The 228179-nt window shown below is 65.7% G+C and carries 204 protein-coding genes, 3 tRNA genes, 1 other RNA gene, 2 pseudogenes and 1 riboswitch; of the genes and pseudogenes, 122 read left to right on the top strand and 88 right to left on the bottom strand.

The annotated features are described in order from the left end of the window. Positions 1–253: 253 nt before the first annotated feature. Entirely contained in the window at positions 254–523 is a 270-nt protein-coding gene (locus tag AYJ57_RS15225) for a hypothetical protein (protein WP_066107785.1), read from the bottom strand. An 870-nt stretch (positions 524–1393) separates the two neighbouring features. Here AYJ57_RS15225 and AYJ57_RS15220 point away from each other — a divergent pair. The 5 genes from AYJ57_RS15220 (at position 1394) to AYJ57_RS15200 (ending at position 6606) form a co-directional block, all read left to right on the top strand. Continuing rightward, positions 1394–1780 carry a hypothetical protein gene (locus tag AYJ57_RS15220; RefSeq protein ID WP_066107782.1) on the top strand — a complete coding sequence of 129 codons (387 nt, stop codon included), beginning with the start codon at positions 1394–1396 and terminating at the stop codon, positions 1778–1780. Positions 1781–1907: 127 nt separating this feature from the next. Beyond that, positions 1908–2471, top strand: coding sequence for a hypothetical protein (locus AYJ57_RS15215; protein ID WP_157374193.1), 564 nt, complete (start codon positions 1908–1910; stop codon positions 2469–2471). Positions 2472–2595: 124 nt separating this feature from the next. Then, the gene (locus AYJ57_RS15210) at positions 2596–4515 is read left to right on the top strand and encodes a hypothetical protein (protein WP_157374191.1); all 1920 of its coding nucleotides are present in this window, start codon (positions 2596–2598) and stop codon (positions 4513–4515) included. Then, positions 4512–6035 carry a hypothetical protein gene (locus tag AYJ57_RS15205; protein WP_066107772.1) on the top strand — a complete coding sequence of 508 codons (1524 nt, stop codon included), beginning with the start codon at positions 4512–4514 and terminating at the stop codon, positions 6033–6035. The genes AYJ57_RS15210 and AYJ57_RS15205 overlap by 4 nt, the downstream gene beginning before the upstream one ends. 220 nt (positions 6036–6255) lie before the next feature. After that, positions 6256–6606, top strand: a complete 351-nt coding sequence (locus tag AYJ57_RS15200; protein WP_217621129.1) for a helix-turn-helix transcriptional regulator — start codon at positions 6256–6258, stop codon at positions 6604–6606. A 479-nt stretch (positions 6607–7085) separates the two neighbouring features. Here AYJ57_RS15200 and AYJ57_RS15195 read toward each other — a convergent pair whose 3' ends face one another. Together AYJ57_RS15195 and AYJ57_RS15190 are read right to left on the bottom strand one after the other, a co-directional pair. After that, positions 7086–12602, bottom strand: a complete 5517-nt coding sequence (locus tag AYJ57_RS15195) for a RecQ family ATP-dependent DNA helicase (RefSeq protein ID WP_193789546.1) — start codon at positions 12600–12602, stop codon at positions 7086–7088. 243 nt (positions 12603–12845) lie between these two features. Beyond that, positions 12846–14189: an aminotransferase-like domain-containing protein gene (locus AYJ57_RS15190; RefSeq protein WP_066110364.1), complete on the bottom strand. Its 1344-nt coding sequence runs from the start codon at positions 14187–14189 to the stop codon at positions 12846–12848. A gap of 113 nt (positions 14190–14302) precedes the next feature. Here AYJ57_RS15190 and AYJ57_RS15185 point away from each other — a divergent pair, with 113 nt between their 5' ends. From AYJ57_RS15185 to AYJ57_RS15160, 6 genes are all read left to right on the top strand, one after another. Further along, entirely contained in the window at positions 14303–15619 is a 1317-nt protein-coding gene (locus tag AYJ57_RS15185) for a hydroxymethylglutaryl-CoA reductase, degradative (protein ID WP_066107766.1), read from the top strand. Between the two features lie 24 nt (positions 15620–15643). Then, on the top strand, positions 15644–16678 hold the full coding sequence (dctP, locus tag AYJ57_RS15180; protein WP_066107763.1) for a TRAP transporter substrate-binding protein DctP: 1035 nt from the start codon (positions 15644–15646) through the stop codon (positions 16676–16678). Positions 16679–16740: 62 nt separating this feature from the next. Next, entirely contained in the window at positions 16741–17232 is a 492-nt protein-coding gene (locus tag AYJ57_RS15175; protein ID WP_066107760.1) for a TRAP transporter small permease subunit, read from the top strand. Next, a complete protein-coding gene (locus AYJ57_RS15170) occupies positions 17232–18554 on the top strand; it encodes a TRAP transporter large permease (protein WP_066107757.1) in 1323 nt (440 codons plus the stop codon). The genes AYJ57_RS15175 and AYJ57_RS15170 overlap by 1 nt, the downstream gene beginning before the upstream one ends. Before the next feature lie 4 nt (positions 18555–18558). Continuing rightward, positions 18559–19416, top strand: coding sequence for a hydroxymethylglutaryl-CoA lyase (locus AYJ57_RS15165; protein WP_066107754.1), 858 nt, complete (start codon positions 18559–18561; stop codon positions 19414–19416). 705 nt (positions 19417–20121) lie between these two features. Next, positions 20122–21210, top strand: coding sequence for a hypothetical protein (locus AYJ57_RS15160; RefSeq protein WP_066110363.1), 1089 nt, complete (start codon positions 20122–20124; stop codon positions 21208–21210). Between the two features lie 111 nt (positions 21211–21321). Here AYJ57_RS15160 and AYJ57_RS15155 read toward each other — a convergent pair whose 3' ends face one another. Further along, a complete protein-coding gene (locus AYJ57_RS15155; protein ID WP_066107752.1) occupies positions 21322–22209 on the bottom strand; it encodes a LysR family transcriptional regulator in 888 nt (295 codons plus the stop codon). A gap of 102 nt (positions 22210–22311) precedes the next feature. On the opposite strand from AYJ57_RS15155, the gene AYJ57_RS15150 reads away from it, so the two are divergent. The 4 genes from AYJ57_RS15150 to AYJ57_RS15135 all read left to right on the top strand — a co-directional run bounded on the left by AYJ57_RS15150 (position 22312) and on the right by AYJ57_RS15135 (position 27264). Further along, a complete protein-coding gene (locus AYJ57_RS15150) occupies positions 22312–22809 on the top strand; it encodes a lactoylglutathione lyase family protein (protein WP_066107749.1) in 498 nt (165 codons plus the stop codon). A 351-nt stretch (positions 22810–23160) separates the two neighbouring features. After that, a complete protein-coding gene (locus AYJ57_RS15145) occupies positions 23161–23700 on the top strand; it encodes a hypothetical protein (protein WP_066107746.1) in 540 nt (179 codons plus the stop codon). A gap of 395 nt (positions 23701–24095) precedes the next feature. Further along, on the top strand, positions 24096–25115 hold the full coding sequence (locus AYJ57_RS15140; RefSeq protein WP_066107743.1) for an IS110 family transposase: 1020 nt from the start codon (positions 24096–24098) through the stop codon (positions 25113–25115). A gap of 742 nt (positions 25116–25857) precedes the next feature. Further along, complete coding sequence (locus tag AYJ57_RS15135) at positions 25858–27264, top strand: hypothetical protein (protein ID WP_083191308.1); 1407 nt, start codon at positions 25858–25860, stop codon at positions 27262–27264. 463 nt (positions 27265–27727) lie between these two features. Here the strand turns inward: AYJ57_RS15135 and AYJ57_RS15130 are convergent, their stop codons facing one another. The 3 genes from AYJ57_RS15130 to AYJ57_RS15120 all read right to left on the bottom strand — a co-directional run bounded on the left by AYJ57_RS15130 (position 27728) and on the right by AYJ57_RS15120 (position 29943). Beyond that, the gene (locus AYJ57_RS15130; protein WP_066107737.1) at positions 27728–28003 is read right to left on the bottom strand and encodes a hypothetical protein; all 276 of its coding nucleotides are present in this window, start codon (positions 28001–28003) and stop codon (positions 27728–27730) included. Positions 28004–28061: 58 nt separating this feature from the next. Beyond that, positions 28062–28817, bottom strand: a complete 756-nt coding sequence (locus AYJ57_RS15125; protein ID WP_066107734.1) for a hypothetical protein — start codon at positions 28815–28817, stop codon at positions 28062–28064. A gap of 67 nt (positions 28818–28884) precedes the next feature. After that, the gene (locus tag AYJ57_RS15120) at positions 28885–29943 is read right to left on the bottom strand and encodes a DUF1214 domain-containing protein (RefSeq protein WP_083191307.1); all 1059 of its coding nucleotides are present in this window, start codon (positions 29941–29943) and stop codon (positions 28885–28887) included. Positions 29944–30685: 742 nt separating this feature from the next. Here AYJ57_RS15120 and AYJ57_RS15115 point away from each other — a divergent pair. The 8 genes from AYJ57_RS15115 to AYJ57_RS15075 all read left to right on the top strand — a co-directional run bounded on the left by AYJ57_RS15115 (position 30686) and on the right by AYJ57_RS15075 (position 40575). Further along, positions 30686–32026, top strand: coding sequence for a phospholipase D family protein (locus AYJ57_RS15115; RefSeq protein ID WP_066107731.1), 1341 nt, complete (start codon positions 30686–30688; stop codon positions 32024–32026). A 179-nt stretch (positions 32027–32205) separates the two neighbouring features. After that, a complete protein-coding gene (locus tag AYJ57_RS15110) occupies positions 32206–32628 on the top strand; it encodes a cytochrome c (protein ID WP_066107728.1) in 423 nt (140 codons plus the stop codon). A 1204-nt stretch (positions 32629–33832) separates the two neighbouring features. Then, a protein-coding gene (locus AYJ57_RS15100; protein WP_157374189.1) for an IS3 family transposase occupies positions 33833–34962 on the top strand; the annotation gives its coding sequence in 2 pieces (ribosomal slippage) (positions 33833–34097 and positions 34097–34962; 1131 coding nt in all). 52 nt (positions 34963–35014) lie between these two features. Next, the gene (locus tag AYJ57_RS15095; protein WP_066107725.1) at positions 35015–35647 is read left to right on the top strand and encodes an ABC transporter permease; all 633 of its coding nucleotides are present in this window, start codon (positions 35015–35017) and stop codon (positions 35645–35647) included. After that, a complete protein-coding gene (locus tag AYJ57_RS15090; RefSeq protein ID WP_066107724.1) occupies positions 35640–36455 on the top strand; it encodes an ABC transporter permease in 816 nt (271 codons plus the stop codon). The genes AYJ57_RS15095 and AYJ57_RS15090 overlap by 8 nt, the downstream gene beginning before the upstream one ends. 31 nt (positions 36456–36486) lie before the next feature. Beyond that, entirely contained in the window at positions 36487–37896 is a 1410-nt protein-coding gene (locus AYJ57_RS15085) for a M24 family metallopeptidase (protein WP_066107722.1), read from the top strand. Next, positions 37893–38555, top strand: a complete 663-nt coding sequence (locus AYJ57_RS15080) for a flavin reductase family protein (RefSeq protein WP_066107719.1) — start codon at positions 37893–37895, stop codon at positions 38553–38555. Before AYJ57_RS15085 ends, AYJ57_RS15080 begins: the two co-directional genes overlap by 4 nt. A 367-nt stretch (positions 38556–38922) precedes the next feature. Continuing rightward, positions 38923–40575, top strand: a complete 1653-nt coding sequence (locus AYJ57_RS15075) for an FMN-binding glutamate synthase family protein (RefSeq protein ID WP_066107717.1) — start codon at positions 38923–38925, stop codon at positions 40573–40575. A 391-nt stretch (positions 40576–40966) separates the two neighbouring features. Here the strand turns inward: AYJ57_RS15075 and AYJ57_RS15070 are convergent. After that, a tRNA-Phe gene (locus AYJ57_RS15070) sits at positions 40967–41041 on the bottom strand. Positions 41042–41192: 151 nt separating this feature from the next. Here AYJ57_RS15070 and mnmH point away from each other — a divergent pair. Next, positions 41193–42251 carry a tRNA 2-selenouridine(34) synthase MnmH gene (gene mnmH, locus AYJ57_RS15065; protein WP_066110355.1) on the top strand — a complete coding sequence of 353 codons (1059 nt, stop codon included), beginning with the start codon at positions 41193–41195 and terminating at the stop codon, positions 42249–42251. Here mnmH and selD read toward each other — a convergent pair. Continuing rightward, a complete protein-coding gene (gene selD, locus AYJ57_RS15060; RefSeq protein WP_066107715.1) occupies positions 42233–44392 on the bottom strand; it encodes a selenide, water dikinase SelD in 2160 nt (719 codons plus the stop codon). The two genes, mnmH and selD, sit on opposite strands and share 19 nt — an antisense overlap. 430 nt (positions 44393–44822) lie before the next feature. On the opposite strand from selD, the gene rpsA reads away from it, so the two are divergent. From rpsA to AYJ57_RS15035, 5 genes are all read left to right on the top strand, one after another. After that, positions 44823–46499 carry a 30S ribosomal protein S1 gene (gene rpsA / locus AYJ57_RS15055; protein WP_066107712.1) on the top strand — a complete coding sequence of 559 codons (1677 nt, stop codon included), beginning with the start codon at positions 44823–44825 and terminating at the stop codon, positions 46497–46499. A 165-nt stretch (positions 46500–46664) separates the two neighbouring features. Continuing rightward, a complete protein-coding gene (locus AYJ57_RS15050; protein WP_083191304.1) occupies positions 46665–47372 on the top strand; it encodes a gamma-glutamylcyclotransferase in 708 nt (235 codons plus the stop codon). A 241-nt stretch (positions 47373–47613) separates the two neighbouring features. Next, positions 47614–47895, top strand: a complete 282-nt coding sequence (ihfB, locus tag AYJ57_RS15045) for an integration host factor subunit beta (protein ID WP_066107709.1) — start codon at positions 47614–47616, stop codon at positions 47893–47895. A gap of 5 nt (positions 47896–47900) precedes the next feature. Beyond that, entirely contained in the window at positions 47901–48251 is a 351-nt protein-coding gene (locus tag AYJ57_RS15040; protein WP_066110351.1) for a lipopolysaccharide assembly protein LapA domain-containing protein, read from the top strand. Positions 48252–48381: 130 nt separating this feature from the next. Next, the gene (locus AYJ57_RS15035; RefSeq protein WP_237220249.1) at positions 48382–49077 is read left to right on the top strand and encodes a phosphoribosylanthranilate isomerase; all 696 of its coding nucleotides are present in this window, start codon (positions 48382–48384) and stop codon (positions 49075–49077) included. A gap of 177 nt (positions 49078–49254) precedes the next feature. On the opposite strand, the gene ykgO is transcribed toward AYJ57_RS15035, so the two are convergent. Both ykgO and AYJ57_RS15030 read right to left on the bottom strand, forming a co-directional pair. Next, positions 49255–49380: a type B 50S ribosomal protein L36 gene (gene ykgO / locus AYJ57_RS25530; RefSeq protein ID WP_008884645.1), complete on the bottom strand. Its 126-nt coding sequence runs from the start codon at positions 49378–49380 to the stop codon at positions 49255–49257. A gap of 82 nt (positions 49381–49462) precedes the next feature. Beyond that, positions 49463–49537, bottom strand: a tRNA-Val gene (locus tag AYJ57_RS15030). Positions 49538–49696: 159 nt separating this feature from the next. On the opposite strand from AYJ57_RS15030, the gene AYJ57_RS15025 reads away from it, so the two are divergent. Further along, positions 49697–50557 carry an N-formylglutamate amidohydrolase gene (locus AYJ57_RS15025; RefSeq protein WP_066107706.1) on the top strand — a complete coding sequence of 287 codons (861 nt, stop codon included), beginning with the start codon at positions 49697–49699 and terminating at the stop codon, positions 50555–50557. 70 nt (positions 50558–50627) lie between these two features. Here AYJ57_RS15025 and AYJ57_RS15020 read toward each other — a convergent pair whose 3' ends face one another. Together AYJ57_RS15020 and AYJ57_RS15015 are read right to left on the bottom strand one after the other, a co-directional pair. Beyond that, positions 50628–51275, bottom strand: coding sequence for a pseudouridine synthase (locus AYJ57_RS15020; protein ID WP_066107703.1), 648 nt, complete (start codon positions 51273–51275; stop codon positions 50628–50630). An 81-nt stretch (positions 51276–51356) separates the two neighbouring features. Further along, on the bottom strand, positions 51357–52529 hold the full coding sequence (locus AYJ57_RS15015) for a thiolase family protein (RefSeq protein ID WP_066107700.1): 1173 nt from the start codon (positions 52527–52529) through the stop codon (positions 51357–51359). A gap of 193 nt (positions 52530–52722) precedes the next feature. Between AYJ57_RS15015 and AYJ57_RS15010 the strand changes: the two genes are divergently transcribed. The 3 genes from AYJ57_RS15010 to AYJ57_RS25910 all read left to right on the top strand — a co-directional run bounded on the left by AYJ57_RS15010 (position 52723) and on the right by AYJ57_RS25910 (position 54140). Continuing rightward, entirely contained in the window at positions 52723–53076 is a 354-nt protein-coding gene (locus tag AYJ57_RS15010; RefSeq protein ID WP_066107698.1) for an STAS domain-containing protein, read from the top strand. Between the two features lie 21 nt (positions 53077–53097). Beyond that, the gene (locus tag AYJ57_RS15005; protein ID WP_157374187.1) at positions 53098–53544 is read left to right on the top strand and encodes an ATP-binding protein; all 447 of its coding nucleotides are present in this window, start codon (positions 53098–53100) and stop codon (positions 53542–53544) included. A 422-nt stretch (positions 53545–53966) separates the two neighbouring features. After that, complete coding sequence (locus tag AYJ57_RS25910) at positions 53967–54140, top strand: hypothetical protein (RefSeq protein WP_157374185.1); 174 nt, start codon at positions 53967–53969, stop codon at positions 54138–54140. 166 nt (positions 54141–54306) lie between these two features. On the opposite strand, the gene AYJ57_RS15000 is transcribed toward AYJ57_RS25910, so the two are convergent. The 3 genes from AYJ57_RS15000 to AYJ57_RS14990 all read right to left on the bottom strand — a co-directional run bounded on the left by AYJ57_RS15000 (position 54307) and on the right by AYJ57_RS14990 (position 57035). Beyond that, positions 54307–55677 (bottom strand): glutamate--cysteine ligase, encoded by a 1371-nt coding sequence (locus tag AYJ57_RS15000; RefSeq protein WP_066107695.1) that lies wholly within the window; start codon positions 55675–55677, stop codon positions 54307–54309. Between the two features lie 67 nt (positions 55678–55744). Next, entirely contained in the window at positions 55745–56272 is a 528-nt protein-coding gene (locus tag AYJ57_RS14995) for a hypothetical protein (protein ID WP_066107694.1), read from the bottom strand. A gap of 34 nt (positions 56273–56306) precedes the next feature. Next, positions 56307–57035 (bottom strand): 16S rRNA (uracil(1498)-N(3))-methyltransferase, encoded by a 729-nt coding sequence (locus tag AYJ57_RS14990; RefSeq protein ID WP_066110344.1) that lies wholly within the window; start codon positions 57033–57035, stop codon positions 56307–56309. A gap of 12 nt (positions 57036–57047) precedes the next feature. On the opposite strand from AYJ57_RS14990, the gene ubiA reads away from it, so the two are divergent. From ubiA to AYJ57_RS14965, 5 genes are all read left to right on the top strand, one after another. Next, positions 57048–58016, top strand: a complete 969-nt coding sequence (gene ubiA, locus AYJ57_RS14985) for a 4-hydroxybenzoate octaprenyltransferase (protein ID WP_066107692.1) — start codon at positions 57048–57050, stop codon at positions 58014–58016. A 62-nt stretch (positions 58017–58078) separates the two neighbouring features. Further along, on the top strand, positions 58079–60085 hold the full coding sequence (locus tag AYJ57_RS14980) for an OmpA family protein (RefSeq protein WP_066107689.1): 2007 nt from the start codon (positions 58079–58081) through the stop codon (positions 60083–60085). Further along, entirely contained in the window at positions 60082–60411 is a 330-nt protein-coding gene (locus AYJ57_RS14975) for a hypothetical protein (protein WP_066107686.1), read from the top strand. Before AYJ57_RS14980 ends, AYJ57_RS14975 begins: the two co-directional genes overlap by 4 nt. Positions 60412–60660: 249 nt before the next feature. Next, positions 60661–63918, top strand: a complete 3258-nt coding sequence (locus tag AYJ57_RS14970) for a calcium-binding protein (RefSeq protein ID WP_066107684.1) — start codon at positions 60661–60663, stop codon at positions 63916–63918. Between the two features lie 81 nt (positions 63919–63999). After that, complete coding sequence (locus tag AYJ57_RS14965; protein ID WP_066107682.1) at positions 64000–64935, top strand: LysR family transcriptional regulator; 936 nt, start codon at positions 64000–64002, stop codon at positions 64933–64935. A 34-nt stretch (positions 64936–64969) separates the two neighbouring features. Here AYJ57_RS14965 and AYJ57_RS14960 read toward each other — a convergent pair whose 3' ends face one another. From AYJ57_RS14960 to AYJ57_RS14940, 5 genes are all read right to left on the bottom strand, one after another. Then, entirely contained in the window at positions 64970–65974 is a 1005-nt protein-coding gene (locus tag AYJ57_RS14960; RefSeq protein WP_066107680.1) for a glycosyltransferase family 4 protein, read from the bottom strand. Positions 65975–65999: 25 nt separating this feature from the next. Beyond that, on the bottom strand, positions 66000–66980 hold the full coding sequence (locus AYJ57_RS14955) for a glycosyltransferase family 2 protein (RefSeq protein ID WP_066107676.1): 981 nt from the start codon (positions 66978–66980) through the stop codon (positions 66000–66002). Between the two features lie 17 nt (positions 66981–66997). Continuing rightward, a complete protein-coding gene (locus tag AYJ57_RS14950; RefSeq protein ID WP_066107674.1) occupies positions 66998–67912 on the bottom strand; it encodes a glycosyltransferase family 2 protein in 915 nt (304 codons plus the stop codon). 312 nt (positions 67913–68224) lie between these two features. Further along, positions 68225–70864, bottom strand: a complete 2640-nt coding sequence (locus tag AYJ57_RS14945; RefSeq protein WP_083191303.1) for an ATP-binding protein — start codon at positions 70862–70864, stop codon at positions 68225–68227. Between the two features lie 26 nt (positions 70865–70890). After that, positions 70891–71400 (bottom strand): molybdopterin-dependent oxidoreductase, encoded by a 510-nt coding sequence (locus tag AYJ57_RS14940; protein ID WP_066107669.1) that lies wholly within the window; start codon positions 71398–71400, stop codon positions 70891–70893. Between the two features lie 403 nt (positions 71401–71803). Between AYJ57_RS14940 and AYJ57_RS14935 the strand changes: the two genes are divergently transcribed. The 19 genes from AYJ57_RS14935 (at position 71804) to folD (ending at position 92111) form a co-directional block, all read left to right on the top strand. Next, positions 71804–72418, top strand: coding sequence for a response regulator (locus AYJ57_RS14935; RefSeq protein WP_066110342.1), 615 nt, complete (start codon positions 71804–71806; stop codon positions 72416–72418). 200 nt (positions 72419–72618) lie between these two features. Continuing rightward, positions 72619–73914, top strand: a complete 1296-nt coding sequence (locus tag AYJ57_RS14930) for an extracellular solute-binding protein (RefSeq protein WP_066107666.1) — start codon at positions 72619–72621, stop codon at positions 73912–73914. A 97-nt stretch (positions 73915–74011) separates the two neighbouring features. After that, positions 74012–74983, top strand: a complete 972-nt coding sequence (locus tag AYJ57_RS14925; protein ID WP_066107663.1) for an ABC transporter permease subunit — start codon at positions 74012–74014, stop codon at positions 74981–74983. 4 nt (positions 74984–74987) lie between these two features. Continuing rightward, complete coding sequence (gene ugpE, locus AYJ57_RS14920) at positions 74988–75830, top strand: sn-glycerol-3-phosphate ABC transporter permease UgpE (RefSeq protein ID WP_066107660.1); 843 nt, start codon at positions 74988–74990, stop codon at positions 75828–75830. Further along, complete coding sequence (locus AYJ57_RS14915) at positions 75830–76903, top strand: sn-glycerol-3-phosphate import ATP-binding protein UgpC (protein ID WP_066107657.1); 1074 nt, start codon at positions 75830–75832, stop codon at positions 76901–76903. The genes ugpE and AYJ57_RS14915 overlap by 1 nt, the downstream gene beginning before the upstream one ends. Further along, positions 76900–77877, top strand: a complete 978-nt coding sequence (locus tag AYJ57_RS14910; protein WP_066107654.1) for an endonuclease — start codon at positions 76900–76902, stop codon at positions 77875–77877. The genes AYJ57_RS14915 and AYJ57_RS14910 overlap by 4 nt, the downstream gene beginning before the upstream one ends. Positions 77878–78599: 722 nt before the next feature. After that, positions 78600–79295 (top strand): protein TolQ, encoded by a 696-nt coding sequence (tolQ, locus tag AYJ57_RS14905; protein WP_066107651.1) that lies wholly within the window; start codon positions 78600–78602, stop codon positions 79293–79295. 3 nt (positions 79296–79298) lie between these two features. Then, the gene (gene tolR / locus AYJ57_RS14900) at positions 79299–79790 is read left to right on the top strand and encodes a protein TolR (protein WP_066107648.1); all 492 of its coding nucleotides are present in this window, start codon (positions 79299–79301) and stop codon (positions 79788–79790) included. Between the two features lie 10 nt (positions 79791–79800). Further along, positions 79801–81039 carry a cell envelope biogenesis protein TolA gene (locus AYJ57_RS14895; RefSeq protein WP_066107643.1) on the top strand — a complete coding sequence of 413 codons (1239 nt, stop codon included), beginning with the start codon at positions 79801–79803 and terminating at the stop codon, positions 81037–81039. 203 nt (positions 81040–81242) lie between these two features. Continuing rightward, on the top strand, positions 81243–82577 hold the full coding sequence (gene tolB / locus AYJ57_RS14890) for a Tol-Pal system beta propeller repeat protein TolB (protein WP_066107640.1): 1335 nt from the start codon (positions 81243–81245) through the stop codon (positions 82575–82577). A gap of 168 nt (positions 82578–82745) precedes the next feature. After that, positions 82746–83276, top strand: coding sequence for a peptidoglycan-associated lipoprotein Pal (gene pal / locus AYJ57_RS14885; RefSeq protein WP_066107637.1), 531 nt, complete (start codon positions 82746–82748; stop codon positions 83274–83276). A gap of 11 nt (positions 83277–83287) precedes the next feature. Next, positions 83288–84133 (top strand): tol-pal system protein YbgF, encoded by an 846-nt coding sequence (gene ybgF / locus AYJ57_RS14880; RefSeq protein ID WP_066107635.1) that lies wholly within the window; start codon positions 83288–83290, stop codon positions 84131–84133. Between the two features lie 20 nt (positions 84134–84153). Further along, positions 84154–85479 carry a tRNA lysidine(34) synthetase TilS gene (gene tilS / locus AYJ57_RS14875; RefSeq protein WP_066110340.1) on the top strand — a complete coding sequence of 442 codons (1326 nt, stop codon included), beginning with the start codon at positions 84154–84156 and terminating at the stop codon, positions 85477–85479. Positions 85480–85571: 92 nt separating this feature from the next. Continuing rightward, positions 85572–87485, top strand: a complete 1914-nt coding sequence (gene ftsH, locus AYJ57_RS14870) for an ATP-dependent zinc metalloprotease FtsH (protein ID WP_066107632.1) — start codon at positions 85572–85574, stop codon at positions 87483–87485. Further along, a complete protein-coding gene (locus AYJ57_RS14865) occupies positions 87482–88258 on the top strand; it encodes a methyltransferase domain-containing protein (RefSeq protein WP_066107630.1) in 777 nt (258 codons plus the stop codon). The genes ftsH and AYJ57_RS14865 overlap by 4 nt, the downstream gene beginning before the upstream one ends. Before the next feature lie 117 nt (positions 88259–88375). Beyond that, positions 88376–88975, top strand: coding sequence for an MOSC domain-containing protein (locus AYJ57_RS14860; RefSeq protein WP_066107626.1), 600 nt, complete (start codon positions 88376–88378; stop codon positions 88973–88975). Positions 88976–89070: 95 nt separating this feature from the next. Then, the gene (locus AYJ57_RS14855) at positions 89071–90741 is read left to right on the top strand and encodes a formate--tetrahydrofolate ligase (protein WP_066107624.1); all 1671 of its coding nucleotides are present in this window, start codon (positions 89071–89073) and stop codon (positions 90739–90741) included. 165 nt (positions 90742–90906) lie between these two features. Then, on the top strand, positions 90907–91203 hold the full coding sequence (locus AYJ57_RS14850; RefSeq protein ID WP_066107621.1) for a chorismate mutase: 297 nt from the start codon (positions 90907–90909) through the stop codon (positions 91201–91203). Positions 91204–91208: 5 nt separating this feature from the next. Next, a complete protein-coding gene (gene folD, locus AYJ57_RS14845) occupies positions 91209–92111 on the top strand; it encodes a bifunctional methylenetetrahydrofolate dehydrogenase/methenyltetrahydrofolate cyclohydrolase FolD (protein WP_066107618.1) in 903 nt (300 codons plus the stop codon). Positions 92112–92311: 200 nt separating this feature from the next. On the opposite strand, the gene pdeM is transcribed toward folD, so the two are convergent. Further along, complete coding sequence (gene pdeM, locus AYJ57_RS14840; protein WP_066110337.1) at positions 92312–92974, bottom strand: ligase-associated DNA damage response endonuclease PdeM; 663 nt, start codon at positions 92972–92974, stop codon at positions 92312–92314. 98 nt (positions 92975–93072) lie between these two features. On the opposite strand from pdeM, the gene AYJ57_RS14835 reads away from it, so the two are divergent. Next, positions 93073–93747, top strand: coding sequence for an SDR family oxidoreductase (locus AYJ57_RS14835; protein WP_066107616.1), 675 nt, complete (start codon positions 93073–93075; stop codon positions 93745–93747). Between the two features lie 3 nt (positions 93748–93750). Here the strand turns inward: AYJ57_RS14835 and AYJ57_RS14830 are convergent, their stop codons facing one another. Then, positions 93751–96159 carry a ligase-associated DNA damage response DEXH box helicase gene (locus AYJ57_RS14830; protein WP_066110335.1) on the bottom strand — a complete coding sequence of 803 codons (2409 nt, stop codon included), beginning with the start codon at positions 96157–96159 and terminating at the stop codon, positions 93751–93753. Between the two features lie 221 nt (positions 96160–96380). On the opposite strand from AYJ57_RS14830, the gene yghU reads away from it, so the two are divergent. Together yghU and AYJ57_RS14820 are read left to right on the top strand one after the other, a co-directional pair. Continuing rightward, positions 96381–97238, top strand: a complete 858-nt coding sequence (gene yghU / locus AYJ57_RS14825; protein ID WP_066107612.1) for a glutathione-dependent disulfide-bond oxidoreductase — start codon at positions 96381–96383, stop codon at positions 97236–97238. A 126-nt stretch (positions 97239–97364) separates the two neighbouring features. Continuing rightward, positions 97365–98297, top strand: a complete 933-nt coding sequence (locus AYJ57_RS14820; RefSeq protein WP_066107609.1) for an AEC family transporter — start codon at positions 97365–97367, stop codon at positions 98295–98297. Between the two features lie 57 nt (positions 98298–98354). On the opposite strand, the gene hisG is transcribed toward AYJ57_RS14820, so the two are convergent. From hisG to AYJ57_RS25525, 5 genes and pseudogenes are all read right to left on the bottom strand, one after another. After that, a complete protein-coding gene (gene hisG / locus AYJ57_RS14815; protein WP_066107606.1) occupies positions 98355–99047 on the bottom strand; it encodes an ATP phosphoribosyltransferase in 693 nt (230 codons plus the stop codon). Continuing rightward, a complete protein-coding gene (locus tag AYJ57_RS14810) occupies positions 99044–100126 on the bottom strand; it encodes an ATP phosphoribosyltransferase regulatory subunit (RefSeq protein ID WP_066107603.1) in 1083 nt (360 codons plus the stop codon). The genes hisG and AYJ57_RS14810 overlap by 4 nt, the downstream gene beginning before the upstream one ends. Continuing rightward, positions 100117–101589: a histidine--tRNA ligase gene (gene hisS / locus AYJ57_RS14805; protein ID WP_066107600.1), complete on the bottom strand. Its 1473-nt coding sequence runs from the start codon at positions 101587–101589 to the stop codon at positions 100117–100119. The genes AYJ57_RS14810 and hisS overlap by 10 nt, the downstream gene beginning before the upstream one ends. Before the next feature lie 102 nt (positions 101590–101691). Next, positions 101692–102552 (bottom strand): bestrophin family protein, encoded by an 861-nt coding sequence (locus AYJ57_RS14800; RefSeq protein WP_066107597.1) that lies wholly within the window; start codon positions 102550–102552, stop codon positions 101692–101694. A gap of 203 nt (positions 102553–102755) precedes the next feature. After that, a pseudogene (locus AYJ57_RS25525) lies at positions 102756–103416 on the bottom strand (DDE-type integrase/transposase/recombinase); the annotation flags it as partial. A 59-nt stretch (positions 103417–103475) separates the two neighbouring features. Between AYJ57_RS25525 and AYJ57_RS14790 the strand changes: the two are divergent. Both AYJ57_RS14790 and AYJ57_RS14780 read left to right on the top strand, forming a co-directional pair. After that, positions 103476–103847, top strand: coding sequence for a transposase (locus AYJ57_RS14790; protein WP_066107592.1), 372 nt, complete (start codon positions 103476–103478; stop codon positions 103845–103847). Positions 103848–103879: 32 nt separating this feature from the next. After that, positions 103880–105084, top strand: a pseudogene (locus AYJ57_RS14780) (IS3 family transposase). Between the two features lie 508 nt (positions 105085–105592). Here AYJ57_RS14780 and ffs read toward each other — a convergent pair. Beyond that, positions 105593–105691, bottom strand: an RNA gene (ffs, locus tag AYJ57_RS14770) — signal recognition particle sRNA small type. 190 nt (positions 105692–105881) lie between these two features. Between ffs and AYJ57_RS14765 the strand changes: the two genes are divergently transcribed. After that, a complete protein-coding gene (locus tag AYJ57_RS14765) occupies positions 105882–107033 on the top strand; it encodes an ATP-binding protein (RefSeq protein WP_066107587.1) in 1152 nt (383 codons plus the stop codon). A gap of 7 nt (positions 107034–107040) precedes the next feature. On the opposite strand, the gene AYJ57_RS14760 is transcribed toward AYJ57_RS14765, so the two are convergent. From AYJ57_RS14760 to AYJ57_RS14745, 4 genes are all read right to left on the bottom strand, one after another. Next, entirely contained in the window at positions 107041–107802 is a 762-nt protein-coding gene (locus AYJ57_RS14760; RefSeq protein WP_066107584.1) for an ABC transporter permease, read from the bottom strand. Between the two features lie 103 nt (positions 107803–107905). After that, positions 107906–108700 (bottom strand): ABC transporter ATP-binding protein, encoded by a 795-nt coding sequence (locus tag AYJ57_RS14755; RefSeq protein ID WP_066107582.1) that lies wholly within the window; start codon positions 108698–108700, stop codon positions 107906–107908. Between the two features lie 61 nt (positions 108701–108761). Next, positions 108762–109766 carry an ABC transporter substrate-binding protein gene (locus tag AYJ57_RS14750; protein WP_066107579.1) on the bottom strand — a complete coding sequence of 335 codons (1005 nt, stop codon included), beginning with the start codon at positions 109764–109766 and terminating at the stop codon, positions 108762–108764. 171 nt (positions 109767–109937) lie between these two features. Continuing rightward, positions 109938–110621 carry an HAD family hydrolase gene (locus AYJ57_RS14745; protein ID WP_066107576.1) on the bottom strand — a complete coding sequence of 228 codons (684 nt, stop codon included), beginning with the start codon at positions 110619–110621 and terminating at the stop codon, positions 109938–109940. A gap of 138 nt (positions 110622–110759) precedes the next feature. On the opposite strand from AYJ57_RS14745, the gene AYJ57_RS14740 reads away from it, so the two are divergent. Beyond that, positions 110760–111071 (top strand): antibiotic biosynthesis monooxygenase family protein, encoded by a 312-nt coding sequence (locus AYJ57_RS14740; RefSeq protein WP_066107573.1) that lies wholly within the window; start codon positions 110760–110762, stop codon positions 111069–111071. On the opposite strand, the gene AYJ57_RS14735 is transcribed toward AYJ57_RS14740, so the two are convergent. Together AYJ57_RS14735 and AYJ57_RS14730 are read right to left on the bottom strand one after the other, a co-directional pair. Beyond that, entirely contained in the window at positions 111058–111660 is a 603-nt protein-coding gene (locus tag AYJ57_RS14735; protein ID WP_066107570.1) for a histidine phosphatase family protein, read from the bottom strand. The genes AYJ57_RS14740 and AYJ57_RS14735 overlap by 14 nt on opposite strands. Before the next feature lie 44 nt (positions 111661–111704). Then, positions 111705–113681 (bottom strand): bifunctional 2',3'-cyclic-nucleotide 2'-phosphodiesterase/3'-nucleotidase, encoded by a 1977-nt coding sequence (locus AYJ57_RS14730; RefSeq protein ID WP_066107567.1) that lies wholly within the window; start codon positions 113679–113681, stop codon positions 111705–111707. A 317-nt stretch (positions 113682–113998) separates the two neighbouring features. Here AYJ57_RS14730 and nudC point away from each other — a divergent pair, with 317 nt between their 5' ends. Both nudC and AYJ57_RS14720 read left to right on the top strand, forming a co-directional pair. Then, positions 113999–114958 carry an NAD(+) diphosphatase gene (gene nudC / locus AYJ57_RS14725; RefSeq protein ID WP_066107564.1) on the top strand — a complete coding sequence of 320 codons (960 nt, stop codon included), beginning with the start codon at positions 113999–114001 and terminating at the stop codon, positions 114956–114958. Positions 114959–115006: 48 nt separating this feature from the next. Then, positions 115007–115477: an SRPBCC family protein gene (locus AYJ57_RS14720; RefSeq protein WP_066107561.1), complete on the top strand. Its 471-nt coding sequence runs from the start codon at positions 115007–115009 to the stop codon at positions 115475–115477. Between the two features lie 24 nt (positions 115478–115501). On the opposite strand, the gene xylB is transcribed toward AYJ57_RS14720, so the two are convergent. The 4 genes from xylB to AYJ57_RS14700 all read right to left on the bottom strand — a co-directional run bounded on the left by xylB (position 115502) and on the right by AYJ57_RS14700 (position 120623). Continuing rightward, on the bottom strand, positions 115502–116956 hold the full coding sequence (xylB, locus tag AYJ57_RS14715; protein WP_066107559.1) for a xylulokinase: 1455 nt from the start codon (positions 116954–116956) through the stop codon (positions 115502–115504). A gap of 75 nt (positions 116957–117031) precedes the next feature. Continuing rightward, on the bottom strand, positions 117032–117664 hold the full coding sequence (locus AYJ57_RS14710; protein WP_066110333.1) for an ATP-binding cassette domain-containing protein: 633 nt from the start codon (positions 117662–117664) through the stop codon (positions 117032–117034). A gap of 1 nt (position 117665) precedes the next feature. After that, complete coding sequence (locus tag AYJ57_RS14705) at positions 117666–119357, bottom strand: ABC transporter permease (RefSeq protein ID WP_066107556.1); 1692 nt, start codon at positions 119355–119357, stop codon at positions 117666–117668. 24 nt (positions 119358–119381) lie between these two features. Next, complete coding sequence (locus AYJ57_RS14700; RefSeq protein WP_237220246.1) at positions 119382–120623, bottom strand: ABC transporter substrate-binding protein; 1242 nt, start codon at positions 120621–120623, stop codon at positions 119382–119384. A gap of 179 nt (positions 120624–120802) precedes the next feature. Here AYJ57_RS14700 and AYJ57_RS14695 point away from each other — a divergent pair, with 179 nt between their 5' ends. Continuing rightward, entirely contained in the window at positions 120803–121396 is a 594-nt protein-coding gene (locus tag AYJ57_RS14695; protein ID WP_066107553.1) for a class I SAM-dependent methyltransferase, read from the top strand. A 19-nt stretch (positions 121397–121415) separates the two neighbouring features. Here the strand turns inward: AYJ57_RS14695 and gph are convergent, their stop codons facing one another. The 11 genes from gph to coxB all read right to left on the bottom strand — a co-directional run bounded on the left by gph (position 121416) and on the right by coxB (position 130940). After that, positions 121416–122084, bottom strand: coding sequence for a phosphoglycolate phosphatase (gph, locus tag AYJ57_RS14690; protein ID WP_066107550.1), 669 nt, complete (start codon positions 122082–122084; stop codon positions 121416–121418). A 130-nt stretch (positions 122085–122214) separates the two neighbouring features. Beyond that, positions 122215–123060, bottom strand: coding sequence for an MBL fold metallo-hydrolase (locus AYJ57_RS14685; RefSeq protein ID WP_066107547.1), 846 nt, complete (start codon positions 123058–123060; stop codon positions 122215–122217). Between the two features lie 95 nt (positions 123061–123155). Beyond that, positions 123156–123740: a GNAT family N-acetyltransferase gene (locus AYJ57_RS14680; protein WP_066107544.1), complete on the bottom strand. Its 585-nt coding sequence runs from the start codon at positions 123738–123740 to the stop codon at positions 123156–123158. Beyond that, on the bottom strand, positions 123740–125002 hold the full coding sequence (locus AYJ57_RS14675) for a M16 family metallopeptidase (RefSeq protein WP_066107541.1): 1263 nt from the start codon (positions 125000–125002) through the stop codon (positions 123740–123742). Before AYJ57_RS14675 ends, AYJ57_RS14680 begins: the two co-directional genes overlap by 1 nt. Beyond that, positions 124999–126387, bottom strand: a complete 1389-nt coding sequence (gene thrC / locus AYJ57_RS14670) for a threonine synthase (protein WP_066107538.1) — start codon at positions 126385–126387, stop codon at positions 124999–125001. The genes AYJ57_RS14675 and thrC overlap by 4 nt, the downstream gene beginning before the upstream one ends. A gap of 33 nt (positions 126388–126420) precedes the next feature. Continuing rightward, positions 126421–127098, bottom strand: coding sequence for an SURF1 family protein (locus tag AYJ57_RS14665; RefSeq protein ID WP_066107534.1), 678 nt, complete (start codon positions 127096–127098; stop codon positions 126421–126423). Between the two features lie 322 nt (positions 127099–127420). Further along, entirely contained in the window at positions 127421–128221 is an 801-nt protein-coding gene (locus AYJ57_RS14660; RefSeq protein ID WP_066107531.1) for a cytochrome c oxidase subunit 3, read from the bottom strand. A 26-nt stretch (positions 128222–128247) separates the two neighbouring features. Beyond that, the gene (locus AYJ57_RS14655) at positions 128248–128841 is read right to left on the bottom strand and encodes a cytochrome c oxidase assembly protein (RefSeq protein WP_066107528.1); all 594 of its coding nucleotides are present in this window, start codon (positions 128839–128841) and stop codon (positions 128248–128250) included. Continuing rightward, on the bottom strand, positions 128831–129010 hold the full coding sequence (locus AYJ57_RS14650) for a hypothetical protein (protein WP_066107525.1): 180 nt from the start codon (positions 129008–129010) through the stop codon (positions 128831–128833). Before AYJ57_RS14650 ends, AYJ57_RS14655 begins: the two co-directional genes overlap by 11 nt. A gap of 2 nt (positions 129011–129012) precedes the next feature. Next, complete coding sequence (cyoE, locus tag AYJ57_RS14645; protein WP_066107523.1) at positions 129013–129990, bottom strand: heme o synthase; 978 nt, start codon at positions 129988–129990, stop codon at positions 129013–129015. 68 nt (positions 129991–130058) lie between these two features. Further along, entirely contained in the window at positions 130059–130940 is an 882-nt protein-coding gene (gene coxB, locus AYJ57_RS14640; protein ID WP_066107520.1) for a cytochrome c oxidase subunit II, read from the bottom strand. 188 nt (positions 130941–131128) lie between these two features. On the opposite strand from coxB, the gene tldD reads away from it, so the two are divergent. The 6 genes from tldD (at position 131129) to AYJ57_RS14610 (ending at position 140014) form a co-directional block, all read left to right on the top strand. Then, positions 131129–132550, top strand: coding sequence for a metalloprotease TldD (tldD, locus tag AYJ57_RS14635; RefSeq protein ID WP_066107517.1), 1422 nt, complete (start codon positions 131129–131131; stop codon positions 132548–132550). A 167-nt stretch (positions 132551–132717) separates the two neighbouring features. Then, on the top strand, positions 132718–133869 hold the full coding sequence (dprA, locus tag AYJ57_RS14630; protein WP_066107514.1) for a DNA-processing protein DprA: 1152 nt from the start codon (positions 132718–132720) through the stop codon (positions 133867–133869). Between the two features lie 165 nt (positions 133870–134034). Beyond that, the gene (gene topA / locus AYJ57_RS14625) at positions 134035–136749 is read left to right on the top strand and encodes a type I DNA topoisomerase (RefSeq protein WP_066107510.1); all 2715 of its coding nucleotides are present in this window, start codon (positions 134035–134037) and stop codon (positions 136747–136749) included. 259 nt (positions 136750–137008) lie between these two features. Next, a complete protein-coding gene (locus AYJ57_RS14620) occupies positions 137009–137713 on the top strand; it encodes a CoA transferase subunit A (protein ID WP_066107507.1) in 705 nt (234 codons plus the stop codon). Next, the gene (locus tag AYJ57_RS14615; protein WP_066107504.1) at positions 137713–138339 is read left to right on the top strand and encodes a CoA transferase subunit B; all 627 of its coding nucleotides are present in this window, start codon (positions 137713–137715) and stop codon (positions 138337–138339) included. Before AYJ57_RS14620 ends, AYJ57_RS14615 begins: the two co-directional genes overlap by 1 nt. Positions 138340–138511: 172 nt before the next feature. Further along, complete coding sequence (locus tag AYJ57_RS14610) at positions 138512–140014, top strand: SLC13 family permease (protein WP_066107503.1); 1503 nt, start codon at positions 138512–138514, stop codon at positions 140012–140014. A gap of 147 nt (positions 140015–140161) precedes the next feature. On the opposite strand, the gene AYJ57_RS14605 is transcribed toward AYJ57_RS14610, so the two are convergent. Continuing rightward, positions 140162–140623: a phasin family protein gene (locus AYJ57_RS14605; RefSeq protein ID WP_066107502.1), complete on the bottom strand. Its 462-nt coding sequence runs from the start codon at positions 140621–140623 to the stop codon at positions 140162–140164. A 143-nt stretch (positions 140624–140766) separates the two neighbouring features. Continuing rightward, positions 140767–142563, bottom strand: a complete 1797-nt coding sequence (locus AYJ57_RS14600; protein WP_066107500.1) for a PHA/PHB synthase family protein — start codon at positions 142561–142563, stop codon at positions 140767–140769. Positions 142564–142724: 161 nt separating this feature from the next. On the opposite strand from AYJ57_RS14600, the gene phaZ reads away from it, so the two are divergent. Next, the gene (gene phaZ / locus AYJ57_RS14595) at positions 142725–143990 is read left to right on the top strand and encodes a polyhydroxyalkanoate depolymerase (RefSeq protein WP_066107497.1); all 1266 of its coding nucleotides are present in this window, start codon (positions 142725–142727) and stop codon (positions 143988–143990) included. A gap of 87 nt (positions 143991–144077) precedes the next feature. On the opposite strand, the gene AYJ57_RS14590 is transcribed toward phaZ, so the two are convergent. From AYJ57_RS14590 to AYJ57_RS14580, 3 genes are all read right to left on the bottom strand, one after another. Next, positions 144078–146252: an RNA degradosome polyphosphate kinase gene (locus AYJ57_RS14590; protein WP_066107494.1), complete on the bottom strand. Its 2175-nt coding sequence runs from the start codon at positions 146250–146252 to the stop codon at positions 144078–144080. A 98-nt stretch (positions 146253–146350) separates the two neighbouring features. Further along, positions 146351–147037 (bottom strand): chromosomal replication initiator DnaA, encoded by a 687-nt coding sequence (locus AYJ57_RS14585; RefSeq protein ID WP_193789545.1) that lies wholly within the window; start codon positions 147035–147037, stop codon positions 146351–146353. Next, entirely contained in the window at positions 147034–148104 is a 1071-nt protein-coding gene (locus AYJ57_RS14580; RefSeq protein WP_066107490.1) for an AI-2E family transporter, read from the bottom strand. Before AYJ57_RS14580 ends, AYJ57_RS14585 begins: the two co-directional genes overlap by 4 nt. Before the next feature lie 105 nt (positions 148105–148209). On the opposite strand from AYJ57_RS14580, the gene AYJ57_RS25905 reads away from it, so the two are divergent. From AYJ57_RS25905 to trpB, 3 genes are all read left to right on the top strand, one after another. After that, entirely contained in the window at positions 148210–148359 is a 150-nt protein-coding gene (locus AYJ57_RS25905) for a hypothetical protein (protein ID WP_157374177.1), read from the top strand. An 86-nt stretch (positions 148360–148445) separates the two neighbouring features. After that, complete coding sequence (gene proS / locus AYJ57_RS14575; protein WP_066107486.1) at positions 148446–149792, top strand: proline--tRNA ligase; 1347 nt, start codon at positions 148446–148448, stop codon at positions 149790–149792. A gap of 257 nt (positions 149793–150049) precedes the next feature. Then, positions 150050–151270 carry a tryptophan synthase subunit beta gene (trpB, locus tag AYJ57_RS14570; protein ID WP_066107483.1) on the top strand — a complete coding sequence of 407 codons (1221 nt, stop codon included), beginning with the start codon at positions 150050–150052 and terminating at the stop codon, positions 151268–151270. A gap of 81 nt (positions 151271–151351) precedes the next feature. Here trpB and AYJ57_RS14565 read toward each other — a convergent pair whose 3' ends face one another. Together AYJ57_RS14565 and pth are read right to left on the bottom strand one after the other, a co-directional pair. Continuing rightward, positions 151352–151723, bottom strand: coding sequence for a DUF2237 family protein (locus AYJ57_RS14565; RefSeq protein WP_066107481.1), 372 nt, complete (start codon positions 151721–151723; stop codon positions 151352–151354). Between the two features lie 90 nt (positions 151724–151813). Beyond that, the gene (pth, locus tag AYJ57_RS14560; RefSeq protein WP_066107478.1) at positions 151814–152557 is read right to left on the bottom strand and encodes an aminoacyl-tRNA hydrolase; all 744 of its coding nucleotides are present in this window, start codon (positions 152555–152557) and stop codon (positions 151814–151816) included. A 76-nt stretch (positions 152558–152633) separates the two neighbouring features. Here pth and AYJ57_RS14555 point away from each other — a divergent pair, with 76 nt between their 5' ends. Further along, a complete protein-coding gene (locus AYJ57_RS14555; RefSeq protein ID WP_066107476.1) occupies positions 152634–152945 on the top strand; it encodes an antibiotic biosynthesis monooxygenase family protein in 312 nt (103 codons plus the stop codon). Positions 152946–153017: 72 nt separating this feature from the next. Here AYJ57_RS14555 and AYJ57_RS14550 read toward each other — a convergent pair whose 3' ends face one another. Then, positions 153018–153641: a 50S ribosomal protein L25/general stress protein Ctc gene (locus tag AYJ57_RS14550; RefSeq protein ID WP_066107473.1), complete on the bottom strand. Its 624-nt coding sequence runs from the start codon at positions 153639–153641 to the stop codon at positions 153018–153020. Between the two features lie 196 nt (positions 153642–153837). Here AYJ57_RS14550 and AYJ57_RS14545 point away from each other — a divergent pair, with 196 nt between their 5' ends. Next, on the top strand, positions 153838–154986 hold the full coding sequence (locus AYJ57_RS14545; protein WP_083191300.1) for an MFS transporter: 1149 nt from the start codon (positions 153838–153840) through the stop codon (positions 154984–154986). Positions 154987–155024: 38 nt separating this feature from the next. Here AYJ57_RS14545 and AYJ57_RS14540 read toward each other — a convergent pair whose 3' ends face one another. Then, positions 155025–156191, bottom strand: a complete 1167-nt coding sequence (locus AYJ57_RS14540) for an alpha-hydroxy acid oxidase (protein ID WP_066107471.1) — start codon at positions 156189–156191, stop codon at positions 155025–155027. A 125-nt stretch (positions 156192–156316) separates the two neighbouring features. On the opposite strand from AYJ57_RS14540, the gene AYJ57_RS14535 reads away from it, so the two are divergent. The 16 genes from AYJ57_RS14535 to AYJ57_RS14460 all read left to right on the top strand — a co-directional run bounded on the left by AYJ57_RS14535 (position 156317) and on the right by AYJ57_RS14460 (position 170800). Beyond that, positions 156317–157090 (top strand): ZIP family metal transporter, encoded by a 774-nt coding sequence (locus tag AYJ57_RS14535; RefSeq protein ID WP_066110324.1) that lies wholly within the window; start codon positions 156317–156319, stop codon positions 157088–157090. A 217-nt stretch (positions 157091–157307) separates the two neighbouring features. Then, entirely contained in the window at positions 157308–158171 is an 864-nt protein-coding gene (locus AYJ57_RS14530; RefSeq protein ID WP_066107468.1) for a branched-chain amino acid aminotransferase, read from the top strand. A gap of 3 nt (positions 158172–158174) precedes the next feature. Further along, complete coding sequence (locus tag AYJ57_RS14525; RefSeq protein ID WP_066107465.1) at positions 158175–159383, top strand: hypothetical protein; 1209 nt, start codon at positions 158175–158177, stop codon at positions 159381–159383. A gap of 61 nt (positions 159384–159444) precedes the next feature. Beyond that, positions 159445–159900: a universal stress protein gene (locus AYJ57_RS14520; RefSeq protein ID WP_066107462.1), complete on the top strand. Its 456-nt coding sequence runs from the start codon at positions 159445–159447 to the stop codon at positions 159898–159900. A 172-nt stretch (positions 159901–160072) separates the two neighbouring features. Further along, positions 160073–160633: a NifU family protein gene (locus AYJ57_RS14515; protein WP_066107460.1), complete on the top strand. Its 561-nt coding sequence runs from the start codon at positions 160073–160075 to the stop codon at positions 160631–160633. 17 nt (positions 160634–160650) lie between these two features. After that, positions 160651–161214 (top strand): tRNA (adenosine(37)-N6)-threonylcarbamoyltransferase complex dimerization subunit type 1 TsaB, encoded by a 564-nt coding sequence (gene tsaB / locus AYJ57_RS14510; protein ID WP_066107457.1) that lies wholly within the window; start codon positions 160651–160653, stop codon positions 161212–161214. Between the two features lie 4 nt (positions 161215–161218). Then, positions 161219–161638: a ribosomal protein S18-alanine N-acetyltransferase gene (rimI, locus tag AYJ57_RS14505; protein WP_237220245.1), complete on the top strand. Its 420-nt coding sequence runs from the start codon at positions 161219–161221 to the stop codon at positions 161636–161638. 158 nt (positions 161639–161796) lie between these two features. Further along, positions 161797–162801: a BMP family lipoprotein gene (locus tag AYJ57_RS14500; RefSeq protein WP_066107453.1), complete on the top strand. Its 1005-nt coding sequence runs from the start codon at positions 161797–161799 to the stop codon at positions 162799–162801. A 118-nt stretch (positions 162802–162919) separates the two neighbouring features. After that, positions 162920–164521, top strand: a complete 1602-nt coding sequence (locus AYJ57_RS14495) for an ABC transporter ATP-binding protein (RefSeq protein WP_066107450.1) — start codon at positions 162920–162922, stop codon at positions 164519–164521. A gap of 92 nt (positions 164522–164613) precedes the next feature. Beyond that, on the top strand, positions 164614–165708 hold the full coding sequence (locus AYJ57_RS14490; protein WP_066107447.1) for an ABC transporter permease: 1095 nt from the start codon (positions 164614–164616) through the stop codon (positions 165706–165708). Then, on the top strand, positions 165708–166673 hold the full coding sequence (locus tag AYJ57_RS14485; protein WP_066107444.1) for an ABC transporter permease: 966 nt from the start codon (positions 165708–165710) through the stop codon (positions 166671–166673). Before AYJ57_RS14490 ends, AYJ57_RS14485 begins: the two co-directional genes overlap by 1 nt. A gap of 228 nt (positions 166674–166901) precedes the next feature. Further along, positions 166902–167807 carry a sulfite exporter TauE/SafE family protein gene (locus AYJ57_RS14480; protein WP_066107440.1) on the top strand — a complete coding sequence of 302 codons (906 nt, stop codon included), beginning with the start codon at positions 166902–166904 and terminating at the stop codon, positions 167805–167807. Continuing rightward, a complete protein-coding gene (locus AYJ57_RS14475) occupies positions 167804–168565 on the top strand; it encodes a TIGR02186 family protein (RefSeq protein ID WP_066107438.1) in 762 nt (253 codons plus the stop codon). The genes AYJ57_RS14480 and AYJ57_RS14475 overlap by 4 nt, the downstream gene beginning before the upstream one ends. Then, positions 168562–168999: an acyl-CoA thioesterase gene (locus AYJ57_RS14470; protein WP_066107435.1), complete on the top strand. Its 438-nt coding sequence runs from the start codon at positions 168562–168564 to the stop codon at positions 168997–168999. The genes AYJ57_RS14475 and AYJ57_RS14470 overlap by 4 nt, the downstream gene beginning before the upstream one ends. A gap of 35 nt (positions 169000–169034) precedes the next feature. Further along, entirely contained in the window at positions 169035–170240 is a 1206-nt protein-coding gene (locus AYJ57_RS14465) for a hydantoinase/carbamoylase family amidase (protein ID WP_066107432.1), read from the top strand. 71 nt (positions 170241–170311) lie between these two features. Then, positions 170312–170800, top strand: a complete 489-nt coding sequence (locus AYJ57_RS14460) for a DUF2383 domain-containing protein (protein WP_066107429.1) — start codon at positions 170312–170314, stop codon at positions 170798–170800. Between the two features lie 19 nt (positions 170801–170819). Here AYJ57_RS14460 and AYJ57_RS14455 read toward each other — a convergent pair whose 3' ends face one another. The 3 genes from AYJ57_RS14455 to AYJ57_RS14445 all read right to left on the bottom strand — a co-directional run bounded on the left by AYJ57_RS14455 (position 170820) and on the right by AYJ57_RS14445 (position 175351). Beyond that, on the bottom strand, positions 170820–171521 hold the full coding sequence (locus AYJ57_RS14455) for a response regulator transcription factor (protein WP_066107426.1): 702 nt from the start codon (positions 171519–171521) through the stop codon (positions 170820–170822). Continuing rightward, positions 171518–173410 (bottom strand): hybrid sensor histidine kinase/response regulator, encoded by a 1893-nt coding sequence (locus tag AYJ57_RS14450; RefSeq protein WP_066107422.1) that lies wholly within the window; start codon positions 173408–173410, stop codon positions 171518–171520. Before AYJ57_RS14450 ends, AYJ57_RS14455 begins: the two co-directional genes overlap by 4 nt. Before the next feature lie 111 nt (positions 173411–173521). Continuing rightward, on the bottom strand, positions 173522–175351 hold the full coding sequence (locus AYJ57_RS14445; protein WP_066107419.1) for a serine protease: 1830 nt from the start codon (positions 175349–175351) through the stop codon (positions 173522–173524). Positions 175352–175586: 235 nt separating this feature from the next. Here AYJ57_RS14445 and AYJ57_RS14440 point away from each other — a divergent pair, with 235 nt between their 5' ends. Together AYJ57_RS14440 and AYJ57_RS14435 are read left to right on the top strand one after the other, a co-directional pair. After that, the gene (locus tag AYJ57_RS14440; protein WP_066110320.1) at positions 175587–176534 is read left to right on the top strand and encodes a glycine--tRNA ligase subunit alpha; all 948 of its coding nucleotides are present in this window, start codon (positions 175587–175589) and stop codon (positions 176532–176534) included. Further along, positions 176531–177043, top strand: coding sequence for a DUF6446 family protein (locus tag AYJ57_RS14435; RefSeq protein WP_066107417.1), 513 nt, complete (start codon positions 176531–176533; stop codon positions 177041–177043). The genes AYJ57_RS14440 and AYJ57_RS14435 overlap by 4 nt, the downstream gene beginning before the upstream one ends. A 187-nt stretch (positions 177044–177230) precedes the next feature. Here AYJ57_RS14435 and hemC read toward each other — a convergent pair whose 3' ends face one another. Beyond that, on the bottom strand, positions 177231–178205 hold the full coding sequence (gene hemC, locus AYJ57_RS14430) for a hydroxymethylbilane synthase (RefSeq protein WP_066107415.1): 975 nt from the start codon (positions 178203–178205) through the stop codon (positions 177231–177233). A gap of 97 nt (positions 178206–178302) precedes the next feature. On the opposite strand from hemC, the gene hemE reads away from it, so the two are divergent. Beyond that, the gene (gene hemE / locus AYJ57_RS14425; RefSeq protein ID WP_066107412.1) at positions 178303–179340 is read left to right on the top strand and encodes a uroporphyrinogen decarboxylase; all 1038 of its coding nucleotides are present in this window, start codon (positions 178303–178305) and stop codon (positions 179338–179340) included. A gap of 7 nt (positions 179341–179347) precedes the next feature. On the opposite strand, the gene AYJ57_RS14420 is transcribed toward hemE, so the two are convergent. Next, on the bottom strand, positions 179348–180343 hold the full coding sequence (locus AYJ57_RS14420; RefSeq protein WP_066107410.1) for a DMT family transporter: 996 nt from the start codon (positions 180341–180343) through the stop codon (positions 179348–179350). Between the two features lie 211 nt (positions 180344–180554). Between AYJ57_RS14420 and AYJ57_RS14415 the strand changes: the two genes are divergently transcribed. The 4 genes from AYJ57_RS14415 (at position 180555) to cobO (ending at position 184019) form a co-directional block, all read left to right on the top strand. Then, a complete protein-coding gene (locus tag AYJ57_RS14415; protein ID WP_066107407.1) occupies positions 180555–181067 on the top strand; it encodes a MarR family winged helix-turn-helix transcriptional regulator in 513 nt (170 codons plus the stop codon). After that, positions 181058–181768 carry an SDR family NAD(P)-dependent oxidoreductase gene (locus AYJ57_RS14410; RefSeq protein WP_066107404.1) on the top strand — a complete coding sequence of 237 codons (711 nt, stop codon included), beginning with the start codon at positions 181058–181060 and terminating at the stop codon, positions 181766–181768. Before AYJ57_RS14415 ends, AYJ57_RS14410 begins: the two co-directional genes overlap by 10 nt. A gap of 108 nt (positions 181769–181876) precedes the next feature. Continuing rightward, positions 181877–183229 carry an NAD(P)/FAD-dependent oxidoreductase gene (locus tag AYJ57_RS14405; protein WP_066107401.1) on the top strand — a complete coding sequence of 451 codons (1353 nt, stop codon included), beginning with the start codon at positions 181877–181879 and terminating at the stop codon, positions 183227–183229. 178 nt (positions 183230–183407) lie between these two features. Then, the gene (gene cobO / locus AYJ57_RS14400) at positions 183408–184019 is read left to right on the top strand and encodes a cob(I)yrinic acid a,c-diamide adenosyltransferase (RefSeq protein WP_066107398.1); all 612 of its coding nucleotides are present in this window, start codon (positions 183408–183410) and stop codon (positions 184017–184019) included. Between the two features lie 4 nt (positions 184020–184023). On the opposite strand, the gene cobD is transcribed toward cobO, so the two are convergent. From cobD to AYJ57_RS14380, 4 genes are read right to left on the bottom strand one after another with little or no spacing between them, the layout of a single operon-like run. Then, positions 184024–185016, bottom strand: a complete 993-nt coding sequence (cobD, locus tag AYJ57_RS14395; RefSeq protein ID WP_066107395.1) for a threonine-phosphate decarboxylase CobD — start codon at positions 185014–185016, stop codon at positions 184024–184026. Next, a complete protein-coding gene (gene cbiB, locus AYJ57_RS14390; protein ID WP_066107393.1) occupies positions 185013–185963 on the bottom strand; it encodes an adenosylcobinamide-phosphate synthase CbiB in 951 nt (316 codons plus the stop codon). The genes cobD and cbiB overlap by 4 nt, the downstream gene beginning before the upstream one ends. After that, complete coding sequence (locus AYJ57_RS14385; protein ID WP_066107391.1) at positions 185960–186742, bottom strand: hypothetical protein; 783 nt, start codon at positions 186740–186742, stop codon at positions 185960–185962. The genes cbiB and AYJ57_RS14385 overlap by 4 nt, the downstream gene beginning before the upstream one ends. After that, the gene (locus AYJ57_RS14380) at positions 186739–187380 is read right to left on the bottom strand and encodes a histidine phosphatase family protein (protein WP_083191299.1); all 642 of its coding nucleotides are present in this window, start codon (positions 187378–187380) and stop codon (positions 186739–186741) included. The genes AYJ57_RS14385 and AYJ57_RS14380 overlap by 4 nt, the downstream gene beginning before the upstream one ends. Between AYJ57_RS14380 and cobU the strand changes: the two genes are divergently transcribed. The 3 genes from cobU to cobS are packed head-to-tail and all read left to right on the top strand — an operon-like array spanning position 187379 to position 189670. Beyond that, positions 187379–187909 (top strand): bifunctional adenosylcobinamide kinase/adenosylcobinamide-phosphate guanylyltransferase, encoded by a 531-nt coding sequence (gene cobU / locus AYJ57_RS14375; RefSeq protein WP_066107389.1) that lies wholly within the window; start codon positions 187379–187381, stop codon positions 187907–187909. The genes AYJ57_RS14380 and cobU overlap by 2 nt on opposite strands. After that, complete coding sequence (cobT, locus tag AYJ57_RS14370) at positions 187893–188909, top strand: nicotinate-nucleotide--dimethylbenzimidazole phosphoribosyltransferase (RefSeq protein ID WP_066107386.1); 1017 nt, start codon at positions 187893–187895, stop codon at positions 188907–188909. Before cobU ends, cobT begins: the two co-directional genes overlap by 17 nt. Further along, positions 188906–189670 (top strand): adenosylcobinamide-GDP ribazoletransferase, encoded by a 765-nt coding sequence (cobS, locus tag AYJ57_RS14365; RefSeq protein WP_066107384.1) that lies wholly within the window; start codon positions 188906–188908, stop codon positions 189668–189670. Before cobT ends, cobS begins: the two co-directional genes overlap by 4 nt. Positions 189671–189677: 7 nt before the next feature. Here the strand turns inward: cobS and AYJ57_RS14360 are convergent, their stop codons facing one another. The 9 genes from AYJ57_RS14360 to AYJ57_RS14320 form a co-directional block, all read right to left on the bottom strand. Continuing rightward, positions 189678–190415: an ABC transporter ATP-binding protein gene (locus AYJ57_RS14360; protein ID WP_066107381.1), complete on the bottom strand. Its 738-nt coding sequence runs from the start codon at positions 190413–190415 to the stop codon at positions 189678–189680. Further along, positions 190412–191395 (bottom strand): FecCD family ABC transporter permease, encoded by a 984-nt coding sequence (locus AYJ57_RS14355; RefSeq protein ID WP_066107377.1) that lies wholly within the window; start codon positions 191393–191395, stop codon positions 190412–190414. Before AYJ57_RS14355 ends, AYJ57_RS14360 begins: the two co-directional genes overlap by 4 nt. After that, positions 191392–192207 (bottom strand): ABC transporter substrate-binding protein, encoded by an 816-nt coding sequence (locus AYJ57_RS14350; RefSeq protein ID WP_066107375.1) that lies wholly within the window; start codon positions 192205–192207, stop codon positions 191392–191394. Before AYJ57_RS14350 ends, AYJ57_RS14355 begins: the two co-directional genes overlap by 4 nt. After that, a complete protein-coding gene (locus AYJ57_RS14345; RefSeq protein WP_066107372.1) occupies positions 192207–194039 on the bottom strand; it encodes a TonB-dependent receptor plug domain-containing protein in 1833 nt (610 codons plus the stop codon). The genes AYJ57_RS14350 and AYJ57_RS14345 overlap by 1 nt, the downstream gene beginning before the upstream one ends. 113 nt (positions 194040–194152) lie before the next feature. Beyond that, a riboswitch (cobalamin riboswitch) is annotated at positions 194153–194358 on the bottom strand. An 87-nt stretch (positions 194359–194445) separates the two neighbouring features. Continuing rightward, a complete protein-coding gene (locus AYJ57_RS14340; protein ID WP_066107370.1) occupies positions 194446–195774 on the bottom strand; it encodes an ABC transporter permease in 1329 nt (442 codons plus the stop codon). After that, the gene (locus AYJ57_RS14335) at positions 195771–196451 is read right to left on the bottom strand and encodes an ABC transporter ATP-binding protein (RefSeq protein WP_066107368.1); all 681 of its coding nucleotides are present in this window, start codon (positions 196449–196451) and stop codon (positions 195771–195773) included. Before AYJ57_RS14335 ends, AYJ57_RS14340 begins: the two co-directional genes overlap by 4 nt. A 6-nt stretch (positions 196452–196457) precedes the next feature. Continuing rightward, positions 196458–196880 (bottom strand): hypothetical protein, encoded by a 423-nt coding sequence (locus tag AYJ57_RS14330; RefSeq protein ID WP_066107365.1) that lies wholly within the window; start codon positions 196878–196880, stop codon positions 196458–196460. Positions 196881–196953: 73 nt separating this feature from the next. Further along, positions 196954–198420 (bottom strand): alkaline phosphatase, encoded by a 1467-nt coding sequence (locus tag AYJ57_RS14325; protein ID WP_066110316.1) that lies wholly within the window; start codon positions 198418–198420, stop codon positions 196954–196956. A gap of 312 nt (positions 198421–198732) precedes the next feature. Beyond that, the gene (locus AYJ57_RS14320; protein ID WP_066107362.1) at positions 198733–199905 is read right to left on the bottom strand and encodes an ROK family transcriptional regulator; all 1173 of its coding nucleotides are present in this window, start codon (positions 199903–199905) and stop codon (positions 198733–198735) included. 188 nt (positions 199906–200093) lie between these two features. On the opposite strand from AYJ57_RS14320, the gene AYJ57_RS14315 reads away from it, so the two are divergent. The 4 genes from AYJ57_RS14315 (at position 200094) to AYJ57_RS14300 (ending at position 204343) form a co-directional block, all read left to right on the top strand. Then, positions 200094–201110: a sugar ABC transporter substrate-binding protein gene (locus tag AYJ57_RS14315; protein WP_066107359.1), complete on the top strand. Its 1017-nt coding sequence runs from the start codon at positions 200094–200096 to the stop codon at positions 201108–201110. Between the two features lie 118 nt (positions 201111–201228). Continuing rightward, positions 201229–202299 carry an ABC transporter permease gene (locus AYJ57_RS14310; protein ID WP_066107356.1) on the top strand — a complete coding sequence of 357 codons (1071 nt, stop codon included), beginning with the start codon at positions 201229–201231 and terminating at the stop codon, positions 202297–202299. Next, positions 202296–203078: an ATP-binding cassette domain-containing protein gene (locus AYJ57_RS14305; protein ID WP_066107353.1), complete on the top strand. Its 783-nt coding sequence runs from the start codon at positions 202296–202298 to the stop codon at positions 203076–203078. Before AYJ57_RS14310 ends, AYJ57_RS14305 begins: the two co-directional genes overlap by 4 nt. Before the next feature lie 221 nt (positions 203079–203299). After that, positions 203300–204343: an L-idonate 5-dehydrogenase gene (locus AYJ57_RS14300; protein WP_066107350.1), complete on the top strand. Its 1044-nt coding sequence runs from the start codon at positions 203300–203302 to the stop codon at positions 204341–204343. On the opposite strand, the gene AYJ57_RS14295 is transcribed toward AYJ57_RS14300, so the two are convergent. The 4 genes from AYJ57_RS14295 to AYJ57_RS14280 are packed head-to-tail and all read right to left on the bottom strand — an operon-like array spanning position 204340 to position 207813. After that, positions 204340–205173: a metal ABC transporter permease gene (locus AYJ57_RS14295; RefSeq protein ID WP_066107347.1), complete on the bottom strand. Its 834-nt coding sequence runs from the start codon at positions 205171–205173 to the stop codon at positions 204340–204342. The two genes, AYJ57_RS14300 and AYJ57_RS14295, sit on opposite strands and share 4 nt — an antisense overlap. Beyond that, positions 205170–206024 (bottom strand): metal ABC transporter permease, encoded by an 855-nt coding sequence (locus AYJ57_RS14290; RefSeq protein WP_066107343.1) that lies wholly within the window; start codon positions 206022–206024, stop codon positions 205170–205172. The genes AYJ57_RS14295 and AYJ57_RS14290 overlap by 4 nt, the downstream gene beginning before the upstream one ends. After that, positions 206021–206914, bottom strand: coding sequence for a manganese/iron ABC transporter ATP-binding protein (locus tag AYJ57_RS14285; protein ID WP_066107340.1), 894 nt, complete (start codon positions 206912–206914; stop codon positions 206021–206023). Before AYJ57_RS14285 ends, AYJ57_RS14290 begins: the two co-directional genes overlap by 4 nt. Next, on the bottom strand, positions 206911–207813 hold the full coding sequence (locus AYJ57_RS14280; protein ID WP_066107336.1) for a metal ABC transporter substrate-binding protein: 903 nt from the start codon (positions 207811–207813) through the stop codon (positions 206911–206913). Before AYJ57_RS14280 ends, AYJ57_RS14285 begins: the two co-directional genes overlap by 4 nt. 167 nt (positions 207814–207980) lie before the next feature. Here AYJ57_RS14280 and AYJ57_RS14275 point away from each other — a divergent pair, with 167 nt between their 5' ends. From AYJ57_RS14275 to AYJ57_RS14250, 6 genes are all read left to right on the top strand, one after another. Next, entirely contained in the window at positions 207981–208403 is a 423-nt protein-coding gene (locus AYJ57_RS14275; protein WP_066107333.1) for a Fur family transcriptional regulator, read from the top strand. Between the two features lie 142 nt (positions 208404–208545). Further along, positions 208546–209340 (top strand): uracil-DNA glycosylase, encoded by a 795-nt coding sequence (locus AYJ57_RS14270; protein ID WP_066107330.1) that lies wholly within the window; start codon positions 208546–208548, stop codon positions 209338–209340. Beyond that, positions 209340–209930: a hypothetical protein gene (locus AYJ57_RS14265; protein WP_083191297.1), complete on the top strand. Its 591-nt coding sequence runs from the start codon at positions 209340–209342 to the stop codon at positions 209928–209930. Before AYJ57_RS14270 ends, AYJ57_RS14265 begins: the two co-directional genes overlap by 1 nt. Before the next feature lie 21 nt (positions 209931–209951). Then, entirely contained in the window at positions 209952–210494 is a 543-nt protein-coding gene (gene moaB / locus AYJ57_RS14260; protein WP_066107327.1) for a molybdenum cofactor biosynthesis protein B, read from the top strand. Positions 210495–210602: 108 nt separating this feature from the next. After that, positions 210603–212081 (top strand): efflux RND transporter periplasmic adaptor subunit, encoded by a 1479-nt coding sequence (locus tag AYJ57_RS14255; RefSeq protein ID WP_066107324.1) that lies wholly within the window; start codon positions 210603–210605, stop codon positions 212079–212081. Positions 212082–212085: 4 nt separating this feature from the next. Further along, on the top strand, positions 212086–215469 hold the full coding sequence (locus AYJ57_RS14250) for an efflux RND transporter permease subunit (protein WP_066107321.1): 3384 nt from the start codon (positions 212086–212088) through the stop codon (positions 215467–215469). Between the two features lie 25 nt (positions 215470–215494). Here the strand turns inward: AYJ57_RS14250 and AYJ57_RS14245 are convergent, their stop codons facing one another. Beyond that, positions 215495–216298, bottom strand: coding sequence for a protein-disulfide reductase DsbD domain-containing protein (locus AYJ57_RS14245; protein ID WP_066107319.1), 804 nt, complete (start codon positions 216296–216298; stop codon positions 215495–215497). A 135-nt stretch (positions 216299–216433) separates the two neighbouring features. Between AYJ57_RS14245 and AYJ57_RS14240 the strand changes: the two genes are divergently transcribed. Further along, positions 216434–217018 (top strand): YqgE/AlgH family protein, encoded by a 585-nt coding sequence (locus tag AYJ57_RS14240; protein WP_066107317.1) that lies wholly within the window; start codon positions 216434–216436, stop codon positions 217016–217018. Between the two features lie 123 nt (positions 217019–217141). Here AYJ57_RS14240 and AYJ57_RS14235 read toward each other — a convergent pair whose 3' ends face one another. Next, positions 217142–218089, bottom strand: a complete 948-nt coding sequence (locus AYJ57_RS14235) for an L-threonylcarbamoyladenylate synthase (RefSeq protein ID WP_066107314.1) — start codon at positions 218087–218089, stop codon at positions 217142–217144. 127 nt (positions 218090–218216) lie between these two features. Between AYJ57_RS14235 and AYJ57_RS14230 the strand changes: the two genes are divergently transcribed. The 4 genes from AYJ57_RS14230 (at position 218217) to AYJ57_RS14220 (ending at position 221927) form a co-directional block, all read left to right on the top strand. After that, positions 218217–219917: an acyl-CoA dehydrogenase gene (locus tag AYJ57_RS14230; protein ID WP_066107312.1), complete on the top strand. Its 1701-nt coding sequence runs from the start codon at positions 218217–218219 to the stop codon at positions 219915–219917. Continuing rightward, positions 219917–220951 (top strand): MBL fold metallo-hydrolase, encoded by a 1035-nt coding sequence (locus tag AYJ57_RS14225; RefSeq protein WP_066107307.1) that lies wholly within the window; start codon positions 219917–219919, stop codon positions 220949–220951. The genes AYJ57_RS14230 and AYJ57_RS14225 overlap by 1 nt, the downstream gene beginning before the upstream one ends. A gap of 104 nt (positions 220952–221055) precedes the next feature. Next, on the top strand, positions 221056–221190 hold the full coding sequence (locus tag AYJ57_RS25520) for an aa3-type cytochrome c oxidase subunit IV (RefSeq protein WP_083191296.1): 135 nt from the start codon (positions 221056–221058) through the stop codon (positions 221188–221190). A 92-nt stretch (positions 221191–221282) separates the two neighbouring features. Then, entirely contained in the window at positions 221283–221927 is a 645-nt protein-coding gene (locus tag AYJ57_RS14220; protein WP_193789543.1) for a hypothetical protein, read from the top strand. Here the strand turns inward: AYJ57_RS14220 and AYJ57_RS14215 are convergent. The 4 genes from AYJ57_RS14215 to greA form a co-directional block, all read right to left on the bottom strand. Then, the gene (locus AYJ57_RS14215; RefSeq protein ID WP_066107302.1) at positions 221912–222238 is read right to left on the bottom strand and encodes an AzlD domain-containing protein; all 327 of its coding nucleotides are present in this window, start codon (positions 222236–222238) and stop codon (positions 221912–221914) included. The genes AYJ57_RS14220 and AYJ57_RS14215 overlap by 16 nt on opposite strands. After that, the gene (locus tag AYJ57_RS14210; RefSeq protein WP_066107299.1) at positions 222235–222936 is read right to left on the bottom strand and encodes an AzlC family ABC transporter permease; all 702 of its coding nucleotides are present in this window, start codon (positions 222934–222936) and stop codon (positions 222235–222237) included. The genes AYJ57_RS14215 and AYJ57_RS14210 overlap by 4 nt, the downstream gene beginning before the upstream one ends. Positions 222937–223056: 120 nt before the next feature. Then, entirely contained in the window at positions 223057–224076 is a 1020-nt protein-coding gene (locus tag AYJ57_RS14205; protein WP_066107296.1) for a hypothetical protein, read from the bottom strand. 28 nt (positions 224077–224104) lie between these two features. Then, on the bottom strand, positions 224105–224575 hold the full coding sequence (greA, locus tag AYJ57_RS14200; protein WP_066107293.1) for a transcription elongation factor GreA: 471 nt from the start codon (positions 224573–224575) through the stop codon (positions 224105–224107). Between the two features lie 330 nt (positions 224576–224905). On the opposite strand from greA, the gene AYJ57_RS14195 reads away from it, so the two are divergent. Continuing rightward, positions 224906–226552, top strand: a complete 1647-nt coding sequence (locus AYJ57_RS14195; RefSeq protein ID WP_066107290.1) for an electron transfer flavoprotein-ubiquinone oxidoreductase — start codon at positions 224906–224908, stop codon at positions 226550–226552. Positions 226553–226684: 132 nt separating this feature from the next. Continuing rightward, positions 226685–226774 (top strand) — tRNA-Ser (locus AYJ57_RS14190). Positions 226775–227043: 269 nt separating this feature from the next. On the opposite strand, the gene AYJ57_RS14185 is transcribed toward AYJ57_RS14190, so the two are convergent. Beyond that, positions 227044–228170 (bottom strand): IS3 family transposase gene (locus AYJ57_RS14185; RefSeq protein ID WP_157374173.1). Its coding sequence is split into 2 segments (ribosomal slippage): positions 227044–227906 and positions 227906–228170, totalling 1128 coding nucleotides; the frame shifts between segments, so codons are not numbered across the junction. Between the last annotated feature and the right edge of the window lie 9 nt (positions 228171–228179).

Below are 228179 nucleotides of genomic sequence, written 5' to 3'. Positions count from 1 at the left end.
GCCGTCCGAGAGAAAGCTATGGGCTGCCGCCTGCCGACACCGCGGCTCGTCTCACGAGTCACTCCGGGCTGGCATCGGCCAATGTTCTCGCAGCGAACGCGCGTCTCGGCAGAGACAAACTGACATTTTCTGCCGGGTTAGCCGTGCGCATCAGTCAGTAATTCAGCCATTAGCAGAACGCGTAAACCGAGTCCGCTCTTGATTCCTACATGCACCATTTCTCGCAAAGAGATCAAGTAGATGCGGCTTATTTTCATTTGTTTCGAGAAATGATCTTCAGCCTCTCATGGTTCGAGATTTTTTCTGGGTCCACACTCGCCACGTAGTCGGTCCCCTTGCAGCTACCCTCCGCCCAAAGCTCCCCTCCGCCGAAGGGCTTGGTTGCAAATGCCTCGTAGCCTTCGAAATCGTCTCTCATGGGAATGTATGCCAGTCGACCACAGTGGAAGACGACTTCGATGCGATGTCTTTCGGGCAGCAGGGCGAAATCGTCCAGAAAATCCTTCATTTTCTCAGGTGACATATGGTCCTCATGCTTTCTATCAAAATCTAGATTGGCCAAACTGATCTCGCGCGAAGAAGAAAATCGAAAAGTTTCGAAAATTCTCTTGGCAGCTTCAGGCCGAATGGGTTCACGACATCAAGTGTCCCGACAGGCGGCCGAACTGCTTTGTCTCGCCGATCTACAGAAATGTGGCAGGCTCCGGCGCTGAAGGACCGTGTTCGAAACTTCCTCGCAAGGGGTGTTAGGGTCAGGAATGCCGTCAGGGCACGGGCTTCCCCTTGGGGTGTTCGATCACAGCGGGGCGAGGGCGCGCGTTGGACAAAGGTCGGGCCACCTAGGCCCAGAGCCTTGGGAACACGGCCTCGGCATTTCGGTTGGTGTGCCCCGGTCTGTGCAGCGACAAAGGTTAGGCACTGCCTGTGCTGCCTCCACCTGGCTCGGCGAATGGGCTTGCTGCGCCTGTTCTCTTCTTAACTCGGAGCTGCGCTGCCGTCTGCGCGTCCTACCCTCGCCAGTTGGTTCGAGTGGGTCTTTTCAGAAATGCGTCGTGGCCGAGATTGCCTCGAGTCTTGTATATCCGGATAGGTGCAAGGGGCGGGGATAGGTGCCTTTTGTGATTTTTTGCCGAAGCAAATGCCGCCTCCGGGAATGGCTCTCTGCATCCATTGTATCTTCTCCTGCGTGCGCGCGAAAATTTTTCAAATATTTACTTCGCAATTTTCTGGAATGGCCAATGTCTTGATTGACAGAACGAAGAAAGGCCTCCGCATCTCCATCCACTCCAGAACTGCCGAATTTCTTGAAGGTCGTACAGGCACTTCCGCCACTCACCCCGGATGCGACCATCGGGCCGAATGCCCCCGGAATACCTCAAGATGGAGAATATCGATGAACTCGATCATTCGCACGCACATTGCAGATGTCCCGCATGGACAAATCCTGGATGCGGCGCTCGTACGTTTCGGCGCCTATCTCGACGCCGAAGCGGAGTCGCTGGAGAAGCTGCTGGCACTCGCCGGCCATGTCGACGTCGAAAAGAACCTTGCTGATCTGCTCGACCTGCATCTCGAGCCCGGTGCGACGCTGCAAGATGTCCGTGCGCTCCTCGAGAATGCGTTGAAGACCCTCGAAACGCTGGCGGTGCGGACGCGGGCCATCCCCACAGACTTTGCTCCCGAAGCCGTGGTTCCGCCGGACTTCGATGCCTGGGTCCGTTGGTCTGGCGCGCGCCTGGCCGACATCTGCGCGACGCTGCGGCACGCCGTCGCCGCATAATACAGCACCCCGGGCTGCTCGGATGCATTTGCCCTTCAGCGTCTATTGTCGGTCTAAGCTTCCCGTAGCCTGAGGTTTTCCGAACCAGACGATCCGGACCCATCTCCTCGAAAAGGAGATGGGTCCATTGCCATTCGAACTCTTCAGAGAACCGCTTATCCCAGCCAGTGACGCCGGCTACACGACAGATGAGCTACGCCGCTACCTCGGCGTTGGGCGCAACAATGTCACGCCGGTCCTGAGCCGCTTTGGCATTCTGAAACTGCACGGGGTCGTTCCAGAGACAGTGCTCTGGCACCAGCTATTCGGGCTCGCTCCGGCAGACGACGCAGCCCTGCAAGCGCTTCGGGAGCCGCTGGCAAACACCACTTGGGTGTCCCAAGTCACGCGAGTCCCCGTGTCGACGCTGCGGGACCACCTCCGCACCGGCCGCTGGGCCTATGACGCAGGCATTCAATTGGGTGACACCACCGGAGGTGGCCCGCCGCGGCTCCGGCGCTGGATTCCCGCGCTCATCCGGAGCCGTCGGCTCGGCGTGCAGCCGCCAAACTTCACCCACGTCCCGCCACGTGCACAGCTTCCTGACGATGGTTCTTCGCCTCTGGCAACCGGCCGGGAAGGCGAGGGCATGCCAGCGTTCGAGGACGTATTTTCGGCGCTCTTCGGCGCGGGCTCAGGGTTTCCCCGGTAACGCCGAAAATAACACCCCGCGGGGAATTTTCGGGACCGGAAAACTTCCCGGTTTTTATTACCGGAATCCCGATAACGGCCAATCTTCCCGATAACGACACCCAGCAAAGGAAAGGCATTTGGTCATGAAAACACCAACGATGCTCGACATTCTCGCGTTCGGGCGCGCGCATCAAGACACGACCGTCCAGCAGTACGCGACCCATCTCGGCCGCCTGTTCGACAAGCGCGGCTATGCAGAGCGGCACCTGCGCGCGCTCGACGGATCGCTCGAGACCTACCGGCAGATTGCGCCGAGGTATCGAAAAGGGGACGCGCGCCTCAGCCAGAAGATCCGCGATTGGGGCATCAAGCCCGCGACCTACAAGCAATACCAGGCTGACGGGCGGCGCATGATCGAATACGCCCATGGCGATCTGCAGAAGCGTCGGGAGCGTCGCGGGCGGCAAGACGGCTTCGCGCGGCTCCATGCCGTTCTTCCCGACCTCATTGCAGCGGTCCTTCTGAAGGAATCGCAGGCGCGCAATCTGCCGCGCCTTTTTGATCTCGCGCGCGCCAGAGGCTGGGACATGGCCGATCTCACCCGCGATCGGATTATCGACCTGAGGCGCGACTGTCTGAGTTCAGACGAATGGGGCCGCGTGAAGCAAGGAGCGGCCTGTCTCGACTATCTCAGGCAGTTTACGACGTGCCTGGCGCTGCTGCCACCCCACGAGATCGGCTCTCTCGCCGGCATTCTGCGGCTCGATAGGGAGATCCCCGAGTTCCTGGCGGATGAGGCGCAGCTGTGGGTTGAGGGAGTGACGGTCGTCTGCCAGGAGGGCATGCTCACCGAGGACGCGCGCGTAGCGACGTCAAAGGAGCACTCCGAGGGGAGCAGGGGCATCTACACCGCCGCCCTCCGGACCTACATTCGCACCGCCAAGGACGTCTGTGAGCTGCACTCAGTGAATGGCCTGACCGCTCTGTTCCGGCCGGATGCGATCGAGAAGGTCTTCGTCCTCCTTTGCAAGAGGTCCGGCTCCCCCGGCAGCCTGTCGCCGCGGTCTCTCGCGAGTTATGCGAATAAGCTCAAGCTGACGCTCATCCACCGCGGGCTCGATGGAGAGGCGGCCAAGATCGAACAGCTTCTGAAATCCCTGCCGATCCTCGCGGAGGGGCAGGCGGCGGGCCAGCTCATGTCTGAAAAGACCAAGACCTGGTGCCGGGATTTGCTCGCCGATCCAGTCAAGGCGGAGCTCTTCGAGACTCAGCACTTCCTTTACGCAGAAAATGCCCTGGCTGCATTGGAACTGGCCGAGATTGAGGGGATCGATCTGCTGGGCTTCAGTCAGGCGCCGGAGGTGCAGCCGCTCTCTCCCGAACAATCGGACCTTGCGAAAACACTTCTTCGCCGAGCCCGGATGTACGGAGTCTGTGCCGCGTTTTCCGCGATCGAGCTCGAAGGCGCTCCGTTCCGGAAATCCAACGTGATCCGTGATTTGAGGCTCGCCGGGCACCCCCAGACCTTCTTTGATCATCGCAACGACCTCTCGCGCCCGCGCCTCGAAATCCATATCCCGAATGAGCTTCTCAAGAACGGCGAGGCAATGACGAAGCGTAACCAGCACATGCCCCGTTTTGTCTTCGATCGGTGTGGTCTCGGGGGAGATGGTTTCCGCATCTTGTCTTTCTATCTTTCGCGCATCCGGCCGCTCTTCGGGGGGGCAACGCTGTCGGACCAACTCTTCCCGGCGCTTGAGAACGAAGACCGGCATCTCGTCATCTCGACGTTTGATGGCTGGCTTGCACATTGCTCTGCCGCGATCGGCCTGCACCTGCTGCCGCACAATTTCCGGCATGGGCTTTGTTCGCTTGAGATCAACGATGATCCGGCGTGTTATCCCGAACTCGAAGCCGTCACCGGCGATACCGAAGCGACACTGCGCAGGTACTACGCCTTCATCGACGCTCAGCGACGGATCCGGAGCTTGCAGACGCGGAGATACGAACGCCGGTCCCAGCTGACCGCCGCACGACCTGAGAGGGTAGGAGACACGGCATGAAGATTTGGGAGACCCTGGCTAAGCCCGTATGGCGGCACTTGGTCCACTCCCCGGGTTTTGAAGGGCTCGGGGCCGAAGCGATCCAGGTCACCGACTGCTTTTTTGATTTTTTGCTGGCGCAGCAGATCATGGCGCCTTCGGGAAGAGATGTTGTCCAGTGGTTGGTTGAGACGCGGTCAATCGATACGAGCCATGATATTGATCTGCTTGAGGAGGTTCTTGCGGTCTGCCAGCCAAGCTTTCTGGCCGAGATCCGGGCCGCACGAGCCCTCGCCAAGGGGCCAAAAGAAGCGCTCGGGCAAGCCGACAGCCTCGAGGTTTCCGCGCTGGCTTCCGCCGTTCCATCTGCACCTGCAGACCATGTGTCTGTGGATTGGGACCCGATCGCGCGGCCGCCTCGAAAGCCCCCCATTCCGAGACATGTCTCGGTTGCGCCGTGGCAGTTGCCGTCCGCATATCAGACCGCGTTGCGGAGGGCCGCAGACGGCCTGCCCGGTGCGAAGGTCGGGATGCGTGTGCCTTCGCGCAGCATGGTGCTGCGCATGCGCGAAAAGCTCTGCCAGTATGCCTGGACTACCGCCGAACGGAGGGCTGATCCTCGCCTTGGCCTCGCGGGCGTGGATCTCTACTTCGGTGAGCTGAAGGCGCGGCTGGTGAAGAAGCACCACGGAGTGCGGTGGGCGACATTGCGCGCGACAGCAGACGCCCTTCTTTTGTTTTGCCGATACAGTGGACTACCCGACGAGCTTGCAATGCACCTTGCGTCCTACCGCCGGGAATACGAGGCCCGTGAACTTGGCCAGCGCGCCCTGAAATTCTACGGGTTGGCCAAGACCGGGAACTCCACAACGCGGATCCTGGAGATGGCTGACACATTGCTTGCCGGTGTCGCGGCGGAAGACCAAGCCGCGAGACGGCACCGCATGCGCAACGCGGCGGCCATCCTCTCCGTTTTCGGCAATGCGGCGCTTCGCAATGCCTCTGCATATCTGGTGTTTGGCGAGTCCCTTTTTTGGGAGGCGGGCGAATGGGTCATCCGAACACGGATACAAAAAACGCATGTCCGCCGTCCGGAAATATTCGAGTTCCCGCTGCATCCTTTGGCGGGTCGTTTCATTGATGCGGTGCTCCAGGGCGATGCCTCGCCGGCGCTCTTACCCAAGCTTCGGGAACAGGCGTTGGCATGCAAACGACCGCTGTTTGTTCTGTCTGACGGCGCGCCTGCGGCGCATTCCTATGTTCCGCGAGTTTTCAGAGCGTTGACTGGCAACAGCTTCACCACACTGCGCGTCATGCTCTATTCCGACGCCGTCGCGGCCCATGGGGTTGAAGGTATAGAGCTTGCAAAGCCATCCGCGCACCATGCCAGCACGGAGGTCGTCAAGCAGCACTACATCGCCGAACAGGTCGCAGAGGTGCACGCGACAAACCTGCGCCAGCGGCGTCAAAGGCGCCAGGGCAGCCTGATCTCAGCGCAGCAGGGTCTGTTGAGTGCATTGGATGACGCGTCGGCCATTTGAGCCGGGGGCGCGCCATGTCGATTGGCCCGGTCCGCCATCGGCATTGATCTTATTGCGGCAAGTCGCCTGGCGTGGGGTCTGTGGCCAGCACGAATTACCCCAGAACGAATTTGTTCGTGGGCTGATCCTATCAAGAGGTCCGAGCAAAATTCTGATTCACGGATGCAACGAGGTTCCCGATCGGGTACATCTGGCGTAACCTCGACGCGAAGACTCATTGATGATCCCGAGCGGTAACATTCGAATGCGCAGCGCGGAACACGACGATGACGACGATCTCCCCTATGATCTGAAGCTACCGCCGGCGCCGGGCGTCGACGATGCGCTGAGGTTCGGGGAAATGGTCAGGGCGCGTAGGAAAGCCCTTGGCCTGCGTCAGGCGGACATTGCACATGCCACCGGGATGGGCCGACGGTACATAGTCGACCTGGAGAAGGGTAAGCCGACCCTGCGGCTCGGGCCGGCTCTCATGATCGCACGCTATCTCGGAGTTGAACCCGATCTCGTAAAAGAGGTGCCGGCGGCACCGCGCGATGCTCTCCCGGAGTGGCTACCGGACGATGAGGCCTAGAGATCAGTTGTCGACACCTTGCTGTCTCCGAGCTTTATCACTGGCTCGGCTGATCTCTTGCGTCTGCCAGAACCAAGAGGTCTGATGAGTGGCAGGTCAGCGTCACTTCCAATTTCGCGCATTGAAGCGGTAATTGGAACGGTCGCGCTCTTTTCTTCCCCATCAGTGCTCTGTGCCATCTGCATCTCCTTCTGCGCTGGCCCCAAGGAGTGGCCCGAGTTCAAAGCTAATTCATGGTCGGCGTTCATTCTATTGGTATAAAGGTCTCTGGCTCCGGCACCCAATTTTCGAGAATGCCATGCGGCTGTTCCATGTTGTAGTGCTCTAGCCATCGTTCGATGAGGAACAGCCCCCTCTCGCAGCGAGAAGAAGACTTCGCTTCTTGGGCAGCTCCAAGCCCACCTGCGTTTTGATCTGATCTTCCGAAGACCTCACACCTTCGCCCTGAAGGGCGCCAGCACTCTTCGCGGCCGCGGACGTCATTCTTTAGATGACCACGCCGGCACCACCGTGAGCCAACGATCAAGCTTGATGCTCCCTTGGTAGCCTTCTTCGCTGTCTGTCTTGTTCCAGCCAACCAGGGCAAAGACCATCGCCGAGAATCTCTGTCCGTCAGCCCCTGGCTCGAACCCCTTCTGCATCTTGCCGATGCGAACGCGACGGCCCTTGCGCTCGGCAAATAGGTGCCAGGGATTGCTGTCTGCCTGCAGTGTTCTCTCGAGGATCAGGCGATCTCCAACGCGCAGATTAGAGATTGTCCGCCTCACCCCCTCCCGGCTCTCCTCAGTGCTGGTGCATCGAAACCCGTCCCAAGCCGGGAAAGACAGAAAGACATCGCGAACAGAGCAGGGCATCAGGCGCGGCGTGATGGCGGCTCTCACCGCCTCCGGATGTGGCGCAACATTCAGCTTCGTGAGATGATCTGCGGAGCGCCCATCCAGCATCTTGCGGAATATCCCAAGGCCGGAAGACACAAGGCTCAAGCTGTGCCTGGCGCGGGTGGCAGCCACATAGAATAGCCGGCGATCCGCATCCTTTACATTGAGCGTATACCCCTTGGCCCATCCGGCCTCGAGAACCACAACATTGTCGAACTCAAGGCCCTTAGAGCTATGGGCTGTCAGCACCGCGACGCCGCTCTGCCGTGGCCGCCAGCCGTGCGCCCACTCCATGAACTCGTCGAGCAGCTGCCGCGCAGGCAATCCCCCGCTCTCACCCTCATCCCACGACAGGTCACGCAGCCACTCGGCGATGGGAGCTGACCAGCGGTTATCGAAGCGCTCATCAAGTCGGGCAGCGGCTTGATCAGCATCCTCCTTGCATATGAGGCGACCCAGACGACCCATCTCTTCGAGCCACCCCCGAACATGAAGGGCTTCGCGGACCCGCGCCATGGGTACCAGCCCCTGCAAGTCCCGGGATACCTCTATCCCCGCAGCTTCCAGGGCGCCCTCGACCACGGCGATGTGCTTGCGGTTCCGGACCAGGACGGCCGTTGAGGGCCATTTCCACTGCGCCTTGGGAACCTGACCTGAAAGGCCGAGTAGACGCGCGGCTGCGATGGCAGCTTGAAGCTCGATAGAGCCGTCTTCGGCCCAGCACAGGGCGACCTTTCCGAGGTCGGGACGCTGGGACTGGAAATACGCCCCCTGCAGCGGGTCTCCGCACCGAGCGGGGTTGATCTCGATGGGGTTGAGCTTGAGGCGATCGGAGCATCCGGAGATGATCTCCGCCGCGGCCGCAAGAATGGCCCCGCTCGATCGATAGTTCCATGTGAGCTCCGGGCGTGCCGCCCCCGGGAAGAGTTTCTCGAAGTCGCGGATGTGTTTTCCGCTCGCCCCGTCGAAGTCGTAGATGTTCTGATCGTCATCGCCCACGGCGCAGAAACGCACGTCGACGACCGGCTCCGGCACCTGCTCTCCGCCCTTTACGGTAAAGACGGGCTTCACCCTGGTTTGCCGCGCGGAAGACTTCTGGCTCTGCTGCGAAATCTCTCTGATCAGATCGAAGGACGTGTCGGTGACATCCTGGAACTCATCGACAAAGGCCCAGCGGAACCGCCGCAGCAGGATGTCCGACATGTCGCCGTTGGCTCGCCTGTGCTCTCGAAGACGCTCGCTCGCAGACTTCAGTATCAGATCGAAGGCAGTGGGCGGTCCTTCATTCAGGTCTTCGCCTTTGCGGGCGATTGCCTGTTCGGGCATGGCCTCATCCGAGAGTTCCGCAAAGGACTTGCCGAGCACCTGGAGGGCAAAGGAATGATAGGTGTAGACCGCCACCAGGGCGCCGAGGCGTCCAAGCGCGGTGTCTTCCCGAAGCCTTTCGCGAATTTCTTCGGCCGCGCGGCGGCTGTAGCAAAGGGCCAGGATCTGGTCGGGTGGCACCCGCTCGACCGAGACCAGCCAGACAATGCGCTCGACAAGGACCCGCGTCTTGCCTGCTCCCGGGCCCGCGAGGATGAGGGTGTCCTGAAGCTCGGTACTGCCATGCACAATTGCCGCCTGGCGTTCATCAAGTCGGGAGCGAAGTTTGATCTGCCGGCCGACAGGCGCCGGCCGGTTGTTGCGAACAAGCTCAAGCTCTGCGCCCTCGTAAACCGCCTCGAGGCTCTCTTCGGAGGCGTCCTTGAAATATCTGCGCAGAAGGGCAGGCGCCTGGCTTTCGTCTTCCAGCACCTGGCTGCCAAAGCCGTCGACGAGGTGCAACTGGCGGATTTCCTCCTGCTGGAAGGCTTCCACCCCGGCCGTGAACATGTCCTTGGTATAGGACCGAACGGTGATATTTGTGCTGCGCTCGGCAACCCGGACGGTGCACTCCTCCCTAGGAGGATAGAGCCCTCGGGACACCGTGATGACCTTGAGTTCCGATAGCTTTCGCAGATGTCGGCGGCAGAGTTTCTTCGCCTCAGCCAGCGTCAGATGACTTCCATCTGGCCTCCTCCAGGTTTGCTCGAGATCCATGTCGAGGGAAACGAGCGTGTCGAGCAGTGTCTCGAGTTCAACCTCAAGGAAACGCTGGTCGCCGGCCAGGTGCCGCAAGGCCGCAAGAACCCGGGCAATCTGGCGGTTCGATCGGAGCGGCAGGTCTGAAGCATCATCAAGATCATGGGGTAGCTTCAGGGACAGCGCCCGGGTCATGCCGGATGGACGATCCTCCATTTCCAGAAGACCGAGCTCCGAAAGCTCTTCGAGGAGCTGCAGCGCCTCCTTGGGAAAGAGCTTCACCTCCTCGGGCAGCTTGCCTTCGGCGCGGCGTGAGACAATCATCAGGGTCGTCTCTAGAGGTTTCTCCAGCAGGGCTGCATCAGCGGCGCCCTTCTCTTCTGATCCCTCTTCCTGCTCCGCAGCCGCCGCCTCGCGCTCCTCGAAAAGGTCCGTCACCGCATCGAGCACCGCCTCTCCCTTGAGCGCCCATGTCTCGACGATCTTCTCAGCGGTTCCCCGCGGTCCGAGCCCGACCTCAAGTTCCACGACCGCATGCAGCAGTCCCTTCTCCTTGAGGCGATTGAGCGCCTGGGAGAGGTGCGACAAGGCCGGAGGCCGCTTCGGGTTGCACGCGTCCGCCAGCGCTTCCTTGTCTTCTGGCAGGGCAGGGATCTCTCCAGGGCACTTCTCCAGCTCTCTGGCAAGGACGTCGACGATCATCCCTTCGATCTTCGGCAGCGCGCTGCGCTGGGCGATCAAGGAGGAGAGCGCCTCCATCTGCACCCGCAGGTGGGAGAGGGACTGCTCATGACGCAGCTTCTCTATGAGCCCGTTGGTTTCGAGCTCATCGACGATACGATTGATGCGGTCGCTCTGGAACTTCAGAGATTTGCCGGGATCCTTGCCTTTCGGCAATCCGAGGACATCGCGTGCAACAAGCCTGTAGGGAAGGGAGAGTGTCGGCCGCAGGGCGCTGTTGTCCCTGGCATCCCGGAGCCTCCGACGCAGACCCAGAAGATGGGCAAGGATGGTATCCATGTCCTCCTTGGCGAGATGGCCGCGCGCCAGGCTGGCATGCCGGCGGTCCATCTCCTCGGGATCCCGCAGCATGATGCAGGTCGCAGCCCTGCGGTCTCGTCCGGCGCGTCCCGCTTCCTGGGCATAGGCCTCGAGAGAGGCCGGAGGAGCCGCATGCACCACGAGGCGCACTCTCGGGGTATCCACGCCCATGCCAAAGGCGATGGTCGCTACAACCACCTTCAGATCGCCGTCGGCGAACGCTTCCTCCACCCGTGCTTTGCGCTCCTTGTGAAGTTCGGCATGATACGCTGCTGCGCGGTGCCCTCGCCGCATGAGCTGGGCCGCGATCTCCAGGGTATCCTTTTGCCGGTAGGCATAGATGATCGCCTGCCCGTTCCCGGGCAGCAGCTGCGGATCTCTCAGAAGCCTGTCGATCTGGTCGTCGAGCTCCCCTTCGCGCTCCAGTACGCGGTAGGTCAGGTTGGGCCGGTCGGCGCCGCCATCGATGACCTGCAGCCTCCGGCCCAGGCGCTGGCTGAAAACTGTCTGTATGTCTTTCCTGGTTTCCGGGCGGGCTGTGGCCGTCAGGCAAAGAATGGTTGCCCTGTCGCTTCCCTTCGCGCCGCAGTCGCGCGCCCAGGAGACCGCCCTCCAATAGTCTCCCCTGAAGCCCTTTCCCCATGTCGGCACACAGTGGACCTCGTCGAAGACCCACATGCCGATCCGCCGGCTCTCAAGGAGCTTTCGCATCGCGGCCCCGCCAAGCCCCTCGGGCGAGATGTAGAGGAGCGCCGTGTGACCCGACCTCACCGCGTCGAAGACCCGCTCACACTCAACCGCATCGAGATCGCCATGAAGCCGGTCAACGCCCGGGAGGTTCTCTGACTTCGCCTTCTTGATCTGATCTTCCATCAGGGCTTTCAGGGGGGAGATCACCACAGCGAGATCGCCGGTGCGCGCATGCTGCTCGAGGGCAGGGACCTGGAAGCAGCGCGACTTGCCGGTGCCCGTCGGCAGGATGCCAAGAGTGTCGCGCCGCGCGAGCGCAGCCCTCATAACCTGTTCCTGATACGTCAGATATCCCAGATCAAAGGGCGGCTGGAACGCAAGGATCTGTCCCGGGGCCGGCGGAAACCAGTGCGCCATGCTCTCAAGCGGAGTTCCATGATCCCGGCAGCGGATGCAGGATCGATGACTGCACCGGCGCCGTCCGAGGTCATCAAGCGCGAGTTGGAACTCGGGGAAGGTCTCCAGCAGCCATCGCGCGGGAGCGGCCCGCTCGACCTTATGGCGATGCCAGCTAAGGGCCCAGGCCAGAGGCCAGCCATTGCCGGATTTGAACGCCATCAGCACCTGGTCATGCAAGCCGTGAAGGCAGAGCGTGTCGCCAAAGATCGCGCGTATCTTGGGGACAACCACACGGGCAGCCTCTAGCGGCGCGCTGGGCAGCGGCTCAATGCTTTCGAAAATGACCTCGAAGAGGAACTCATAGCCAAGAGACGCAGGTCCAAGGCAGCAGAGCCAGCAGAGGATCTCCAGCCAGTCCCGATCCATTGCCCGGAGGCGTTCCACCTCATCGCGAAGCAGCAGAACAGAATTCCTGGCATCCTCCTCCGGATCGGGGAGGACTTTGTCTTTCTCAAGGTAGGGCTTTTCCAGCCTGTGCGTATCGTTTGCCGGGAAGGCGAGGGGGCTTAGCCATAGCGTATCGACCAGGGGGATATCCGAAAGCGTCGTGCCAGCCAGAGACTCGAGCTCGGGGATGTCGAACCGGGCCGCATTGTGGCCTATGGCGAGCCGGCGGCGCCTCAACTCCTTGACGACATCACGTGCGCTCATGCCCCTGCGCGAAGTCTCGATGTCTTTGAGCGCAGAGACAGCAGGAATGGCAGCAGCGTCCCGAAGCGTCAGCGGGCTGCCGGCGCGCCCTTTCATTTCAAGATCGAAGGATGTCGCGAGCTTCAGAAAATCCGCGAAGTTTCGAGGCTCCCGCCTTCGCGAGAGTGCCGTCAGAGGCTTGGGCTTCTTCGGAACAAAGGCCTTGTTGAACACGGACACCCCCCAAACTCTTTCAACGCAAAGAACAAATAGTTTGATTGTTTTCAAATGCCTTCGGGTTCGATGGCGAAAGAATTTGGCCATTTAATGGCCGCGCGGGTGATTTTCTGAAATCGTACTCTCAAGATGTCGCTCGATCGGGCGGTGGGTGAGGGACGCACGCCTGGCGTGCCAAAGGGCATTTCGATCAGGGCACGCTTCAGAACGACTTTGATGATGGGTTGGGTGATGAGCGCGTCATGTATGGCCACGAAGAAAAGAGTAGAACCGGCTGTCGTTGATACGGCTCCAGTTCACGCGCATTGCGGGTGGGTCGAGCGTGCTGTCACTGGCCCGGAACAACGTGCCGGGTGCGAGGAAAATGCCCTGCGAGGCCGCCTGGCGCGCAACCTCCAGGTCTGACGTCCCCTCCGGCAGTTCGATCCAGCCGTAGAGCCCGGCATCGGGCGGGCCGAAAGGCCTGAGCCCGAGCGACTTCAGCCTTGCCATGCCCTCCGCGCGCTCCACCTCGAGGCGCTTTGCCAATCGAGCACTGAGCTTCTGATATCGGCGCGAGCGCATGATCCCGGCGATCGCGCGTTCGGTGTGGCTGGAGCTGTTCACCGCGAGGATCATCTTGAGCTCGGCAAGGCTCGATGCGATCTCGGTCCGGGCGATCACGAAGCCGGAGCGCAGCGAGGGTGACAGCGTCTTCGAGAATGTGCCGATCTGGATCACCCGGTCGAACAGGTCGAGCTGGGCAAGGCGCGTGCCCGCCACGCCCGGAAGATCGATGAAGGGATCGTCGTCGATCACAAGCATGTCGCGCCGGTCGGCCACCTGCAGGATGGCATGGGCCGTCGGCAGGTCGATCGAGCATCCCGTCGGGTTCTGGACCAGCGATTGCGTGAAGAAGAGCTGGGCCCGGTGTTCGGCGGCAAGCGCCTGCAGCGCGTCGGGATCGGGGCCGCGCGGGGTGCGCGGCACGCCCACGAAGTTCACCTCCGCGAGCCTCAGCTTGGCGAAGAGCGGGTAATAACCCGGGTCATCCACCAGCACCGTATCGCCCGCGCGGGTGAACCTGCGGATGATCAGGTCCAGCGCATGGTTGGCGCCGAAGGTGGTGACGATCTGCGATGGGCTGACCTCGATCCCCGCCGAGATCTGCGCGGCGGCGATGCATTCGCGCAGTAGCAGCAGGCCATGCGGGGGGCCGTATCCGCCTTCGCCTGTATGCAGCGTGACGGCGGGCACCGAATTGAGAAGCCAGCTTTCCGGCGGCCGGCCATCCCCCACGAGGACGGTGTAGGGCCGCTCGAGCTGGGCGTGGAGCAGCGAGACGATGTCGCTTGCCTCACGCAGATTTTCCGGTTCCTTGGTGGTCGCCGACGCATGGGCCACGTAGAAGCCGGCCCCGTGTCTGGAGGTCACGAGCCCGTGCGCCACGAGCCTGTCGTAGACGGTGACCATGACGTTCTTGGAAACGCCATATTGCTGGCAGGCGTGGCGCAGCGACATCAGCCGCGCGCCCTCCGCAAGGTCGCCGTCCAGGATCCTATGCCTCAGGGTTTCAAAGATACGGTCCGTCTTGGTCTGTGCCATGCTGCCAGTGTGCCCCAAACACTATGGGTACAGTATAGGGTGAATTTCTTTAACTGTACCAATACAAGCGCAGAGAATCCCGCGATGTTGCCGGCAAAAGTGGAGGACATTTCATGGCAGACATAGCAGGGAGCCTGCAGCCCGAACCCCCGGCCGGGGCCGGCTCGCGCATCGAGGGCTTGCGCGACATGGAGCCCAACGCCCGCCTCAATGCCGTGGTCGCCGCCGCAGGGCTGGATCACGCGCAGGAGGCAGGGCTCGCCGGCGACGGAAGCCTGCCGCTGAGCGTTGCCAACGGCATGATCGAGAATGTCATCGGCAAGTTCGAGCTGCCGCTCGGCGTGGCCACCAATTTCACGGTCAATGGACGCGACCACCTCGTGCCGATGGCCGTCGAGGAACCCTCGGTGGTCGCCGCGGCCTCCTACATGGCGAAGATCGCGCGCAGCGGCGGGGGCTTCACCGCCTCATGCACCACGCCGATCATGCGGGCGCAGGTGCAGGTCGTCGGCCTGTCGGATCCGCAGGGGGCGCGGGCGCGGCTGCTGGCGCATCGCGACGAGCTGGTCGCGAAGGCCAACACGCGGGACACCGTGCTCGTCAACCTCGGTGGTGGCTGCAAGGACATCGAGGTCCACGTGTTCCCCGACACGCCCATCGGGCCGATGGTGGTGCTGCACCTGCTGGTCGATGTGCGCGACGCCATGGGCGCGAACACCGTCAACTCCATGGCCGAGATGTTGGCGCCGCGGGTGGAGGAAATCACCGGCGGCAAGGTGCGGCTGCGCATCCTGTCGAACCTGGCGGACCGTCGCGTGGTCACTGCCAGCGTCCGCATCCCGGCCGAGGCGCTCACTACCCGCGCGCTGTCCGGTGCCGAAGTGGCCCGGGGCATCGTCGAGGCCTGCGCCCTCGCGATCATCGACCCCTACCGCGCGGCGACGCACAATAAGGGCATTATGAACGGCATCGATCCCGTCGTCGTGGCCACCGGCAACGACTGGCGTGCGATCGAGGCAGGGGCGCATGCCTATGCCGCGCGCGACGGCCGCTACACCTCGCTCACCACCTGGGAGATTGATCGCGACGGCGCGCTCGTGGGCACGCTGGAGATGCCGATGGCGCTCGGCATCGTCGGCGGCGCGACCCGCACGCATCCGGCCGCGCAGGCGGCGTTGAAGCTGATGAAGGTGACCTCGGCGCAGGAGCTGGCCGAGGTCACCGCCGCCGTCGGTCTCGCGCAGAACATGGCAGCCCTCCGGGCCCTGGCGACCGAGGGCATCCAGCGCGGCCACATGGCGCTGCACGCGCGCAATATCGCGATCACCGCAGGGGCCATGGGCCAGGAGATCGACAGGGTGGCGAAGGCCATCGTCGCAGCGGGAGACGTCAGTGTCGCCCGCGCCAAGGAGGTGCTGGAGGGCGCCTGACTTTCTGAAATTGGGAGGAAACCAATGTCCAATTCTACCCGGCGCACCATGCTGCGCCTCGGGGCAGCCGCTCTGGCCGCCCCGGCCATCGTCGCCGCAACCTCGGTGCGCGCGCAAGGCGTGACGAAATGGCGGATGCAGGCCCTCTGGGGCGGCGGCACAACGCCGATGAAATACGAGGAGAACTTCTGCGCGCGGGTCAAGGAACTGACCGGCGGCTCGCTCGAGATCACGCCCTTCGCCGGCGGGCAGATCGTGCCCGCGGCGCAGGCCTTCGACGCGGTACGTGGCGGTGCCTTTGAGATGATGAAGACCTTCGACGGCTATACCGCGGGCAAGATCCCCGCGCATGGCTTCTCGTCCACCGTGCCCTTCGGTTTCCCCGAGGCGGACCAGTACGAGGCATGGTTCTACGAGCGCGACGGTCTGGAGCTGGCCCGCGAAAGCTATGCGCCTGCCGGGCTAACGTATGTCGCCCCCACGGTCTATGGCGAGGAGCCCATCCATTCGCGCGTGCCGATCACAAGGATCGCGGACATGAACGGGCTCAAGGGGCGCTTCGTGGGGCTGGCCTCCGCGGTGATGGCGGACTTCGGCGTCTCCGTGTCGCCGCTGCCCACCTCCGAGGTCTATTCGGCGCTCGACAAGGGGCTGATCGACATCGCCGACCGCGGCGACATCAAGGCCAATTACGAGGAGGGCCTTCACGAGGTCGCCAAGTTCCTGATCCTGCCCGGTGTCCACCAGCCCAGCACGGCGACCTCCTATGTCGCCAACACGCGGGCCTACGAGGCACTGGATGATCAGCAGAAGGCGGCCCTCGCGGTTGCCGCGCGTGAGATCTCGGGCACGCTGCGCCAGAACATCCTGGTGGCGAACGGCGAGTACATCGCGAAGTTCCAGGAAGCCGGCGTCGAGATCCTCGACCTTGATCCGCAGGACGTGGCGGACGGCCGCATCAAGGCGCTCGACAGCTGGAAGGCGGCCGCCAAGGACGCGCTGTCGACCCGCATGATGGAGTCGCAGATCGCCCTGATGAAAGAGCTTCGCCTGCTCTGATCGCCTGCCTATCGGGCCGGTCCGTTCCGCACGGGCCGGCCTCGCCTTTTCCGGAGTCTGTCATGCTTCACCTGTCACGGGGCATCACCGCGCTGAACCGCGGTCTTTTTGCCGTCGCGAAATGGCTCGTCTACGCCATCGTCCTGCTCATGCTGTGGGAGGTGCTGTCGCGCTACCTAATGGCCGCCCCGACCTCCTGGGCCCCCGAGCTTGCAACGCTGATCTTCGGGCCCTTCTTCCTGCTCGGCGGCCCCTACCTGCTGCACCTCGGCGGGCATGTCGCGGTCGACATCGTCTCGGCCAAGGCCACCGGCGGGCTGGCGACGGTGCTGCAGGTCATCGGGCTCGCGCTGGCGGCGGCCTTCGGTGCCATCCTGCTGTGGTTCTCCGTGCCGCTGGTCTGGCAGAGCTTCAGCTACGGCGAGACCAGCTATTCCGCCTGGAACCCGATCGTCTGGCCGGCCAAGGCCTTCCTGCCGCTGGCGGCCCTGTTGTTGCTGCTCCAGGCGCTGGCCGATGCCGTCTTCGCCGTCACCGGCGGGGAGGGCGCGTGATGGAAAGCTCGATGACCCTAGCCTTCATGTTCGTCTCGCTCATCGTCTTCATGCTGAGCGGCGCGGGGCTGGCCTTTGTCCTGGGGGCCATCGCCTTCATCTCCACGATCCTGCTCTGGGGCCCCTCCGCCCTGATCGTCGCCGTGCTGAACACCTTCGAGACGATGACCTCGGAGAGCCTAATGGCGATCCCGCTCTACGTGCTCATGGCCTCGGTTCTGCAGAAATCGTCGATCATCGACGCGCTCTACGACGCGATGGAGACATGGTTTGCCCGGGTCAACGGGGGTCTCGCCGTGGGCACCATCGCGATATGCACCATTCTCGCCGCGATGACAGGGGTGGTCGGTGCCGCCGTCGCCGCCATGGGCATTCTCGCTCTGCCGTCGATGCTGAAGCGCGGTTATCACCCGCCGCTCGCGCTAGGCGCGATCTGCGCCGGCGGCACGCTGGGGATCCTGATTCCGCCCTCGGTGGTGACGATCGTCTATGCGATCACTGCGCAGATCTCGATCGGGCAGATGTTCGCTGCGGGCATCGTGCCGGGCCTGATCCTCGCCGGGGGCTACATCGCCTACATCCTGGTCCGGACGTGGATCAATCCCGAGCTTGCCCCGAAACCGGTGGAGATCGAGGAGATCCCGCTGCGCGTGAAGCTCGGCAAGTTGAAGAGTCTGATCCTGCCCGCCTTCGTGGTGATCGGTGTGCTCGGCTCGATCTACGCCGGGATCGCCACGCCGACCGAAGCGGCCGCCGTGGGCGTGCTGGGGGCCGCGGCGTCCGCGCTGGTGACGCGGCGCTTCAGCCTCTCCATGCTGTCGCAGAGCGCGACGGACACGCTGCGGGTCACCGCCATGATCCTCTGGATCACCATCGGCGCGCGGGCCTTCATCTCAACCTTCGTGGCCACCGGCGGCGCGGATTCCCTGCTGAACTTCGTCGAGACGCTGGAAGCCTCGCGCTGGATGGTCCTCGGGGCAATGGTGCTGATCCTCATCTTCCTCGGCCTTTTCCTCGACGAGATCGGGATCATCCTGCTCTGCGTTCCGGTCTTCCTGCCGATCATCACGGCGCTCGATTTCGATCCGCTGTGGTTCGGCGTGCTCTTCATGATCACCGCGCAGATGGCCTATATCACGCCCCCCTTCGGCTACACGCTCTTCTATCTCAAGGGCGTGCTGCCCGAAGGGATCGGCATCGGGCAGGTCTATCGCGGGGTGATCCCCTTCTTCCTGATCCAGGTCTTGGTGCTTGGCCTCTTCGCGCTGTTCCCCGGCCTGGTGACATGGCTGCCGGAACTGCTGGCCGCTAATGCGAGGTGAGGCGATGTCCTCTACGGTGACCGTCTTCGAGGTCGGGCCGCGGGACGGCCTCCAGAGTCGGGGCGACATGGTTCCGACCACGAAGAAGATCGCGCTGATCGATGCGCTTTCCCGCACCGGGCTTCGCAAGATCGAGGCGACCAGCTTCGTCAGCCCGCGCTGGGTGCCGCAGATGGCGGATGCCGGCGAGGTCATGGCGGGGATCGTCCGGCACGAGGGCGTCACTTACGCCGCGCTGACGCCGAACGTGACAGGGCTCGGTCGGGCGCTGGCGGCCGGATGCGGCGAGGTCGCGATCTTCGCGTCCTCGTCCGATGGCTTCAGCCGCGCGAACCTCAACTGCTCTATCGCCGAAAGCTTCGAGCGATTTGCCCCCGTGCTGGAGGAGGCGCGCGCCGCCGGTGTTCCCGTGCGGGGATACCTGTCGACGGTCATCGCCTGTCCGTTCGACGGCCCGACCGACCCGGGCGAGGTCAGCCGTTGGGCGGGAAGGTTGCTGGAGATGGGCTGCTACGAGGTCTCGCTCGGCGACACCATAGGGGCGGGCGACACGGAAGCGCTGGACTGGCTGCTCGACGGTCTTCTGGCGCATACCGATGCCGAACGCATAGCCGGGCATTTCCATGATACCGCGGGCGTTGCCGCCGATCTGGTCGCGCTGGCGCTGGATCGGGGCGTGCGCACCTTCGACGCCTCCGTCGCGGGTCTCGGCGGCTGCCCCTATGCCCCCGGGGCTCCGGGGAACGTCGACACCCGCTGCGTGCTGGAGGTGATCGAGGCCAAGGGGTTCCGCCACGGCATCGATCTGGATGCGCTGGCGCGGGCCGAAGCTGTCGCTCGTGCCGCGACAAATGCAATCTGACTGCGAATCTTGACGGCTTGGGCTCGAAACCACTCATCCGTGAGCTAACCCCAGCGAGTGGTCCGGGTTAAATGCTAATGCATGGTCGGCCTTCGATCTATGGGGATGAAGCCCTCTGGCGCCGGCGCCCGATATCCGAGAGCACTATGCGGCGAAGCGGACCTTCACCCAGAGAGCATGGGGCGACAGTGGTGCGGACTTTGCCGCCGTTCACCACAATACAGCCAGCGGCATCTTTTGAGGACTTCGTTGTCACTGCACCTCGACCACTACAACTGGACCTCGTCGAGATGTCTTGTCTGTCGCGCAACGGTATCGGTCCGGCGTTCCCTCACCTTGTGTGCGACTGGCCCACTACGCGCGAAGCCTAAGGCTCATTCACCTACAAGCCAATCCAGTTGGCCGGTCTGAGCCGCGGCGCAAGAGGATCACCTGACGCCCGTTATCGGATCAAGCACGCTGCGCTTGTTGCCCCTTTGCCTAAAGGTCGGAAACTGGCTCCCCGCAGTCCGATGGTGATACCGGCGCGCCGATAGGTTTCCATGAGAAGGTTGAAGGGGCCCGAATCTTTGCTGCCGATGGCTCATGCGTCGCGCGCCTTCAAGAACCTTGAGACGAAAGGGCCTCTCGATTCCGATGGCAACCGACTGCAAGGAACGGCTTGCCCGCTTGTCGCGTTAAATGCCCAAAGGAAAGGCGTTTGACATGAGTAAATTACTAATCGGCAGCGCCTTGGCGCTTGCACTGTCCTCTACATCCCTGACCGCGGCCCCATTCCACGCCGAGCGCGGCTTCGCTGAGACAGTCAGCGCGCAGCACCTCTGGCTTGCCAAAGGCAACAATGGCAACGGGAACGGGAATGGGAACGGCAGCAACGGCAATAAGCTGATCAAAAAGGGGCACGGCAACGGCGGGAAGGGCAATCCGGGGAAGGGTAACAGCCACTCGGGCAATGGCTCCGCGAAGCCGGGCAAAGGACATGCTCAGGCTGGCAACGGCAACGGCAACGGCAAGCCCGAACACGCAGATGGCGCGAAGGCCAAGGCAAAAGGCCAGGAAGTCGCGCAGGAGGCCGCTGGTAATGGCAATGGCGCAAAGGCCCGTCGCGGCTTTTCCGAAGCGGAGCGCGAAAGCGCCGTTCGCCGCCTCGTTTCGACGCCGGCACCCGATGGACGTGATATGACGCGTGTTCTGGGTGCCACGGCGCTGGCGTTGGCGACGCCGCAGATGCTTGTGTCAGACATTCCCGAAGATGAGCTGATCACATACCGCAATTGCCCCCCAGGCCTTGCCAAGAAGGATCCGCCCTGTGTGCCGCCTGGCTTGGCCAAGAATGGCGTAACCTACAACGACTGGGCATCCTACGACGAAGACCGGTACGATGATCTTTGGCTCGAGCGTCGAAAGGACTGGCTCGATTCCGATTTCGATGTTGAGCCGGATCCCGAATATCTGTTGCTTCAGTCGGACCAGATCGCGACCCTCTTCGATCTCGAGCCCGCTCCGAATGGTCGGCGGTATGCTCTGATCGACGGCATGCCAGTGCTCCTTGATGACGACGACTACCGGTCGTTGCTCTTGGTGAACCAACTGGCACAGGTGAGAGACCTGTCGGACGGTCCCCGCATCGCACCCACCGCAGCCCTGACACAGCGTGAAATGATCGACCTCTATCGTCTGCCGCAGCTGGATACTGGCAGCAATTATGCGGTTCTGAACGGCCAGATCGTCGAGTTGAAAGACTCGGAATACGAACTGCTTCAGATGCTTCGTATTGCGCGGGCTGTCTTGTAAGACCTCTGGAACCCTGTGGATTGGGACGGAGACACGCCCATCCTTCGCTATAATGAGCAGCCCCGATCCGTCGGGCTGCTCCTCACCTTTCGCCGACAATCGTCTCTCGTCTCAGTCCAGTGTGGCCGCGAGATCCTCGATGAGCCCCAGGATCCGTTTGAGGCGCGCACTTGCTGTGCGACCGCGCCGGGATATGGACCACAACTCCTGGTATTGCGGCGCGGGCAGCCGCGCGATAACCACGCGGTCGGCAAGTGGGAATGCTGCGAGTCCGCTGCGCGGCAGTAGCGTGTAACCCACGCCTTCTGCGACGGGAGCCGGGATCTGGCCAATCTGGTTGACGTAGCTGCGCACCCTCAGCCTGTCGGCACCGGTGAAGGAACCGGGAAAATTTGCGGGAAACAGGTCATCGGCGTAGCGATGGACATCCGGATGCGCGACGAGACCCAGCGTTTCGAGTCCCTCGAAGTCGACCTGCCCGCCAACAGCCTTGGGCAGCACGAGACACAGCTCCTCGCGCCCAATGTGTTGCGCCTCGATGCGTGGGTGGCGGGAGTCCTCCCCGATCACGCCAAGGTCGAAGCGCCCGTCAAGCACGCCCGACAGGATCCGGGCCTGCGGCGCCGCCTCGACATGGATCGCGAGGCCGGGGGCATCGCGCATCATCTCAATGGCACGCGGATAGAAGAGCATCGCAAAGCTTCCCGAACAGGCGATCCGAAGTTCTCCCACATCCGGGTCATCGCATGTGATGGCTTCGCGCAACGCCCGTTCCTCGGCACGCCGTGACAGGCCCAGATCGCGGACCGTCTCTCCTGCCGGGGTCAGCGTGAAACTCTTGCCATCCTGCGCGATCAACGCCTGCCCGAGTTGCTGCTCGAGCTTGCGCAAATGCTGCGACACGCCGGGCTGAGTCATGTTCAGCCGCTCCGCAGCGCGGGTGAAATGCCCCTCTTCGGCGAGGACGGTGAAGGTCTCGATCCACGTGGCGTTGAGCATCTCTTCATAACGTATTGTTTGGACAATTATCAAATATGATAATTTCATACATTGAGACTGACTGTCTACATCTCCCGCAGCCTCAAACGACAGGAGATCGACATGACCACGACACCCCGCAGCTTTTCTCACATCGGCCTTTCCGTCCCGGACCTCGACGCGGCCGTAAAATTCTATTCAGAAGTCATGGGCTTTTACGAGCTCATGCAACCAAGCGAAATCGTCGAGGACGACAGCGCGATCGGCGTGATGTGTACGGATGTCTTCGGCCCCGGCTGGAAGCACCTTCGGATCGCGCATCTTTCGACAGCGGACGGCATCGGCATCGAACTTTTCGAGTTCGCGGGAAACCATGCCCCGGAAGACAACTTCGCCTTCCGCCGCCACGGAACCTTCCATTTCGCGATTCAAGACCCCGATCTCGAAGGACTTCTCGAGAAGATCATCGCCGCAGGCGGCAAGCAGAGAATGCCCGTGCGCGAATACTTTCCCGGCGAGAAACCCTATCGCATGGTTTACGTCGAAGACCCCTTCGGGAACATCTTCGAACTTTACAGCCACAGCTATGAGTTGACCTATTCCGCGGGCGCCTACGCCTAAGCCATGGGCCGCCGCAAGAAAGCTCGCCGCGTCGGCCTGAAAAGCTCCGCGTCGAGCAGCGGCACGCAAAGTTCTCCAAGGTTCCCGCTTATCGTTCCACGCATGAGGCGTGCGACTTTGGTTCCTTTCGGAACCCGCATCTCTGATGCCCGCCTACTTCGGCATTACGCTGTCGAGGCATCGGAGGCACGCAACCATTGCGAGCAACCCATTTCGCCGCCTTCAATGCAGGGTCGCAACGACGAATGTTTTGTCTCCCCAAGTGGATAGGCGTATGATAACGGCACTACCGCCGTCGCGCGGTCGAGGCCCGGGCGGCGATAGCGTGAACCTGAGGAGGAGGACGCTACCATGACTTGCCCGAAACTCTACGCGACCGCAGGGGCCTTCGCTCTGCTCGCATCTTCGGCTCTGGGTCAGACCACCGAAGTCACCGTTGAAAGCTTGATGGACCGGCTCGATGGCGTCGCGCCAGCCGCGGTGCTCGCGAATTCAACCCTTCTGAGCCCCACTGAAAGCGGCGAAATGCAGGTGCTTCGAGAAGGCACCAACGGCTGGACCTGCATGTATCCCGGCACCAACCCGATGTGCGCGGACGGAGGGGCGATGAGCTTTCTCCAAGCGTGGATGATGAATGAGGACCCGCCGGACACGCTCGGCTTTGTCTACATGCTGCTGGGCGATGAGGGCGCAAGCAATACAGACCCCTATGCCGAGAGCGAGGCGGCAGACAACAACTGGGTCGTCACCGGGCCTCACGTGATGCTTCTCGGCTCGGGTGCCAAGCCGCTGCTCGACAGCTACCCGACGGAGGTTCCCGAGGACGCAGGTGAGCCTTGGGTCATGTGGCCGGGGACACCCTATGCCCATCTGATGATGCCGATAGACTGACGTCTGCGGATCGCCCGACATCGCCTTGAAGGCCGGACCCCATGTCTTGGCAGAAGATTACTGTAGCAACCGAAACCCGCCAGAACTTCGGTCAGAAACCACTCGGCCAAGAATGACAGGGAGCCAAGCGTTGGCAGCACCGATACGACTCAGCTGGCCGGGAGCGGGTGTATTGCATCAGCCCTCCCGGTAGCCGCTTCGCCCAGGCGGAGAACTCGCATTGGACAGGCGTTTCGCTTCCAGTATGAGGCGGCCATTCGCTTCGGTTGCGAAGCCAAGGCACCGGCAAACTCACACTTTGTGGACCTTCAAGATGGGGTGGATGGCTCCCGCTCCCGGCGTCGCAATGCGCCATACTGCAGGTGTCAGAATCTGCAACTGAGAGGAGCCACCCCATGCAAGTTACCACTGTCGGCCTCGACCTCGCCAAGAACATCTTTCATGTCCACGGAGTTTCCCAGACCGGAGAGGTCGCTTTCAATCGGCCTTTGCGTCGGGCGCAGGTGCTGGCGTTCTTCGAGCGACTGTCGCCCTGCCTCATCGGCATCGAAGCCTGCGCATCGAGCCACCACTGGGGCCGCGAGCTTACGAAGCTCGGTCATACTGTCCGGCTGATGCCGCCGATGTACGTCAAACCTTACGTGAAACGGGGTAAGTCCGACGCGGTCGATGCAGAAGCCATTTGCGAGGCCGTGACGCGACCGACGATGCGTTTTGTCGAGATCAAGTCCGAGGACCAGCAGGCGCTTCTCTCCTTGCACCGCGCACGGGACTTCGTGGTTCGACAGCGCACCCGGTTGATCAACATGCTCCGAAGCTTGGCCGCGGAATTCGGGGTTGCCATCGCCCGGGGCGTCACGCGGGCTATCGATTTTGCGAAAGGGATCATCGAGGGCAAGCAGTCCGGGTTCCCCGAGCTCGCCCAAGACGTTCTGCGGGTTCTCAGCCGTCAGCTGGTCGAACTGCACAACCGCCTTCGCTGGTACGAGATCACCATGCGTATCCAGGCTCGTCTCAGCCGCCAAGCGCAACTCCTGCAGACCATTCCCGGCGTCGGACCAGTGACCGCCTCGGCCGTGGCCGCCACGATCGGGTCGGGTCACCAGTTCAAGAGTGGTCGGGAATTTGCGGCGTGGCTTGGTCTGACACCGCGCAACCACTCCAGCGGTGGCAAAGAGCGGCTGGGAAAGATCACGAAGATGGGCGATCGGTACCTGCGCCAGCTTATCGTCGTCGGGATGACATCGCGTGTGCGGCAGGTCACCAATCATCCCGAGCGTGCCGATCCCTGGCTGACGAAGCTGTTGCAGAGAAAACCGGCCCGGCTCGCGACTGTCGCCATGGCGAACAAGACGGCGCGGATCATGTGGGCGGTGCTGACCAGAAACGAACCCTACCGCCCTCACACAGCCTGAGACATACCGAAACAGCGAGATAGCAAGACCGACGATGTGATGGTGTACCCTTCAGCCGCAACGATCAGGACGCTCCGCCGAATGTCCAGGGCGCAATTGCCCGCTTTCCAGATAGGAACCTGACCTGCGGATCCCATCAGGGCCAGCGGTGTGAACCGCGCAAACAGGCCGGACACAAGACCGCTTCTGAAAAGGTACACGAGATCATTTACGACTTGCTATGCGGGAGCCATCCACACAGGACATTCGCTGCACGTGTACGCTTTTGTTCTACACATGCGACGACCGTCAGTTCGGGAATACGCGGTCAGGTGCGTCTGCCCTGTTGCCGAGAACGCTCTGCGTGAAGTGATGATCTCAAGAGCCTGACACGAGCCCGCAACGCCATCGGGTGCGTACGCGGCTGGCGTCGCGGGGTCGAGGCGCTGCGCCTCTCGTCCCTTCAATGGCATATTGGTCCTGCCGTTGCTCAAAACTGGGTGCCCGCAAATCCACGTAACGGTTACCTTGGCTGTGTGAAGCTCTGCGGTGCAATCATGTGGCTCTGCAAAAATAGCTCCTGCCATCCGAGAGGGACGGGCTGATGAGGAACTCTGCGACCACTTTTGCGCGTGCTTGGCGGGTGACGGTTTTCGCGATTGGCATGGGGCTGGCGAGCTGCGCGGAGGGCGAAATCACGGTGCCAGCCGTGCAGCCGGTGTCCGGTGGACCATTTCCGAGGACTCTCTATTCCGCGGATGTCATGCTGGGTATTTCCCAAAGCATCGACGCGACGGGCCGTCCGCTGCCGCTCGATGTCTATCTCGGTTTCGCTCCGCAGAGTGCCACGACGCTCGGGGTAAGGGCCGCGGTGGACCTGCGGGAGATACAGCGCATTCTTCCGTCGCTGCTCTCGAAGCGGTTCGAGCCGGATTGCGGTCTTGGCCTCACGGTCGGGCTGACCAGCGCGCAGGCCGAAGGGGATGCGGTTCGCGCACGGGGCCGGGTCCGGGCAGAGCTCTACCGCTGCAAGGGCCGAGGGACTGCCAGTGAGGCGCGCGGGGCGCATCTGTGGACGCAGGCGGTGGATTTTGACGCGCTGGTCAGCGCCGGACTTGTGGGTGAATGCGTCGGATTCGACCTCCGCGATCTCACGCTCGCTCCGCGCGGAGTCATCGGCGGGCTCGGAAACCTCTTCGGCATCACCGAAAAGGTGCGCCTGGCCATCCTCAAGGAGAGCAACGAGGCGCTGCGCGAGGCACCTGTCTGCCCAGAGATGCCCGACGCGCTGGCGCTGCTGGCGCCGGATTTCTCCAGCGGCAGCGCTGTCGAGATCGGCGACGGAGGCATAGGGGCGGCGCTCGAGGGAACGGTCGCCACGGATGCCGCGCGGCTGGTTGGGCTCCTCCGGCTGTGGCAAGCCAAGGGCTTCCTGCCGAAGGCGGGCGAGGGTTTGCCGCAACTGCCGGAAGCGGCGGTGTCGTTCCGTTTCGAGGAAGACCTGACCACCGCCGTGCCCCCGGTGCCCTATCGTCTCGATGTTACCATGGCTCCGGCATCCTCGACCCGCATTAGCGTCGATGTGAAGCTTGACCTGCGCGAGTTGCAGCAGCGCCTGCCCGAGATGGGGAAGGGCGCGCTTCTGGTCGACGACTGCCGCGCCCGCGTCGAGGTTCAGAGCATCGAGACCATCGCGCAAGGCACCAACCTCGTCGCTCTCGCGCGGCTGGATGCGCGCAACTACACCTGCGAACGCACAGGTGACAGCGCATGGCAGCGCGGCGAACTTGAGCGCTCTGAACAGGTGGATGTGCGCGCAGAGGTCTCCGCCTCTGTGGTCGAGAACTGCTTGGTCTTTCACCTTGCCGAGCTTGCCCGCGACCCTCCGCTCCCGATGGTGGCCGAAGGGCGACAAGGCGCGCGGAGCGAGGCGGCCCGCATGCTCTTCATCGATGCCGTCGACCACCTCTTGCAGGACCGGCCGCTCTGCCCAGAGTTGCCCGCCGAGCTACGCGTGCTCGACCCGCAGTTCCGGTCAGGGGAGCCGATGGAAATGGGCGACGGCGGGCTCGGTTTCGGCCTCGAAGGATCGGTCGATCTGAGCGCGACCACGCTCGTCGCTTTGCTGCAGCTTCTGCAAGAGCGGGGCGTTCTGCCGCCTCGGCCCTGACCGGTTCAGCACACGGCGTTTAGCAGATCGGCGCGCCGTCGGCGCGTTCCTACCCGGTTGTTTCAGCGCCTCGCGGGCATACTCGTATTTAAGCATCACGTCGGTCTTGGCCTTGTAGTCGTCGAGGAACTGCTCGGGCAGCTCTGCCTGCGCGAATGTTGTGATGAGATCGAGCGCCGCATCTGCCGTCGCCTGCCCGCCTGTAAACCGTCGTACGAAGCCTGCCCCTCAGGCACCCCAAGAATGTCGGGCGCCCCGGTCGCCGAGGTGACCTCTTCACCGTGGGTGAAGCGATAGGCGGGCTCCAGAGTGATGCGGGTTTCCTGTCTCTCCTCTCGGTTGCCGAAAACCGTCCGGCGTGTCGCGCAGGTCGGGCGGCCCGATGTGAAAGTGCCGTGCCGAGAGGGAAGTGGCGCCTTGCCGAACGCCCTCCGCTGGAAGTCAGATATCTGCACGTCGCCCGTTATCTCGGGCATTCCGCCTTGTAGGAAGCGCCGGTCTGCGGGTTGTAGTAATTGCAGAGCTTGGTGCCGCTGGAACTGGTGGGCACGTTGGCGCCGATGGCCGTACCGATGGCCGCGCCGCCGAGCGCCGCCGCGGTCTTGTTGCCGCCGCTGACCTCATGCGCGATAGCAGCCCCGGCGAGCCCGCCAGTGGTCGCATTGATTGCCTGATTGTCAGTGCAGGCCCCGGTGAGCGCCGCCGCGATGAGCGCGCCTGTCAAACAGAGATACCGCATACCATCCTCCCTTGAGTTATCAGCCCCGGACGACCACCGCCCGGAGCCGCAGTGGATGTCAGAACCTGAAGGTCACGCCGAGGATCGGGCCGGACTGGGTGGTGTCATAGACCACGCCATCGTCGTCGTAGTCGACATCAAGAACCCGCCAGCCGAATGCGAGCGAGAAGTCCTCGGCGAAGGCGTAGCTGACCCCCGCCATCAGTGACCACTCGAAATCCGACCCCACGCCGAAGCCGCCAATGTCGGCAGCGCCGAAGGCCTGCCAGCGGTCGCTCAGCGCATAGCGCCCGGCTATGCCGACAATCGGGTCGGTCCAGTCGACGTCCGTTTCCCGCTTGATACGACCGCTGGGCGTGTAGACGCGGTAGTCGTTCTTGAGGTTCCAGTAGCGGAAGCCCCCATAGAGATCGAGATTGTGGGTGTAGGACTGCGAGACCGTGCCGCCGAAGGCCAGCGTCAGCGTCGAGGTCTCGCTCTTGATGTTCACCTTGTCGACATTCGGGCCGCCGATCTTCTCTGTCGAGTCCGTCTGCACGATGGAGCTGTCGAAGTAGATCACCCATGGGCCGTTGCGCGCGGTGCCCGAAAGAAACAGCCCGTACTCGAGATCGTCCCAGATATCGCCGAACGACAGGTCAACCGACTGTGCGGGAAAGCCCGGGATCGTGCCGAGATCGCCCTCGAGACCGGCCATCCAGACATAGGGGGTGATCCGGAACTCCCAGTCCTGCGCCGCGGCGGGCGCTCCGGTGACGGCGACGGCGGCGAGCCCAAGGCCGATCGCGGTCATGCAGGGTTTGAAGCGTGTCATATTGCACCTCCTCCCGGGGCTCGGCCCGGTCCAAATGGAATTCCTTCAAGGCGGCAGCGCCCCCGCCTCAGCCCGGTTCGACGTCGGGGAACTGCCAACTGCCGTCGAGGATCTCGGGGCGCGGGCGGTAGAGGCGCACCGAATAGTTCCAGCCCTCCATGATCGGCAGGCAGTTCACCCGGCTCTCGTCCTCGCAACCGCCGAAATGCACGGTAATGCTCTCGTCGGCGTTGCGCGTGCCAGAGACCGAGTTGATGTTGTAGGCGCCTTGGGCGTTCTTCTGGTAGAAACCGCTGGCGTTGTAGAGGCTGACCGACCAGAACTCGTCGACGGGCACATCCGCCGGCACCTCGATCTTGTAGCTGTCGACCGGCAGGCCCGGCTCGACGTTGAGGTAAAACGCCTCTTCCTCGGGCAGCCCGCCCCAGCCGAAGGCGGTGCCGAGGAAATGCCGCAGCGGTGCCACGTCTTCCTTAGCGCCGAAGGTGTCGGCGCTGTCGGGGGTGAAGCGTGACAGCGCCAGCGCCGCCTGCTTGACCTCCTCGAAGTTTTCCATGTCGTAATTCGGCACGATGAAGGGTGTCGCGGATCCGGCTTCGAGCGTCATGGCGTCCTGCACCGCATGGGCGGCGGCAAGGTCATCGGGGTCCGAGGCGTCCACCAGCGTGCGGATCACGATCACCACAAAGGGCGTGTCGAAGGTGGCGAGGTCGAGCGTGTGGCTGCCGCCGCCGAGGAACACCTTGTTGATGTAGTGATCTTGGTTGACCACCATCGCCGAGACATAGCGCGTGCCCGCATCGGGCAGGGTCAGCGTCGCCCCTTCGGAAATATCGACCAGCGCCATGCTGTAGATCGTGTCGCGGTTCATCCGGATCGTCGGCTGCTGCTCGATCGAGGTGACGTCCCGGATGTGCAGCAGCGTGTTCACGCCACCGGACAAGGCGAGGTATTTCTCGAACTCGATGTTCGTCGCGGCCCGGATGAAGTTGGACGTGTCGATCTTCACCGTCCTGCCTTCAAGGACCTCGTGCAGGGCGCCGGGTTTCGATTGCGCAAGACCCGCGCCAGCGCTGGCCAGAAGGGCCGAAGCCGCGACCGCGCCGAAGAATGCTTTGAGTTTCATCTCTTTCGTCCTTCCATTGAATGCGGAAGCGAGGGTCGCGAACATCTGAAAACTCCCGGCCGCTTCCACGACGAAATGAAGAAAAATGGGCAAACTTTCTAAATTCTCCGAAATTGCGGAGATAAGGCGTTCGAGGGATTCAAAATCACCGCGCGGATTTCGGTTCGGCGGGCGTAAATAGGGTGCCAGCCGCAGGCGTGTTCAGACGCTGGGCCAACAGAAATCAAGATGCGCTAAATCAATGAGATGCCGCGCAGTCCTCCCGTACAATTGCGGCTCAAGTCCTGCATACATGCAGGAAAATCTATGATAAATCACTGATCTGGATCAATGATTTCCCAAGGCGTTGCATCCGCCGCGGCGGGAAGATTGTTCTTCAATATATGTTTTTGAAAAGTTTTCGTTCTTTCAATGCTATGCCAAGGGAAGTATGGGCATGGGCTTGCGTTTCTCGGAAACCTCAAGAATTGTGTCATCGCGAGTGCGCGTCCAATTTTGCGCACGGCGGCGATCATTGGCCAAGCGTAATTCTCCATTTGGTTGTTCATTATTCAATTTTTTCCCTCCAAAAGTGTTCTTGCGACTCCTGTTCCCCTCCCTCCTCTGTGCCTGCACCCATGTCCCTTTCGATGCCCCTCGAGAGGTCCTTCCTCAGGAGCGAGCCGCGCCGCCCCCAACGATCGAGACGCAGGTCACTGCTGCTACCTCGGGGCGCGGCGGGCAGACGGCCTTCTACCCTCTGGTGGCCGGAAACGACGCGCTCGGCGCCCGGCTGTCGCTGATCGCCGCCGCCGAGCGCCAGATCGATATCCAGACCTTCCTAATCAAACCGGACCGCGCAGCAGCGCTGATCTCGCTCGCGCTGATCGAGGCGGCGGACCGGGGCGTGAATGTGCGCTTGCTGGTCGATGACGTCTTCACCACCGCGAGCGATGCGCAGATCGCCTATCTTGCGGCGCATCCGCGGATCTCGGTGCGGCTGTTCAACCCGCTCTCGCGGCAGAGTCCCAAGGCCATGAACTACCTGCTCGATTTCGGACGGGTGAACCGGCGGATGCACAACAAGGCCTTCATCGTCGATCGCGGCGTGGCGGTGATCGGCGGGCGCAACATCGCCGACGAGTATTACCAGGTCGACACGACCACAGAGTTTGCCGATTTCGATCTCTTCATGGCCGGACCGGCGGTGACCGACCTCACCCGCGCCTTCGAGACCTTCTGGAACGACCGCTGGTCCGTGCCCGCCGGAGCGTTCTGGCCCGAAGAAGTCGATCCGGGGGAGGTGCGCGCGGCGCTCGAGGTACGGGCACAGGCCGGCGCCGCTGGAATCTACCGCCACGCCATGAGCTCAACCTACCTGCAGGAGCTGCGCAGCGGCGCGGTCCCGGCGACATGGGGTCGCGCGCGGGTGGTCTCGGACCTGCCGCAGAAACTGCGCCTGCCGCCGGGACCGGGCGCGCGCCGCGTCGCCGACGCGTTGATACAGCGCCTGTCGGCAGCGCAAACGCAGGTCACGGTTGTCAGCCCCTATTTCGTGCCCCGCGCCTGGGGCGCTGACCTCTTCACCGAGCTCGCGCAGCGCGGCGTGCGTGTGCGGATCGTGACCAACTCGCTGGCGGCGAACAACCACGCCTACGTCCACGGCGGCTACATGCGACACCGCAAGACCCTGCTGGAGGCCGGGGTCGAGCTTTACGAGGTGCGCGCGGACGTGCTCGAGCAGCTCGGCGAAACCGCCCCCGGCTCGGGCACACAGCTTACCATGCACACCAAGCTGATCATCATCGACGACGACACGAGCTTCGTCGGGTCACTGAATTTCGATCCGCGCTCAATCAACCTCAACTCCGAGATGGGCGTCTTCATCGAGGGCCGCCCCGCCGCCCGAGGCTTCCTGTCGGCCATCGAGGAGGACCTGAAGAGATACGCTTTCCGCCTGTCGCAGAGCGAGGCGGGCGAATTGCGCTGGACGTGGTCGTACGGGGGAAGGACCGAGATCTACTCGGCTGATCCCGGTGCCTCCGTCCTGCGCAAGGCAACGGCGGGAATTTCCGCGCTCCTGCCAATCGAGGGACAGCTCTGACCACGAGAGGAGGCGTGCCAGAGCCGAAGCCCGCATCTACCGCTCTGCACCTGCCATGAGAAGGAGATTGCCATGAAAACCGTCGCCTTTACCGCAGCTCTGGCCTTCGCGCTGCCTGCTGGCTTCGCCGTGCTGGCGACGAGAGCGCGACCGGGGTCGTCAAGGAACGGATGGAGCGTATGGAACGCTTCGAAGAGCTGATCGACCGGGTTTTTGCCATGATGCATGGCGAGCTGTCCTACGATCCATGGGCAGTCCGCAGTGCCGCAGAGGAGATCATGCAGGGCGCGGGCCGACATCTGACCGACCTCTTCCCGCAGGGCTCGGGCGGCGCGCCCAGCGAAGCGGAGGACGCCATATGGTGGGATTTCGGAACCTTCGCCCATTTCGCCGAGATGCTGGAAGGATGGTCGCGGGAGCTCGCGGCACAGGCCAGCACACCGGCAAGGGGCAGACTGCCGAAACGCTGGGAAGACGCCCAGATGGGCCCGGGCATGATGCAGGGAGGCGGGATGATGCGCGGCAGCGGATCGGTCTCTGCCGCGTGGCATGTGGCGGCCACCTGCAACGCCTGCCACGCGGCCTTCCGAGAGGCGGACTGATAGAATTCGGACGAAGTCCCGCGCACGCTCAGCTCGCCCGAGCCGGCTGCTGGGCTTGGGGCGACGCCGCCCCGGGGAAGCAATGCCAAACGTGCGGGTCACTTATGTGCGCCGACATAGGTGCAATGTTCGGCGCCGATTGAGACGCAATTCACCTTCAGAAACCGTGCGGCACGTTGAAATGTTCGCCGTTACATAGCGTGTGACTGTTGCGAGCCAGCGGATGGAACGGCAAGTCTGGGCTCGGAGGGGCCGATCGCTGCGCTCCGCCTGAAAGGCGGCTTCCGGTGGGTTAATCGAGCCTGCAAGGACCGCTTCCTGCGCATAGCCGCCCTGTCGAAGAGATCGCTCGTACAGAAGTCTTTGCGCGCGGTTTTGAACGAGCCTCACAATGCCACCGATCTTTCAGTCGCCTGGTGACTGATGGAGTTGCTGATCATGATGATGGCGCTGGCATAGGGCCTGGCTGCCCTCGGAGGAGGCGGCGCGCCATGGCTCTGGGGATACTGGCTAGACGCGTCGCGATACGCGCACCCACTCACGAACACGCACCAACGCACGAGACCAATTCATGCGCCCCATGCACGCCTCATTTGGCGCGTGACGCCAAAGGGCAACAGATTCCCGCAAGACAACAGCGCGTTGTGACGCGAGGGGCGCATTAGACCTTCCCCTAGGGGGGCGCATGTGCAGCGCTGCTTGCGTGCCCGGTGTGGGTGCAGGCGGGCCCTGTGATGGCGCTTCTTGAGCTTTGTTGCCGTGCGGCGGGGCGTGTGCGGCAGGTGCAGCAAATGGCGGGACGGTCCGCAACGCGGACCAAGGGTGGGTGATGATGCTGCGCCTGCGAACCGGAGGTCTGCCTTGCGGACTGGCGCCCCACGCGGTGCGGGGCCAATCACTCAGGTCGGTGTGCGCCACACGATGGTGCACATTCAGGGTTTTGGTCTCATTTCAATTGACGCCATATCCTCAGATCATCCATAATAATAAACATCATCAATAACTTACCTCGGTATCCTACCGCCCCAGCCAATTAAGATTCCCCTGAAAAATCATACGGTTAGCGGCGGCAGGTCGAGCGCGTGTGTTACAAGCATGTGGTTGTAACGCACGGGGCAGAAGGCTTCTGAGCCAGCCCCTTTGAAGTGGTCCACCCACGAAGCCTGAAATCCGATAGGATTTCGGCGAACAGGAGGACTACGGAATGGCTGGAAAGCGTGAGAAGCCGGAAGACATTGTCACCAAGCTGCGTCAGGTCGAGGTGTTGCATGGCCAGGGCCTGTCGATGGCCGATGCGGTGCGGCAGATCGGGATATCGCAGCATACCTTTTACCGGTGGCGGAAGCAGTATGGTGGGATGAACCGGGCACAGTTGTCGCGGCTGAAGGAACTCGAGAAGGAGAACCTGAGGCTGCGGCGGGCGGTATCTGACCTGACGCTCGAGAAGCTGATCCTGACCGAGGCTGCCCAGGGAAACTTCTAAGCCCTTCGCGCCGCCGCGAATGCGTGGAGCATGTGTGCGAGACACTCGGCATCTCCGAACGCCGGGCCTGCCGGGTGCTCGGCCAACACCGCTCCACGCAGCGCAAGCCACCACAGGGCCGGGAAGACGAGGCGCGGCTGACCGCCGACGTCATCGATCTGGCCCGGGAGTATGGCCGCTACGGCTACCGCCGGGTCGCCGTGCTGCTGCGGCGTGCCGGCTGGCAGGTGAACCACAAGCGGGTGGCGCGCATTTGGCGGCGCGAAGGGCTCAAGGTCGTCCCACACAAGCAGAAGAAGCGCGGCAGGCTCTGGCTGGACGATGGCTCTTGCGTGCGGCTGAAGCCCGAGCACCCCAACCACGTCTGGTCCTACGACTTCGTGCAGGACCGGACCAGTGACGGCCGGACCTACCGGACGCTCAACATCCTCGATGAATATACGCGGGAGGCGTTAATGATCCGTGTCGACAGGCGACTGAACTCCACCGATGTCCTGGACGCCCTGACCGATCTCTTCATCCAGCGCGGCCCGCCGCGGTTCATCCGGTCCGACAACGGCCCGGAGTTCATCGCGCAGAAGGTGCGCGACTGGATCGAGCTGGTGGGGGCGAAGACCGCGTACATCGAGCCGGGGTCACCCTGGGAGAACGGTTATTGCGAGAGCTTCAACAGCAGGTTCAGGGACGAACTCCTCAATGGCGAGGTCTTCTACTCGTTGAGGGAGGCGCAAATCCTCATCGAACAATGGCGAAAGCACTACAACACCGCTCGGCCGCATAGCGCTCTTGGATATCGGACACCGGCACCGGAGACCTTCATCCCCATAGATCGAAGGCCGACCATGCATTAGCATTTAACCCGGACCACTCGATGGGGTCAGCTCACTGGCGCTGGGGGCGAAGGTGACCTTCTTCGTCTCGCTGGCGGCGCTGCCGCTGGTCATGCTCTATTGGCACGCGGGGAAACGTCTCCGCGGGCTGATCCTGATCTGCACGCTCTTGCCGATGCTGACCGCCAACGTGGTGCGCACCTTCGCCTGGGTCGTGCTTCTCGGGCGCAACGGACCGATCAGCCAGACGCTGCTCGGGCTCGGCCTCACCGAGCGCCCGTTCTCGCTGCTCTTCTCCGAGACCGGGCTGATCATCGCGCTGGTGCAGATCGAACTGCCGCTCCTGCTGCTGCCGGTCTTTGCCGTGCTCAACCGCGCCGATCGCAAGACGCTGGAGGCTGCCGAGGTGCTGGGAGCAGGCCGCTGGCGCGCCTGGTTCTCCGCGATCTTCCCGCAGATCATCCCCGCCGTGCTGGCGGGCTGGGTGCTGGTCTTCGCCTCCGCCACCACCTCTTACGTGACGCAGAGCGTCATCGGCGGTGCGCGGCTGATCTATCTTCCGCAATTCGTCTACCGCGAGGTCGGTGTACTCTTCCAATGGCCAATGGCCGCCGCGATCTCGATCCTTCTTCTGGCGTCCACCGGCGTCATCATGCTGGGCCTCACCATGCTCGCCCGTCACGAAAGGCTCCAAGGTCATGCTTGAGACACGCTCGAAGATCTCCACCGCCCTCTACTGGGCCTTCGTCTGGGGCTGCGGCCTTCTGGTGCTGGCCTTCATGATCGGCCCGATCCTGCTGGCGCTGTTGATGTCCTTCAACTCCGGCACGACGCTGCGTTTCCCGCCCGAGGGCTTCTCGCTGCGCTGGTACGAGCTCCTGTTCGACCCGATCGCCTCCGAGCCGATCCACACCGCCGCGAAGAACTCGATCGAGGTGGCGCTATCGACGGTCGCCGTGGTCACGCTGATCACCGCCCCCGCCGCCTGGGCGCTGGCACGCGCGCCGAAGCGCTTCGCCGGGTCGGTCGAGCCGGTGCTGCTGGCACCGCTGGTGCTGCCGAGCCTCGTCTACGCGCTCGCCGCGCTGCTGGCGCTGAGCCTTCTCGGCCTCGGCCCGTCCTTCCTCGCGGTGCTGATCGGCCACGCGGCGGTCTTCGCGCCGCTGATGTTCCGCACGGTGCTGGGCCTCGCGCAGCGCATGAACCCGGCGCTCGAGGAAGCCTCGGCCACGCTCGGCGCCAGCCGCGCCCGCACTTTCCTGCGCATCAGCCTGCCGGGCATCCTGCCCGGTATCCTCGCGGGCGCCTTCCTCGTCTTCATGCAGTCGCTCGACAACGTGTCGGTGACGCTCTTCCTCGGCGATCCGGGCCGGACCATGCTGCCGCTGCGCCTCTTTGCCATGCTCGAGGAAAGCCTCGACGGGCGGGTTGCCGCAGTCTCGGGCGTGCTGATCCTCGCCGCGGCCCTGCTGCTGGTCACCCTGCAACGCTTCGGCGGGCGCGATGCCCGCTGACCCCGAACTCCCTCACGGAAAGGACCTTCCCATGAACGCGCACAGCTCCGGCGCCCGGCCGTCCATCGAAAGCCTGCTCGGCGATTTCGCCCCCGACTTCGACTTCACCCCGGCGATGCCGATCCCGGCGGAGGAATACGCCGAGCGGATGCGCAAGCTGAAGCGCGAGGCGGTCTCTGCCGGGCTCGACGCCGTCGTCGTGCATTGCGACAGCGTCGGCTGGTTCCACGCGGCGCATGCCTACCTGCGCTACCTCTGCGACTGGATGCGCGAGGGCGTGCTGATCGTGCCGATGGACGAGGACAAGGAGCCGGTGCTGCTGTCGTTCTTCACCCAGTCGGTAATCCTGCCGCCGGGCGGCGAGCCGGTCGGCGTGGACCGCATCCTGCAGATCGGCGCCGTGGGCCGTGAATACGCCGACATCCCCGGCGACTCGGGTGCCATGACGATGCAGGCGCTGGTTGGTATCCTGGGTGAGCTGAAGGCCGACAATATAGGCTTCATCGGTGACAAGCGCTCGGCCGGGTTCCGCGCCGCGCTGGTGTCCGAGATGCCCAAGGCGAAAATCTCCGACCAACACGGCATCCTCGACCGCATGCAGCGCAACCGTACGCCCGCCGAGATCGCCCAGTTCCGCACCGCCGCACAGCTGATCAGCATCGCGACGCAGGCGGCCTATCATGTCGCCCGCCCCGGCGTGACCGACTACGAAATCTACGCCGCCTTCACCCTCGCTCAGATGGCCCGCGGCGGCGAGACCGGCGACGGCTACCAGATCGGCGCCAACGAATGGGGCACCCATTGCGGCAAGCCCTACGGCCATGTCATGCGCAAGGGCGATCTCGCCAACCTCTACGTGTCGAACGTCACCTATCAAGGCTACACCGCCCAGACCGCGCGCATGTTCGCCTTCGGCGCGCTGACCGACCGGCAGGAGTTGGTGCTGGACGCCTGCACCCGCGGCGTGAAGGCCGCCGAGAAACTGATCCGCCCCGGCACGCTGATCCGCGACCTGAACAACGCCGCATTCGACAGCTACATCGAGGCCGGCCTGCTGAAGGACGCCGAGGCCCGCACCATGCCCTACAACTCGCGCACCGCCGACGATGGCGGCCCGCGCGAGATCCCGCGCCAATATGTCCCCGACGCCGATTACGAGGCGCAGGGCCGCAAACTGATGCATGTCTACCCGGCGACCTTCGGCCCGCATAACCCCAACCTCGGCCACTCGGTCGGCATGGCGGGCGGGCAGAATGCCTTTAATATCTCCTCGCACAACTATGACAGGCTGGAAGAGGGCATGGTCTTCGTCCTGCACACGCAATGGCTTGAACCCATGTCCGCAGGCTGCAACATCGGTGATATGTATGTCGTGACCGCCGACGGGTTCGAAAACCTCTCGCGCCACACGCCCCTCGAGACGCACCGGATCCCCGCATGAAAGATCAGACGATGACCAGCCACGCCTTCGACTTCGCCGAGCTGACGCCGAAGCAGCGCTACAAGCTGCTGATCGGCACGGTGATCCCGCGCCCCATCGCGCTGATCACCACCCTGTCGGAGGACGGCACGCCCAACGCGGGCTCCTTCAGCTTTTTCAACATCCTCACCCATGATCCGGCGATCATGGCGGTGGGGATCGAGCACAAGCCCGACGGCACCCCCAAGGACACGGCGGCGAACATCCTCGCCACCGGCGAGTTCACCGTCCACATCTCGGACCATGCGCTCGTCGACCAGATGGAGATCTGCTCAATCAAATTCCCCGCGGATGTCGACGAGCTCGCCCTTGCGGGGCTCGAAACCGCACCCGGAGAGACCGTGCGCAGCCCGCGCATCCTCGCCGCCCCCGCCGCCTTCGAGTGCCATCTGGTGCAGACGGTCCCGGTCAGCCCCGCGCGCACCATCGTGCTGGGCGAGGTCAAGCGCATGTTCGTGCGCGAGACGCTGGTGGACCCGGAAACCCATTACGTCGACCAGATCGGCATCGACGCCGTCGGGCGTCTCGGCGGCCACCTCTACGCGCGTCAGGTCGACCAGTTCGAGCGTGTGACGCCGACGGTGGAGGAATTCGTGAGCGTGTCGGAGAAGGCGGGCTGAGTCTGGTTCGGAAGCGGCTCCAAGAGCTCCTTATCACCTATTCGACGGTCGAGAATGTGGGCCTCAAAAGTTCATGCAGTAAGCCCGCAGCCGGCCTTGCTGCGGTGACGTCCCGGGCTCTGTTAAGGAAGCGGTCCTGTTCAGTTTCTGGCGGAAATATGCTGAGCGCGGCGAGAGCCTAGGCTTCTTCGCTTGTGAATGGTCGTTTTCGTTGCGGGTTCGATGTTTCTACTGCCAAACAACGGGTCAGTGCTCAGCTTCGCTAATTTTCGCTGCGCTTCGCGGTTTTCTGCCTTCGCCGGGTTGAGAAGCCGCGCGTCAGTGCACATGGTGAGACCAAGTAAATCGCACCGACGCAGAGACCCGCATGGCTTTTCCCGCACGCTACACCCCGCTTGCCCTGACCGGCATTGCCACCCTTGCCAGCACCACCGCCGCGATCGCGCTCAGCCCGGCTTGGCTGCCGGTGGCGCTCGCCACCGGTGCGCTGACCGCGCTTGGCGCGCGCGACCTGACGCAGAAACGCCACTCGGTGCTGCGCAACTACCCGGTTATTGGCCATATGCGGTTCCTTCTGGAATCAATCCGCCCGGAGATCCGCCAGTACATGCTGGAGAGCGATCGCGACGAGGAGCCGTTTTCGCGCGAGTCCCGTGCGCTGGTCTACCAGCGCGCCAAGGGCGTAGAGGACAAGCGCCCCTTCGGCACCACAGAGAACGTCTACAGCTCGGGCTATGCCTGGATCACCCATTCGGCGGCCCCGGTGCATATCACCGACAGCGACTTCCGCGTCGAGATCGGCGGTCCGGACTGCCGACAGCCCTATGCCGCGTCGCTGTTCAACATCTCGGCCATGAGCTTCGGCTCGCTCTCGGCCAATGCGATCCTTGCGCTGAACACCGGCGCCAAGAAGGGCGGGTTTGCGCATGACACCGGCGAGGGCTCGGTGTCGAAATACCACCGCGAAGGCGGAGGCGACCTGATTTTCCAGGTGGCCTCGGGCTACTTCGGCTGCCGCAATGACGATGGCAGCTTCTCGCCCGAGAAGTTTCGCACTCAGGCGGCCGACCCGCAGGTGAAGATGATCGAGCTAAAGCTCAGTCAGGGCGCCAAGCCCGGCCATGGCGGCATGCTTCCGGCGGCGAAGATCACCCCGGAGATTTCCGAGGCGCGCGGCATCCCCATGGACCGCGACTGCATCTCTCCGGCGGCGCACCCGAGCTTTTCGACCCCGAAGGGCATGATGGAATTCATCGGCCAGCTGCGCACGCTCTCGGAGGGCAAGCCGGTGGGCTTCAAGCTCTGCATCGGGCATCGGCGTGAGTTCATGTGCATGGTGAAGGCGATGCTCGAGACGGGGATCGTGCCCGATTTCATCGTGGTGGACGGCAGCGAGGGCGGCACCGGCGCGGCCCCGCTGGAGTTTGCCAACCGGGTCGGCATGCCGATGCTCGAGGGGCTGAGCTTCGTCAACGCGACCCTGCGCGGCGCGGGGCTGCGGGAACAGGTCAAAGTCGGCGCGGCGGGCAAGATCACCTCGGCCTTCCACATCGCGCGGGCGCTCGCGCTCGGCGCGGATTGGTGCAACTCGGCGCGCGGCTACATGTTCTCCATCGGTTGCATCCAGGCCCAGGCGTGTCACACCAATAAATGCCCGGTGGGCATCGCCACGCAGGATCCCAAGCGCTCGCGGGCGCTCGACGTGGGCGACAAATCCGACCGTGTGGCGCGCTACCATGCCAACACCATGCGGGCCTTGGGCGAGCTTGCCGGCGCGGCGGGGCTCACCCATCCGATCGACTTCCGCCCGTATCACTTCATGTTCCGCGAGAAGGACAACACCTTCACCGACGGCAATGTGGCCTATCCCTACGTGCCGAACGGCTTCCTGATCTCGGGCGAGATCATTCCCGAACTGGAAGAGTGGCACGAACGCTGGTCGCGCGCCTCGGCGGACAGTTTCAAGACTGACAAGATCCCCGAGGGCCCCTTCGACGTGCCCGCGGCGCGCGTCGCCTGAGGGCGCAGCGGATCGGCACTCGCTGAGCCGTCAGCTCTTCATCGCGAGTTCAAGCGGTACCTCGTCGCGCGCCCTTCCGAGTTGGCTGCCACCCAAACCAGCGTGGCGCCAGCGCCCGAGGTCTTCATCTCCATGGATCGAAGGCCGACCATGCATTATCATTTAACCCGGACGACTCGATGCGGTCAGCTCAGATATCTCAGGCGACTTAGCGGAGAGCAAGGTAGTCCGCGGGCGTATGCTTCCCTGAGTTCTCGGCGCGAAGGCCATGGCCCAAATTGCCATGGATCGATGCACACCTTGCGGCTACAATACCCGCAGTCCCGGGCATCGAGAAAAAGAAGTAAACTATCCGCCAGTTTCCCTGATTACTTATTTTTCTGAGAAATTATGGTGCCCGGGGGCGGAATCGAACCACCGACACGAGGATTTTCAATCCACTGCTCTACCCCTGAGCTACCCGGGCACTGGGTGAAGGGCGCTGCCCCTCGGGTGAGGCGGGGTTTAGTCGAGCCGTTGGGGAGTGTCCAGAGGGTTTTGTCGAAAAAATTCACTTCCCCTTGCGGCAGCGCAAATCGCGCTTTCTTCACTGCCCGCAGCGCGCTACCAACTGCGCCATGCCTCGCAAGATCACCCAGCTCTCCGAGTTTCTCCGCCACGGCTGCGACACCGTCATCGACGTGCGCAGCCCGGCTGAATTTGCCGAGGATCATGTCCCCGGAGCGATCAATCTTCCTGTGCTCGACAATGAAGAGCGCGCGCGTGTCGGCACCATATACAAGCAGCAGTCGCCGTTTCTGGCGCGCAAGCTTGGCGCGGCGCTGGTCTTCCGCAATGCCGCCGCGCATATCGAGGGGCCCTTGGCGCATCACGAAGGCGGGTGGAAGCCGCTGGTCTACTGCTGGCGCGGCGGGCAGCGGTCCGGCTCTTTCACCTATCTACTGCAACAGATCGGCTGGCGGGCCGAGTATGTCGAGGGCGGCTATCGCACATTTCGGCGTCTGGTGACCGAGGCGCTCTACGACTCGGCGCTGCCGGTGAAGTTGATCCAGCTTGGCGGCTATACGGGCACCGCAAAGACCGCGCTCTTGCCGAAGCTCGCGGCGCGCGGTGTTCAGGTGATCGATCTTGAGGGTCTTGCACGCCACCGGGGCTCGCTGCTGGGCGATATGCCGGGCGGGCAGCCGAGCCAGAAATGGTTCGAGACACAGCTGGTGCAAGCGCTCGACGGGCTCGATCCCGCGCGGCCGGTTCTAGTGGAGGCCGAGAGCAGCAAGATCGGACAGCTGCTCATTCCGCCCGCGATCTGGGAGGCGATGAAGCTCGCGCCGTGGGTCGAGGTGGCCGCGCCGCTCGAGGCACGTGCGGCCTATCTGGGGGCCGCCTATGACGACATCTGGTCTGACGGGGCGGCGCTCAAGGATAAGCTCTCGCCGCTGCGCTATCACCGGGGGCACGAGCTTATCGACCGCTGGGAGGCGATGATCGACAGCGGGGATCGGCGCGCGCTCGCCGCGTCGCTGGCGGCGGATCATTATGACCCGGCCTATGAGAAGTCGATGCGCGCCATGACGCCGACGGTGCTGGAACGGTTCGAGACGCCCGCGCTCGACGATGCGGCGCTTGAGGCGCTGGCGGACCGGATGGCGGAGCGGCTTCAGACCATCTCGATCTGACCCGAGCGGTCGGTGATTTCGCCGATCTCCACTGCCGGGAAGCCGGCAGCACGAAGCTGCTGCAGGCACTGCGTGACGTCGCCGCTTACTGCGGCGAGCAGCCCGCCAGCGGTTTGCGGATCGAACATCAGGTCCGGCCTCGGTCCCATCGGCTGGAACGGCAGGGCGGCGCGGTTCTTGGGGTAGAGCGTCGAGGCATGGCCCGCCGCCGACAGCTCCTCGGCGCCCGGCAGCAGCGGCACCTTATCCATGTGCAGCCGCGCGCCGACGCCCGAGGCGCTGCAGATATTCTGCAGATGCCCGGCGAGGCCGAAGCCGGTGACATCGGTCATCGCGCTGGCGCCGCGCAGGATCTCGGCGGCTTTGCCTTGCGGCTTGGTCATATGCGCGAGCGCGGCAGCCACCCAAGCGCCCTTTGCCGCGCCCGCCATTTCCGCGGCCATGATGACGCCGGTGCCGATCGGCTTGGTCAGGATCAGCGTGTCGCCGGGGCGGGCACCGGCGAGGGTGATCGGCGCGGCGTCGCACAGGCCGGTAATTGTAAGGCCGATGCTAAGCTCGTCGCCCATAGCGGAATGACCGCCGACCAGCTCGGCCCCCTCGGCGCGCAGGATCCCGGTGATCGCGCCGAGGCATTCGGTGAGCGTGCGCTCGGCCAACGGTTCGGACATGCGGGGCAGCGTGAGGCTTGCCACGGCGGCCTGCGGCGCAGCGCCCATTGCCCAGATGTCTCCGAGCGCGTGCACACAGGTAATGCGGGCCATGACCTCGGGGTCCTCAATGAAGGCGCGCAGGTGATCGACGGTCATCACCTGCCGCTGTCCGCCGGTGAGCAGCAAGGCCGCGTCGTCGCCGGGCAGGGCGGTGACATCGGGGCGGATCGGAGCGGGCAGGGTCGACAGCGCCGAGGCCAGCGCGTCGCGCCCCACCTTGGCGCCGCAGCCGCCGCACATGGGTTTGGTGCCGAGCGCCTCTTCCATGCCGTCCGCGTGATGACGGGGCAGGGCGGGGGCGGTCATCTTCGGCAGCTCGTCAAACTTGCGCATGAACTTGCGGTCGATGTGATCCTTCCAGCGCCACATCAGCGGGCCGGAGAGTGCCAGCCCGCCCTTGTCGGCCAGCGCCGATTTGCGCCCAAGGGAGATCAGCTTGAGATAGTCGCGCTGCGGCCGGTAGCGGCGCAGATCGCCGCGGCCTTCGAGCGTGGCACGCAGGTTGTCCAGCAGCACCGGGGCCTCGCGCACGGCAAACACCCCGGCCTTGGGGCGCGGGGTTTGGGTGAGATGCGCGCAGTCCCCGGCGGCGAAAATGGCTGGATCGGAGCTTTGCAAGCTGGGCGCGACCTTGATGAAGCCGTCGTGCAGATCGAGGCCCGTCTGCTGCAGCCATCCCTGCGCCCGCGCGCCAGCCGCGCCGGTGATGAAACCGGCGGTAATCTCGGTGCCATCCGTGAGGCGCAGGCCGGTGGCGGTGACCTCGGTGATGTCGGCCCCCTCGTGCAGCGTGACGCCCTGCGATGCGAGCGCGGCGCGGGCCTTGCTGGCGGCGGTGGGGCGCAGCGCGGTCAGCGCCGTGCCGCGCTCAATCAGATGCACCTGCGCCGCGCGCCCGCGCTGCCCGAGCGCGAAGGCCATGGCGCAGGCCAGTTCAGCGCCTGCCACACCGCCACCGATCACTGCTACCGCAGCGGGTCCTTCCTTGTCGCGATAGGCCTCCCATGCGGTTGCGAAAGGTCCGAGCGGTTTTGCTGGGAAAGCGTGTTCGGCGAAGCCGGGCACGTCGGGCATGGCCGAGGTGATGCCGATGTTCACCGAGGCCACGTCGAACCCGATGGGCGCGCGGCCAGCCACATGCACCTGCCGGGCGGCGCGGTCGAGGTCGGTAACGGCGCCCAACACCACGCGCGCGCCAGCAAAGCGCGCCAGTTTCACCAGATCGATGTCGAGATCGTCGCGCCCGTAATGTCCGGCAACAAACCCGGGCAGCATGCCCGAATAGGGCGCGGTGGGGCCGGGGTTGATCAGCGTCACCCGCGCGCCGGGCAGCGGATCCATGCCCCACATCCGCAGCAGCAGCGCATGGGAATGGCCGCCGCCAATGAGGACGAGATCGCGGGTGAGGGGAAGGTTGGGCGCGCGCATGGCTCTCTCCGGCTGGTCGCAGGCCGTGTAGCACGGCTGGGCGGCGGAGGGGGAGGGGTTGCGGGCCCCGTGCAGTGGTTTGCAGTGGTTTGATGTCGCGCAGCTTTTGCTCGCAGCGCGGGTCTTGGGGGCGCTGCCCCCGACCGCGCGGGGCGCGGTCTCCCCCGGCGTATTTGCAAAGAGAAGAAGCGGCGGCCGGCGGCGAGAGGGGGCGCGCGGCGGTGCCAGAAGGGCTTTTGGCTTGATCTGCGGCGGTGCAGGGGCTATATCGCGCGCGTCAAGCAAGGCACCACACGCCGCGGACCAAAGACGGGCAGGGTCGGGTAACCGGCCCTCTTTGTCATATGCGGATCGCCCGAAAGACCAATCCGAAGACCGGTGGAGACAACCACCCGGCCAGCAAAACCGATGTAAAGGACATATACGCCACATGGCAAACGCAACCATGGAGGAATTCGAAGCCCTCCTTACCGAAAGCTTCGAAATGGACACCCCCGAAGAGGGGTCCGTTGTTAAAGGCAAGGTCATCGCAATTGAAGCGGGCCAGGCCATCATCGACGTCGGCTACAAGATGGAAGGCCGCGTTGAGCTGAAAGAATTCGCAAACCCCGGCGAAGCCCCCGAGATCTCGGTCGGCGACGAAGTCGAGGTTTACCTGCGCGCAGCTGAAAACGCCCGCGGCGAAGCCGTGATCAGCCGCGAGATGGCCCGCCGCGAAGAGGCATGGGACCGTCTCGAGAAGGCCTACGCCGACGACGCCCGCGTCGAAGGTGCGATCTTCGGCCGCGTCAAAGGTGGCTTCACCGTCGACCTCGGCGGCGCTGTTGCCTTCCTGCCCGGCAGCCAGGTTGACGTCCGCCCCGTGCGCGACGCAGGCCCGCTCATGGGTCTCAAGCAGCCGTTCCAGATCCTCAAGATGGACCGTCGTCGCGGCAATATCGTTGTCTCGCGTCGTGCAATCCTCGAGGAATCGCGCGCCGAGCAGCGTGCGGAAGTCATCGCCAACCTCACCGAAGGCCAGACGGTCGACGGTGTGGTCAAGAACATCACCGAATACGGTGCGTTCGTTGACCTGGGCGGCGTGGACGGCCTGCTGCACGTCACCGACATGGCATGGCGCCGTGTGAACCACCCGTCGGAGATCCTGTCGATCGGCGAGACCGTCAAGGTCCAGGTCATCAAGATCAACAAAGAGACCCACCGTATCAGCCTCGGCATGAAGCAGCTGCAGGAAGATCCGTGGGATCTGGTGGCTGTGAAGTACCCGCTGAGCACGGTGCACACCGGCCGCGTGACCAACATCACCGATTACGGCGCCTTCGTGGAGCTGGAGCCGGGCGTCGAAGGTCTGGTTCACGTGTCGGAAATGTCCTGGACCAAGAAGAACGTCCACCCGGGCAAGATCGTCTCGACCTCGCAAGAAGTCGAAGTCATGGTTCTCGAGATCGATCCCGCGAAGCGTCGCGTTTCGCTCGGCCTCAAGCAGACCATGCGCAACCCGTGGGAAGTGTTCTCCGAGACTCACCCGGAAGGGACCGAGGTCGAGGGCGAGGTCAAGAACATCACCGAATTCGGTCTGTTCATCGGCCTGCCCGGCGAGATCGACGGCATGGTTCACCTTTCGGACCTGTCTTGGGATCAGCGCGGCGAGGAAGCCATCCAGGAGTACCGCAAAGGCGACGTGGTCAAGGCCGTTGTCACCGAAGTGGACACCGACAAAGAGCGTATCTCGCTCTCGATCAAGGCACTCGGCGGCGACAAGTTCGCTGACGCGGTTGGCGGCGTGAAGCGCGGCTCGATCGTGACCGTCGAAGTGACCGCGATCGAAGATGGCGGCATCGAGGTGGAATACGAAGGCATGAAGTCCTTCATCCGCCGTTCGGACCTGTCGCGTGACCGCGCAGAGCAGCGCCCCGAGCGCTTCTCGGTTGGCGACAAGCTCGACGTCCGCGTCACCAACATCGACAGCAAGACCCGTCGTCTGGGCCTGTCGATCAAGGCACGCGAGATCGCCGAAGAGAAAGAAGCCGTGGAACAGTACGGCTCGTCCGACTCCGGCGCATCGCTGGGCGACATCCTCGGCGCAGCTCTGAAGCGCGACGAGTAAGCCTCGCGCTTGCAATGAGACAAAGAAGGCCCCGGGAGACCGGGGCCTTTTTCTTTGGCAGCGCCCCAAAGCTGAGGCTTATTGCTTGGCGCATGGCTGCACAGGGGGATGTGCAGAGCGCTCCGCCGTCTTGCGCTTGGGCCGCAGGCGTGACGATAACCGCATATGCCAAACGATATGCCCTCTACCGCTGCCCTTTTCCTGACCGAAGACCATGTGAACCGGGTCTTTCGCGAAGTGCCTGAAACCGACGACGCCGAGCTTTGGGGCTGGACCCGTCTCGATGACGCGGGCATCGCTGCGAAGGCGCGGGAGATTCTCGCGCAGCGCCCGGAGGGGCCGCTGCAGGTATTTGCGTATGGCTCGCTTCTGTGGAAGCCGGAGTTCACCCCGGTCGCCGAACGGCAGGGGCGGGCATTGGGCTGGCACCGTGCCTTCTGTATCGAGCTGACCTCGTGGCGCGGCACGCCCGAGGCGCCGGGGCTGATGATGGCGCTGATGCCGGGCGGCGAATGCACCGCGCTGCTGCACGAGGTGGCCGAGGCGGAGGTGCTGGCAGCCACCGAGGCGCTCGTGCGCCGCGAGATGCCCTATGTGGAGCTTTCGGACAGCTACAGCTGGGTGCCCGTCGAAACAGCGGGCGGCATGGTGAGTGCGCTGACCTTCTATGCGCCGCCGCGTGGAAATCGTCTGCGGACCGATCTGACGCTGGAGGAGACCGCACAGATCATCGCGCGCGCCTGCGGCCACGCGGGCTCGAACGTCGAATATCTGCATCGGACGGTGACGTCTCTGGCCGCGCAGGGGCTGCACGACGCGCAATTGTGGCGGCTGGAACGGCTGGTCGCGGAAGAAATCGACGCGCTTTTTTGAGCCGAGATTGCGTGGCTTCGGCCTGTCTCGGGGGCCGAATCGCGGACTATTCTTTGGGATAGCCGCAGCGCAGCAATTGCGCCCGGCGCGGGCTCGAGCGGGGTTTGACCGGCATGAAGCCGCGCAATACGCTGCTTTTCATGGATTTTTCTCTGATTCTCGCGGTTTCCATTTGGCGAGCCCCCGGCAAAGGTCGTACAACAGTGGGAGCGCGGAAAATGCGATATAGGGATGGGCGAGGATGATCAGATCGGAATTGATCCAGAAGATCGCGGAGGAGAACCCGCATCTCTACCAACGAGACGTCGAGCGGATCGTGAACACGATCTTCGAGGAAATCACCGCTGCGATGGCGCATGGCAATCGCGTGGAGCTGCGCGGCTTTGGCGCCTTTTCGGTCAAGCAGCGGGACGCTAGACAGGGCCGGAACCCCCGCACGGGCGAAGCCGTTGACGTCGAGGAGAAATGCGTGCCGTTTTTCAAGACCGGCAAGCTCTTGCGGGACCGACTGAACGGGAAGTGACCTCGATGAAATACATTCGCTACGCCTTCTGGGCCATTCTGGCCATTGTGCTGATCTGCGTGGCTCTGGCCAACCGTGGACCTGCCACGCTGAACCTTCTGCCGACCGAAATGGCCGAACTGCTGAACTTCCAGTACACGGTCACTGTGCCGGTGTTCATCGTGATCTTTGGCGGGATTGTCGCGGGTCTGCTGATCGGCTTCGTCTGGGAGTGGCTGCGCGAGCACAAGCATCGTGCGGTGGCGGCGCAGCGCAAGACCGAGGTGAAGCGGCTCGAGCGGCAGCTGAAAAAGACTCAGGACGAGCGCGACAAGGATAAGGACGAGGTTCTGGCGATCCTCGACCAGAGCGCCTGAGGCACCCTCAGCGGGCGTGCCAGCGTGAGTTGGGCCCCGAGATTTGAAAGCACTGCCGGAGGGCAGGCAGAGGGGGGCTTTGGCTCCCCTCATTGCTTGGCGGCGGGCGTCTGCGGGAGTATCTACGGAAATGAACGCTGAAGAAGGCAAGGAGCGGATGGATATTCAGGTGAAAATCTGCGGGCTGCGCACGCCCGCCGACGTGGCCGCCGTCGCCGAGGCCGGGGCGCGCTACGCAGGCTTTGTGTTCTTCCCCAAGAGCCCGCGTGCGGTGACCGTGGCGCAGGCGCGCGAGCTGGCGCTGGCGGCCCCTGTGGGGCTGGCCAAGGTGGCGCTGGTGGTCGACGCGGACGATGCTCTGCTGCAAGAGATCACCGACAATGTGCCGCTCGATATCCTTCAGTTACACGGCAAGGAGAGCGTCGAGCGCGTGGCGGAGATTCGCGAGCGCTTCGGCCTGCCGGTGATGAAGGCCGTGGGCGTGGCGTCTGAGGAAGACCTGCCTGCGCTAGAAGCCTATGGGCGGGTTGCCGACATGCTGCTCGTCGATGCCAAGGCGCCGAAAGGCGGGGCGCTGCCCGGCGGCAACGGGCTGGCCTTCGATTGGCGGCTTATCGCCGGTCGGCGCTGGCCGGTGCCTTGGATTCTGGCAGGTGGGCTGACCGCGCAGAATGTGGCGCAGGCGGTGCGGATGACCGGAGCGCGGCAGATCGACCTTTCGAGCGGTGTCGAAAGCGCGCCGGGCGAAAAATCGCCGGAGTTGATTCGGGACTTCATGCAGGCCGTGCGAAAAGCAGAGGCCGAGCTCGAGGTGCCGCAGATCTGACGTATCGCGGCGCAGTGGCGGACAGCAAAAGGCCCCATGCGTTCGCACGGGGCCTTTTTGTATGGCGTGGCTGCGGCCTGCTGTAAAACCGGTGCTGCACCAAACCCTTGCGCTGGACAGCAAAAAGGCCACCCGAGATGGGCGGCCCTCAGCCGGATCAAGATCCTGCGGTTTCGATCAGCCCTGACGAGCTTTGAAACGACGCTGGGTCTTGTTGATCACGTAAACACGGCCCTTGCGACGCACAACGCGGCAGTCGCGATGGCGCTGTTTGAGCGAGCGGAGCGAGTTAGCGACTTTCATATCAAGTCTCTCCTCTTTCGCGGCGCGCGAGCGCCTGGCGTTGCGTTTTGCCCCGAACCGTGGTTCGAGGCGATGAATTCCATGGTGGGCGGTACTGGGATCGAACCAGTGGCCCCTACGATGTCAACGTAGTGCTCTACCGCTGAGCTAACCGCCCGTATGGCCTGCGCTTTTCTTGTTGTTCTGGCCGCGTCCCTCTTTCGAGTGCCGCAGTGAACTGCGCCGGTGGAGCGCTCTATAAAAGGAGTCGGAGGGGGGATCAAGGGCTTTTGGGAGAAATAAGATTCAGGCTATCTTATTCCTGCAAGGAGCCCCGATGCCCAAAGTCGCTTATCATCTCGATCTGCCTGAAACCCATAGTTCTGCGGTGGTTTTCGCCTCGCCGCACTCTGGGCGTGACTACCCGTGGAGCTTTCTGCGGGGCACGGTTCTGGACGAGAAGCAGATTCGCTCGTCCGAAGATGCCTTCGTCGATCGGCTGTTCGATTGTGCGCCGCAGTTCGGAGCGCCTTTGCTACGCGCCGGGGCGCCGCGCGCCTTCATCGATCTCAACCGTGCCTCTGACGAGCTTGATCCTGCGCTGATCGAGGGAGTGCGCCGCGCCGGGCATAACCCGCGAGTCGCCTCCGGCCTTGGCGTCGTGCCGCGTGTGGTGGCGAACGGGCGGGCGATCTACTGCGGCAAGCTGCCTCTAGCCGAAGCAGAGCGGCGCATCGGGCTCTACTGGAGGCCCTACCACACACGCCTGCAGGCGCTGCTCGATTCGGCCAAGAGCGCGTTTGGCGAGTCGATCCTGATCGATTGCCATTCGATGCCGCATGAGGCGGTGGAAAGCGTGCTGCGCCGGGGGACACGCAGGCCGGAAATCGTACTGGGGGATCGATTCGGCGCCTCGGCTGCGCCCGAGGTGGTCGATCTGGTGGAGCAGGCCTTCCGCCGCGCCGGACTTGAAGTGGCGCGCAATGCGCCCTTCGCCGGGGCGTTCACCACGATGAATTACGGTCGACCCTCACGCCGCCAGCACGCGATCCAGATCGAGATCGACCGTGCGCTCTATATGGACGAGGCGCAGGTGCGCCCGAGCGGGGATTTCCACGCCTTCCGGCGGTTGCTGCGCGGCGTGATTGCCGAAGTGGCCGCCATCGGGCATCGCGAGCAACGTCTGGCAGCGGAGTAACCTGGCTCGGACGTTCCGCTCCCCGCGCCTCCGGCGGGGATATTTCCGCCAATAGGAAGGGCAGGACGGCTCAGAACGGCGCGGGTGCGCGGAAAGTGTGGCCCATGCCGCCGTCGGGATGACGCAGGCGCAGCTCTTCGGCGTGCAGCATCATGCGTGGATACTGATCGGCGGTGTCCGGCGCGTAGAACGGATCGCCCAGAATCGGATGGCCCTGAGACAGCATGTGCACCCTCAACTGGTGGCTGCGCCCGGTGCGGGGCAGCAGGTGCACACGGGTTTCCTCGTCGGTGGCCTTGATCACCCGCCAGTCGGTCTGCGCCGGTTTGCCGGTCTCGTGGCAGACCATCTGCTTGGGCCGGTTCGGCCAGTCGACGATCAGCGGCAGGTCGATATGCCCGTGCTTGGGCTCGAGCCGCCCGGCGACCCGCGCCAGATAGGTCTTCTTGGTGCGGCGGCGTTCGAACTGCTGACCGATGTGGCGCTGCGCATGCGGGGTGAGGGCGAATACCATCACCCCTGAGGTGTCGCGGTCGAGACGGTGCACCAGCAGCACCTGCGGGAAGGCGACCTTCAGCCGTTCGATCAGGCAGTCGGCAAGCTCCGGGCCCTTGCCGGGCACGGAGAGCAGCCCTGCGGGCTTGTCGACGACGAGGATCTCGTGATCGGCGTGAAGGACCGGGATCTCTCCCTGCGGCGGATTGTAATCGGAGCTCATGCGGCGCTCATGGCAAAAGCCGGGCGGCGCTGCAAGGCTCCTGCGCGGCGCCATGCCGTCGCAGAGCCGCAATAGGGCGCCTCAGAGCCGCTCTATGGCAATCGCCGTACCTTCGCCACCGCCGATGCAGATCGCCGCCACACCGCGCTTCAGGCCACGGGTTTCCAGCGCGTTGAGCAGCGTCACCATGATCCGCGCGCCAGAGGCGCCGATCGGATGTCCTAGGGCGCAGGCGCCGCCGTTGACGTTCACCACGTCGCGCGGCAGACCCATCTCGTGCATGAAGGCCATCGGCACGACGGCAAAGGCCTCGTTGACCTCCCAAAGATCGACGTCCGACAGCTTCCAGCCGACGCGCTCCAGAAGTTTGCGGGCGGCGGGAATCGGCGCGGTGGGAAAGAGGTTCGGGGCCTGCGCGTGGCTGGCATGGCCGAGGATGCGCGCCCGCGGCGTGACGCCGGTCTGCGCCGCCACATCGAGCGTGCTCAGCACCAGCGCGGCGGCCCCATCTGAGATCGAGCTGGAGTTGGCCGCGGTCACCGTGCCGCCGGGCCGGAACGCGGGTTTCAGGTGCGGGATCTTCTCGGGGCGGGCGCGCGCTGGCTGCTCGTCGCGGGTGATCACCTCCTCACCGGTGCGGGCGTGGATCGTCACCGGGGTGATCTCATTCTCGAAGGCGCCGCTGCGCTCGGCATCCAGTGCGTTCGACAGCGAGGCAAGTGCGTATTGATCCTGTGCCTCGCGGGTGAACTGGAAAGCCTCGGCGCAATCCTCGGCGAAGGTGCCCATGAGGCGGCCCTTGTCATAGGCGTCTTCGAGCCCGTCGAGGAACATGTGATCCACCGAAGTGCCATGCCCGAGCCGTGCGCCGCCGCGCATCTGCGGCAGCAGATAGGGCGCGTTGCTCATGCTCTCCATGCCGCCCACGGCCATGACCTTCGCCTCGCCGAGCGCCAGCCGGTCCCAGCCCATCATTGCAGCCTTCATGCCAGAGCCGCACATCTTGTTGAGCGTGGTCGCGGGCACCTCTTCGCCGAGCCCGGCCTTGAAGCCCGCCTGCCGCGCCGGTGCCTGACCCTGTCCCGCAGGCAGCACGCAGCCCATCAGCAACTCGTCCACCGCGGGCCGGCCCGCTTCGGCCAGCGCCGCCCGCAGCGCAGCGCCGCCGAGTTCCGCAGCCGAGACATCCGACAGCGCCCCCTGAAACCCGCCCATGGCGGTCCGCGCCGCGCCGGTGATCACTACGTCCTTCATGCTCTCTCCTCCCAAAGACACGGATCCTGAATACCGAATGGTAAGGAATGCCGTCTAGCTTGCTGAAGATATGGGCACTTGTGGTCGCATCGGCAATCACCCTCGGGCGGCGCTTGGCTAAGTGCTGGGGCAGGGCTTGGATGAGCCCTCGGGGCGCGCCCAGATAATCGGAGCCGGATAGTCGGAGAATGCCATGAAGCTCAGCAGCCATGGAACGGATCCGCAGGTGGTTCGGGTCGAGGAAACGCGGATCGACGCTGCGGTGGCGATCCAGTTCAAGGATGCGATGCGCCTCGGCGTGACCCCCGCCGCAAAGCGCGTGATCCTTGATCTCGGCGCGGTGGAGTTCATCGACTCAAGCGGATTGGGCGCCATCGTCGCGGCAATGAAGGAGCTTGCTCCCGGGCAAAGGCTCGATCTGGCCGGGCTATCGCCGATGGTCGACAAGGTCTTCCGCCTGACTCGGATGGACACCATCTTCGTGCTCTATCCCACCCTGGCAGAGGCGGAGGCCGCGTCTTCGCAGGGGGCGGGACCGGAGAGCTAGAGGCTGATTTGGCGGCGCGACATGACCAGCCTGCCCGAAAGCACAAGGAAACTGTCGCAGAGCCTCACCTTGGGTGCCTGCGCCGCAGAGGTGCGCGCGGCGTTGGCGGAGGTGACCGCGATGCTGTCCGCACATCAGGTGTCGCCAGAGGCACGCGGGGCGATCGAACTGGTGCTGGCCGAAGCGCTGAACAACATCGTCGAGCATGCCTATGCGCCCGCGGCGGCGGGGGATATCGGGCTGCGCGTGAGTTTGGCGGAGGATCAGGCCCTGCTGCAGGTGCGCGACAGGGGCAGCGCAATGCCCGGGCTGGTCTTGCCCGAGGGCAGGCTCAAGCCGCTTGGCCATGACCGAGATTTGCCGGAAGGGGGATTTGGCTGGTACCTGATCCGGAAACTCGCTTCAGAGGTCCGGTACAGGCGCTGTGGGGGCGAGAATGTCCTCGATATCGTCATGCCCCTGCGATGAGCGATGAAGGTCGCGCAACCGAAGGAGAATCACCTTTAGTTGTACTCTTGCTCTTAAAATCGCCTCAGTTGCGCCCGGTTTGCGACAAACTTCCGGGCTATGGTCATCATCAAGCCGATATCGGCATAGCTCGGCGTCGCACCGTTTTCAGCCCCCACCCAGTGTGCGACGCCGAGGCCTTCCCTCAGACCAGATTGAGTGTTGCTCGCGCGCCCCTCGCTTGGGGGTCAGCGACGCCGCATGCGCGTCGCCACCTCAGCGCAGATCGGCGGATTGGTCTCCGTATGGCCGTTTATAGCGCGCATTTGCGACAAATTGCCGGGGCAGAGTGATCTGGTAGCTGCATATAGCTTCCCCCGGACCTGCGCTCATCAGCCCCCGCTCAGTGCGTGGGGCCGGGGACCTTCTCCAGAAAAATTGTCTTGATCCGCCAAGCGCTTCTCGTCACCCGTTTTGCGGCGGTGGCGGGTTTGTGCCGCTGCGTCAGCTTCTCGGGCGAACTTCCGCCGAAAGCTGCGGATTGCGCCGGTCTGCTGCAGGATGGCCGCAAGCTCACCTTAGTCTCGCCCGATTTCAGGCCGATACCGAAGATGTAGCTGCATATGGCTTCCCTCGGCGTCACGCCGTTTCAGCCCCCACCCAGTGCGTGGCGCCGAGGAACTACCAGCGGCACTTCCCGACATTCGCGAGAGCTTCTTGGCGACAGGAGCCATCGGGCCCGGCGGCGCTAGGCGGGCCTCTCAGCAGCCCGCCATACGACCCTCAGTAGCTGTAGGCGCCGTAGATCTTCGACAGATCACCGCCCCATTCGCCGTGATAGAGATCAAGCATCTCATCTGCCTGAACCGTCCCGCTTTCGACGCTTTCCTTCAGCGCATTGAGGAAATGCGTCTCGTCCGGCAGCAGCCCACCCGCGCCGGGGCGGGCGCGCGCGACAAGGCCAGCTTCTGCGATCTTCAGCACCTCGCGGGCGAGATCATGCATGCGGATGCCATTCACCTCGGCCTGCAGGGCATCCTCACCAGCCGCGACGCGCAGGGCTTGGCGCGTTTCGGCGTCCCAGCCCTTCACCAGGTCCCAAGCGGCATCCAGCGCGCCTTGATCGTAGGTCAGCCCGACCCAGAAGGCGGGCAGGGCGCAAAGGCGGCGCCACGGGCCGCCATCGGCGCCGCGCATCTCGATGAATTTCTTCATCCGCGCCTCGGGGAAGAGCGTGGTCAGATGGTCGGCCCAATCCGACAGCGTCGGCTTTTCGCCGGGCAGGGCGGGCAGGCGGCCCGCCATGAAGTCGCGGAAGGACTGGCCAAGCGCGTCGATGTATTTGCCATCGCGGTAGACAAAGTACATCGGCACATCGAGCGCGTATTCCACGTAGCTTTCAAAGCCGAAGCTCTCGTCAAAGACGAAGGGCAGCATGCCGGTGCGTGCGTCATCGAGGTTCTGCCAGACATAGGAGCGATAGCTCTTCATGCCGTTGGGCTTGCCTTCGAGGAAGGGCGAGTTGGCAAAGAGCGCGGTGGCGACGGGCTGCAAAGCCAGCGCGACGCGCATCTTGTTGATCATGTCCAGTTCGGAGCCGAAATCGAGGTTCACCTGCACGGTGCAGGTGCGCCGCATCATGGTGGTGCCTGTGGTGCCGACCTTGCCCATATAGGCATCCATCAGCTTGTAGCGGCCCTTGGGCATGAGGGGCATTTCCTCGTGCTTCCATTCGGGCGCGGCGCCAAGGCCGATGAAGCCCACGCCGATCTCGTCGGCGATGCCCTTCACCTCGCGCAGGTGCTCGTTCACCTCGTCGCAGGTCTGGTGGATGGTCTCGAGCGGGGCACCCGACAGTTCCAGCGCGCCGCCCGGCTCGAGCGAGACGTTGGCGCCGTCCTTGGTCAGGCCGATGAGATTGCCGCCCTCGTTCACCTCGGCCCAGCCGTGCCGGTCGCGCAGCCCTTCCAGCACCGCGCGGATCGAGCGCTCGCCCTCATAGGGCAGCGGGGCGTGGGTGTCGGTCAGATAGCCGAACTTCTCGTGCTCGGTGCCGATGCGCCAGTCCTCTCTGGGCTTGATGCCCTCCTCGAGGTACTCGCCAAGCTGCGCATGATGTTCGATCGGCCCGCCGCCGGACTGGGGAATGGACATGTCTGGGCTCCGATCTTGCTTGGCCTTGGGTCTCGAGGCTCAGGGATGGGGGCAAGCGAAGCCCTTGTCAATGCAGACGGAGGGCGGGTTTTTGTGCGCTGGCGCGCTGCCAGATGGTCACGGGCGCAGACCCGCGCTCCTGCATTTTCTGCAGCATCCGCTCTGTCTGCAGGCCCGGCAGCCGCGCGAAGACGTCGAAAAGTTGATCTGCCCCCTCCGCTGTCAGCGGAATCGCCAGCGTCGTGCCGTCTTCGCTGCGCAGCAGCCAGTGCGGCGGGCGGGCGCGGGGATCGAGGGTCAGCGCGGTCAGACTGTCGAGATCGGTAAAGCCGCCGGTCAGCGGGCCGAAATAGCTGATCCGCCCCTCAATCACCTGCACCATGCCCGGCCCGCCGGTGCCGGTGCGAAAGCGCGCGCGCTGCACCCCGGCAAAAATCAGGGCAATGGCGATCACGATGACCACCCAGCCGATCCACATCAGCAGCCCACCAGGAAACAGTGCCCAGTAAGCGCCGAGCGCCAGCACCGCCAGACCAGCCAGCACCTCGCGCCAGCGCATCAGTCCGGCCTTGGCTTCGGGACGCAGGAAACTCATGCGGCGGGGTTCCTCGGCAGTCGAGCGGGGCAGATCATCGCCAGTCTCCGCAATGCGCCTGCCAGAGCGTCAGCGCCGCCACCGCCGCCGTGTCGGCGCGCAGGATGCGCGGGCCAAGCGCGATGGAGGTCGCCTGTTCCATACCGTGCAGCTTTTTGCGCTCGGGCTCGGAAAAGCCGCCCTCGGGGCCGATCAGCACCGCCCAAGGCCCAGAGGCGCCGGACAGCGCGGCGGCGTAATCTGTGCCCGCGCCCACCGCGGCCTCGTCGCAGAACAGCAGCCGCCTATCGCCCCATTCGGCCAGCAGCGGCCCGAGCTTCTGCAACTCGGAGACCTCTGGCACAAAGGTGGCGCCGCATTGCTCGGCGGCCTCCACCGCGTGGGCCTGCAACCGGTCCTGGCGAATCCTGTCGGAGTTGGTGAAGGCGGTCTGCACCGGCACGATCCGCCGCACGCCCAGTTCCACCGCCTTTTCGACAATAAAATCGGTGCGCGCTTTTTTGATGGGCGCGAACAGCAGCCAGAGGTCGGGCGGCGTGCCCTGCGGCTGGATCTGCTCGGCGCAAACCAGCGTGCCGCCGCGTTTTCCGGTCTCGGAAACCTCGGCCAGCCACGCGCCATCACGCCCGTTGAACAGCGCCACGGAAGCGCCCTGTGGCAGCCGCATCACGGAAAAGAGATAATGGGCCTGCTCCCGCTCGAGAGCGACCGGTTGTCCCGCGCCCAGCGGGTGATCTACATACAGACGAACCTTTGCATTCATGAGGCGGACCATATGACCCATCCCGGCGCAGCGCCAGATCCCTCAGGACAGGTGTCCGACGCGGTACGCGGCAATTGGGTGGACCACCGCGCGCCGGCGTGGACCCGGCCCTATCTGCGCCTGTCGCGCGCTGACCGGCCCATCGGCACATGGTTGCTGCTGCTGCCCTGCTGGTGGGGGCTGCTGCTGTCGATGGTCGCCGATGGCAACGCTTCGTGGTTCGATCTGTGGATATTTGTGGGCTGCGGCATTGGCGCGGTGTTGATGCGCGGCGCGGGCTGCACATGGAACGACATCACCGACCGCGACTTCGATGGCAGCGTGGCGCGCACCGCCTCGCGCCCCATCCCCTCGGGGCAGGTGACCGCCAAACAGGCGCTGGCATGGGCGGTGATCCAGTGCCTGATCTCCTTTGCCATTCTGCTGACCTTCCCGCCGATGGCGATCCTGCTGGGGGTGCTCTCGCTCGGGCCGGTGGCGATCTATCCTTTTGCCAAGCGCTTCACATGGTGGCCGCAGGTGTTTCTTGGTATCGCCTTCAACTGGGGCGCGCTGCTGGCATGGACCGCGCATAGCGGCAGCCTCGGCTGGCCCGCGGTGGCGCTTTATTTTTCGGGCATGGCGTGGACACTGTTCTACGACACGATCTATGCCCATCAGGACAAGGAAGATGACGCGCTGATCGGGGTCAAATCCACCGCGCGCCTCTTCGGAGACGATCGCACGCCAAAAATGCTGGCGTGGTTCATGGTGATCTCGGTCGCGCTGATGGGGGTCGCCGTGGTTCTGGCCGCGCCGCATGGCGAGATCGGGCAGCTGGTGCTGCTGATCGCCGGGCCTTGGACCTTTGGCTGGCACATGCTCTGGCAGATGCGCAAACTCGACGTGAACGACAATGACGTGCTGCTCAGGCTGTTCCGGGCCAACCGCGACGCCGGACTGCTGCCCGTGCTGTTTTTCGCCGTCGCTCTCTTGGCGTGATTGCGCCGACCGGGAGCGGGGCGTATCAGAGTTGAAAAAATGATCAAGAAAGGGACGCTTTGATGCGCCTTTCCGGCTATCTCATTCCGACGACCGCATTTGTTGCCGCTGCGGCGCTCTGCGTCGGGACCGCCTTCTTCTCGATGCAGATGATCGAGACCGCCTCGCGGCAGGATGTCGCCAATGCGCTCAGCCGTGATGGGCAGGACTGGGCCGAGGTGGATGTGAACGGCTTGCAGGTCTTTCTCATCGGCACCGCGCCCGACGAGGCGGCACGATTCCGCGCGATGACCGTGGCTGGCTCGGTTGTGGATTCGGCGCGGGTGATCGACCAGATGCTGGTCGCTGATGCCGAGGCGATCGAGGCGCCGCGCTTCTCGATGGAGATTCTGCGCAATGATGCCGGTATCTCGGTGATCGGGCTGGTCCCGACAGAGACCGACCGCGAGCGTCTTCTGGAAGTGATGTCGGGCATGGTGAGCGGGCCGCAGCAGGTCTCGGACCTGCTCGAAGATGCCGATTTCCCGCCGCCCGAGGGCTGGCGCCGCGCCGTGGATTTCGCCGGCCGCGTGCTGGAGGAACTGCCGCGCTCGAAGATTTCCGTCTCGGCGGGCCGCGTCCACATCAAGGCGATGGCCGACAGCGAGGCCGCCAAGCGCGAGATCGAGCGCGACCTGCGCCGCCGTGTTCCAGATGGCGTCGATCTCAGCCTCGATCTTTCGGCACCGCGCCCGGTGATCACCCCGTTCACGCTGCGCTTCGTGATGGACAGCGATGGCATCCGCTTTGACGCCTGTTCGGTCGACACCGAAGAAGCGCGCACGAAGATTCTCGACGCCGCCAAGATCGCGGGCTTTGAGGGCGACGCACATTGCCGCACGGGGCTTGGTGTGCCGTCGCGCCGCTGGGGGGACGCCACCGCCATGGGCATTCGCGCGCTGGCCGAACTGGGCGGCGGCTCGGTCACTTTCTCCAACGCCGATGTTGCGCTGGTCGCCCCCGAGGGCACCGAGCAGCAGCTTTTCGACAAGGTCGTTGGCGAGCTGGACACCGAGCTGCCGCAGGTCTTCGCGCTGCATGCGACGCTGCCCGAAACACCCGAAGCGGGCGATCAGGGGCCGCCGGAGTTCACCGCCACGCTCTCGCCGCAGGGGGCCGTTCAGCTGCGCGGCCGGATCAATTCGGATCTCTCGCGCGAGACGGCGGACAGTCTGGCCAAGGCGCTCTTTGGCTCGGACAAGGTGTATACCGCCGCGCGTGTGGCCGAGGGACTGCCCAACGGCTGGGCGACCCGCGTTCTGGCCGGGCTCGAGGCGATGGGCGAGCTCAGCAATGGTTCGCTGCGCATCACGCCCGACCTCGTGCGCATCTCCGGCAACACCGGCAACCCGGACGCCAACGCCGAGATCTCGGGCCTGCTGGCCGAAAAGCTGGGCGATGGCGGCGAGTTTGAGATCGACGTGACCTATCTCGAAAAGCTCGACCCGCAACTGGCGATCCCCACGCCCGAGGAATGCGAGGCGCAGATCGTCGAGATCATCGGCGACCGCAAGATCAGCTTCGAGCCGGGCTCGGCGAACCTCGATGCCTCGGCCAAGGACATCATGGATGAACTGGCCGAGCTGCTGAAGATCTGCGGCGACATCCCGCTCGAGATTCAGGGGCACACCGACAGTCAGGGCCGCGAGTCGATGAACGAGGCGCTGAGCCGCGACCGCGCGCAATCGGTGCTCGACGCGCTGCGCAACCGCCGCGTGCTTACCTCGAGCTATCGCGTCAAAGGCTATGGCGAAACCATGCCGATTGCGGATAACAGTACAGAAGAAGGCCGCGAGGCGAACCGCCGGATCGAATTCAAGCTGATCCCCCCCGAACCGACCGAAGAAGAGGCCACCGCGCTCGAGCAGATCGAGCAGGAGGGCACCGAGGCGGAGACGGAGGCAGCGGCCGAAGGCGCAGAGCAGGCGCAGGACGACGAAACGCAGGATCAGGACGCCGCTCAGAAAGAGGCGGCGCCGGACGAGGCAGGGCAAGACGGTCAGGAACCGCAGGAAGGGGCAGAGGAATGAACCGGACGGAATTCGTGATTGCCACGGCAATCATTCTCTTCGTGGCATTCTGCATGGGCTGGTTCGCCAACTGGCTGGTTCATCGCTTCAAGCGGGTGGCGCAGGCCGATGTGGATCAGCTCGAGAAGATGAGCAAGGAGCTGCATGAGGCCGAAGAGACCCGCGATCAGGCCATCACCTATCTGCAGCAGCGCGAGGCGGAGCTGACCAATCAGCTGGCCCAGACCGAAGCCGAGCTTTCGGCGGCGATGGAAGGTCTGCGCGAGGCGCGGCACGAGGCCGAAGACCTGCGCAACATGCTCGACCGCAGCAAGGGCACGGTCTGAGCCTCCGCCCAAGTTTGGCCGTTTCCCCTGCCTGAAAACGGCGGATAACGAGAAATTGTGCCCGATTGTCTCCGTGATGGCGCTTTTCGACGGCCTCTAATCGGGCTGTTTCTCTGTGCGAAATCGCGGCTCTGGGTGATGCCCAAAAGTTGCCGCAAACTCTTCCTAACGAGACTCGATTCCCGGCGCAGAACCGGTCGGGTGGTTTTGGCCGTGCCGACGGGCGTGGTCCGGTGAAGGGTATGCGGTATGACGACCTACGCGGTGACGCTCGACAACTGGAATGATCCCGCTTTCTGGGCGGCGGTCTCCGAAGGGTCCGGCGGGCACACGCTCGATCTCTCTGCATTGCCTGCGGACTTCGGGATCGAGTTCGATCAAGCCAACCTCGTGCTCTTCCTCAACTACGGCGGCGCCAGTTTCATGGTCGGCGATGCGACCGCGCCTGCCGCCTTCGACGCGCAATTGGGCGGAACCACGGAGTGGAGCTTTTTCTCGGTCGTAGACGGCAGCGGCGGCGACGACACGCTCGGTGGCGGCGCGGGCGATGACACGCTGGACGGCGGCGCGGGCAGCGACAGCATGCTCGGCTACGCGGGCGATGACGTGATCACCGGCGGCGATGGCGACGATACGGTCTATGCCGGAGAGGGCGCGGACATGGTCACCGGCGGTGACGGCGACGATTCCATCACCGGCAACGAAGGCGACGATTCGCTGGAGGGCGGCGCGGGCAGCGACTCGCTCTACGGGCAATATGGCGATGACTACGTCAGCGGCGGCGATGGTGATGACACGCTTGAGGGCAACGAGGGCAACGACACGCTGATCGGCGGGGCGGGCAACGACTGGATGCGCGGCTCCTACGCCAATGACGAATTCTGGGGTGGCACCGGCGACGATTCCTATTGGGGTGGCTGGGGCGACGACACGTTCCACATCGAAAACGACTTCGGCAATGACACCGTGGATGCCGAAGGCGTCGACGAGGTTGTCGGCGACACGCTCGATCTGTCGGCGGTCACCGACGCGCTGCGGATCGACCTGACCAATGTGACGCCGGAGATCGGCAGCCTCACCGATGGCACCTCGACGCTGGTTTATGACGAGGTGGAGACGATCGTGCTGGGCTCCGGCGTCGACACGCTGGTGCTGGCCGATGGCGCCGGTCTCGATGCGGTGACGGGCTTCTTGGCACCGACCGATCTGGGCGATGGCAGCTACGCCGGGAACGATCTTCTCGATGTCTCGGGGCTGACGGATGACGATGGCGCCCCGGTCGACACCGCCAAGGTCACGGTCAGCGACACCGTCGGCGATGGCACGGGTGATGCGGTTCTGGGCTTTCCAGGTGGCGTGTCGCTGACGCTTGTCGGGGTGCTGGCGTCGCAGGTCGCATCGGCCGCGCAGCTTGAGGCGCTGGGGATTCCGGCGGCGGAGGCTTCTGAGGAGACGGGGGATACCGGTTCCGACACCGGGGAAACTGACACCGGCGAGACCGACACCGGGGATACGGAAACCGGAGGCACGGACACAGGCTCGGGCACGGACACAGGTACGGATACAGGTGGCACCGATACGGGGGGCACGGATTCCGGCAGCAGTGACACCGGCAGCGACACCAGCTCTGCCGACCTGCCGCAGATCGACGGCACCTTTGAATTCGAGGCGACCATCCGTTTTGACGACCTGTCGGGCGCATCGGGGCAGAAGGTCTTCGAATTCGGCGGCAGCGGCGAGGACAGGATCACCTTCGGCCAGCTTGGTCCCAGCAGTGCGGTGATCTTCGAGATCGTGCAGGATGGTGCCACGTGGATGGTGGTGGCCGAAGACGCGATCATCGAAGGCGAAACCGCGACCTGGACCGTTGGCGTCGACGAGACCGGCTTCATGTACGTCGACAAAGACGGCGTGCAGGTTGCCGAGGGCGATGGCGTGGTGCCCTCCGATACCGAGCGGTCGGTGAACCAGCTCGGTGGCACGGGCGACAGCGCGCTGATTGGCGAGATTGCGGATGTCTCTATCGCTCAGGGCAGCGACGTCTGGACCTTGGACGACGATGCCGCGGAGACGGACACCGGAGGAGACACAGGTACGGATACCGGAACGGGCGGCGAAACCGAGACCGGGACCGAAACCGGCACCCATACCGGCGGCAGCGATACATCGGGCGGCACGGACGACGGCTCTTCGGAAAGTGACGCAGGCACCATCCCCCAGATCGACGGCGCTTTCGAGTTCGAGGCGACGATCCGCTTTGACGACATCACCGATGCCCGCGACCAGCGCGTCTTCGAATTCGGCGGCGAGGGCGAGGACCGGATCACCTTCGGCCAGCTTGGTCCCAGCAGCGCGGTGCTCTTCGAGATCGTGCAGGATGGCGTAACCGCGCTCATCGTGGCCGAGGATGCGATCACCGAAGGCGAGACCGCCGAGTGGGCCGTCGGCGTCGACGACAGCGGCTTCATGTATATCGAGAAAGACGGCGTGCAGATCGCCGAAGGCGACGGTGTGGTGCCGGTGGATAGTGACCGGCTCAGCAACCTGCTTGGCGGGACGGGCGACAGCGCGCTGCAGGGCGAGATGAGCGGTGTTTCGATCACGCAGGGCAGCGCCATGTGGAGCCCCGAGGCGGGGACCACCGAGACCGCGCCCGACGAGAGCGAGGAGGATGCCGCCACCGAGACCGGCGACGGGACGGATGCGGAGCCTGCCGAGGCCGATGGCAACCTGCCGCAGATCGACGGCGCTTTTGAATTTTCGGCCACGCTGCGCTTTGACGACATCACCGATGCCAGCGGCCAGCAGGTCTTTGAGTTTGGCGACGCGGGCGAGGATCGCATCGCCTTCGGCCAGCTTGGCCCGAGCAATGCAGTGGTCTTTTCGGTCACGCAGGGCGGCAGCACGCATTACGTCGTCGCCGAGGACGCGATCACCGAGGGTGAGACCGCCAGTTGGAGCGTCGGGGTCGACGAGAGCGGCTTTATGTATGTCGAGAAGGACGGCGAGCAAATCGCCGAGGGCGACGGTGTCGTGCCGCTCGACAGCGACCGGCTGAGCAACCTGCTCGGCGGGACCGGCGACAGTGCCCTGCAGGGCGAGATCTCCGATGTCAGCGTGACCCAGCCGGGCAGCGTCTGGACGCTCGACGCAGATGGAGAGGCACATTTGCAACTCACCGGCACCGAGGAGGATGAGCTTCTCGAGGGCGGTGACGGTGCCGACACGCTGATCGGCGGGGGCGGAGACGACACGCTGACCGGCGGCGACGGGGCGGATGTGTTCGGCGTTGGGGCCGTGGCGGGCAATGTCACCATCACCGATTTTACGCAGGGCGATCAGATCGATCTGTCGGAGATCGGCGCTTGGGAGGACGGCGAGGCGCTGATGGCCGCGCTCACGCAGGCAGATGGCAACGCCAGCCTCAGCTTTGACATCGACGGCGAGACGCAGACGCTGGCCATCGCCTCGGACGAAGACCTCGAAGAGGACGACTTCCTGCTCTGATCCGGGCCGGGCGCGCGCGGGCGCTGCTTGGCAAGGCCGGGGGCGCGTGGTTCACTCGCGGCGCCACTCGAAAGGACCGTGATGCCACCGCTGCCAAATCTTCGTGCCATGCAGGCCTTCGAGGCGGTGGGCCGTTGCGGCTCGGTGCGCCGCGCGGCGCAGGAGCTTGGGGTATCTTCGGGCGCGGTCAGCCAACAGGTGCACCGGCTCGAAGAGCATCTGGGCCTCGTGCTGCTAGAGCGGCGTGGCCGACAGCTGGAACTCACCAGTTGGGGCCGGGTCTATCACGCCGAACTGAGCAAGGGCTTTGCCCAACTCAACCACGCGGGGGCGGCACTGGCGCGGGCGCGCAATCGCCATGGCTTTGTGATCAGTTCGCTCACCACCGTGACGAACAAATGGCTGGGGCCGCGCCTGTTTGAGTGGACCGCAGAAAACCCCGACGCGCCGGTGCGTCTTATGGGCACCGAGATCGAGCCGGATCTGCACCATGACAACGTCGATTTCCGGCTGTTCTTTGACGACCGTCCGCCGCACGAGCATTACACTGAACTTTTCACCGATCGCATCGTTCCGGCCTGCGCGCCCGCGCTGCTGGACGGGCGTCACCTGCAGCGGCCGGAGGAGATATTCGAGTTCCCGCTGCTCGAGATCGTCTGGACAGACAGTTTCGCCGCCCATCAGGTGCCGGATTGGGAGCAATGGGCCGCCCATTGCGGCCTGCCGCCGCCACCCAGTTCGGCCAAGCCCGCACTGACCTTCGCGCTGTCGTCGAGCGCGATCGACGCGGCGGTGTCGGGGCGGGGCTTCGTGCTGGGACAGCTGGCGATGATCGGCGAGGAATTGGCCAGCGGCAGGCTCGTCGTGCCCTTCGATCTGCGCATGCCGCTCGCGGTGCCTTACGGGCTGGCGTGGGACCGGGCGTCGCTAGAAAAACCTATGGGGCGGGCGCTGCGGGATTGGTTGCTGATGCAAGGACGCCAGCAGCACCAGCTCTGCGTTGCCGCTGCGGGCTGACGATGGCGCGCGTGCCGAGCCGCGACCGCGTGGCTCAGATGGTGGCGAATCCGGTCGCTTTGCCGGGCTGGCGCAGCGCGACCCGCTCAAGCAAGGCTCGCCAGCCCTGAAGCGTGGCTTCATGCGGCAGTTCGGCGGGCAGGCGCGGCGCTTCTGCGGGTGCGGCGAGTACGTCGCTCAGCGCGCGGCTCCACGCGCCGACAGAAAGATCGGCGATGGCCACGGTGCCGGGGCCCATCTGCTCGGACAGCCCGTCGCGGCCGGACATCAGAACCTTGCGCCCGGCGACCTGCGCTTCCTGCGCGACCAGACCGAAGGGCTCCCAGCGCGAAGGGATCGCGATTGCATCGGCAAGGCGCAGCGCCGCCTGCGCCGGGACCTCGCCGTGCAGGGTGACGCGGGGATCGTGCCGGGCCATGGTGCGCAGTTCGGCGCGCTGCGGCCCGTCCCCAAAGATATCGAGCCGTGCCTCGGGCGCGGTGACCGCAGCGAAGGCCTGGACCAGGATGTCATAGCCCTTTTGGCGGTGCAGCGTGCCGACCGCCGCGATCCGGCGCACCGGGCCGACCGGACCGGGCAGGGTGGCCAGAGCCGACAGATCGCTGCTCGGCGGGATCACCGAAAGCTGCCCCGTCGGAACCAGCGCGTGGCGGCGCATCCAGCGCGCCTGCGCTTGGCTGACGGCGACCACATGATCGAAAAGCGCAAGCCCGCTGCGCAGCGAGGTCCGAAGCCGGCCCCGGCGGCGTGTGCTGGCGGCCAGCAGGCCCTCGCAGTGGTTGTGCTCCACATGCACCAAAGTGGTGCCGGGGTGGCGCGCGCGCAGCGCCATCAGGCCCGGCAGGCTGTGCCACGACAACGGCAGATGTGAGACGATGACGTTGGCCTCGACACGCGCGGCCCCGGCGGCAAAGCGCGACACCGGCACAAGGCGGTGCTCGGCCAGCGCACCAAGCCCGGCATCGCTCTGCAGGAACGCCAGATAGCGGGCAAGACCGTAGCTCGCGCGGTCGTCGTGAAGATGGGCTATGCGAAGCATTGGCTGGTCTCCAGGCGCGGATGGGTCAGGCGGATCTGCCGCGGGTCTGCGGCGATGTATCAGGGCGGGCGGAAGATCCTGTCAGCGTGAGCCGCAGACTTCCAAAGCAACTCGACAACGTGGCGCGCGGCTCTTCCAGAAGCGGGCTGGGCGAGGCGGCAAGCGCGCTGCGCAGCAGGGTGGCGGCCATGCTCCGGTCACGGTTTGCCAGCGCAAGTCGCCCAAGGTCACGGTACTGGTAGGCGCGGGCAGCGCGGAAATGCCGACCAAAGAAATGCCGGTCGAGCGCCGCGAGCTTTCCGACCATCCGCTCCCATGCGGCTAGATGCTTGTCGGTGCGGGCGGCGCTTGTGTTGGCCGGGGCGCGGCAGCGGCTCAGTACACCGGGAACGCCCGCGATCTCCCAATCGGTGGTGAGCGCGAAACGCAGCCAGCACTCTATGGTCTCGCACTGGCGGAAGGTCTCGTCGAACCACCAGTCGCGCTCGGTTTCCTGCGGCGGACGGAAGGCGAGCCCGCGCAGCGCAGTGCGGCGGAACATGGCGGTCGAGCCATTGCCAACCGGGTTGCGGCGGAACACCCGCGCAGCGCCGGTGCCGCGCAGTGGCGGGGTGGTCTTCATGCCGGTCGGGGTGCCTTGCGCGTCCAGCAGCTCATAGCCCGCGTAGCTCAGCCCAACAGTCGGCCGGGTCTCGAACTGCAGCACATGTTCGGCCAGTTTGGTCGGGCTCCACAGATCGTCCGCATCGCAAAAACCGATGTAGCTGCCACGCGCGGCGGCAATGCCGCTGTTGCGCGCACCAGAGACGCCGCGGGTGCGCTGGCGCAGCACACGGATGCGCAGATCACCCAGCGACTCCGCCAGGTCCGCGGTGCCGTCGGTGGAGCCGTCATCAACGACGATGATCTCGAGATCGGGTCGGCTCTGCGCGCAGAGGCTGCGGAGCGTGGGCTCCAGCCGGTCTGCGGCGTTATGGGCCGGAACGATGATCGAGGCGCAGGGCATCAGGGCGGCTCCGGGTCTCAGCGCGAGAGCAGGGCGCAGCGCAGCGAGCGCGGCAGCACGGAGGCGAGCAGGGCGCCTGTCAGCACGCGCACGCCGGAGAATGGGTTCGAGAACCAGCCAGAGGGGCAAGCGGCGCAGCAGTAAAGACCAAGGCGCAGGGTTTGCAGGCCGGGTGCGCCAAGGCGCAGCGCGCGGCCAGCGAGCGTGCGCATATAGCCCGCCTCGGCGCGTGCATCGCTGACGACACCGTAGCGTGCGGCACTGGTCAGCGCGAGCGCGCGGCCCGCCGCCATGCCTTCGAGATCGGTGGACAGACCATTGGCCGAGGACAGGTAGTTCACCAGCACCTCGTCGAGGCCGATGACATTCGCGCCGTCACCCACGAGCCGGATCATCCACTCAAGATCGGCGTTGTGAACCATCTCGGTGTTGAAGCCTCCGCTGGACAGGAAGCTTTCGAGGCGGATCGCCACGTTGGACATGGTGCAGACCGGATCGTTGCTCAGCAGCGCGTCGACGGTCAGCTTGGCTTCGGGTTCGGGCGAAAGGCCAAAACGCGTCTTGCCCTGATACATCGCCACGCGGGCAAAGCAGGCGTCGACCTCTTCATCGTCGAAGACGGCGTCGAGGCGTTCGAGCTTCTCGGGGTGCCAGGTGTCGTCGGCATCAAGGAAGGCGATGATTTCGCCATCGGCCTCGGCCAGCGCCATGTTGCGCGCGGCGCTGGGGCCGACGCCGCTGTTCTTCATCAGGCGGAAGCGCAGGTCGATGCCCGCCATGGAAGCGACGATCAGCCGGGTGTCGTCGGTCGAGCCGTCGTCGATGATCAGCGCTTCCCAGTCGCCCTCGGTTTGCGCCAGCAGGCTGTCGAGCGTGTCACCGATGGTGTCTTCGGCGTTGAAGCAGGGAATGACGACGGAAAAGCGGGGCATCTTCAGGCATCCTTCTCTGCGGGGCAGGACCAGGGTGAAAACCGATAAACAGAATGGGCAGCAACATGCGGCCCGTGACCTTTTCTAACTGGACAAGCCCGCCGCTGTCCCTCGCGCCGGAGGGGAGGGAAATGGGGCAAGCGGTGAGAGCCCTATCCGTCCGGGTAGGATGCGCGGCCTACGACTCACCGGATCCGCGGAAAACGCCCTTTGGTGAGTCGGGATGGGCCCGCTAAGCAATTGAGGCAAAAAGAAATGCGGCAGCCAAACGGCTGCCGCATTTGCTGTGTCGTGCCGGGGCTCCAGCGGGTGTCAGGCCGCTTCGAGACGCGCCTCCAGCGCCGCGCGGCTGTCGCGCCAGAGCGCGCGCAAAGCGGCCAGTTCCTCGGGGGCGGGCTGCTCTCCGAGCTTGACCTGCGTCTCCACCCGGCCGAGCGCCCGGCGCAGCGCCTCGACGCCGAACGGCCCGCAGGATCCGGCGCATTGGTGGGCGACCGGTGCAAGATCGGGATCGTCCGGCGCGGTCACGGCCAGCGCTTCGATGTTCTGGTCCATCTCGGTGAAGAAACGCTCCAGCAGCTTGCCGGCGGCGGCGCGCGGGATCTCTGTCAGGAAGGCATCGAGTCGTTCTTCGTCCAGCAGGCCATCGGCGGGCTGCGGCACTGCGGCCACCGGGGTCGGCGCCTGCTGAGCGGCTGGCGCCTCGGCCTCGGGCACCTCGGGCGCTTCTGGGCTGCAGGGCGTGCTCGGGGTGCCATTGGCCGCGGTCACCTCGGCCAGCGTGCGCAGCAGCAACGGGCGGTCGATCGGCTTGGTCAGACAGGCGCTCATCCCGACCTTGTGGAAGCGGGCGCGCTCTTCGGGCAGGGCATGCGCGGTGAGCGCGATGATCGGCACCTCCGCCGAGGCCCCGTCAGAGGCCCGGATCCGGCTGGTCGCCGTGGTGCCATCCATGACCGGCATCGAGATATCCATCAAGATCACATCGAACCGGCGCAAGGCCGCGCAATCCACGCCGGTCTGCCCGTTCTCGGCGATGCTGACGGTATGGCCCTCGGTCTCGAGCATCTCCCGCACGATGAAGCGGTTGATCTCATTGTCCTCGACCAGAAGCACGTCGAGCGGACGCTGCGGCTTGTCGGGGCAGGTGCTGGGCTCTTCCGGCGTGGCTGCGAAATCGGGCGCAGGCTGCAGCGGCACGCGGATCCAGAACAGGCTGCCTTCGCCGGGTTCGCTTTCGGCGCCGATCTCGCCGCCCATCAGGCGCATGAAGCGCCGCGCGATGCCAAGGCCAAGGCCGGTGCCGCCGGACTCGCGCGCATAAGAGGAATCCAGCGTCTCGAAGTCCTGGAAGATGCGGGTCAGGTCTTTTTCGGCGATGCCGATGCCGTTGTCGATCACGCGGAACTCGACCTCGGTCTTCGCCGCATCGAGATATTCCACCTCGATCTCGACCGAGCCGTCACGGGTGAATTTCAGCGCGTTGCCGACGAGGTTGAGCAGAACCTGACGCAGGCGGCGGGCATCGCCGACGGCACCATCGCCTTCGGGGCCGCACCATCGCCAGTTGAGTTCATTGCCATAGGTCTGCGCCAGCGGCTGCGCCGTCTCGACAAGGCCACTGAGCAGCCGGTTTATCGAGAAGGGCGCTTCGTCGGCCTTCATCTTGCCCGCCTCGAACTTGGCCAGATCGAGCACATCGTTGACCAGTTCCAGCAGCAGGCGTCCCGAGCTTTGCATCCGGTCGAGCAGGTCGGTCTGCCGCACCGAAAGACTGTGGTCGCGCATCAACTGCATCGCGCCCAAAAGCCCGTTCAGCGGCGTGCGCATCTCGTGGCTCATCACCGCGAGGAATTCGGATTTCGTCCGCTCGCCTGCGAGCGCCCGGTCGCGCGCGTCGGTTAGCTGCTCTTCGGCTTCTTTCCAGTTCGAAATGTCGCGGATGTAGAAAACGTAAAGAGCGTTCTCTGCATCGGCGCGGTCGGCCGAGATCTCTGCGGGGAAGAGCGTCGCGTCGCGGGTCTGCAGCGTGATCTCGAAATGCTGTTCTTCGGGGCGCGGCCGGCGGTGCTCTTCAATGAAGCTGAGCGCGCCAAGCTGATGCTGGGCGAGATTCTCGGGCGGCACCATCAGTTCCAGCGCCAGACGCCCGACGGCCTCGGCGCGGGTGTAGCCAAAGAGCGTTTCGGCGGCGGTGTTGAACTCGCGCACAACGCCAACCTCATCGGTCACGACAATGGCGTTGGGCGAGGTCTGCACGATGGTCTTCATCCGGGTGCTGGCGAATTGCAGCGCGTCGGCCCGTTTCTGCGCGAGGCGGAACAGACGGAACATGGCATAGGCCAGCAGGGTGAGGCCGATGAACAGCGCCAGCAGCACCGCGGCGATGTAGATCATCAGCTCGGTGATCCCCTCGCGGCGGGCATCCGAAACCTCGGCAAAGGCCGAAAGCGCGGCGAGCGAGAAGGCGCGGACGTCGGCCGAGACCCCCTCGGACTGGGCCAGCAGATCGGGCAGTTCGGATTCCAGCGCCTCATCCGGTCCGTCGATCAGCGGCACCGTGTTTTCGAGGAAGTCCAGCACCCGCATGCGCGGCGCCGAGGATTGCAGCGACTCGCGCAGCGAATGGAACACCCGCCCGCTGCTCATGGTCACCATGCGGCTGTAGAAAATGTCGAACCGGCGGCGCACGCCCTCCAGTTCCTCGGGATCGTCCTGCGCTTCTTTCAGCGCCAGCCGGAACTGCAGAAACTCCACATCCGCCTGCGCGAGGCTCCACTGCAGGTTGTCGGAGTTGGCGACCGAGAAATCGTCGATCTCTCGCAGGACGAGCCACCCCAGCCAAACCACCAGCCCAACACAGAGCACGAGGGCGGATACCGCGCCACCGGTCTGGACGAGGGTTGTACGACTTTGGGTTGAGGTGTCTTCAGACAAGGTCAACTTAATCATGCCTCCAAGGGCATGAACCGCGCGCCCTAGTCAAGCACGATGATGCGGTCCAGCTGCCAGATTGCGCGCGAGTAGATTTGCTCGGTCTGATACTCGGGGTTCTGATCGAACGGGTAGACGATCCACAGCGGACCCTTCTGCCGTACGGGCATGGTCTCGCCGTTGTTCAGGAACGCCACGATCGGCCCGTCGTCGACCCAATCCTCACGCGGGATGTCGACCGCATAGTCGTTGATCGCGGTGGCTTTGATCACGTCACCTTCGGCACCCACCAGTTCCATAAGGTCGCTGAGCTGAACGCCGGTGAACGTCTGATCGCCATCGGTCCAGATCGTCTTGGTGGTGAAGGTGCGGGTTTCGAGATTTTCGAGCATCTCGAAATCGAAGCTCGCCGTATCGCCAACATTGGTGTTGGCGATCGCGCCGCTGACAACGAGCAGCGGCTCGCCCTCAGGTTGGGGCAGATCTTCCGCGACCACGGGCGTGGCGAGGATGGCAAGTGCAATCACGGCGCGCAGGGGCGAAAGAAGAGACATGGGGCGACTCCTTGGTGCGTTGCGGAATACTGTCATACGCGGCGCCGAAGCGGTATCGGGGCAATGGGAGGGTTCCCTATCCGTCCGGGTAGGGAGCTCTGATCGCGGCCATAGCTCTCTTTTTTATTTGCGGCAGCCCATGCCGTAACGGAGCCCTCTGACAGCGATGAGCGACATTGGGCTCTTGATACAACACGTTAGCGGAATTTTGCCGAAAACACGTCAAGGTTTAGCATGGCAGGAAGGCCACACGCCGCCTTTTGTCCTTAATTTAACCGTAATCCGGCGACAGATTTGCTATTTGTTTAGAGAACGATGACCGGCGATTCGTCGGAGGATTTCGGGGAGACGGGACATGATGGCTCAGCAGGTGGCTCAGACTTTAACCAGACCGGCCAATGTGCTGCGGGTATTGATCGCCGACGACCATGACCTGCTGCGCGATACGCTGCAGATCTTTCTTGAAGGCGAAGGCACGTTCGAGACGGTCTGCGTGGCCAGTTATTCCGAGGCAGAGGCGCTGGTGAAGGCGGGCGAGCAGTTTGATCTCGTGCTGCTCGACTACTCGATGCCGGGGATGAATGCGCTCGACGGCTTCCACAAGATGCGCGCGCTCGAAGGCACGCACCGCGTGGCGATCATCTCGGGGACCGCAAGCCGCGATGTCGCCGAACAGGTGCTCGAAGCCGGTGCCGCCGGCTTCCTGCCCAAGACTCTCTCTGCCAAGTCGCTTGTCAACGCCGTGCGCTTCATGGCGATGGGCGAGCAATATGCGCCACTCGACTTCATGCGTCAGGAAGAGGCCGCGCCGAGCCACCCGATGGCCGAGCGCCTGTCCCCGCGCGAGCTTGAAGTGCTCGAAGGGCTGACGCAGGGCAAATCGAACAAGGAGATCGCCCGCGATCTCGATATCCGCGAGCCGACCGTGAAGCTGCACGTGAAAACGCTCTATCGCAAGATCGGCGCCTCGAACCGCACGCAGGCCGCCATGCTGGCTAAGGAGGCCGGGCTCTTCTGAGGCCCCGCAAGACCTCGAGCAGAGCGACGCGCCGGCATTGCCCGGCGCGTTTGCTTTTGCGCTTAGGGCAGGGGCAAAGGGGGTGGACGTCATCGAAACGTCACGCAGGCGAAATCAAAACATCACCCAACGTAATGCGAAGTGTCACAGTCCCGGCTTAGGGGCTGCGGTCAGACAACGCCTGACCAATGAGGGACACAATGATCAAGCTTGCAGCAGGGACAGTGACTTTCGCACTGACCGCCTCGACCGCACTCGCCGCCACCGACATCACGTGGTGGCACGGCATGGGCGGCCGCAACGGCGAAGTGATCAACGAGATTTCGCAGCAATTCAACGAGGCGCAGGACGCATGTAACCTGACGCCGATCTCGCGCGGCACCTACGAAGAGGCGCTGTCGTCGGGCATCGCGGCCTTCCGTTCGGGGGAGCAGCCGAACATCCTGCAGGTGTTCGACGCGGGCGCCGCCACCATCATCGCTGCAAAGGGCGCGACGGTCCCCGCCGAAGACCTGATCAAGGGCGCGGGCGAAGAGTTCAACCGCGACGACTTCATCGCCGGTGTGCGGAACTTCTACGCCGACAGCGACGGCAAGTTCATTGGCATGCCGTTCAACTCGTCGGCGCCGATCATGTATTACAACGTTGAAGCCTTCGAGAAGGCGGGCGTCGAGCCGCCGAAGACCTGGGAAGAGTTCGAAGAGGTTGCTCCCGCGCTGAAAGAGGCAGGTTACCTGCCGATGACCGCCTCGCAGTTGACCTGGATGATGGTTGAGAACTTCAAGTCGCGGAACAACCAGCAGTTCGCCACCAACAACAACGGCTACGACGGCACTGAGGGCACCGAGATCATCGTCAACGATGAGAACCAGGTGATGATGTTCGAAAAGCTCAAGGCATGGGCCGACGAAGGCCTCTACGGCTTCTACGGCGCTGGCTGGGCCGACAACCTCAAGCCCTTCGAAGAGGGCGAGGCCGCCATGTGGATCGGCTCGTCGGGCAGCTTCGGCGGCCTGCAGAAATCAGCAGATTTCGATTTTGACGCCGTCTACATGCCCTATTGGGACAGCATCGAAGGTGCCGGCACGCAAAGCTTCATCGGTGGCGCCGCGCTTTTCGCCATGGCCGGCAAACCCGACGCCGAGAACGCCTGTACCGCGAAGTTCTTCTCGTTCCTGACCTCGCCCGAGACCCAGGTCTACTGGCACAAGAACACCGGCTATGTGCCGATCACCGAGGCCGCCTACGAGATGGCCAAGGGCGAAGGCTACTACGACGAGCAGCCGGTGGCCGAGGTCGGCATCCAGCAGCTGATGCTCGACGGCGGCGAATGGTCCAAGGGCTACCGTCTGGGCTTCTACCCGCAGATCCGCTCGGTGATGGAGCGCGAGTTCAACCGCATCTTCTCGGGTGAGACCGACGTGCAGGCCGCGTTCGACACCATCCAGGAAGAGGGCGACGCGCTGCTGGCGCGCTTTGCCAAGACCGCCAACTAAGACCGGCCCTGCCGCGTTCAGGGGCCCCGGGCGGATGTCCGGGGCCCGCTGCCGTTGATGCGCCAAACAGGCGCCCAGACCGATCAGGACACAGCCCGTGACCGACACTCCCATGACCTTGCCAAGGGCCGAGCGCAGCGCGCTGGATCGCCTGCGCGCGTGGTGGGGCGGCGAGACCGCCAACCCCGTCAAACGCGTGCAGTTCGACCGCCCGCTCACCCCATGGCTCTTTCTGCTGCCGCAGCTCGCGGTGGTGGTGATCTTCTTCTACTGGCCCTCCGTGCAGGCGGTGACCTCGTCGTTTTACCTCGAAGACCCCTTCGGGTTCGGCGCCACCTTCGTCGGGATGGAGAACTACACCGACGCGCTGAGCAGTTCGGGCTACCTCTCGACCGCCGCCTTCACCGCCTTTTTCTGCGTGGTGGTGACCGCGTTGGCGCTGGGGCTGGGGCTGCTGCTGGCGGTCAAGGCCGACAAGGTGATCCGCGGCGCGGAGACCTACAAGACGCTGCTGATCTCGGTCTACGCCATCGCGCCGCCGGTCGCCGGGCTGATCGGCATGATGTTCTTTGACATGCACATGGGGCCAATGAAGGACCTCGCCGCCTTTTTCGGCTATGATCTGAAGGTCGGCATCAATTATTGGGACACCGCCACTGCGCTCATCGTGATCGCCGTGTGGAAGCAGATCCCCTACAACTTCATCTTCTTCCTGTCGGGGTTGCAGTCGGTGCCGGTCTCGGTGCGCGAAGCCGCGCTGATCGACGCGCAGTCCGGCTGGCGCCGGTTCAAGGACATCACCCTGCCGCTGCTGGCACCCACCGCCTTCTTCCTGCTGGTAATCAACATCACCTACGCGATGTTCGACACTTTCCCGATCATCGATGTCATCGTGAAAGACAAGCCCGCCAACAACCCAATGACGCTGGTCTACAAGGTCTATCTCGACGGCTTCAAAGGCAATGACATCGGCGGCAGCTCGGCGCAGTCGGTGATCCTGATGATCGTCGTGGCGCTGCTGACGGTGCTGCAGTTCCGCTTCCTCGAACGCCGCGTGCATTACGGGTGACGCCATGCAGAAAATCAAACCCCTCGACCACCTGATCCTGATCCTCGGCGCGCTGTTTCTCTGCACGCCGGTGGTCATGGCGCTGATGTCCTCGACCCATGCGGCGATCGACATCCATTCGAATGGCCTCTACCTCACCCCCGGCAGCCACGGCGCCGAGACCTACGGCAAGGTGCTGACCCACAAGGGCGGCTTCACCGGCGACGTCACCGGCCTTTTGATGCTGGGCAACTCGATGATCATGGGCCTTGGCTTTGCCATCGGGAAAATCGTGCTGTCGATGTTGGCTGCCTACGCGCTGGTCTACTTCCGTTTCCGCTTTGCCACGCTGATGTTCTGGGCGATCTTCGCCACGCTGCTGCTGCCGCTCGAGGTGCGCATCGTGCCCTCTTATCAGGTGATGTCGGAGCTGCATCTGCTCAACACCTACACCGGGCTGATCGTGCCGCTGCTGGCCTCGGCCACCGGCACGTTCTTCTTCCGGCAGTTCTTTCGCTCGGTGCCGGACGAACTGCTTGAAGCGGCGCGGATCGACGGCGCGGGGCCGGTGAAATTCTTCATCGACGTGCTGGTGCCTCTGTCGAAAACCATGATGGCGGCGATCTTCATCATCATGTTCATCTACGGCTGGAACCAGTACCTCTGGCCGCTGCTGATGACCACGGACGAGAGCTTTTACACGCTCATGCGCGGCATCAAGTCGATCCTGCAGGTCTGGGTCGGCAGTCAGATCCCCGATTACAACGAAGCCTTTGCCCTCGCGGTGCTGGCCATGGTCCCCCCGGTTGCCGTGGTGGTGATCTTTCAGCGCATGTTCATCAAGGGCCTGACGGAAAGTGACAAATAATGGCTGAGCTTACTCTCAAGTCGGTCGGCAAGACCTACTCCGGCGGCGTCGATGCCGTCTCCGATGTGAACATCGATATCAAGGACGGCGAGTTCATCGTGCTCGTCGGCCCCTCGGGCTGTGGCAAGTCCACGCTTCTGCGCATGGTGGCGGGGCTGGAGACGGTCACGCGCGGCGACGTGATGATTGGCGGTCGGCGGGTGAATGACCTCGATCCGGCCGAGCGCGACATCGCCATGGTGTTCCAGAACTATGCGCTCTACCCGCATATGTCGGTGCGCGACAACATGGCCTACGGGCTGAAGAACCGCGGCGAAAGCAAAGCGGTGATCGAGGAGCGCGTGGCCGAAGCCTCGCGCATGCTGGAGCTTGGGCCGTATCTTGACCGCAAGCCGCGCGCCCTGTCGGGCGGTCAGCGCCAGCGGGTCGCCATGGGCCGCGCCATCGTGCGCCAGCCCGCCGCCTTCCTTTTCGACGAGCCGCTGTCGAACCTCGACGCCAAGCTGCGGGTGTCCATGCGGATGGAAATCCGCAAGCTGCAGCAGCGGCTCGGGACGACCTCGCTCTACGTCACCCACGACCAGCTCGAGGCGATGACGCTCGCCGACCGGCTGGTGGTGCTGAACGGCGGGCGGGTCGAGCAGATCGGCGCGCCGCTCGAGGTCTACCGCAAGCCCGCGTCCACCTTTGTTGCCTCCTTTATCGGGGCTCCGGCCATGAGCCTTCTGGACGCGCGGATCGAGGGCGGGCGTGTGCTGCTCGAAGGTCATGCGCTGGCCGAGGTGGGCAATGCGCCGGGGCCGGTGACGCTGGGCTTCCGGGCCGAGGATCTGCGCATCGTCGAGACCGGCGGCCTGCCGATGCGGGTGGAATACGTCGAGGAGCTGGGCGCGCAGCGCATCATCCACGGCATGGTGGGCGATCAGGCCCTGGCAGTCACCGACATGCATGATACGCCGCTCTCGCAAGTGATGCGCGTGGCCTTCGACCCCGCTCGGCTGCACCTTTTCGATGCGCAGACCGGGCGCCGCTTCGAAAAATCCCTGCAGCGCATGGCGGAGGCGGCGCAATGATCCGCGAGACGACGCAAGCGCTGCCGGTGCCGACAGGCGCTGACCTCGCGCTGCATGACCTGCCACGAGAGATCGCCGCGCATGACGCGCATATGGCCACCGTGCCCGGCATGAACCTTGTCGAGGTCGGTGGGAGCGGGCAGGCGGCGCCTCTGGCGCTGCCGCTGACGGTTGCGGCCTGGAACCTCGAACGCTGCCTTTTTCCCGAGGCCTCGGCGGCGCATGTGCGGGACTGCGATCTTGTGCTGGTCTCCGAGATGGACCACGGCATGGCGCGCACCAAGCAGCGCAACACCACCGCCGACATGGCCGCAGATCTGGGCATGGCCTACGCCTATGCAGTGGAGTTCCTTGAACTGGGCCTTGGATCGCCGATCGAACACCAATTCTGCGACGACGATCACAACGCGCTTGGCTATCACGGCAACGGGCTGATGGCGCGAAGCGCGCTGCACGATCCCTTCGCACTGCGGCTCTGGGGGCAGCGGCAATGGTTCGCGGATGGCGAGCAGCCGCGCCTCGGTGAGCGCATTGCCGTTGGCGCTCGGATCGAGACCGAAGCGGGGCCTTTTATTGCCGTCTCGACCCACCTCGAAAGCGCCTGCGGCCCCGAGCATCGCGCGCGTCAAGTGGCGGGACTGATCGAAGCCTTGGACTCGGCTTTTCCGGCGCTGCCCCTCTTGATTGGCGGCGATCTGAACACCGGAAATCACGCGGGCGGCGACTGGCGTGCCGAGGGGCTTTTCGAGGTTGCGCGGGCGGCCGGCTTCTCTGCCCATGGTGGGCCGGAGGATGAGCCGACCACGCGCCCGAGCCTGATCACCCGCTGGCCGGAGCGGGCGATGAAACTCGACTGGTTCCTCGCGCGTGGTATGCGATTGGGAGAAGTCGAAATCCGGGCTTCGCTTGGGGCGGGTGGGACGCCGCTGTCGGATCACGACGCGGTGGTCGTACGTATCGAAGGATTGGACTGAGGCCCGTTCCCATCGGCAGACATCTTGGTGCAAACCTAGCCGAAGCGGTCTCCGTTCGTATGATCGGTGAGGAACGGAGCTACTGCACGAGTGACAGGCTCTGCCGGTCTCTTGCGGCAGGGGTCTTGTCTCGGCTTCCGCTCGTCTCCTGGCCAGAAGAACTTAGCCGATCGCTCCGGCTTCAAACGGTCCAGTTCACATGACGCAGGGCACACGCCGAAACTCATGGAGATCCGGCTGTAGCTATAGCCGCCGTATCTACGGCCAACGCGGCGGTGTGGGGTAGCAGCTGCTCTCTATCACCCAATTTAAGACGCGGCTTGCGCTGCGTGGTCGGGTTGCCGGTCGAGCGCAACCGGCAGCCCATGCTCGGAGAACAGCCAGTGCCAGATCCATTATAAGTAAGTGTCCTTGTGCACGAGATCGGTTCGCGGAAAGTCTTTATCCCCGCTGCAGCGCGGTCGAGGATGTTGCAACGAACATCCATTCGCCAAGGCTTCTAGCAAGGAGTGCGGCGGTGGCGATTTCGGAACCACCTTCGTCTTGCGCGTAATGCCCTGCATGCCGCTACGGAAATCGGCGATTTCCTGCGGGAAATGCGGCGCCCTGACACCAAAATGACGCCATTGTGTTGGTGTCGGCGCTGCAAATCGGCTATGTAGACCGATAATCAGAGCCTCGGCACAGAGGCCATTTCATAGCCCATGAGGAAGAGCAGGCTTATGGACGCAAATACCCTCGCGCTCGCGCAGGAGATCGATTTCTCCATGTGGGGGCTCTTTGCCCGCGCCACACTGACCGTTAAGCTGGTGATGCTGATGCTGATCCTCGCTTCGGTCTGGGCTTGGGCGATCATTTTCGAGAAACTCGTCGCCTATCGGCGCGCCCGCCGCGAAGCCGCTGTCTTCGACCGCGCGTTCTGGTCCGGCGAGCCGCTGGACGAGCTGTTTGACCAGATCGGCCCCGAGCCGCGCGGACGCGCGCAGCGGGTCTTTGCCGCAGGCATGACCGAATGGCGCCGTTCGCATCGCGGCGACGGCGGCATGATCGCCAACGCCAGCGCGCGCATCGACCGTTCGATGGATGTGGCGATCCAGAAAGAGGCCGAGGCGCTGCAGCGCGGACTGCCAGTGCTGGCCACGGTCGCCTCGGCGGCGCCCTTCGTCGGTCTTTTCGGCACGGTCTGGGGCATCATGCATGCCTTCATCGAGATCGCCGCGCAGCAGGACACCTCGCTGGTGGTCGTGGCTCCGGGGATCGCCGAGGCGCTCTTTGCCACGGCGCTCGGCCTCGTCGCGGCCATCCCGGCGGTGATCTTCTACAACAAGCTCTCGGCAGACTCGGACCGCGTGATCGCGGGCTATGAGGCTTTTGCCGATGAGTTCTCCACCATCCTGTCGCGCCAGCTGGACGCCTGAGCCATGGCCGGAGGCGTGATGAAAAAGGGAGGCGGCGGCGGTCGCCGCAGGCGGCGCCGCTCTGGTGGCGGCGGCCAGCCCATGGCCGAGATCAATGTCACGCCGATGGTGGACGTGATGCTGGTGCTGCTGATCATCTTCATGGTCGCGGCCCCGCTGCTCACCGTGGGCGTGCCCGTGGAACTGCCGAAAACCGCCGCGACCGCGCTGCCGAACGAGGCCGAGGAGCCGCTCACCGTCACCATTGCCGCCGATGGCATGGTGATGATCCAGACCACCGAGGTGGCGATGGACGAGCTGACGCCGCGCCTGCGGGCCATCGCCGAGGAACGCAGTGACGACCGCATCTTCCTGCGCGCCGACGGCTCGGTGCCCTATGACACCGTGGCCAAGGTGATGGGCGCGCTGAACCGTGGCGGGTTCTCGTCGATCGGTCTGGTCACCGACACCGGCGGCCCGGCGCTCGATGGCGCGGCCGGACTGTCTGGCAACTGAGGGAGCGCCCTTGCGCAAGAGCCTCTATATTTCGGGCGGTCTGCACCTTGCCGTGATCCTCTGGGCGATCTTCGGCAATGTGTTCCGCCCCGATCCGCCGCAGGTCGAGACCTCGGCGGTGACGGTGATCTCGGAAGCCGAGTTCGCCGCGATGACCCGTGCCGCGCAATCGCCAGAGACTGCGCAGGAGGTCGATGCCCCGCCCGCGCCCGCTCCGGAACCCGAGCCCGAGCCGGCCCCCGCGCCCGCCGAGCCGGAACCCGCGCCGAGCCCCGAGCCGCCGCAGCCCGCGCCCGAACCGGCACCGGAAACCACCCCCGAGCCGGTGGCACCGCCTGCGCAGGTGACCCCGCCCGATCCCACCGAGCCGATCTCGCCGCCGACGCCCGAGGCCGTTGCGCCGCCGCCGGTGCTTGCGCCCGAGGTGGCCGACCGCCCGGTGCCGCGCCCGGCGCCGCGCGTGGCGCCCGAACCCGTCGCCCCGCCCGAGCCCGACACGCAGGTGGCCGAAGAGGTGCAGCAGGCCGCCGAGCCCGATGCCGAGGCACCGCAGGTGGCCGAGGAAGAGCAGGAGGCGACGGCGCCCGAGGAAACCGCGACCGAGATCGTCACCGAGGCCGAGGAACCCGCCGCGGCGGCAGAGCCGGTGCCCGATGCGCCGGTGCTCGCGCCCGACGCCTCGCGCCGCCCGCTGACCCGTCCGACCAAGCTCGCGCAGCGCCCCGAGCCGCAGCCGGAACCGGAGCCCGCGCCCAAACCGGAGAAACCGGCAGAGCAGCCGCGCACCGAAACCGCCGAGCGCAAGCCCGAGCCGCCAAAGGAAACGCCGCCAGCGCAGGACAGCGCGGACGATGCCGTGGCCGATGCCATCGCGCAGGCGCTTGCCGGCGGCGGTGGCGGCGCGGCGCAGCAGAGTGGTCCTTCGGGGCCGCCGCTGACGCAGGGCGAGCGCGACTCGTTGCGTGTGGCTGTACAAAAGTGCTGGGTCGTGGATGTCGGCAGTCAGGCGGCGAATGTGACCGTGACCGTCGGTATGGATATGGACGCTTCGGGCCGCGTGGTCTCGTCGAGCCTGAAGATGCTGGGCTCGTCGGGCGGCGATGCCTCCGCGGCAGAGACCGCGTTCCAGAACGCGCGGCGCGCCATTCTGCGCTGTCAGGGGGACGGCTATTCGCTGCCTGCCGACAAATACGACCAGTGGAAGACCATCGAAATGACCTTCAATCCCGAGCAGATGAGGCAGCGGTGATGGGGCATTTCGGCAAGCGCCTGCATTCAGGTCGACGCACAGCCTGGCACACAGGTCAGCATACGGGCCGACTTGGGCCGCATGACACGGCTCTTTGTCCGGGGCGGGGTCCCGCGCTATGTTCGCCCCGAGGACGACCAAAAGCAGGCAAACTGGCAGGTAATCCGCGGCGCGGCACGGCGACCGGGAAGGAGACTACGAGCATGACAAGAATTCTGGCCCTGATCCTTGCCCTCGGCACCGCCGGGACGGCGGTGGGCGTTGCGGCACCGGCGCTGGCGCAGGATGGCCCTTTGCGCATCGAGATCACCGAGGGCGTGATCGAACCGCTGCCCTATGCGGTGCCCGATTTCGTCGCCGAGGGTGGCAACGCGGCGGAGTATGCGCAGCAGATCAGCCGGGTGATCGCCGAAGACCTCAGCGGCACCGGCCTCTTCCGCGAAATTCCGCGCGATGCGCATATCAGCCGCGTGTCGAATTTCTCCAGCCCGGTGCAATTTTCGGACTGGAAGGCGATCAACGCGCAGGCGCTGATCACCGGCGCCGTCAGCTCTGACGGGGCAGGGCGGCTCACCGTGAAGTTCCGGGCTTGGGATGTTTTTGCGGGTACCGAACTTGGCGACGGCATGCAGTTCTCGGCCACCACCGATGGCTGGCGGCGGCTGGCGCATAAGGTCGCCGATCAGGTCTATTCGCGCATCACCGGCGAGAGCGGCTATTTCGACAGCCGCGTGGTCTATGTCTCGGAGAGCGGGCCGAAGGATGAGCGCGCCAAACGCCTCGCGGTGATGGATTACGACGGCGCCAATGTGCAGTATCTGACCGACAGCCGCTCGATCGTCATCGCGCCGCGCTTCTCGCCGAACGGCGACCGGGTGCTTTACACCAGCTATGAGACCGGCGAGCCGCGCATCCATGTGCTCGACGTGGGCTCTGTGCAAAGCCGCATCCTGCCGACCTCGGACGGGGTGATGAGCTTTGCGCCGCGCTTCTCGCCTGATGGCTCGCAACTGCTCTATTCGATGACCCGCGGCTCCAACACCGACATCTACGCGATGGACATCAACTCCGGCCAGACCCGGCAGTTGACCACCGCGCCCTCGATCGAGACCGGCGCCAGCTTCTCGCCCGACGGCAGCAAGATCGTCTTCGAAAGCGACCGTTCGGGCAGCCAGCAGCTCTATGTCATGCCGGTGAGCGGCGGCGAGCCGACCCGCATCAGCTTTGGTCAGGGCCGCTATGGCACGCCGGTCTGGTCGCCGCGCGGCGATCTCATCGCCTTCACCAAGCAGAACGCCGGGCGCTTCCACATCGGGGTGATGCGCACGGACGGCTCGGAAGAGCGGCTGCTCACGGCCTCTTTCCTCGACGAGGGCCCGAGCTGGGCACCGAATGGCCGGGTGCTGATGTTCGCCCGTGAGACGCAGGGCGCGCAGGGCGCAAGCTCGCTCTACACGGTCGACATCTCGGGCCGGAACCTCAAGCGGGTGCGCACGCCTGACGGGGCCTCTGACCCGAGCTGGGGGCCGCTGCAGTAACGGCAGGACAAATGGGTGCGCTCCGCCGGAGCGCGCCCTTCGCTTTGCGTCCCAATGCGCCGGAAACAATTCTCTCAAAAGGGTTATCCGCGCTCAGAGACGCCACGTTCCCAAGACTTTCGCGCTGTGATAGCCTTGCGGCAAACAAACGAGCAGGACAGTGATCCAATGACATATCTTCCGAAGGTTCTGATGCTGGTGGCCGGTCTTGGCCTTGCTGCCTGCACCAACCCCGACCGTTTCAACGAAGGTGCCTATGGCGCCGGTGCCGGCGCGGGTTATGGCGCGGGCGCCAATGGCGGCATGGTGCCGGGCTCGGCGAACGACCCGACCTCCTCGGCCTACTTCAATCAGGCGATCGGCGACCGCGTGCTCTTCGCCGTCGATCAGTCGACGCTTTCGGCACAGGCGCAGGCCACGCTCGACGCGCAGGCGCAATGGCTGATGACCAACTCCGATTACCTCGCGGTGATCGAAGGCCACGCCGACGAGCAGGGCACCCGCGAGTATAACATCGCGCTTGGTGCGCGCCGCGCCAACGCCGTGATGGAATATCTGATCTCCAAGGGTGTGGCACCGACCCGCCTGCGCCAGATTTCCTACGGCAAGGAGCGTCCGGTCGAGATTTGTTCGGAAGAAGCCTGCTACGCCAAGAACCGCCGCGCGGTGACGGTGATCTCCATGGGCATGACGAGCTGAAGGAGGGCCTGATGCGTCTGACCGGCATTGCCCTATGTCTGGGCCTGATCGCGAGCGGCGCGCAGGCCCAGCAGAGTGAGACCCTGGCGGACCTCCGCCAGGAGCTTGTTATGCTCGACAGTCAGCTCAAGAAGCTGAAGCAAGAGCTCAACACCACCGGCATTGGCACGGCCAATGTTGGCGGCAGCACGCTTGATCGGGTCAACGCGATCGAGGCCGAACTGACCCGGCTCACCGCACGCACCGAAGAGCTGAGCCACCGGATCGACAGCGTCGTCAGCGACGGCACCAACCGGATCGGCGATCTGGAGTTCCGCATCTGCGAGATCGAACCGGGCTGCGACATCGGCAACATCGGCCAGACACGCCCGCTTGGCGGCGATCAGCCGGCGACCTCGGGCACGCCTGCGCCCGCGCCGTCGCAGAGCGCTTCCTCTGGCGGGGACGCGCTGCCGTCGGACGGGGCCGAGCTGGCAGTTGGCGAAGAAACCGATTTCCGGCGAGCCCAGGAGGCGCTCGCCAACGGTGACTTTCAATCCGCCGCGAGTGAGTTTGCGTCCTTCCGCCAGACCTACCCGGGTTCTCCGCTAGAGGCGGCAAGCTATCTCGGCGAGGGCCGGGCCCTGAGCGAGGCAGGTGACACGCGCGAGGCCGCGCGGCGCTTCCTCGGCGCCTACGCCAACTACCCCGAAAGCGAGGTGGCCCCCGATGCGCTGTGGCGGCTTGGCGCGGCGCTTGGGCAGCTTGGCAGCACCAATGAGGCCTGCGTGACGCTGGGCGAGGTGGCCACCCGCTATCCGGGCAATGCGGCCGTCGCCAAGGCGCAGACCGAAATGGACCGTCTCGGCTGCCAGTGAAGCAGCCGGGAGTGACCGCGGTGACGCCAACTCTGGACCAGCGCTTTGCCGATGCCATGGGCGCGGCGCTGGGGCCTGACTTCCCTTCCGATATCGCGCTGGCCGTCTCTGGCGGCGGCGACAGCATGGCGATGCTCACGCTGGCGCACAACTGGACCCATGTCTGGGGCGTTCGCCTGCATGTGGTCACCGTCGATCACGGGTTGCGGCCCGAGGCGGCGGACGAGGCACGCATGGTCGCGCAGACCTGCGCCGAACTGGGCTGGCCGCACAGCACCCTTCGCTGGAACTGGGACGGGCAGGGCAACCTGATGGATGCGGCGCGGCGCGCGCGTCTGTCGCTGATTGGCGGCTGGCGCGGCGATATTCGCGACGTGCTCATGGCGCATACCGCGGACGACATGGCCGAGACTTTCCTGATGCGCCTTGCCCGCGGTGCCGGGGTCGAGGGGCTGTCGGCGATGCAGCCGGTGCGCGAGGTCTTTGAACCGGGCGAGACCCGGCCCATGCGCATCATTCGGCCCTGCCTCGACATGCGCCGCGAGGAGTTGCGCCACTACCTTCGCGTGCTCAAGGGCACATGGGCAGACGATCCTTCGAACGAGGATGACAGCTATGACCGGGTGCGCGCCCGCAAGCTGATCGCCCGGCTCGAGGCGGAAGGTGAGCTCTCCGGCCCCGACCTGACAGCCGCCGCGAAGCGCATGGCGCGGGCGGGCGAGGCGCTGCGCGCGCGCGCGCTGCAGGTCTGGAAAGAGATCGCCGTTGCCACGCCTCCCGAGCGCGTGGGCGATCTGCTGTTCGATCAATCCGCCTTCCAGACCATCGAGCGTGACACCCAGTTGCGGCTGCTCTCCGCCGCGCTGCAGTTCGTCTCGGGCGCAGAGTACCGCCCGCGCGAGGCGCCGCTCGAGGCTCTGCTCGACCGGCTGCTTGGCGGGGGCGGCGGCACGCTGCATGGCTGCGAGCTGCGCATCGAGCGCGGGCGGGTCGCGATCTTTCGCGAGTATGATGCTGTGCGTGAGACTGTCTGCGCCGCCACCCAAAATGCGCTCTGGGATGGCCGCTGGCGGCTCTGCCTCAACGCGGGGCAGGACGCGGGGAAGGGCACCGAGTTGCGCGCGCTTGGCGACGACGGCTGGGCGCAGCGTGACCGCACCGCGCCGCCGCCGGTGCCCTATCACGCCGCCCGCTCGGCACCGGCGCTTTTCGACGGTGCGCGGCTGGTGGCCTGTGATGCGGTGGCGCTTTCGGGGAGCGCCGCACCCGTCTTTGAGCTCTGCCGCTCCGGTCGCAAGGGCCTGAGCTTCGCGGCATTCCTGCAATCCGGCCCGCAAACCGGGTGAAATCGCATTGAACCGGCTGGCTCAGCCCTTATGTTAGGCACACATCGCGTCTTCGCGAGAAGCGCGAGATACGTCATTTTAGGAGGCCGTCCTTGGGCAACGCACGAAATATCGCCTTCTGGGTCGTTCTTTTCCTGTTGATTCTGGCGCTCTTCAACCTCTTCTCCGGAGGCGGGAGCACGCTGCAGAGCCGGGAAATCAGCTACTCGGATTTCATGGAGGCGGTCGATTCTCAATCCGTCAGCACCGTCACCATCGACGGCGAGCAGATCCGCTACCGCGGCAACGACGGACAGGATTACGTCACCGTCAAGCCCGAGGATGCCCGGGTCACCGATACGCTGATCGATAAGGGCGTCACCGTGCGCGCAGAGCCGCAGGAGCAATCGGGCTTCCAAGCGTTCCTGCTCAGCCTTCTGCCCTTCCTGCTGCTGATCGGCGTGTGGATCTATTTCATGAACCGCATGCAGGGCGGCGGCAAAGGCGGCGCCATGGGCTTTGGCAAGTCCAAGGCCAAGCTGCTGACCGAAAAGCATGGCCGCGTCACCTTTGACGACGTGGCGGGCATCGATGAGGCCAAGGAAGAACTCGAAGAGATCGTGGAATTCCTGCGCAACCCGCAGAAGTTCTCGCGCCTCGGCGGCAAGATCCCCAAAGGCGCTCTGCTAGTGGGCCCTCCGGGCACCGGTAAAACGTTGCTGGCGCGCGCCATCGCAGGCGAGGCGGGCGTGCCCTTCTTCACCATTTCGGGCTCGGACTTTGTGGAAATGTTCGTCGGTGTCGGCGCGTCCCGCGTGCGCGACATGTTCGAGCAGGCCAAGAAGAATGCCCCCTGTATCGTCTTCATCGACGAGATCGACGCCGTGGGCCGCAACCGTGGCTCGGGCTACGGCGGTGGCAACGACGAGCGCGAACAGACCCTCAACCAGCTGCTGGTCGAGATGGACGGTTTCGAGGCCAACGAAGGCGTGATCATCATCGCCGCCACCAACCGCCGCGACGTGCTTGACCCCGCGCTGCTGCGTCCGGGCCGCTTCGACCGTCAGGTCATGGTGGGCAACCCCGACATCAAGGGCCGCGAGAAGATCCTCGGCGTGCACGCCCGCAAGACTCCGCTTGGCCCGGATGTCGATCTGCGCATCATCGCGCGCGGCACCCCCGGTTTTTCGGGCGCGGATCTGGCGAACCTCGTGAACGAGGCGGCGCTGATGGCCGCCCGCGTTGGCCGCCGGTTCGTGACGATGGAAGACTTCGAGAACGCCAAGGACAAGGTCATGATGGGCGCCGAGCGCCGGTCGATGGTCCTGACCGCGGATCAGAAGGAGAAGACCGCCTACCACGAGGCCGGTCACGCCGTCGTCGGCCTGTCGCTGCCGCAGTGCGATCCCGTCTACAAGGCGACGATCATCCCGCGCGGCGGGGCGCTCGGCATGGTGGTCTCGCTGCCCGAGATCGACCGTCTGAACTGGCACAAGTCGGAATGCGAGGAAAAGCTCGCGATGACCATGGCTGGTAAGGCTGCCGAGATCATCAAATACGGCGAGCCCAACGTCTCGAACGGCCCGGCGGGCGACATCCAGCAGGCGTCGGCGCTGGCACGCGCCATGGTGCTGCGCTGGGGCATGTCGGACAAGATCGGCAATATCGATTACTCCGAGGCGCATGAGGGCTATCAGGGCAACACCGCTGGCCTGTCGGTCTCGGCGCATACCAAAGAGCTGATCGAGGAAGAGGTCCGCAACTTCATCCAGATCGCCTATGAGCGCGCCTACCAGATCCTCACCGAGAAGAACGAGGAATGGGAGCGTCTGGCGCAGGGCCTGCTTGAGTATGAGACGCTCACCGGCGACGAGATCAAGCGCGTGATGAAGGGCGAGCCGCCGAACGCATCGGGCGGCGAGGATGACGGATCGGACGACACCCCGAGCGTCACGGCCATCCCCAAGACCAAGCCGAAGGCTAAGCCGACGGACGAGGGTGGGATGGAGCCCGAACCCTCTGCATGAGCCAAGACGGTCATAAAGACTGGGACCCCGGGACCTATCACAGGTTCCGGGGTCATCGTTTGCGCCCCGCGCTCGATCTGCTGCGCGCGCTGCCGGCGCTGCCCGAGGGGCCGGTGGTGGACCTCGGCTGCGGCGCCGGGGATGTCGGTCCCGCACTAGCGCAGCTGGGCCGGAGGCTCGAAGGGGTCGATCTCAGCCCCGCGATGCTGTACAAGGCGCGCGCCACCGATTGCTACGACGCGCTGCATCAGGCCGACATCTCGGCATGGCAGGCCGAAAGCCCGCCCGCGCTGATCTTTTCCAACGCGGCGCTGCATTGGACCCATGGCCACGACATCCTGCTGCCGCGCCTGCTGGCCATGCTGGCCCCCGGCGGCACGCTGGCGGTGCAGGTCCCGGCGCAGAACGATGCGCCCTCGCACCGCATGTGGCTGGCTCTGGTCGAGGAACGCTATCCGGGCCGTGTCGATCCCGCCACGATCCCCGGCATCCTGCGCCCGGCAGAGTATCACGCGCTGCTGGCACCGCAGGGCGAGACCGCGCTTTGGGAAACCGAGTACTATCAGTATCTCGCCCCGCAGGAGAACGGCCATCCGGTGCGCCATTTCACCCAAGCCACGTTTGCCCGCCCGGTGCTGGAGCCGTTGACCGAGGCCGAGCGGACCGACTTGATCGCGGCCTATGAGGCGGTGATCCGTACGGTGTACCCGGTGGACGAGAGCGGCGGCGCGCTGTTCCCGTTCCGGCGGCTGTTCTTCACCGTCACGATCTGACAGCGGTCCGGGTCCGGCGGCGAATGCGCAGGAACCGGGTCCGATACCCCCTCGACCTTGCCGCCTATCTGTGGCCCAACTTGGCGCCGTAACGTAAGCTGTCCAAGGACCCCTCTCATGCCCGCGCTCAAGCCCACCCAGTTCTCTGCCCGTATCACTTGGCTTGGCCGTGTGCCGGTCGAAGGCGACAGCATCCGGTCCGTCCCCGTCGAGTCGATCGAACTGGATTGGGCCGGGCCCCAAGACGAGCGCCATGCCGGTCTGACGCGCCCGTCCTGCTCGCGGGTGACGTCGCAGCACAAGCGCGGCACCGAGATCGCCAACGCCCGGCAACTCAGCATCGTCGCCGCCGAAGACCTCGCCGAGATCGCCGCGACGCTGGATCTCGAGGCCATCGACCCGGTGCTCGCAGGGGCGACGCTGATCCTCGAAGGCATCCCCGATTTCAGCCACATCCCGCCGTCCTCGCGCCTGCAGGGGCCGGATGGTGCGACGCTGGTGATCGACATGGAAAACCGCCCCTGCAATCTGCCCGCGCGCGAGATCGAGGCCGAGCACAAGGGCCACGGCAAGGCGTTCAAATCCGCCGCCAAGGGCAAGCGTGGGGTGACCGCCTGGGTCGAGCGTCCGGGCACGCTCTCGATCGGGGACACGCTGACGCTGCATATCCCCGACCAGCCGGTCTGGGCGCATCTCGACGCGGCGCGCAAGGGCTGAGCGCTTCACGCAGAGGTCGAACGCTTCGCGCGTGACCACGCGCGCCAGAGCGGCTATGGACGGGGCACGAGACCACTCCGCAGGAAGGCCCCGCCATGACCACCGACATCGAAATCGCCCGCGCCGCGCAGAAACGCCCGATCCAAGAGATCGGCGAAAAGCTCGGCATCACCGGGGCCGACCTCATCCCCTATGGCCATGATAAGGCGAAGGTCTCGGCCAGCTTCATCGAGGGGCTGGGCGAGCGCAAGCGCGGTCGGCTGATCCTCGTCACGGCGATCAACCCGACCCCGGCGGGCGAGGGCAAGACAACCACCACCGTCGGTCTTGGTGACGGGCTGCAGGCGATTGGCAAGAAGGCGGCGATCTGCATCCGCGAGGCCTCGCTCGGGCCGAACTTCGGGATGAAGGGCGGGGCGGCTGGTGGCGGTCACGCGCAGGTGGTGCCGATGGAGGAGATGAACCTTCATTTCACCGGCGACTTCCACGCCATCACGGCGGCGCACAACCTGCTGTCGGCGATGATCGACAACCATGTGCACTGGGGCAACGCGCTCGAGATCGACCTGCGCCGCGTGGTCTGGCGCCGGGTGCTCGACGTCAACGACCGGGCGCTGCGCGACGTGGTGACCGGCCTTGGCGGCGCGCCCAACGGCTTCCCGCGTCAGGGCGGCTTTGACATCACCGTCGCCTCCGAGATCATGGCCTGCCTGTGCCTTGCCGACAATCTTACCGACCTGCAGGATCGCCTTGGCCGGATGATCGTCGCCTATCGCCGCGACAAGACCCCGGTGCTGGCGCGCGATCTGAAGGCCGATGGCGCAATGACGGTGCTGCTGAAAGACGCGATGCAGCCCAACCTCGTGCAGACGCTGGAACACACGCCTGCCTTCGTGCATGGCGGGCCCTTCGCCAATATCGCCCATGGCTGCAACTCGGTGATCGCCACCAAGACCGCGCTGCGGCTGGCCGACTACGTGGTGACCGAGGCGGGCTTTGGCGCTGATCTGGGGGCCGAGAAGTTCTTTGACATCAAGTGCCGCAAGGCCGGGCTTCACCCCGATTGCGTGGTGCTGGTGGCCACGGTGCGGGCGCTGAAGATGAACGGCGGCGTGGCGCGCGCCGACCTTGGCAGCGAAGATGTGGCCGCGGTGAAGAAGGGCTGCGCCAACCTTGGCCGCCATATCGAGAACCTGCGCCAGTTCGGTGTGCCGGTCGTCGTGGCGATCAACCATTTCGCGGGCGACAGCGAGGATGAAGTGGCGGCGGTGAAATCCTACGCCGAGGCGCGCGGCGCAGAAGCGCATCTGTGCCGCCACTGGGCCGAGGGCTCGGCGGGCATCACCGCGTTGGCCGAGCGCGTGGCGCATATCGCCGATGGCGACGCGGCGCAGTTCGCCCCGCTCTATGGCGATGAGCTGCCGCTGTGGGAGAAGATCGAGACCGTCGCCAAGCGCATCTACCATGCGGGCGAGGTCACGGCGGATGCACGGGTTCTGGCGCAGCTGAAGGACTGGGAAGAACAGGGCTTTGGCGAGCTGCCGGTCTGCATGGCCAAGACGCAATATTCCTTCTCGACCGATCCGACCCTGCGCGGCGCGCCCGAGGGGCACACGGTGCCGGTCCGCGAAGTGCGGCTCTCGGCCGGGGCGGGCTTTGTCGTGGCGATCTGCGGTGACATTATGACCATGCCCGGCCTGCCGCGCGTGCCCGCCGCCGAGAGCATCGGCCTCAACGCAGAGGGTGAGGTCGAGGGGCTCTTCTGAGCCACTGCCGCTGCCGCGCGGCGCCGAAAAAGCGCCGCGCGTTTCCGATTGGCGCATGCTTTGTCGCGATTGGCGCAATATCCGCCGCACTGGTGCGTTGATCCTTGCGCCGCATCGCGGCATAGGGGGCGCAACGGCCACGGAAAAACTTGCAAGGAGACGCCCATGCGCGATCCCGCAACCTTGGGTGACATGACGGCGCTGCGCGCCGAGATCGACGAGACCGACAAGGCGCTCACAGCGCTCTTGGCGCATCGTCAGAGCCTCATCGACCGTGCTGCCGAGATCAAGACCGGCGCGGGACTGCCCGCCCGGATCAAGGCCCGCGTCGACGAGGTCGTCGCCAACGCCCGGCGCAATGCCGAGGCCGAGGGGATCGACCCGGATCTGAGCGAGAGGCTCTGGCGCGAGTTGGTGGAATGGTCGATCCGCCGCGAGGAAGCGGTGCTGGGACAGGAGTGAGCCACATGAGTGCAACCATCATCGACGGCAAGGCCTTTGCCGCAACGGTCCGCGAGAAGGTCGCGGGCCATGTCGCCCGGCTGAAGGACGCGCATGGCATCACCCCCGGCCTCGCCGTGGTGCTGGTGGGCGAGGATCCCGCCAGTCAGGTCTATGTGCGCAACAAGGGCAAGCAGACCCTTGAGGTCGGCATGCAGAGCTTTGAGCACAAGCTGCCCGAGGATACTTCGGAAGCCGACCTGCTGGCGCTGGTCGAAAAGCTCAACGCCGATCCGGCGGTGCATGGCATCCTCGTGCAGCTGCCGCTGCCGCCGCACATGAACTCCGATCTGGTGATCAACGCCATCGACCCGGCCAAGGACGTGGATGGCTTCCACATCTCCAACGTCGGTCTTCTGGGCACCGGACAAAAGAGCATGGTGCCCTGCACGCCGCTCGGCTGCCTGATGATGCTGCGCGATCAGCTGGGCTCGCTGTCGGGGCTGAATGCCGTGGTCGTGGGCCGCTCGAACATCGTCGGCAAGCCGATGGCGCAGCTGCTGCTGGGCGACAGCTGCACGGTGACCATCGCGCATTCGCGCACCAAGGATCTGCCCGAGGTCTGCCGCCGCGCCGACATTCTCGTCGCCGCCGTGGGCCGCCCCGAGATGATCTCCGGCGACTGGGTGAAGCCCGGCGCGACGGTGATCGACGTGGGCATCAACCGCATCGACGCGCCCGAGAAGGGCGAGGGCAAGACCCGTCTGGTGGGCGACGTCGAGTTCGCCTCGGCGGCAGAGGTCGCGGGTGCGATCACCCCGGTGCCCGGCGGCGTCGGCCCGATGACCATCGCCTGCCTGCTGGCCAACACCGTGACCGCCTGCTGCCGCGCCAACGGCCTGCCCGAGCCCGAGGGGCTGACGGCGTAAGCCTCGTAATAAGGTGAAGAGCCCGGAACAAGGCCGAAGGCCGCCGGGCACGCGCCGGCCCGTCCCCGCGGGCTGGCGCTTTTTCATCCTCGCGCAAGGGAACGATGGCGTCCGGATTTGGCGAGGATAAAGCGCTGACCTCAATGGTCGCAGCGCCACCCCACGGGCCGGCGCTCGCCCGGCTCGTGCTGCGCCTGCCACTACCTCGGCATCGGCAGCCGAACCGGCTTCGGCCCGGTCAGGATCGCCTGTGCGCCGTGGCCCATCATGCCCGACAGCACCGCGCTGTCGGTGCGTAGCCCGCCGGTATAGGCCCCATAGGCGGGTAGGATCAGCCGGGCATCGTCGAGCAGGAAACAAGGCCGCGAGATCACCCGCCCGCGCAGCGCAATGCGCGCTTTGGGGTGGTAATGCCCCGAGATCTCTCCACGCGCGCCATCTTCGGCCATGTGCCGCAGCACCAGCCCGTTCAGCCGCAGTTCTGCCAGATGCGTGCCGCCCAGCGACACCGGGCCGGGATCGTGGTTGCCCTCGACCCAGAGCCACTCGCGCCCCGCCTGCAGCCGGGCGATCCACAGCTGCTCTTCCTCCGGCAGCACCAGATCGAGCCCCGCCGCGTCGAAACTGTCGCCAAGGCAGACCACGCGCCGCGCACCGGTGGCATCGAGGTCGCGCTCCAGCCGCAGCAGGGTCTCGCGCCCCTCGTAGGGCGGCATCAGCGCGCCGCCCTGCGCTGCCAGCCGCGCCGATTTGCCGAAGTGCAGGTCTGAGACCACAAGCAGCCCTTCGGCGGGCCAATGAAGCGCCCCCGATCCAAGCGCCTCCAGCGCCGCGCCATGAAAGTCGAAACCGAGCCGTGTCATGCGCGCTGCCATGCCAGAGCACCGCGCGCCCCGCAAGACGCTTGCCCCTGAACCATCGCCGCCCTAGCTGGCGTGCAGGACACAAGAAGGAGAGAGCCATGCGCCGCGCCATCGTCACCGGAGGATCGGGCCTCATCGGCAGGGGAATCTGCGACGCGCTGATCGCGGCGGGTTGGGAGGTGGCCAGCTTCGACCTCGCCGAGACGGGCCCCGCACGTCACATTCGCTGCGATGTCTCGGACGAGGCTTCGGTGACGGCTGCTTTCGAGGCCCTCGGCTGGGATCGCCTCGACCTGCTGGTCAGCAACGCCGGGCGCACCGGCGGCATCGACATGGATCTGAGCGCCACCTCGCTGGAGGAGTGGAACGGCATGATAGGCAGTCATCTCACCGGTGCCTTCCTGATGAGCCGCGCGGCGCTGCCGCTGATGGCGGAGGGCGGGGCGATCGTGATCATGGCCTCGACCCGCGCGCTGATGTCGGAAGGCGGCGATTTCGCCTATGCTGCCGCCAAGGGCGGGCTGATTGGGCTGACGCAGGCGCTGGCAGTTCAGCTGGGGCCGAAGGTGCGGGTCAACGCCATCGCGCCGGGCTGGATCAGCGGCGAGACAGAGCTGTCACAGGAAGACCACGCACAGCATCCCGTGGGGCGCGTTGGCCGCACCGGCGACATTGCGGACGCGGTGCTCTATCTGGCAGAGGCTGGCTTTGTTACCGGCCAGACGCTCACCGTCGACGGCGGCATGACCAAAAAGATGATCTACGCCGAATAGACCTCAGATCTCGGCCAGCCCGCTCTCGCGCAGCAGTGCGCCCACTTCTTCCTCCAAAAGCCGCTCGTCGGCGCTGCCGCGGATCGGCACGCGCCCCGGCTCCAGAAACAGCGGCGCCGAGAGCGGCGAGAGCCGCCCGAGCCGCACAAGGTCAATCCGGCCTTCGACACGGGCGCACATCTCGCGGATGCGCGAGAAATCCACCAGCCCGCGCATCGCTTCTTCGCGGGTGATCTGCAACAGCAGGTGCTCGGGGTCGTATTTCACCAGCGTGTCGTAAAGGATGTCCGACGACATGGTCGCCTGCTTGCCGGTCTTGCGCTGCCCGCCGATGTTGCGCTCGATCAGCCCGGCGATGGTGGCCGAGGCGCGGAAGGTGCGCTTCATCACGGCATTGCCGGCCAGCCAGCCTTCGAGTCCCGCCTCCAGCGCCTGCAGATCAAACAGCGGCGCCGGGTCGATGACCTCGTCGAGCCCCCAGATCAGCGTCGCGTAATCGGTGGCGACAAAGCCCATGGGCGCCAGCCCTTCCTCCTCCATCCGCTTGGTGAGCAGCAGCCCCAGCGTCTGCATCGCGTTGCGCCCGGCAAACCCGTAGACCACCAATTGCTCGCGCCCGTCATGCGGAAAGCTCTCGATGAGCAGGCGCCCCGGCTGCGGCAGGCGCGAGACATCGCGTTGCAGGCGCAGCCAATCGGCGGTGTGCGGGGGCAGCGCGGGCCAGTCCTCTTGCTGGAACATCCGCAGGATACGCTCCGAAAGCTGGGTGGAGGTGGCGAATTTGGTGCCCATGAAAGTGGCGATCTTGGGTTTGCGGTGCGCGTCGCGGCTGACCTGTACGACCATCTCGCGCAGGCCCTCATAGCGCACGATCTGCCCGCCGATGAGGAAGGTATCGCCGCGGGTGAGCTGCGCGGCAAAGCCCTCCTCGATCTCGCCCAGCGGCGCGCCGCCGCGCCCGCGGTAGCGCACCTTCAATGTGTCGGTGTCCTGAATGGTGCCGATGTTCTGCCGGATCCGCACCGCCGAGCGCGGGTCGCGCAGCTGCCACAGCCCGTCCTCGCGCTGCTTGAGGCGCTGCCACTGGTCATAGGCGCGCAGAGCGTAGCCACCGGTGGCGCAGAACTGCAGGCAATCGTCGAACTCCGCGCGGCTCAGCCCGGCATAGGCGCCCGCCGTGGTCATCTCGGCATAGAGCGCATCCGCCTCGAAGGGCGCGGCGCAGGCGGCAATGAGGATGTGCTGGCACAGCACGTCGCGCGGGCCGGGACCGCGGCTCTCACCGTCGAGGTCGCGCGCCCGCACCGCCTCGAGCGCCGCCACGCATTCCACCACCTCGAAACGGTTGGCGGGCACCAGCAGCGCCTTGGAGGGGGCGTTGTAGCGGTGGTTGGCGCGCCCGATGCGCTGTACCAGCCGCTTGACGTTCTTCGGCGCGCCGACCTGGATCACCAGATCGACGTCGCCCCAGTCGATGCCCAGATCCAGCGAGCCGGTGCAGACGATGGCGCGCAGATCGCCGCGCACCATGGCAGCCTCGACCTTCTCGCGCTGGCCGCGGTCGAGCGAGCCGTGGTGGATGCCGATGGGCAGGGCGTCCTCATTGGCCAGCCAGAGCTTGTGAAAGAAGATCTCGGCCTGCGCGCGGGTGTTGTGGAAGATGAGCGTGGTGCGGTGCCGCTTCACCTGCTCCAGCACCGCCGGGATGGCATAGGCCGCGCCGCCGCCCGACCAGGGTGGGGCCGCCTCGGTCTGCAGCATCGAAATGTCGGGCTCGGGGCCGGGGTCGGCCTCGACGATCTCGCAGGGGTCCGGGTGCCGCGCCAGCAGCCGGGCAATGGCGGCGGGGTCCTCGACCGTGGCCGACAGCCCCACCCGCCGCAGGTCCGGGCACATGCGTTGCAGCCGCGCCAGCGCCAGCATCAGCTGGTCGCCGCGCTTGCTCTCGGCCAGCGCGTGGATCTCGTCGACCACCACCCGGCTCAGCCCCTGAAACATCCGCGGCGCATCCTCATAGGAGGTGAGCAGCGCGAGGCTCTCGGGTGTGGTCAGCAGGATATGCGGCGGATCGGCGCGCTGGCGACGCTTGCGCGACGAGGGCGTGTCGCCGGTGCGGTCCTCGACCCGGATCGGCAGCCCGGCCTCTTCGATGGGGATCAGCAGGTTGCGCCGAATGTCCGCCGCCAGAGCCTTCAGCGGCGAGACATAGAGCGTGTGCAGCCCGGCGCGCGGTGCTTCGGTCAGCTCGGCCAGCGTCGGCAGGAAGCCCGCCAACGTCTTGCCGCCGCCGGTTGGCGCAATAAGCAGCAGCGCAGGCGCCCCGGCGCGCTCCAGCATGGCGCGTTGATGCGGGTGCATTTGCCAGTCGCGGCGGTCGAACCAATTGGACAGAGAGGCGGGAAGCGAGGTCATGCCCCCAAGATAGTGCGCCGGGAACACAGGAAAAACGTCCCGCCTTCCTCTTGGCGGAAATATCCCGGGGGAGGCCGCGCATGGCGCGGACGGGGGCAGCGCCCCCGATGCTTCGGCGGAGCATCAACAGGCGCCTGTGCCGCAATGCACAGGTCGATCTCTGGCCTTTCCGGTTCAAACCGCTAGGGTCTGGCTCAATCAAAAATCATGGAGTCCCTCTCATGACTGCGCATTACACCCCGCCCAAGGTGTGGACTTGGGAAGCCGAAAGCGGCGGCCAGTTCGCCTCGATCAACCGCCCGATCGCCGGGGCGACCCACGACAAGGAGCTGCCGGTCGGCAAACATCCGTTCCAGCTCTACAGCCTCGCCACGCCGAACGGCCAGAAGGTCGGGGTGATGTTCGAAGAGCTGCTCGCCGCCGGCCATGACGCCGAATATGACGCTTGGCTGATCCGCATCAACGAGGGCGATCAGTTCGGCTCGGGCTTTGTCGACGTGAACCCCAACTCGAAGATTCCCGCGCTGATGGACCGCTCGGGCGTCACGCCGGTGCGGGTGTTCGAATCCGGTGCCATCCTGCTGCATCTGGCGGAAAAATTCGGCGCCTTCCTCGGCAAGCCCGAAGTGCGGGCCGAGATGCTCAGCTGGCTGTTCTGGCAGATGGGCAGCGCGCCCTATCTGGGTGGCGGCTTTGGCCATTTCTACGCCTATGCACCCGAGAAGATGGAATATCCGATCAACCGCTTCGCGATGGAAACCAAGCGCCAGCTCGACGTGCTGGACCGCAACCTCGCGGACCGCAAGTTCATGAGCGGCGATGACTACACCATTGCCGATATCGCGATCTGGTGCTGGTACGGCAATCTCGCGCTGGGGCGGCAGTATAGCGCCGGGGAATTCCTCGACGTCGAGAGCTATGCCAACGTCCAGCGGTGGGCCAAGGAGATCGACGCCCGCCCGGCAGTGCAGCGGGGCCGCATGGTCAACAAGGCCGTCGGCCCGCTCGAAGAGCAGCTGCACGAGCGCCATGACGCCTCGGACTTCGATCTGCGCACGCAGGACAAGCTCGCGGGCTGACACGCTGACAGCGGACCCCTTGCAAGAGCCTTCGAAGGCTCTTGCAAATCTCTTCCAAGAGATTTGCCCTTCGATGGGTGCGGCCGGAACACGATGACCGGAACAGGATGACCGCAACAGGATGACATGCTGATTACCGCCATCTGGCCGATCTTTGCGCTGATCTGTCTGGGCTTCGCGCTGCGCCGCTCCGGTTTCCCGTCCGACGCCTTCTGGCCCGCCGCCGAGCGGCTCAATTATTTCTTGCTGTTCCCGGCGCTGCTCTTCTCCAGCCTCGCCGCCGCGCCGGTGCGCGACCCGCAGGTGCTGCGGCTCGGCGGCGCGGCGCTGGCGACCATCCTGATCGCCTCTGCCGCTATGGCGCTGTCGCGGCGCGTCCGGCCCAGCCCTGCGGCGCGCTTCGGTCCGGGCCTGCAGGGCGTCATCCGGTTCAATACCTATCTCGGGGTCGCCGTCCTTGCCAGCGTGGCGGCCAGCGTGGGGGCCAGCGGCGCAAGCGCTCTGGCGGCGGTCTATCTGGCGTTGGCGGTTCCTCTGGTCAACGTGCTGTCGATCCTCGCGCTGAGCGGCAGTGGCAGCGGGGCAGGCGGGCGGCGCGGCGCGGTGCTGCTGCTGCGGACGATCTTTCGCAATCCGCTGATCCTCGCCTGCCTTGCGGGCATCGCCGTGGCGCTGAGCGGGGTTGGGCTGCCCTTCGGCACCGGCTCTTTCATGAAACTTCTGGCGCAGGGCAGCCTGCCACTGGGCCTGCTCTGCGTCGGCGCGGCGCTGCAGCCCGAGGCGTTGCGCAAAGACCTGCCGGCGCTTGCGGGCGTCAGTCTGCTGCGGCTTCTATGCATGCCCGCGCTGGCCGTGGCAGTGGCCGCGCTCTTCGGGCTCGAAAGCACGTCAGCCCTCGTGCTGGTGGTCTTCTCGGCGGTGCCTTCTGCGCCGACGGCCTATGTGCTCACCCGGCAGCTCGGCGGCGACGGGCCTTATATGGCCGGGATTATCACCGGCCAGACGCTACTTTCGGTGCTGACCCTGCCGCTGGTTCTCTGGGCTTGCGGGGCCGTCTAACGCGGAGCAAAGGAAACCCCGCAGCGTAGCCGCGAGGCCCCTTTGAGCAGAGGCCGCTCAGACGCCGAGCATCTCCGTGAGCGTGCGCAGCGCGTCGCGGTCGGCGTCGTTCATCTTGGCCGCGCGCGAGCGGAACAGCGTCGCCTGCGAGCGCAGCACCGGCTCTTCGGCCAGCACCTTGAGGTGGTTGGCACGCAGCGTCTCGCCGGTCGAGGTGATGTCGGCGACAGCCTCGGCGGTGAGGTTCTTCACCGTGCCCTCGGTCGCGCCCTGACTGTCGACAAGCTGATAATCGGCCACGCCGCCCATACGCAGGTAGTCGCGCACCAGCCGGTGGTATTTCGTCGCGATGCGCATGCGGAAGCCATGCGTCGCGCGGAAGGCGGCGGCGGCGCCGTCGAGATCGTCGAGCGTGTCCACATCGACCCAAGCTGCGGGCACGGCGACGATCAGATCGGCCTGCCCGAAACCCAGTTCGGCCAGCGGCTCGACCTTCTGATCCCATTGCACCAGCTTCTCGCGGATGAGGTCGGTGCCGGTGACGCCGAGGTGAATCCGCCCCGCCGCCAGCTCGCGCGGGATTTCCCCGGCCGAGAGCAGCACCAGCGACACGCCGTCGACGCCCTCGACGGCCCCGGCGTATTCCCGCTCGGAGCCGGTGCGCGACAGCTGTACGCCACGCGCGCCGAACCAGTCGAAGGTCTTCTCCATCAGTCGGCCCTTGGAGGGCACGCCAAGCTTGATGCTCATTTCGCCACCTCCAGAAGGATGCCGGGACGGATCACACCGCCCACCGCCGGAATCTCCTGACCGCCGCCAAGCCGCCGGGTCAGCGCGTCATAACGCCCGCCGGTGGCGATGGGGGGCAGGTCGGGACGGCTCTCGCAGACGAAGCCGAAGGCGAACCCGTCGTAATATTCCATCGAACTGCGGCCATAGCTGGCTTCGAAGTCCAGCTCGGCCACGTCGACGCCGCGGGCCGACAGCGCGTCGCAACGGCGCTCGAAGGTCTCGAGCGCGGGCAGCAGAGCGGGCATGTCCACGGCGATGTCGCGCAGATGCTCGAGTGCGAAAGAGCAGGTCTCGCGCACGGCCAGCACCGCGTCGATCAGTTCCACCTGCGCGCGCGGCAGCGGCGGTTCGGCGGCATCGGCGCGCAGCGCGGCGATGCGCTCGGCGATCTCGCGCTCGGAGCGCATGCCGATCACCGGACCGGCCTTGGCCATCGGGTCCGCCTGCGCCAGCATCGCGGCGCGCGGGGCGGGCACCGGGGTCTTGCCCGAGAACCGGTCGAGCAGCGCGCGGAACCGGCGCGGGCGCCAGATGTGCCGCAGCAGCGCGTCGCGGCGCGCCTGCGAGGTCTGCAGCCCCGCCACGGCAGCGGTAAGAATGCCGATATCGCCGGTCACCGGGCGCAGCGCATAGGGCTGCAGCACTTCTGCGAAAAGACCGAAGACCTCGGCATCGAGCTGCGCCTGATCACCCCGGTCAAACACCTCATAGCCCACCTGAAAATACTCGGACGGGCGCTCGGGGTGCTCTTCCTGCCGCCGGAAAATCTCCCCGGCGTAGGTGTAGCGCGCGGGCTCGGCGCCGTGGCTCATGTGCATCTCGACCACCGGCACGGTGAAGTCGGGGCGCAGCATGACCTCGCCGCGGTTCGGATCGTGGGTCACATAGGCGCGGGCGCGGATATCCTCGCCGTAGAGATCCAGCAGCGTCTCCGCCGATTGCATGATCGCGCAGTCGAGCGGCAGCGCCCCGGCCTCGGCGAAGACCGACTTCAGCCGTTCCGCCTCGGCCTTTTCGGCAGCCATGCTCACGCCCATTGGTTCAGGATCTCGCGCACCTTGGCGACCAGTTGATCGCGCGGCACCTCGTATTGCGAGGGCCGTTCTTTCCACTCTTCGAGGCTGGCGCTCTGTGCCAGCTTCGCGCCGAGGATCAGGTCCTTGATCTGCACCACGCCGCGCTCTTTCTCGTCGCCGCCCTCGATGACGGCCACGGGGGATTCGCGCTTGTCGGCGTATTTGAGCTGGTTGCCGAAGTTCTTCGGGTTGCCGAGGTAGACCTCGGCGCGGATGCCGTTGTTGCGCAGCTCGGCGACCATCGCCTGATAGTCGGCCATGCGGGCCTTATCCATCACGGTCACCACAACCGGGCCCTGCGCGGTGCCGCCAATGCGGCCCTTGGCGCGCAGCGCGGCGAGCAGCCGGTCGACACCGATCGACACGCCCGTCGCGGGCACCGACTGGCCGGTGAAGCGTTTGACCAGATCGTCGTAACGCCCGCCGCCCGAGACCGAGCCGAACTGCCGCTTGCGGCCCTTCTCGTCGAGAATCTCGAAGGTCAGTTCCGCCTCGAACACCGGGCCGGTGTAATAGCCGAGGCCGCGCACCACCGACGGATCGATCTCGATACGGCTCGAGCCATAGCCGCCCGCGTCCAGCAGCGTGGCGATCTGCTCCAGCTCGTCGACACCTTCGGCGCCCACGGCCGAGCCGCCAATGGCAGCGCGCAGATTGGCGAGCGTCGCACCCGCGTCCGCACCCTTGGAGGTCAGGAAGGCCAGCACCGGTGCCGCCTGATCGTCGGAAAGGCCCACGCCGTCGATATAGGCGCCCGAGGCGTCAAGACGCCCCTTGCCCAAAAGCTCGCGCACGCCGCTCTCGCCGACCTTGTCGAACTTGTCGATGGTGCGCAGCACCGCTTGCTGCTGCGCGTCATCCGACAGGCCCATGGTCTCGAGCACGCCGTTCAGAACCTTGCGGTTGTTGACCCGCACCAGATAGTCGCCGCGCGGGATGCCGACCTCTTCCAGCGTGTCCGACAGCATCGCGCAGATCTCGGCGTCGGCGGCCACCGAGGGAGCGCCCACGGTATCCGCATCGCACTGGTAGAACTGGCGGAAACGGCCCGGGCCGGGCTTTTCATTGCGCCAGACCGGCCCCATGGCATAGCGCCGGTAGGGGGTCGGCAGGTCGTTGCGGTGCTGGGCGTAGACCCGTGCCAGCGGCGCGGTCAGGTCATAGCGCAGCGCCACCCAGCCGTCGTCATCGTCTTCCCAGGCAAAGACCCCCTCGTTCGGACGGTCCACATCCGGAAGGAACTTGCCGAGCGCCTCGACGGTCTCCACGGCAGAGCTTTCCAGCGCCTCGAAGCCGTAGCGATGATAGACCCCGGCGATCGTATGCAGCATTTCTGCGCGTTCGGTCACCTCGGTGCCGAAATAGTCGCGGAACCCCTTGGGCGTTTGCGCCCGGGGGCGGGGGGCTTTCTTTTCCTTGGCCATGGCCTCGCTCCGGCTGTCCAGATTGCGCGCTCCCCATAGCCGCTCGGCCCGCGAGGAGCAAGCCAAGCCCCGCCTCTCGCGGCAATTCCCCGGCTAGGGCGGTCAGCGCAGCACGAAGTCCACGGCCTTTGGCGGCGGCGGCAGGTCCGTATCGCCCAGCCCGCCGCGCAGCGCGATCTCGATGGTGGTGGCATAGGCCGAGAGCGGCATGGCGTTCTGCTTGTCTGAGAAGGGCTCTTCCAGTTCTTCGGCCAGCGCGTCGAGGCCGAAAAAAGCATAGGCCACCAGCCCGGTCGCCAGCGGCGCGACCCAGCCCAGCGTGTCGGCGAAGCCGAAGGGCAGGATGATGCAGTAGATATAGGCGGTGCGGTGCAGCAGCAGCGAATAGGCGAAGGGCACCGGCGTGCTGGCCAGTCGCTCGCAGCCGAGCAGCGCTTGCGCCATGCGCGACAGGCTCTCGTGCAGCACCAGCGTCTCGACCTGCGTGAGGGCGCCGCTGCGCTCCAGCGTCGAGATGATGCGCCCGGCCTCGGTGAGCGCCGCATCGGCGGTCTCGGGGCTCTGTCCCGCGCCGCCGCCGCGGAGCTGCTGTCCGGCGCGCTTGGCGTAGCGGACGATCGCCAAAAGCAGCGCGCGGCGCTCCTGCGTGCCCTCGATCATCACCGTCTGGCGCAGCAGGTCGCGGGCGGTCTGGATCATCAGCCCCCAAAGCTTGCGCGCCTCCCACCAGCGGTCATAGCAGGCGCCATTGCGGAAGCTCAGGAAGATCGACAGCGCGATGCCGATCAGCGCGAAGGGGGCCGGATCGAGCGAGGGCACGAGGCCGGGGAACTGGCGGTGTGCGAAAACCACGGCGATCGAGATCAGCACCACGGCCAGCAGCTGGATCCAGATCTGCTGGACCACCGAGCCCTTGAGAACGAAGAAAAGCCCGAGCAGGCCGGGACGTTTGCGCAGGATCACGGGAGGCACCTATTGATTTGACATGGTCTCATGCGCGGCGCGCGGCGGCACCCTCCCGCAAACCGCCCGTCCGGCAGGTCGAGCGTTAATCCCCGCCACCGCCCGGCGCAACGCCGCGCCCGCCGCGCGCGCCCGCCTGCGGCGTTCGGACGCGGCCCGCGCTCCCGCTTCTTTTCTTCACAAATTGAATAGCCCCGCGTCTCTTAGACGCCTTCGTGTCTCAGTTTCTGCTGCCGCTCGAACTCGACAGGCGACAGCATTCCGTTCCGCGCGTGCTTGCGCTTTGGATTAAAGAACATCGCGATGTAGGCAAACACGTCGCGCCGCGCTTCGTGGCGGGGCCGGTAGGTGCGGTGCCTGATCCTCGTCGTGGCAATTGCCGCGTCGGCTCATGAAATGCTTGAAGTCGTAGGCTTTAGGGAGTGAGCGGGTGAACGCCACAGGTCCGAGAGACCCTGCGAACGCCCAATCCATACTTGTAAAATGGCTGCCCTGATCCGAGAGGACCAGCACCTCAGCCTTCGGCTTTCTTCGCCATGTGGCTATGAGCAGAGCTTGGGATACGACGTTGGTCGTCTGGCGTGACCGCATGCAGCATCCGACCACGCATCGAGAAAACAGGTCGATTACGACAGCGAGCTAAGCGAAGCTTTCTTGCGTGCTTATGTAGGTGATGTCACTCGCCTTCGTCCTCGGAGCGATGGCGGACATTGGCTCGTCTCAGACCTTGGCCGGAGCCTCCACGTCGAACTGCCGACCCAAGGTGTTGTTGACCACGAACGAGAGTTTGCGGCCACACTTCGCGGGGCGGCGCTTGTAGCCGATCTGTGCCGTGATCCCGGCCAGCGCGGTCAGGCGCGCAACGGCGACTGTCCGGAATTCTGTGCCTTGGCGTGGTAGCTCTGAGATGAGGAGACCCATGTATGAGGATCGGTAATGACCTTCTGGATGAGTTGATGAAAGGCCGGTCGGCTAGGGACCTATTGGGCAAGGATGGCGTTCTCGCTGAGCTGACCAAGGCGTTGGCAGAGCGCGCCCCGAGCGTCGAGCTGGATGACCATCTAACCGAGGAGCGCGCATTGCCGCCGGCGGAAGGGGCATCTCAGGCTGCGAACCGGCGCGATGGAAGCAGCCAGAAGACGATTACCACCGACAGCGGCAAGGTCGCTCTGGATCTCCCACGGGACTGCGACGGCAGCCGCGATCCGGTGCTGATCGCCAAGTATAAGCGCCGCTGCCCGGTGTTTGATACCAAGATCATTGAGGTGCTCCCCGACAATCGGACACGCTGCTAAGCTTGCCGCCAACGATGACGAGGAAGAAAAGCGTGGCTGGCAGACGAAAGAATTACGGCGCCGAGCGCAAGGCGAAGGTGGTGCTTGAGGCGATCTGTGGCGAACTGACGGTGGCCGAGTTGGTGGCAAAGCATGGCGTGCATCAAACCCTCATCAACACCTAGAAGCGGCAAGCCCTTGAGGGCATGTTCGGGACGCACTCAGGCAACGCCGAGGCGACGGCCGCTGATGGGTCCGACGAGCTCGAGAAGCGGCACGCCAAGATCGGCCAGCTCGTGGTGGAACGCGATTTTTTAGTCAAGGCCTCTGGACGGTGAGTATGGCCCGGAGGCGAGAGATGGTCGATCCAAGGCGCACGGAGCTGTCGGTCACCCGGCATTGCGCGCTGATCGGGCGCAGCCGATCGGCGTGGTATGGGCGAGGCAGGACCGAGACACCGCTGAACCTGACGTGATGAAAATCATCGACGCGCAGTTCATGGAAACGCCGTTCTACGGCAGCCGTCAGATGGCAAGGCACCTGCGCAACCAAGGTTATTGCGTCGGGCGCAAGCGCATTCGGCGGCTGATGGCGCAGTTGGGCCTACGCGCCTTCTGTCAGAAACCGAAGACCGCTGTGCCTCACCCGGAGTACCGCAAAGATCGCTCGCCACTGTGCTTGCACCAATGGCGCACAGAGCTCGTTAGCTCAGAGATTTGGCAGTAAAACGCTCCAACCATGTTTGGTGTGCCGACATAACCTACATCCCGATGCGGCGTGGGCTCCTCTACTTGGTTGCGATCATGGACTGGGCGACGCGCCGGGTTCTGTCGTGGCGGCTATCGAACAGTTCGGCACAGGGCCGCCATGGGTCCGAGGCCCATTCCGGACGAACACCGAGTCCTGCATCGAGGCGCTGGAGGATGCCCTTCGGCAGCACGGAAAGCCCGAGATTTTCAAGACGGACCAGGTCAGCCAGTTCACCAGCGCGCGTTTCACGCAACCCTTGCTCGATGCCACGGTGAAGGTGTCCATGGACGGACGCGGTCAGTGGATGGACAGCGTCATGATCGCACGGTTATGGCGACCCTTGAAGTATGAGTGCGTCTACCTCTACGCCTTCGATGCAGGGTCGGCCGCTCGGGCTGGCATCGGCACGTGGATCGACTTTTACAACATCGAGCACCCGTATTCCGCACTCGGGCGAAGAACACCGGTCGAGGTCGATCACGGCACTGACCTACAGGGGGCAGCATGATCAATAGGCAAGCTTAGCAGCGCCGCAAAACTGCACCAGAAATGGGGACCGCCCGACTCTGGCCTTCGGTAAGGCTACTGACAAGTCCGGCAAGCTGAGCGTCGGTTGCGCGGCTCTTTCGTCTCTCGTACAGGGCGTTGGAATAAATATCGTTGACCCCGACGTGGGCCCACACGGGCGATATCGCGTGTGCGCGCTCGTCCGACTGAACACGCATCTTGTAGTGCTTCACAGCCAGGCGCTCCTTGCTCAGCGACTGCTTGCGGGAGTTGGCGAAGCGCTTCTCGTTTGTTGCTGGCAAGAGCCGGCGACAGCTCAGTCTTTCCAACATGCACTTGTAGCAGCTTAAGAACGGCGAGCCTCGCGGAGAAGCATCCGCCCTTAGCTTTGAGATGAGGTGTCTTACCTGCCAGCGTTACACCCATTCTGGCACTGGAACTGGGACCAAAAACGGCAAAAAGCCCTTGAGACCAAGGGCATCGGTCATTTGTATCTTTTATAGGGGATGAGGTGAGAGGCTGGACAACGACCCAAGCGGGGCTCGTTACGGCTGCTTCCTTCCGGACCTGACCGGGTTGGCGAGGCGCCTGCCCGCGCCAACCTCTCAACGCCGCATATAGAGTGTCGGACCGGGGGGACGCAAGGGGGCGGGGCAAGAGATTTTTATGCAGGCGGCCAAGCGGTGCTTTCCCTCGCTTTATCTGAGTCGGTATAAAGGGTGACGCGGCACCTCTTGCCGCCGACGTCAGGCCGGTCTAGCTTCAATTATCAAGATCACTATAAAGTGGGGCCGTGCGATGACCAGCCGCAGCAACGGACGCGAATTTTACGTGGGTCGCAAAGAGCTTGCCGAGGCGATTGCCGGTCGGCTGTCGCTCGATCCGCTGATGGGCAGCCCTTCGGGCCTGCTCTTGGCGGCACCGCGGCGGACGGGCAAAAGCACCTTCCTGCGCCGCGACCTTCTGCCCGTGCTCGAGGCGCGCGGAGATCACCCGGTGCTGGTCGATCTCTGGGCCGACCGCAAAGCGGACCCCGGGCAACTCATCGCCGACGCGCTGGCCGCCGAGATTACCGCGCTGCCGACGCCGACCGAGAAAGCCCTGCGCGCGCTGCCGGTGAAGGCGATCAGCATCGGCGGGCTAAGGGCCGAGATCGGCGGCGTGGCCGAGGGCCGCAATCTGACGCTGACCGAGGCGCTGATCGAGATCGGCGCTCGGGCGAAATCCGATGTGGTCTTCATCATCGACGAGGCGCAGCAGGCGGTGACCTCCGAGGCTGGGCTCGACGCGATGTTCGCGCTGAAGGCCGCTCGTGACGCGATGAACCAGCGCCCCGAGGGGGCGCGGCTTTTCGTGCTTTGCACCGGGTCGAACCGGGACGGTCTGGCGGGTCTTGTCTCGACCAACCAGCAGCCCTTCTTCGGAGCGCGGGTCGAGGACTTCCCGACGCTGGGCCGGCCCTATGTCGATGCGCTTGTGGCGGCGATCAACCCGCGGCTTGCGGAGGACAACAAGCTCGATCCCGAGGATGTGGCGCGGGCCTTCGATCTCTTGGGGCACCGGCCCGAAAAACTGGTGGAAGTGGTGCAGCAGCATGCGGCGTGGCTGCCCGGCAGCGCCGGGCTGAAGCGCACGCTGGAAGAGCGGGCTGATGAGCTGCGGGCGCGCGTCTGGGATCAATACGGATCGGATTTCGATGCGCTGACCCGGTTGCAACGCGCGGTGCTCGAGGTGCTGATCCGCGACGGGGCCGATTTCGCGCCGTTCCACGAACGGACCGTGGCCCGCGTCGGTGAGATCATCGGAGGTCAGAGTTCGGCGCAGGCGATCCAGAAGGCGCTGGATGCGCTGCGCGAGAAGCAACTGGTCTGGCGGCCGGGGCGGGGGCGCTATGCGCTTGAGGATCCGGACATGAAGGGGTGGTTGCTGGCGCGGATGGGGAAGGGCTGAGCGGGGCTCAGCCCTGCGGGCGTTCGGCCCAGCCCGCGAAGATTTTCTCCAGCGCGACCACCACGTAGTAGAGCACGATGCCAAGGAAGGCCAAGGCGATCAGCACCGCGAACATCAGCGGGTAGTCCGAATTGGTCTTGCCGGAATCGAAGAGCGCGCCTAGGCCGCGGCCATGCGGGCTGACGATCTCCATAAGGTTGGTGCCGATAAAGGCCAGCGTCACCGCCACCTTCAGCGCGCCGAAGAATTCGGGCAGCGTCTTGGGCAGGGCGATTTTCCAGAAGATCACCGACTGGCTGGCGCCGAGCGAGCGCAGAATGTCACGATACTCGGGCTCCAGCGTCGACAGGCCAATCGAGACCGATACGGCGATCGGGAAGAAGGAGATCATGAAGGCGATGAGCACCGTGTTGAAGTCGTGCATGCCGACGAACATCAGCGCGACGATCGGCACGACGGTGGCCTTGGGCACGGCGTTGAAGCCGACCAGCAGCGGATAGAGCGCGTCGCGCATGGTGCGAGAAAAGCCCATCACCATGCCAAGCGCCGTGCCGAAAATCACGGCGATCAGCAGGCCGACGACGGTGCGCCAGAGCGTCTGCCAGCCCATGGTCAGAAACAGGCTCCAATAGCGCTCGTAGGCGGGGAGGAGGTCCGAGGGCGAGGCCATCTTGTAGTTCGGCCAGCCCATCACCCAGACCAGCGCCTCCCAGAGCGCGAGGAAGATGAGGATGGCGAGGGTGGGGACGGCGATCTGGCGGAAAGTCATGACGGGCTCTGCTCCGCGACCCGGCCAGCGGAGGCGCGGGCCCCTGCGGCGGGATTTGCGTATTTGGAAAGAGAAGAAGCGGGGACGGCGCGCGGGGTCGGCATCAGGCGGTTGCCCCTGCGGGGGCGCGGCCCTGCGCGATCTCGATCTGGTGGCGCAGCGTGGCGAGCATTTCGGCGGCCTGCGGCGTGTAGAGATGCTCGATGTCGCGCGGGCCGGTGATCCCGGTGTCGAGGGTGAACTGAGTACGGGCGGGACGGCCCGAGAGCACCACCACCTGATCGGCGAGATAGATCGACTCGCGCAGGTCGTGGGTGATCAGCACGCCGGTGAAGGGTTCTTTTTCCTTCACCTGATGCATGATCTGCCACAGATCCTCGCGGGTGAAGGCGTCGAGCGCGCCGAAGGGCTCGTCGAGGATGAGCACCTCGGGGCTGTGGACGAGGGCGCGGCAGAGCGAGGCGCGCTGGCGCATGCCGCCCGAAAGCTCGGAGGGGCGCTTGTCCTCGAAACCTTCGAGACCGACGAGGGCGAGCAGGTAGCGCGCACGCTCTTCCTGCTGTTTCTTGCTGAGCTTGGTGGGCACGATCTCCAGCGGCAGCATGACGTTCTTGAGGATCGAGCGCCATTCCAGCATCACCGGGTTCTGGAAGGCCATGCCGACGGTGGAGCGCGGGCTTTTCACCTTCTCGCCATGCAGCCAGACCTCGCCCTCGTCCGGCTTAAGAAGGCCCGCGACCAATTTGGTCAGCGTGGACTTGCCGCAGCCCGAGGGGCCGACGACGGCGGTAAAGCCGCCTTCGGGCACCGCCAGTTCCAACCCGTCCAGCACCGGCAGCGGGCCGCGGGCGGTCTTGTAGGCGTGGCGCACGCCCTTGATCTCGATGAGGTTGGTCATGTCGTGCCTTCGCTTCACCGGGGGCAGGCGTGCCGCCCCCGGTGACAGGGGTGGGGCTGTGTCACTCGAGCGGGAAGCCGCCCTCGGGCAGATATTCGCCGGTGAAATAGAGCGCGGCGTCGGGAGCGTTCTGGAACTCATAGGTGAGCTTGATCTGCTCCAGCGCGCTGTCCATCCGGGCGTCGTCGATCGGGCCGAAGCCGTTCGCCTTCGTCCAGTCGGTGACCACATTGGCCTCCAGCGCCAGTTCCAGCCGGCGGGTTTCAAGCTCGGCATCCGCGGCGGGGTTGCGGGTCATCAGGCTTTCCACCGCTGCGGCGGGATCGGCCACCGCGTCCTTCCAGCCCGCGGCGACGGCGGCGAGGAAGCCTTTCAGAAGCTCGCCATTCTCGGCCGCCCAGTCGGTGTTGACGATGATCGCATTGCCGTAGAGGTCGACGCCATAATCGGCCATCAGGATTGTCGAGATGTCAGCCTCATCCACGCCGAGACGTGCGGTGTTGAGATAGGAGGTGAAGGAAAACCCGGTGACCGCGGCCACTTTGCCCTCGGCCAGCATCGGCTCGCGGGTCGGGAAGCCGACCGGCTCGACGGTGATCGCGTCGGTGTCGAGGTCGTTCTCGGCGGCGAAGATCGGGAATTGCGCCCAAGCGCCATCGGGCGGCGGCGCGCCAAGCACCTTGCCCTCGAGATCCTTGGGCGCGGAGACGCCCAGCGACTTGCGGCCAATGATGGCGAAGGGCGGCTTGTCATAGACCATCATCACGCCGGTGACCGGCGCGCCGGGGTTCTGGTCGAGGAATTTGATCAGCGAGTTGATGTCGGCAAAGCCCACCGGGAAAGCCCCCGTGGCGACCTTCGGAATGGCGTCGAGCGAGCCGGATCCCGCGGAGATTTCCACCGCGAGATCGGCCTCGGCGAAGTAGCCCTTGTCGATGGCGACGAAATAGGGGGCCGAGGGGCCTTCGAATTTCCAGTCGAGCGCGAAGGGCAGGGCGGTTTCGGCTTGGGCGGCGGCTGCTGCGGCCATAAGGCCAGCGGCCAGCGCGAAGGCGCGGGGGTACATGGTGGGGTTTCCTCCGTGTTGGGGCGGCTGGGCCGCCTTGGTCTTGGGCGTTTTTTCCGGCGTGTTTTTCACGTCTTGGCGGTGATCTTGCCGGGAAATGCGGCAAAGGGAAGGCCCCATCAGGGGAAGCTTCTCAGAGCACCTGCTACATTTTGACCTAATGATCAAAAATTAGGCGCCGATCTCGTCTCCCGGCCTCTGCAACGGAAGCCCCGCCGCCAATGCCCCCGCGATCAGCGAGGTCGCGAGGTGATGCGCATGGACGCCGTCGCTGGGCAGCATGTCGGGCACCTGCACCACCCGCATCCCGGCGGCGCGGGCGCTGGCGGCGCCGGGATCGCTGTCCTCGAAGGCGAGACAGAGCTCGGGGGCATGCCCCAGCGCTGCGGCGGCCATGAGGTAGGGGTCCGGCGCGGGCTTGGGGTTCTCGACGTGGTCGAAGGCGATGACGGCGGTGAAATGCGCGCGCAACCCGGCGAGGGTGAGCTTGCGCTCGGCCTCTTCGGCGCCGGAACTGGTGGCCACCGCCATGGGCAGGCCAAGCGCGGCGATCTCTTCGATCAGCAGCACCGCGCCGGGTTTCAGTGGCAGGCCCTCCGCTTCGCGCAGGGCGATGCTCTCTTCGCGGATGGCCCGTTTCAGCGCAAGCTGGTCGAGCGCGCCATAACTCACGCGCAGCGCATCGGCCACGGCGTCGCGGTCGCGCCCGATCAGCCCTTCGAGAAACCCCGGCGCCACAGTCACGCCAAAGCGCAGGAACGCCCGCCGCCCGGCCTCGAGCGCCACGCGTTCGCTGTCAACGAGTGTGCCATCGAGGTCGAAGATCACGGCGGAGAAGGGGAGAGGGGCAGTCATCACGGGCCTTTCGGGTTCGGGCGGCGCCAATGTGGCCCGGTGCTGCGGGGAATGTCGAGAGCGCGATTTCGTGTTATGCTCGCGAACCTTGAGGCAGACAGGCCCCCCGATATCGCGCGATACAAGGAGGGTGGTTCGATGATCATGCGTATTTTCCAGGTCGTGACGCGGCCCGGCAAGGAAGAGGAATTCGCCGAATTCTTCCATACGATCGCCATTCCGCTGCTGCGGCGGACCGAGGGGATCGTCGAAGTGCTGCCCGGCGCGGCACGGCCCGAAAGTCCGCGGGAGTTTTCCGTGGTCATGGTCTGGCGCGATCTGGCCTCGCTCAAGGCTTTCGCGGATGAGGACTATACCCGCCCGCATGTGGACCCGGCTGAAGAGGACCTCGTCGAGAGCAGGCTGATCCGCCACTATGAGCTTGTCGAGGGTGGGATTATCCGGCGCTGAGCCGCTCCATCGGCTGCCAGCCGGTCAGCACGGCGCGCGGCGTCCACGTAAAGGCGAAGACGTTCCCGCCGCCTCCCGGCCCTTGGTCGTGGGCGCGGCTGATGGGCTTGCCCGCCACCGCGCACCACAGCAGGGTGCCCACGCCGCCATGACCGACAAAGAGCGTGTCGCCCTGGCTTGGCTGTCTTGGCTGGCTTAGTTGCGCGAGGCAGTCGCTCACCTCTTGGAGGATGCGTGCCTGCGCATCCACGGCGCGCTCCCAGCCTCGGACCGAGGTTTCGGGCGCGGCAAAGAAACGATCGGCGGTCTCTTCGAACTCGGCGGGCGGCAGAAATCCCGTGGCGCTGCGGTCGTTCTCATGCATCGCCGGGCGTACCTCGAGCCGCAGTCCAAGCGCGTCGGCCAAGGGTTGCGCGGTTTCCAGAGCCTTGGTCTCATCGCTGGAGATCATCCGCGTGGTGCCCTGAAGCGCCCCGCTTGCGGCCAGCGCCGCGATGCGTGCCCTGCCCGCATCGCTCAGGTGCCAGCGCGGAACGTCAAGCGCCGGGTCGACGATGATCTGCGGGTGGGTGAGATAGCGGCACAACATGGGCAAGGGAGAGGGGGCGCTGCGATGCGCCCCCGGGTCGGTGCTCAGAGCGTCACGCGGAACTGGGCGTAGCCATCGGCGTTGTCGCCCGCATCCTCGATGTCGAGCGCGACGCTCTCCATGTAGTCGCGCGCCTTGGGGCCGGTCTCGAACAGCACCGTGGTGCCCTCCATCGGCGCGAAGCTCCAATTGTCGTCGGCTGAAGGGTTGATGGTGCCCTGCTCGACGATGTAGCGCACGATGACGTCGCGGTTGGTGTCTGGCGCTTCGAAGACGATGGTATCGCCCTTGGCACCGGGGAAGCTGCCGCCGCCCGAGGCGCGGTAGTTGTTCGTCGCAATGATGAACTCGGCCTCGGGGTCAATCGGCGCACCATCGTAGCTGAGGTTGACGATCCGATTGGTGCCCTCGTTCACCACATTGCCATCGCGGTCGAACATCGCCGGCTGCGACAGGTCGATCTGATAGGTCACCCCGTCGATCACGTCGAAGTTGTAGCTCGGGAAGTCGGGGTTCAGCAGCGGCGCATCACTGGAACCGGGCTCGATCTGGTTGAACATGCCCGCCGAACGCTCCAGCCAGTTCTTCACCTGCGCGCCGGTCACTTTCACCGCGCGCACCGTGTTGGGATAGAGGTAGAGGTCGGCGACGTTCTTGATCGCCACCGGGCCCTTGGGCACATCGGTGTAATACTCCGGCCCGCCGCGGCCCCCGGCCTTGAACGGCGCCGCCGCCGAGAGGATCGGCAGCCCCTCGTACTCGGTGCCCTGCATCATCTGTTCGATGTACCAGCTCTGCGCGATCGAGACGATCTGCACCGAAGGGTCATCCGCCACCAGCGCGAAATAGGAATAGAGCGGCGCCGAGGTCTCGCCCACGGCGCGGCGCACGTAATCCAGCGTGGCCTCATGCTCGGGGCGGATCGAGTCGAGCACCTCTTCGTCGTCGCCAACCAGCGCGGTGACCTTGCGATCCTCGCCACGCTCGTAGATCGGACGCGCCTCGGAGGTGGTGGAGATCACTTTCCATGCATTGCCATCGCGCTCGAGCAGCAGGTCGATGAGCCCCATGTGCGAGCCCCAGAAGCCGCCCATGACCGCGGGCTTGCCGTGGATGGTCCCGGCGGCAAGGTCGATGGCATCGCGCCCGTCGTAATCGGCCGACGGGAAGACGAGGTGGCTGTGACCGGTCATCAGCGCGTCGATCCCGTCGACGGCGGCCAGCGGCACCGAGGCGTTCTCCATCCCGTCCTCATGCTGCGCCGCGCCGATGCCCGAGTGCGACAGCGCGATGATAATCTCGGCGCCCTCTTCCTTCATCTGCGGCACCCAGGCCTCGGCGGTGGTGACGATGTCGCGCGCCTCGACGTTGCCTTCGAGGTGCTTGCGGTCCCAGTTCATCACCTGCGGCGGGGTGAAGCCGATGATGCCGACGCGGATCGGATGGGTGTTGCCTGCGCCGTCGGTGATCTCGCGGTCGAGGATCACATAGGGTTTGAACAGCGTCTCATCCTCGCGCGGAGTTGCGCCTTGTGTCTTGGCAATATTCGCCAGCACGATGGGGAAATTCGCCCCGGCGGCGGATTTCTCGAGGAAGCCGAGCCCGTAGTTGAACTCATGGTTGCCGATGGTGCCCGCGTCATAGCCCAGCGTGTTCATCGCGGTGATGACCGGATGCATGTCGCCGTCTTTCATGCCGCGCTCATAGGCGATGTAATCGCCCAGCGGGTTGCCCTGCAGGAAGTCGCCATTGTCGACCAGCATCGCGTTCGTCGCCTCGGCGCGGATGCTCTCGATGATCGAGGCTGTGCGCGACAGGCCCACCGTGTCCACCGGCTTGTCGGCGTAATAGTCATAGGGGAAGACATGCACATGCAGGTCGGTGGTTTCCATGATGCGCAGATGCGCCTGATTGGCCGCGGCGCGGGCGGAATAGGGGTGCAGCGCGATCAGCGCACCGCTTGCGGCGCTGCCAGCGAGAAAGCCGCGGCGGCTGATCGGGGCTTGGGGAAAACGGCGCATCATGCTCTCCTTCGAGTGTAGTCGCTGCCCGGAATAGTGCAGCTTCAAGACAGTCTTGCAACGGTTGCGCTCCGCACGTCCGTGTGTGAGGGGCTGACGTGGCGCCAAGCGCTGCACAGCTGTGCGCTGCGGCAGGCGGCGCGCCGTGCGTATTTTTAAAGAGAAGAAGCAGGGGACGCGGCCTGTCCTTCTTCTCTTTCCAAATACGCCGGGGAGCGCGAGGGGCAGCGCCCCTCGCAGAGCCTGTGGGCTAGGGGCGTCGGTTGCCACCCCGCGCCGTGCGTGCCATGGCTTGCGCACTCAGCAGGAGGCAGCGCATGCAGCAGGCGGAACAGGTGACTTTCGGCGGATCGGGGCTCGACCGTGCGGCGGAGATGCGGGGCGACATCCCGGGGCTTGCGGCGGCGATGCAGCGCCCGGGCGCGCGCGGCGTGGTGCTTTGGCGCGGCAAGCCGCTGTTGCAGGGCGAGGAGGTGGCCGAGCTACTGCGGCTGCCGCTCGACCACCCGCTGCTCGCCGCCGCAAGCGCCCGCCCGGTGCTGCTCGGGCGCGAGGCGGGTGAGGTGGTGCTGGCCTATGATATCTCGGGTTGGGAGCCGGATGCACCGCAGGGCGAGGGCTTTGTCGATCACAGCGTGCAGACCCATCCCGATGCGCCTGAGGGCAGCCGCTTCGTCGAGTTGCGCACGCAGCTCATCACCTTGAGCCCGCGTGACGCGGAACTGGCAGCCACCGCCAAGGCGATCCTCGGCTGGCACGAGGCGCATGGGTTCTGTTCCCGCTGCGGGGCCGCGTCGGAGGTGACGCAGGCGGGCTGGCAGCGGGTGTGCCCGGCCTGCGGCGCGCCGCATTTCCCGCGCACCGACCCTGTTGTCATCATGCTGATCACCCGAGGCAATTCCTGCCTTCTGGGGCGCTCGCCCGGCTGGCCCGAGGGGATGTATTCCTGCCTAGCGGGCTTCATCGAGCCCGGCGAGGCGATCGAGGCGGCGGTGCGCCGCGAGGTCATGGAGGAAACCGGGATCGAGGTCGGCGAGGTGAACTACCTGTCGAGCCAGCCTTGGCCCTTCCCGGCTTCGCTGATGCTTGGCTGTCACGGCGCGGCGCTCAGCGAAGAGATCACGATCGATCCCGATGAAATCGAACACGCGCAATGGGTCAGCCGCGAGGATCTGGCCGAGGCGTTCGCGGGCAACCTGCCGGGGTTGCAGCCGGCGCGGCGGGGTTCAATCGCCAACTTCCTGCTGCGCAACTGGCTTGCAGACCGCCTCGATTAAGACAAAATGCGGCGATAACGATTTAGAAACGGTTACTCGAGGCAGTTGATGGACATATCCACGAAGGAAGACATTGAGGTCCCGGTCGACCGGGTCTTCGCCGAAGCGACGAATTTCGATCATCTGGAACGGCAGATCATGCGGCGCGGGATCGAGTTGCGCCGAGTGCCGACGGGTACCGATGGCGATGCCGGGCCGCAGATGGCTTGGGGGGCGGAGTTCACCTTTCGTGGCAAGACCCGCAAGGCGTCGATCGCGCTTGTGGAGCAGGACACGCCCAATCTGCTGGTCTATCGCAGCCTGTCGGACGGGCTGGAGGTTCTGACGCGCATCGAGTTCGTCGCCTTGTCGCGCAGCCGTACTCGCGTGGCAATGCAGGTCGCGCTGCAGCCCAAGACGCTTTCGGCGCGGCTCATGGTGCAATCGCTGAAGCTCGCCCGCGCCAGTATCGAGAAGAAGTTTCGGGTGCGCATGGCCGAATATGCAGGCACCGTCGAGGCGCGGCTCAAGCAGGCCTGAGCGGGCGCTTGGACAGGCGCTGCCTTAGCGCGGCGCGGCCAGGGGCTTGAGCGCGGCGTAAAGCGCGCGCCAGTTCTGCAGGCGCTCCAGCATCGGCTCCGAGGCGGCGGGCGCGAAGATCCGCAGCGCCTCGGGGCGACGCGCGAGGTCGCTGCGCGACAGCGCGCCGACGGCAAGCGCTGCTAGTTTGGCCGCCCCGAGCGACGGGCCAAAGGTGGCACCGTCGGGACGGAAGAGCTGCAGGCCGCTGGCATCGCTGACCGCCTGCAGCAGCGCATCGCTCTGCGCGCCGCCGCCAAGCGCGGGCAGCGGGGCGAGCCCCTCGGCGGCGGATCCGAAACTCTCCACCGCATCGGCAAAGCAAAAGGCCACGGCCTCGACCACCGCGCGCATCATCGCAGCGCGGCTGGTGCTGTCTTCGAGGCCGAAAAAGCCGCCCCGAATGTGCGGATCGCCATGCGGGCTGCGCTCGCCGGTGAGATAGGGCAGGAACAGCGGCACGCGGGCCTCGGGCACGGTCGTCGCCTCCGCCAGCAAGGGGCCGATCTCGGCCCCGGCGATGCCAGCGAACCAGGCCAGTGGCCGCGCGCCATTGAGCATCGCCGCCATCTGATACCAGCGGTCGGGCAGCGTATGGGCAAAGGCATGCACATAGGCGCCGGGATTGGGCTGATAACGGGTGCCCGCCAGCAACAGCTGTCCCGAGGTGCCAAGCGAGATCTGCCCCGTGCCATCCTCGACGGCTCCGACGGCGACGGCACCGGTGGCCGCGTCTCCGCCGCCGGTGACGATCTTCACCGAGGGCTGCAGCCCCAACTCTGCGGCCAGTGCCGGGCGGATCAGCCCCGCGACCTCATGTCCGTCCAAAACCTGCGGAAGCCAGTCGGGGTCGGTGTTGCTGGCCGTACAGAGCCGCTCTGACCAGCGCCGGGCCTTCTGGTGGTACCACAGCGTGCCCGCCGCATCGGAAGGGTCGGTGGCATAGGTGCCATGGAGGCGAAAGCCGAGGTAATCCTTGGGGAGCAGGATATGCGCGATGCGGGCGTGGACCTGCGGCTCGTGCCGCGCCAGCCACATCAGCTTTGGCGCGGTGAAGCCGGGCAGGGGCGGGACACCGGCAATGGTGCCGATCTCCGGCACCGCGGCGCGCAGCGCGGTGCATTCCGCATGCGCTCGCCCGTCGTTCCACAGCATCGCCGGGCGCAGGACCGCGCCACCGCCGTCCAGCAGGACCGCGCCGTGCATCTGCCCCGAAAGCCCGATGGCGGTCACCGCGCGACGCTCGGCGTCGGAGAGCGGCGCGAGAACCTCGGCCAGCACCGCCCGTGCGGCCTGCCACCACGCCTCGGGGTCTTGTTCGGAGGCATAGGGCATGGGCGAGGCGCTATGCAGGGCGCGCCGCGCCTCGGCGCGGGGCACCCCGGCGTCGCAGAGCACCGCGATCACCGAACTGGTGCCGAGGTCCAATCCAATTTCCAAGACAGTTCTCCTCCCACGATCCCTGTCGCCTTCCGCGCCGACCATTTCGCGGATCGGCTGCCGCCGCAAGGGGGGTCAGCCGAGCTCGATCAGCTGTCCTCCGGCGGCCTCGGCATCGGCGGGATCATGCGTCACCAGCAGCACGGGAAGCCCTTGCGCCCGCGCGCGCTCGAACACGAGGCTGTGGATCTGGCCGCGCAGCGCGGCGTCTAGTTTCGAGAATGGTTCGTCGAGCAGCAGGGCGCGCGGCTCGGAGAGCAGCATGCGCATCAGCGCCACCCGTGCTTTCTGCCCGCCCGAGAGCGTGGCTGGATCGCGGCTGGCATAGTCCGCGAGCCCGATCTCGGAGAGCGCGGCGTCGATCCGGGCGCGGCGTGCTTTGCCGCGCAATTGCGGTGGCAGGCCAAAGCCGAGATTGCCGCCCACCGACAGATGCGGAAACAGCAGCTCGTCCTGAAAGAGGATGCCGACGCGGCGGCGCTCGGGAGGCAGCGCGGTGATGTCCTGCCCATCCAGCGTGATGCGCCCGGTGAGGCCGAAGCCCGGCGCGAGTGTGCCGATGACCGCGGCCAGCAGCGTGGATTTACCCGAGCCAGAGGGGCCCATGAGGGTCAGCACCTCGCCCGGCGCGACGCGCGCGTCGAGGCTCAGTAGCGGCGCGTCCTGCCGGGTGATGCGCAGGGTCTCGAAACTCAAACCGGAGGTCATGTCAGGCACCATGCCGCATTCCCCGCCGGTTGCGCCAGACCAGCGCCGGGATCAGCAGCGCCAGCGCGAAGGGCAGGAACGCGGCAGAGGTCTGGGCAAGCGCGGTCACGCCGATCACCCGCCGGTCGCCGCCCGAGGCCAGCGCCACCGCCTCGGTGGTCAGCGTCGGAACCCGGCCTCCGCCGATCAGCAGGGTCGGCAGATATAGCCCGACGCTGACCGCGGCGCTGACCGCCGCGGCGGTCAGCAGCGGGCGCAGCAACAGCGGCAGGCGCACGCGCCAGAAGGTGGCGCTGGCGCCCTTGCCGAGCGCATGGGCCACCGCGGCATAGCGTGGATCGAGCGCGCGGAAGGGGTCGGACAGCGACAGGAAGGCATAGGGCAGCACAAAGACCACATGCGCTGCAATCACCGCCGCAAGCGTGCCGTCCAGCCCGGTCAGCAGCCCGGCCACCTGCAGCCCCGGCAGAAAGGCGATCTGCGGCACCAGAAGCGGCAGGTAGAGCAGCCAGAGCGCGCGGGTTCCCGGGCGCAGGCCATGACGCTGCTCGGCCTCCAGACAGGCGGTGGTGAGGAGCATCGCGATGGCGCTCGAGGCTGCGGCGATCAGCAGGGTCCGCGCGAAGAGCGACAAAAGGTCGGGGCCGTAGCGCATCCAGCTGCGCAGGCTCCAGCCCTGCGGCAAAAGCTCGGGAAAGCGCCAGAGCCCGGCCAGAGACCACACCGCAAGCCCCGCCAGTCCCAGCAGCACAAGCGCGGCGCAGAGCGCGCCGAGCGCCAGCCCCAAGGCGCGCCAAAACTGTTCGGCGTGGCCGCGGCCCCCGGCCACCAGCCAGCGCGCCGACAGACGGGCGAGCGCGGCCTCGCCAAAGCGCCAGAGCCCCAGCGCCGCCAGCGTCAGCCCCAGCAGCAGCAAGGCTCCGGCGGCGGCCTGCAGGCGCAGCGCCAGATCGGGATCGTTCATCCATTTCAGCACCTGCACGGCCAAGGGCGGCGGCGTGCCCGGCCCGAGGATCATCGCCACATCCACCGCCGAAAGCGAATAGGCCAGCACCGCATAGACCGGCAGGCAGATTTGTGGGTAGAGCCTTGGCAGGACGGTCTTTATCCAGCCAGACACCCGCCCGTATCCCAGCGCTTGCGCGGTTGCGAGGCTTTGGCCGGGGCGCAGCGCAGGCAGGGCGGCGAGGCTCATCAACAGCAGGAAGGGCATTTCCTTCACCACCAGCCCAGCGATCAGCGACAGGCCCCATGGGTCCTGCAAGATCAGCAGGTCGGGCGGGCGGTGCCAGCCCAGCGGCAGCGCGATCAGCCGCGCGATCCAGCCCGAGGGGGCGATCAGGAACGCAAGGCCGAAGGCGGCGGCGGCATGAGGCACCGACAGCAGCGGCGAGAGTGCCCGCTCAAGCGCCCGGAAAGGCCGTGTCCCCTGCCATCCGGCGCAGATCAGCAAGGTCAACGCCAGCGACAGGGCGGTGGCGGCAAGCCCGGTGAAAAGGCTCAGCAGCACGGCGCGGGACAGGCCCGGCCAGCCCAGAAGCGCGCGCAAAGGATCGAGGCTCAGCTCATCCGCCCCCAGCGCGGGCAGCAGGCCAAAGGCGGGCGCCACTGTCCCGAGGAGGCCCGCCGCCACCGGCCCGAGCAGCGCCAGCAGCGTCAGGGCGGGTGCCGCGCGGGTCAGGGACAGGCGCATCAGAGGCTCATTCCCGGCGTCCGCTCAGGGCGCGACGCCGTAGCGTGCGGTCCAGCCTTCTTCGAGCTTCTCCATCCACGAGGGATGCGGCTCGGGCAGGGTCGGACCAAGTTCCTCGGGGGTCAGCGTGGCGATCCCCACCGGGATCTCGTCGAAGAGGCGCACGTCGTCGTCCGAGAGCTTCTCCATCGCCAGCACCGTGCCGAAGCCCAGCTCGTCGGGGCTGGCCATACGCGCCTGTGCCTGCGGCGAGAGCAGCAGGTTGGCGATCACCATGGCTCCGGCCTTGGCGTTGGCATTGTAGGGGATCGCGACAAAACTTGCGTTGCCGAGCGAGCCGCCGTCGAGGACGAAGCTGCGCACGCTCTCGGGCAGTTGGAAGTTGGCGATGGCGTTGGAGGCGGCGTTGGGGTTGAACTCGAAACCGATGTCGATCTCGTTGTCGGCCATCAGCTGGATCATCCGCTGCGCGTTCTGCGGATAGGCCTTGCCCTGCCGCCACAGGTTCGGCGTCAGCGCATCGAGCCAGTCCCAGAGCGGCGCGGTGGCGGCTTCATAGTCGGCTTCTGTGACCGGGGCCGAGAGCACCTCGGGATCGGGGGTCAACTCGATCAGCGCCTGCTTGAGGAAGGTGGAGCCAAGGAAATCCGGCGGCTGCGGGTAGGTGAAACGGCCGGGGTTCTCGGCGGCCCATTCGGCCAGCGCCGCCATGCTGCGCGGCGGCTCGGGCAGGCGGGCGGTGTCATGATAGAACACAAGCTGCGCCATGCCCCACGGGCTTTCCATGCCGCTCGTGGGCACGGTGAAATCGGCGGTCAGCGCGGCGTTGGTTTCGGGGTCGGTCAGCTGCCAGTTCGGCAGTTCCTCGGACCACGGGCCAAAGAGCAGCCCCTGCCGCTTCATCGCCGCGAAATTCTCGCCGTTGATCCAGATGAGGTCGATCGCGCCGCCTGCGTCTTTCCCCGCGCCTTTCTCGGCCAGCACGCGGCTCACCGCCTCGGCGGTGTCCGAAAGCTTCACATGCTCGAGCGTGACGCCATATTGCTCCTGCGCCAGATCGCCGATCCAGTCGATGAAGGCATTGACGTTTTCGGCCCCGCCCCAAGCGTTCCAATAGACGGTCTGCCCCTCCGCCTCGGCCAGCACTGCGGGCCAGTCGGCGGGATCAACTTGGGCATTCGGAGTTTCCGCGGCGGCGAAACCGGCGCTGGCGAGAGTGGCGGCAAGGGAGAGCGGCAGGCTCTGGCGCATGAGACGGCGGAACATTGCGCGGGACTTTCTTGTTGTGCCGCGACCTGCGGCGCTTTTGTGCTATATGGTGTCATGTTGTCGCAAGCACGCCGCCCTCCGGTCAACTGACAAAAGGGTGCGAACGGTTACAGCGGGCTTGCAGCCTTCGGGCAGCTTTCTATCTGAAGCATAAGAATTTTCCAGGAGCGTTGCTGATGTGGGATGAAAGATATTCCGTCGAGGATTATGTGTTCGGAACCGAGCCCTCGGGCTTCCTCACGCGCCGTGATCACTGGCTCAAACGTGGCGCAAAGGCGCTTTGCGTGGCCGATGGCGAGGGGCGCAACTCGGTGTATCTCGCCGAGCAGGGGCTGCAGGTTACAGCGTGGGACGGATCGCCAGCCGCGGTCGCCAAGGCGCGCAAGCTGGCCACGGCGCGGGGCGTCGAGGTCGATTATTCGGTGCAGGACGTCTTCGAGTGGGACTGGCCCGAGGGGGCCTATGACCTCGTGGTCGGAATCTTCATCCAGTTTCTGCCGCCCGAAGGGCGCGATCAGCTGTTCAATAAGATGGCAGCGGCGCTGAAACCGGGCGGCGTGCTGATGCTGCATGGCTACACGCCCAAGCAGTTGCACTATGGCACCGGCGGCCCGAAGCAGCGCGAGAACCTCTACACCGCCGAACTGCTGCGCCGGCTTTTCGCGGATATGCGCATTCAGGTGCTCGAGGATTATGAACTCGACATCAACGAAGGCAGCGGCCACGTCGGGCGTTCGGCGCTGATCGATCTGGTCGCGGTCAAACGCTAGCGGCGCTTTTGGGGCGGCCTCAGGCTTCGAGGCCGCCGAAATGCTGGGCGACGATGCCCGGCAACTGATCCCAATGGTCGAACGCATAGGTATGGGGCAACTCGTCGAGCGCCGCTTTGCGATAGCCCTCAGTGTAGATCGCGAAGGGAATACCTGCGCGCGCGGCAGTTTCGGCGTCCACCTCGCTGTCGCCCACATAAAGGCCGGGACCGGCGCCAAGCGCCTGCATCACCTCGATCAGCGGCGCGGGATCGGGTTTGCGCACCGGCAGGCTGTCGCCGCTGGCGACCGAGCGCATATAGTCCGTCAGCCCGAAATGCGACAGCGCGATATGGGTGGGAGCCTCGGGCTTATTGGTGCAAAGCCCCATGGCGCAGCCAAGAAGCTCCAGCTGCGCCAGCGCGTCCATGACCCCGGGATAGAGCACGGTCAGCTGCGGTGCGTGGTTGTATTCCGTCATGAACTTGCCAAGCAGGCGCTCATGCGCCTCGGGGTCGCCGCCGAGGCCGACCGCCTCGACCACGCGGGCGATCAACACCGGCGCGCCATGGCCGATGAAGCTGCGCGCCTGCGCGAAGGTGATTTCGGGCAGCCCTTCGTCGCGCAGCACCACATTGGCGGCGCGGTGCAGGTCGGGCGCGCTGTCGATCAGCGTGCCATCAAGGTCGAAGACAACGGATTTCATCATGCGGCGCAGCCCGTGCTGCGAGGCGTGAAGACGAGAGGCATGGCGCGGTATCCTTTTCCTTGGCAGCGCGGGACGGCGGCGCAGATGCATACTGATGCCTCGGCACCGCCACGTCCAGCGGCGCGCGGCCTCACTCGCGCAGCCATTGCGGCTGCAGCACGATCACCGTGGGCTGCGCGGGCAACTCGCGCAGGCTCACCTCAATCTCCGGCCCGTCGCGGCGCTCGACCGGGAAAGTGTCCGAGACATCGGCGACGAAGCGCTCCAGCGAGGTGCCAGAGAACCAGTGCATCGGGATGATCACCGAACTGCGCAGGCGCTCGACCACCCGCACCATGCCATCGAGGGCCATCGTATATCCGCCATCCACCGGCACCATCAGCACGTCGAGCCGCCCGAGCGCGGCGTATTGTTCGTCATTGGGCTCGTGGTGGAGGTGGCCGAGATGGCCGATGCACAGCCCCTCGACCTCGAAGACGAAGATCGAATTGCCGCGCTCCTCGGTGCCGCCATAGGACGAGCGGATGTCGGTCGAGACATTGCGCACCAGCATCTCGCCAAGGTCGAGGTAATGGTCGATTCCCTGTCCAAATTCGCCCCAGCCTTCGAGCACATGCGGGATGGCCGGATCGGGGGCGGCGGTCCAATGGCTGGAATGGGCGTGGTTCATGGTGACGACATCGGGGATCATCGGCACGTTGCCGATGTAGCCGGTGAAATCGGTCACCGCGTTCAGCCCGCCACGGGTCTGGATCAGGAAGGCGGCGTGGCCGAGGTATTGGATGCGCACCGAATATTCGGGCACCGGATCGGTCCAGGCGGCCTTGTGCAGATACTGCAGGCCCGGTGCCGCGTCGGCGATCGCGATGCAATGCGAGGGGCGGCGACTCTCCTGCGCCGAGGCGGGCAGGGCGGTGAGCAGGGACAGCAGGGCGAGGGCGTAAGCAGTGACTTGGGCAAGGGCAGGGCGCGGCATGGCAGGCCTCCTTTCCAGAGACAGCCTAAGCGCGGATCCCCCGCAGCGTTGTTGAAATTTACGTGGGGTAAGCTTTGGGCAGCGCGAGGATGCGCTCAGCCGACCTGCGTGCGGCCGCGCCGGTCGAGCCGCAGCGAGCTGTAAAGCACATGGGTGCGCCAGCGACCGTTGATCTGCAGGTAGCTTTGGGCCACGCCCTCATACTTGAAGCCGGAGCTTTCCAAGAGCCCACGCGAGGCGACGTTTTCCGGCAGGCAGGCGGCCTCGATGCGGCTGAGGTCCATCTGGGTGAAGGCGTGATGCACCAGCGACGCGATGGCCTCGCGCATGTAGCCATGCCGGGCAAAGGGCAGGCCGGTCCAATAGCCCAGCGTGCCCGACTGCGCCGGCCCGCGGCGGATGTTGTCGAGGGTGATCGCGCCCACCAGCACCGAGTCCTCGCGCCGGACGAGGAACAGCGGCACCGCGGTGCCGCCGATGATCGAGCGATTGGCCCAGTAGACGCGGTTGGTGAAGGCGCGGCGCGAGAGATGATCCTCTGCCCAGGAGGGCTCCCAGGGGGTGAGGTAATCCTTGCTCTCGAGCCGCAGCGCCACCCAGGCGTTGAAATCGCCATGCATCGGCGGCCGCAGGATCAGACGCTCGGTGTCGAGCCTGAACTTCCGCCGCCGCCCCAGCATCAGGCTGCCCGCTGCGCCTGAAGGTCGTCCAGCCCCGGCGCCCCGGCCACCGGCCCGTAGAGCGCCAGCGCCGCGGGCGCGTCGGTGGCCACCTGCTCGGCGAAGTCGCGGACGTCGCCGGTGGTCACATTGTCGATCTTCTCGACCGTCTCTTCGATCGGCGGCACCTTGCCCCAGATCTGCACCATGCGGGCCATGCGCTCGGCGCGGCTCGACGAGCTTTCCAGCCCCATGAGCAGCCCGGCCTTCATCTGCGCGCGGGCGCGGGCGACCTCTTCGGGGCTCATGTCGTCGGCGGCGCGCTTCATCTCGTCGATGGTCAGCCGCGCCAGCGCACCGACCTCTTCGCCCGAGGTGCCGGCGTAGATCGTGTTGAGCCCGGTCTCGGCATAGGCGCCGGTCTGCGAGAAGATCGTGTAGCACAGGCCCCGCTTTTCGCGGATTTCCTGAAACAGCCGCGAGGACATGCCGCCACCAAGCGCGATCGAATAGATCTGCGCGGTGTAGAAGTTCGGATCGCGATAGCCCGGACCTTCGAATGCCAGCGCCATATGCGCCTGTTCGAGGGTCTTCTCGCGGCGGATCTCGCCGCCGGTGAATTTCGCGTGCTCCAGATCCGGCGCCGAGCGGGCGACCATACCGCCAAAGAGCGCCTCGGCCTGCGCCACCAGCGCGTCGTGATCCACCGACCCAGCTGCCGAGAGGATCATCTGCCCCGGCCCGTATTGCTCGGCCACGAAGGTCGCCAGATCGTCGCGCCCGAAGCTGCGCACATTGGCCTCTTCGCCAAGGATCGTGCGCCCCAGCGCCTGATCGCTATAGGCGCGTTCTTGCAGCCAGTCGAAGATCACGTCGTCGGGTGTGTCCAGCGCCTGACCGATCTCCTGCAGGATCACGTGGCGCTCGGTCTCGATCTCCTTGGGCTCGAAGATCGGGTTCAGAAGGATGTCGCCGATGACATCCATCGCCAGCTTGCAGTCCTGCTCCAGAACGCGGGCGTAATAGGCGGTCACCTCGCGCGAGGTATAGGCGTTGATATAGCCGCCCACGTCCTCGATCGCCTCGGCGATCTGCAGCGCGGTGCGGGTCTTGGTGCCCTTGAACGCCATATGTTCGAGGAAATGGGCGATGCCGTTCTGTTCCAGCCGCTCGTTGCGGCCGCCAGCGGTCACCCAGATCCCGAGGGTGGAGGATTGCAGGCCCGGCATCTGCTCGGAGACGATGCGAAAGCCGTTCTTGAGGGTGGTCAGTTGCACGGTCACTTGGCGATACGCTCCCGGATCAGGGTTTCGAGGGCGGAAAGGTCGTTGGGCACGCGGGTCACGCGCTCTTCGCGATCAAAGAGGTCGCCCATGCGCTCGGGCAGGGGCGGGCGGATGCCGCTGGCCTTTTCCACGGCGTCGGGGAATTTCGCTGGATGCGCGGTGGCAAGCGTGATCATCGGCACGGCGGGCGTGCGATGCTCTTCGGCGACCTTCACACCGATGGCGGAATGGGGGCAGAGAAGCTCGCCCATGGTCTTGTTGGCCCCGGCGATCGTGGCCAGCGTGTCCTCTTCCGAGGCGCGGCCACTCTCGAAATCCTCGCGCAGCGCCTGCAGCGCGCCCTGGCTCACATGGAAGCCGCCCGCCTTCAGCTCGTCCATCAGCTGGCCCACGGCGGCACCATCGCGCCCGTAGGCATCAAAGAGCGCGCGCTCGAAGTTGGAACTGACCTGAATGTCCATCGAGGGGCTGATCGACGGGTGCACTTCCGAGGTCTGGTAATCGCCGGTCGAGAGGCAGCGGTGCAGAATGTCGTTCTGGTTGGTGGCCACCACCAGCCGGTCGATCGGCAGGCCCATCTTCTTGGCGATATAGCCCGCGAAGATGTCGCCGAAATTGCCGGTGGGCACGGTGAAGCTGACCTTGCGGTCGGGCGCGCCGAGCGAGACCGCCGACGAGAAGTAGTAGACGACCTGCGCCAGCACCCGCGCCCAGTTGATCGAGTTCACGCCCGCCAGCCGCACTTCGTCGCGGAAGGCGAAATCGTTGAACATATCCTTGAGCTTGGCCTGACAGTCGTCGAAATGCCCGTCGAGCGCCAGTGCGTGCACGTTGGCCTCGGACGGCGTGGTCATCTGGCGGCGCTGCACCTCCGAGACGCGGCCATGCGGGAAGAGGATGAAGACATCCACCGCGTCGAGCCCCTTGAAGGCCTCGATCGCTGCCGAGCCGGTGTCGCCCGAGGTGGCGCCGACGATGGTCACCCGCTCGCCGCGGCGCGTCAGCGCCTCTTGGAAGAGCTGGCCGATGAGCTGCATGGCGAAGTCTTTGAACGCCAGCGTCGGCCCGTGGAAAAGCTCCAGCAGGAAGTGGTTCGGCGCCAGCTGCACCAGCGGCGCGCGGGCGTTGTGGCCGAATCCGGCATAGGCCTTGGAGATCAGATCGCCAAAGGTCTCGTCGCTGAAGCTGTCGCCAACGAAGGGGCGCATGACGCGGAAGGCCACTTCCTCGTAGGACAGGCCGTTCAGCGCGCGGATGTCGCCGGGGGTCATCACCGGCACGGTCTCGGGCACATAGAGGCCGCCGTCACGGGCGAGGCCGGACAGCATGGCCTCTTCGAAGTTGAGCGCCGGGGCTTTGCCGCGGGTGGAGATATAGCGCATAGGGGGCTGGGGGCTCTGGGGGCTCATGGGGGCTCAGGCCTTTCCTGTCTTGGACTGCCGGCGGATGTAATAGCCGGTCATGATCAGCCACACCACGGCCAGCGAGAACCAGGTGATGGCATATTGCAGGTGATCGTTCGGGATGCCGTTGCGGCTGACCGGCAGCGGCTGGATGTCGGGATCGCCGGGGCTGGTGCTGCGCGCCACGACGAGCAGAGGCTCGGTCTGCAGCTCTTCAGCCATCGCTCCGATATCGCGGGCGAACCAGATGTTGCCGGTGATATCGTTCTCGGGGGTCGAGCTGTTGCGCTCGTCGGGCCAGTGTAGATTGCCCGTCGCCTCGGCGGGGCCGGTGTAGCGGATGGCGTCCTTCTGCGCGCTGGCGGTGAAACCGCGGTCCAGCAAGATCAGCCGCCCGCCCTCGGTGCGGAAGGGCGAGATGATCCGGTAGCCTGCGCCCACCTGTTTCTGGCTGACCAGCACGCGGATCTCGCCGGGCAGGATCTCGCCCTTGAGCGCCACCGGCATATAGCGCTGCTCGGTCGGCGAGATCAGCGTGGGCAAAGGCTGCGCCTCGCCTTCGATGCGCGCGTCGATATCGGCCAGAACCGCCTCTTTCCACTCCAGGCGGCGCAGCTGCCAGCTGCCGAGCGATATCAGGATCGCGGCGCCGATCAGGCCAAAGAGGAGGGGGGCGAGGTAGCGGGTCAAGTAAGTCCGGGTCCGGGTTCAGGGCGCTGGCGCGTCCCGCCTGCTTTAGCGCCTCAGCGCGGGGCACATCAAGGCGCGATTGCTGCCGCGTTGCAAGGCGAAAAGGGCTGGCATCGGAAGAAGGGGCGCTGCCCCTCTGCGGCTGCGCCGCATTCACCCCGGCGTATTTGGAAAGAGAAGAAGCACCCGCGCCCGGTCTTCTTCTCTTTCCAAATACGCACGGCGGGGCGCCGGCCACGGGCGGCGGCGTCACCGAACGCGAGACGCCCGCCAAGGGGGCGGGCGTCTGCGGTGCAGTCTGCAACGAGGTCGCGGGCTCGGCTCAGCCGCCCCAGATGTAGATTGAGGCGAAGAGGAACAGCCACACCACGTCGACGAAGTGCCAGTACCAGGCGGCGGCTTCGAAGCCGACGTGTTTGTCGGGGGTGAAATCGCCGCGCATCAGGCGCAGCAGGCACACGAAGAGGAAGATCGTGCCGATGATCACATGCATGCCGTGAAAGCCCGTCGCCATGAAGAAGTTGGCGCCGTAGATGTTGCCCGAGAAGCCAAAGGCCGCGTGGCTGTACTCATAGGCCTGGAACACGGTGAAGAGCACGCCAAGCGCGATGCCGATGGTCAGGCCCCACTTCATGTCTTCGCGGTTGTTCTCATGCACCAGCGCGTGGTGCGCCCAAGTGACGGCGGCGCCCGAGCAGAGCAGGATCAGCGTGTTGATCAGCGGCAGGTGCCAGGGATCGAAGGTCTCGATTCCAGCCGGCGGCCAGACGCCGTCGACCGCCGGGCTGTTCGGGCCCATCGGGTAGAGCGCGTGTTTGAAGAACGACCAGAACCAGGCCAGGAAGAACATCACCTCGGACATGATGAAGAGGATGAAGCCGTACTTCAGGCCGATCTGCACCACCGGGGTGTGATCGCCGACGCGGCTTTCGACCACCACCTCGGACCACCAGCCGAACATCGTGTAAAGCACGCCGACAAAGCCCGCGAGGAAGATCCACGGTCCGCTGTCGTGCATCCACAGCACCGCCCCGAAGAGCATAACGAAGGCCGAGGCCGAGCCGATCAGCGGCCAGGCGGATGGGGGCAATATGTGGTAGTCGTGGTTCTTAGCATGCGCCATCTCGTTATCCCTCGTTGGTCAGGCGGTCAGTTCACGGAGCTTTCGTCCGGTTTCGTGTCGAGAGCGGCCTGTGTCTCCTCCAAAGTCTCCTCTGGCAGGTCGATCTCGTAGAAAGTGTAGCTGAGCGTGATGTGCTTGGCGAACTTCGCGTCGGGATCGTTGACGATCTCGGGGTCGACGTAAAAGCTCACCGGCATTTCCACCCGCTCGCCGGGCATCAGCACCTGCTCGGTGAAGCAGAAGCATTCGATCTTGTTGAAATACGCGCCGGCATCGAAGGGCGCGACGTTATAGGCGGCCTGCCCGGCGATCGGGCGGTCGGTGGGGTTGTAGGCCTCATAGAAGGCCAGCCCGTCCTCGCCGATACGCAGGGTCATCTCGGTCTGCATCGGTTTGAAGTCCCACGGCATGCCGCGTTCCTTCGAGGCGTCGAAGCGGATCTTGATGGTCTGGTCGAGCACGCCCGAAGAGGCGCCGGTGGCGACATTGGTCGTGCCGCCATAGCCGGTGACCCGGCAGAACCAGTTGTAGAACGGCACCGCTGCCCAGGCCATGGCGCCCATGAAGACGACCACGCCGATCAGCGCCCAGAGGGTTCTGGTGGTGCCCTTAGTTGCCATTAGCGGCCTCGCTGCTTTGCAGCTCGGGCGTCGACGCGTAGTCTCCGCTGCCGATCTTGACGATGGTCATGCCGAAAACGATGGCGATGAAGGCCGCCAGCACCAGCCCGACGCCGATGTTGCGGCCCCGGCGCCGCTGGTGCAGTTCGTGTTCGTGCGCGATGCCCATTCTCAGCCTCCGATGGTCCAGCCGCCGAGCGCCAGGTCTATGCCGAAACGGTCGAGCCCGGCTTCCACCAGGATCGCGCCGAAATGGGCGAAGAGATACAGCAGCGAGAGCTTGAAGAAGCTCCTCTCGGTCTTGAAGTTGTCCGCCTCGGACATGGTCTCGTCGCGGCGGAAGATGTTCCATGCGCCCTTCAGGAAGAGCGCGTTCAGCACCAGGGCCACGGCCAGATAGACCGGCCCGCCGACCGAGGTGAAGCCGGTGCCGATGGCCAGAGCGGCGAGCAGCACGGTGTAGACGAGGATATGCACGCGGGTCGAGCGGCGGCCATGGGTGACCGTCAGCATCGGCACATTGGCGTCGTCGTAATCCGAGCGCATGAAGAGCGCGAGCGCCCAGAAGTGCGGCGGCGTCCACATGAAGGTCAGGCAGAACATCAGCACCGCCTCGATGCTCACCGAGCCGGTTGCCGCGGCCCAGCCGATCATCGGGGGGAAGGCGCCCGCGGCGCCGCCGATGACGATGTTCTGCGGTGTCGAGCGCTTCAGCCACATGGTGTAGATCACGACATAGAAGAAAATGGTGAAGGCCAGCAGCGCGCCGGCGAGAATATTGGTGGCGAGCGCGAGGAAGACGCAGGAGAAGGCCGAGAGCGCGAGGCCGATGGCCAGCGCTTCGCCGGGCTGCACCCGGCCCGAGGGGATCGGCCGCTTGACCGTGCGCTTCATCACCGCGTCGATGTCTGCGTCCCACCACATGTTGAGCGCGCCCGAGGCACCGCCGCCGACGGCGATGAACAGCACGGCGCAGAAACCGATGAACGGATGGACCGGGACCGGGGCCGCCAGCAGGCCTACGAAGGCGGTGAACACCACCAGAGTCATGACGCGCGGCTTGAGCAGGGCGAAGTAATCGCCGAACTGCGCGTCGTATTCGGAGGCGCGTGCCGCGGGGGCTGCCGTGTTGGTGGTGAGGTCGCTCATTTCCGGTCTCGATTCAGCTTGTGGCGACGCGCCCTCCTCCTCGGGGCGCGCCGCCTTGTTTCAAAGGATCAGGAAGCGGCGAGGAACTCGCGCACATCCAGATAGCCGCCATCTTCCTGCGATGCGGCGAGCCAGGCGTCATAGGCTTCCTGGCTGACCACCTTGACGGTGATCGGCATGTAAGCGTGGCTGATGCCACAGAGTTCCGAGCATTGGCCGAAGAACACGCCTTCACGCTCGGGTTTGAACCACAGCTCGGCGATGCGGCCGGGCACGGCGTCCTGTTTCACACCGAAGGCCGGGATGGTCCAGGAGTGGATCACATCGGCGCCCGTGACCTGCATCACCACGGTCTTGCCGACCGGCACAACAACGGCGCTGTCGGTGGCCAGAAGGAATTCGCTGTCGCTGTAGCCCGCTTCTTGCAGCTGCGCCGAGACATCCGCGTTGAAACGGTTGTCGCCGCCGGTGGCCGGGGCGCCGATCATGTAGCTGTCATAGGCCAGATCGGTGCCGACATATTCATAGCCCCAGTACCACTGATACCCGGTGACCTTGATCACGATGTCGCCTTCGGGGATTTCCTGCTGCTTGAACAGCACCGGCAGCGAGAAGGCACCGATCACCACCAGGATCACGATGGGGCCAAGCGTCCATGCGATTTCCAGCGGCGAGTTGTGGGTGAAGCTTTTCGGGTTGGGGTTCTTCTTGGCATTGAAGCGGACCACGGCGTAGGCCAGCAGTGCAATGACGAAGATGCAGATCGCGGTGATGATCACGAGCAGCATGCCGTCGAGCCACTGAAGGTCACGGGCCAGCTCTGTCGAGGCTGGCTGGAAGCCGATTCCGCCTGCCTGCGGGTGGCCGACCAGTTCCAGCGAGTCCTGCGCCATCGCGGGCGCGGCGGTCACGCCGAAAATGAGTCCTGCCAGCATAGAAAGTTTACGCATGTATCACCTGATCCGGTTGTCATTCTTCTCTTGCGGACAGGAGGAATGAGCCCCGGACCGCAGCCCGAAGAGAGTCCTCCCCTAGATATGCTCTTTAAAAAGCACATTGCGTCCCTCAAATAAAGATGAACGCTTGCGGCAAAAGCGCACTTTTTTGATCCAGATCAAAATACCAGAGGAAGATACCTATGAGCGAAAGCCCGTTCCGGCCCTTCGAAACCGCCCTCGACCTGGATCGCACCCTTGCGCAGCTGCGTAATGCTGTCGCAGGCGCGGATGACGGTGAGTTGTTCCTTGAAAGGCGTCGCGCCGAGGCTTTGGTGCTCGACGACGGACGAATCAGAACCGCCAGCTACGACGCCTCCGAGGGTTTCGGCCTGCGCGCGGTGCGCGGCGAGGTCGCCGGGTACGCCCATGCCACCGAGATCTCGGAGAAGGCCATCTCGCGCGCCGTGGAAACCGCGCGGCTCGCGGTGGGCGATGGCGGCGGCGTGCTGGCTCCGCCGCCCGCAGGCACCAACCACAAGATTTATACCGACGCCGACCCGATTGCCGGGCACAGCTTTGCGGTGAAGCTCGATACGCTGCGCGAGATCGACGCCTTCACCCGCGATCTCGACAACCGCGTGGTGCAGGTCACCGCGACCATCGCCGCCTCCTGTCAGGAGGTTTCAATCCTGCGCCCCGAGGGCGGGCTGGTCAGCGACACGCGCCCGATGACCCGTGTGACGGTCAGCGTGATCGTCGAGGAGAACGGTCGCCGCGAGCAGGGCAGCGCCTCGGGCGGTGGCCGGTTCCTGCTGGACGGGCTGCTGGAGCCCGCGACGTGGCAGGGGCAGGCGCGCGAAGCGCTGCGCGTGGCGCTGGTGAACCTGCGCGCCGAGGATGCCCCGGCAGGCGTCATGGACATCGTGCTCGGGCCGGGCTGGCCGGGCATTCTGCTGCATGAGGCGGTGGGCCACGGGCTGGAGGGTGATTTCAACCGCAAGGGCAGCTCGGCCTTTGCCGGGCTCATGGGCCAGCGCGTCGCCGCGCCCGGGGTCACGGTGGTCGATGACGGCACCATGCCGGACCGGCGCGGCTCGATCTCGGTCGATGACGAGGGCACGCCCTCGGCGCGCAATGTGCTGATCGAGGACGGCATCCTCGTGGGCTATATGCAGGACCGGCAGAACGCCCGGCTGATGGGCGTCGAAGCCACCGGCAATGGCCGCCGTGAGAGCTATGCCCATGCGCCGATGCCGCGGATGACCAACACGATCATGGAGGGCGGCGACGCCGATCCGCAGGACATCGTGGCCGATCTCAAGGACGGGATCTGGGCCACCGGGTTTGGCGGCGGTCAGGTGGACATCACCAATGGCAAATTCGTCTTCTCCTGCACCGAGGCTTACCGGGTGAAAGACGGCAAGGTCGGCGCGCCGGTGAAGGGTGCCACGCTGATCGGCGACGGCGCCACCGCGTTGCAGCACGTGCGGGCGCTCGGCAACGACATGGCGCTGGATCCGGGCATGGGCAACTGCGGTAAGCAGGGGCAATGGGTGCCGGTGGGCGTGGGCCAGCCGACGGTGATGATCGGCGGGCTGACCGTGGGCGGCTCGGGCAGTTGAGCCGCCGCGCCTCCGCGGCTGCGCCAGCGCGGCGGAGGGGTTTGGACCCGCGTATTTGGGAAGAGAAGAAGCGAGGGGGGCTGTGATGGCCCCCCCCGCGTCTTTCGTGCTTCACCGTTGATTAACCACTCATCTGTTAGAGAGGTTCTGCAAGCGACGGGATCAGGATGACCGGGCACACACAGACTTCCACCCACCCCCCACTCCCACCCACCACGGAAGCTGAGCGGTTTGACTGGCTCCGTCTCTTGCGCTCGCGCCGTGTCGGGCCGACCACCTTCTGGCGGCTGATGGCCGAGCATGGCGCGGCATCTGCGGGGCTCGCGGCGCTGCCGGAGGTGGCCGCCGCCGCCGGGGTTTCGGACTATCGCATCTGCCCCGAAGGTGTGGTTGCCGCTGAAATGGCGGCCGGGGCGCGGGCGGGCGCTTCACTGCTGTTTCGCGGCGAGGCGGATTATCCCGCGCATCTGGCCGAGCTCGACGATGCGCCGCCTTTCGTCTGGGTGATGGGACGACCGGGGCTGCTGAGCCGCCCGGCGGTGGCAATCGTCGGCGCGCGCAATGCCTCCTCGCTGGGCGCACGCATGGCGCGGCTGTTGGCGCGTGATCTGTCCGCGGCGGGTTGGGTCGTCGTCTCGGGACTGGCGCGCGGCATCGATGCCGAGGCGCATGGCGCCGCGCTGGAGGAGGGCACTGCCGCGGTGATGGCGGGCGGTGTCGACGTGATCTACCCGCAGGAAAACATCCGGCTCGCCGGCGCGATCCGCGAGCGCGGTGCCCTGCTGTCGGAACAGCCGCCGGGTGTGCAGCCGCAGGCGCGGCATTTCCCTACGCGCAATCGCATCGTCTCGGGCATGGCGCAGGGTGTGGTGGTGGTCGAGGCGGCGGTGAAATCGGGCTCGTTGATCACCGCGCGCTGCGCGCTCGATCAGGGGCGCGAGGTGATGGCAGTGCCCGGCCATCCGCTCGACGGGCGGGCAGGGGGCTGCAACCTGCTTTTGCGCGATGGCGCGCGGCTGGTTCGCCATGCCGAGGATGTGCTGGAGGCGCTGGCGGTGCCCTGCGCCGCGCCGCACCCCGCGCCCAATGACGCGCTGCCGACCATTCCGCCCGCGCCGCCCGAACGCTATAGCCAGGCCGAGACGCGCGCCCTGCATCAGCGCATTCTCGACCGGCTCGGCCCGGTCCCGGTGCCCGAAGATCAGGTGATCCGCGATCTGGGCGGCGCGGTTGGGCAGATCGCCCCGGCGCTCACCGACCTCGAGCTTGAGGGGCGGCTGGAGCGGCGCCCGGGCGGCCTGCTCTGCCGGTCGGGCTAGGCCTGCGCAGCGGCCCAGAGATGCCCGAAACCACGCCGCTTGCCCTGTTGCCGCACCGCCGACGCTGGGGGCCGCATTGACATTTCCCCCTTGCACCCCACATCTTGCGCCGCCATAGCGGCAGGCAAGCCGTTTTGAGCACAGCGTTGCAATGAGGTCTCATTAATGCCCGTCGTCGTCGTCGAATCCCCGGCCAAAGCCAAGACAATCAACAAGTATTTGGGATCCGATTACACGGTGCTCGCCTCTTACGGTCACGTGCGCGACCTGCCTCCGAAGGATGGCTCGGTCGACACCGAGCATGATTTTGACATGAAATGGGAGATCGCCAACGACTCGCGCAAGCACGTCTCGGCGATCGCCGAGGCGCTGAAGAGCGACAACTCCCTCATTCTCGCGACCGACCCCGATCGCGAGGGCGAAGCCATCTCGTGGCACCTGAAAGAGGCGCTCACCAAGCGCCGGTCTATCAAGAAGGACACCGAGGTTCGCCGGGTCACCTTCAACGCGATCACCAAGGCCGCCGTCACCGAGGCGATGCAGAACCCGCGCGACATCGACGCGCCGCTGGTGGAGGCCTATCTGGCCCGCCGCGCGCTCGACTATCTCGTGGGCTTCAACCTCTCGCCGGTGCTCTGGCGCAAACTGCCGGGCGCGCGCTCGGCGGGGCGGGTGCAGTCGGTCTGTCTGCGACTCATCGTCGAGCGGGAGATGGAGATCGAAGCCTTCAACCCGCGCGAATACTGGCAGGTGAAAGCGCTGCTGCAGACGCCGCGCGGGCAGGAGTTCGAGGCGCGTCTGACCGCGCTCGCCGGCAAAAAGCTCGACCGCTATGATCTGGAGAATGCCACGCAGGCCGAGATGGCGGTGCAGGCGGTGGCTGGGCGCAAGCTCAAGGTGCTGTCGGTCGAGGCGAAACCGTCGACCCGCAACCCCTCGGCGCCCTTCATGACCTCGACCCTGCAGCAGGAGGCGAGCCGCAAGTTCGGCATGGGCGCGCGCGCCTGTATGAACGCGGCGCAGCGGCTCTATGAGGCGGGGCACATCACCTATATGCGGACCGACGGCATCGACATGGCGCCCGAGGCGGTCACCGCCTGCCGCGAGGCCATCGGCGATCGTTTCGGCAAGGAATACGTGCCGGGCAGCCCGCGCATCTACAAGAACAAGGCGAAGAACGCGCAGGAAGCGCACGAATGTATCCGCCCGACCGACATGACCAAGGATGCGGCGGAACTGAAGCTGCGCGAGGACGATCAGCGCAAGCTCTACGATCTGATCTGGAAGCGCACGCTGGCCTGTCAGATGGAGGCCGCCAAGCTCGAGCGCACCACGGTGGAGATCGGCTCTGACGACCAGCAGGTCGGTCTGCGCGCCACCGGTCAGGTTATCACCTTCGACGGCTTTTTGAAGATCTACGAGGAAGGCCGCGACGATGTGGCGGATGACGACGACAAGCGCCTGCCGCAGATCATGCAGGGCGAGCCGGCGGCTTTCGCCAAGTCGGGCCTGAAGGCGCAATACGACAAGGCCGCCGAGCGCGCGAGCGACCGTCCGGGCACGGCCAAGGGGCCCTCGGCGGTGCTGGCCGAGAACAGCGCCGTTCTGGGCACCCAGAGCTTCACCCAGCCGCCGCCGCGCTACACCGAGGCGACGCTGGTCAAGCGTATGGAAGAGCTGGGCATCGGGCGCCCCTCGACCTATGCGTCGGTGATCACCACCATCCAAGACCGCGAATACGTCAAGAAAGAGCAGAACCGCCTGATCCCCGAGGACAAGGGCCGGATCGTCACGATCTTCTTGCTCAATTTCTTCCGCAAATACGTGGGCTATGAGTTCACCGCAGAGCTGGAAAACGAGCTCGATGAGGTTTCGGCTGGCGACATGGATTGGAAGTCGCTGCTGGGCAAGTTCTGGCGCGATTTCTCGGCGGCGATCTCTGAAACCTCCGAGCTGCGCATCTCCGAGGTGCTCGACGTGCTCGACGAGGCGCTGGCGCCGCAGCTTTATCCGCCGCGCGAAGACGGGTCGGACCCGCGCGTCTGCCCCAAGTGCGGCACCGGCCAGCTGCACCTGAAGACCTCGCGCACCGGCGGGTTCGTCGGCTGCGGCAACTACCCCGAATGCACCTACACCCGCCCGATCGCGGGCGAGGGTGCCGATGGTGACGAGCGGTTGCTGGGCGAGGATCAGGGCGACGAGATCTGGCTCAAGGCCGGGCGTTTCGGCCCCTATGTGCAGCGGGGCGAGCCGACGCCGGAGAACAAGAAACCGCCGCGCGCTTCGCTGCCGCGGGGGTGGTCCAAGGACGACATGACGCTGGAGAAGGCGCTGGTTCTGCTCTCGCTGCCGCGCGAGGTGGGCGAGCACCCCGAGGGCGGAACGGTGAAGTCGAACTTCGGCCGCTTCGGCCCCTACATCATGCACCAGCTGCCCGATGACGCGAAGCCGACCTATGTGAACCTCAAGGACCCGGCGGATGTCTTCGAGATCGGCATGAACCGTGCCGTCGAGATGCTGGCCGAGAAGCGCGCCAACCCCGGCGGGCGAGGACGTGCTGCCGCCAAGGCACTCAAGGAGTTGGGCGATCACCCGGACGGCGGCAAGATCGCTATCTTTGACGGGCGCTACGGGCCTTATGTGAAATGGGAGAAGGTCAATGCGACCCTGCCCAAGGACACGGACCCCGAGAGCGTCACCATGGAGCAGGCGCTGGAACTGATCGCCGAGAAGGCGGCCAAGAAAGGCACCAAGAAGAAGGCGGCCCCCAAGAAGACCGCGGCCAAGAAAACCACGGCGAAGAAGACCACCGCCAAGAAGGCTCCGGCGAAGAAGACCGCGGCGAAAAAAGCTCCCGCTGAGGACTCTGACGACGGTTGAGCGTCTCGCGACATCTTGATTGAGATCGGCCCGCGTCACCCGTGACGCGGGCCTTCTTATGTCCGGGTGCTGCGTTCTTGCGCCTCCGGCGGGGATATTTTTGTCTAGACGAAGTAGCTTATGCTGCGCTGCGGCGCCTTTTTGCTGCGCGTGCGAGGGTGACTTGGCGCGAAGGCGCGTCTCCGGGTGGGGGGCTTCGTTGACTCTGCCTGCGGTGCGGGTGACAAGTCAGGCAGACTCTTTCTTTCGGGAGGACGGAATGAAGAAAGTTTACGGCTCCGCCGCCGAGGCGCTGGACGGGCTGCTGTTTGATGGCATGACCATCGCGGCGGGCGGCTTCGGGCTCTGCGGCATCCCCGAGCTCTTGATCGACGCCATGGTCGACAGCGGCGTCAAGGATCTGACCATCGCGTCGAACAACTGCGGCGTGGATGGCTTCGGCCTCGGCAAGTTGCTCGACACCAAGCAGATCAAGAAGATGATGAGCTCTTACGTGGGCGAGAACGCCGAGTTCATGCGCCAGTACCTGTCGGGCGAGCTTGAGCTCGAGTTCAACCCGCAGGGCACGCTGGCCGAGCGCATGCGCGCCGCCGGTGCGGGCATCCCCGGGTTCTACACCAAGACCGGGGTCGGCACCGTGGTGGCCGAGGGCAAGGAGACCAAGGTCTTCAATGGTGAGGAATACGTGCTCGAAGAGGGCATCTTTGCCGATCTGTCCATCGTCAAGGCGTGGAAGGCCGACACCTCGGGCAACTGCGTGTTCCGCAAGACGGCACGCAACTTCAACCCGCCGGCGGCCATGTGCGGCAAGGTCTGCGTCATGGAAGTGGAAGAGATCGTGCAGCCGGGCGAGCTTGACCCCGATCACATCCACCTGCCGGGCATCTTCGTGCATCGCATCATCAAGGGTGAGCACGAGAAGCGGATCGAACAGCGCACCACGCGCAAGCGGGAGGAAGCGTAATGCCTTGGGATCGTAACCAGATGGCCGCGCGCGCGGCTGAGGAACTCGAAGACGGCATGTATGTGAACCTCGGGATCGGCATCCCGACGCTTGTGGCCAACTACGTCGGCGACAAGGAAATCACGCTGCAGTCCGAGAACGGCATGCTGGGCATGGGGCCCTTCCCCTATGAGGGCGAAGAGGATCCGGATCTCATCAACGCCGGCAAGCAGACGATCACCGAACTGCCCAAGACGTCGTATTTCGACAGTTCCATGTCCTTTGCGATGATCCGCGGCGGCAAGATCGCGGCGGCCATCCTTGGGGCCATGGAAGTGGCCGAGAACGGCGATCTGGCGAACTGGATGATCCCCGGCAAGCTGGTCAAGGGTATGGGCGGTGCGATGGATCTGGTGGCGGGCGTCGGCCGGGTCATCGTGGTCATGGACCACACCAACAAGCACGGTGACAGCAAGCTGCTGAAGGAATGCACCCTGCCGCTGACCGGTAAGGGCGTGGTGGATCGGATCATCACCAACCTCGGCGTGCTGGACGTGGTCGAGGGTGGTCTGAAGATCGTCGAGACCGCCGAGGGCGTGACCGAGGACGAGCTTCGCGCGGCCACCGAGGCGACCATCATCAATTGAGCCGCTGCGGCCCTGATGCAATGAATTTGAAGGCGCGGTCCCCAGGGGCCGCGCCTTTTTCTATGCCGCCACGGGCCCGGTCTCGCGCAGTTTTGAGGGCGCTCCACTTGCCATTGCCTGCAAAAGCTGATGCAGCCGGTGCACCTACCATACCACGATGGCGGAGCCGAGAATGCGCACAGACCCCAGCGAACGCGAGTTGCAGGCACAAACCAACCCGAACCACCCGCCGCAGGACAGCACGGTGGAAGAAATCTCGCCGCTGCGCCTCGCCGCGCTGATCGCGGGGCCTCTGGCGGCACTGCTGGTCTATATGCTGCCCGCTCCGCCCGAAATGCCGCTGGTGGCCTGGCACCTCGTGGCGCTGACGCTGTGGATGGTGATCTGGTGGCTGAGCGAGGCGGTGCCGCTGCCCGCCACCGCGCTCTTGCCGATCGTCATGCTGCCGCTGCTGGACATCCAGCCGATCGGAGAGGTGACGGCGCGCTATGGCAACCACCTGATCTTCCTCTTCCTCGGCGGTTTCATCCTTGCAGGCGGGATGCAGCGCTGGGGCCTGCACCGGCGTATCGCGCTGTTCATCGTGCGGCTGATCGGCAGCACGCCGCAGCGCATCGTGCTGGGCTTCATGCTGGCCACGGCGTTCCTGTCGATGTGGATCTCCAACACCGCGACGGCGGTGATGATGTATGCGGTGGGCGTCTCCGTCATCGAGTTCATCGACAGCCGGGTCGAGGACAAGGCGCTGGTGCACAACTTTGGGGTCGGGCTGATGCTGGCTGTGGCCTATGCGGCCTCCATCGGCGGGGTTGGCACGCTGATCGGCACGCCGCCCAACGCGCTGCTGGCCGGGCTCATGGGCGACAGTTTCGGCGTCGAGATCGGCTTTCTGCAATGGATGATGATCGGCGTGCCGGTGGTGCTGGTGATGCTGCCGCTGACTTTTTTCGTACTGACCCGTCTGGTGTTCCCGATGAAGGATCTGAACCTTGGCGATGTGCGTTCGGTGATCGACGAGGAATACACGGCGCTGGGGCGCATGGAGCGCGGTGAGAAGATCGTCGCGGTGATCTTCGGCCTCGCGGCGCTGGCTTGGGTGTTCCGCGGCGCGCTGAACCTGCCGATCAACGACTCCGGCATTGCCATGGCGGCGGCGCTGTTGCTCTTTGCCATCCCGGTGAGCCGCAAGGACGGTTTCGTGATCGACTGGAACGTGGCGCGCACGCTGCCTTGGGGCGTGCTGATGCTGTTTGGCGGCGGGCTTGCCCTTGCGGGGGCCTTCGATGCCACGGGGCTTGCAGAGTGGATCGGCGGGCGCGTGGCGGCGCTGCAGGGGATCAACCTTTGGCTGCTGATCCTCGTGGTGGCCGTGGCGATCATCTTCCTGACCGAGATCACCTCGAACACCGCCTCGACCGCGACCTTCCTGCCGATCCTCGGCGCGGTGGCGCTTGGGCTTGGGGTCGATCCGCAGTGGCTGATGGTGCCGGTGGCGCTGGGAGCCTCGATGGCCTTCATGATGCCGGTGGCGACGCCGCCCAACGCGATCGTCTTCTCCTACGAGCGGATGACGCTGGGCGACATGGTGCGCGCGGGCATCGTGATCAACCTGCTGAGCGTCGTGGTGGTGTTTCTGGCCATGCGGCTGCTGGCGGGGCCGGTCTTCGGCGTCTGAGGAGAAACGCCCTGATGACATGAACGATGCCATGAAAAAGGGCGGGCCCTGGGAGGCCCGCCCTACGCATTGCGCCGGAAATACTTGGGAGGAGAGGAGTGGCGCAATTGCGGGTCGCCCCCGGAAGGAGAGGGGGCGAAACCCGGCTTACTTGGCCGCGGCAGTTGCCGTGGTGGTCGCCTTCTTGGTGGCGGCGGTCATCTCGTCGGTGGCCTTCTTGACGGCGGCGGAGGCATCTTCGGTGAAGTCCTTGCCAGCGGCCATCATCAGCTCGACGGTGTCCATCTGCACCTTCTTCGCGATCTCGGCGAAGGCGGCCATGTTTTCGGCGGCGACTTCAGCCTGTGCGGAGGCGAAATCGGTCATCGCCTTGGCGTAGTCGGCCGGCTCTTTCTTGACCTTCGACATGTCGGTCAGCTTCGCCAGAGTGTCTTTGGTCCACTTGGCGGAAATCTCGGTGGATTTCTCTGCGGCCTCGAGAGCAACTGCCGAGAGCTTCTCGTTCAGAGTTGCAGAGGTCTTGAACGCTTCGTCCATGGCTTTGGTGTCCACGGGGAACGCGCCCATCATGTCCTTCATCATGGCGGTGAAGTCTTGAGTCTTAGCCATTCTTTCAATTCCCGTATTCAGCCTAGCGGGCCCACCCCGCGCTTAACTATCGGCTGAAACCAATATGGATGCTGCAGCGCAGCATTTCAAGAATTTTTGCCGCGCTGCAGAAAAATCGTGCAAGTGCCTGTTTTGACGCTGCGTTAAGCAGCCTTCACACGCACATAGGCACCCGGAGCCGGGCAAATCGGGCTGTGAGACGAATCGCCGGGCGTTCGTGCGGGCACCATTTTGCCGGATTTTTTGCGCAGCCACGCCTCCCAGACCGGCCACCAAGACTCCTTGGCATGGAACTCAGCGCTGGCCTGCCAGTCCTCTGCCGAGAGCTTGAGGTCGGGGTTGAGGTAGTGACCATACTTCTGCTTGTCCGGCGGGTTCACGATCCCGGCGATATGGCCCGACTCCGACAGCACGAAGGTTTTCGAGCGCGAGCCCATCTTCTGCACACCGCGGTAGCAATCCTTCCACGCGGCGATATGGTCGCCCTCTGCGGCGATCGACATCAGCGGCACATCCACGTCCTTGATGTCGAGCGTATGGCCCAGAATCTCGAATTCGCCCTTCGAGAAGAGGTTCTGCTGACACAGCCCGCGCAGGTATTGGATGGTCATCCGCCCCGGCAGGTTGGCCCCGTCGCCGTTCCAATAGAGCAGATCGAAGGCTGGGGGCGTCTCGCCCATCATGTAGCTGCGGATGGCTGGCGTGTAGATGAGATCGGTGGAGCGCAGGAACGAGAAGGTGCGCGACATGATGAAACTTTTCAGAATGCCGCTGGCATTGATCTCGGCCTCGATCCCGTCGACGAAATCATCCTGCAGGAACGGGGTGAACTCACCCTGATCGGAAAAATCGGTCAACGTGGTAAAGAAGGTTGCCGACTTCACCGGCTTCTCGCCGCGCTGCTTGAGCAGCGAGAGCGTCAGCGCCAGCGTCGTGCCCGCGATGCAGTAACCCACCGCGTTGACTTGCTCGACCTTGCACATCTCGCGCACGAGGTCGATCGCCGTGAGATAGCCGTCCTGAATGTAATCCTCGAGACCGACGTCGCTGTAGCTTTCGTCGGCGTTGACCCAGCTGACCACATAGAGCGTGTAGCCCTGGTCGACGATGTAGCGGATCAGGCTGTTCTTCGGCTTGAGGTCGAGGATGTAATACTTATTGATCCACGGCGGGAACAGGATGATCGGCGTCTCGCGCACCTTCTCGGTGGTGGGCTTGTACTGGATCAGCTCCATCATGCGGTTGCGATAGACCACCTCGCCCTCGGCGGTGGCGATGTTCTCGCCAAGCTTGAAGGCGTTCTCATCCGCGAGCCTTACGACCAGCTCGCCATTGTTGGCCTCGAGGTCCGCAACGAGGTTTTCCATCCCCAGCACAAGGCTTTCGCCCTCTGTTTCCAGCGCCTTCTGCAGCGCGTCGGGGTTGGTGGCGAAGAAATTGGTCGGCGCCATCATGTCGACGATCTGGCGCGCGAAGTAGCGCAGGCGCTTCTTTTCCTTCGGGTCCAGATCGGCGATCTCGTCGACCGAGCGGTGGATCGCCTCGGCGCTGATCAGATACTGCTGCTTGATGAAGTTGAAATAGGGATGGCTGTCCCACAGCGGGTTCGAGAATCGCTTGTCCTTGGGGCCGGTGTCCTCGGGCGGAGCAAGCTGGCCACCGGCCAGCGCGGTCTGCGCCTCAAGATAGTGGGACAAGGCTTTGCCCCAGTAGGCCACCTGCTGCTCGAACACCTTCGCGGGGTTCTGCATCCATTCCTGCCAGTAGGCCTGCGCAGCTTTTCCATAGAGCAGCGGATCAGGCCCGTTTAACGCAGGATTGATCGGCTTACGTCGCGAAATTGCTTCCAGAAGTCGTTGAGAAAGGGCTTCGATCTTCTCAATATTGGCTTCGAGTCGTGCGCGGTCTGACGTGATGTCCGTGCCCGGAGTAGTTGTCATAAGGTCGAATCCCCCCTACTTTCGGCCTGTTGCAGAATAACGGCGGTACAGCGAGGGGCAAAGCGGCGAATTGATCCGAGGCCGGATCAGCGGAAACTGAGTGACGGGAGGCACGCAGTGACCGGGCGCCGGGCGGGACCGCGCATCAGGAGACACGCGATATGCGTCAAATGGCGACTTACGATCTGATGGAGACCTTCCGGAACACCAACCAGTGGCTCGGGGCGACGGCACGGACGATGGCGTCCTACCCCGCCTTTGCCGCATTGCCGAATCCGATGATCGGCTGGATGGCGGCTTGGGGAGAAGTGACTGAGCGTACTTTCGAGCGCATGGTGGTCAAACCCGACTGGGGCATTCGCACCGTCACCTGCGCCGATGGCCGCGACCATGTGGTTGAGCCGCGCACCGTGGTCGAGCGCGCCTTTGGCGATCTGGTGCACTTCGAAGTGCAGGGCCGTCCCACCAAACCGCGCAAGGTGCTGCTGGTCGCCCCGATGTCGGGCCACTATGCGACGCTGCTGCGCTCTACCGCGGTTTCGCTGCTGCCCGATTGCGAGCTTTACGTCACCGACTGGCACAACGCCCGCGACATCCCGGTGAGCGAGGGCAAGTTCGATATCGAGGATTACACGCTTTACCTCATGGACTTCATGCGCGCGCTGGGGCCCGACACCAATGTGATCGCGGTCTGCCAGCCGGCACCGCTGACACTGGCGGCCACCGCCTATCTGGCCGAGTTGGAGCCCGCCGCGCAGCCGCGCACGCTGACCCTGATCGGCGGGCCGATCGACCCCAATGCGACCCCCACCGATGTCACCGACTTCGGCCACCGGGTGACCATGGGCCAGCTGGAAGAGACGATGATCCAGCGCGTCGGCTACAAATATGCGGGCGTCGGGCGGATGGTCTATCCCGGTCTGCTGCAGCTGGCGTCCTTCATGTCGATGAATGCCGAGCGTCACTCCAAGGCGTTCACCGATCAGATCATGCGGGTGAGCCGCGGCGAAGCCAGCGATCACGACGCGCACAACCGCTTCTACGACGAATATCTGGCGGTGATGGACATGACCGCCGAGTTCTACCTCTCGACGGTCGAGCGCATCTTCAAGAACGGCGAGATCGCGTCGAACAACTTCGTCGTGGATGGCCACAAGGTGGATATCGGCAAGATCACCGATGTGGCGGTGATGACCGTCGAAGGCGCCAATGACGACATTTCGGCGCCGGGTCAGTGCGTCGCCGCGCTCGATCTCTGCACCGGGCTGCCGGATGCGAAGAAGGGCCAGCACCTCGAGCCGGGCGCGGGCCACTACGGTATCTTTGCCGGGCGCAGCTGGCGTAGCAACATCCGCCCGCTGGTGCTCGATTTCATCGACCGCAATTCCAACGCTCCGCGTAAGGCGGCGAACAGCAACGCGGCCTGAGGGCGTCACGCTCGTCAGCGCCGTCGCAGAAAAAGGAAGGGGCCCAGCAGGGCCCCTTTTTTAACGCAGTGTCAGAACTTTGGCCGGTCAGTCGCCCGCGTGGGTCAGCTTCGGCACGTCCTTGGCACCAGCCGAGCCGCGACCCGAGAGCGACGGGTTCTCCATGAAGAACCGGTGGCAGTTGAACGAAAACTCGCCCTCCGGCACCGCGTGGCGGGTGAATTTGCCCGAGGGTTCCATCACCCAGCTCTGCGCCGTGTCGGCGAGGTTCGCCGCCATGATCTGGCTGACGATCTGCGCCTTCACCGTGGGGTTCATGATCTCGATGCCGGTCTCGATGCGGCGGTTGAGGTTGCGCCCCATCCAGTCCGCCGAAGAGATCAGCACGCGCGCCTTGCTGTGCGGCAGCCCGTGGCCATTGCCGAAACAGGCGATGCGCGAGTGTTCGAGGAAGCGGCCCACGATGCTTTTGACGCGGATGTTCTCTGACAGGCCCTTCACGCCGGGGCGCAGCCCGCAGATGCCACGGATCACGCAGTCGATCTTCACGCCCGCCTGACTGGCGGCATAGAGCGCGTCGATCATATCCGGCTCGATCAGCGAGTTCATCTTCAGCCAGATTTGCGCCGGGCGCCCCTGACGGGCGTGCTCGGCCTCGGCCTCGATCAGTTCCAGCATGCGCGGCTTCAGCGTGTGCGGCGAGATCACGAGGTTCTCCAGCCCTTCGGGCATGGCGTAGCCCGACAGGTAGTTGAAGATCTTCGAGGCGTCGCGGCCCAGTTGCGCATCGCAGGTGAAGAACGACAGGTCGGTGTAAATCTTGGCGGTGATCGGGTGGTAATTGCCGGTGCCCCAGTGGGTGTAGGTCACCAGCTTGTCGCCCTCGCGGCGCACCACGCTCGAGATCTTGGCGTGGGTCTTCCAGTCGAGGAAGCCATAGACCACATGCGCGCCCGAGCGTTCCAGCCGCCGCGACTGGCGGATGTTGGCGGCCTCGTCAAAGCGCGCCTTCAGCTCGACCAGCGCGGTGACCGACTTGCCGTCCTCTGCCGCCTCGCAGAGCGCCTCGACGATCGGTGAGTTGCGCGAGGTGCGATAAAGCGTCTGCTTGATCGCCACCACGTCCGGATCCATCGCCGCCTGATTGAGGAAGCGCACCACCATGTCGAAGGTCTCATAGGGGTGGTGCAGCAGCATGTCCTTTTGCTTGATCGCCTCGAACATATTGCCTTCGTGGTCCTGCACCCGCTCGGGCACGCGCGGTGTGAAGCTGGGCCACAGCAGATCGGGGCGGGAGTCGAGCACCAACTCCTTGAGGTCGGCCATGCCGATCATCCCGTCGAGCTCGATCACATCGTCTTCCTGCACGTACAACTCGCGCATAACGATGCTGCGCAGCTGCTTTGGCGCACCGGCGCTGACGGTCAGACGGACGACCTCGCCGCGGCGGCGGCGCTTCAGCGCCACTTCGAACTCGCGCACCAGATCCTCGGCCTCTTCCTCGACCTCGATGTCGCTGTCGCGCAGCACGCGGAAGCCGAAGTGGTCCTTCACCCGGTAGCCGGGGAACAGGCTTTCGATGTGCAGCAGCAGCACGTCTTCGAGGTAGATGAACCGGTTGTGCCCCTCGGGGGCGGGCAGGGCGATGAAACGGTCGATCTGATGCGGGATCGGCAGCAGCGCCTGCCGCGTGCGGCGGTCGCGCTTGCGCTCAAGCTCCAGCGCGAGGCAGTAGCCCATGTTGGCGATGAAGGGGAACGGGTGCGCCGGGTCGATCGCCAGAGGCGAGAGCACCGGGAAGACCTGCTCGAGAAACTGGGTGTTGAGGTGTTCGAGGTCTTCGGGCTGCAGCGCGTCGCGCGGCACGATGTCGATGCCCGCCGCGTCCAGTTCCTTCTCAAGCTCGCCCAGCACCTTCTGCTGATGCGCCATCAGCCGCCGCGCGTCCTCGTCGATCAGCACAAGCTGCTCGGCGGGACTCAGCCCGTCGGCGGCGGGGGTGGTGTTGCCCGCATGGGCAAGCTCGCGCAGACCGGCGACGCGCACGGTGTAGAACTCGTCGAGGTTGGTGGCCGAGATCGACAGGAAGCGCAGCCGTTCGAGCAGCGGAACCTTGGTGTTCTCGGCCTCTTCCAGCACACGCCAGTTGAAGCCCAGCCAGCTGAGTTCGCGGTTGTAATAGCGGCCGGGGCCCGAGAGGTCGATCTCGGGAAGGTCCTGCGGCTCGGGGATCGGGGCGGTGAGGAAATCAGCGATGGTCATGGGGGGCATATGCGTCACGAATTGCAACATCTTGATGAAAGAGGAAGGATGCCCGACTGCCGGAGAGGGCGCAAGCGCTGCGCTGCGGCGGGTACGGATCACGCGCGGGGATCGACAGCCAGCAGAATCTCGCGGGCCAGAGTGCGCGTCATGCCCTTGGGGCGGCCGAGCGCGCCCGCGTCGAGCGCGGCGGCAACTTTCTGGGCCATGCCGAAGCTGCGGCGCATGTGGCGCAGCAGATAGGGGATCACATCGGGGGCGGGCACGCAGTGGCGGTCCGCCAGAAGCTTCGCCAGAACCGCGGCAAGCAGCGCGTCGTCGGGCTCGGGCAGGGTGGCGGTCTGGGTGCCTTCCATGCGCGAGCAGAGATCGGGCAGGGATAGCTGCCAATGCTTGGGCGCGGTCTGTGCGGTCAGAAGCAGCGGCTGGTGCTGCGCCAGCGCAAGGTTGTGCAGATGGAACAGCGCCTCTTCGGCGGGGCGGTCCCCGGCGATTTGCGGCACGTCCTCGATGCAGACCGGACCTTCGGCCAGATCGGGAATATCCACCTGCGGCAGCGCCGCGGCGGGCAGGATCGTCGCGCCGCAGTCAGCCGCCCACACATGGGCAAGATGGGTCTTTCCCGCACCGGCGGGGCCGACGAGGATCAGCTTGCCCGAGGGCCAGCTCTGCCAGCCGTCGAGCAGCGCGACGGCAAGCGCGTTTGAACCCGAGACGAAATAGTCCTCGAGCCCCAGCGCGGCGCGGACCGGCAGGGGCAGAGGAAGCTGCTGAGGCAGGGTCATGGGGCCTCTCGGTCGTGCTCGAGGCCGCGATAAAGGCGGCTGTCTTTGTACTGGTCGATCACGAAGCGCATGATCACCCCCAGCGCCGCCGCCAGCGGCACGGCGACCAGCATCCCGACAAAGCCAAAGAGCGTGCCGAAGACCGACAGCGCGAGGATCAGCCACACCGGATGCAGCCCGATCGAGCTGCCCACCAGCTTGGGTGTGAGGAAATTGCCCTCAAGGAACTGGCCGAGGAAGAAGATGCCCGCCACGGCGGCGATCCAGTACCACTCGCCCCAGAACTGGAACAGTGCCAGCCCGATGGCCAGCGCCCCGCCGATGATCGCGCCCACATAGGGGATGAAGGTCAAAAGCCCGGCGATCACCCCGACCACAAGGCCGAAGTTTAGCCCGACCAGCGCCAGCGCAATGGCATAATAGCAGCCGAGGATCAGGCAGACCGAGCCCATGCCGCGCACGAAACCGGCCAGTGTGGCGTCGATCTCGCTGGCGATTTGGCGGATCACCGAAACATGGTCGCGCGGCAAAAGCTCATCGACGCGGGCCACCATGCGATCCCAGTCGAGCAGCAGATAGACCGCCACCACCGGTACGATGACAAAGAGCATCAGGATGTTGATCACCGACATCGCCGAGCTGAGCGCGGTGTTCAGCAGTTCGGCCCCGCGCTCCTGCACGGTCTGGCCGATCGAGACGAGCGCCTCGCGCATCGGGCTGCCTTCAACCACCAGCGACGGGAAATGCGTGCCGAGAAAATCGCGCAGGTCGCGGAACAGCTGCGGCGCGGTTTCGATCAGGTCGCCCGCCTGCCGGACCAGCGTCGGGATCACGGCGAGCGCGAGGATGACGAAGATCAGGATCGCGGCGAGGGTGATCACCATGGTCGCCATGGCCCGGCTCAGACCCATCCGTTCCAGCCGGTCGGCCACGGGGTCGAGGAAATAGGCGATGGCGCCGCCAAGAATGAACGGCAGCAGGACGTTGCCCAGATACCAAAGCACCACGGCAAAGATGATGGCCGCAACGCCCCAGTACTTCATCTGATCACGCACGGGGAGCGCCATGGGAATCCTTTTCTCTGCCGTCCGCCCTTCATCGCCGCTCCGCCGTGCCTTTTCAAGTCTGCGCAGGCCGCTCGCAACTTCGCGCTAGGCGAAGCGGGCAATCCGGTGCATTCTGCCTGCCATCTGATTTTTACGACTATTTTCAAGCCTGATTTCGAAGGAGCGGCAATGCTGCGTTTTCTTTTCGTTTGGATGTTCCTGCTTTTGCCGCTGTTCCTGATGCTGACCGATCCGGCGCATTCGGCGGTGCTCTAACCGCGGGCGCGCTGATGCGCAGACCTCTTGCCCTTGGCGCGCCCTTCGCCTAACCCGTGCGAAACGCCAATCTCCGGGAGGCCCGCATGCGTCTGAGCCGTTATTTCCTGCCCGTTCTGAAAGAAACGCCTTCCGAGGCGCAGATCGTCTCGCACCGCTACATGCTGCGCGCCGGCATGATCAAACAATCGAGCGCTGGCATCTATTCGTGGCTGCCGCTGGGCTTCAAAGTGCTGCGCAAGATCGAGGACATCATCCACGAAGAGCAGAAGCGCGCCGGCCACATCCCGATGCTGATGCCGACGATCCAGTCGGCGGACCTGTGGCGCGAGAGCGGCCGCTACGACGATTACGGCGAGGAAATGCTGCGCATCCGCGACCGGCACGACCGCGACATGCTGTTCACGCCCACCGCCGAAGAGCTGATCACCGATATCTTCCGCAGCCACGTCGGCAGCTACAAGGACCTGCCGCTGACGCTGTACCAGATCCAGTGGAAGTTCCGCGACGAGATCCGCCCGCGCTTTGGCGTGATGCGGGGCCGCGAGTTCTACATGAAGGACGGCTACAACTTCGACCTGACCAAGGAAGACGCGCTGCACGCCTACAACCGTCACCTTGTCAGCTACCTGCGCACGTATGAGCGCATGGGCCTGCAGGCGATCCCGATGCGCGCCGACAGCGGCCCGATTGGCGGCGACGACACCCACGAGTTCCTCGTGCTGGCGGAAACCGGCGAGTCGGAAGTGTTCTATGACAGCCAGATCACCGAGCTGAAGTTCGGCGACCGCGAGATCGACTACGATTCGGTCGAGCAGTGTCAGGCCGTGCTCGAAGAGTTCACCTCGCGCTACGCCCGCACCGACGAGACCCACGACGAGGCAGTCTTTGCCGAGGTCCCCGAAGAGCGCCGCCGCACCGCGCGCGGCATCGAGGTCGGCCAGATCTTCTACTTCGGCACCAAATACTCCGAGCCGATGGGCGCCACCGTTGCCGACAAGGACGGCAATCAGGTGCCCGTGCACATGGGCTCGCACGGCATCGGCGTGTCGCGTCTGCTGGGCGCGATCATCGAAGCCAGCCACGACGACAAGGGCATCATCTGGCCCGAGGGCGTCACCCCCTTCCACTGCGGCATCGTCAACCTCAAGCAGGGCGACGGTGAGGCGGATGCGGCCTGCGAGTCGCTCTACGCCGCGCTCTCCGCGCTGGGGCTGGAGCCGCTCTATGACGACCGTGCCGAGCGTGCGGGTGCCAAATTCGCCACCATGGACCTCATCGGCCTGCCGTGGCGCATCACCGTCGGCCCGCGCGGGCTGAAGAACGGCGTCGTCGAACTGACTTCGCGCCGTACCGGCGAGAGCGAGGAATTGGCGCCCGAGGCCGCCGTGGACCGCATCGCGCAAATCTACGGCGTTGCCGCCAAGGGCTGAGGCGCTCGCGCATTGTGATCAGGGCCGGCTGTGGGACACCGCGGCCGGTCTTTTTGTTGCCGGTAGTTTCTTTGCGGGCTTGGTACCCGGCGCGGCTGGTGCCCCGCTGATTGCACCCTCGCGCTGTGCGTATTTGGAAAGAGAAGAAGGGACCGGGCGGGCGCAGCAGCAGGGAAATTGCCTGCGGGCTTCGTCTGCTCTGGCCTTTGCCTTGGGGCATGCTTTAGAGAAGGGGGAAATTCAGCGGGAGACGCGCTATGGACGATCTGGTCAATTCCTTCATGACAGGCCCCGACGAGAAGGGCCGCTTCGGCATCTACGGCGGGCGTTTCGTGTCCGAGACCCTCATGCCGCTCATCCTCGAGCTTGAGGAGCAATATGAGCGCGCCAAGACCGACCAGAGTTTCTGGGACGAGATGGACTTCCTGTGGAAGCACTACGTTGGCCGTCCCTCGCCGCTGTATCACGCCGAGCGCCTGTCCGAGCAGCTGGGCGGCGCCAAGGTCTATTTCAAGCGCGACGAGCTGAACCACACCGGCGCGCATAAGATCAACAACGTGCTCGGCCAGATCATCCTCGCCAAGCGCATGGGCAAGACAAGGATCATCGCCGAGACCGGCGCCGGTCAGCACGGCGTGGCCACCGCGACCGTCTGCGCCAAGTTCGGCCTGAAGTGCGTGGTCTACATGGGCGCGCATGACGTCGAGCGTCAGCAGCCCAACGTCTTCCGCATGCGCCTGCTGGGCGCCGAAGTGGTTCCCGTGACCTCTGGCCGCGGCACGCTGAAGGATGCGATGAACGACGCGCTGCGCGACTGGGTGACCAATGTGCGCGACACGTTCTATTGCATCGGCACGGTGGCGGGCCCGCACCCGTACCCGGCCATGGTCCGCGATTTCCAGTCGATCATCGGCAAGGAAACCAAAGAGCAGATTATGGAGGCCGAGGGCCGTCTGCCCGACACGATCATCGCCGCCATCGGCGGCGGCTCGAACGCCATGGGCCTGTTCTACCCGTTCCTCGACGACAAGGACGTGAAGATCATCGGCGTCGAGGCGGGCGGCAAGGGCGTCAACGAGAAGATGGAGCATTGCGCCTCGCTGACTGGCGGTCGCCCCGGCGTGCTGCATGGCAACCGCACCTATCTGCTGCAGGATGACGACGGGCAGATCCTCGAGGGCTTTTCGATCTCGGCCGGTCTCGACTATCCGGGCATCGGGCCGGAGCACGCTTGGCTGCATGACACTGGCCGCGCCGAATATGTGGCGATCACCGACAAGGAAGCGCTCGAGGCGTTCCAGCTGTCGTGCTCGGCCGAGGGCATCATTCCGGCGCTGGAGCCGAGCCATGCGCTCGCCCATGTGATGAAGATCGCGCCGGATCTGCCCAAGGACCACATCATCGTCATGAACATGTGCGGGCGGGGCGACAAGGACATCTTTGCCGTCGCCAAGCACCTCGGCGTCGACATCGCCTGATCCGAGTTCGTAGAGACACGAAAGGCCGCCCCTCGGGGCGGCCTTTTCCATTGCTGCGGGGCTGTGTGCCTGCTGTGTGCCTCAGTCGGCTTTATGCTGTTCGAGGATGTCCAGCGACACCACTTCCAGCGCGCGCTGATGGGTGGAGTCGAGTTGCACCTTCGGCGCGCAGCCCTCGTCATGGGCCTGCAGGAAGCGCAGCGCGCAGAGGCACCATTGATCGCCCGGCTTCAGCCCCGGAAAGCGCAGGCCGGGGCGCGGGGTCGACAGATCATTGCCGACGTATTTCGAATAGGCGAGAAACTCCGCCGTCATCACGGCGCAGACCGTGTGGCTGCCGGAATCCTCGGTGCAGGTGTTGCAGTGCCCGTCGCGGAAATAGCCGGTCATTGGGTCGACCGAGCAAGGGTGTAGCAGTTCGCCCAGAACGTTGATCGCCTTGTCTTTCTGCATGTTCGTCCCTCCGTTACCGAGAACTCATGCGGCCAAGCCTAGCAGACCGCAGGCCTTGGACAAGGAGAGGTAAGGCGATGCCCCGAAAGCTCAGCGAAACTTGTCCGCCAGTTTTTGCAGCGGGCTGCGGCTGTCCTCAGTCGCGGCTTCGGGCGCAGCTTGCGGCTTGGCGGCATCGCCGTCCTTGGCGGTGGGCGTGTTGCTGCCCGGCTTGCCCGCGGTCTTCTGGCCCGCACCCTTTTGACCGGTTCCTTGCGAGGAGCGCGGCGGCGCCACGCGCAGCGCCACGGCGTTCTGGAAGCCGGGCTTGTCACCCGACGCCAGCGCCTTGGCACCGTCGGAGATGCCGCGCATCAGATCGTCCAGCCAGCCTTCCTCGGCCTTGGCGAACTCGTGCAGCACATAGCCCGCCACCGCCTCTTTGCGGCCCGGATGACCGATGCCGAGGCGAATGCGGTGATAGGCCTCGCCGATGTGCTGGTGGATCGAGCGCAGCCCGTTGTGGCCTGCATGGCCGCCGCCGGTCTTCACCCGGCATTTGCCCGGCGCGAGGTCAAGTTCGTCGTGGAACACGGTCACATCGCCCGGCTCGAGCTTGAAGAAGCGCATCGCCTCGCCGACCGATTGCCCCGAGAGGTTCATGAAGGTCTGCGGCTTCAGCAGCAGCACCTTCTCGGTGCCGAGCCGGCCTTCGGCCACCTCGCCCTGAAACCGCGCGCGCCACGGCGAGAAGCCGTGATCCTCGGCGATCCGGTCGACGGCCATGAAGCCGATATTGTGCCGCGTCTTCGCGTATTTGCCGCCGGGATTGCCCAGACCCACGAAAATCTGCACGCCGCGTCTCCGAATTGGTTGCCTCGCCCCCTAGATAGGGCAGGGATGGCGATAGCACAGCAACGAGGGAGAGACCATGTATCTCACGATGAACCGCTTCAAGGTGGTGCCCGAGCGGGCGGCGGAGTTCGAAGAGGTCTGGGCGCAGCGCGACAGCCAGCTCAAGAGCGTGCCCGGCTTCCGCAGCTTCGCGCTACTCAAGGGGCCGGAGCGCGAGGACCATATCCTCTATGCCTCGCACACGGTCTGGGAGGATGAGGAAAGCTTCATCGCGTGGACCAAGAGCGAGGCTTTCCGCATGGCCCACAAAGGCGCGAAGAGCCGCGAGGGCATGTATCGCGGCGGGCCCGAGCTTGAGATTTTCTCGGCGGTGCAGGTGCTGGAGTAGGCAGCTAGCCCGCCAAACGAAAACGGCCCCGCCAAATGGCGGGGCCGTCTTTTCAGCGAAGCTGCGCGAGGATTATTCCTCTGCGGCGGCTTCTTCTTCGCCTTCTTCGGCCTCGGCTTCAACCAGACCGCGCGGAGCGGAGAGGTTGGCGATCACGAAGTTACGGTCGATGGTCGGCTTTGCGCCTTCCGGCAGCACGACGTCGTTGATGTGGATGACATCACCGATCTGCTTGCCTGCCAGGTCCACAGTGATGTGGTCCGGGATATCGCCGGCGAGAACGTTCAGTTCGACTTCCTGACGCACGATGGTCAGAACGCCGCCGCGCTTCAGGCCCGGTGCCTGCTCTTCGTTGATGAAATCAACGTGGATGAACAGGTTGATGCGCGAGGTGCGACGCAGACGCATCAGGTCGAAGTGGGTCGGAAGGTCCTTCACCACATCGCGCTGAACGTCGCGGCAGATCACGCGCACGTCGTCGTGGCCGTCAACCTTGAGGTTGAACAGGGTCGACTTGAAGCGGCCTGCTTTCAGGCGCTTGAGCAGCGTGTTGAACGGGATCTGGATAGCAAGCGGGTCTGCTTCGCCACCAAAAACAATCCCCGGAACCATGCCGTCGCGGCGGGCCTGCCGAGCGGCGCCCTTGCCCGTCCCCGACCGTTCCAGGGCTTCGAGATCAGGAATCTCACCAGCCATTTTGTATCTCCATATGTCTGTGGGGGTGCCTCCAAGGCTGTCACCCCGCGATGAAGGCAGCCCATTAGACCGGATTCCCTCTTTGGGCAAGGGCTAATCCTCTGTGGCGGTTGCTCCGCGCGCGCGGGAGGCAGGGGCGGGACTGGCTGGATCTTCCCGCCGGGCCGTGCGACGGCTTGCGGCGAACGGAGGGACCATGAGCGTTTTGAGTGATCTGCGGATGATCCGCGCGCCGCTGGCGGGCTTTGCCGGGATCGGCGTGTGCTGGGGGGTGTTTGCGGGCAGCGTGCCCGTGGTCATGGCGCAGACCGGGCTTGGCGATGGCGGTTTCGCCACGGCGATGCTGATCTCGACCTGCGGCGCGATCGCTGCCATGTGGCTGGCGCCATGGGCGGAAGAGCGGCTGCGCCGCTGGGCCATGCCGGTGTTCATCGCGCTTCTGGCCTGCGGCTTTGCCCTGCCGGGGCTCGCGACCTCGGGCGTGCAGTTTGGCGCGATCATGCTGTGCTGCGCAGCGGCGGCGGGCACGGTCGATGTGGCGATGAACGCGCAGCTGTCGCATCTCGAGGCAAAGTCCGGGCGGCCGCTGATGAACCTCGCCCACGGGGGCTATTCGCTGGTCTATGCCTGCGCGGCGCTGACGGCGGGCATTGCGCGGGGGGCGGGGCTGCCGCTGTGGAGCATCTTCATGGGCGCGGCATTGGTGACACTGGCGATGGCGCTGGTGGCGCGCGGCGGCGCGGTGCTGCCGCACCATGGGAGCGCCGCGCCGGGATCCGATGCGCGCGGTCCGCTGCCTTGGGTGGTGGTTGTTCTGGCAGGGGTGGTCATCTGCATCGGTTTTCTTGCAGAGCAGGCGACCGAGGCGTGGTCAGCGCTGCATCTGGAGCGCAACCTTGGTGCAGGCGCCGTGGGCGGCGCGTTGGCGCCGACGCTGCTGGGGCTGACCATGGGTGCCGGACGGCTTGCCGGGCAGGGGGTGATCGGGCGGCTCAACGGCGCGGGCGTGCTGGGGGCCGGGGCTGGGCTTGCCGCCTTCGGTGCGCTGGTGGCGGCGCTGGCGCCGACGGCGCTGATTGGCTGGGCGGGCTTTGCGGTGCTGGGCTTTGGCGTCTCGGTGCTGGCACCCATGGCCTATGCATGGATGGGCGGGCGGGTGACGCCCCGGGCGCGTGCCTTAGCGGTCAGCCGCGCGACGGTGATCGGTTATGCGGGGTTCTTCCTTGGGCCGCCGCTGATGGGCGGGCTGTCCGAGGTCTTCGGCCTGCGCGCCGCCTTCGGCGCGGTGGCGCTGCTTTTGCTGGCGGTGCCGCTGGTGCTGCTGCCATTGATGGCGCGACGCTAGGCGCCGCACCATCAGCGGTTCCGGCTCAAACGTTCCGGTTATTCTTCCCAGTCGCCGGAAAATCCCTTGGGTATCATCAGGATATCGCGGTCCACGGTGGTGACGTCGGTGCGCCCGCAAAGCGCCATCGACACATCCAGTTCCTTGTGGATCACTTCGAGCGCACGGGTGACCCCGGCCTCGCCCATAGCGCCCAGCCCGTAGATATAGGCGCGCCCGATCCAGCAGCCCTTGGCGCCCATGGCGACGGCCTTCAGCACGTCCTGCCCCGAGCGGATGCCGCTGTCGAGATGCACTTCGATCTTGTCACCCACCGCGTCCATGATCGGCGCCAGCGCGCGGATCGAGCTGAGCGCGCCGTCAAGCTGCCGCCCGCCGTGGTTCGACACCACGATGGCGTCGGCCCCGACGTTGCAGGCCTCCAAAGCGTCGCGCGGGTCGATGATGCCCTTGATGATCAGCGGGCCGTCCCACATCTTGCGGAACTCGCGGATGCGGTCCCAGTCGAGCGCCTGATCAAAGCTCTGCGCCGTCCATGTGGTCAACGACGACGGGTCGGTCACGCCTTTGGCATGGCCGACGATATTGCCGAAGAAGCGCCGCTTGGTCTGCAGCATCTCCAGCCCCCACGGCACTTTGGTCATCATGTTGGCGACCGACTTCGGGGTCAGCTTGGGCGGGGCCGACAGGCCGTTCTTCAGGTCCTTGTGACGCTGGCCCAGCATCTGCAGGTCAACCGTGATCACCGCCGCCGAGCATTTGGCGTCTTTGGCGCGGTCGAAGAGCCGCTTCATGTAGTCGTCGTCCTTGAGCGTATAGACCTGCATCCAGAACGGTTTGGAGGTGTTTTCGGCGACATCCTCGATTGAGCAGATCGACATGGTCGACAGGCAATAGGGCACGCCGAATTTCTCGGCCGCGCGCGCGGCGTGGATCTCGCCGTCGGCGTGCTGCATCCCGGTCATGCCCACCGGAGCCAGCGCCACCGGCATCGCCACGTCCTGACCGATCATCTGCGTCGCGGTGCTGCGGCCGGTCATGTCGATGGCGACGCGCTGGCGCAGATAGAGATCGTCGAAATCCGAGCTGTTCTCGCGGAAGGTCTGCTCTGTCCAGCTGCCCGACTCGCAATAGTCGTAGAACATCTTCGGCACCCTGCGCCGATAGATGCGTTTGAGGTCCTCGATCTCTGTGATCACCGGCATGGGCCGCCTTCCTCCGCTATGTGGTCAGGTTTCCTTACCGCTTCGCCAGAGTTTGCGCAATGACGTGTGCTTGTATCTCCCCGGCAGAGCACGTTTAGTGCGCGCGAATGCAGATCGGAGGCTTCATGCAGGACATTCTCTGGGGCGTCGGTGGCGGCATGATCGCCGCGATTGCCACCACGGCAGGGGCGATCCCGGCGCTGGTCGGACGCAAGATGACGCAGGCGACCTCGGACATGATGCTGGGCTTTGCCGCCGGGGTCATGCTGTCAGCCTCTTACTTCTCGCTGATCATTCCGGGCATCGACGTGGCGCAGGAACAGACCGGCTCGGTCTGGATCGCCGCCGCCATCGCCGCCTGCGGCATCGCCTTCGGCTCGGGCTTCGTGGCGTGGCTCAACCACGCGATTCCGCACGAGCATTTCAAGACCGGCCCCGAGGGCGGGGCGGATCAGGCGACCTTCGCGCGGATCTGGCTGTTCGTTCTGGCGATCTCGATCCACAATTTCCCCGAAGGCCTGTCGATCGGCGTCGCTTACGGTGTCGACCGGACCAACGGCTTTTCGGTGATGACCGGTATCTCGCTGCAGGACATGCCCGAGGGGCTGGCCGTGGCGGTGGCCTTGGTGGGGCTGGGCTATTCCCGCAGCAAGGCGCTGCTCTACACCGCGCTCACCGGGCTGGTCGAGCCGGTAGGGGCGCTGCTGGGCGTGGTCGCGGTCTCGGTCAGTTCGGTGCTGCTGCCCTGGGGCCTGACCTTCGCGGCGGGCGCGATGCTTTACATCATCAGCCATGAGATCGTGCCCGAGACCCACCGCAACGGCCACCAGAAGCGGGCGACTACGGGGCTGCTCTTTGGCCTGATCCTGATGATGTTCCTTGACGTGACGCTGGGCTGACGCGGCCCGGCGGCGGCGCGTCTGGCGCGGGTGTTTGCGTATTTGGGGAACAATGAAGGGGCTTGCTGCGCCTTGGCGGCGGGTTTTGTCGAGTATTTGTGGAAAGATGAAAGGGGCGGGGGCGCCGCTCGCTCTTCCGTGAGGGCGCGGCGGGGCGGTCTGGACGCGGCGGCGGCGCGGGCTTAGGGTCCGCGCAACTTTCGCAGGAGACACGACGATGGCAACGGGCAAGAACATCCGCACCTATTTCCAGGGCACCTGGCACGACGGGGACGCGATGATCATGCGCGCGGCAGATCATGCGGCCTGGCTCGGCAGTTCGGTCTTTGATGGCGCGCGTTACGTCAATGGCATTGCGCCCGATCTCTATGCCCATTGCGCGCGGATCAACCGCTCGGCCAAGGCGCTGATGCTGACGCCGACGATCACCGCCGAGGAGATGGTGCAGATCGTCTGGGAGGGGCTTTCGGCCTATCCCAAGGAGGCGGCCCTCTACATTCGCCCGATGTATTGGGCGACGCAGGGCGACGCGACCGCCATCGTGCCGGGCGCCGAAGGCACCGCGTTTGCCATCTCGCTCGAAGAGATCCCCATGGCGCCCGACACCGCAGCATCGCGGCTGGGCCGCACGCGGTTCCGCCGGCCCGTGCTGGAAAGCTCGGTCTGCAACGCCAAGGCGGGCTGCCTTTATCCCAACAATGCGCGGATGCTGGTCGAGGCGCGCGCGCGCGGGTTCGACAACGCGCTGGTGGCCGATGCGCTCGGCAATGTCGCCGAGAGCGCCACGGCCAACGCCTTCATGGTGAAGGATGGCGCGGTGTTCACCCCGATCGCCAATGGCACCTTCCTGTCGGGGATCACCCGTGCGCGTCACATCGAGAACATGCGCGCCGACGGCATGGAGGTGCATGAGGCGGTGCTCAGTTTCGAGGACTTCGAGGGTGCTGACGAGGTGTTCCTCTCGGGCAACCTGCAGAAGGTGACCGCCGTGTCGGGCTTTGAAGACACCAATTACCAGATCGGTCCCGTGACGCGCCGTGTGCGCGAGCTTTACTGGGACTGGGCACTCAGCGAAGGCTGAGTCTTGCGCCGCGAGCCGCCGCTCGTCGCGACACGCCCCAAGGACCCGCAGCGCCCGGTGCTGCGGGCCGAACGCCGCTATGCCGAAACGGACGCCCCGCGGCGCGATCTGCCGGGGGGCGATCTGCGGTCTGAGCCGCGCGGCCCTAGACGTCCGAGGCGCCGCCGCCGGGGGCTGGCACGCTCGATCCGCGCCCTGCCGCTGCTGGTCAGCCTGCTGCTGATGGTCTGGACCCTCTCGACCAACCCTTTCGCGCGGCCTTTCCTGCAGGCCAGCACCGCCGAAGTGCGGCAGGCGCTGGACGCCGGACTGGCGCGGATGCTGAGCCCCGAGCGGCTCGCGCAGCAGATCGCCGAGGCGCTGGAGGCGCAGGACCTTGACCGGATCGACATGCTGCTGCCGTTGGCCGCGCGCGTCGGTCAGCAGCCGGACGCGGCGCAAGCGCGGCAGATCGAAGAGTTGCGCGAGGCTAAGGACAGCGTCTGGGGCAAGGTCGCCACCTGCGGCACCTGCGCCGCCGATATCGCCAATTGCCCCTCGCTGCAGATGCTGGCCTATTGCGGCATCCCGCTGGAACTGACGCCGCTCGGCGATCTCAACGCATTGCGCCGGGCGGGCGGCGACTGGCTCAGCGGCAGTGCTGTGGACGGAGTGGAGGTGACGCTGGCCACCGTCGGGCTGGCGGCGACGGGCGCGCTGGTAGTCACGGGCGGCAGTTCCGCCTCGGTCAAGGCGGGCGCCACGGCGCTGCGCATGGGGCGGCGGCTGAACACGCTGACGCCCTCGTTCTTGGATGAACTGGCGCGCCTCGCGGACGCGGGCATGCTGCGGCGGTTGGCCAGCGGCAGCGGCGCGGCGGCGGACATGGCGCGACTGGCAAGGGCCGAGGCTCTGGCGGGCGACGTTAGCCGGGTGGTAGGCAACACCTCGATGACCGACGGCGTGCTGCTGCTGCGCCATGTGGACAGCGCCGAGGATGCGGCGCGGCTCGCGCGGGTGTCGGAGGTGGCGGGCAGCGAGACGCGCGGGGTCATGGAGGTGCTTGGAAAATCCCGCACCTTCCGGGCCTTGGTGCGCGTCTCGGATCACGCGATCGCCGCGGGGCTTATGGTCTGGCTGGCGCTTGCGCAGGCGCTGACGGCCCTTGGCGGCTGGCTGGGCGCGCGTCTGCTGCGGCCGGCGGCGCGCGGTCTGGCGGCGCTGGTGGAGTGATGAGAAATCGACATTGCCTGCGCCTGCCCCCTGCGCCATGATCGCCGCGAAGGAGAGCCCAATGCGCAAGTTCCTCGTCGTGCTGGATGACAGCCGCGAATGTCTCAATGCCATGCGTTTCGCCGCCATGCGCGCGGCCAAGACCAAGGGCGGCGTGTCGATCCTGTCGGTGATCCCGCCCGATGAGTTCAACCATTGGATCGGCGTGGGTGACATCATGCGCGCCGAGGCCCGCGAGCGGATCGAGGCGCATTTCGAGGTCTTCGCCAAATGGATGCGCGACCGTCAGGGCGTCGATCCCGAACTGGTGGTCCGTGAGGGCGATCCGGTGACGGAGATCCTTGCGCAGGTCGACGAAGACCCATCGATCGGCGTGCTGGTGCTGGGCGCCGCCGCCGACAAGAAGGGGCCGGGACCGCTGGTCAGTCAGATGACCCGCAGTTCGGGCAGTCTGCCGATCCCGCTGACCATCGTGCCGGGAGACATGTCCAAGGAACGGCTCGAGGCGATCACCTGAGCGGCCATCCGTGGTGCCGGAGGGCGGGTGCCTTCTTGGTGCTGCGGTCCGGAGCGCCGACCGTCCGTGTCGGGATTTCTGCCGCTGGACCTGATTTAGAACGATTCCAAAACTTGACGTTGGAGCGGCGGAGGCGCATATAGGGTCCAGCCCGCAAAAAGGACTATCGCAGATGTTCATCCAGACCGAATCCACCCCGAACCCCGCGACGCTGAAGTTCCTGCCGGGCCAGACCGTGCTGGAGGCAGGCACCGCGGATTTCCCCACGCCCGAGGGCGCGGACAACTCGCCGCTGGCCAAGCGCCTGTTCTCGGTCGCCGGTGTCACCGGCGTGTTCTTTGGCAATGATTTCGTCACCGTCACCAAGGACGAAGCCGCTGATTGGGACCATGTGAAGCCCGCCGTTCTGGGCGCGATCATGGAGCATTTCCAGTCCGGCGAGCCGGTCATGGCGGGCGAAGCGCAAGCCTCGGGCCATAAGGCCTTTGAAGGCGAGGACGCTGAAATCGTCGGCCAGATCAAGGAATTGCTCGACAGCCGCGTGCGTCCGGCCGTGGCGCAGGATGGCGGTGACATCACCTTCCACGGCTTTGACCGTGGCGTGGTCTATCTGCACATGCAGGGCGCCTGCGCGGGCTGCCCCTCGTCGACGCTGACGCTGAAGATGGGCATTGAGAACCTGCTGCGCCACTACATCCCCGAAGTGACCGAGGTACGCCCGGTCGCCGTCTGAGCGCTCCGGAGCGATCCATGCCTGATCAACTGATCCTAGCCTTCGACACATCGGCCGCGCATTGCGCGGCCGCTTTGCTGCGTGGCGACGAGGTGCTGGCGGCGAAGGCCGAGGATATGGGCCGTGGACAGGCCGAGCGCCTGATGCCGCTGCTCGAGGAAGTGCTGGCCGAGGGCGGGGTTGTCTGGGGCGATCTTGATCTGATCGCCGTGGGCATCGGACCGGGCAATTTCACCGGGATCCGCATTTCGGTCTCGACCGCCCGCGGGCTGGCGCTGGGGCTGGAGGCTCCGGCCATCGGGGTGAGCACCTTCGAGGCGATCCATCACGAACAGCCCGACGTTCTGGCCGGGGTGCCCGCACCGCGCGGGCAGATCTACGTGCAGCGCAACTGGGAGACCCCGGCGCTGGTCTCTGCCGAAGACAGCGACGCGGTGTTGCCGCCCGAGCCGCGAGATCTGGCGATCCGCATCGCACAGGTCGCCGCGCAGAAGGAGCCGGGCCGCCGTCCTGCTCCGCTTTACATCCGGGCCGCCGATGCCGCGCCGTCGCGCGATGCGGCGCCGCGCTTGCTGGACTAAGCGCATGAGCCTGACCGCCGCCGAACTGGCCGCGCTCTCGGCCCGCGCCTACACCCATATGGACCCTTGGACCGAGGCGGCATTTGCGGGCACGCTCGATCAGCCCTCCAGCCTGCTGGTGCGCGGGGAGGGCGCCTTTGTGCTTGGCCGCGTGGTGCTGGACGAGGCGGAGATCCTCGCGCTTGCCACCAATCCTGCGCAGCAGCGCAAGGGGGCAGGGCGGGCGGTTCTGCAGGCCTTTGAGGCGCAGGCCGCGGCCCGCGGTGTGGCCACTGTCTTTCTTGAGGTGGCGTCGGAAAACCTAGGTGCTCGCGGCTTTTACGAGGCCTGCGGTTATCAGGTGACCGGCCGGCGGAAAGCCTATTACCACCGGCCCGGCGGCGGGCGCGACGATGCGCTGCTCATGAGCCGTGCGCTTACCTGAGGTTAGGCGTTGCGGCAGGCCAACCCTGTGCGTGGACTTGCAAAAACCTGTTGACCCGCCGCTAGGGCAACGCATTATCGGGCATGATCTGCCACAGGGCAGTCCAAAGTGCGGGGCACGCAGAACAGACCCCGCTCGTCCAGACCCGGGAGCACCCTATGACCCTCATGAAATCCATCCTCGGCACCGCCGCAACGCTGGCCCTGACCGCAGGCGCCGCGCTGGCGGATCCGGCGCTGATCTACGACCTCGGCGGCAAGTTCGACAAATCCTTCAACGAGGCCGCCTACAACGGCGCCGAGATGTACGCCAAAGAGACCGGCGGCTCCTACAAGGACATCGAATTGCAGTCTGAAGCCCAGCGTGAGCAGGCCCTGCGCCGCTTTGCCGAGGCTGGCTTCAACCCGGTTGTGACCACCGGCTTCTCGATGTCCTCGCCGATCGCCGCAATCGCCGCGGATTACCCGGACACCAAATTCGTGACCATCGACGGTTTCGTCGACCCTGAAGAGCATCCCAACGTCCTGTCGATCCTCTTCTCCGAGCATGAGGGCTCCTACCTTGTCGGCATGCTGGCGGCGATGGCTTCCGAGTCGGGCACCGTGGGCTTTGTCGGCGGCATGGACATCCCGCTGATCCGCAAATTCGCCTGCGGCTACGCGCAGGGTGCCAAAGCGGTCAGCGATGACATCAACGTGATCTCCAACATGACCGGCACCACCCCCGCCGCATGGAACGACCCGGTGAAGGGCTCGGAGCTGACCAAGGCACAGATCAGCCAGGGCGCCGACGTGATCTTCGCCGCCGCTGGTGGCACCGGCATCGGCGTGCTGCAGACCGCCGCGGACGAGGGCATCCTCTCGGTCGGCGTCGACAGCAACCAGAACTACCTGCACCCGGGCAAGGTTCTGACCTCCATGCTCAAGCGCGTCGATGTGGCCGTGGCTGAGGCGATGACCGAAGGCACCGAGCTCAAGACCGGCGTGAAGGTGCTGGGCCTTGCCGAGAACGGCGTCGGCTACGCGCTCGACGAGAACAACGCCGAGCTGCTCTCTGACGAGATGAAAGCCGCCGTTGACGAGGCGCGCGAGAAGATCGTGGCTGGCGAGATCGAGGTTCACGATTACTCGGCGGATGACAGCTGCCCCGCGCTGAACTTCTGATCACCTCTTGACGATCGGGGGCGTGCCTGCTGGCGTGTCCCCGATTTCTGCTTTCGTGTGGCCCGGTTCCTCGTTTACAGGAGGCCGGGCCGTACTATCCAATGCCGTGAGGCTCCGCATGAACGACATCCCCGCCATCGAGCTGAAGGGCATCTCCAAAGCCTTCGGCCCCGTCCAGGCCAACAAGGATATCTCGATCCGCGTGATGCCCGGCACGATCCACGGCATCATCGGCGAGAATGGCGCCGGTAAATCCACCCTCATGTCCATCCTCTACGGCTTCTACAAGGCCGACGCGGGCGAGATCTGGGTGAATGGCGCCAAGAAGGACATCACCGACAGTCAGGCCGCGATCTCGGCGGGCATCGGCATGGTGTTCCAGCACTTCAAGCTGGTGCAGAACTTCACGGTGCTGGAGAACGTCATCCTCGGCGCCGAGGACGGACCGATGCTGCGCCCCTCGCTGGCGCGCGCACGGGGCGTTCTGAAACAGCTGGCCGAGGAATACGAACTGGCCGTCGATCCCGACGAGTTGGTCGAGAACCTCTCGGTCGGCCACCAGCAGCGCGTCGAGATCCTCAAGGCGCTCTACCGTCAGGCCGATATTCTCATCCTCGACGAGCCCACCGGGGTGCTGACCCCGGCCGAGGCCGATCACCTCTTCCGCATCCTCGACCACCTGCGGGCCGAGGGCAAAACCGTCATCCTGATCACCCACAAGCTGCGCGAGATCATGGAGATCACCGACACCGTCTCGGTGATGCGCCGCGGGCAGATGACCGCCACCGTCAAGACCGCCGAAACCTCGCCCGAGCAGCTCGCCGAGTTGATGGTCGGGCGCAAGGTGCTGCTGCGTGTCGACAAGGCCGCCGCGCAGCCCGGCGAGGTGCTGCTCGACGTGCAGGACCTGCGCCATGTGGACAGCGCCGGGGTCGAGCGGCTCAAGGGCGTGTCGCTGCAGCTGCGCGCCGGTGAGGTGCTGGGCATCGCGGGCGTCGCGGGCAATGGCCAGTCAGAGCTTCTGTCGGTGCTGGGCGGCTCTGCCGAGGGCACCGGCACGGTGATCATGCACGGCCAAAACCTGCCGCTCTCGGGTGCCGGAGCCGATGGCAGCGCACGCCGTGCTGCCGGCATCGGCCATGTGCCCGAAGACCGCCAGCACGAAGGGCTGATCATGGCCTATACCGCGTGGGAAAACACCGTCTTCGGCTACCACCGCGATCCGCATTACCAGTCGGGCATCCTGATGAACAATGCGCTGATCCGCGAGGAGGCGCAGGACAAGATGACGCGCTATGACGTGCGCCCGCCGAACCCGGCGCTGGCCGCGCGCAACTTCTCGGGCGGCAACCAGCAAAAGATCGTGCTCGCGCGCGAGATCGAGCGCGACCCCGAGGTGCTGCTGATCGGTCAGCCCACCCGCGGCGTCGACATTGGCGCCATCGAGTTCATCCACCAAGAGATCATCCGCCTGCGTGACAAGGGCAAGGCGATCCTTCTGGTCTCGGTGGAGCTTGACGAGATCTTCTCGCTGTCCGACCGCATCGCGGTGATGTTCGACGGCAAGATCATGGGCGAGCGGATGCCGGATGAGACCGACCAGACCGAGCTTGGCCTGCTGATGGCCGGGGTCACCGAAAAGCCCGAAGGCAAGCTCATCGACGCGGTGGACGCCTCGCTGCACGAGAAAGAAGCGCGCGAGGCAAGCCAGCATGACTGACCGCGCCGCTTCATTGTTCCCCAAATACGCCCGCCGGAGGCATCAGCGCCCGCAGGGCGCTGCCCGGACCAGAAAGACGAACGAGGTTCCGAATGGATAAGATGCCCGCCTGGGCCGATGCGGTGCTCGTGCCCCTGATCTCGATCCTGCTGGCGGCGATCCTGTCGGCCGGCGTGATCCTCGCCATTGGCGAGAACCCGATCGAGGCCTTCAAGCTGATGGTCGACGGCGCGCTGATGCGCTCGTCCGGCTGGGGCTACACGCTCTACTATACGACCAACTTCATCTTCACCGGCCTCTGCGTCGCCATCGCTTTTCATGCCAAGATGTTCAACATCGGCGGCGAAGGGCAGGCGATGATCGGCGGGCTGGGGGTGGCGCTGGCGTGCCTGTTCATCCCCTTCCCGCATTGGTCGGTGGCGCTTTTGGTGGCGACGCTGGCAGCGGCGGCTTTCGGCGCGGCATGGGCCTTCATCCCGGCATGGCTGCAGGCCAAGCGCGGCAGCCACATCGTGATCACCACGATCATGTTCAATTTCATCGCCGCGGCGCTGCTGAACTACGTTCTGGTGAACCTGCTGCGCCCCGTCGGCGCCATGGAGCCCGCCACCGGCACATTCCCGGCAGCGACCCATCTGCCGACGTTTCAGGATATGTTCGCCACCGAGGGCAACCCGCTCTTTCGCGGCTCGCCCGCAAATGTGACCTTCTTCCTTGCGGTCGCCGCCTGCATCGCCTTCTGGTTCCTCATCTGGCGCACCAAGCTCGGCTATGAGATCCGCGCCTTCGGTCAGTCCGAAAGCGCCGCGCGCTATGCGGGCATCTCGCCGGTGCGCATCACCGTGGTCGCCATGCTGATCTCCGGCGGGCTTGCGGGGATGATGGCGCTCAACACCACCATGGGCGAGGCCGAACGGCTGGTGCTCAACGCGACCGAGGGCGCGGGCTTCATCGGCATCGCCGTGGCGCTCATGGGCCGCTCGCACCCGGTGGGCGTGTTCCTTGCGGCGCTGCTCTTCGGCTTTCTCTATCAGGGCGGGGCGGAATTGGCGCTTTGGACCAATATCCCGCGTGAGCTGATCACCGTGATTCAGGCGCTGGTGATCCTCTTCACCGGGGCGCTCGACAATATGGTCCGCCTGCCGCTCGAAAAGCTCTTCATGTCCATGCGCCGGAGGTCCTCGTGATGGATTACGCGACGCTTCTGCAGGTGCTCGATTCCACCGTGCGCCTCGCCACGCCGCTGCTGCTGGCCTGCCTTGCGGGGCTGTTCTCGGAACGCTCGGGCATCGTCGACATCGGGCTCGAGGGCAAGATGCTCGCCGCGGCTTTTCTGTCGGCGGCCATCGCGGCGGTCACCGGCTCGGTCTGGCTCGGCCTTCTGGCGGGCATCGCCGCCTCGATGCTGATGTCGTTCATCCACGGCTTCGCCTCGATCACCTTCCGCGGCAATCAGCTGATCTCGGGCGTGGCGATCAACTTCCTCGCCTCGGGGCTGACGGTGCTCATCGCGCAGGACTGGTTCTCTCAGGGCGGGCGCACGCCCTCGCTGATGGGCGGCGGCCGCTTCGAGAGCATCACGCTGCCCTTCGCCGAGGCGCTGCGCGGCGTGCCCGTCATCGGCCCGCTCTATTACGAGCTGATCTCCGGCCATTCAATCCTCGTCTATGTCGCCTTCCTGATGGTGCCGCTGACCTGGTGGATCCTCTATCGCACCCGCTTTGGCCTGCGCCTGCGCGCGGTGGGCGAAGCGCCCGAGGCGGTGGACACCGCCGGTGTCTCGGTGGTTGCGCTGCGCTATGCGGCAATCGCCATCTGCGGGCTGCTCTGCGGCCTCGCGGGCGCTTACCTAGCCACCGGCCTGCAGGCGGGCTTCGTGCGCGAGATGACCGCCGGGCGCGGCTATATCGCGCTGGCGGCGCTGATCTTCGCCAAATGGCGGCCGTGGTACGCGCTCTATGCCTGCCTGCTCTTCGGCCTGCTGCAGGCGGTGGCGCTGCGCTATCAGAACATTGACCTTGGCGGGATCATCATCCCGGTACAGGTGATGGACGCGCTGCCCTACATCCTGACCGTGGTGATCCTTGCCGGTTTCGTCGGCAAGGCGATCCCGCCGCGCGCCGGCGGCGAGCCATATGTGAAGGAACGCTGAGGCGGCTTGAACAAAGGTGCGAGGGGCGCTGCCCCTCGCGCTCCCCGGCGTATTTTAGAAGAGAAGAAGGGACATGCGCTGCGGCAGCGGGCTTCTTCTCTTTAAAAATATGCATCGCTGCACCAGCCACCCGGCGCGGCGCGGGGGCTGTGTGAATTCCGCCGCGACACATCAACGTCACATCCCGCTTGGTTGCCAAATCGCCAGCGCGGACGCAAAGTCAGCGGCATGCAGATCTACCTCCCCATCGCCGAGGTTTCGGTCAATGTCTTCCTGCTCTTCGGTCTGGGCGGGATCGTCGGCGTTCTGTCGGGAATGTTCGGCGTCGGCGGCGGCTTTCTGATCACGCCGCTGCTGTTCTTCATGGGCATTCCGCCCGCCGTCGCCGTGGCCACCGGCGCCAACCAGATCGTTGCAAGTTCGATCTCCGGCGTGCTGGCGCATTTCAAGCGCAAGACGGTGGACCTGCGGATGGGGCTGGTGCTGCTGGCGGGAGGCCTCGTCGGCGCGGCGCTGGGGGTCTGGATCTTCAACCTGCTGAAAGAGATGGGGCAGGTCGATCTTCTGGTGCGGCTTTGCTATGTGGTGTTTCTGGGGATCATCGGCGGGCTGATGTTCGTCGAGAGCCTCAACGCCATCTTCAAATCGCGCAAGGGCGCGGCCCCTAAGCGGCGCCACCACGGCTGGGTGCACGGGCTGCCGTTCAAGATGCGCTTCCGCACCTCGGGGCTCTACATCTCGGCGATCCCGCCGGTGCTGGTCGGCTTTTCGGTGGGCGTGCTGGCGGCGATCATGGGGGTGGGCGGCGGCTTCATCATGGTGCCGGCGATGATCTACCTGCTGGGAATGCCCACGAAGGTGGTGGTCGGCACCTCGCTGTTTCAGATCATCTTTGTCAGCGCCTTCACCACGCTGCTGCACGCCAGCACCAACTACACCGTCGACATCCTGCTGGCGCTGATCCTGATCCTCGGCGGGGTCATCGGCGCGCAGATCGGCACCGCCTTCGGCACAAGGCTCAAGGCCGAGCAGCTGCGCATTGCGCTGGCCTCGCTGGTGCTGCTGGTCTGCGGCAAGCTGGCGCTGGAGCTCTTCATCACCCCATCTGAACTTTACGAACTGGTGGCGGGATGAGACTTCTGGCCGCGCTTCTTCTGCTGATCGCCGCGCTGCCCGCGCGGGCCGAAGAGGTGGTCATGGGGCTGTCGCGCACCAATGTATCGATCACCACCGATTTCGACGGCTCCGACATTCTCATCTTCGGCGCGGTCAAACGCGAGGCGGCGATCCAGCGCGACCCGCCCTTGCAGGTGATCGTCACTGTCGAGGGCCCGCTCGAGCCGGTCACCGTCTGGCGCAAGGCGCGCAAGCTGGGCATTTGGGTCAATGCCGAGGCGGTGGAGATCGACAGCGCGCCGAGCTTTTACGCGGTCGCCACTTCGGCGCCATGGAATGAGACCATCTCTGCGGTCGAGGACCTGCGCCATGAGGTCTCGATCCCGCGTGCCATCCGCTCGGTCGGGGCGCCGATGGACATTATGGATTCCGAGGCGTTCACCGAGGCGCTGATCCGCGTGCGCGAGCGGCAGGGTCTCTACCGCGTCGAGGAAGACAGCGTCGAACTGCGTGACAGCACGCTGTTCGACACCTCGATCTCCATGCCCGCGAATATTTCCGAGGGGCGCTATCTGACCCGCGTGCTGCTGACCCGCGGCGGCAAGGTGGTGGCCGAGCACGACAGCGAAATTCAGGTCGGCAAGGTTGGGCTGGAGCGCTGGCTGTTTACGCTTTCGCGGCAGATGCCGCTGGCCTATGGGCTGTTGTCGCTGGCCATCGCGGCGATCGCCGGCTGGGGCGCTTCGGCGGCGTTCCGGGCGATCCGCTCGGGATGAGCCGGCCCGCGCCCGCCCGCCGCGCCGACTATGCGGCCTTCTTTGCCATTCCTACCCGCTGGGAGGACAATGATGCCTACGGGCATCTGAACAACGCCGCCTATCACTCCTTCATCGACACCGCGGTGACGCTCTGGCAGCTGGATCGCGGTATACCCATCGAAGGCGAGGGGGTGCTGCGCTCGCTGGTGGTCGAGAACGGCTGCACCTATCATGCCGAGGCGCGGTTTCCCGACCTTCTGCACGCGGGGCTGCGCTGTGGCCACCTTGGGCGCAGTTCGGCCCGCTTCGAGGTGGGGCTGTTCCGCAATGACGACGAGAGCGCCTGCGCCGAGGGCTTTGTGGTGCATGTGGCCGCCGATACCGAAAACCGCCCCGTGCCAATCCCGACCGACTACCGCGCGGCGCTGGAGACCATCCTGCGCGGCGGCTGACCACCCCGAGAACCCAACCCCAAGGAGACCGCGCCATGACCGGCATTCCCGTGAACCCCGAGCGTTTTCTGTCCGACCTGCACATGCTGCGCAGCTTCGGCGCGACCGGGGTCGGCAAGGGCGTGTGCCGCCCGGCTTTCTCGGAGGCGGATATCGCTGCGCGCGATTGGCTGGCGGGGCGCATGGAAGAGGCGGGGCTGCGCAGCCATTTCGACCCGGTGGGCTCGCTCTTCGGGCTGACCGACGGGCCATCGCTGCTCATCGGTTCGCACTCCGACAGTCAGGTCGAGGGTGGCTGGCTCGATGGTGCGCTGGGGGTGATCGCCGGGCTCGAGGTGGCGCGCGCGGCGCAGGAGGCGGGCGGCCCGCCGGTGTCCTGCGTGTCGTTTCAAGATGAGGAAGGGCGCTTTGGCGTGACCACCGGCAGCGCCATCTGGGGCGGCAACATCAGCCTTGCCGAAGCCGACGCGCTGCAGGGTCCCGATGGTGTGACTCTGGCCGAGGCGCGCAAGGGCCTCGGGGCGCGCGCCGGGGCGTTCCTCGATCCCGACCGGTTCACCGGATTTCTGGAAATGCACATCGAGCAGGGCCCGGTGCTCGACACGGAGGGCGGCAGCCTCGGCGTGGTCGAGGCCATCGTGGGCATGCGCAACCAGACCATGGTGCTCAAGGGTCAGCAGAACCACGCAGGCACCACGCCGATGCGCCTGCGCAAGGATGCGTTTCAGGGGCTCGCCACATTCACCACGCGGCTCAATGAGCGGCTGCGCAACGTGGTCACCCCGGCGACGGTCTGGACCATCGGCCATGTGGAGGTGCATCCCAACGCCCATGCCATCGTGCCCGGCGAGGTGCGCTTTACCCTGCAATGGCGCGACGGCGACGCGGACCGGCTGGATCGGATCGAGGCCATCGCTCGCGAGACGATCAACGAGGTCTGCGCCGAGACCGGGCTGGAACTGACATTCGCGCCGAAGCTGGAACTGGCGCCGGTGACTATGGATGCGCGGCTGCGCGCGGCGCTGGAGCAGGGGGCCGAGGCCGCCGCGCCGGGTGCGTGGCGGCTGATGCCCTCGGGGGCTCTGCACGATGCCACCAACCTGTCGAACCTGATGCCGGTGGCCATGCTTTTCGTGCCGTCGATCGGCGGGATCAGCCATGATTTTGCCGAAGATACGCATGAGGCGGATCTGGTGACCGGGCTGCAGGCGCTGGCCGGAGCGGTGGCGGCGCTCGGCTGAAGGCTTGGCGGCGTGGGGAACCGGCTGCGCGCAGGCACGTTAATCCGGTGACACAACCGGAGGATACGGCCATGAAGGATGTTCCGAGAGACCAGCACGTGATCACCGCCAGCGCCCGCCAGCTTGAGTTGCTGGACCATCTGCAGGCGCGCAGCGTCGGCGCACGGGCATGGTTTGATGAAATGGTCGAAAAGGCCGATCCCGAGTTCCGCTTTGTCGCCGTGCGCTTTCACGGGCTGCATGTGGAGCAGGTACAGCGCCTGACGGCGCTGATCACCGCCGTCGGCGGCGAGGCTGACCCGTCCGAAACCATGAGCGCCGCGATGAAGCGCGCCGGGCTTTCGGTGCGCTCGGTCTTTGGCGGCATCGACGGCGATATGATGGACCGCATCCGCGCGTCCGAGGCCAAGGTGCTGGCGGGCTTCACCGAGGTGATCAAAGCCATGGAGCCCTCGCGCTACCGCGACGAGTTGGTGCAGATGCAGGGCGAGTTGCAGGACCTTCTGCAAGGGGTGCAGAGCGAAGAGCGTTCGCTTCCCGACGTGCCGAAGGAAGACTGAGGCACGCGGCTGCCTAGGCCTAGGCCCAGTCCACATCCCCCAGAAAGATATAGCCCGCGCCATAGATCGTCTTGATCAGGCGCGGGTTCTTCGGGTCCTCGCGCAGCTTGGTGCGCAGGCGCGAGATACGCACGTCCATCGCCCGGTCAAAGCTTTCCCCCGCCGCGCCGCCAAGGCTTTCTTGCATATGCGCGCGGGTGATCAGACGTTTCGGGCTTTCCAGAAACAGCCGCAAAACCGCGCCCTCCGCATGGGAGAAGGGGGTTTCCGCGCCCTTGGCGTCTTCCAGAACATAGCGATCGAAATGCGCGGTCCAGCCCGCGAAACGGGCGGTCTCGCTGCGGGTGGGCGCGCTGCGTGGGGCGCGCAGGCGGGCGCGGACGCGGGCGACCACTTCGGCCGGATCGAAGGGTTTGATGATGTAGTCGTCTGCACCCAGTTCCAGCCCCGTCACCCGGTCCTGCACCTGCGCGCGTCCCGAGACGATGATCACCGAGGCGCCCTGTTCCAGCGCCAGCCGGTGCACGAGGCTCAGACCGTCGCGATCAGGCAGGCCGAGATCCACGAGGCAGACATCCGGCGTGGCGCGTTTCAGCGCCGCCTCGAACTCGGTCGCGCGCCCAAAGGCCATAGTGCGAAAGCCCGCCTCGGTCAGCGCCTCGGAGAGGATCGCCCGGATCGCCGGCTCGTCGTCGAGGATCGAAATCAGCGGCGCGCTCATGCGGGCACCATGCCGAGGAAGGCTGCGAGCTGGCCCTCGCTGAAGGGCTTTGCGATCACCGGGGCCGCAGCCTCGGCGGCCTCGCGGCGCGGATCGCCCGGCGGCAGCGAGGTCATCAGCCGCACGTTCAGACCGGGCAGGGCGGCGGGCAGCGCCGAGCCGGGGGTGCCGCCCTCCAGCAGCACATCCGAAAGCACGAGGGCCAGATCCAATCCCTCGGCCAGCGCCTTCGCCTCTGGCACGGAGGACGCCTCGACCACCGCATGGCCAAGCGCGGTGAGCATGTCGCGCAGCTGCTCGCGCAGTTCGGGGTCATCCTCGACCAGCAGCGCAAGCCCGCGCGCGCGGGGCGGCAGCGCCGGGGCGGGGCGCAGCGGCAGGCGCAAAGTGACCCGCGCGCCGCGCGCGCCATTGGCCAGCTTGATCGTCCCGCCAGCGAGCTTGGCCATGTCGTAGACCATGGCGAGCCCCAGCCCCGACCCGGCGCCGCCCTTGGTGGTGAAGAAGGGATCAAGCCCGTGGCGCAGCGCCTCTTCCGAAAAGCCGTGCCCGCTGTCGCTGACCGCCAGTTCCAGCCATGTGCCCTGCACCGCGCGCATGTCGAGGCGGATGTGCCCGCCGCCCGCGCTTGCCGCGCCGCAGGCATCGCGGGCGTTCAGCACGAGGTTCAGCGCCGCGTCCTGCAACAGCCCCGGATCGAGCAGGAAGGCACCCTGTGGCGCCGGGCCGATCTCCAGCGTCACATTCTCGGGCAGCGCCGGACCGGCCAGCGTGCGCAGGTCGCGCAGGAAATCGGCGAGGTCCACCGGCTCCGGCGTCCACGCGCGCGGCGCGGTGATCCCGGCGATGCGGTCGAGCAGCGCGCCACCGCGCCGTGCCGCCTGCAGCGTGCCGCTGACCAGCGGCGCGGCCTCGTCCGGCAGGGCCATGCGCGCGAGCTTGGACTGCATGCCAAGGATAATCGTCAACAGGTTCGAAAAGTCATGCGCCAGCCCCGAGGTCAGCTGTGCCGCGAGTTCGCGCCGCCGCGCCTGCTGCAGCGCCGCGCGGGCTTGGGTTTCCTCGGTGACATCGAGCGACAGGATGTAGACGCCGCGCTCTGCCGGGTCGGGGGTGAACACCGCACGGATGCGCCGCGACGAGCCCGCGTCGGTGAACTCGAAGATGCTCTGCTCCCCGTCAAGCGCCCGCGCCAGATGCGGGCGCACCTTCTCGTAGGCCGCGCCAAGCGCCTCGGAGACATGCAGACCGGTGATCTCGGACGGGCGCCCGGGCATCACCTGCGAGAGGCGGCGGTTGGAGTAGGTATAGCGCCCCTCGGCGTCGACGCGGGCGATATGGGCGGGCATCATCTCGGTGGTGAGGCGGGTGCGGGCCTCCATTTCGGTCAGCTCGCGCCGGGCCTCTTCGAGCGCCGCATTGGTGGCGGCCAGTTCGCGGTTGCTGGCGGCCAGCGCCTCGGCACGGCGGATGACTTCTTCGGAGAGCAGTTCCGAGCGGGTGCGCAGCAGATCCTCCTGCGCCTTCACGGCGGTGATATCGGTGTAGACGGTGACCCAGCCGCCCTGCGGCAGCGGCGATCCTTCGACCGAGATCCAGCGCCCATTGGCGCGGCGGCGCTCCATGTAGTGGGGCGCGAAGGCGCGGGCCTGCTCGACGCGGACGCGCAGAAACTCCTCGGGGTCATCTACCTCGCCGTATTCGCCCGCCTCGATCAGATGGCGCACCGTGTCTTCGAAACTGGCACCGGGGCGGGTCAGCCGCTCGGGCAGGTCGAACATCTCGGCAAAGCGGCGGTTGCAGACCGCCAGCCGCAAATCGCGATCATAGATCGACAGCGCCTGCTGAATGAGATTCAGCCCGGCCTGCGTCAGCGCATCCTTATCCATCCGATGTGGTCCATCCCTCACTCCTCCGCTCTAAGGGCTAGCATTGCCCGGCGGCAGAGAGAAGCGTGGCGCGACGTCGCGCGCCACGGGGCTGCGAGATGGCAGCGAGGATTACTCCCAGCAGTTCACCGCAACGGTCATGTCGCGGGCAGCGGTGGTTAGGTCTTCGGGCGCCAGTGCGCTTTCGCCCTGCATGGTGGTGCCCGAAATGCCCGCCCCGCGCAGGAACTCGATGAGCGCAGCCGCATCGGTGGCGAAGGCGACATCTTCGGGCAGTTGCTTGCCGCCCGCATCGCGCGGCATCAGCAGGCCGACCACCGCGCCACCAGCGTCCAGCACCGGGCCGCCCGCATCGCCGGGGGTGACATCGACCGCGAGCCGCGCCAGCGTCTCCTCGCCGGCCAGCCCCTTGCTGTCCTGCAGCGCGCCAAAGCTCAGCGTCGCGGTGCTCAGCACGCCGCCATAGGGGAAGCCTGCCACGGCCACCTCGGAGTTGAGACGCGGCAGATCGGTGCGCAGCCGCGCCACGCCGCGCGGCGCCAGCGCCGCCGAAGGCCGCAGCAGCGCCACGCCAAGCGCCGCATCGCTTTGCAGAAGTTCGGCATCATAGCTGCCGTCGAGGGTCAGGCGGCTGCAGTTCTGCACCGCCTCTGCGGTGGTCAGCACGGTGCCCCGGCCATCGACGAAGAAACCCGCCACGGTCGCGCGCGGGGTGCGGATCGGCAGGCCGGAGACCAGATCGAGCGTCTGGCCATTGTCGCTGACCTCGGCGGGGTTGAGGACGCCGGGGATGGGGCGGAAGCTGGCCGACATGGCACCGGCCACACGCTCGAACCGCGCGTCGTCGCCTGCGGGCCAGACCAGCGTCCAGCCTTTGATCTCGCCGCCCTGAAGGGTGACCTCGGTGCGGCTTGCGATGCGGCTGTTTTCGCCGGTGATGCTGAAGCCGTCACGGCGCAGGCTGCGTGGCCCGTCCAGCGGCACGATCTCCAGCGTCTGCAGAATCTCGTAAAGTCCGCCCAAAGTCTTGCGATCGCCCGGCTGGCTGATCAGCAGAACCTGCGCGTTCTCGACCTCGCCATTGCCGGAATAGATGGCAAAGGGGGCCTCGTAGCGGTCGAAAGAGACCAATTCGGTCGGCATCGACACGGCCACACCGGCCTCTGCGTCGCTGACCTCGGACATGCCCAGACCGTCGAGCACAGCGTTGTATTGCCCCAGCAGGTCGGCGCGCTGGCGGGTGGTGAGGATGCCGGTCACCTCATAGCCATTGTCGCGCTGCCATGCGCCCATGGCGTTGCGTGTGCCGGCACCAAAGGCGCCGTCGATGGCGCTGTCGTAATGACCGGACCACTGCAGGGCGACCTGCAGCTGGCGGCGTTCGGCAGCGCTGAGGCTCTGCTCGCCGCGGCGCGCCTGCGAGACGGTCTCATAGGGGATCTCGGGCTTTGCCGGTTCGGCCTCGACCTCGGCAAGCGCCGCCGCGAGTTCCGACGAAGAGGTGGTTTCCTGCGTCTGCTCGGCTTGCGGGGCCGCCGCGGCCTCCTCGGTCGGCGTCTGCTCCAGCGGCTCGGCGCTCACCGGCGGCTGCGTTGCGTTTTGCGCGACACCCGCGCCAACCGGCCAGAACTGCCGCCCGTATTCGCCCGCCGCGGCGAGATAGGAATCACGCGGGATCTGCCCCGCGGCGCGCAGGGCGCGCAGCCGGTCGGCGGCGACCTGCGGATCAAAGGGGCCAAGCGCGATGCCGTACCAGCCGCCACCCAGCGAAAAGCCATTCACATTCTGCAGTCCGGCCGAATAGTCGCGCAGCCGCGCCTCGGCTTCGGTCAGGCTGGGCTGGGCTTCGATCTGGATATAGACCACATCGCCCTGCTGCGCCGCCGCGCCCTGCGCCAGCATCAACGCTGCCGTGCCTGCAAAAAGAATGGTTCTCAACATGGATTAACTCGCTCCTCGGGCCCGGACGTCTGCGCGCCGTTTCTCGTCTCTGACTGCTGTTCACTCAAAGGATGTAACAGACGCGTGCCTCGCGTCATCTCAAAAGATGGTCAGGGCTGCGCATTGACCCTTGACCGTTGCACGCATAATCAGGCAGCCGACCAGTCGAAGAGCGGCGCGCGTCCTGCGCCGCGGGCGAGCACGCCAAGGGAAGGATGCCATGACGATGCCGAGCATGAGCGAGACAAGCAAGCCGCGCAGTTTTCAGGAGATCATCCTGCGTCTGCAGACCTATTGGGCCAGCAAGGGCTGCGCCGTGTTGCAGCCTTACGACATGGAAGTCGGCGCGGGCACCTTCCACCCGGCCACCACGCTGCGGGCGCTCGGCTCGAAGCCCTGGGCCGCGGCCTATGTGCAGCCCTCGCGCCGCCCCACCGACGGGCGTTATGGCGAGAACCCCAACCGCCTGCAGCACTATTACCAGTTTCAGGTGCTGATCAAACCCAGCCCGCCGGACCTGCAGGCGCTCTATCTCGGCTCGCTCGAAGCGATCGGCATCGACATGGCCAGCCACGATATCCGCTTCGTCGAGGACGATTGGGAAAGCCCGACGCTGGGCGCTTGGGGCCTTGGCTGGGAGGTTTGGTGCGACGGCATGGAAGTGTCGCAGTTCACGTATTTCCAGCAGGTTGGTGGCCATGACTGCCATCCGGTCTCGGGCGAGCTGACCTACGGGCTCGAGCGCCTTGCCATGTATGTGCTCGGCATCGACCACGTGATGGATATGCCGTTCAATGACCCGGGTGCGCCGATCGCGCTGAAATACGGCGATGTGTTCCGCCAGACCGAAGAGGAATACTCGCGCTTCAACTTCGACGTGGCCGACACCGACGTGCTGCTACGCCATTTCGAAGAGGCCGAGGCGGAATGCGAGGCGATCCTTGCCCGCGACGAGAGCGACCCCAAGACCGGCAAGCGCATCGTCATGGCGCACCCGGCCTATGACCAGTGCATCAAGGCCTCGCATCTGTTCAACCTTCTGGATGCGCGCGGGGTGATCTCTGTCACCGAGCGGCAGGCCTACATCGGACGCGTGCGGGCTCTGGCAAAGAAATGCGCCGATGCCTTCGTGAGCACTGAGGCGGGCGGCTGGACGCCAGAGGCCGCAGGCAGCGCCGCATGAGCGGCAAGATCCTCGGGATCGGCATTATCGCGGCCGCGCTGATTTTTGGCGCGGTCGTCTACTACACGCAGGTGTTCTACTACTATTACGACCTGCCGGCGGAAGAGGCGGAGGTTCTGCTGACGCCGCTCGATGGCACCGCGCCGCGCGCCATCGCCTTCGAGGATTTCGAGGGGATCGACGCGACCTCCTCACCGATCCGCTACCGCGCCTGTTTCTCCACATCCGAGAGCCCACAAACGCTCGATTCCCTGTTCGAGCGTTACGAAGGGTCCGAGCCGCGCAATGCGCCGTTCTGGTTCGGCTGCTTTGACGCCGAGGATATCGGCGACGAGATCGCTGCGGGCACCGCGCATGTCTACACCTCGCAGCGCAACATCGAGTTCGGCATCGACCGGGTGGTGGCGGTGACCCGCGACGGGCGCGGCTACATCTGGGAAGAGATCAACGAATGCGGTGACAAGGCCTATGACGGCACGCCGTTGGGCGAGGACTGCCCGGAGCGGTAAATCGCCAGTTGTGTGGGAGGAGCCGGGCGAGCGCCGCCCCGTGGGAAGGCGCACCAGCATCTGAGCGAGGCGCTTTATGCCTGCCAAATCCGAATGACAACGGAACTTTGCGCGCGGGTGAAAGAGCGCCATCCCGTGGGGACGGGACGGCGCTCGCCCGGCGGCTTCGCCTTGATTCCGGGCGAGTTCAGCCCTCGCGCCAGTCGAAGAACCCGTCGCCCGCCTGCGCCAGAAGCTCGCGCGCCAGATCGGTGCCCATGCGCGCGCCCTCGGCGATGGGGCCGCGGCGCTCGCCCTTCAGCGCCTCGCTGCCGTCGGGGCGAAGGATCTCGCCGCGCAGCCAGATTTCGTCGCCTTCGAGCAGCGCCAGACCGGCAATCGGCGTCTCGCAGCTGCCGTCGAGCGTGGCGAGGAAAGCGCGCTCCGCGTCGAGCCGATGCTGCGTCGGGCGGTCGTGGATCGCCGAGAGCATCGCGGCCACGCGCGCATCGCTGATCCGCCGCTCGATGCCGATGGCGCCCTGCGCGATGGCGGGCAGCATGTCTTCGGGGGCGATCGGCGTCATGTGCTCGCCCGCCATGTTCATCCGGTTGAGCCCGGCCATGGCAAGGAAGCTGCAGGCGGCCACACCGTCTTCGAGCTTTTTCAGGCGGGTCTGCACGTTGCCGCGGAATTCCACCACCTGCAGGTCGGGGCGGCGGTTCAGCAACTGCGCCCGGCGGCGCAGCGACGAGGTGCCGACCACGGTGCCCTCGGGCAGATCGGCAATGGCCGCATGGCCGGGCGAGATGAAACAGTCGCGCACGTCCTCGCGCGGGAGGTAGCAATCGAGGATCAGCCCCTCGGGCTGCTCGGTCGGCATGTCCTTCATCGAGTGCACCGCGATGTCGATGCCGCCCGACAGAAGCTGCTCTTCGATCTCGCGGGTGAACAGACCCTTGTTGCCGATCTCCTTCAGAGGCCGGTCGGCGGCGATCATCGCGCGATCATCGCCCATGGTCTTGATCACCTTCACCTCGAAGGCCTCAGTGGGCAGGTCGAAATGCGCGGCCAGCCGGTCGCGGGTCTCATGGGCCTGCGCCAGCGCCAGCGGCGAGCCGCGGGTGCCGATCTTCAGCGGGGCGTCGGGCGAGGGCAGGGCGATGGGGGTCTCGATTGTCATGGTCAGAGCTTTATGTCGCGGGAAGAGATGTGGCAATGGGGGGCGTTTTGACATATTGCCGCCCCGACGAGATAGGCAATTCAGACGGGGGTTTCCCATGACCAAGACGATCCTGCGCGCACTGGCTGGCGAGACCCTGCCCACCCCGCCGATCTGGATGATGCGGCAGGCGGGGCGCTATCTGCCCGAGTATCGCGCCACCCGCGCGCAGGCCGGGGATTTCCTGTCGCTGTGCTACAACCCCGAGCTTGCCGCCGAGGTGACGCTGCAGCCGATCCGCCGCTACGGTTTCGATGCGGCGATCCTCTTTGCCGACATCCTGCTGCTGCCGCAGGCGCTGGGGCTCGACCTGTGGTTCGTCACCGGCGAAGGGCCGCGGCTGTCGACCATCCAGAGCGATGCGGATTTCGACGCGCTGAAGCCGGTCTCGGCGATCCACGACACGCTCAGCCCGATCTACGAGACCGTCGGCATCCTGTCGCGCGAGCTGCCGAAAGAGACCACGCTGATCGGCTTCGCCGGCGCGCCCTGGACCGTGGCGACCTATATGATCGCCGGGCGCGGCACCAAGGATCAGGGCCCTGCACACGCGCTGAAGGCCGAGAACCGCGCGTTGTTCGAGAAGGTCATCGACCGGCTCACCGAGGGCACCATCGAATATCTGTCGAAACAGGTCGAGGCGGGCGCCGAGGTGGTGAAGATCTTCGACAGCTGGGCGGGCTCGCTCGAGGGCGACGATTTCCGCAAATACGCGCTGGAGCCCGCGAAGGTGATCACGCAGGAGATGAAGTCGCGCTTCCCCGGCCTGCCGGTCATCGTCTTCCCGCGGCAGGCGGGTGAGAATTACATCGGCTTCCACGAGGCCACCGGTGCCGATTGCGTCGCGGTGGACGACAGCGTTTCGCCGGAATGGGCGGCGGCCAATGTGCAGACCTCGGGTTGCGTGCAGGGCAACCTTGCGTCGTCGCATATGGTGACCGGCGGCGAGGACTTGGTGCGCGAGACCCAGCGGGTGGTCCGCGCCTTCTCGAAGGGGCCGCATATCTTCAACCTCGGCCATGGCATCACCCCCGATGCCGACCCCGAGAACGTTCAGCTGATGATCGACACCGTGCGCAGCACGGTCACCGCCTGAGCGACGCTCAGCGCCTAACGGCGGTGCTGCCGCGCCGCCGTCCCGGCTGGGGCCGGGCCTTCGCCCGCTCACGCAGGAAGACCACCAGCCCCGCGCCGACGATCAGCGCGCATCCCGCCCATGTGGCGGGCGCGGGCCATTCGCCGAACATCGTCCAGCCCCAGAAGATCGCCATCGGCAGGCCGATGTATTCGAAGGGCGCGATCACCGCCGCATCGGCCATCCGGTAAGAGGCGCTCAGCGCGTAGCCGACAAAGCCCGAGATGCATCCCAGCCCCAGAAAAACCAGCATGTCCTGACCGCTCGGCAGGACCCATGGGCGCAGCAAGAAGCGCGCCGCATCGCTGTCGAAAGCGTCCATGTAGCGCCCGTCTCCGGCGACGAAGTAGAAGCCCGCCGAGACCACGAGGAACATCAGCTGCAGATGCACCGCCAGCGCCGAGGCGCGGGAGGTGACGCCGAGCTTGCGGGTCAGCACCTGCAAGAGCGCGTAGAGCAGCGCCGAAAGCACCGGCAAGAGCAGCACCAACCGCGCGCCGCCCGAGGTCTCCGCCCATGGCTGCTGCATGATGACCACACCGCAAAAGCCAACGCAGACCGCACCGAGCCGCCAAGGCCCGACCTTTTCGCCGAGGAGCGGCACGGACAGCAGCGTGATGAAGAGCGGCGCGACAAAGAAAAGCGCCGTCGCCTGACCCAGCGGCATCACCGCAACCGAGGCGTAAAAGGTCATATTGGCCAGCACCACCAGCACGCCGCGCGCCAGATGCAGCCACGGCGTGTTGCTGCGCAGCAGCCGCCAGCCGCCTTCGATCTGCAGCATGACAAGGATGATGCACAGCCCGACCGCAGAGCGTGTGGCAACGATCTGATGCAGCGGGTAGCCGTCCGAAAGCAGCTTGATCAGCATGTCGTTGATCGAGATCCCGACGACGCCCGCGCAGATCAGCGCGATGCCAAGGCCGGGACGATTGAGGCTGGTGATATGGGTTGCGGTGCTCATGTCCCGGCTCTAGCCCGGCGCGCTGACCGGCGCCATGGAAATTCTGCGTGGCGCTTCTGGGTATGCAGCGCGGTTTCAGCGAAGCCCGCGCAGTAAATTTGCACATCGGTTGTTTTTGACAACCATTCGGTTGTGAAAAACAACCTTTCTCTTGCCAGCGGCGCGTCGATCGGACGTCATGCAAAGGACCAAGAACCGACAGGTTTGATCCATGCCGCCGTCCTCCGACGCGCCAAACCCTCAGCGCCATGACGATCCTCCGATCGAAATCGGAGGGCTCAGGATCGAAATCCTCGAAGGTGCCTTCAGCTGGTACTTTCGCACGATGGATGCCGTCGTCTCGCGCGATCTCGACAAGCGGATGGCGCATCTCGAGATCGCCAAGGGCAAGGGCAAGATCACCGCGCTTTTGCTGGTGGATGATTACCCCGGCATCCGCCCGTCGCAGATCGCCGAGGTGCTGATGCGCGACCGCCCGGCCACCGGAAGGATCATCGACCGGCTCGTCGCCTCTGGGGTGATCCGCCGCGAGGCTGCCCCGGACGATCAGCGCGCCCAGGCGCTCTTCATCACCGAGCGGGGCCATGCGCTCTCACAAGAGGTGCGCGAGATCATCCGCCAGCAGGAAGCGGAGTTCTTCGACTTCATCGAGCCGGAGGACCGCGCGCAATTCATGCGCATGCTCAAGCGTGCCTATCTGAAGATGAGGACGAAATGGGACTGACTACCGAGCGCGTCGCGCTCATCTCCGGCGCTGCGCGCGGCATTGGCGCCGCCACGGCGAAAGCGCTGTTCGACGCGGGCTGGACGGTGTCGCTGGGCATGCGCCGCCCGCGGATGCCGGACTGGGCCAAGGATGCGCCGGAGCGGGTGCATCTCTACACCTATGAGGCCACGGACCCCGCCACGGCCACCGGCTGGGCGCAGGAGGTTATGGAAAGGCTCGGCCGCATCGACGCGGTGGTCGCCAGCGCAGGCATCTCGCTGCGCAAGACCCCGGTCGAGATCACCGACGCAGAAATGGCGCAGCTGCTGGAGGTCAACGTGCAAGGGCCGCGCCGCCTTGCCGCCGCCTGCTGGGAGCCGCTGGCCGCATCGGGCCGAGGCCGGGTGGTGCTGCTCGCCTCGCTCTCGGGCAAGCGGGTCAAATCTCCCGGTGCGGGGTCCTATGCGGTCTCGAAATTCGCCGTGGTGGGGCTCGCCCATGCGCTGCGCCAAGCGGGCTATGACCGCGGGATCCGTGCCGTGGCGGTCTGCCCCGGCTTTGTCGCCACCGACATGGCGACCGCCGTCGAGGGCCGCGACCCCGCGACGATGACCCAGCCCGAGGATCTGGCGCGGGTGATCCACATGCTGATCGACCTGCCCAATGAGGCCAGCGTGGCCGAGTTCCACGTCAACTGCCAGCTTGGCGAAACCCACTGACGTGCCGGGTGATGTGTCGCCGTCCCTCGCCGGAGAGACCGGCCTTCGGGCGCGGCAACACGGCAGGAAAGACCTAAGGCGCGCGGCGCCGATTTTGGGAGAAAGACCATGCCAGGACCGAAGCCGGATCCGGTAGAGAACAGCGCCGCGCTGCCCGAGCGGGCGGATGTGGTGATCATCGGCGGCGGCATCGCCGGGGTCTGCGCCGGTCTGGAATTGGCCGAGCAGGGGCTCAAGGTGGCGATCTGCGAAAAGGGCCATGTTGCGGGCGAGCAGTCGAGCCGCAACTGGGGCTGGGTGCGGCTGACCCACCGCGACACCCGCGAGTTGCCGCTGATGGTCGAAGCGCAGCGTATTTGGCAGGGGCTGGACGCGCGCATCGGCGCAGACACCGGCTACACGCGCTGCGGCGTGACCTTCACCTGCGCCAGCGAGGCGGCGCTGGCCGCCGAGCGCGAGTCGCTGGAAGAGCTTGCGCCGTATCAAATCCCGGCCCGGATGCTCAGCCGTGACGAGGTGATGGGCATGTTTCCCGGCCTGTCGCTCGACATCAAGGGCGCACTGCACAATCCCTACGACGGGCGCGCCGAGCCGCAGAAGGCGGCACCGGCCATCGCCCGCGCGGTTCAGGCGCGCGGCGGCAGCGTGCATCAGCATTGCGCCGTGCGGGTGGTCGAAACCGCGGCCGGGCGCGTCTCGGGCGTGGTGACCGAGAAGGGCCGCATCGCCTGTTCGGCGGTGCTGGTGGCGGGAGGGGTCTGGTCCCGGCTCTTTCTGGGGAACCTCGGCATCGACCTGCCGCAGCTGCGGACCAAGGGCAACGTGCTGCGCACCGATCCTGTGCCCGAGGGGCCCGAAGGTACGCTCAAATATCCCGAGTTCGCCATGCGCAGGCGTGCCGATGGCGGCTACACGATCGCCTCGGCCCTGCCCAGCCCCTACCAGCTGACCCCCGACAGCTTCCGCCTGCTCAAAGCCTTCCTGCCTGCGCTGCGGAACGAATGGCGCAGCATCAACCTCGGGGTGGGGCCGTCCTTCTTCGAGGCGTTGCGCACGCCGCGCCATTGGAGCGGCGCCGAGGTCAGCCCGTTCGAGAAAACCCGCGTGCTAGACCCCGAGCCCGACAGCACGATGATCGACCGCGCGCTTGCGGTGGTGAAATCCTCCTATCCGGCCTTCGAGACCGCCACCGTCGCGCAGAAATGGGCCGGCTATATCGACGTGCTGCCCGACATCATCCCGGTGATCTCGGGCACCGAGGGCGTGAAGAACGGGCTGCCCGGGCTCTATGTGGCCAGCGGCTTTTCGGGGCACGGCTTTGGGCTCGGCACCGGCGCGGGACGGCTCGCGGCGGATCTGATCACCGGCCGTAGCCCGGTCGTCGACCCCGCGCCGTTCCGGCTGCACCGCTTTTCCGACGGCTCGAAAATCCGGCCCAAATCCGGCGTCATCCAGCGCTGAGGCAACGGCTGCGGCGCGCAAGCGCCACCACATGCTCCGTCCCATCTTCTTCTCTTTGAAAATACGCCGGGGAGCGCGAGGGGCAGAGCCCCTCGCTCAAATTCACCCATTTACACGGGCGCTGACCTACGGTCAGTTTCCCGAAATTACCAAAACTGACAAGAGCGCGAAGAAGAGCATGAGCGAAGATGAGAACATCCGTCACACTGAGAAAATGAAGCGGATCAAGGCCGCCCGCGACAAGATGATCGCCGGGATGACCGAGGAGAAGGGTCTCATCCTCGTGCATACCGGGCCGGGGAAGGGCAAATCATCTTCGGGCTTCGGGATGATCATGCGCTGCATCGCGCACGGCATGCCCTGCGCGGTCGTGCAGTTCATCAAAGGCACTTGGGTGACCGGCGAGGCGAAGATGCTGCGCGAAAGATTCGCCGATGAGTGCCGCTTCTTCGTTTCGGGCGAGGGCTTCACTTGGGAGACGCAGGACCGCGAGCGCGACATCGCGGCGGCGCAGCGCGGCTGGGAGATCGCCAAGGAACAAATCCTCGATCCCGAAAACCGTTTCGTTCTGCTCGACGAGATCAACATCGCGCTGCGCTACGATTACCTCGACATCGACGAGGTCGTCTCTTTCCTGCTCGAGCAAAAGCCGCCGATGACCCATGTCTGCCTGACCGGGCGCAACGCCAAGCCGGAACTCATCGAGGCCGCCGATCTGGTGACCGAGATGACGGCGGTCAAGCACCCGTTCCGCGACGGGATCAAGGCGCAGAAGGGCGTCGAGTTCTGAGCCGCTAAAGCGCTTGGAACGCGCGCTCGAGCTGTCCCCATCGCGAGCATGGGGGCAGGCCGAGGCGGATCCAGCTGTCCGAATAGGGGAAGATGCGGCTCCAGATGTGCCGCGCGGCCAAGGCTTCCTGCGCCGCCTTGGCACCCGGGCAGGCGTAGGTGCGAAAGAGCGGCGTGCCGCCGATCAGCCGCCATCCCGCCGCGCTCGCCAGCGCGTCGAGACGCGCGGCGTCCGCGCTCAGGCGCCGAATAGTTTGCTCCCGCCATAGCCGGTCGGTGAGCGCGGCAGAGGCGATCTCGATCGCCGGGCCTGACACGGGCCATGGGCCTGCAAGCTCGGCGAGCCGCTGGCCCAGATCGCCTTCGGCCAGAGCGAACCCCAGCCGTAGCCCGGCGAGACCGTAGAATTTTCCAAAAGACCGCAGCACCACCACATTGGGCAGCCCGCCGTCGAGGTCGGGGGCAATGTAAAGCTCCGGCTCGGGATCGGCAAAGCTCTCGTCCACCACCAAAAGCTTCACGCGGCTTGCCAGATCGCGCAGCGCGCCCGGCTGGCTGCGCCGTCCGTCGGGGTTGTTCGGGTTGACCACCACGGCGAGATCCGCACCCGCGAGCGCGGCGAGGGTGGCGACTTCGGTCACTTCCCAGCCATGCGCCCGCAGCGTGGCGGCATGCTCGTTGTAGGTCGGTCCCAGCACGGCGGCGCGTCCCGGCCTACGCAGCATCGGCACCATCTGGATCGCCCCCTGCGCGCCGTTCATCGGCACGATGTGGCCGGGGCAGCCGTAAGCCTCGCGGGCCGCCGCGATGAGCCGGACCATGTCAGCCTTGCGCGGCAGCGCGGCCCAGGCCTCGGCGGGGATCGCGGGCACGGGGTAGGGCTCGGGATTGATGCCAGTGGAGAGGTCGAGCCACTCGGCGCGGGTGCCTCCGAAGCGGGTCATCGCGGCATCGAGGTTGCCGCCGTGGTCTCGGGTCTTTTTGTCGGGGGTGGTCATGCGGCGCAGCGAAGCAGGATCATGGCGGCGAGCGCAAGGGCGCAGAGCGCCATGCTGCGCCGGTAGAGGCGCAGGGCGCGGGTCAGATCGCCTGCGGCCGGGTCGGGCGCGCTGCCGTTCAGCCAAGGCTCCTTAGCCACCCGCGTGCCGTAGACGCGCGGCCCCGAGAGGCGGATGTTCAGCGCGGCGGCCATGGCGCCCTCGGGCCATCCGGCATTGGGCGAGCGGTGCTTGGGCGCGTCGCGCCGCATCACCCGCAACCCGCGCAGGGCATGGCGACCAGAGGCGATGGCGAAAAGCGCCCCGGTCAGCCGCGCGGGCAGCCAGTTCACCACATCGTCGAGCCGCGCGGCGGCCTTGCCGAAGGCTTCAAAGCGGTCATTGCGATGGCCGATCATCGAGTCGAGCGTGTTGATCGCCTTGTAGCCCGCAATCCCCGGCAGCCCCGCCACGGCGCCCCAGAAAAGCGGCGCGATGATCCCGTCCGACGTGTTCTCGGCAAGGCTCTCGGTGGCGGCGCGGGCGATCCCGGCGGCGTCAAGCTGCGCCGGATCGCGCCCGACGATCATCGCCACGGCGGCACGTGCGGCCGCCAGATCTCCGCGCGCCAGCGGGGTCGCCACGGCGGCGACATGGGCGTGCATGGCGCGCATGGCGATCAGCGGCCAAGCTAGAGTCGCGCCGATCAGGCTGCCGGCGAGGCTATTCGGAAGCGCGCTCTGGATGGCCAGCGCAGGCAGCACCGCCAGCGCCACGATCAGTGCCGCCGCCAGAACGCCGAGAGCCAGCCTGCGCGGGCGGGCGCCATGGTTCCAGCGCCGCTCCAGCGCGGTGATCGCATGGCCGAGCCATGTCACCGGATGGCCGATCCGGGCGTAGAGCCACCCCGGCCAACCGAGCAGCAGATCGAGCGCCATCCCGCCCAGCATCATCAGCGCAAAGCTCATGCCTCGCCCGCCCGGAAGCTCAGGATGCCGGTGAGCCCGGCTTCGGCCAGCGCGTCCGCCGCGCGCGAGGGGACGGTGCCGGGGGCGAAGATCAGCCCTCGGGCCGAGCCGGTGTGAGCGCGCAGCCAGCCAAGCGCGCCGAACTCGCGCGCCAGATCGGGCGTCGGGCAGGCCGGGCCGCGCCGGGCGCTGCAGCGGCGCGCGGAGGCCGAGGCGAGCGCGGCGCGGCGCGTCAGGTCGCAGGTCGGGTCCTCCCATTGCGCCACGAGGTCAGAGATATCGTGAAAGCCGCCGTCCGACGGATCGGTGCGCTGCGGCGGCCCCCAGAAGCCGCCGAGGATCTCGCAAGGTGGCGGCGGGGGCAGGTGGCGCAGAACTCGTGCCTCGCGCGAGGCCCAGAGCAGCCGGTCGGGCTGGGGGTACATCAGCGGGTCGGTCGCGCCCTCGATGGCGAGGCAGGCGGCGGCAAGGGTCTCCGCATCGCCGCGAAACCCCGCCGCGCGGGCCAGTGCGACCAGCGTGGCGGTCGACGCCCCTGCGCCAAGGCCGGGTGCGAAGTTCCGCGAAGCGTTCGGAAAGTCCGGCGCGATCCCCAGCAGCTGCGCAAGCCGCCTCAGATCGGTAGCGCCAAAGAGTGGCGGTTCGGACACCGCTTCTGCTGGCGCATGGACATGCAGCGCCGGGCAGGGCAGCGTGACGAGGGCCACAGGGCCATCCTCGCCCATGCGCCCCTGCAGCCATTCGCCGAAATGGCCGAAGACGGTCACCACGTCTCTCATGCGCAATTGGTCCCGATTACCGAGAGGGGGCCTTCCACGCCGCAGCGCAGACGCGTTACCGAAAGCGGCGCAACCTCGAAGGCGAGCCCGGCATGAACCGCGCCGCAGACCTGCGACAGCGCCGCGCGGATCACTCCGGCGTGCACCATCAGCACCACGGGCGCGCCAAGCTCCGCCGCCGTCTGCCCGTGCTGCATGAGCGCGGGCGCTGTGCGGGCGCAGAGATCGGCAAAGCTCTCGCCCTCGGGCGGCGTCCAGCGGGCCAGATCGGGGCCGTCCAATGGCCCGAGATCGGGCATCTGATCGAAGCGCAGCCCGTCATGAGCGCCGAAATCCTGCTCCCAGAGGCGCGCGTCCTGCTGCACCTGCAGATCAGGCCACAACGCCTCGGCGGTCTGGCGGCAGCGCCGCGCGGGGCTGCTGATCAGCAGCGCAGGCCGGGGCAGTCGGGCGCGCAGCGCAGCGATCGCCTCGGGCTCTAGCCGGGCCGCGGCATCGGTGCGGCCAAACAGCCGCCCGGCCTCGGCCAGCGGCGCGTGGCGGATCAGGATCAACTCTGCGCTGTGCGGTGCTCTGTCGTGCAACTGACTGCTTTGCCCTTTTCTTTTTCCGGCTTTGATGGTTTCCCATGCGGTCATGAAAAGGTCGATCCTTATCACCGGCGGGGCCCGCTCCGGCAAATCGACCCTTGCGGAACGCAAGGCGCTGTCGGTGTGCGGGCAGGCCATCTATATCGCCACCGCCCGGATTTACGAGGGCGATGCGGAGATGGCAGCGCGGATCGCCGAGCATCAGGCGCGGCGCGGCGAGATGTGGCAGACCCTGCATGCGCCGCGCGATCTGTGCGGCGCTCTCGACGGCAGCGATGGCGGGCTGCCGCGACTGGTGGATTGCCTGACGCTGTGGCTGACCAATCTGCTGCTCGAGGGCGGCGACTGGCGCGAGGAAACGCAGGCGCTGGTCGAGGCCATCGCCCGGCAATCGGCGCCGGTGATCTTCGTGACCAACGAGGTGGGCGCGGGCATCGTGCCGGAGAACCGGCTCGCGCGCGAGTTCCGCGATGCGGCGGGCTGGCTGAATCAGGCCGTCGCCGCGGCCTGCGACGAGGTGTGGCTGGCGGTGGCTGGCTATCCAATGAAGGTGAAACCAAATGAGCATTCTTTCTGACGTGACCGCGCTTTCGGCGGTGGCCGGCCTTGCCGGGACGCTGCCCACTGCCGATGAGGCGGCGGCGCAGGACGCGCGCGCGCGGCAGATGAGCCTGACCAAGCCGCCGGGCTCGCTGGGACGTCTGGAGGAGATGGCGATCTTCATGGCGGGCTGGCAGGCGACGCCGCGCCCCGAGATCACGCGGGCGCAGGCGCTGGTCTTTGCGGGCAACCACGGCGTTTGCGCACAGGGCGTGAACCCGTTCCCGCAGGAGGTCACCGCGCAGATGGTGGCCAATTTCAAGGCCGGGGGCGCGGCGATCAACCAACTCTGCCGCGCCTCCGGCGCCGAGCTTGCGGTGATCGCGCTCGATCTGGACCGCCCCACCGCCGATATCACCGAAGGCCCCGCGATGAGCGAGGCCGAGACGCTGGCAGAGATGCGCCGCGGCGCCGAGGCGGTGCCCGAGGGTGCGCAGGTGGTGATCCTTGGCGAGATGGGGATCGGCAATTCGACCATCGCCGCGGCGCTGGCCTGCGCCAGTTTCGGCGGTGACGCCGAGGGCTGGATCGGGTGCGGCACCGGCTCGGACGCTGCGGGTCTCGCGCGCAAGGCCGATGCGGTGCGCCGGGCCTGCGCGCGCCACGCCGGTGTGGAGGGCGCGGCGCTTCTGGCGGCGCTCGGTGGGCGCGAGCAGGCGGCGATCTGCGGTGCGGTGCTTGAGGCCCGGGCGCGGCGCATTCCGGTGATCCTCGACGGGTTCATCTGCACGGCGGCGACGGCACCGCTCTTCAAGGCCGACCCGAAGCTGCTGGATCATTGCCTGGTCGGTCACGTCAGCCGCGAGCCGGGGCACGCCCGCCTCCTCGAGGCTATGGGCAAAGCGCCGGTGCTGTCGCTCGACATGGCGCTCGGCGAGGGCTCGGGCGCGGCGCTGGCTCTGGGGGTGCTGCGCGCGGCGCTGGAGTGCCACAACGGCATGGCGACCTTCGCCGAGGCCGGGGTCGCCGGGGGATGAGCGCGCAGCGCGCCCTAGGCAAACGGCGCCGCGAGCTGCAGGTGGCGGTGATGCTGTTGACCCGCCTGCCAGCCGGGCGGCTTTCGGGCGATGCGCCCGCGCTGCGCGAGGCCCGCTGGGCCTTTCCGCTGGTTGGGGCACTGGTGGGGCTGATCGGCTGGGCGGTGTTTGCAGGCGCGCTGGCCGCGGGCGGCTCGGGGCTGCTGGCGGCGCTGCTGTGCCTGACGATCACGGTGCTGGTCACCGGCGCGCTGCATTTCGACGGTCTGGCGGACTTCGCCGATGGCATCGGCGGCGGTCGCGACCGGGCGCATACGCTCGAGATCATGCGCGACAGCCGCATCGGCAGCTATGGCGTCATGGCGCTGATCCTCGCCTCTGGCCTCTGGACCGCCGCGCTCGCGGATCTGGAAGAGACCGCCGGGCCGCTGCTTTTCATGGTGATCGGCGCGCTGAGCCGCGGTGCGATGAGCGCTCTGCAGGAAAGCCTGCCTCCGGCGCGGGCCGACGGCATGGGCCATCTCGCGGCGGGCCGCCGCCGGGCGGGGCAGGTGGCGCTGCTGGTTGCGGTGCTGCTGTCGGTGCTCTTGGCCGGGTTGGCTGGCCTTGCGGTCGTGGCGGTCTGCGCCGTGGTTGCCTTGGCGCTCGGCACCATCGCGCGGCGCAAGCTGGGCGGTGTCACCGGCGACGTTCTGGGCGCGGCGCAACTGCTTTCCGAGGTCGCCGCCTGGGTGCTTCTGGCGGTCCTGCTGCCCGGCTGAGCCAGGCTCAGCGCGCCCGGCCCATGGGCTGGAACACCGGCCCGTCGGGGGTTTGCGCGTGATAGGCGGTGATGCCGAAGCCGCGCGCCAGCAGCGCGTCGGTCAGCACCTCCTCGGGGCTGCCGTCGGCCAGAAGCTGGCCCTCGGCGAGCATCACCAGCCTTGTGCAATGGCGCGCCGCCAGCCCGATGTCATGCAGCGACAGCAGCACGCCGCGTCCCTCGGCGGCGAGGTCGCGAAAGACCTCCATCGTGGCGATCTGATGCGCCGGGTCGAGCCCGCCGGTGGGCTCGTCGGCCATCAGCAGCGGCGTTTCCTGTGCCAGCGCACGTGCGATCAGCGCGCGGGCCTGCTCGCCGCCCGAAAGATTGGTGGCGCGGCGCTTGCGCAGCGGGCCGAGGCCCATCTTGGCGATCGCCGCCTCAACCGGCGCACTGGCGCGGTCGCCGTGCGGCAAGCGCCCCAGAGCCACCAGATCCTCGACCTTTACCGGCCAGGCGATCTCGCGCGCCTGCGGCATCCAGGCTGCGGCCTTGGCGCGTTGCTCGGGGCTGAGCGTGGCCAGCGAGCTTTGACCCTGCGCCAGAATCAACCCCAGCGCGGCGCGCATCAGGCTGGTTTTGCCCGCGCCGTTGGGGCCGATGAGGCCGACGACCTCACGCTCGGCAATCTCAAGCGAAAGTCCCGAAAAGACCGGGCGATTGCGCAGGGTGACCGACAGATCGGAGAGGCTCAGCAGGGTCATGCGCGTTCTCCGCGGCTGCGCCAGACGAGATGCAGGAAGAAGGGCGCGCCGACGAGGGCGGTCAGCACGCCGAGCTTCAGGTCGCGCTCGGGGGCGACTACCCGCACCGCGATGTCGGCGGCCAGCAGCATGGCCGCGCCGCCCGCCGCCGAAACCCAGAGCAGCGCGCCGGGCCGTCCGCCCACGGTGCCGCGCAGCAGATGCGGCACCACCAGCCCGACAAAGCCGATCGCTCCGGCCACAGCCGTGCCCGCGCCGACGACGCAGGCGGTGCCCAGCACCACGCGCAGGCGCAGCCGCTGCAGGTTGATGCCCATGGAGGCCGCGGCGTCCTCGCCCAAGGTCAGCGCGTCGAGCCCGCGCCCGACACCGGCGAGCAGCACCACGCCCACCGCCATGAAGGGCAGCGCCAGCCAGACGTGCAACATCGAGCGGTCGGCCAGCGATCCCATCATCCAAAAGACGATCTCGCTGGCGGCGAAAGGGTTGGGCGAGAGGTTCAGCACCAGTTGCGTCAGCGCGCCCGCCACCGCCGACAGCGCAATCCCGGCAAGGATCAGCGTCAGCGTCTCGCCGCCCCGCCCGGCCAGCAGCATGAGGATCAGCACGGCAACCACCGCGGCGGCCAGCGCGCTCAGCGGCAGGGCGAGCGCGAAGGTGGCGGAGAGCCCGGTCTGGATCGCCAGCACGGCGCCAAGCGCGGCGCTGGCCGAGACACCCAAGAGGCCGGGCTCGGCGAGCGGGTTGCGCAGATAGCCCTGCAGCGCCGCCCCCGCCAGCCCCAGCGAGCCGCCGATCATCAGCGCCAGCAGCATGCGCGGCAGGCGGATCTCACGCATCACCATGGGCAGCGGGCCGTCGCCGCCGGCGATCAGCGCGCGCAGGCTCTGCGGCAGGGTCGCATCGGCGGGGCCAAGCGACAGCGAGAGTGCCGCCAGCGCCAGCACCAGCGGCAGGAGAAGCGCGAGGGCGCGGGTCATTTGATCTCCTTGCGGAAGTCGGTGAGGTCGGCGATGGCCCGCAGCACGTGTGGGGTGCCGCAGATCCAGTCGCTGCCGGTCATCTGATGTCCGGCGCGCGCCTCACGGATCTGGCGCAGCACCGGATGCGCGAGGATTTCCTCGGAACGCGATGCGCCGGGGTAGGGGCGGGCGGTGATCAGCGCTTCGGGATCGGCCATGGCCAGCGCTTCGAGCGGCAGATGACCGCCGCCGCCGGGACCGGCTATATTGTCGAACCCTGCGGCCAGCAGGATTTCCCCGGCCAGCGTGTTGTCGCCCGTGGTGTAGCCATTGGCGTAGTAGAGCGCGGCGGTGGGGTGGCGTGCGATCTCTGCGCGAAGCGCAGTCAGCCGGGTTTCGAACTCGGTGACGAGGTCTTCGGCGCGTGCCTCACGCCCCAGCGCCTTGCCGATGGTCCGGATCCGGTCCGGCACATCATCGAGCGAATAGGCGGGCGGCAGGGTCAGCACCTCTGTGCCGAGGCGCTGCAGCATCTGCACCGCCGCCTGCGCGGTGAAACTGCCCGAGATCACCAGATCAGGGCGCAGCAGCCAGACCTCCTCGGCCTGCCCGTGGTTCGCCGGAAAAGCCCGAGCCTCTTCGGCCATGGCCGAGCTATGCGGGTCGCTTGCCAGATCGGAGACAGAGACCAACTGACCCGGCGCGGCAAGCAGCATCGCCAACTGATCAGTACAAAGATTCATCGAGACGACGCGCGCCGGTGCCTCGCCCGCCGCGCCCGCGAGCGGAGCGGTGGCCAGGGCAAGACAGAGCAGCGCGCGCCGCAGCATCAGAAGCTGCCCCGGACGCCGAAATAGGCGGCGCGGTCCGAGGTGCCGTAGCCCGTCACGGTCTGATAGTCCTCGTCGAAGAGGTTCTCGACCCGCAGGTAAAGCTCGGCATTGTCGCTCAGCGCGTAGCGGAAGTTCACATCGGCGACGGTGTAGTCGGGCAGGGAGTCGTTGGTGTCCTCCACCCCGGCAACGTGGCGCACCCGGAAGGCGCCGCTGAAGTCATCGGTGAACGCCGCATCAAGCGTCAGCGCAAGATCATGCAGCGGCACGCGGGTGAGGCGGTCGCCGGTCTCGGCGTCTTCAGTGTCGGTCCATGTGTAGGCCGCCGCCAGCCCAAGCCTGTCGGTGATCTGCGTTTCTCCCGACAGCTCGACACCCTGCATCCAGCTTGTCCCTTTGACCTGCGAGTACGCCCAAGTGTCGTAGTTGTACTCGATGAGATCGGTGATCTCGGTGCGGAAGAGCGTCGCCGTGATCTTGCCGCCGTCAAAGCGCTTCTCGGCGCCAAGCTCGTAGCTGAGCGAGGTCTCGGGCTCGAGATCGGGATTGCCGGCATAGGCGTTGTAGCGCTCGTAGAGCGAGGGGGCCCGGAAGCCGGTGCCGACGCTGGCGCGCAGGGTGACATCATCGCTGGGCAGATAAGCCAGCGAGACGCGGCCGGTGGTCTTGCCGCCGAAATCCGAGTGATCGTCGTGGCGCAGGGCGGTCACCAGTTCGATCTGGTCCGACAGGTGCCAATTGGCCTGTGCCCAGATGCCATAGGTGTCCTGATCGCCCTCGTCGCCGTCATTCTCATACTGCTCGCGGGTGGCATCGGCGCCAAAGGTCAGAGTGGTGGCCGAAAGCTCTGCTTGTCCCTGATAGCCCAGCGTCCAGCGTTGGCCATAGAACGGGTAGTCATAGCCGTTGCTCGACGTGGAACGGTCGTTCTCGAAATACTGGAGCGAGAGCTCGTGGCTCAGCGCGCCCGCGTCGATGCGGGCAAAGCCGCGCAGACCGTATTGCTCGCTCTTGGAGACCTCGTCATGGGTGCCATCGGCAAGGACAGGGTAGCTCTCGTCGTATTCGGTTTCGGTCTTCTGCCAGAAGCCGGATGCGCCCAGAGTGACCGTATCGGTCAGCGCGTAATCGCCCGAGAAGCTGAGACGTGTGGACTCGTGGCCGTCCGCCTCGTCATTGCCGTCGTCCTCGTCGGCGGCAGAGAAACCATCGGTCTCGACCCGGCTCAGTGTGGTGGCAAAGCTGCCGCGCTCGCCCAGATAGCCGAGGTTGTAGCTTAGCTTTCGGGTGTTGTAGCTGCCGTATTCGGCGGCGACGTTCTGGCTGAGGCCGGGCTCCGTCGGGCGCGCGGTGGTGATGTTGATCACACCGGCGATGGCCTCGGACCCGTAGAGCGCCGACTGCGAGCCTTTCAGCACCTCGATTCGGCTGATGTCTGCGGTGGTCAGCGCGCCGAAGTCGTATTCGATCTGCGTGCCCGACGGGTCGTTGACGTTGATCCCGTCGATGTAGACGCCGATGTACTGGCCGCTGGCACCGCGGATGCGCAGCGTGGTGTTGGTGCCGATGCCGCCGTTGGTGGTCACGCTGATGCCCGGAAGGCTGGCAAGATAGTCGGCGACGCGAGTCTCGCCGGTCTTTTCCAGATCTTCCTTGGTCACAACCTCGACCGTCGCGCCGCTGCGCTCGAGCTCGGTGCTCTCGCCGCGGTTGGCGCTGAGGGTGATGGTGCCGAGGTCATATCCCTCCTGCGCGTAGGCGGCGCCGGACAGGCTGGCTGCCGCTAGGGCAGTTGCGGCGCGCAGGCCGAACAAAATGGGTCGCTTCATTGTCCCTTCTTCCTTTTTATGTGTCGTAAGAAGGGACTCCCCCCTTCCGCAGACGGTTAGCGTCATGCCACCTCTACGGAAGGTCCGTCGCCCGCAGCGCTCCCCGCGCCGGGACTGGGTGATCGGCTTCGGCAGGTCTCCTGACTCGCGGGTCACAGCTTCGCCGGGTCTTCCCGCCCCCGAAGGGAGCAGTGACATGGTCCGGCATCGCTCTCCGCCTACAGTTGCGGGGGCAGTTGCGGAGTTGGGCCAAGGCCCGCACCGCATTCCCTATTCACCGAGCGGCAGGCCGCCCGGAACCGAAGCAGGCACCGAATAGCGGCTTGATCGCCGCCGCGCAACAATCACAAACGGTCAGAGGGCGCGAAGGGGGCGGCGAGGTGTCGCGCCGATGGGGAGGATCAGCTTAGCTGCGCAGCCCGTCCACAACCGGCTGTCGCAGCACCATTGCGGCGGGCAGCAGCGACAGCAGCATGGTCACCGACACAAAGCCTGCGAGGAAATGCAGCTCGCCCCATCCCAGCGGGGCAGAGATGGCGATATCGGTGCGGGCAGTGACCACGCGCGACAAAAGCTCAGCCGCGCCCCAGCCGACCCCGAGCCCCAGCACCGCACCGCTGAGCAGCAGCGCCGCGCTGAACGCCCAGACTGTGGCAAAGACAAAGCGGCGCGGTGCACCCAGCGCGCGCAGCAAGGCAATCTGACGGCGGAACAGGCGGGTGAGGATGAAGAGGCCCAACAGGACCGAGGCGGCGACCAGAACCTGTGTGACCAGCGCCAAAAGCGACATCGCCTGCCGCACGTCGCCCATCACCCGGTAGAGGCCAGACAGCACCGCGCCGGGAAAGAAGGCCATGGTCTCGCCGTCGCGGGTGAACTCCGAGCGCAGGGCGTAATTGGCCCAAAGCTCGTCGGAGCGGATCACCACAGCAGGCGTGCCGGGGAAATACTCGGGGTCAAAGGGCGGGCCCATCTGGGTGTCGCGGTCTGGCGCATGTCCATTGGCAAGGCCGTGGATTTCCCAGACGTATTCGACCGGGATGAGGATCGCCCGGTCCCATGGCGTGCCCGTGGGTGCCATGCGCCCGGTGACGGTGATGCCGCCGCCATGACCGTGCTCATCGCGATGCGCCTCGGCATCGGCGGCGTCGCCAACCTCATGCGCCGGAGTGAACTGCGCGCCGATCTGCAGCGGCACCAGCGCGCCGATCACCGCTTCTGCGTGATCCTGCCAGAGACTGCCCTCAATACGATCATCGCTCAGGTGGCGCAGGAATTCGGCGGTGGTGCCCACCACGGGGGCGTTGCCATAGCTGTCGCCAAAGGCCAGCGGCGCGGCGATGGCCACATGCTCTTGGGTCTCGATCTCGGCATAGGTGGCGCCCGAGATCAGTGCCATATCCGAAGGCTGCAGGAACACCGAGGCGAACAGCGCGGTGAGCTCGCTGCCCGGCGCGGCGACGATGAGGTCGAACTTGTCGGCGGCCTGCGCGGTGCCGTGACGCAGCCCGCGCTCCTGCGCGAGCAGCCCGACGCCCATGCCCACCGAAATGGCGATCAGCAGAACGAAAAGCACGGCACTGGTCCGGAACCGGCTGAGGAACCCGCGCAACAGCGGCCAAGGTGCGTAGCCGTGCAGTACCAAAAGGCCAGTGAGCAAGGCAGGCAGCAGCAGAACGATCAGCAGGCCGATGTCCTGCGCCAGCACCGGCAGGCTGTCCCAGAGCATCCTCATGCCGCCACCTCGTCCTGTGCGAGACGTCCGTCGGCGATGGTCAGCACCCGGTCCATCCGCGCCAGCAGCGCCGCATCGTGGCTGACGGCGATCAGCGTGGTGCCCTGCGTTCGGACCAGCCCAACCAGATCGTCGATCAGCCGGTCGGCATTGGGCCGGTCGAGGCTCGCGGTCGGCTCGTCGGCCAGCAGCACCGGTGCTTCGGCAGCCATGGCGCGGGCGATGGCGACGCGCTGGCGCTCACCACCCGAGAAGCTGGTCACACGCCGGTCGGTGTCGGAAAGCCCGAGCGCGGCGAGGCGCTGGGCGGCGCGCTGGCGCAGGGCGGCACGCTCGGCGCGGGGCCGGAAGAGGGCGGTGAGCGCGGCGTTGTCCAGAGCGCCAAGCTCTTCGAACAGCAGGAAGTCCTGAAAGATCATGCCGATGTTCCCGGCGCGGAAGCGCGCGCGGCGCTCTGGGCTCTGCGCAAGCAGGTCGGCCTCGCCCCAGCGCACGGAGCCGGTGGCGCGCTCGAGCAGCCCGGCGATGGCGTAAAGCAGCGTGGATTTGCCAGCGCCGGAGGCACCGCGGATGCCGATCAGCGCCCCCGCCGGGGCAGAGAGGCTGGGCACATCCAGCAAAACACGGTCGCGGGGGCTGCGCACGGTCAGCCCGGAAATCTCGAGAGGGAGGGACATGGCGGCTCAGCCGTAGCTGGCGTCGGTGAGGCGTATCATGCTGAGAAAGCCGGTCTCTGGGTCTTTGTAAGCCCCGAGCTCCAGCACGCCGCTGGTGACGATCTTCACGTTGAAGGGCGTCACATCCACGATGCGCTTGGTGTAGACCGCGACGATGTCATTGGGCCATTCGGCCTCGGTCTCGCAGAAGGGGCAGACCGCCATGGGCATCTTGGTGAGCACGAAAAACCGGCTCTCGGCCTTCAGCGGCGGCGCCATGAACCCCTCGACCGTCAGGCGCTTTCCAGCGCTGGCCTTGGCGAGGTCCGAGAGGCCACGGCCCTTGGCCTGATAGAGCTCGCGCACTTTCAGCGGGTCTTCGGCGGCAGCAGCGGTGGTAATGAAGGGTGTGGCGAGAGCGGAGGCGATGAGCCTGCGGCGGGTCAGCATTGGGGGGTACCTATCGGTCGGAACGGCAGCGGGGGCGGTCTGTGCCGCCCCCGCCCAGCATATCAGATCAGGGTCACTCGGCGGCGACGGCGTGGTTCATCACGTGGAAGATCACGTTCTGCTCGATGGTGCCGTCGAAGAGATGCGCCCAGGGGCCTTTGGCGTAGACGGCGACGTCTTCACCCGAGTGGCTTTCCGACGACTTGGGGATCAGCGCCTGCTGCACATAGTCGAGGTCGGTCGCCTCTTCTTGGGTCACATCGGGGCGCGAGCCGGCGTAGTCGTTGCCTTCCTGTACCAGCACCGAGCCGGCACCGTTGAGGTAGCCCACCACGGTGTAGGGCTTGCCGTCGTCGGCCAGCACCAGTTCGTCCGAGTGCATCTCGCCGGTCTTGGCGACGTCGTAGCACAGACCCTCGATCGGGGTGCCGCGACCGCAATAGCCGTTGAAGGCGATCGAGTGCTCGTGGTCGGCGGTGACGATGATCAGCGTGTCGGCGTCATCGGTCAGCTCGTCGGCCATGGCCACGGCGTCGGCGAAGGCCATGCCGTCGATCATCGTGCGCTTGGCGTTGCCGGCGTGGTTCGCGTGGTCGACGCGGCCCGCTTCGATCTCGAGATAGTAGCCGTTGTCGTTCTTCGACAGATACTCGATCGCCGCCTTGGTCATGTCGGCCAGCGAGGGCTCGTCATCGTCGGCGCGGTCGGCTTCGTATTCCATGTGGCTGTCGTTGAACAGCGCGAGGATCGGGGTCTCGCCGTCGAGGTTGAGGCCGCTGAAGGTCTCGGTGTTCCAAGCGTATTGGGTTCCCTTGCCGGTGGCCTGCTCGATCAGGTTCACGCCATCGGGACGGCGGCCGTTGCCGCCCTCGTCGAGCGTCACATCCTCACCGGCGAAGTAGCGGCGACCGCCGCCCATGGCGAGATCGACGACACCCGCGTCCATCTGGTCGATCAGCTGGGCCGCGATGTCTTTCTGGGCGGTGCAGCCCTCGGGCACTTCGCCTTCCCAGTTGCGGTTGGCGGTCTTGGCATAGACGCCCGCGGGGGTGGCGTGGGTGAGGCGCGCGGTGGAGATCACGCCAACCGATTTGTCCATGCCGGTGACGATCTCGGCGAAGGTGGTCAGTTCGTTGCCTGCCACGGTCGCGCAATCGTCGTGGATCGCGTCGCCGCCGAGGTTGATCAGGTTGAAGCGCTGCTTGACGCCGGTGTTCATCGCGCCCGCGGTGGGGGCCGAGTCCGGGGTCTGAGCGTTGATGTTGTAGGTCTTCACCAGCGCGCTGTGGAAGTCGGGCGTCTCGTAGGGCAGCACGTGCTCTTCGCCCAGTTTGCCTTCTTGCTGACCGGCATAGAGGCGGGTGGCGTAGTTGGTGCCGACGCCATTGCCGTCGGCAACCAGCAGGATGACGTTCTTGGCACGGCCGGTGTTCACTTCGCGGTTGATGATCGCCTGAATGGCGTCCTGACCGGCGGTGAACCAGGCGTCATTGGCCTGCGAGATGTCCTGAGCGCTGGCGGTGCCAGCGGCGAGGATCATGGCGAGAGAGGTGGTGGTGAAGATCGTTTTCACGACTGCGACGCTCCGAAGTTCGGGGGGCAGGGCCCATTGCACGATTGAGGGTGTCTCAGGCCTCAGACCGCATCTGCGTCACGGGTGTGTGATGATTGGATGAAAGAAATGTAAAACGGACTTTGGCGACCGCCATTCGCATGGGGCCGCATGTCTGCTTCGGGCGCAATTTCCGGTCGGCGCGGGGTCTGTATGGCGCCCGGCGCACGTGATCGGAAATGCAAAGTAACGATATAACGTTTCGGCATTCATGTCGAGAAGAGATCTCGAGCCATCGCCTTACTGAAAGAAATACTGCGCGTAGATCGGCGCGCAGCCTGCGCCGAGGGCGCGCGCGTTGGCGCCGACCTGCGCCGCTTCGGGGCGGGGGGGCAGCATGCCACGGGTGTCGAGCCTTTCGAGCGCCTCGCGGGTGCGCGTCACCACCCGGTTGCGCACGTCGGCGGGCATGGCTCCGTCGATCAGCGCCACTTCGAAATCCATCACCGAGCCGATTGAGCGGATCGCATGTGCCAACGCATCGCCGGTGCGGTCCACCCAAGGGCCGATCTGCGCCTCGAAGGCGCGCCAGTCCTGCGGCTGCGTCCAGAGCGCCGTGGCATCAAGCCCATCGGCGACGATCGCCGCCTCCAGAAGATAGAGCGAGGCGGCGTCGATCAGCGGCAGTTCACCGCCCTCGGGCGCAGGCACACGCAGCGAGCCGAAGGCACCTGCGTTGTTATGCGCGCCAACGGTGACGCTGGAATTCAGAACCACACCGCCGCCGATGAAGGACCCGATAAAGAAATACGCGTAGTCGCCGAACTCGCGCCCGCGGCCAAAGACATGCTCGGCGCGGCAGGCGGCGGTGCCGTCGTTTTCGGTGAAGAGCGGCAGATCAGAGGTCTTGGCGATTTCTTCCTGCACGTTAATTTCCGCCCAGACGCTGAAATCCACCGGCGCGCCCAGCACCTCGGTCCAGCTCCAGATCTCCGAGGGCGCGGCGATGCCGATGCCGCAGAGGCGCTCGCGCTGGTAGGCGCTCAGCCCGTGCGACAGCTCGTCCATGCCGGAGGCGAGATAGGCGAAGATCTCGGCGGGCATGGGGTAGCGGTAGGTGGTCTGCGACTGGCCGAGCACGTCGCCGAGCAGGTTCATCACCACCAGATCGGCGGAGCGGCGCCCGATCTTCAGGCCAAACGACAGCGCCGCATCGGGGTTGAGCGTCATCGGCACCGACGGCTTGCCGACCCGTCCGCGCTTTGGCTCGCCGCGCAGCAGGAACTCCTCGGCCTCCAGCTTGCGCAGGATGTTCGACACGGTCTGCGCCGACAGCCCGGTGTGCTTGGCGATGTCGCTGCCCGGCAGGGCGCCATAGCGTTGGATCAGCGACAGGATCAGCCGCTCGTTATGAGCCCGCACGCCGATCTGATTGGCGCCGTCGCTGAGCTTGCGGATCTCGCAGATGTCCATGGCCCGCTCTCCTCCGGGTCTCTTTCTCTTGGGTCCCAGACTACCCGCTCGGGTTAATAAATCAATTTTAATTATTTATTGACGCAAAGTCAGAATCGACGCTATCAACATGGGCAATCCGTTGGAGGACGGAGAGTTTCACGGCGGCCAACGTGCCGCCATACGACCCAGAGGGAGGAGGAGACCCCATGAAGAAGCTGATTTCCGTCAGCGCGTTCGCGCTGCTCGCATCCACCGCCGGTGCCTATGCACAGGAGGGCGGAAGCGCCTGCCTGATCACCAAGACCGACACCAACCCGTTCTTCGTGAAGATGCGCGAAGGTGCCGCCGCCAAGGCCGAGGAACTGGGCATGACGCTCAACTCCTATGCGGGCAAGGTCGACGGCGACAATGAGACTCAGGTGGCTGCGGTCGAGACCTGCATCGCCAATGGCGTCGACGGCATTCTGATCACCGCGTCCAGCACCTCGGCCATCGTGCCGTCGATCCAGCAGGCGCGCGACGCGGGCATTCTGGTGATCGCGCTCGACACGCCGCTCGACCCCATCGACGCCGCCGATATGACCTTCGCCACCGACAACTATCTGGCCGGTGAACTGATCGGGCAATGGGCCGCCGCCAAGCTTGGCGATGCCGCTGCCGACGCGCGTGTGGCTTTCCTCGATCTCGATGTCAGCCAGCCTACCGTCGGCGTGCTGCGCGATCAGGGTTTCATGAAGGGCTTTGGCATCGACACCAAGGACGAGAACAAATGGGGCGATGAGGATGACAGCCGCATCGTCGGTCACGACGTGACGCAGGGCAACGAAGAGGGGGGCCGCAAGGCGATGGAGAACCTTCTCGCCACCGACCCGATGATCAACGTCGTCTATACGATCAACGAGCCCGCCGCTGCCGGTGCCTATGAGGCGCTGAAGGCGATCGGACGCGAGAGCGACGTGCTGATCGTCTCGGTCGATGGCGGCTGCCCGGGGGTGAAGAACATCGCTGAGGGCGTCATCGGAGCCACCTCGCAGCAATACCCGCTGCTGATGGCGTCGAAGGGCATGGAGGCGATTGCCGCCTACGCCAAGGATGGCACCAAGCCCGAGGCGACCGAGGGTAAGAACTTCTTCGATACCGGCGTGGCGCTGGTGACCGATCAGCCCGTCGAGGGCGTCGAGTCGATCTCGGTCGAAGAGGGCACGGACCTCTGCTGGGGCTGATCCCTGACGTCTGCGGCCCGCGCGAAAGCCGGGCGGGCCGCACACAACCAACCGCAACCCGTGCGCGCATTGGCCGGTGAGGGGCCTGAGGCGCGCAAACGTGAGAGGAGGGCGCGACATGGCCGAAGCGGACCGATACGAAGACGTGGTCCGAACCCGGAGCGACGAAAAGTTCGCCGAGTTCGAGGACAGCGGAAAGGGCCTTTGGGGGCGCTTTCACGAGCTTCTGCACACGACCCCGGCCATCGTGCCGTTGATCGTGCTGATCGGGGCCTGCGTGGTGTTCGGGCTGGTGCTCGGCTCGAAATTCTTCTCGCCCTTCGCGCTGACGCTGATCCTGCAGCAGGTGCAGATCGTCGGCGTGCTGGCTGCGGCGCAGGCGCTGATCATCCTGACTGCGGGCATTGACCTCTCGGTGGGCGCGGTGGCGGTGCTCTGCTCGGTGATCATGGGGCAGGTGACCTTCCGCTACGGCGTGCCTGCGGTGCTTGCCGTGCCCATCGGCCTTGCCTGCGGTACCGCCATCGGGGCGGTCAACGGCTGGCTGGTCAGCAAGGTCAAACTGCCGCCGTTCATCGTCACGCTTGGCATGTGGCAGATCGTTCTGGCGGTGAACTACCTCTACTCCGCCAACGAGACGATCCGCGCGCAGGACATCGAGGCGCAGGCGCCCTTCCTGCAGTTCCTCGGCACAAAGTTCACCGTCGGCGGCGCGGTGTTCACGCTGGGCGTGGCGCTGATGCTCGGTCTCGTGCTGGTGCTGGCCTATGTGCTGCGCTCCACCGCTTGGGGCCGCCATGTCTATGCCGTTGGCGACGATCCCGAAGCGGCGCAATTGGCGGGTGTCGACCGGCACCGCACGATCATGTCGGTCTACATGCTGGTCGGCTTCATCTGCGGGCTTGCGGGCTGGGTGATGATCGGGCGCTTCGGCTCTGTGTCTCCCTCTGCCACCACAGGCGTCATCGGCAACATTCAGGCGATCACCGCCGTGGTGATCGGGGGCATCTCGCTCTTCGGCGGGCGCGGCTCGATCCTCGGGGCTTTTTTCGGGGCGCTGATTGTCGGCGTGTTCGAACTGGGCTTGCGCATGGCCGGAGCCGACCCGCAGTGGACCTATCTTCTCATCGGTGTGCTGATCATCGCCGCCGTGACCGTGGACCAATGGATCAGAAAGGTGACGGCATGAGCCAGAAACCCGTTCTTGAAGGCCGTGGCCTCGTCAAGCGCTACGGCAAGGTAACCGCTCTGGACCATTGTGATTTCGACCTGATGCCGGGGGAAATTCTCGCCGTCATCGGCGACAATGGTGCCGGGAAATCCACGCTGATCAAGGCCCTCTCGGGGGCCATCCAGCCCAACGCCGGAGAGGTGCTCCTCGAAGGCCAACCGGTCAGCTTCGCCTCTCCCAATGATGCCCGCGCCGAGGGGATCGAGACCGTCTATCAGACCCTCGCCATGTCTCCGGCGCTGTCCATCGCCGACAATATGTTCATGGGACGCGAGCTGCGGATGCCGGGGGTGATGGGCTCGGTCTTCCGCAAACTCGACAAGCGCAAGATGGAGGAATTTTCGCGCCAGAAGCTGGCCGAACTGGGCCTGATGACGATCCAGAATATCAACCAGCCGGTCGAGACCCTGTCGGGCGGCCAGCGGCAGGGTGTGGCGGTGGCGCGTGCGGCGGCCTTCGGCTCGCGCGTGGTGATCCTCGACGAGCCCACCGCGGCGCTTGGGGTGAAGGAAAGCCGCCGGGTGCTCGACCTCATCCAAGAGGTGCGGGCGCGGGGCATTCCGATCATTCTGATCTCGCACAATATGCCGCATGTCTTCGAGGTGGCGGACCGGGTGCATGTGCACCGGCTGGGCAAGCGGCTCTGCGTGATCAATCCCAAAGAGCACAGCATGTCCGACGCGGTGGCCTATATGACCGGCGCGGCGGTGCCCGAAGGGGTCGCCGAGCCCGCCTGAGCGCGGGGTGGCATCTGTAACTGACCTGCGAGGGGGCGGCGAAAGGCGCCCCCTTGTCGCGTCTTGCGGGTTCCCGCGTTTCGCCTTGAAACCTCGCGCGCCGCCTGTCTAGCTGGAGCCGAGGAACGGCGCAGCCGCGCCAGTGAGGAGACCCCATTGATCATGACCGATGCCAAGACGCCCAACGCCCATTTCGTGACACAGCGCGGAGGGGGTCGCTGATGGACGCCGTCGTCATCCACGCCCCGAAGGATCTGCGGCTCGACACGATCTCTGCGGCCCCTGCGCCCGGTCCCGGTGAGGTGCGCATCGCGGTGAGCCATGGCGGCATCTGCGGCTCGGACCTGCACTACTACCTGCACGGCGGCTTCGGCGCGATCCGCATCCGCGAGCCCATGGCGCTGGGGCATGAGGTCTCGGGGATCATCACCGATGTCGGCGCCGGGGTCAGCGGCCTGTCGGAAGGCGACAAAGTGGCGATCAACCCCTCGCGGCCCTGCGGCGACTGCGAATACTGCCTGCGCGGCATGGCCAACCATTGCCTCGACATGCGCTTCGCCGGATCGGCCATGCGGATGCCGCATGAGCAGGGGTTCTTTCGCGCGCAGCTGACCCTGCCTGCGCGGCAGGCGGTGCTACTGTCGCATGGTGCCGATCTTGCGCTCACCGCCATGTCAGAGCCGCTGGCGGTCTGCCTGCACGCAGTGCGGCAGGCGGGCAGTCTGATCGGCAAGCGGGTGGCGGTCTCGGGCTGTGGTCCCATCGGCTGCCTGACCATCGCCGCGGCGAAACTGGCCGGCGCCGAAGAAATCATCGCCACCGACATTTCCGCCGCCGCGCTGGAGGCCGCTCGCACCATGGGCGCGGACCGGGTGCTCAACATCGCCGAGCATGAGGGCGCGCTGAGCCCTCTGCAGGCGGGCAAGGGGCAGGTCGATGTGGTGTTTGAATGCTCCGGTGCGCCGGTTGCGGTGGGCGCGGCCTGCGCGATCCTGCGCCCGCGCGGTACGCTGGTGACCGTCGGCCTTGGTCCCGAGACGCCGCTGCCGATGACCGTGATCGTCTCCAAGGAACTGCGCCTGATGGGCAGCTTCCGCTTCGATCCCGAGTTTGCCACGGCGGCGCGGCTGATCGACAGCGGGCGGCTCGACGTCAAACCGCTGCTCACCGGCGTGCTGCCGGTGGCGCAGGCGCAGGAGGCGTTCGAGCTGGCCGCCGACAAGACCCGCGCAATGAAGGTTCAGATCGCCTTTCACGCGCCCTAACCCTGTGCTGACGCCCGGCGTGTCAGCGCGATGCGCCGGGCCAGCGCCAGAAGGAACATCCCCGACAGGATCAGGATGATCGTCGGCGCAGGCGCGCTGTCGAGGTGAAAGCTGAGGTAGGTGCCCGCCAGCATTGCACAAACGTTGGCAAGGCTCGCGACCAGCATCATCCGGCCAAAGCTGCGCGCCATCAGAAAGCCGATGGCACCTGGCGCGATCAGCAGGCCGACGGCGAGGATCAGCCCGGTCGCGGTCAGCGTCGCCACGATGGTCAGCGAGATCAGCGTCAGCAGCCCATAGTGCAGCAGCCCCACCCGCAGCCCGCTCGCCCGTGCCTGTGCCGGGTCGAAGGCGAAAAGCAGCAGGTCCTTCCACTTCAGCAGCAGCGCGGCGCTTACGCCCAGCGAGATCAGCCCGGCGGTCCAGAGGTCCTCAGCCCCCACGCCCAGCATGTTGCCAAAGAGGATATGGTCGAGATGCACATTGGTGTGGATCTGCGTATAAAGCACGATCCCCAGCGCAAACATGCCCGAGAAGACCACGCCCATCACCGTGTCCTGCTTCACCCGGCTGTTGCCCGCAAGGAATCCGGTGGCGAGCGCCGTAACCATGCCCGCGGCAAAGGCCCCAAGGATCAGCGGCAGGTTCAGCACATAGGCCAGCACCACACCGGGCAGGATCGCATGGCTCACCGCGTCGCCCATCAGCGCCCAGCCCTTGAGCACCAGAAAGCACGACAGCAGCGCGGTCGGCAGCGCGACGATGGCGCAGATCGCAAAGGCGTTCTGCATGAAGGGGAATTGAAACGGCAGGGTCAGGCTCTCGATCATGCTGCCTCCTCCAGCGCCGCGCGCGCCTTGCGCCGCGCCGCCAGCCGTCCGTGTTTCGGCGCGAAGGTGAAGGCCAGCAGGAAAATCGCCGTCTGCAGCAGCACGATGATCCCGCCGGTGGCCCCGTCGAGGAAGTAGCTGAGGTAGGCGCCGGCAAAGCTGGTCAGCGTGCCGATCGCCACCGAGGTGAGGATCAGCCGTGGAAAGCGGTCGCAGAGCAGATAGGCGGTGGCCCCCGGGGTCACCACCATGGCCACCACCAGAAACGCCCCGACGGTCTGCATCGCCGCCACCACGCAGGCCGACAGCAACATGAAGAACAGCGCCTTCAGCAGCCCCGGCCGCAGCCCGATCGAGCGTGCGTGGCTCTCGTCGAAGAACACCACCATCAGGTCTTTCCACTTGGCCAGCAGCACCGCCAGCGAGACCACGCCGATGATCGCCAGTTGCGCTGTGTCCTGCGGCGTGATGGCGAGGATGTTGCCCATGGTGATGGTCTGGATCGACACGGCCATCGGGTTCACCGAGGCCATGAACAGGCCAAGCCCGAAGAACGAGGTGAAGATCAGCCCGATCACCACGTCGCTCTTCAGCCCCGAGCGGTCCGACAGCAGCAGCATGGCCGCCGCCGCCAGCCCGCCCGACAGGAACGCTCCCAGCGCGAAGGGCAGGCCGAGCATGTAGGCGCCCGCGACGCCCGGCACCACAGAGTGCGAAAGCGCGTCGCCGATTAGCGACCAGCCCTTGAGCATCAGGTAGCTCGACAGAAAGGCGCAGACCGCCCCCACAAGCGCCGAGACCCACATGGCGTTGGTCATATAGCCGTAGGTGAAGGGCTCCAGCAGGCTCATTCCTGCGCCTCCCGTTTAACCCGGCGCGTCTCGCCGCCATAGCGCACCAGCGGGCGTTCGTCGTCGGTGAGGATCGAGACGCGGCGAGGGTCTTCGTCGTCGTGCAGATCGGCGCCCTCGATGGTGAAATGCCGCAGCACCCCGCCAAAGGCCTCTTCCAGCGCGGCGCGGGTGAAGGTGGTCTCGGTCGGGCCATAGGCGAGCACCGTGCCCTTGACCAAAACCGTGCGGTCGCAGAACTCGGGCACCGTGCCAAGATTGTGGGTCGAGACCAGCATCACCCGGCCCTCCGCCTTCAGTTCGCGCAGCAGCGCGATGATCTGCTCCTCGGTTTTCACGTCGACGCCGGTGAAGGGCTCGTCGAGCAGGATCACCTGACCCTCCTGTGCCAGCGCCCGGGCGAGGAAGACGCGCTTTTTCTGCCCGCCCGACAATTCGCCGATCTGGCGGCGACGAAAATCGCTCATATTGACCCGCGAGAGCGCCGCTTCGACCGCCGCGTGATCCGCCGCCGACGGGCGGCGCAAGAACCCCATTTGGCCGTAGCGGCCCATCATCACCACGTCCTCGACCAGCACCGGGAAAGACCAATCCACCTCTTCAGACTGCGGCACATAGGCGACGAGGTTGCTCTTCAGCGCCTGTTTCACCGTCTGGCCAAGCAGGCTGATCTCGCCCTTTGCCACCGGCACGAAGCCCATGATCGCCTTGAACAGCGTCGACTTGCCGGCCCCGTTGACACCGACCAGCGCGGTGATCGTGCCGCGCGGCACCTCGAAACTGGCGTCGCGCAGCGCGGTGTGGCCGTTGCGATAGGTGACGGTGACGCCCGTGACCGCGATGCCAGTGTCAGTGATACCAGTGTCAGCGATGTCCTCGGGGCGGCTCATCGCGACAGGCCCTGCGCCAGCCCGTCTGCGATGGTCTCCGAAGTCACCCGCAGCAGGTCGAGATAGCTCGGCACCGGCCCGCCGGGCTCGGAGAGGCTGTCGACGTAAAGCACGCCGCCATAGCTTGCGCCGGTTTCCCGCGCCACCTGCTCGGCGGGGCGGGTGCTGACGGTGCTTTCGCAGAACACCGTGGGGATATCGTTCTCCCTGACCCCGTCGATCACCGCGCGCACCTGCTGCGGCGTGCCCATCTGGTCGGCGTTCATCGGCCAGAGATAAAGCTCTTTCATGCCGAAATCCCGCGCCAGATAGCTGAAGGCGCCTTCGCAGGTGACCAGCCAGCGCTGCGCCTCGGGGATCTGCGCCACCGCATCGCGCAGCGGCTCAAGCGTGGCGCGCAGCTTGGACTTATAGGCCTCGGCGTTGGCCTCATAGACCGCCGCGTTCTCCGGATCCTGATCGGCAAAGGCGTTGGCGATATTGTCGATGTAGATCTGCGCGTTCTCCAGCCCCATCCACGCATGCGGATTGGGTTTGCCCTCATAGGCGCCGGCGGCGATGGGGATCGGGTCGATGCCCGTCGTCAGCGTGACCGAGGGCACGTCCCGCAGGTTCGACAGGAACTGTTCGAACCACAGTTCCAGATTCAGCCCGTTCCACAGGATCAGATCGGCACCCTGCGCCCGCACGATGTCGCGCGGGGTGGGGGCATAGCCGTGGATCTCTGCACCGGGCTTGGTGATCGAGACTACATCGGCGGCGTCTCCGGCGACCTGCGCCGCCATGTCGGCGAGCACGGTGAATGTGGTGACCACCTTCATCTTCTCTGCCGCCGCGCCCCCTGCGCTGGCAAGGGTAAAGGCGGCGGTGCCGAGGATCAGCGCAAGACGGGACGGCATGGGAACTCCTTTGGCTCTGTCCTGTGAATGTAAATGCGAGGCATTCGCATTAGTCAATGGGTAATGCGAGTCGTTCTCATTTGCATTACCTTCAGGCGGCACGCCTCCACGCTGTTGCCACGTCCCGGGGCAGGGGATAGAAAACCGCCTTGAACAGGAGTTTGCCCATGTCATCGGTTGCACCGGATTTTGCACAGGCCCTGCGCGACGCGGGGCTGCGCGTCACGCAACAGCGTATGATCGTGCTGTCGGTGCTGATGCAGGCCGAGGATCATCCCAATGCCGACGAGCTTTTCGCGCGCACCAAGGTGATCGACGGCTCGGTCTCCTTCGCCACGGTCTACCGCACGCTCTCGGCGCTGGAAGAGGCCGGGCTGATCCGCAAGCTGAGCTTCGAAGACGAGCCCGCGCGGTTCGAACTGACCCCGGCAGCAGAGCATGACCACCTCGTGGATGTGGACACCGGCGAGGTGATCGAGATCGAGAGCGAGGAAATCGAACGCCTGCGCCGCGAATTGGTCGAACGCCTCGGCTATGAGATCATCAGCCACAACACGCTGATCCGCGCCCGCAAGAAGCCCCGCTCGTGACGCCCGGGACGATGGCCCGATCCTTCATTGTTCCGCAAATACGCAAGGTGCCGCTTCGGCCAGAGGTAACGCCATGCGTATTTTGAGAACAATGAAGTCAGGGGAGATTTGCTCTGCCCGCGGGCTCGGCTAGGGTCGCATCATGGATTCGGGGATGGATTGGCACTGGGCCCGCGCTGCGCTCGACTGGCAGGTCGAACTCGGCATCGACGAGGCGATCGGCGAGACGCCGGTGGACCGCTTTGCGCATGAGGCGGCGGAGCAGGCGGCGCGCGCCGCGCCTGTGGCAGCGCCTGAGCCAAAGGCCGGTGCAACGGCGACGCCAATGGCCGAGCCCGAGGGGCCCGATCCGGTGGATCTCGCGCGCGAGGCGGCGCGGGGCGCGGGCAGTCTTGAGGGGCTGCGCGAGGCCATGGCGGGTTTCGAGCATTGCGAGCTCAAACGTGGCGCGCGCAACCTCGTTTTTTGCGATGGGGTGCCCGAGGCGCGGGTGATGATCATCGGCGAAGCGCCGGGGCGTGAGGAAGACCGGCAGGGCAAGCCTTTCGTCGGGCGCGCCGGGCAGTTGCTGGACCGCATGCTCGGCGCCATCGGGCTGAGCCGCGCCGAGTCGGTCTACATCACCAATGTTCTGCCCTGGCGTCCGCCGCAGAACCGCGATCCGCGGCCCGATGAGATCGCCATGATGACGCCCTTCCTGACCCGGCATATCGAGCTGGCTGATCCTGATCTTCTTGTGATCATGGGAAATATCTCCTGCGACGCGCTTCTTGGAAAGCGTGGCATCACCCGGTTGCGTGGAAAATGGACCGAGGCGGCGGGCCGCCCCGTGATGCCGATGTTCCACCCCGCCTACCTGCTGCGCCAGCCGGGCATGAAGCGCCACGCATGGGCCGATCTGCTGGAGCTTCAGGCCAAGCTCAAGGCGCTGGGGTGATGCGCCCGGCGGCGCGGCCGGGGCGCGTCTGGGCCGGGGTTCTCTGCGGGATGCTCTGGTGCGGGCTTGCGGGGCCGCTGCGCGCCGAGCGCGGCTTTGCAGCAGATTTTGATGCGCTTTTCGACAAGCACGCTGCCGAGATCGCGACGCCATCGCCGGGCACCGAGGTGCTCGAACTGCCGGGGCCGGTGATCCTCACCCGGCGCAGCGGCGCGGGCGTCTGGGCCGAAGATCAAAGCGGTCATGGCCGCGCGGGCTGCGCCTTGCAGCGGCTTGTCGAGGTCACCGCCGCCGTGCAGCTTTGCCCCGAGCTTCTGAATGCCGCCGAGCGCGACCGGCTGGCAACACTGCTGATGAAGGCTGCCGCGTTCGCCGGTCGGAACACCTATCCGCCGCTGCCCGAAGAGGCGCACCGCGCGGCACTGATGACCGAGCTTGCTGCCGCACGGCAGGCGCAGCTGGGGGCCTGTCCGACGCCCGAGGCCGATTGGGTGCGGTTCGCCCGCAGCCTCGCCACGGATGGCGCCGCCCGCCGCTTCGAACGCATCTTTTCGGTGCCGCGCCTGCCGCTGGCGCAGCCCTGTCCCTGAGCTTTAGATACCGGAGGCCGCATGAGCCGCATCGACGAAACCCGAGAGTTCATTCCAGTGCGCATTGCCGTGCTGACGGTGAGCGACACCCGCAGCCTTGCCGAGGACCGCTCCGGCGACACGCTGGTGGCGCGGCTGACCGAGGCGGGGCATAAGCTGGCAGATCGCGCAATCGTGAAGGATGACCGGGCAGGCATCGCCGATCAGTTGCGCGTCTGGATCGCCGATCCCGAGGTGGATGTCATCCTGTCGACCGGGGGCACCGGGCTCACTGGCCGGGATGTCACCGTCGAGGCGCACCGCGACGTCTACGAGAAAGAGATCGAAGCCTTCGGCACGGTCTTCACTCTTGTTTCCATGCAGAAAATCGGCACCTCTGCGGTGCAGTCGCGGGCCACGGGCGGGGTTGCGGGGGGCACCTATCTCTTCGCGCTGCCCGGCAGCACCGGCGCCTGCAAGGACGCATGGGACGAGATCCTGCGCTGGCAGCTCGATTATCGGCACCGTCCCTGCAACTTTGTTGAGATTTTCCCGCGTCTCGACGAGCATAAACGGCGGAAATGACGCGCGCCCGCGTATCCTTGTCATGGCTTTCCTTGTGCTTGGGCTCGGGCATAAGGTGATATCAGCCAGACAGGGGGGCGATGCCCCTCGATTTCGCGGGACGTTCATATGCGGTTTCTTCGGCGGAGCCTGACCGGGCTCTTTCTCCTTTCGCTGACGCTGGGCCTGCTGGTCTGGGCCGGGCTGCTGGTGCGCGATGCCGTGCAGGCGCGGCTCAGCGATACGCCGCGCATTCCGCAGGCGCGCGAACGGGTTTTTGCGGTGAACGTGGTGGAGGCGCGGGAAGGCAGCGTTTCGCCAGAGATGACCGCCTTTGGCGAGATCCAGAGCCGCCGCATGCTGGAGCTTCGCACCGCGGTGGGCGGCACGCTGATGGAGCTGGCGCCTGAGTTTGTCGAGGGCGGGCGCGTCGCGGCGGGCACGCTGCTGGCGCGGATCGACCCGGCGGACATGCAGGCGGAACTGGAGCGGACCCAAAGCGCGCTGGAGGATGCCGAGGCCGAGCGCCGCGAGGCGATCCGTGCGGTCGAGCTGGAAAAGGATGCGCTGGCGGCGGCCGAGGAACAGGCCGAGTTGCGCCAGCGCGCCTACCAGCGGCAGGCAGATCTGCAATCGCGCGGCGTGGGCACATCGGCGCTGGTGGAAGAGGCGGAGCTTTCCGCCTCCTCGGCGCGGCAGGCGGTGGTGACCCGCAGGCAGGCGCTGGCGCAGGCCGAGGCGCGGGTGGACCAGAGCAGCACCGCGCTGGCGCGCGCGCGCATCGCGCTTGACGAGGCGCAGCGGCGGCTCGACGAGACGGAAATCCGCGCCGGGTTCGATGCCCAGCTCGAGGATGTCTCGGTGGTGGCCGGGCGCCGGGTTTCGGCCAATGAACAGCTGGCGACGCTGGTGGACCCGCAGGCGCTGGAGGTGGCCTTCCGCGTCTCGACCCAGCAATATCTGCAACTGCTCAACGCGTCGGACCGCCCGCGCGAACTGCCGGTCACGGTGACGCTGGATTTCTACGGCGCCTCGGTCAGCAGCGCCGGGACGCTTACCCGCGAGGGGGCGGCGGTCGGCGAGGGGCAGACCGGGCGCCTGCTCTTTGCCTCGCTGGATACCCCGCGCGGCTTCAAGCCCGGGGATTTCGTCACCGTGAAGATCGCCGAGCCAGCGCTCGAGCAGGTGGTGCGCCTGCCTGCGACCGCGCTGGGGGCCGATGGCGATGTGCTGGTGCTCGACGCCGAACAGCGGCTGGAGGCGCTGCCGGTGGAACTGCTGCGGCGGCAGGGCGACGAGGTGATCGTGCGGGCCGCGGCGCTGGACGGGCGGCTGGTGGTGTCCGAGCGCACGCCACTTCTGGGCGCGGGGATCAAGGTCCGGCCCCTGAGCGCCGAGGCGTCGGCGGGCGGCCCAAGCGGGCCCGATGTGACCTCTGAGGCGGCGATGCTGGAACTCAGCGCCGAACGGCGCGCGCGGCTGGTCGCCTTCATCGAAGGCAACAGCGGCATGCCGGCGGAGGCGAAACAGCGGCTCTTGGCGCAGATCTCGGAACCCAAGGTGCCCGCGCAGGTGATCGAACGGCTCGAAGCGCGGATGGGAGGCTGAGGCCATGCGCCACATCCCCGGATCTGCCAGCGGCCTGCTGAGCTACTTCACCCGGCACCGTACGGTGGCCAATCTGCTGCTGGTGATCCTGCTCGGGGCGGGGCTGCTGGCGGTGCCCAATATGCGCGCGCAGTATTTCCCCGATGTGGTCGAGGATGAGATCGACGTCCGCGTCAGCTGGGACGGCGCCGGGGCGCAGGACGTGGACAACGCCATCGTGCAATTGCTCGAGCCGACGCTGCTTGCGGTCGAAGGGGTGGTGGCCTCCGAGAGCCGCTCGCGCGAGGGCTCGGCGCAGATCGAACTGGAGTTCGAGCCCAATTACAATATGGCCAAGGCGCTGGACGACGTGCAGACCGCCGTGGACGGCGTCGACAATCTGCCGGAAGAGGCCGACGATCCGCGCGTCACCTCGGGCGGTTGGCGCGACCGGGTGACGGATTTGGTGATCTCGGGGCCGGTGGCGGTGGATCAGCTGGGCCGCTTCGCCGACGAATTCGTGGTGCGCCTCTTTGCCGAAGGCGTCACCCGCACCACCATTCGTGGTGTCGCCGCGCCGCAGATCATCGTCGAAGTGCCCACCGCCAATCTGCTGGGCTACGATGTGACCATGCAGGAGATCTCGGAAGCGGTTGCCGCCGAGGTCGATGCCGCGCCAGCTGGCGATGTGACGGGCGCAAACGCTCGCGTGCGCGCCGGGGTCGAGAAACGTGCGCTGCGTGACATTGCCGCCATTGTCCTGCGCTCGCAGCCCGACGGCACCAAGCTGACCGTCGGCAACGTGGCGATCCTGCGTGAAGAGGGGATCGACCGCGAGCGCGCCTATTTCGTCGGCGACGATCCGGCGATCTCGGTGCGGGTCGATCGCTCGGCGGATGGCGATGCCATCAAGATCCAGCAGACCGTGGCCGATGTGGCGCGCGACTTTCAGCCGGTGCTGCCCGAGGGCACGACGATCGAGCTGATCCGCACCCGCGCCGAGGCGATCACCAACCGGCTCGACCTCTTGCTGCACAATGGCCTGTCGGGGCTGGTGCTGGTGGTCGGGCTGCTGTTCCTGTTCCTCAATGCGCGCACCGCGCTTTGGGTGGCGGCGGGGATCCCGACCTCGATGCTCGCGGCGCTGGCGCTGATGTATGCCTCGGGTCTGACGCTCAACATGATATCGCTCTTTGCGCTGATCATCACGCTTGGCATCGTGGTGGATGACGCCATCGTCGTCGGCGAGCACGCCGATCATCTGCATCGCAAGGGGCTTGGGCCGATCGAAGCCGCCGAGACCGCTGCGCGGCGCATGGCGCTGCCGGTATTCAGCTCGACCCTGACCACGATCATCGCCTTCTTCGGGCTCACCGCCATCGGGGGGCGGTTCGGCGAGATGATCGCCGATATTCCCTTCACGGTGATCGTTGTGCTGATCGCCAGCCTGATCGAATGCTTCCTGATCCTGCCCAACCACATGGCCCATGCCATCGCCAAGTCGACCGAGCACCATTGGTACGATTGGCCCTCGCGCATGGTGAACCGCGGGTTCCGCTGGGTGCGCGAACGGCTGTTCCGCCCGTTCATGGCCGGGGTGATCACGGCGCGCTACGTGGTGCTGGCGCTGGCGGTGCTGCTGCTGGCCTCGCAGGCGGCAAGCTTCATCCGGGGCGATGTAGTCTGGCGCTTCTTCAACTCGCCGGAACGGCCCTCGGTCAGCGGCAATTTCGCCATGACACCGGGCGCGACCCGCGCGGACACGCTGGCGCAGATGCGCGAGATGCAGCGCGCCACCGAGGCGTTGGGGCGCGAGTATGAAGAGCGCTACGGCCTCAACCCGCTCGACTATGTGATCGCCGAGATCGGCGGCAACTCCGGGCGCCCGCTGGCCGAGGCCGAGAACAAGGAGGCCGATCAGCTGGGCGCCATTTCGATCGAACTGATCGAGCCGGATCTGCGGCCCTATTCCAGCTTCCAATTCGTCGGTGAGCTGCAAGAGCGGGTGGCGGCGATGCCCATGGTCGAGGTGATCAGCTTCCGTGGCTGGCGTTCGGGGCCGGGGGGCGATGCGCTGGACGTGCTGTTCTTCGGTGCCGATGCGGGCGTGCTCAAGGCCGCCGCCGAAGACCTCAAGAAAGCGGTGCTACGCTTCCCCGAGGTTTCGGCGGTCGAGGACAATCTGTCTTACGACAAGGACGAGCTGGTGCTGGAACTGACCCCACAGGGGCAGGCGCTGGGGCTGACGGTGGACGATCTGGGCCGGGTGCTGCGCGCGCGTATCGGCGGGCTCGAGGCGGCGACCTTCCCGGTCGGCCCGCGCAGCGCAGAGATCCGCGTCGAACTGCCAGACCGTGAACAGACCGCCGATTTCCTGCAGCGCACGCAAATCCGCACGCCCGAGGGCGCCTATGTGCAATTGGCCGACATCGTGCGGGTCGAGCGGCAGAGCGGGTTCTCGACAGTCCGGCGCGAGAACGGGCTGCGTACGGTCTCGGTCACCGGCGATATCTCGGAGGATGATCCCGAGCGCGCCGCGGATATCCTGAAGGCGCTGCAGGAGGACATCCTTCCCGCCATCGCCGCCGAGCGACAGGTGGAGTTCCGCATGTCCGGCATGGCCGAGGACGAGCGCAACTTCCTGTCGGACGCGGGCACCGGGCTGGTGCTGGTTCTGCTGGGCATCTACCTCGTGCTGGCTTGGGTCTTTGCCAGTTGGACGCGCCCGTTGGTGGTGATGGCGGTGATCCCCTTCGGCCTTGTCGGCACGATCTACGGCCACGCGCTGTGGGATGTGCCGCTGTCGATGTTCACCGTCGTCGGCCTGCTGGGGATGACCGGGATCATCATCAACGATTCCATCGTGCTGGTGACGCAGATCGACGAATACGCCCCCGACCGCGGCATGTTCCAAGCGATCATCGACGGCGCGGCGGACCGGCTGCGTCCGGTCTTTCTGACCACGGCGACCACCGTGCTGGGCCTTGCGCCGCTGCTCTACGAGCGCAGCTCGGACGCGCAGTTCCTGAAGCCGACTGTGATCACGCTGGTCTACGGGCTGGGTTTTGGCATGCTGTTGGTGCTGATGGTGGTGCCCGCGCTTCTGGCAGCACAGCATGACATCGCCCGGCGCATCGCGGCCTTCCGGCGCGGCGCGCGGCATCGCCACGCGAAGGTGCGCGCGCTGACGCTGGGGCTGTTTGCGCTGGTGCTGGGCTGGCTGGCGGCGACCATGGGGGCGGTGGCGGTGACCGGCGCGCTTCCGGGCGTGCTGGCGCTTGGTCCGCTGGCGCTGCTGCCGCCAGCTCTCGCCGGTTTCACGCTGTTCGTCGCCGGGGTGGCTCTGGCGCTGGGGCTGGTCTGGCTGGCCACGCTCGCCATGGCGCTGCGCGGGCAGAGGGTGGGCTAAGCAGCCTCAGCCCCCGCAGGATGTCTCAGGAAGAGCAGCCGTGAATGTCCACCGCGTGCTGCGCGCCCAGCACGGTGATGCGCAGCTTTGAGCGGTCGAGGGCGAAGGGCTTGCCTTCCATATGCATAAGCTTGGTCTTGCTCACCAGCTTGCCGCCCTCGCGGCGGGTCTTCGGCTCGGACGCCCAGATCTCGGGCTGCCCCGCCTCGACCACCAGTTCCTCCTGCCCGCCGGCAGACGGCATGTCGATCTCGGTGCGCAGAACCATCCCGCCCTTGGCCGGGCTGATCGAGCATTGCACCTTGCCCACATTGGCCTCGCTGGCAGTGAAGGGCGCCTCGGCCAGCGCCGCGGCGATCACCGGATCGACGCTGCTGCTGTCGGGAAGCATGGCGCGCACATGCAGCTCCTGCGGCACGCAGATGTCGCTGCAGACGCCGATCAGCATATTCGCCTCCAGCGTCACCGGCCCGCCCGTAGCTGCCACGCGCAACGGCAGGACCAGCTCCCCCTTATAGCCCACCGAGCGCGCGCCCGACTGGCGGAACACATGCGGCGTGGGCCAGAGCGCGGCGACATCGGCGACATTGTCCGAGGCGCTCCAGTCAAAGACCGGCGGGATGCCAGCATCTCCGGGCGCGCGCCAATAGGTCTTCCACCCCGGCGCAAGCGTCAGATGCAGCGCCGCCATGTGATCGCCATTGGGCAAGCGCCAGCCGGGGCGCAGCTCGGCGGTGACCGGCTCCATCGCGGTGGCGTCGGTGGCGAAAACGCCGGACATCGCCAGCGCGCAGCCAAGGGTGGCGGCTCTGAAAGCATTCTGGATCATGCATTTCAAATGGAGCCTCTCGGGGCTCCTGCCAAGTCACATTGCAGCGAGAGCGTGGCAATTCTGCCCGCTTGTGTGCTTGCGCCGACACTGCGGGACGGTCACACTCAGAAGGCAGACTTCAGAAAGGGTCCCATGACGCACAGCGAGACCGCCTCCGGCGCCACCGATCTGACCGGCTCCGTCCTCATTGCCATGCCCGGCATGGGCGACGAGCGTTTCGAACACGCGGTGATCTACCTCTGCGCCCATTCAGACGAAGGGGCGATGGGGCTGATCCTCAACAAACCCTCGGCGGACGTCACACTCGAAGGGCTCTTTGAACAGCTCGGTATCGACGCCGAGCCGGGGTCCGGCAAGCAGCCGGTGCATTTCGGCGGCCCGGTGGAGATGGGGCGGGGATTCGTCCTGCACAGCGCCGACTACCGCTCGGAACTCACCACGCTGCAGGTCGACGACGCGATCTTCATGACCGGCACGCTCGACGTGCTGGAGCATATCGCGCGCGGCGACGGGCCGCGCGACTGGATGGCGATGCTGGGTTATGCGGGCTGGGGGCCGGGGCAGCTCGAGGGCGAACTGGCCGAGAATGCCTGGCTGGTCTGCCCGGCGAGCCGCGAGCTGGTCTTCGCCACGCCCGACGCAGGCAAATGGAGCGCCGCGCTCGATGTGCTTGGCATCCCGGCACTGGCGCTCTCGGGCGAGGGCGGCCGGGCCTGAGCGCGCCCCTGCGCTTTCATTGTTCCCCAAATACGCCCGCCGGAGGCGTTTGCAGCCATGCCGCCCGCAGACCATTCGGCATGGCGGGGATCGCGTATTTTCAGAACAATGAAGCCGCGGCGCTCACCGCGGCGCGGCGGCGCGGCTGAGGCGGTCGTTGATCGCGACACCGGCACCGAAATGCGGCACCGGGGCGACGGCGATGATCTTTGCTCCGCTGGCGTCGAGCAGATGCAGATGCGCAAAGAGATTGGCCGCCGCCTCCTCCAGATCGCCGCTCGGCGAGAGGTTCAGATCGCACTCCATGTCGCCAAACCCGAGCCGCGCTTCGCCCTCGCGCCAGTCGGCGGCGTTGAGGCGCATGCGGGCGCGCGGCGCGTAATGCGAGGCGGTCTGGCCGGGGGCCGAAATGGCCGCGTTGTCCTGACGCCGCATGACCGGGTGCCCGAGGGCCTCCGACAGTTGTTCGGCGCTGATGCCGCCGGGGCGCAGCAGGGTGGGGCGGCCCGACAGGCCAAGGATCGTGCTTTCGAGGCCCACCTTGCAGGGGCCGCCATCGAGCACCGCGGCGATGCGCCCGTCGAGCGTGCTCAGCACGTGATCGGCGGTGGTCGGGCTGATCCGTCCCGAGCGGTTGGCCGATGGGCCAGCGAGCGGGCCGCCGAAAGCGGTGAGAAGCTCGCGCGCCAGCGGCGCCGCGGGCAGGCGCACTGCCAGCGTGTCGAGGCCTGCGGTGACGCGGTCCGACAGACCGGCATCCCAGCGGATCGGCAGCACCAGCGTCAGCGGACCGGGCCAGAAGGCGCGGGCGACATTTTCGGCGGTGCCCGACCATTCCACCAGTTCCTTGGCGTGCTCGATGCTGGGCACATGCACGATCAGCGGGTTGAAGCTGGGGCGGCCCTTGGCCTCAAAGATGCCCGCCACGGCGGCGTCATTGCGCGCGTCGGCCCCCAGCCCGTAGACCGTTTCGGTCGGGAAGGCGACAAGCTCTCCGGCGCGCAGCAACTCGGCGGCGCGCGCGATCCCGGCCTCGTCGGCGGGCAGGCGCAGGGTGGGGGTGTCGGGCATTGGTCTATCCGTGACGCTGCGTTCCGTTTGGTCGGCGGCGAGCCATCGTCCTAGGGTCGCACCGAAATCGTCGGATCCTCCCTAGCCGAGGGGCTCCGACTTGCCAACCGGGATCGGAGGAAATGCCATGGCCTATCGCGCGCCTGTCGCTGAATTTACGTTTTTACTCGACAAGGTGGTGGGCTTTGACGCGGTAACGGCGACCGAGCGCCATGCCGAGGCCACCCCCGACATGGTCGCGGCGGTGCTCGGCGAAGCGGGGCGGCTCTGCGACGAGGTGCTGGCGCCGCTCAATCGCGCGGGCGATCTGCAGGGGGCGGTGCTCGAAAATGGCGTGCTGCGCTCGACGCCGGGCTTCGCCGAAGGCTACCGCGCGATCGCCGAGGGCGGCTGGGTCGCGGTGGCCGGACCGGTCGAACATGGTGGCATGGGGCTGCCGCTGACCGTCGCCTCGGCGGTCAATGAGATGATGTCGGGGGCCTGTCTTGCGCTGCATCTCAACCCGCTGCTGACCCAAGGCCAGATCGAGGCGCTGGAGCATCACGCCAGCGAGGAGATTAAGGCGCTGTATCTGCCCAAGCTGATCTCGGGCGAATGGTCGGGGACGATGAACCTGACCGAGCCGCAGGCAGGCTCGGACGTGGGCGCGCTGTCGAGCAAGGCCGTGCCCAACGGCGATGGCACCTATGCGATCACCGGGCAGAAGATCTTCATCTCGTGGGGGGATTGCGACTTCACCGGCAATGTCTGCCACCTCGTGCTGGCGCGCCTGCCGGATGCGGCACCGGGCACCAAGGGCATCAGCCTGTTCCTTGTGCCGAAATACATTCCCGACGAGTTCGGCGCTCCGGGCGTGGCCAATGATCTGCGGGTGGTCAGCCTCGAGCATAAGATGGGGCTGCACGGCTCGCCGACCTGCGTGATGAGCTTTGAGGGCGCGCGCGGCTGGATGATCGGCGAGGAAGGCGGCGGCATGCGCGCCATGTTCACCATGATGAACAACGCTCGGCTCGGTGTTGGCTGCGAGGGCGTGGGGGCCGCCGAGGGCGCCTATCAGCACGCGCTTTGCTATGCGATGGAGCGCAAGCAGGGCCGCACGCCCGAGGGCACTATCGTCGGCCATGCGGACGTACGGCGGATGCTGGCGGGGGTGAAGGCCGATGTTCTGGCAGCGCGCTCCATCGCGCTCAGCTGCGCGGTGGCGCTCGACATGGCAGCGGCGACCGGTGAGGCCGACTGGGCCGCCCGCGCGGCCTTTCTCACACCGATCGCCAAGGCGTTTGGCACCGACGTGGGCATCGCCTCGGCAGAGGCGGGCGTGCAGGTCTGGGGCGGCATGGGGTTCATCGAGGAAAGCGGCGCCGCGCAATATTACCGCGATGTCCGGGTCACGGCGATCTATGAGGGCACCAACGGCATTCAGGCCATGGACCTTGTGGGGCGCAAGCTTATGGACGGCGGTGAGGCGGCGGCGCGGCTGCTGGACGAGATCGAGGCGCAGTCGGAGGCGGCGAAAGCGCAGATGCCCGATCTGGCCGAGGCGGTCTGGCAGGCTGCGGAGACGCTGCGCGAGACCACCGAAGCGCTGGTGGCGCGCCCCATGGCCGAGCGGTTTGGTGTGGCGGTGCCCTATCTGCGCGCCTTCGCCCGGGTGCTCGGGGGGCATTTCCATCTGCGCGCGGCCATGGCAGACCCGTCGGGCGCGCACGCACGGCTTGCGCGTTTCTACATCACGAGGCTTCTGCCCGAGCATGTCGGCCTGCTGGCCGAGGTCGCGGCGGCGGATGCCGAGCTGATGGCCATCACTGCCGAGGACCTTGCCGCCTGATGAAGCCTGGATTGCATTACCCGCACGAAACGCCGCCCGCATGGGGCGAGGCCACAGAGATCGCCGAGGGCGTTCTGTGGCTGCGCCTGCCGCTGCCGATGAAGCTCGATCACGTGAACTGCTACGCGCTGGATGACGGCGACGGCTGGACGCTGATCGACACCGGCATCAACTCGGGGCGCGCGCGGGGCATCTGGGAAAAGCTGCTCGCCGGGCCGCTGGCGGGCAAACCGGTGCGGCGGGTGGTGGTCACCCATCACCACCCCGATCACATGGGGCTGGCGGGCTGGTTTCAGGAGCAGGGCGCGGAGCTGCTGACCACGCGCACCGCGTGGCTGTTCGCACGCATGCTGCAGCTTGACGCGCAGGAGGCGCCGCCGCCCGAGCAGATCGCCTATTGGCAGCGCTGCGGCATGGAGCCGCGGGTGCTGGAGCGGCGGCGCAAGGAGCGGCCTTTCAACTTCGCCGATTGCGTCTGGCCGATGCCACTGGGCTTCACCCGGCTGCAGCAGGGCGACGTGCTGCGCATGGGCGGGCGCGACTGGGAGGTGCATATGGGCCATGGCCACGCGCCCGAGCACGCCACTTTCTGGTCGAAAGACGATGCGCTGGTGCTGGCCGGGGATCAGGTGCTCTCGACGATCAGCTCCAACCTTGGCGTCTATGCCACCGAGCCCGAGGCTGACCCGGTGGGCGACTGGCTCGAATCCTGCGAGCGGCTGGCCAAAATGGCGCGCGACGATCACTACGTGCTGGGCGGGCACAAGCTGCCCTTCACCGGGCTGCCCTTCCGCCTGCGCCAACTGATCGACAATCACCACGGCGCGCTTGAGCGGCTGGAGGACTTCCTCGACACGCCAAAGAGCGCGGGCGCGTGCTTTGCGCCGCTCTTCAAGCGCACCATCGGCGATGCGGAATACGGGCTCGCCATTGTCGAGGCCATGGCGCATTGCCAGCACCTCTATCTGGAAGGCCGGGCGACACGGACCGAAGGCGCCGATGGCGCATGGCTGTGGCAGGCCGCGTGCGGTTGAGCGGGCTCACGCAGGGCTCAAGAACAGGTGACAGCTTGCGCAGAATCCGCTAAGCCTCTGAGCGGAGAAGAAACGCCCGTTGGGGATGGAGACAGGACGGACATATGGCAGACTACAAGCCCGGCAGCATGGACATCACGGCCCAAGAGAAGACCTTTCACGGCTTCATCAAGTTCACCATCCGCATGGTCTATGTGATCATCGCAGTGCTGCTCTTCCTGGCGATCTTCAACTCCTGAGCTTCGCGCCTTCGGGAGGGGAATTCATCTAGACGTCAGTCAAGGCCGGGCGGCGGAGGAGGCCGCCCGCTGACCGGAAAGGGTCGGCTTTCATGTTCTATCGCGCCACGTTTTTGGCCGGTCTCGCAGCGCTCACGCTTGCGGGCTGTACCACTCCGGCCATGCGCTATCCCAATGCCACGCCAGAAGAGGTTGCCGCCGCGCGCTATGTCGATGGCGGCCCGCCCGCACTGACGCTCTACACGATGATCAACAACCGCTCGGATGCCGGGGCGCACTCCAGCCTGATGATCAGCGCACCGTCGCAGCGGGTGATTTTCGATCCGGCGGGATCCGTCCGGGCGCGCAATGTGCCCGAGGTGGATGATGTGCTCTATGGGGTGACCCCCGAGGTCGAACGCTTTTACGCCCGTGCCCATGCACGCGAGACCTACCGCGTGCGCATCCAGCGCATTGAGGTATCGCCCGAGGTGGCCGAGCGCGCGCTGAAGATGGTGCAGGCGCATGGGCCCGTGTCGCAGACGCAATGCACCGTGGCGACCTCTGGCGTGCTGAGCCAGCTGCCGGGCTTTGAAGAGGTTGGCCGCACGTGGTTCCCCAATAAGCTCGCCGACGAGCTTGCGGCGATGCCAGGCGTGACCGAGCAGGTGCTGCGCGAGCAGGATGCCGACGACAAGACGCTGGCGATCGCCGCGTTCGAGCAGCGCAGCGGCGACAGTGATCAGCTGAGCCAGTAACCGCCCGCGATCAGCGCCACCGCGCCGCTGAGGATGGCAAGGATCACGTTCTTGCTGGCCAGCCCGACACCGAGCGTCACCAATGCGGCGATCAGACGGGCAGGGTCGGTCTGCCCGTCGGTCGCGGCGGGCCAGACCACCAGCGGCGCTACCAGCGCGGGCATCATCGCCACGGCGGTGTAGCGGAGATGGCGCGTCAGCCACGCGGGCAGGGGGCGGTCGCCGACAAGCCCAAGGAACAGGAAGCGCAGGGCAAAGCTGCCCAGCCCCAGCCCGAGGATCACCAGCCAGAGATCTCCGCGTTCGATCATCGCTGCATCCTCCGTTCGGTCTCGGCCCCGGCCATCATGCCGAGCGCGGCGGCGCAGAGCACGCCGAGGTTATAGGGCATCCATGCCAGCAGCAGCGTGCCCAGCGTCGCGACCAGCGCCGCCACCACATGCGCGCCCGTGCGCAGCGCCGGGGCGATCATCGCCAGAAAGGCGATGGGCAGCGCGAAATCGAGGCCGAAATCGGCGGGGATCGCTTCGCCCACCCAAGCACCGACCAGCGTGAAGATGTACCACGGTGGGCAAATCGGCGTCATCGTCCCCATGAAGAAGGCGAACTTCTGCGGCAGGGTCATCTCGGGCGAGCGTTCGAACTGCAGCGCCGATGAGGCGTAGGTCTGATCGACAAGGAAATAGGCGCAGATCGCGCGTTTCCACAGCGGCAGCGCGCCCAGATGCGGGGTGATCGCAGCGGAATACATCGCCATACGCAGGTTCACCGCAAGCGCCGAGGCCAGCACGATCAGCGCGGGCACATGGTCCTGCAGCATCTGCAGCGAGACAAATTGCGCGGCCCCGGCAATCACCACCACCGAAAAGGAAAGCGTGTCGAAGAGGTTCAGCCCCGCCTCATTGGCGAGCACGCCGAAGAGCGTGGCAAAGGGGCCGATCACCAGCAGGAACGGCAGACCCGCGCGCACACCCTGCCAGTAGTAAGAACCCGTGTCCGATCGTGCCATGTGGTGCCTTGCCTCCCGTCGACCGGGCAAGCCGTAGCGACCCTTTGAGGGAGATGCAATCGGGCAGGGAGGCTGACCTTAAACGCATGTAGGCGCTGTGGCTTGCGCAGGCGCTTCGCGTCAGTCGAAGGCGCCCGCGACGCGGCCCAGCAGCATGAAGGCGCGGGCGGTGCGGGTGTTGGCCAGTTCGCTGATCTCGGCGTCGCTTGCCTGTCCTTCGAAACGCACGAAGGCGCGGTCGTAGAGCCGTAGGAAATGATGGGCGACGTCCTTGAAGATCGCGTCCTGCTTCATCCGGCCCGAGCTTAGCGCCAGCGAGGCGCGGTCGCGCACACCGCCGAGCGCGGCCACTTCGCGCCCGCGTGTGCCCTTGGCGAAGGCGCGCCAAACCTCGGGTCGGGCCATGTCGGGCGTCAGATCATCCATATAGATGCCGTCCTGCGACAGCAGCGTCAGCACGTCCTGCGAGGCTTGAATGAGCTGCGCCGCCTGCCGGTCCTTCAGCGCCCGGCGCAGCGCCGCGAAGCCTTCGAGGTCTTCGGCAGTGTCGGGGAAGTTCAGGGCGCGGATGAAGTCGGTATTGGCCAGCGGCGGCTCCAGCGCCTCGGCGGGCGTGCCGAGCGACAGCGCGGGCTGATCGTCCGCGGAAGGCTCGGGAGCGACGGCAGCGGCGGCGGTCTGCGCCTGCACCGCGGCTTGCGCCGCGCGGGTGGAGCCGAGCATGGCAAGCGTCGTCTCGATCTTGCGCTGCGCCGCGGCCACCTCGTCGAGCTTGCGCGCCAGCGTGCTGGCCGAGGGATCGTTGCGGCCGGTCTGCGCCTGCGTGAGGTACGACTTGCGGATCGCCTCGATGGCGGTCTGCAGCCGCGCGCTTTCCTCGCGCATGATGCGGCTGGCCCGCATGGTCATCGCCGCCACCCAGATCATCGCGATGGGCAGAAAGACAACCATCACCACCAACAAGAAACGCAGGCCGCCCACGCCTTCGGTGCTGCCGCCGGTGAAGACGTAGCCACCGGCGATCACCAGCCAGAGCGCACTGAGGCCGAGCGCGGCGATCTCGATCCCGGTCATACCGCGCTTTTCCTCGCGGTCGTAGACGCCGATGGGCGCCGAGCGGCTGTCGTTGCTGTCTGCCATGATGCGGCGCGACCCTTACCTTTGGGTGTTACTTGTACGCGATCGTCAGGATCTCGTAGCTCTTCTCGCCGCCGGGGGTGCGCACCTCGACGCTGTCGCCTTCGTCCTTGCCGATCAGGGCGCGAGCGATGGGCGATTTGATGTTGAGCAGGCCCTTTTCGATGTTGGCCTCATATTCGCCGACGATCTGCCAGGTCTTTTCTTCGTCGGTGTCTTCATCGACGACGGTAACCGTGGCGCCGAACTTGATCGCACCGGTCAGCTTCGCCGGGTCGATCACCTCGGCCAGCGACATCACGCTTTCGATCTCTTTAATCCGGCCTTCGATGAAGCTCTGCTTTTCGCGCGCGGAATGGTATTCGGCGTTCTCCGACAGATCGCCGTGCTCACGTGCTTCGGCGATGGCCTTGATGATGGCCGGACGCTCAACGGACTTGAGCGTTTTCAATTCGGTTTCGAGCGCGGTGAAGCCCGCGCGGGTCATCAGTATCTTTTCCATAGAGTCTTTCCGGAACTGTCCCGAGGGCCTCCCCCGGCCCTTTTGCGTTTGCCGTCTAAAACCATGAGTGGTCGTTTCTGGCAAGAGTGGGGATTGTCCCGGGCTTTGGCAAGAGTGCGCTGCGGCGCGGCGGGCCAGCAGGGCAGGGCGATGGGCTGCGCGAGGCTCCGCCGAGCGGACTTTGCGCCGCGCCAACTATTATTTTCCTAAGGTCGCGTCAGGCACCTTTTATGCCGCGTTTCGATTGACCTGTGCTGCACCGCCGCGCTACGCCAATGCGCAAGATAATTACAGCGAACAGCTAAAGCGAACAGCCAGCGGAGGAACCACATGGCCGAGATCGAGCGCGAGTCGATGGAATATGACGTGGTGATCGTGGGGGCGGGGCCGGCAGGCCTCTCCGCAGCGATCCGGCTCAAGCAACTCGATGCCGACCTGAATGTTGTGGTTCTCGAAAAGGGATCCGAGGTCGGCGCGCATATCCTTTCTGGTGCGGTGCTCGACCCCTGTGGTCTCGACGCGCTGATCCCCGACTGGAAGGAGAAGGGCGCGCCGCTGAACGTTCCGGTGACGCAGGACAAATTCTATCTGCTGGGCGAGGCTGGCAAGGTCACCATCCCGCATTGGCCAATGCCGAAGTTCATGTCGAACGAGGGCAATTACATCGTCTCCATGGGCAACGTCTGCCGCTGGATGGCCGAACAGGCCGAGGCGCTTGGCGTCGAGATTTTCCCCGGCATGGCCTGCTCGGAACTGGTCTACGGCGAGAACGGCGAGATCAAGGGCGTGGTCGCGGGCGAGTTCGGCAAGAACGCCGACGGCACCCCCGGTCCGGGCTATGAGCCGGGGATGGAACTGCACGGCAAATACGTCTTTCTGTCGGAAGGCGTGCGCGGCTCGCTGTCGAAGGAAGTGATCGAGAAATACAACCTCTCGGACGGCAAATGCCCGCAGAAGTTCGGACTCGGCATGAAGGAGATCTGGGAGATCGACCCTGCCAAGCACCAGGAAGGCCGGGTCGAGCACACCATGGGCTGGCCGCTGGGCGGCAATGCCGGGGGCGGGGCCTTCATCTACCATCTGGACAACAATCAGGTCTACGTCGGCTTCGTGGTGCACCTGAACTACCGCAACCCGCACCTCTTCCCCTACATGGAATTCCAGCGCTTCAAGCATCACCCGCATGTGGCGGACCTGCTCAAAGGCGGCAAGCGCGTGGCCTATGGCGCGCGGGCGATCTCCGAGGGCGGCTTCCAGTCGATGCCGAAGATGGTCGCGCCCGGCGTGGCGCTGCTCGGCTGCTCGGTGGGCATGGTCAACGTGCCGCGCATCAAGGGCAACCACAATGCCATGCTTTCGGGCAAAGCCGCGGCAGAGGCGGCCTATGAGGCGATCCAGGCGGGCCGCGCTTCGGACGAGCTCACAGCCTATGAGAGCGAAGTGCGCGAAGGGGCCATCGGGCAGGACCTGTGGAAGGTGCGCAACGTCAAGCCGCTGTGGTCGAAAACCGGCCTGCTGGGCTCGCTGACGCTTGGCGGCCTCGACATGTGGACCAACAGCTTCGGTTTCTCGCTCTTCGGCACGGTCAAGCACGGCAAGAGCGATGCCACGGCCACCGAGAGCGCGGCGGCGCATCAGCCGATCGAGTACCCCAAGCCCGACGGCAAGCTCAGCTTCGACCGGCTGACCAACGTCAGCTTCTCCTTCACCAACCACGAAGAGAGCCAGCCGGCGCATCTCAAGCTGAAGGATCCGCGCGTGCCGCTGCTTGATAACCTGCCGAAATACGCAGGCCCCTCGCAGCGCTACTGCCCGGCGGGTGTCTATGAGTTCGTCGAGAAGGACGGCAAGACCGAGTTCGTGATCAACTTCCAGAACTGCGTGCACTGCAAGACCTGCGATATCAAAGACCCTTCGCAGAACATCAACTGGACGGTTCCGCAGGGCGGCGACGGGCCGAACTACCCCAATATGTAAGGCCGCGGGGCGGCGTTTTCCGCCCGCGATCCCTGCTTGACCAAACGTCGAGCCCCGGTTCTGCACCGGGGCTCAATTTTTTGGCAAACCGCCTCTTGCACCCGGCCCGGACTTTCCTGTAGAGCGGTCCGCGGAGAGGTGGCCGAGTGGTCGAAGGCGCACGCCTGGAAAGTGTGTAGGCGGGGAACCGTCTCGAGGGTTCGAATCCCTTCCTCTCCGCCATAAATACTCAGGCGAAAACCGAAAATCTCCAATGATCTCGGCCGCTAGGCCAGATCATCGGAAGCTGCCAGTTGGCAATGGTCGGCATTTTTGTCCACTTTTCTGCTACATTGTCCGCCATTGGGGCGCACTCCACAAATAGTGCGTAGGCCGTTCGTGGCCTGATAATACGAGTTCCCGAATGCCAAGCAGAAGGCCCAAACCTTATCTACGAGTGCAGCGAGCAGTTTCCACGTGAGCTGACCCCATCGAGTGGTCCGGGTTAAATGCTAATGCATGGTCGGCCTTCGGTCTATGGGGATGAATGTCTCCGGTGCCGGTGTCCGATATCCAAGAGCGCTATGCGGCCGAGCGGTGTTGTAGTGCTTTCGCCATTGTTCGATGAGGATTTGCGCCTCCCTCAACGAGTAGAAGACCTCGCCATTGAGGAGTTCGTCCCTGAACCTGCTGTTGAAGCTCTCGCAATAACCGTTCTCCCAGGGTGACCCCGGCTCGATGTAGGCGGTCTTCGCCCCCACCAACTCGATCCAGTCGCGGACCTTCTGCGCGATGAACTCCGGGCCGTTGTCGGACCGGATGAACCGCGGCGGGCCGCGCTGGATGAAGAGATCGGTCAGGGCGTCCAGGACATCGGTGGAGTTCAGTCGCCTGTCGACACGGATCATTAACGCCTCCCGCGTATATTCATCGAGGATGTTGAGCGTCCGGTAGGTCCGGCCGTCACTGGTCCGGTCCTGCACGAAGTCGTAGGACCAGACGTGGTTGGGGTGCTCGGGCTTCAGCCGCACGCAAGAGCCATCGTTCAGCCAGAGCCTGCCGCGCTTCTTCTGCTTGTGTGGGACCTTGAGCCCTTCGCGCCGCCAAATGCGCGCCACCCGCTTGTGGTTCACCTGCCAGCCGGCACGCCGCAGCAGCACGGCGACCCGGCGGTAGCCGTAGCGGCCATACTCCCGGGCCAGATCGATGACGTCGGCGGTCAGCCGCGCCTCGTCTTCCCGGCCCTGTGGTGGCTTGCGCTGCGTGGAGCGGTGTTGGCCGAGCACCCGGCAGGCCCGGCGTTCGGAGATGCCGAGTGTCTCGCACACATGCTCCACGCATTCGCGGCGGCGCGAAGGGCTTAGAAGTTTCCCTGGGCAGCCTCGGTCAGGATCAGCTTCTCGAGCGTCAGGTCAGATACCGCCCGCCGCAGCCTCAGGTTCTCCTTCTCGAGTTCCTTCAGCCGCGACAACTGTGCCCGGTTCATCCCACCATACTGCTTCCGCCACCGGTAAAAGGTATGCTGCGATATCCCGATCTGCCGCACCGCATCGGCCATCGACAGGCCCTGGCCATGCAACACCTCGACCTGACGCAGCTTGGTGACAATGTCTTCCGGCTTCTCACGCTTTCCAGCCATTCCGTAGTC

The organism is Salipiger sp. CCB-MM3 (assembly GCF_001687105.1).
Lineage (GTDB): Bacteria > Pseudomonadota > Alphaproteobacteria > Rhodobacterales > Rhodobacteraceae > Salipiger.
Note: the sequence above shows the minus strand (reverse complement) of the source record. Positions and strands in the feature narration are given on the sequence as shown.

Bases quoted from the DNA above. Each gene is read 5' to 3' on its own strand.
- AYJ57_RS15225 (WP_066107785.1), bottom strand. From the start codon at position 523: ATGTCACCTGAGAAAATGAAGGATTTTCTGGACGATTTCGCCCTGCTG.
- AYJ57_RS15220 (WP_066107782.1), top strand. From the start codon at position 1,394: ATGAACTCGATCATTCGCACGCACATTGCAGATGTCCCGCATGGACAA.
- AYJ57_RS15210 (WP_157374191.1), top strand. From the start codon at position 2,596: ATGAAAACACCAACGATGCTCGACATTCTCGCGTTCGGGCGCGCGCAT.
- AYJ57_RS15205 (WP_066107772.1), top strand. From the start codon at position 4,512: ATGAAGATTTGGGAGACCCTGGCTAAGCCCGTATGGCGGCACTTGGTC.
- AYJ57_RS15200 (WP_217621129.1), top strand. From the start codon at position 6,256: ATGATCCCGAGCGGTAACATTCGAATGCGCAGCGCGGAACACGACGAT.
- AYJ57_RS15190 (WP_066110364.1), bottom strand. From the start codon at position 14,189: ATGGCACAGACCAAGACGGACCGTATCTTTGAAACCCTGAGGCATAGG.
- AYJ57_RS15185 (WP_066107766.1), top strand. From the start codon at position 14,303: ATGGCAGACATAGCAGGGAGCCTGCAGCCCGAACCCCCGGCCGGGGCC.
- dctP (WP_066107763.1), top strand. From the start codon at position 15,644: ATGTCCAATTCTACCCGGCGCACCATGCTGCGCCTCGGGGCAGCCGCT.
- AYJ57_RS15175 (WP_066107760.1), top strand. From the start codon at position 16,741: ATGCTTCACCTGTCACGGGGCATCACCGCGCTGAACCGCGGTCTTTTT.
- AYJ57_RS15170 (WP_066107757.1), top strand. From the start codon at position 17,232: ATGGAAAGCTCGATGACCCTAGCCTTCATGTTCGTCTCGCTCATCGTC.
- AYJ57_RS15165 (WP_066107754.1), top strand. From the start codon at position 18,559: ATGTCCTCTACGGTGACCGTCTTCGAGGTCGGGCCGCGGGACGGCCTC.
- AYJ57_RS15160 (WP_066110363.1), top strand. From the start codon at position 20,122: ATGAGTAAATTACTAATCGGCAGCGCCTTGGCGCTTGCACTGTCCTCT.
- AYJ57_RS15155 (WP_066107752.1), bottom strand. From the start codon at position 22,209: ATGCTCAACGCCACGTGGATCGAGACCTTCACCGTCCTCGCCGAAGAG.
- AYJ57_RS15150 (WP_066107749.1), top strand. From the start codon at position 22,312: ATGACCACGACACCCCGCAGCTTTTCTCACATCGGCCTTTCCGTCCCG.
- AYJ57_RS15145 (WP_066107746.1), top strand. From the start codon at position 23,161: ATGACTTGCCCGAAACTCTACGCGACCGCAGGGGCCTTCGCTCTGCTC.
- AYJ57_RS15140 (WP_066107743.1), top strand. From the start codon at position 24,096: ATGCAAGTTACCACTGTCGGCCTCGACCTCGCCAAGAACATCTTTCAT.
- AYJ57_RS15135 (WP_083191308.1), top strand. From the start codon at position 25,858: ATGCTGGGTATTTCCCAAAGCATCGACGCGACGGGCCGTCCGCTGCCG.
- AYJ57_RS15130 (WP_066107737.1), bottom strand. From the start codon at position 28,003: ATGCGGTATCTCTGTTTGACAGGCGCGCTCATCGCGGCGGCGCTCACC.
- AYJ57_RS15125 (WP_066107734.1), bottom strand. From the start codon at position 28,817: ATGACACGCTTCAAACCCTGCATGACCGCGATCGGCCTTGGGCTCGCC.
- AYJ57_RS15120 (WP_083191307.1), bottom strand. From the start codon at position 29,943: ATGAAACTCAAAGCATTCTTCGGCGCGGTCGCGGCTTCGGCCCTTCTG.
- AYJ57_RS15110 (WP_066107728.1), top strand. From the start codon at position 32,206: ATGGAACGCTTCGAAGAGCTGATCGACCGGGTTTTTGCCATGATGCAT.
- AYJ57_RS15090 (WP_066107724.1), top strand. From the start codon at position 35,640: ATGCTTGAGACACGCTCGAAGATCTCCACCGCCCTCTACTGGGCCTTC.
- AYJ57_RS15085 (WP_066107722.1), top strand. From the start codon at position 36,487: ATGAACGCGCACAGCTCCGGCGCCCGGCCGTCCATCGAAAGCCTGCTC.
- AYJ57_RS15080 (WP_066107719.1), top strand. From the start codon at position 37,893: ATGAAAGATCAGACGATGACCAGCCACGCCTTCGACTTCGCCGAGCTG.
- AYJ57_RS15075 (WP_066107717.1), top strand. From the start codon at position 38,923: ATGGCTTTTCCCGCACGCTACACCCCGCTTGCCCTGACCGGCATTGCC.
- mnmH (WP_066110355.1), top strand. From the start codon at position 41,193: ATGCCTCGCAAGATCACCCAGCTCTCCGAGTTTCTCCGCCACGGCTGC.
- selD (WP_066107715.1), bottom strand. From the start codon at position 44,392: ATGCGCGCGCCCAACCTTCCCCTCACCCGCGATCTCGTCCTCATTGGC.
- rpsA (WP_066107712.1), top strand. From the start codon at position 44,823: ATGGCAAACGCAACCATGGAGGAATTCGAAGCCCTCCTTACCGAAAGC.
- AYJ57_RS15050 (WP_083191304.1), top strand. From the start codon at position 46,665: ATGCCAAACGATATGCCCTCTACCGCTGCCCTTTTCCTGACCGAAGAC.
- ihfB (WP_066107709.1), top strand. From the start codon at position 47,614: ATGATCAGATCGGAATTGATCCAGAAGATCGCGGAGGAGAACCCGCAT.
- AYJ57_RS15040 (WP_066110351.1), top strand. From the start codon at position 47,901: ATGAAATACATTCGCTACGCCTTCTGGGCCATTCTGGCCATTGTGCTG.
- AYJ57_RS15035 (WP_237220249.1), top strand. From the start codon at position 48,382: ATGAACGCTGAAGAAGGCAAGGAGCGGATGGATATTCAGGTGAAAATC.
- ykgO (WP_008884645.1), bottom strand. From the start codon at position 49,380: ATGAAAGTCGCTAACTCGCTCCGCTCGCTCAAACAGCGCCATCGCGAC.
- AYJ57_RS15025 (WP_066107706.1), top strand. From the start codon at position 49,697: ATGCCCAAAGTCGCTTATCATCTCGATCTGCCTGAAACCCATAGTTCT.
- AYJ57_RS15020 (WP_066107703.1), bottom strand. From the start codon at position 51,275: ATGAGCTCCGATTACAATCCGCCGCAGGGAGAGATCCCGGTCCTTCAC.
- AYJ57_RS15015 (WP_066107700.1), bottom strand. From the start codon at position 52,529: ATGAAGGACGTAGTGATCACCGGCGCGGCGCGGACCGCCATGGGCGGG.
- AYJ57_RS15010 (WP_066107698.1), top strand. From the start codon at position 52,723: ATGAAGCTCAGCAGCCATGGAACGGATCCGCAGGTGGTTCGGGTCGAG.
- AYJ57_RS15005 (WP_157374187.1), top strand. From the start codon at position 53,098: ATGACCAGCCTGCCCGAAAGCACAAGGAAACTGTCGCAGAGCCTCACC.
- AYJ57_RS15000 (WP_066107695.1), bottom strand. From the start codon at position 55,677: ATGTCCATTCCCCAGTCCGGCGGCGGGCCGATCGAACATCATGCGCAG.
- AYJ57_RS14995 (WP_066107694.1), bottom strand. From the start codon at position 56,272: ATGAGTTTCCTGCGTCCCGAAGCCAAGGCCGGACTGATGCGCTGGCGC.
- AYJ57_RS14990 (WP_066110344.1), bottom strand. From the start codon at position 57,035: ATGAATGCAAAGGTTCGTCTGTATGTAGATCACCCGCTGGGCGCGGGA.
- ubiA (WP_066107692.1), top strand. From the start codon at position 57,048: ATGACCCATCCCGGCGCAGCGCCAGATCCCTCAGGACAGGTGTCCGAC.
- AYJ57_RS14980 (WP_066107689.1), top strand. From the start codon at position 58,079: ATGCGCCTTTCCGGCTATCTCATTCCGACGACCGCATTTGTTGCCGCT.
- AYJ57_RS14975 (WP_066107686.1), top strand. From the start codon at position 60,082: ATGAACCGGACGGAATTCGTGATTGCCACGGCAATCATTCTCTTCGTG.
- AYJ57_RS14970 (WP_066107684.1), top strand. From the start codon at position 60,661: ATGACGACCTACGCGGTGACGCTCGACAACTGGAATGATCCCGCTTTC.
- AYJ57_RS14965 (WP_066107682.1), top strand. From the start codon at position 64,000: ATGCCACCGCTGCCAAATCTTCGTGCCATGCAGGCCTTCGAGGCGGTG.
- AYJ57_RS14960 (WP_066107680.1), bottom strand. From the start codon at position 65,974: ATGCTTCGCATAGCCCATCTTCACGACGACCGCGCGAGCTACGGTCTT.
- AYJ57_RS14955 (WP_066107676.1), bottom strand. From the start codon at position 66,980: ATGCCCTGCGCCTCGATCATCGTTCCGGCCCATAACGCCGCAGACCGG.
- AYJ57_RS14950 (WP_066107674.1), bottom strand. From the start codon at position 67,912: ATGCCCCGCTTTTCCGTCGTCATTCCCTGCTTCAACGCCGAAGACACC.
- AYJ57_RS14945 (WP_083191303.1), bottom strand. From the start codon at position 70,864: ATGATTAAGTTGACCTTGTCTGAAGACACCTCAACCCAAAGTCGTACA.
- AYJ57_RS14940 (WP_066107669.1), bottom strand. From the start codon at position 71,400: ATGTCTCTTCTTTCGCCCCTGCGCGCCGTGATTGCACTTGCCATCCTC.
- AYJ57_RS14930 (WP_066107666.1), top strand. From the start codon at position 72,619: ATGATCAAGCTTGCAGCAGGGACAGTGACTTTCGCACTGACCGCCTCG.
- ugpE (WP_066107660.1), top strand. From the start codon at position 74,988: ATGCAGAAAATCAAACCCCTCGACCACCTGATCCTGATCCTCGGCGCG.
- AYJ57_RS14915 (WP_066107657.1), top strand. From the start codon at position 75,830: ATGGCTGAGCTTACTCTCAAGTCGGTCGGCAAGACCTACTCCGGCGGC.
- AYJ57_RS14910 (WP_066107654.1), top strand. From the start codon at position 76,900: ATGATCCGCGAGACGACGCAAGCGCTGCCGGTGCCGACAGGCGCTGAC.
- tolQ (WP_066107651.1), top strand. From the start codon at position 78,600: ATGGACGCAAATACCCTCGCGCTCGCGCAGGAGATCGATTTCTCCATG.
- tolR (WP_066107648.1), top strand. From the start codon at position 79,299: ATGGCCGGAGGCGTGATGAAAAAGGGAGGCGGCGGCGGTCGCCGCAGG.
- tolB (WP_066107640.1), top strand. From the start codon at position 81,243: ATGACAAGAATTCTGGCCCTGATCCTTGCCCTCGGCACCGCCGGGACG.
- pal (WP_066107637.1), top strand. From the start codon at position 82,746: ATGACATATCTTCCGAAGGTTCTGATGCTGGTGGCCGGTCTTGGCCTT.
- ybgF (WP_066107635.1), top strand. From the start codon at position 83,288: ATGCGTCTGACCGGCATTGCCCTATGTCTGGGCCTGATCGCGAGCGGC.
- AYJ57_RS14865 (WP_066107630.1), top strand. From the start codon at position 87,482: ATGAGCCAAGACGGTCATAAAGACTGGGACCCCGGGACCTATCACAGG.
- AYJ57_RS14860 (WP_066107626.1), top strand. From the start codon at position 88,376: ATGCCCGCGCTCAAGCCCACCCAGTTCTCTGCCCGTATCACTTGGCTT.
- AYJ57_RS14855 (WP_066107624.1), top strand. From the start codon at position 89,071: ATGACCACCGACATCGAAATCGCCCGCGCCGCGCAGAAACGCCCGATC.
- AYJ57_RS14850 (WP_066107621.1), top strand. From the start codon at position 90,907: ATGCGCGATCCCGCAACCTTGGGTGACATGACGGCGCTGCGCGCCGAG.
- folD (WP_066107618.1), top strand. From the start codon at position 91,209: ATGAGTGCAACCATCATCGACGGCAAGGCCTTTGCCGCAACGGTCCGC.
- pdeM (WP_066110337.1), bottom strand. From the start codon at position 92,974: ATGACACGGCTCGGTTTCGACTTTCATGGCGCGGCGCTGGAGGCGCTT.
- AYJ57_RS14835 (WP_066107616.1), top strand. From the start codon at position 93,073: ATGCGCCGCGCCATCGTCACCGGAGGATCGGGCCTCATCGGCAGGGGA.
- AYJ57_RS14830 (WP_066110335.1), bottom strand. From the start codon at position 96,159: ATGACCTCGCTTCCCGCCTCTCTGTCCAATTGGTTCGACCGCCGCGAC.
- yghU (WP_066107612.1), top strand. From the start codon at position 96,381: ATGACTGCGCATTACACCCCGCCCAAGGTGTGGACTTGGGAAGCCGAA.
- AYJ57_RS14820 (WP_066107609.1), top strand. From the start codon at position 97,365: ATGCTGATTACCGCCATCTGGCCGATCTTTGCGCTGATCTGTCTGGGC.
- hisG (WP_066107606.1), bottom strand. From the start codon at position 99,047: ATGAGCATCAAGCTTGGCGTGCCCTCCAAGGGCCGACTGATGGAGAAG.
- AYJ57_RS14810 (WP_066107603.1), bottom strand. From the start codon at position 100,126: ATGGGCGTGAGCATGGCTGCCGAAAAGGCCGAGGCGGAACGGCTGAAG.
- hisS (WP_066107600.1), bottom strand. From the start codon at position 101,589: ATGGCCAAGGAAAAGAAAGCCCCCCGCCCCCGGGCGCAAACGCCCAAG.
- AYJ57_RS14790 (WP_066107592.1), top strand. From the start codon at position 103,476: ATGAGGATCGGTAATGACCTTCTGGATGAGTTGATGAAAGGCCGGTCG.
- AYJ57_RS14765 (WP_066107587.1), top strand. From the start codon at position 105,882: ATGACCAGCCGCAGCAACGGACGCGAATTTTACGTGGGTCGCAAAGAG.
- AYJ57_RS14760 (WP_066107584.1), bottom strand. From the start codon at position 107,802: ATGACTTTCCGCCAGATCGCCGTCCCCACCCTCGCCATCCTCATCTTC.
- AYJ57_RS14755 (WP_066107582.1), bottom strand. From the start codon at position 108,700: ATGACCAACCTCATCGAGATCAAGGGCGTGCGCCACGCCTACAAGACC.
- AYJ57_RS14750 (WP_066107579.1), bottom strand. From the start codon at position 109,766: ATGTACCCCCGCGCCTTCGCGCTGGCCGCTGGCCTTATGGCCGCAGCA.
- AYJ57_RS14745 (WP_066107576.1), bottom strand. From the start codon at position 110,621: ATGACTGCCCCTCTCCCCTTCTCCGCCGTGATCTTCGACCTCGATGGC.
- AYJ57_RS14740 (WP_066107573.1), top strand. From the start codon at position 110,760: ATGATCATGCGTATTTTCCAGGTCGTGACGCGGCCCGGCAAGGAAGAG.
- AYJ57_RS14735 (WP_066107570.1), bottom strand. From the start codon at position 111,660: ATGTTGTGCCGCTATCTCACCCACCCGCAGATCATCGTCGACCCGGCG.
- AYJ57_RS14730 (WP_066107567.1), bottom strand. From the start codon at position 113,681: ATGCGCCGTTTTCCCCAAGCCCCGATCAGCCGCCGCGGCTTTCTCGCT.
- nudC (WP_066107564.1), top strand. From the start codon at position 113,999: ATGCAGCAGGCGGAACAGGTGACTTTCGGCGGATCGGGGCTCGACCGT.
- AYJ57_RS14720 (WP_066107561.1), top strand. From the start codon at position 115,007: ATGGACATATCCACGAAGGAAGACATTGAGGTCCCGGTCGACCGGGTC.
- AYJ57_RS14710 (WP_066110333.1), bottom strand. From the start codon at position 117,664: ATGACCTCCGGTTTGAGTTTCGAGACCCTGCGCATCACCCGGCAGGAC.
- AYJ57_RS14705 (WP_066107556.1), bottom strand. From the start codon at position 119,357: ATGCGCCTGTCCCTGACCCGCGCGGCACCCGCCCTGACGCTGCTGGCG.
- AYJ57_RS14700 (WP_237220246.1), bottom strand. From the start codon at position 120,623: ATGTTCCGCCGTCTCATGCGCCAGAGCCTGCCGCTCTCCCTTGCCGCC.
- AYJ57_RS14695 (WP_066107553.1), top strand. From the start codon at position 120,803: ATGTGGGATGAAAGATATTCCGTCGAGGATTATGTGTTCGGAACCGAG.
- gph (WP_066107550.1), bottom strand. From the start codon at position 122,084: ATGATGAAATCCGTTGTCTTCGACCTTGATGGCACGCTGATCGACAGC.
- AYJ57_RS14685 (WP_066107547.1), bottom strand. From the start codon at position 123,060: ATGCCGCGCCCTGCCCTTGCCCAAGTCACTGCTTACGCCCTCGCCCTG.
- AYJ57_RS14680 (WP_066107544.1), bottom strand. From the start codon at position 123,740: ATGCTGGGGCGGCGGCGGAAGTTCAGGCTCGACACCGAGCGTCTGATC.
- thrC (WP_066107538.1), bottom strand. From the start codon at position 126,387: ATGCGCTATATCTCCACCCGCGGCAAAGCCCCGGCGCTCAACTTCGAA.
- AYJ57_RS14660 (WP_066107531.1), bottom strand. From the start codon at position 128,221: ATGGCGCATGCTAAGAACCACGACTACCACATATTGCCCCCATCCGCC.
- AYJ57_RS14655 (WP_066107528.1), bottom strand. From the start codon at position 128,841: ATGGCAACTAAGGGCACCACCAGAACCCTCTGGGCGCTGATCGGCGTG.
- AYJ57_RS14650 (WP_066107525.1), bottom strand. From the start codon at position 129,010: ATGGGCATCGCGCACGAACACGAACTGCACCAGCGGCGCCGGGGCCGC.
- cyoE (WP_066107523.1), bottom strand. From the start codon at position 129,990: ATGAGCGACCTCACCACCAACACGGCAGCCCCCGCGGCACGCGCCTCC.
- coxB (WP_066107520.1), bottom strand. From the start codon at position 130,940: ATGCGTAAACTTTCTATGCTGGCAGGACTCATTTTCGGCGTGACCGCC.
- tldD (WP_066107517.1), top strand. From the start codon at position 131,129: ATGAGCGAAAGCCCGTTCCGGCCCTTCGAAACCGCCCTCGACCTGGAT.
- dprA (WP_066107514.1), top strand. From the start codon at position 132,718: ATGACCGGGCACACACAGACTTCCACCCACCCCCCACTCCCACCCACC.
- topA (WP_066107510.1), top strand. From the start codon at position 134,035: ATGCCCGTCGTCGTCGTCGAATCCCCGGCCAAAGCCAAGACAATCAAC.
- AYJ57_RS14620 (WP_066107507.1), top strand. From the start codon at position 137,009: ATGAAGAAAGTTTACGGCTCCGCCGCCGAGGCGCTGGACGGGCTGCTG.
- AYJ57_RS14615 (WP_066107504.1), top strand. From the start codon at position 137,713: ATGCCTTGGGATCGTAACCAGATGGCCGCGCGCGCGGCTGAGGAACTC.
- AYJ57_RS14610 (WP_066107503.1), top strand. From the start codon at position 138,512: ATGCGCACAGACCCCAGCGAACGCGAGTTGCAGGCACAAACCAACCCG.
- AYJ57_RS14605 (WP_066107502.1), bottom strand. From the start codon at position 140,623: ATGGCTAAGACTCAAGACTTCACCGCCATGATGAAGGACATGATGGGC.
- AYJ57_RS14600 (WP_066107500.1), bottom strand. From the start codon at position 142,563: ATGACAACTACTCCGGGCACGGACATCACGTCAGACCGCGCACGACTC.
- phaZ (WP_066107497.1), top strand. From the start codon at position 142,725: ATGCGTCAAATGGCGACTTACGATCTGATGGAGACCTTCCGGAACACC.
- AYJ57_RS14590 (WP_066107494.1), bottom strand. From the start codon at position 146,252: ATGACCATCGCTGATTTCCTCACCGCCCCGATCCCCGAGCCGCAGGAC.
- AYJ57_RS14585 (WP_193789545.1), bottom strand. From the start codon at position 147,037: ATGACCCTGCCTCAGCAGCTTCCTCTGCCCCTGCCGGTCCGCGCCGCG.
- AYJ57_RS14580 (WP_066107490.1), bottom strand. From the start codon at position 148,104: ATGGCGCTCCCCGTGCGTGATCAGATGAAGTACTGGGGCGTTGCGGCC.
- proS (WP_066107486.1), top strand. From the start codon at position 148,446: ATGCGTCTGAGCCGTTATTTCCTGCCCGTTCTGAAAGAAACGCCTTCC.
- trpB (WP_066107483.1), top strand. From the start codon at position 150,050: ATGGACGATCTGGTCAATTCCTTCATGACAGGCCCCGACGAGAAGGGC.
- AYJ57_RS14565 (WP_066107481.1), bottom strand. From the start codon at position 151,723: ATGCAGAAAGACAAGGCGATCAACGTTCTGGGCGAACTGCTACACCCT.
- AYJ57_RS14555 (WP_066107476.1), top strand. From the start codon at position 152,634: ATGTATCTCACGATGAACCGCTTCAAGGTGGTGCCCGAGCGGGCGGCG.
- AYJ57_RS14550 (WP_066107473.1), bottom strand. From the start codon at position 153,641: ATGGCTGGTGAGATTCCTGATCTCGAAGCCCTGGAACGGTCGGGGACG.
- AYJ57_RS14545 (WP_083191300.1), top strand. From the start codon at position 153,838: ATGAGCGTTTTGAGTGATCTGCGGATGATCCGCGCGCCGCTGGCGGGC.
- AYJ57_RS14540 (WP_066107471.1), bottom strand. From the start codon at position 156,191: ATGCCGGTGATCACAGAGATCGAGGACCTCAAACGCATCTATCGGCGC.
- AYJ57_RS14535 (WP_066110324.1), top strand. From the start codon at position 156,317: ATGCAGGACATTCTCTGGGGCGTCGGTGGCGGCATGATCGCCGCGATT.
- AYJ57_RS14530 (WP_066107468.1), top strand. From the start codon at position 157,308: ATGGCAACGGGCAAGAACATCCGCACCTATTTCCAGGGCACCTGGCAC.
- AYJ57_RS14520 (WP_066107462.1), top strand. From the start codon at position 159,445: ATGCGCAAGTTCCTCGTCGTGCTGGATGACAGCCGCGAATGTCTCAAT.
- AYJ57_RS14515 (WP_066107460.1), top strand. From the start codon at position 160,073: ATGTTCATCCAGACCGAATCCACCCCGAACCCCGCGACGCTGAAGTTC.
- tsaB (WP_066107457.1), top strand. From the start codon at position 160,651: ATGCCTGATCAACTGATCCTAGCCTTCGACACATCGGCCGCGCATTGC.
- rimI (WP_237220245.1), top strand. From the start codon at position 161,219: ATGAGCCTGACCGCCGCCGAACTGGCCGCGCTCTCGGCCCGCGCCTAC.
- AYJ57_RS14500 (WP_066107453.1), top strand. From the start codon at position 161,797: ATGACCCTCATGAAATCCATCCTCGGCACCGCCGCAACGCTGGCCCTG.
- AYJ57_RS14495 (WP_066107450.1), top strand. From the start codon at position 162,920: ATGAACGACATCCCCGCCATCGAGCTGAAGGGCATCTCCAAAGCCTTC.
- AYJ57_RS14490 (WP_066107447.1), top strand. From the start codon at position 164,614: ATGGATAAGATGCCCGCCTGGGCCGATGCGGTGCTCGTGCCCCTGATC.
- AYJ57_RS14485 (WP_066107444.1), top strand. From the start codon at position 165,708: ATGGATTACGCGACGCTTCTGCAGGTGCTCGATTCCACCGTGCGCCTC.
- AYJ57_RS14480 (WP_066107440.1), top strand. From the start codon at position 166,902: ATGCAGATCTACCTCCCCATCGCCGAGGTTTCGGTCAATGTCTTCCTG.
- AYJ57_RS14475 (WP_066107438.1), top strand. From the start codon at position 167,804: ATGAGACTTCTGGCCGCGCTTCTTCTGCTGATCGCCGCGCTGCCCGCG.
- AYJ57_RS14470 (WP_066107435.1), top strand. From the start codon at position 168,562: ATGAGCCGGCCCGCGCCCGCCCGCCGCGCCGACTATGCGGCCTTCTTT.
- AYJ57_RS14465 (WP_066107432.1), top strand. From the start codon at position 169,035: ATGACCGGCATTCCCGTGAACCCCGAGCGTTTTCTGTCCGACCTGCAC.
- AYJ57_RS14460 (WP_066107429.1), top strand. From the start codon at position 170,312: ATGAAGGATGTTCCGAGAGACCAGCACGTGATCACCGCCAGCGCCCGC.
- AYJ57_RS14455 (WP_066107426.1), bottom strand. From the start codon at position 171,521: ATGAGCGCGCCGCTGATTTCGATCCTCGACGACGAGCCGGCGATCCGG.
- AYJ57_RS14450 (WP_066107422.1), bottom strand. From the start codon at position 173,410: ATGGATAAGGATGCGCTGACGCAGGCCGGGCTGAATCTCATTCAGCAG.
- AYJ57_RS14445 (WP_066107419.1), bottom strand. From the start codon at position 175,351: ATGTTGAGAACCATTCTTTTTGCAGGCACGGCAGCGTTGATGCTGGCG.
- AYJ57_RS14440 (WP_066110320.1), top strand. From the start codon at position 175,587: ATGAGCGAGACAAGCAAGCCGCGCAGTTTTCAGGAGATCATCCTGCGT.
- AYJ57_RS14435 (WP_066107417.1), top strand. From the start codon at position 176,531: ATGAGCGGCAAGATCCTCGGGATCGGCATTATCGCGGCCGCGCTGATT.
- hemC (WP_066107415.1), bottom strand. From the start codon at position 178,205: ATGACAATCGAGACCCCCATCGCCCTGCCCTCGCCCGACGCCCCGCTG.
- hemE (WP_066107412.1), top strand. From the start codon at position 178,303: ATGACCAAGACGATCCTGCGCGCACTGGCTGGCGAGACCCTGCCCACC.
- AYJ57_RS14420 (WP_066107410.1), bottom strand. From the start codon at position 180,343: ATGAGCACCGCAACCCATATCACCAGCCTCAATCGTCCCGGCCTTGGC.
- AYJ57_RS14415 (WP_066107407.1), top strand. From the start codon at position 180,555: ATGCCGCCGTCCTCCGACGCGCCAAACCCTCAGCGCCATGACGATCCT.
- AYJ57_RS14410 (WP_066107404.1), top strand. From the start codon at position 181,058: ATGGGACTGACTACCGAGCGCGTCGCGCTCATCTCCGGCGCTGCGCGC.
- AYJ57_RS14405 (WP_066107401.1), top strand. From the start codon at position 181,877: ATGCCAGGACCGAAGCCGGATCCGGTAGAGAACAGCGCCGCGCTGCCC.
- cobO (WP_066107398.1), top strand. From the start codon at position 183,408: ATGAGCGAAGATGAGAACATCCGTCACACTGAGAAAATGAAGCGGATC.
- cobD (WP_066107395.1), bottom strand. From the start codon at position 185,016: ATGACCACCCCCGACAAAAAGACCCGAGACCACGGCGGCAACCTCGAT.
- cbiB (WP_066107393.1), bottom strand. From the start codon at position 185,963: ATGAGCTTTGCGCTGATGATGCTGGGCGGGATGGCGCTCGATCTGCTG.
- AYJ57_RS14385 (WP_066107391.1), bottom strand. From the start codon at position 186,742: ATGAGAGACGTGGTGACCGTCTTCGGCCATTTCGGCGAATGGCTGCAG.
- cobU (WP_066107389.1), top strand. From the start codon at position 187,379: ATGAAAAGGTCGATCCTTATCACCGGCGGGGCCCGCTCCGGCAAATCG.
- AYJ57_RS14380 (WP_083191299.1), bottom strand. From the start codon at position 187,380: ATGACCGCATGGGAAACCATCAAAGCCGGAAAAAGAAAAGGGCAAAGC.
- cobT (WP_066107386.1), top strand. From the start codon at position 187,893: ATGAGCATTCTTTCTGACGTGACCGCGCTTTCGGCGGTGGCCGGCCTT.
- cobS (WP_066107384.1), top strand. From the start codon at position 188,906: ATGAGCGCGCAGCGCGCCCTAGGCAAACGGCGCCGCGAGCTGCAGGTG.
- AYJ57_RS14360 (WP_066107381.1), bottom strand. From the start codon at position 190,415: ATGACCCTGCTGAGCCTCTCCGATCTGTCGGTCACCCTGCGCAATCGC.
- AYJ57_RS14355 (WP_066107377.1), bottom strand. From the start codon at position 191,395: ATGACCCGCGCCCTCGCGCTTCTCCTGCCGCTGGTGCTGGCGCTGGCG.
- AYJ57_RS14350 (WP_066107375.1), bottom strand. From the start codon at position 192,207: ATGCTGCGGCGCGCGCTGCTCTGTCTTGCCCTGGCCACCGCTCCGCTC.
- AYJ57_RS14345 (WP_066107372.1), bottom strand. From the start codon at position 194,039: ATGAAGCGACCCATTTTGTTCGGCCTGCGCGCCGCAACTGCCCTAGCG.
- AYJ57_RS14340 (WP_066107370.1), bottom strand. From the start codon at position 195,774: ATGAGGATGCTCTGGGACAGCCTGCCGGTGCTGGCGCAGGACATCGGC.
- AYJ57_RS14335 (WP_066107368.1), bottom strand. From the start codon at position 196,451: ATGTCCCTCCCTCTCGAGATTTCCGGGCTGACCGTGCGCAGCCCCCGC.
- AYJ57_RS14330 (WP_066107365.1), bottom strand. From the start codon at position 196,880: ATGCTGACCCGCCGCAGGCTCATCGCCTCCGCTCTCGCCACACCCTTC.
- AYJ57_RS14325 (WP_066110316.1), bottom strand. From the start codon at position 198,420: ATGATCCTCGCCGCTGGCACCGCCAGCGCTCAGGACATCTCGCAGGCC.
- AYJ57_RS14320 (WP_066107362.1), bottom strand. From the start codon at position 199,905: ATGGACATCTGCGAGATCCGCAAGCTCAGCGACGGCGCCAATCAGATC.
- AYJ57_RS14315 (WP_066107359.1), top strand. From the start codon at position 200,094: ATGAAGAAGCTGATTTCCGTCAGCGCGTTCGCGCTGCTCGCATCCACC.
- AYJ57_RS14310 (WP_066107356.1), top strand. From the start codon at position 201,229: ATGGCCGAAGCGGACCGATACGAAGACGTGGTCCGAACCCGGAGCGAC.
- AYJ57_RS14305 (WP_066107353.1), top strand. From the start codon at position 202,296: ATGAGCCAGAAACCCGTTCTTGAAGGCCGTGGCCTCGTCAAGCGCTAC.
- AYJ57_RS14300 (WP_066107350.1), top strand. From the start codon at position 203,300: ATGGACGCCGTCGTCATCCACGCCCCGAAGGATCTGCGGCTCGACACG.
- AYJ57_RS14295 (WP_066107347.1), bottom strand. From the start codon at position 205,173: ATGATCGAGAGCCTGACCCTGCCGTTTCAATTCCCCTTCATGCAGAAC.
- AYJ57_RS14290 (WP_066107343.1), bottom strand. From the start codon at position 206,024: ATGAGCCTGCTGGAGCCCTTCACCTACGGCTATATGACCAACGCCATG.
- AYJ57_RS14285 (WP_066107340.1), bottom strand. From the start codon at position 206,914: ATGAGCCGCCCCGAGGACATCGCTGACACTGGTATCACTGACACTGGC.
- AYJ57_RS14280 (WP_066107336.1), bottom strand. From the start codon at position 207,813: ATGCCGTCCCGTCTTGCGCTGATCCTCGGCACCGCCGCCTTTACCCTT.
- AYJ57_RS14275 (WP_066107333.1), top strand. From the start codon at position 207,981: ATGTCATCGGTTGCACCGGATTTTGCACAGGCCCTGCGCGACGCGGGG.
- AYJ57_RS14270 (WP_066107330.1), top strand. From the start codon at position 208,546: ATGGATTCGGGGATGGATTGGCACTGGGCCCGCGCTGCGCTCGACTGG.
- AYJ57_RS14265 (WP_083191297.1), top strand. From the start codon at position 209,340: ATGCGCCCGGCGGCGCGGCCGGGGCGCGTCTGGGCCGGGGTTCTCTGC.
- moaB (WP_066107327.1), top strand. From the start codon at position 209,952: ATGAGCCGCATCGACGAAACCCGAGAGTTCATTCCAGTGCGCATTGCC.
- AYJ57_RS14255 (WP_066107324.1), top strand. From the start codon at position 210,603: ATGCGGTTTCTTCGGCGGAGCCTGACCGGGCTCTTTCTCCTTTCGCTG.
- AYJ57_RS14250 (WP_066107321.1), top strand. From the start codon at position 212,086: ATGCGCCACATCCCCGGATCTGCCAGCGGCCTGCTGAGCTACTTCACC.
- AYJ57_RS14245 (WP_066107319.1), bottom strand. From the start codon at position 216,298: ATGATCCAGAATGCTTTCAGAGCCGCCACCCTTGGCTGCGCGCTGGCG.
- AYJ57_RS14240 (WP_066107317.1), top strand. From the start codon at position 216,434: ATGACGCACAGCGAGACCGCCTCCGGCGCCACCGATCTGACCGGCTCC.
- AYJ57_RS14235 (WP_066107314.1), bottom strand. From the start codon at position 218,089: ATGCCCGACACCCCCACCCTGCGCCTGCCCGCCGACGAGGCCGGGATC.
- AYJ57_RS14230 (WP_066107312.1), top strand. From the start codon at position 218,217: ATGGCCTATCGCGCGCCTGTCGCTGAATTTACGTTTTTACTCGACAAG.
- AYJ57_RS14225 (WP_066107307.1), top strand. From the start codon at position 219,917: ATGAAGCCTGGATTGCATTACCCGCACGAAACGCCGCCCGCATGGGGC.
- AYJ57_RS25520 (WP_083191296.1), top strand. From the start codon at position 221,056: ATGGCAGACTACAAGCCCGGCAGCATGGACATCACGGCCCAAGAGAAG.
- AYJ57_RS14220 (WP_193789543.1), top strand. From the start codon at position 221,283: ATGTTCTATCGCGCCACGTTTTTGGCCGGTCTCGCAGCGCTCACGCTT.
- AYJ57_RS14215 (WP_066107302.1), bottom strand. From the start codon at position 222,238: ATGATCGAACGCGGAGATCTCTGGCTGGTGATCCTCGGGCTGGGGCTG.
- AYJ57_RS14210 (WP_066107299.1), bottom strand. From the start codon at position 222,936: ATGGCACGATCGGACACGGGTTCTTACTACTGGCAGGGTGTGCGCGCG.
- AYJ57_RS14205 (WP_066107296.1), bottom strand. From the start codon at position 224,076: ATGGCAGACAGCAACGACAGCCGCTCGGCGCCCATCGGCGTCTACGAC.
- greA (WP_066107293.1), bottom strand. From the start codon at position 224,575: ATGGAAAAGATACTGATGACCCGCGCGGGCTTCACCGCGCTCGAAACC.
- AYJ57_RS14195 (WP_066107290.1), top strand. From the start codon at position 224,906: ATGGCCGAGATCGAGCGCGAGTCGATGGAATATGACGTGGTGATCGTG.